The 229,356-nt window shown below is 62.7% G+C and carries 196 protein-coding genes and 3 riboswitches (2 of these 199 running past the window's edge); of the genes, 111 read left to right on the top strand and 85 right to left on the bottom strand.

The features are described from left to right. From AC1RLZ_RS07815 to AC1RLZ_RS07855, 9 genes are all read left to right on the top strand, one after another. A protein-coding gene (locus AC1RLZ_RS07815) for an amidohydrolase (RefSeq protein WP_493188177.1) crosses the window boundary here: on the top strand, positions 1 to 743 show its 3' portion. 958 nt of this gene lie to the left of the window's left edge; only the last 743 of its 1,701 coding nucleotides appear in the window; its start codon lies off the left edge, out of view; it ends in the stop codon at positions 741 to 743. A gap of 37 nt (positions 744 to 780) precedes the next feature. Further along, positions 781 to 2,148 (top strand): aromatic ring-hydroxylating dioxygenase subunit alpha, encoded by a 1,368-nt coding sequence (locus AC1RLZ_RS07820; protein WP_371424283.1) that lies wholly within the window; start codon positions 781 to 783, stop codon positions 2,146 to 2,148. Between the two features lie 31 nt (positions 2,149 to 2,179). Then, the gene (locus AC1RLZ_RS07825; protein WP_493188178.1) at positions 2,180 to 3,616 is read left to right on the top strand and encodes a glutamine synthetase family protein; all 1,437 of its coding nucleotides are present in this window, start codon (positions 2,180 to 2,182) and stop codon (positions 3,614 to 3,616) included. A 107-nt stretch (positions 3,617 to 3,723) separates the two neighbouring features. Continuing rightward, complete coding sequence (locus tag AC1RLZ_RS07830) at positions 3,724 to 4,899, top strand: ABC transporter substrate-binding protein (RefSeq protein WP_371424281.1); 1,176 nt, start codon at positions 3,724 to 3,726, stop codon at positions 4,897 to 4,899. Between the two features lie 170 nt (positions 4,900 to 5,069). Then, a complete protein-coding gene (locus AC1RLZ_RS07835) occupies positions 5,070 to 6,704 on the top strand; it encodes an amidohydrolase (RefSeq protein WP_493188179.1) in 1,635 nt (544 codons plus the stop codon). Positions 6,705 to 6,712: 8 nt separating this feature from the next. Then, positions 6,713 to 7,582 carry a branched-chain amino acid ABC transporter permease gene (locus AC1RLZ_RS07840; RefSeq protein ID WP_493188180.1) on the top strand — a complete coding sequence of 290 codons (870 nt, stop codon included), beginning with the start codon at positions 6,713 to 6,715 and terminating at the stop codon, positions 7,580 to 7,582. Next, positions 7,579 to 8,580: a branched-chain amino acid ABC transporter permease gene (locus AC1RLZ_RS07845; RefSeq protein ID WP_493188181.1), complete on the top strand. Its 1,002-nt coding sequence runs from the start codon at positions 7,579 to 7,581 to the stop codon at positions 8,578 to 8,580. The genes AC1RLZ_RS07840 and AC1RLZ_RS07845 overlap by 4 nt, the downstream gene beginning before the upstream one ends. Continuing rightward, positions 8,577 to 9,341: an ABC transporter ATP-binding protein gene (locus tag AC1RLZ_RS07850; protein ID WP_493188182.1), complete on the top strand. Its 765-nt coding sequence runs from the start codon at positions 8,577 to 8,579 to the stop codon at positions 9,339 to 9,341. The genes AC1RLZ_RS07845 and AC1RLZ_RS07850 overlap by 4 nt, the downstream gene beginning before the upstream one ends. Continuing rightward, positions 9,322 to 10,035 (top strand): ABC transporter ATP-binding protein, encoded by a 714-nt coding sequence (locus tag AC1RLZ_RS07855; protein WP_493188183.1) that lies wholly within the window; start codon positions 9,322 to 9,324, stop codon positions 10,033 to 10,035. The genes AC1RLZ_RS07850 and AC1RLZ_RS07855 overlap by 20 nt, the downstream gene beginning before the upstream one ends. Positions 10,036 to 10,063: 28 nt before the next feature. Here AC1RLZ_RS07855 and AC1RLZ_RS07860 read toward each other — a convergent pair whose 3' ends face one another. Next, complete coding sequence (locus AC1RLZ_RS07860) at positions 10,064 to 10,237, bottom strand: DUF1328 domain-containing protein (RefSeq protein WP_371424275.1); 174 nt, start codon at positions 10,235 to 10,237, stop codon at positions 10,064 to 10,066. 355 nt (positions 10,238 to 10,592) lie between these two features. Here AC1RLZ_RS07860 and AC1RLZ_RS07865 point away from each other — a divergent pair, with 355 nt between their 5' ends. The 5 genes from AC1RLZ_RS07865 (at position 10,593) to AC1RLZ_RS07885 (ending at position 17,838) form a co-directional block, all read left to right on the top strand. After that, positions 10,593 to 12,878, top strand: a complete 2,286-nt coding sequence (locus AC1RLZ_RS07865) for a GumC family protein (protein ID WP_493188184.1) — start codon at positions 10,593 to 10,595, stop codon at positions 12,876 to 12,878. Further along, the gene (locus AC1RLZ_RS07870; RefSeq protein ID WP_493188185.1) at positions 12,878 to 14,032 is read left to right on the top strand and encodes a glycosyltransferase family 4 protein; all 1,155 of its coding nucleotides are present in this window, start codon (positions 12,878 to 12,880) and stop codon (positions 14,030 to 14,032) included. Before AC1RLZ_RS07865 ends, AC1RLZ_RS07870 begins: the two co-directional genes overlap by 1 nt. A 70-nt stretch (positions 14,033 to 14,102) precedes the next feature. After that, positions 14,103 to 15,602: a lipid II flippase MurJ gene (locus AC1RLZ_RS07875; protein ID WP_493188186.1), complete on the top strand. Its 1,500-nt coding sequence runs from the start codon at positions 14,103 to 14,105 to the stop codon at positions 15,600 to 15,602. A 54-nt stretch (positions 15,603 to 15,656) separates the two neighbouring features. Further along, positions 15,657 to 16,679 (top strand): polysaccharide deacetylase family protein, encoded by a 1,023-nt coding sequence (locus AC1RLZ_RS07880; protein ID WP_493188187.1) that lies wholly within the window; start codon positions 15,657 to 15,659, stop codon positions 16,677 to 16,679. After that, positions 16,672 to 17,838 (top strand): glycosyltransferase family 4 protein, encoded by a 1,167-nt coding sequence (locus AC1RLZ_RS07885; protein WP_493188188.1) that lies wholly within the window; start codon positions 16,672 to 16,674, stop codon positions 17,836 to 17,838. The genes AC1RLZ_RS07880 and AC1RLZ_RS07885 overlap by 8 nt, the downstream gene beginning before the upstream one ends. A 15-nt stretch (positions 17,839 to 17,853) precedes the next feature. Here the strand turns inward: AC1RLZ_RS07885 and AC1RLZ_RS07890 are convergent, their stop codons facing one another. Both AC1RLZ_RS07890 and AC1RLZ_RS07895 read right to left on the bottom strand, forming a co-directional pair. Further along, complete coding sequence (locus tag AC1RLZ_RS07890) at positions 17,854 to 19,032, bottom strand: glycosyltransferase family 4 protein (RefSeq protein WP_493188189.1); 1,179 nt, start codon at positions 19,030 to 19,032, stop codon at positions 17,854 to 17,856. 452 nt (positions 19,033 to 19,484) lie between these two features. After that, entirely contained in the window at positions 19,485 to 20,408 is a 924-nt protein-coding gene (locus AC1RLZ_RS07895) for a helix-turn-helix transcriptional regulator (protein WP_493188190.1), read from the bottom strand. A 149-nt stretch (positions 20,409 to 20,557) separates the two neighbouring features. Here AC1RLZ_RS07895 and AC1RLZ_RS07900 point away from each other — a divergent pair, with 149 nt between their 5' ends. Genes AC1RLZ_RS07900 through AC1RLZ_RS07925 form a run of 6 tightly spaced genes read left to right on the top strand, consistent with a single transcriptional unit; the run spans position 20,558 to position 26,568 of the window. Then, positions 20,558 to 21,784 (top strand): amino acid ABC transporter substrate-binding protein, encoded by a 1,227-nt coding sequence (locus AC1RLZ_RS07900; RefSeq protein WP_493188191.1) that lies wholly within the window; start codon positions 20,558 to 20,560, stop codon positions 21,782 to 21,784. Between the two features lie 30 nt (positions 21,785 to 21,814). Continuing rightward, entirely contained in the window at positions 21,815 to 22,684 is an 870-nt protein-coding gene (locus AC1RLZ_RS07905; RefSeq protein ID WP_493188192.1) for a branched-chain amino acid ABC transporter permease, read from the top strand. After that, positions 22,681 to 23,628, top strand: coding sequence for a branched-chain amino acid ABC transporter permease (locus AC1RLZ_RS07910; RefSeq protein WP_493188193.1), 948 nt, complete (start codon positions 22,681 to 22,683; stop codon positions 23,626 to 23,628). Before AC1RLZ_RS07905 ends, AC1RLZ_RS07910 begins: the two co-directional genes overlap by 4 nt. Continuing rightward, on the top strand, positions 23,625 to 24,368 hold the full coding sequence (locus tag AC1RLZ_RS07915; RefSeq protein WP_493188194.1) for an ABC transporter ATP-binding protein: 744 nt from the start codon (positions 23,625 to 23,627) through the stop codon (positions 24,366 to 24,368). The genes AC1RLZ_RS07910 and AC1RLZ_RS07915 overlap by 4 nt, the downstream gene beginning before the upstream one ends. Further along, entirely contained in the window at positions 24,361 to 25,083 is a 723-nt protein-coding gene (locus tag AC1RLZ_RS07920; RefSeq protein WP_493188195.1) for an ABC transporter ATP-binding protein, read from the top strand. Before AC1RLZ_RS07915 ends, AC1RLZ_RS07920 begins: the two co-directional genes overlap by 8 nt. Positions 25,084 to 25,116: 33 nt before the next feature. Continuing rightward, a complete protein-coding gene (locus AC1RLZ_RS07925) occupies positions 25,117 to 26,568 on the top strand; it encodes an aldehyde dehydrogenase (protein ID WP_371424262.1) in 1,452 nt (483 codons plus the stop codon). A gap of 22 nt (positions 26,569 to 26,590) precedes the next feature. On the opposite strand, the gene AC1RLZ_RS07930 is transcribed toward AC1RLZ_RS07925, so the two are convergent. Further along, positions 26,591 to 27,394 carry an IclR family transcriptional regulator gene (locus AC1RLZ_RS07930; RefSeq protein WP_493188196.1) on the bottom strand — a complete coding sequence of 268 codons (804 nt, stop codon included), beginning with the start codon at positions 27,392 to 27,394 and terminating at the stop codon, positions 26,591 to 26,593. Positions 27,395 to 27,534: 140 nt separating this feature from the next. Here AC1RLZ_RS07930 and AC1RLZ_RS07935 point away from each other — a divergent pair, with 140 nt between their 5' ends. The 7 genes from AC1RLZ_RS07935 to AC1RLZ_RS07965 are packed head-to-tail and all read left to right on the top strand — an operon-like array spanning position 27,535 to position 34,915. Next, positions 27,535 to 28,413, top strand: a complete 879-nt coding sequence (locus AC1RLZ_RS07935) for an FAD binding domain-containing protein (RefSeq protein WP_493188197.1) — start codon at positions 27,535 to 27,537, stop codon at positions 28,411 to 28,413. Next, positions 28,410 to 28,907, top strand: coding sequence for a (2Fe-2S)-binding protein (locus AC1RLZ_RS07940; protein WP_493188198.1), 498 nt, complete (start codon positions 28,410 to 28,412; stop codon positions 28,905 to 28,907). The genes AC1RLZ_RS07935 and AC1RLZ_RS07940 overlap by 4 nt, the downstream gene beginning before the upstream one ends. Continuing rightward, the gene (locus AC1RLZ_RS07945; protein ID WP_493188199.1) at positions 28,904 to 31,198 is read left to right on the top strand and encodes a xanthine dehydrogenase family protein molybdopterin-binding subunit; all 2,295 of its coding nucleotides are present in this window, start codon (positions 28,904 to 28,906) and stop codon (positions 31,196 to 31,198) included. Before AC1RLZ_RS07940 ends, AC1RLZ_RS07945 begins: the two co-directional genes overlap by 4 nt. 9 nt (positions 31,199 to 31,207) lie before the next feature. Then, complete coding sequence (locus tag AC1RLZ_RS07950; protein WP_371424257.1) at positions 31,208 to 32,212, top strand: amidohydrolase family protein; 1,005 nt, start codon at positions 31,208 to 31,210, stop codon at positions 32,210 to 32,212. A gap of 51 nt (positions 32,213 to 32,263) precedes the next feature. Continuing rightward, complete coding sequence (locus AC1RLZ_RS07955) at positions 32,264 to 33,292, top strand: ABC transporter substrate-binding protein (protein ID WP_493188200.1); 1,029 nt, start codon at positions 32,264 to 32,266, stop codon at positions 33,290 to 33,292. A 34-nt stretch (positions 33,293 to 33,326) separates the two neighbouring features. Next, positions 33,327 to 34,145 (top strand): ABC transporter ATP-binding protein, encoded by an 819-nt coding sequence (locus AC1RLZ_RS07960; RefSeq protein ID WP_493188201.1) that lies wholly within the window; start codon positions 33,327 to 33,329, stop codon positions 34,143 to 34,145. Further along, positions 34,142 to 34,915: an ABC transporter permease gene (locus AC1RLZ_RS07965; RefSeq protein ID WP_493188202.1), complete on the top strand. Its 774-nt coding sequence runs from the start codon at positions 34,142 to 34,144 to the stop codon at positions 34,913 to 34,915. The genes AC1RLZ_RS07960 and AC1RLZ_RS07965 overlap by 4 nt, the downstream gene beginning before the upstream one ends. Before the next feature lie 96 nt (positions 34,916 to 35,011). On the opposite strand, the gene AC1RLZ_RS07970 is transcribed toward AC1RLZ_RS07965, so the two are convergent. From AC1RLZ_RS07970 to hemP, 7 genes are all read right to left on the bottom strand, one after another. Beyond that, on the bottom strand, positions 35,012 to 36,385 hold the full coding sequence (locus tag AC1RLZ_RS07970; RefSeq protein ID WP_493188203.1) for an FAD/NAD(P)-binding protein: 1,374 nt from the start codon (positions 36,383 to 36,385) through the stop codon (positions 35,012 to 35,014). A 36-nt stretch (positions 36,386 to 36,421) separates the two neighbouring features. After that, a complete protein-coding gene (locus tag AC1RLZ_RS07975; protein ID WP_493188204.1) occupies positions 36,422 to 37,711 on the bottom strand; it encodes an amidohydrolase family protein in 1,290 nt (429 codons plus the stop codon). A gap of 115 nt (positions 37,712 to 37,826) precedes the next feature. After that, positions 37,827 to 38,162 (bottom strand): response regulator, encoded by a 336-nt coding sequence (locus tag AC1RLZ_RS07980; protein ID WP_493188205.1) that lies wholly within the window; start codon positions 38,160 to 38,162, stop codon positions 37,827 to 37,829. Between the two features lie 180 nt (positions 38,163 to 38,342). Further along, positions 38,343 to 39,155 carry a heme ABC transporter ATP-binding protein gene (locus tag AC1RLZ_RS07985; RefSeq protein WP_493188206.1) on the bottom strand — a complete coding sequence of 271 codons (813 nt, stop codon included), beginning with the start codon at positions 39,153 to 39,155 and terminating at the stop codon, positions 38,343 to 38,345. Between the two features lie 5 nt (positions 39,156 to 39,160). Next, entirely contained in the window at positions 39,161 to 40,258 is a 1,098-nt protein-coding gene (locus tag AC1RLZ_RS07990) for a FecCD family ABC transporter permease (protein WP_493188207.1), read from the bottom strand. 1 nt (position 40,259) lies between these two features. Beyond that, the gene (locus AC1RLZ_RS07995) at positions 40,260 to 41,228 is read right to left on the bottom strand and encodes a heme/hemin ABC transporter substrate-binding protein (RefSeq protein WP_493188208.1); all 969 of its coding nucleotides are present in this window, start codon (positions 41,226 to 41,228) and stop codon (positions 40,260 to 40,262) included. Between the two features lie 8 nt (positions 41,229 to 41,236). Next, entirely contained in the window at positions 41,237 to 41,431 is a 195-nt protein-coding gene (gene hemP, locus AC1RLZ_RS08000; RefSeq protein ID WP_493188209.1) for a hemin uptake protein HemP, read from the bottom strand. Positions 41,432 to 41,744: 313 nt separating this feature from the next. Here hemP and AC1RLZ_RS08005 point away from each other — a divergent pair, with 313 nt between their 5' ends. The 3 genes from AC1RLZ_RS08005 (at position 41,745) to hutX (ending at position 45,065) form a co-directional block, all read left to right on the top strand. After that, entirely contained in the window at positions 41,745 to 44,072 is a 2,328-nt protein-coding gene (locus AC1RLZ_RS08005; RefSeq protein WP_493188210.1) for a TonB-dependent hemoglobin/transferrin/lactoferrin family receptor, read from the top strand. A gap of 96 nt (positions 44,073 to 44,168) precedes the next feature. Next, the gene (hmuQ, locus tag AC1RLZ_RS08010; RefSeq protein ID WP_493188211.1) at positions 44,169 to 44,507 is read left to right on the top strand and encodes a heme-degrading protein HmuQ; all 339 of its coding nucleotides are present in this window, start codon (positions 44,169 to 44,171) and stop codon (positions 44,505 to 44,507) included. Positions 44,508 to 44,558: 51 nt separating this feature from the next. Further along, a complete protein-coding gene (gene hutX, locus AC1RLZ_RS08015; RefSeq protein WP_493188212.1) occupies positions 44,559 to 45,065 on the top strand; it encodes a heme utilization cystosolic carrier protein HutX in 507 nt (168 codons plus the stop codon). Between the two features lie 10 nt (positions 45,066 to 45,075). Here the strand turns inward: hutX and AC1RLZ_RS08020 are convergent, their stop codons facing one another. Next, the gene (locus AC1RLZ_RS08020; RefSeq protein WP_493188213.1) at positions 45,076 to 45,978 is read right to left on the bottom strand and encodes a LysR family transcriptional regulator; all 903 of its coding nucleotides are present in this window, start codon (positions 45,976 to 45,978) and stop codon (positions 45,076 to 45,078) included. Between the two features lie 157 nt (positions 45,979 to 46,135). On the opposite strand from AC1RLZ_RS08020, the gene AC1RLZ_RS08025 reads away from it, so the two are divergent. From AC1RLZ_RS08025 to cnbZ, 6 genes are read left to right on the top strand one after another with little or no spacing between them, the layout of a single operon-like run. Continuing rightward, complete coding sequence (locus tag AC1RLZ_RS08025; RefSeq protein WP_493188214.1) at positions 46,136 to 47,353, top strand: amino acid ABC transporter substrate-binding protein; 1,218 nt, start codon at positions 46,136 to 46,138, stop codon at positions 47,351 to 47,353. A gap of 42 nt (positions 47,354 to 47,395) precedes the next feature. Continuing rightward, a complete protein-coding gene (locus AC1RLZ_RS08030; RefSeq protein WP_493188215.1) occupies positions 47,396 to 48,262 on the top strand; it encodes a branched-chain amino acid ABC transporter permease in 867 nt (288 codons plus the stop codon). Beyond that, complete coding sequence (locus tag AC1RLZ_RS08035; protein ID WP_493188216.1) at positions 48,259 to 49,209, top strand: branched-chain amino acid ABC transporter permease; 951 nt, start codon at positions 48,259 to 48,261, stop codon at positions 49,207 to 49,209. The genes AC1RLZ_RS08030 and AC1RLZ_RS08035 overlap by 4 nt, the downstream gene beginning before the upstream one ends. Continuing rightward, positions 49,202 to 49,963, top strand: a complete 762-nt coding sequence (locus AC1RLZ_RS08040) for an ABC transporter ATP-binding protein (protein ID WP_493188217.1) — start codon at positions 49,202 to 49,204, stop codon at positions 49,961 to 49,963. The genes AC1RLZ_RS08035 and AC1RLZ_RS08040 overlap by 8 nt, the downstream gene beginning before the upstream one ends. 7 nt (positions 49,964 to 49,970) lie before the next feature. Next, positions 49,971 to 50,687, top strand: a complete 717-nt coding sequence (locus AC1RLZ_RS08045) for an ABC transporter ATP-binding protein (protein ID WP_172980405.1) — start codon at positions 49,971 to 49,973, stop codon at positions 50,685 to 50,687. 27 nt (positions 50,688 to 50,714) lie between these two features. Beyond that, positions 50,715 to 51,470, top strand: coding sequence for a 2-amino-5-chloromuconate deaminase CnbZ (cnbZ, locus tag AC1RLZ_RS08050; protein WP_493188218.1), 756 nt, complete (start codon positions 50,715 to 50,717; stop codon positions 51,468 to 51,470). A 5-nt stretch (positions 51,471 to 51,475) separates the two neighbouring features. Here cnbZ and AC1RLZ_RS08055 read toward each other — a convergent pair whose 3' ends face one another. From AC1RLZ_RS08055 to AC1RLZ_RS08080, 6 genes are all read right to left on the bottom strand, one after another. Next, a complete protein-coding gene (locus tag AC1RLZ_RS08055) occupies positions 51,476 to 53,689 on the bottom strand; it encodes an SLC26A/SulP transporter family protein (RefSeq protein WP_493188219.1) in 2,214 nt (737 codons plus the stop codon). 129 nt (positions 53,690 to 53,818) lie between these two features. Further along, positions 53,819 to 55,240, bottom strand: coding sequence for a glycogen synthase GlgA (gene glgA / locus AC1RLZ_RS08060; RefSeq protein WP_493188220.1), 1,422 nt, complete (start codon positions 55,238 to 55,240; stop codon positions 53,819 to 53,821). A gap of 198 nt (positions 55,241 to 55,438) precedes the next feature. Further along, positions 55,439 to 56,830, bottom strand: coding sequence for an MFS transporter (locus AC1RLZ_RS08065; protein ID WP_493188221.1), 1,392 nt, complete (start codon positions 56,828 to 56,830; stop codon positions 55,439 to 55,441). Between the two features lie 247 nt (positions 56,831 to 57,077). Continuing rightward, positions 57,078 to 58,481 (bottom strand): MATE family efflux transporter, encoded by a 1,404-nt coding sequence (locus tag AC1RLZ_RS08070; RefSeq protein WP_493188222.1) that lies wholly within the window; start codon positions 58,479 to 58,481, stop codon positions 57,078 to 57,080. Next, positions 58,478 to 58,981 (bottom strand): helix-turn-helix transcriptional regulator, encoded by a 504-nt coding sequence (locus tag AC1RLZ_RS08075; protein ID WP_493188223.1) that lies wholly within the window; start codon positions 58,979 to 58,981, stop codon positions 58,478 to 58,480. The genes AC1RLZ_RS08070 and AC1RLZ_RS08075 overlap by 4 nt, the downstream gene beginning before the upstream one ends. A 212-nt stretch (positions 58,982 to 59,193) precedes the next feature. Then, complete coding sequence (locus tag AC1RLZ_RS08080) at positions 59,194 to 60,756, bottom strand: AMP-binding protein (RefSeq protein WP_493188224.1); 1,563 nt, start codon at positions 60,754 to 60,756, stop codon at positions 59,194 to 59,196. 199 nt (positions 60,757 to 60,955) lie between these two features. Here AC1RLZ_RS08080 and AC1RLZ_RS08085 point away from each other — a divergent pair, with 199 nt between their 5' ends. From AC1RLZ_RS08085 to AC1RLZ_RS08095, 3 genes are read left to right on the top strand one after another with little or no spacing between them, the layout of a single operon-like run. Next, positions 60,956 to 61,564 carry a LemA family protein gene (locus tag AC1RLZ_RS08085; protein ID WP_371424233.1) on the top strand — a complete coding sequence of 203 codons (609 nt, stop codon included), beginning with the start codon at positions 60,956 to 60,958 and terminating at the stop codon, positions 61,562 to 61,564. Between the two features lie 22 nt (positions 61,565 to 61,586). Further along, positions 61,587 to 62,471 (top strand): TPM domain-containing protein, encoded by an 885-nt coding sequence (locus tag AC1RLZ_RS08090; RefSeq protein ID WP_493188225.1) that lies wholly within the window; start codon positions 61,587 to 61,589, stop codon positions 62,469 to 62,471. Next, positions 62,471 to 62,968, top strand: coding sequence for a TPM domain-containing protein (locus tag AC1RLZ_RS08095; RefSeq protein WP_493188226.1), 498 nt, complete (start codon positions 62,471 to 62,473; stop codon positions 62,966 to 62,968). Before AC1RLZ_RS08090 ends, AC1RLZ_RS08095 begins: the two co-directional genes overlap by 1 nt. 3 nt (positions 62,969 to 62,971) lie before the next feature. On the opposite strand, the gene AC1RLZ_RS08100 is transcribed toward AC1RLZ_RS08095, so the two are convergent. Then, on the bottom strand, positions 62,972 to 63,583 hold the full coding sequence (locus tag AC1RLZ_RS08100) for a glutathione S-transferase family protein (RefSeq protein WP_493188227.1): 612 nt from the start codon (positions 63,581 to 63,583) through the stop codon (positions 62,972 to 62,974). Between the two features lie 173 nt (positions 63,584 to 63,756). On the opposite strand from AC1RLZ_RS08100, the gene AC1RLZ_RS08105 reads away from it, so the two are divergent. The 3 genes from AC1RLZ_RS08105 (at position 63,757) to AC1RLZ_RS08115 (ending at position 66,508) form a co-directional block, all read left to right on the top strand. Further along, positions 63,757 to 64,728, top strand: coding sequence for a hypothetical protein (locus AC1RLZ_RS08105; protein WP_493188228.1), 972 nt, complete (start codon positions 63,757 to 63,759; stop codon positions 64,726 to 64,728). A gap of 94 nt (positions 64,729 to 64,822) precedes the next feature. Further along, positions 64,823 to 66,337, top strand: a complete 1,515-nt coding sequence (locus AC1RLZ_RS08110; protein WP_493188229.1) for a hypothetical protein — start codon at positions 64,823 to 64,825, stop codon at positions 66,335 to 66,337. A gap of 12 nt (positions 66,338 to 66,349) precedes the next feature. Then, positions 66,350 to 66,508 (top strand): hypothetical protein, encoded by a 159-nt coding sequence (locus tag AC1RLZ_RS08115; protein WP_176454609.1) that lies wholly within the window; start codon positions 66,350 to 66,352, stop codon positions 66,506 to 66,508. Between the two features lie 57 nt (positions 66,509 to 66,565). Here AC1RLZ_RS08115 and AC1RLZ_RS08120 read toward each other — a convergent pair whose 3' ends face one another. Further along, the gene (locus tag AC1RLZ_RS08120; RefSeq protein ID WP_493188230.1) at positions 66,566 to 67,771 is read right to left on the bottom strand and encodes a CaiB/BaiF CoA transferase family protein; all 1,206 of its coding nucleotides are present in this window, start codon (positions 67,769 to 67,771) and stop codon (positions 66,566 to 66,568) included. 278 nt (positions 67,772 to 68,049) lie between these two features. After that, positions 68,050 to 71,055: a bifunctional proline dehydrogenase/L-glutamate gamma-semialdehyde dehydrogenase PutA gene (putA, locus tag AC1RLZ_RS08125; protein WP_493188231.1), complete on the bottom strand. Its 3,006-nt coding sequence runs from the start codon at positions 71,053 to 71,055 to the stop codon at positions 68,050 to 68,052. Positions 71,056 to 71,167: 112 nt separating this feature from the next. On the opposite strand from putA, the gene AC1RLZ_RS08130 reads away from it, so the two are divergent. Then, positions 71,168 to 71,632, top strand: coding sequence for an Lrp/AsnC ligand binding domain-containing protein (locus tag AC1RLZ_RS08130; RefSeq protein ID WP_371424221.1), 465 nt, complete (start codon positions 71,168 to 71,170; stop codon positions 71,630 to 71,632). Positions 71,633 to 71,724: 92 nt separating this feature from the next. After that, on the top strand, positions 71,725 to 72,366 hold the full coding sequence (locus AC1RLZ_RS08135; RefSeq protein ID WP_493188232.1) for a hypothetical protein: 642 nt from the start codon (positions 71,725 to 71,727) through the stop codon (positions 72,364 to 72,366). A gap of 294 nt (positions 72,367 to 72,660) precedes the next feature. Here the strand turns inward: AC1RLZ_RS08135 and AC1RLZ_RS08140 are convergent, their stop codons facing one another. The 5 genes from AC1RLZ_RS08140 to AC1RLZ_RS08160 form a co-directional block, all read right to left on the bottom strand. Next, positions 72,661 to 72,861 carry a cold-shock protein gene (locus AC1RLZ_RS08140; protein ID WP_068734210.1) on the bottom strand — a complete coding sequence of 67 codons (201 nt, stop codon included), beginning with the start codon at positions 72,859 to 72,861 and terminating at the stop codon, positions 72,661 to 72,663. A gap of 271 nt (positions 72,862 to 73,132) precedes the next feature. After that, a complete protein-coding gene (gene sorB, locus AC1RLZ_RS08145; protein WP_493188391.1) occupies positions 73,133 to 73,441 on the bottom strand; it encodes a SorB family sulfite dehydrogenase c-type cytochrome subunit in 309 nt (102 codons plus the stop codon). 20 nt (positions 73,442 to 73,461) lie between these two features. Further along, positions 73,462 to 74,673: a SorA family sulfite dehydrogenase catalytic subunit gene (sorA, locus tag AC1RLZ_RS08150; RefSeq protein ID WP_493188233.1), complete on the bottom strand. Its 1,212-nt coding sequence runs from the start codon at positions 74,671 to 74,673 to the stop codon at positions 73,462 to 73,464. Between the two features lie 197 nt (positions 74,674 to 74,870). Continuing rightward, entirely contained in the window at positions 74,871 to 75,116 is a 246-nt protein-coding gene (locus AC1RLZ_RS08155) for a hypothetical protein (RefSeq protein WP_493188234.1), read from the bottom strand. A gap of 166 nt (positions 75,117 to 75,282) precedes the next feature. Further along, positions 75,283 to 77,043 carry an adenylate/guanylate cyclase domain-containing protein gene (locus AC1RLZ_RS08160; RefSeq protein WP_493188235.1) on the bottom strand — a complete coding sequence of 587 codons (1,761 nt, stop codon included), beginning with the start codon at positions 77,041 to 77,043 and terminating at the stop codon, positions 75,283 to 75,285. Positions 77,044 to 77,162: 119 nt separating this feature from the next. Between AC1RLZ_RS08160 and AC1RLZ_RS08165 the strand changes: the two genes are divergently transcribed. Then, a complete protein-coding gene (locus tag AC1RLZ_RS08165; RefSeq protein WP_493188236.1) occupies positions 77,163 to 78,761 on the top strand; it encodes a glycosyltransferase family 39 protein in 1,599 nt (532 codons plus the stop codon). Between the two features lie 31 nt (positions 78,762 to 78,792). On the opposite strand, the gene AC1RLZ_RS08170 is transcribed toward AC1RLZ_RS08165, so the two are convergent. Continuing rightward, complete coding sequence (locus AC1RLZ_RS08170; protein ID WP_493188237.1) at positions 78,793 to 79,821, bottom strand: YcjF family protein; 1,029 nt, start codon at positions 79,819 to 79,821, stop codon at positions 78,793 to 78,795. Further along, complete coding sequence (locus AC1RLZ_RS08175) at positions 79,818 to 81,281, bottom strand: YcjX family GTP-binding protein (protein ID WP_493188238.1); 1,464 nt, start codon at positions 81,279 to 81,281, stop codon at positions 79,818 to 79,820. The genes AC1RLZ_RS08170 and AC1RLZ_RS08175 overlap by 4 nt, the downstream gene beginning before the upstream one ends. A 222-nt stretch (positions 81,282 to 81,503) precedes the next feature. On the opposite strand from AC1RLZ_RS08175, the gene trhA reads away from it, so the two are divergent. Further along, on the top strand, positions 81,504 to 82,202 hold the full coding sequence (gene trhA / locus AC1RLZ_RS08180; protein ID WP_493188239.1) for a PAQR family membrane homeostasis protein TrhA: 699 nt from the start codon (positions 81,504 to 81,506) through the stop codon (positions 82,200 to 82,202). 83 nt (positions 82,203 to 82,285) lie between these two features. Further along, positions 82,286 to 83,083, top strand: a complete 798-nt coding sequence (locus tag AC1RLZ_RS08185) for an SDR family oxidoreductase (protein ID WP_493188240.1) — start codon at positions 82,286 to 82,288, stop codon at positions 83,081 to 83,083. 51 nt (positions 83,084 to 83,134) lie between these two features. On the opposite strand, the gene AC1RLZ_RS08190 is transcribed toward AC1RLZ_RS08185, so the two are convergent. From AC1RLZ_RS08190 to AC1RLZ_RS08220, 7 genes are all read right to left on the bottom strand, one after another. Further along, a complete protein-coding gene (locus AC1RLZ_RS08190) occupies positions 83,135 to 85,477 on the bottom strand; it encodes a molybdopterin guanine dinucleotide-containing S/N-oxide reductase (RefSeq protein ID WP_493188241.1) in 2,343 nt (780 codons plus the stop codon). Positions 85,478 to 85,506: 29 nt separating this feature from the next. Next, positions 85,507 to 87,135, bottom strand: coding sequence for a benzoylformate decarboxylase (gene mdlC, locus AC1RLZ_RS08195; protein WP_493188242.1), 1,629 nt, complete (start codon positions 87,133 to 87,135; stop codon positions 85,507 to 85,509). Between the two features lie 339 nt (positions 87,136 to 87,474). Further along, the gene (locus AC1RLZ_RS08200; RefSeq protein WP_493188243.1) at positions 87,475 to 88,326 is read right to left on the bottom strand and encodes an HTD2 family dehydratase; all 852 of its coding nucleotides are present in this window, start codon (positions 88,324 to 88,326) and stop codon (positions 87,475 to 87,477) included. A 25-nt stretch (positions 88,327 to 88,351) separates the two neighbouring features. Further along, positions 88,352 to 89,446: a CaiB/BaiF CoA transferase family protein gene (locus tag AC1RLZ_RS08205; protein WP_493188244.1), complete on the bottom strand. Its 1,095-nt coding sequence runs from the start codon at positions 89,444 to 89,446 to the stop codon at positions 88,352 to 88,354. Positions 89,447 to 89,455: 9 nt separating this feature from the next. After that, on the bottom strand, positions 89,456 to 90,631 hold the full coding sequence (locus AC1RLZ_RS08210; RefSeq protein WP_493188245.1) for an acyl-CoA dehydrogenase family protein: 1,176 nt from the start codon (positions 90,629 to 90,631) through the stop codon (positions 89,456 to 89,458). Positions 90,632 to 90,698: 67 nt separating this feature from the next. Beyond that, positions 90,699 to 91,970 (bottom strand): cytochrome P450, encoded by a 1,272-nt coding sequence (locus AC1RLZ_RS08215; RefSeq protein ID WP_371423383.1) that lies wholly within the window; start codon positions 91,968 to 91,970, stop codon positions 90,699 to 90,701. 47 nt (positions 91,971 to 92,017) lie between these two features. Then, positions 92,018 to 93,214 carry a cytochrome P450 gene (locus AC1RLZ_RS08220; protein ID WP_493188392.1) on the bottom strand — a complete coding sequence of 399 codons (1,197 nt, stop codon included), beginning with the start codon at positions 93,212 to 93,214 and terminating at the stop codon, positions 92,018 to 92,020. A 260-nt stretch (positions 93,215 to 93,474) separates the two neighbouring features. On the opposite strand from AC1RLZ_RS08220, the gene AC1RLZ_RS08225 reads away from it, so the two are divergent. Continuing rightward, positions 93,475 to 94,647, top strand: a complete 1,173-nt coding sequence (locus AC1RLZ_RS08225; RefSeq protein WP_493188246.1) for an isovaleryl-CoA dehydrogenase — start codon at positions 93,475 to 93,477, stop codon at positions 94,645 to 94,647. 980 nt (positions 94,648 to 95,627) lie between these two features. After that, positions 95,628 to 96,701, top strand: a complete 1,074-nt coding sequence (locus AC1RLZ_RS08230) for an NAD(P)-dependent alcohol dehydrogenase (RefSeq protein ID WP_493188247.1) — start codon at positions 95,628 to 95,630, stop codon at positions 96,699 to 96,701. An 80-nt stretch (positions 96,702 to 96,781) separates the two neighbouring features. Here the strand turns inward: AC1RLZ_RS08230 and AC1RLZ_RS08235 are convergent, their stop codons facing one another. Next, positions 96,782 to 97,525: an SDR family oxidoreductase gene (locus tag AC1RLZ_RS08235; RefSeq protein ID WP_493188248.1), complete on the bottom strand. Its 744-nt coding sequence runs from the start codon at positions 97,523 to 97,525 to the stop codon at positions 96,782 to 96,784. Between the two features lie 112 nt (positions 97,526 to 97,637). Here AC1RLZ_RS08235 and ertE point away from each other — a divergent pair, with 112 nt between their 5' ends. The 3 genes from ertE to AC1RLZ_RS08250 all read left to right on the top strand — a co-directional run bounded on the left by ertE (position 97,638) and on the right by AC1RLZ_RS08250 (position 101,925). Next, positions 97,638 to 98,909 (top strand): N-carbamyl-l-glutamate amidohydrolase ErtE, encoded by a 1,272-nt coding sequence (gene ertE / locus AC1RLZ_RS08240; RefSeq protein ID WP_493188249.1) that lies wholly within the window; start codon positions 97,638 to 97,640, stop codon positions 98,907 to 98,909. Between the two features lie 68 nt (positions 98,910 to 98,977). Further along, positions 98,978 to 99,190: riboswitch (cobalamin riboswitch) on the top strand. Positions 99,191 to 99,385: 195 nt separating this feature from the next. Continuing rightward, positions 99,386 to 101,413, top strand: a complete 2,028-nt coding sequence (locus AC1RLZ_RS08245) for a TonB-dependent receptor (protein ID WP_493188393.1) — start codon at positions 99,386 to 99,388, stop codon at positions 101,411 to 101,413. Continuing rightward, positions 101,413 to 101,925, top strand: coding sequence for a tyrosine phosphatase family protein (locus AC1RLZ_RS08250; RefSeq protein ID WP_493188250.1), 513 nt, complete (start codon positions 101,413 to 101,415; stop codon positions 101,923 to 101,925). The genes AC1RLZ_RS08245 and AC1RLZ_RS08250 overlap by 1 nt, the downstream gene beginning before the upstream one ends. Here the strand turns inward: AC1RLZ_RS08250 and cobS are convergent. Then, positions 101,918 to 102,682 carry an adenosylcobinamide-GDP ribazoletransferase gene (cobS, locus tag AC1RLZ_RS08255; RefSeq protein ID WP_493188251.1) on the bottom strand — a complete coding sequence of 255 codons (765 nt, stop codon included), beginning with the start codon at positions 102,680 to 102,682 and terminating at the stop codon, positions 101,918 to 101,920. The two genes, AC1RLZ_RS08250 and cobS, sit on opposite strands and share 8 nt — an antisense overlap. Next, positions 102,683 to 103,738: a nicotinate-nucleotide--dimethylbenzimidazole phosphoribosyltransferase gene (gene cobT, locus AC1RLZ_RS08260; RefSeq protein ID WP_493188252.1), complete on the bottom strand. Its 1,056-nt coding sequence runs from the start codon at positions 103,736 to 103,738 to the stop codon at positions 102,683 to 102,685. A 99-nt stretch (positions 103,739 to 103,837) separates the two neighbouring features. Next, a riboswitch (cobalamin riboswitch) is annotated at positions 103,838 to 104,018 on the top strand. Positions 104,019 to 104,127: 109 nt separating this feature from the next. On the opposite strand from cobT, the gene AC1RLZ_RS08265 reads away from it, so the two are divergent. The 6 genes from AC1RLZ_RS08265 to AC1RLZ_RS08290 all read left to right on the top strand — a co-directional run bounded on the left by AC1RLZ_RS08265 (position 104,128) and on the right by AC1RLZ_RS08290 (position 112,029). Further along, on the top strand, positions 104,128 to 104,577 hold the full coding sequence (locus tag AC1RLZ_RS08265) for a DUF1636 family protein (protein ID WP_493188253.1): 450 nt from the start codon (positions 104,128 to 104,130) through the stop codon (positions 104,575 to 104,577). Further along, positions 104,574 to 105,104, top strand: a complete 531-nt coding sequence (gene cobU / locus AC1RLZ_RS08270) for a bifunctional adenosylcobinamide kinase/adenosylcobinamide-phosphate guanylyltransferase (protein WP_493188254.1) — start codon at positions 104,574 to 104,576, stop codon at positions 105,102 to 105,104. Before AC1RLZ_RS08265 ends, cobU begins: the two co-directional genes overlap by 4 nt. Then, the gene (cobW, locus tag AC1RLZ_RS08275) at positions 105,105 to 106,118 is read left to right on the top strand and encodes a cobalamin biosynthesis protein CobW (protein WP_493188255.1); all 1,014 of its coding nucleotides are present in this window, start codon (positions 105,105 to 105,107) and stop codon (positions 106,116 to 106,118) included. It begins immediately after the preceding gene. Positions 106,119 to 106,133: 15 nt separating this feature from the next. Next, positions 106,134 to 109,856 (top strand): cobaltochelatase subunit CobN, encoded by a 3,723-nt coding sequence (gene cobN / locus AC1RLZ_RS08280; protein ID WP_493188256.1) that lies wholly within the window; start codon positions 106,134 to 106,136, stop codon positions 109,854 to 109,856. Then, entirely contained in the window at positions 109,853 to 110,479 is a 627-nt protein-coding gene (gene cobO, locus AC1RLZ_RS08285; RefSeq protein ID WP_493188257.1) for a cob(I)yrinic acid a,c-diamide adenosyltransferase, read from the top strand. The genes cobN and cobO overlap by 4 nt, the downstream gene beginning before the upstream one ends. Before the next feature lie 62 nt (positions 110,480 to 110,541). After that, positions 110,542 to 112,029, top strand: coding sequence for a cobyric acid synthase (locus AC1RLZ_RS08290; RefSeq protein WP_493188258.1), 1,488 nt, complete (start codon positions 110,542 to 110,544; stop codon positions 112,027 to 112,029). Here the strand turns inward: AC1RLZ_RS08290 and cbiB are convergent. Together cbiB and AC1RLZ_RS08300 are read right to left on the bottom strand one after the other, a co-directional pair. Then, positions 112,002 to 112,970 (bottom strand): adenosylcobinamide-phosphate synthase CbiB, encoded by a 969-nt coding sequence (gene cbiB, locus AC1RLZ_RS08295; RefSeq protein ID WP_493188259.1) that lies wholly within the window; start codon positions 112,968 to 112,970, stop codon positions 112,002 to 112,004. The genes AC1RLZ_RS08290 and cbiB overlap by 28 nt on opposite strands. Continuing rightward, positions 112,970 to 113,791 (bottom strand): ABC transporter substrate-binding protein, encoded by an 822-nt coding sequence (locus AC1RLZ_RS08300; protein WP_493188260.1) that lies wholly within the window; start codon positions 113,789 to 113,791, stop codon positions 112,970 to 112,972. The genes cbiB and AC1RLZ_RS08300 overlap by 1 nt, the downstream gene beginning before the upstream one ends. 51 nt (positions 113,792 to 113,842) lie before the next feature. Here AC1RLZ_RS08300 and cobD point away from each other — a divergent pair, with 51 nt between their 5' ends. After that, entirely contained in the window at positions 113,843 to 114,829 is a 987-nt protein-coding gene (cobD, locus tag AC1RLZ_RS08305; protein ID WP_493188261.1) for a threonine-phosphate decarboxylase CobD, read from the top strand. A gap of 12 nt (positions 114,830 to 114,841) precedes the next feature. On the opposite strand, the gene AC1RLZ_RS08310 is transcribed toward cobD, so the two are convergent. The 5 genes from AC1RLZ_RS08310 to AC1RLZ_RS08330 form a co-directional block, all read right to left on the bottom strand. Then, on the bottom strand, positions 114,842 to 115,624 hold the full coding sequence (locus tag AC1RLZ_RS08310) for an ABC transporter ATP-binding protein (protein ID WP_493188262.1): 783 nt from the start codon (positions 115,622 to 115,624) through the stop codon (positions 114,842 to 114,844). After that, the gene (locus tag AC1RLZ_RS08315; protein ID WP_493188263.1) at positions 115,621 to 116,646 is read right to left on the bottom strand and encodes a FecCD family ABC transporter permease; all 1,026 of its coding nucleotides are present in this window, start codon (positions 116,644 to 116,646) and stop codon (positions 115,621 to 115,623) included. The genes AC1RLZ_RS08310 and AC1RLZ_RS08315 overlap by 4 nt, the downstream gene beginning before the upstream one ends. Next, positions 116,640 to 118,595: a TonB-dependent receptor plug domain-containing protein gene (locus tag AC1RLZ_RS08320; protein ID WP_493188264.1), complete on the bottom strand. Its 1,956-nt coding sequence runs from the start codon at positions 118,593 to 118,595 to the stop codon at positions 116,640 to 116,642. The genes AC1RLZ_RS08315 and AC1RLZ_RS08320 overlap by 7 nt, the downstream gene beginning before the upstream one ends. 32 nt (positions 118,596 to 118,627) lie before the next feature. Next, positions 118,628 to 118,831: riboswitch (cobalamin riboswitch) on the bottom strand. Between the two features lie 46 nt (positions 118,832 to 118,877). Beyond that, entirely contained in the window at positions 118,878 to 119,666 is a 789-nt protein-coding gene (locus AC1RLZ_RS08325; RefSeq protein WP_493188265.1) for an alpha/beta fold hydrolase, read from the bottom strand. Between the two features lie 3 nt (positions 119,667 to 119,669). After that, complete coding sequence (locus tag AC1RLZ_RS08330) at positions 119,670 to 120,965, bottom strand: O-acetylhomoserine aminocarboxypropyltransferase (protein WP_493188266.1); 1,296 nt, start codon at positions 120,963 to 120,965, stop codon at positions 119,670 to 119,672. A gap of 135 nt (positions 120,966 to 121,100) precedes the next feature. On the opposite strand from AC1RLZ_RS08330, the gene AC1RLZ_RS08335 reads away from it, so the two are divergent. The 6 genes from AC1RLZ_RS08335 to AC1RLZ_RS08360 all read left to right on the top strand — a co-directional run bounded on the left by AC1RLZ_RS08335 (position 121,101) and on the right by AC1RLZ_RS08360 (position 125,775). Next, on the top strand, positions 121,101 to 121,343 hold the full coding sequence (locus AC1RLZ_RS08335; protein WP_493188267.1) for a hypothetical protein: 243 nt from the start codon (positions 121,101 to 121,103) through the stop codon (positions 121,341 to 121,343). A gap of 124 nt (positions 121,344 to 121,467) precedes the next feature. Continuing rightward, positions 121,468 to 121,731 carry a hypothetical protein gene (locus AC1RLZ_RS08340; protein ID WP_493188268.1) on the top strand — a complete coding sequence of 88 codons (264 nt, stop codon included), beginning with the start codon at positions 121,468 to 121,470 and terminating at the stop codon, positions 121,729 to 121,731. Between the two features lie 946 nt (positions 121,732 to 122,677). Next, the gene (locus AC1RLZ_RS08345; protein WP_068735441.1) at positions 122,678 to 123,091 is read left to right on the top strand and encodes a DUF3830 family protein; all 414 of its coding nucleotides are present in this window, start codon (positions 122,678 to 122,680) and stop codon (positions 123,089 to 123,091) included. Then, positions 123,091 to 124,026: an allantoinase PuuE gene (gene puuE, locus AC1RLZ_RS08350; RefSeq protein WP_493188269.1), complete on the top strand. Its 936-nt coding sequence runs from the start codon at positions 123,091 to 123,093 to the stop codon at positions 124,024 to 124,026. Before AC1RLZ_RS08345 ends, puuE begins: the two co-directional genes overlap by 1 nt. A gap of 24 nt (positions 124,027 to 124,050) precedes the next feature. After that, on the top strand, positions 124,051 to 124,938 hold the full coding sequence (gene uraD / locus AC1RLZ_RS08355) for a 2-oxo-4-hydroxy-4-carboxy-5-ureidoimidazoline decarboxylase (RefSeq protein WP_493188270.1): 888 nt from the start codon (positions 124,051 to 124,053) through the stop codon (positions 124,936 to 124,938). A gap of 63 nt (positions 124,939 to 125,001) precedes the next feature. After that, on the top strand, positions 125,002 to 125,775 hold the full coding sequence (locus tag AC1RLZ_RS08360; protein ID WP_493188271.1) for a substrate-binding domain-containing protein: 774 nt from the start codon (positions 125,002 to 125,004) through the stop codon (positions 125,773 to 125,775). A gap of 141 nt (positions 125,776 to 125,916) precedes the next feature. Here AC1RLZ_RS08360 and AC1RLZ_RS08365 read toward each other — a convergent pair whose 3' ends face one another. Further along, the gene (locus AC1RLZ_RS08365) at positions 125,917 to 127,311 is read right to left on the bottom strand and encodes a nucleobase:cation symporter-2 family protein (protein WP_493188272.1); all 1,395 of its coding nucleotides are present in this window, start codon (positions 127,309 to 127,311) and stop codon (positions 125,917 to 125,919) included. 201 nt (positions 127,312 to 127,512) lie between these two features. On the opposite strand from AC1RLZ_RS08365, the gene pucL reads away from it, so the two are divergent. Further along, positions 127,513 to 128,352: a factor-independent urate hydroxylase gene (gene pucL, locus AC1RLZ_RS08370; RefSeq protein WP_493188273.1), complete on the top strand. Its 840-nt coding sequence runs from the start codon at positions 127,513 to 127,515 to the stop codon at positions 128,350 to 128,352. A gap of 208 nt (positions 128,353 to 128,560) precedes the next feature. On the opposite strand, the gene AC1RLZ_RS08375 is transcribed toward pucL, so the two are convergent. Then, complete coding sequence (locus AC1RLZ_RS08375) at positions 128,561 to 131,167, bottom strand: molybdopterin-dependent oxidoreductase (protein ID WP_493188274.1); 2,607 nt, start codon at positions 131,165 to 131,167, stop codon at positions 128,561 to 128,563. After that, entirely contained in the window at positions 131,164 to 131,985 is an 822-nt protein-coding gene (locus AC1RLZ_RS08380) for an FAD binding domain-containing protein (RefSeq protein WP_493188275.1), read from the bottom strand. Before AC1RLZ_RS08380 ends, AC1RLZ_RS08375 begins: the two co-directional genes overlap by 4 nt. 157 nt (positions 131,986 to 132,142) lie before the next feature. Here AC1RLZ_RS08380 and AC1RLZ_RS08385 point away from each other — a divergent pair, with 157 nt between their 5' ends. Beyond that, entirely contained in the window at positions 132,143 to 133,495 is a 1,353-nt protein-coding gene (locus AC1RLZ_RS08385; RefSeq protein WP_493188276.1) for an 8-oxoguanine deaminase, read from the top strand. 176 nt (positions 133,496 to 133,671) lie between these two features. On the opposite strand, the gene AC1RLZ_RS08390 is transcribed toward AC1RLZ_RS08385, so the two are convergent. From AC1RLZ_RS08390 to AC1RLZ_RS08405, 4 genes are read right to left on the bottom strand one after another with little or no spacing between them, the layout of a single operon-like run. Next, complete coding sequence (locus tag AC1RLZ_RS08390; protein ID WP_371424712.1) at positions 133,672 to 134,751, bottom strand: BMP family ABC transporter substrate-binding protein; 1,080 nt, start codon at positions 134,749 to 134,751, stop codon at positions 133,672 to 133,674. A 40-nt stretch (positions 134,752 to 134,791) separates the two neighbouring features. After that, complete coding sequence (locus tag AC1RLZ_RS08395; protein WP_493188277.1) at positions 134,792 to 135,709, bottom strand: ABC transporter permease; 918 nt, start codon at positions 135,707 to 135,709, stop codon at positions 134,792 to 134,794. Further along, entirely contained in the window at positions 135,696 to 136,787 is a 1,092-nt protein-coding gene (locus tag AC1RLZ_RS08400; protein ID WP_493188278.1) for an ABC transporter permease, read from the bottom strand. Before AC1RLZ_RS08400 ends, AC1RLZ_RS08395 begins: the two co-directional genes overlap by 14 nt. Further along, entirely contained in the window at positions 136,771 to 138,339 is a 1,569-nt protein-coding gene (locus tag AC1RLZ_RS08405; protein ID WP_493188279.1) for an ABC transporter ATP-binding protein, read from the bottom strand. Before AC1RLZ_RS08405 ends, AC1RLZ_RS08400 begins: the two co-directional genes overlap by 17 nt. Before the next feature lie 591 nt (positions 138,340 to 138,930). Between AC1RLZ_RS08405 and AC1RLZ_RS08410 the strand changes: the two genes are divergently transcribed. Beyond that, the gene (locus tag AC1RLZ_RS08410) at positions 138,931 to 139,974 is read left to right on the top strand and encodes a hypothetical protein (protein ID WP_493188280.1); all 1,044 of its coding nucleotides are present in this window, start codon (positions 138,931 to 138,933) and stop codon (positions 139,972 to 139,974) included. Between the two features lie 121 nt (positions 139,975 to 140,095). Here the strand turns inward: AC1RLZ_RS08410 and AC1RLZ_RS08415 are convergent, their stop codons facing one another. Next, positions 140,096 to 140,593 (bottom strand): nucleoside deaminase, encoded by a 498-nt coding sequence (locus AC1RLZ_RS08415; protein WP_493188281.1) that lies wholly within the window; start codon positions 140,591 to 140,593, stop codon positions 140,096 to 140,098. A 143-nt stretch (positions 140,594 to 140,736) separates the two neighbouring features. Between AC1RLZ_RS08415 and AC1RLZ_RS08420 the strand changes: the two genes are divergently transcribed. The 4 genes from AC1RLZ_RS08420 (at position 140,737) to AC1RLZ_RS08435 (ending at position 146,563) form a co-directional block, all read left to right on the top strand. Next, the gene (locus AC1RLZ_RS08420; protein ID WP_493188282.1) at positions 140,737 to 142,005 is read left to right on the top strand and encodes an allantoate amidohydrolase; all 1,269 of its coding nucleotides are present in this window, start codon (positions 140,737 to 140,739) and stop codon (positions 142,003 to 142,005) included. A 17-nt stretch (positions 142,006 to 142,022) separates the two neighbouring features. After that, positions 142,023 to 142,898, top strand: coding sequence for a dihydrodipicolinate synthase family protein (locus tag AC1RLZ_RS08425; RefSeq protein WP_493188283.1), 876 nt, complete (start codon positions 142,023 to 142,025; stop codon positions 142,896 to 142,898). Positions 142,899 to 143,040: 142 nt separating this feature from the next. Next, the gene (locus AC1RLZ_RS08430; protein WP_493188284.1) at positions 143,041 to 145,362 is read left to right on the top strand and encodes a xanthine dehydrogenase family protein molybdopterin-binding subunit; all 2,322 of its coding nucleotides are present in this window, start codon (positions 143,041 to 143,043) and stop codon (positions 145,360 to 145,362) included. Between the two features lie 133 nt (positions 145,363 to 145,495). Then, positions 145,496 to 146,563, top strand: a complete 1,068-nt coding sequence (locus AC1RLZ_RS08435) for an alcohol dehydrogenase (protein ID WP_371424721.1) — start codon at positions 145,496 to 145,498, stop codon at positions 146,561 to 146,563. Positions 146,564 to 146,630: 67 nt separating this feature from the next. On the opposite strand, the gene AC1RLZ_RS08440 is transcribed toward AC1RLZ_RS08435, so the two are convergent. The 3 genes from AC1RLZ_RS08440 to AC1RLZ_RS08450 all read right to left on the bottom strand — a co-directional run bounded on the left by AC1RLZ_RS08440 (position 146,631) and on the right by AC1RLZ_RS08450 (position 150,375). Further along, on the bottom strand, positions 146,631 to 147,953 hold the full coding sequence (locus AC1RLZ_RS08440) for a dicarboxylate/amino acid:cation symporter (RefSeq protein WP_493188285.1): 1,323 nt from the start codon (positions 147,951 to 147,953) through the stop codon (positions 146,631 to 146,633). A 163-nt stretch (positions 147,954 to 148,116) separates the two neighbouring features. Next, a complete protein-coding gene (locus tag AC1RLZ_RS08445; RefSeq protein WP_089265251.1) occupies positions 148,117 to 148,488 on the bottom strand; it encodes a helix-turn-helix domain-containing protein in 372 nt (123 codons plus the stop codon). 630 nt (positions 148,489 to 149,118) lie between these two features. Then, positions 149,119 to 150,375 (bottom strand): serine hydrolase domain-containing protein, encoded by a 1,257-nt coding sequence (locus AC1RLZ_RS08450; protein ID WP_493188286.1) that lies wholly within the window; start codon positions 150,373 to 150,375, stop codon positions 149,119 to 149,121. A gap of 152 nt (positions 150,376 to 150,527) precedes the next feature. Between AC1RLZ_RS08450 and AC1RLZ_RS08455 the strand changes: the two genes are divergently transcribed. Next, complete coding sequence (locus AC1RLZ_RS08455) at positions 150,528 to 151,439, top strand: intradiol ring-cleavage dioxygenase (protein ID WP_493188287.1); 912 nt, start codon at positions 150,528 to 150,530, stop codon at positions 151,437 to 151,439. Positions 151,440 to 151,467: 28 nt separating this feature from the next. Here the strand turns inward: AC1RLZ_RS08455 and AC1RLZ_RS08460 are convergent, their stop codons facing one another. After that, positions 151,468 to 151,983 carry a hypothetical protein gene (locus AC1RLZ_RS08460; protein WP_493188288.1) on the bottom strand — a complete coding sequence of 172 codons (516 nt, stop codon included), beginning with the start codon at positions 151,981 to 151,983 and terminating at the stop codon, positions 151,468 to 151,470. A 418-nt stretch (positions 151,984 to 152,401) separates the two neighbouring features. Here AC1RLZ_RS08460 and AC1RLZ_RS08465 point away from each other — a divergent pair, with 418 nt between their 5' ends. The 6 genes from AC1RLZ_RS08465 to AC1RLZ_RS08490 all read left to right on the top strand — a co-directional run bounded on the left by AC1RLZ_RS08465 (position 152,402) and on the right by AC1RLZ_RS08490 (position 160,025). Beyond that, positions 152,402 to 153,709, top strand: coding sequence for a CmpA/NrtA family ABC transporter substrate-binding protein (locus tag AC1RLZ_RS08465; RefSeq protein ID WP_493188289.1), 1,308 nt, complete (start codon positions 152,402 to 152,404; stop codon positions 153,707 to 153,709). A 40-nt stretch (positions 153,710 to 153,749) separates the two neighbouring features. Next, positions 153,750 to 154,643 carry a nitrate ABC transporter permease gene (ntrB, locus tag AC1RLZ_RS08470; protein WP_493188290.1) on the top strand — a complete coding sequence of 298 codons (894 nt, stop codon included), beginning with the start codon at positions 153,750 to 153,752 and terminating at the stop codon, positions 154,641 to 154,643. A 24-nt stretch (positions 154,644 to 154,667) separates the two neighbouring features. Then, a complete protein-coding gene (locus AC1RLZ_RS08475) occupies positions 154,668 to 155,462 on the top strand; it encodes an ABC transporter ATP-binding protein (RefSeq protein ID WP_371422160.1) in 795 nt (264 codons plus the stop codon). A gap of 205 nt (positions 155,463 to 155,667) precedes the next feature. Continuing rightward, the gene (locus tag AC1RLZ_RS08480) at positions 155,668 to 156,093 is read left to right on the top strand and encodes a globin family protein (RefSeq protein ID WP_493188291.1); all 426 of its coding nucleotides are present in this window, start codon (positions 155,668 to 155,670) and stop codon (positions 156,091 to 156,093) included. Positions 156,094 to 156,102: 9 nt separating this feature from the next. Further along, entirely contained in the window at positions 156,103 to 157,320 is a 1,218-nt protein-coding gene (locus AC1RLZ_RS08485; RefSeq protein WP_493188292.1) for an NAD(P)/FAD-dependent oxidoreductase, read from the top strand. Further along, on the top strand, positions 157,320 to 160,025 hold the full coding sequence (locus AC1RLZ_RS08490) for a molybdopterin-dependent oxidoreductase (protein ID WP_493188293.1): 2,706 nt from the start codon (positions 157,320 to 157,322) through the stop codon (positions 160,023 to 160,025). The genes AC1RLZ_RS08485 and AC1RLZ_RS08490 overlap by 1 nt, the downstream gene beginning before the upstream one ends. A gap of 4 nt (positions 160,026 to 160,029) precedes the next feature. On the opposite strand, the gene AC1RLZ_RS08495 is transcribed toward AC1RLZ_RS08490, so the two are convergent. From AC1RLZ_RS08495 to AC1RLZ_RS08545, 11 genes are all read right to left on the bottom strand, one after another. Continuing rightward, the gene (locus tag AC1RLZ_RS08495) at positions 160,030 to 160,842 is read right to left on the bottom strand and encodes a carbohydrate ABC transporter permease (RefSeq protein ID WP_371422155.1); all 813 of its coding nucleotides are present in this window, start codon (positions 160,840 to 160,842) and stop codon (positions 160,030 to 160,032) included. A 2-nt stretch (positions 160,843 to 160,844) separates the two neighbouring features. Beyond that, on the bottom strand, positions 160,845 to 161,801 hold the full coding sequence (locus AC1RLZ_RS08500; RefSeq protein WP_493188294.1) for a carbohydrate ABC transporter permease: 957 nt from the start codon (positions 161,799 to 161,801) through the stop codon (positions 160,845 to 160,847). Next, positions 161,798 to 163,120 carry an ABC transporter substrate-binding protein gene (locus AC1RLZ_RS08505; RefSeq protein ID WP_493188295.1) on the bottom strand — a complete coding sequence of 441 codons (1,323 nt, stop codon included), beginning with the start codon at positions 163,118 to 163,120 and terminating at the stop codon, positions 161,798 to 161,800. The genes AC1RLZ_RS08500 and AC1RLZ_RS08505 overlap by 4 nt, the downstream gene beginning before the upstream one ends. Positions 163,121 to 163,351: 231 nt before the next feature. Further along, complete coding sequence (locus AC1RLZ_RS08510) at positions 163,352 to 163,777, bottom strand: helix-turn-helix domain-containing protein (RefSeq protein ID WP_493188296.1); 426 nt, start codon at positions 163,775 to 163,777, stop codon at positions 163,352 to 163,354. Further along, positions 163,765 to 164,043, bottom strand: coding sequence for a type II toxin-antitoxin system HigB family toxin (locus tag AC1RLZ_RS08515; protein ID WP_493188297.1), 279 nt, complete (start codon positions 164,041 to 164,043; stop codon positions 163,765 to 163,767). The genes AC1RLZ_RS08510 and AC1RLZ_RS08515 overlap by 13 nt, the downstream gene beginning before the upstream one ends. 55 nt (positions 164,044 to 164,098) lie before the next feature. After that, complete coding sequence (locus tag AC1RLZ_RS08520; protein ID WP_493188298.1) at positions 164,099 to 164,884, bottom strand: IclR family transcriptional regulator; 786 nt, start codon at positions 164,882 to 164,884, stop codon at positions 164,099 to 164,101. A 27-nt stretch (positions 164,885 to 164,911) separates the two neighbouring features. After that, the gene (locus AC1RLZ_RS08525; protein WP_493188299.1) at positions 164,912 to 165,679 is read right to left on the bottom strand and encodes an SDR family NAD(P)-dependent oxidoreductase; all 768 of its coding nucleotides are present in this window, start codon (positions 165,677 to 165,679) and stop codon (positions 164,912 to 164,914) included. Then, entirely contained in the window at positions 165,679 to 167,406 is a 1,728-nt protein-coding gene (locus AC1RLZ_RS08530; protein WP_493188300.1) for an FAD-dependent oxidoreductase, read from the bottom strand. Before AC1RLZ_RS08530 ends, AC1RLZ_RS08525 begins: the two co-directional genes overlap by 1 nt. Before the next feature lie 6 nt (positions 167,407 to 167,412). Continuing rightward, positions 167,413 to 168,618, bottom strand: a complete 1,206-nt coding sequence (locus AC1RLZ_RS08535; RefSeq protein ID WP_493188301.1) for an ABC transporter substrate-binding protein — start codon at positions 168,616 to 168,618, stop codon at positions 167,413 to 167,415. Positions 168,619 to 168,812: 194 nt separating this feature from the next. Continuing rightward, the gene (locus AC1RLZ_RS08540) at positions 168,813 to 169,736 is read right to left on the bottom strand and encodes a response regulator (RefSeq protein WP_493188302.1); all 924 of its coding nucleotides are present in this window, start codon (positions 169,734 to 169,736) and stop codon (positions 168,813 to 168,815) included. After that, positions 169,726 to 173,100 carry a hybrid sensor histidine kinase/response regulator gene (locus AC1RLZ_RS08545; protein WP_493188303.1) on the bottom strand — a complete coding sequence of 1,125 codons (3,375 nt, stop codon included), beginning with the start codon at positions 173,098 to 173,100 and terminating at the stop codon, positions 169,726 to 169,728. The genes AC1RLZ_RS08540 and AC1RLZ_RS08545 overlap by 11 nt, the downstream gene beginning before the upstream one ends. Positions 173,101 to 173,259: 159 nt before the next feature. Here AC1RLZ_RS08545 and urtA point away from each other — a divergent pair, with 159 nt between their 5' ends. The 10 genes from urtA to AC1RLZ_RS08595 all read left to right on the top strand — a co-directional run bounded on the left by urtA (position 173,260) and on the right by AC1RLZ_RS08595 (position 184,800). After that, a complete protein-coding gene (gene urtA / locus AC1RLZ_RS08550) occupies positions 173,260 to 174,519 on the top strand; it encodes an urea ABC transporter substrate-binding protein (RefSeq protein WP_493188304.1) in 1,260 nt (419 codons plus the stop codon). 133 nt (positions 174,520 to 174,652) lie between these two features. Continuing rightward, complete coding sequence (gene urtB / locus AC1RLZ_RS08555) at positions 174,653 to 175,579, top strand: urea ABC transporter permease subunit UrtB (RefSeq protein ID WP_371422144.1); 927 nt, start codon at positions 174,653 to 174,655, stop codon at positions 175,577 to 175,579. A gap of 36 nt (positions 175,580 to 175,615) precedes the next feature. Next, positions 175,616 to 176,761, top strand: a complete 1,146-nt coding sequence (gene urtC / locus AC1RLZ_RS08560) for an urea ABC transporter permease subunit UrtC (RefSeq protein ID WP_493188305.1) — start codon at positions 175,616 to 175,618, stop codon at positions 176,759 to 176,761. 11 nt (positions 176,762 to 176,772) lie between these two features. Beyond that, positions 176,773 to 177,528 carry an urea ABC transporter ATP-binding protein UrtD gene (urtD, locus tag AC1RLZ_RS08565; protein WP_493188306.1) on the top strand — a complete coding sequence of 252 codons (756 nt, stop codon included), beginning with the start codon at positions 176,773 to 176,775 and terminating at the stop codon, positions 177,526 to 177,528. Between the two features lie 169 nt (positions 177,529 to 177,697). After that, entirely contained in the window at positions 177,698 to 178,387 is a 690-nt protein-coding gene (gene urtE, locus AC1RLZ_RS08570; RefSeq protein ID WP_493188307.1) for an urea ABC transporter ATP-binding subunit UrtE, read from the top strand. A gap of 49 nt (positions 178,388 to 178,436) precedes the next feature. Continuing rightward, positions 178,437 to 179,666 carry a formamidase gene (gene fmdA, locus AC1RLZ_RS08575; protein ID WP_371422140.1) on the top strand — a complete coding sequence of 410 codons (1,230 nt, stop codon included), beginning with the start codon at positions 178,437 to 178,439 and terminating at the stop codon, positions 179,664 to 179,666. Between the two features lie 79 nt (positions 179,667 to 179,745). Beyond that, positions 179,746 to 180,087, top strand: coding sequence for an FmdB family zinc ribbon protein (locus tag AC1RLZ_RS08580; RefSeq protein WP_068735531.1), 342 nt, complete (start codon positions 179,746 to 179,748; stop codon positions 180,085 to 180,087). 68 nt (positions 180,088 to 180,155) lie between these two features. Then, entirely contained in the window at positions 180,156 to 180,995 is an 840-nt protein-coding gene (locus tag AC1RLZ_RS08585; protein ID WP_493188308.1) for an aldo/keto reductase, read from the top strand. A gap of 187 nt (positions 180,996 to 181,182) precedes the next feature. Next, positions 181,183 to 182,136: a DMT family transporter gene (locus AC1RLZ_RS08590; protein WP_493188309.1), complete on the top strand. Its 954-nt coding sequence runs from the start codon at positions 181,183 to 181,185 to the stop codon at positions 182,134 to 182,136. Positions 182,137 to 182,382: 246 nt separating this feature from the next. Beyond that, complete coding sequence (locus AC1RLZ_RS08595; RefSeq protein ID WP_493188310.1) at positions 182,383 to 184,800, top strand: bifunctional diguanylate cyclase/phosphodiesterase; 2,418 nt, start codon at positions 182,383 to 182,385, stop codon at positions 184,798 to 184,800. A 10-nt stretch (positions 184,801 to 184,810) separates the two neighbouring features. On the opposite strand, the gene AC1RLZ_RS08600 is transcribed toward AC1RLZ_RS08595, so the two are convergent. Then, positions 184,811 to 185,272 carry an Lrp/AsnC family transcriptional regulator gene (locus AC1RLZ_RS08600; protein ID WP_493188311.1) on the bottom strand — a complete coding sequence of 154 codons (462 nt, stop codon included), beginning with the start codon at positions 185,270 to 185,272 and terminating at the stop codon, positions 184,811 to 184,813. Between the two features lie 152 nt (positions 185,273 to 185,424). Between AC1RLZ_RS08600 and AC1RLZ_RS08605 the strand changes: the two genes are divergently transcribed. Next, entirely contained in the window at positions 185,425 to 187,812 is a 2,388-nt protein-coding gene (locus AC1RLZ_RS08605; protein ID WP_493188312.1) for a thiamine pyrophosphate-binding protein, read from the top strand. Positions 187,813 to 187,908: 96 nt separating this feature from the next. Here the strand turns inward: AC1RLZ_RS08605 and AC1RLZ_RS08610 are convergent, their stop codons facing one another. From AC1RLZ_RS08610 to AC1RLZ_RS08625, 4 genes are all read right to left on the bottom strand, one after another. Beyond that, positions 187,909 to 190,149, bottom strand: coding sequence for a xanthine dehydrogenase family protein molybdopterin-binding subunit (locus AC1RLZ_RS08610; RefSeq protein WP_493188313.1), 2,241 nt, complete (start codon positions 190,147 to 190,149; stop codon positions 187,909 to 187,911). Continuing rightward, on the bottom strand, positions 190,146 to 190,616 hold the full coding sequence (locus AC1RLZ_RS08615; protein ID WP_493188314.1) for a (2Fe-2S)-binding protein: 471 nt from the start codon (positions 190,614 to 190,616) through the stop codon (positions 190,146 to 190,148). The genes AC1RLZ_RS08610 and AC1RLZ_RS08615 overlap by 4 nt, the downstream gene beginning before the upstream one ends. Positions 190,617 to 190,858: 242 nt before the next feature. Then, positions 190,859 to 192,208 carry an MFS transporter gene (locus AC1RLZ_RS08620; protein WP_493188315.1) on the bottom strand — a complete coding sequence of 450 codons (1,350 nt, stop codon included), beginning with the start codon at positions 192,206 to 192,208 and terminating at the stop codon, positions 190,859 to 190,861. 49 nt (positions 192,209 to 192,257) lie between these two features. Beyond that, positions 192,258 to 193,247 carry an amidohydrolase family protein gene (locus AC1RLZ_RS08625; RefSeq protein WP_493188316.1) on the bottom strand — a complete coding sequence of 330 codons (990 nt, stop codon included), beginning with the start codon at positions 193,245 to 193,247 and terminating at the stop codon, positions 192,258 to 192,260. 81 nt (positions 193,248 to 193,328) lie between these two features. On the opposite strand from AC1RLZ_RS08625, the gene AC1RLZ_RS08630 reads away from it, so the two are divergent. Continuing rightward, positions 193,329 to 193,934: a MarR family winged helix-turn-helix transcriptional regulator gene (locus AC1RLZ_RS08630; RefSeq protein WP_493188317.1), complete on the top strand. Its 606-nt coding sequence runs from the start codon at positions 193,329 to 193,331 to the stop codon at positions 193,932 to 193,934. A 181-nt stretch (positions 193,935 to 194,115) separates the two neighbouring features. On the opposite strand, the gene AC1RLZ_RS08635 is transcribed toward AC1RLZ_RS08630, so the two are convergent. Then, entirely contained in the window at positions 194,116 to 194,352 is a 237-nt protein-coding gene (locus AC1RLZ_RS08635; protein WP_068735543.1) for an Lrp/AsnC ligand binding domain-containing protein, read from the bottom strand. 210 nt (positions 194,353 to 194,562) lie between these two features. On the opposite strand from AC1RLZ_RS08635, the gene thiD reads away from it, so the two are divergent. After that, on the top strand, positions 194,563 to 195,363 hold the full coding sequence (gene thiD, locus AC1RLZ_RS08640; RefSeq protein ID WP_493188318.1) for a bifunctional hydroxymethylpyrimidine kinase/phosphomethylpyrimidine kinase: 801 nt from the start codon (positions 194,563 to 194,565) through the stop codon (positions 195,361 to 195,363). 41 nt (positions 195,364 to 195,404) lie between these two features. Here thiD and AC1RLZ_RS08645 read toward each other — a convergent pair whose 3' ends face one another. Continuing rightward, entirely contained in the window at positions 195,405 to 197,132 is a 1,728-nt protein-coding gene (locus tag AC1RLZ_RS08645; RefSeq protein ID WP_493188319.1) for a methyl-accepting chemotaxis protein, read from the bottom strand. Positions 197,133 to 197,610: 478 nt separating this feature from the next. Here AC1RLZ_RS08645 and AC1RLZ_RS08650 point away from each other — a divergent pair, with 478 nt between their 5' ends. From AC1RLZ_RS08650 to AC1RLZ_RS08665, 4 genes are read left to right on the top strand one after another with little or no spacing between them, the layout of a single operon-like run. After that, a complete protein-coding gene (locus AC1RLZ_RS08650; RefSeq protein WP_493188320.1) occupies positions 197,611 to 198,270 on the top strand; it encodes a class I SAM-dependent methyltransferase in 660 nt (219 codons plus the stop codon). A 56-nt stretch (positions 198,271 to 198,326) separates the two neighbouring features. Then, entirely contained in the window at positions 198,327 to 199,124 is a 798-nt protein-coding gene (locus tag AC1RLZ_RS08655; RefSeq protein WP_371422124.1) for a UDP-2,3-diacylglucosamine diphosphatase, read from the top strand. A 14-nt stretch (positions 199,125 to 199,138) separates the two neighbouring features. Further along, positions 199,139 to 200,188: a glycosyltransferase family 4 protein gene (locus AC1RLZ_RS08660; RefSeq protein WP_493188321.1), complete on the top strand. Its 1,050-nt coding sequence runs from the start codon at positions 199,139 to 199,141 to the stop codon at positions 200,186 to 200,188. 53 nt (positions 200,189 to 200,241) lie between these two features. Next, entirely contained in the window at positions 200,242 to 201,228 is a 987-nt protein-coding gene (locus AC1RLZ_RS08665) for a threonine ammonia-lyase (protein WP_493188322.1), read from the top strand. A 15-nt stretch (positions 201,229 to 201,243) separates the two neighbouring features. On the opposite strand, the gene AC1RLZ_RS08670 is transcribed toward AC1RLZ_RS08665, so the two are convergent. Beyond that, a complete protein-coding gene (locus AC1RLZ_RS08670; protein WP_493188323.1) occupies positions 201,244 to 202,479 on the bottom strand; it encodes a hypothetical protein in 1,236 nt (411 codons plus the stop codon). Between the two features lie 76 nt (positions 202,480 to 202,555). On the opposite strand from AC1RLZ_RS08670, the gene AC1RLZ_RS08675 reads away from it, so the two are divergent. Next, on the top strand, positions 202,556 to 203,767 hold the full coding sequence (locus tag AC1RLZ_RS08675) for an MFS transporter (protein WP_493188324.1): 1,212 nt from the start codon (positions 202,556 to 202,558) through the stop codon (positions 203,765 to 203,767). Here AC1RLZ_RS08675 and dgcA read toward each other — a convergent pair. Further along, positions 203,737 to 204,708, bottom strand: a complete 972-nt coding sequence (gene dgcA, locus AC1RLZ_RS08680; RefSeq protein WP_493188394.1) for an N-acetyl-D-Glu racemase DgcA — start codon at positions 204,706 to 204,708, stop codon at positions 203,737 to 203,739. The genes AC1RLZ_RS08675 and dgcA overlap by 31 nt on opposite strands. Before the next feature lie 254 nt (positions 204,709 to 204,962). Here dgcA and AC1RLZ_RS08685 point away from each other — a divergent pair, with 254 nt between their 5' ends. From AC1RLZ_RS08685 to AC1RLZ_RS08705, 5 genes are read left to right on the top strand one after another with little or no spacing between them, the layout of a single operon-like run. Further along, positions 204,963 to 206,093 (top strand): ABC transporter permease, encoded by a 1,131-nt coding sequence (locus AC1RLZ_RS08685; protein ID WP_493188325.1) that lies wholly within the window; start codon positions 204,963 to 204,965, stop codon positions 206,091 to 206,093. A gap of 5 nt (positions 206,094 to 206,098) precedes the next feature. After that, positions 206,099 to 206,911: an ABC transporter ATP-binding protein gene (locus AC1RLZ_RS08690; RefSeq protein WP_371422118.1), complete on the top strand. Its 813-nt coding sequence runs from the start codon at positions 206,099 to 206,101 to the stop codon at positions 206,909 to 206,911. A gap of 19 nt (positions 206,912 to 206,930) precedes the next feature. Continuing rightward, positions 206,931 to 207,854, top strand: coding sequence for an MlaD family protein (locus AC1RLZ_RS08695; protein ID WP_371422117.1), 924 nt, complete (start codon positions 206,931 to 206,933; stop codon positions 207,852 to 207,854). A 30-nt stretch (positions 207,855 to 207,884) separates the two neighbouring features. Further along, positions 207,885 to 208,760, top strand: a complete 876-nt coding sequence (locus AC1RLZ_RS08700; protein WP_493188326.1) for an aldose 1-epimerase family protein — start codon at positions 207,885 to 207,887, stop codon at positions 208,758 to 208,760. Between the two features lie 53 nt (positions 208,761 to 208,813). Continuing rightward, entirely contained in the window at positions 208,814 to 209,218 is a 405-nt protein-coding gene (locus AC1RLZ_RS08705) for a GFA family protein (RefSeq protein WP_493188327.1), read from the top strand. 108 nt (positions 209,219 to 209,326) lie between these two features. On the opposite strand, the gene AC1RLZ_RS08710 is transcribed toward AC1RLZ_RS08705, so the two are convergent. Continuing rightward, positions 209,327 to 214,741 (bottom strand): apolipoprotein A-IV repeat region-like domain-containing protein, encoded by a 5,415-nt coding sequence (locus tag AC1RLZ_RS08710; RefSeq protein WP_493188328.1) that lies wholly within the window; start codon positions 214,739 to 214,741, stop codon positions 209,327 to 209,329. 486 nt (positions 214,742 to 215,227) lie between these two features. Between AC1RLZ_RS08710 and AC1RLZ_RS08715 the strand changes: the two genes are divergently transcribed. Together AC1RLZ_RS08715 and AC1RLZ_RS08720 are read left to right on the top strand one after the other, a co-directional pair. Continuing rightward, on the top strand, positions 215,228 to 215,515 hold the full coding sequence (locus AC1RLZ_RS08715) for an Hpt domain-containing protein (protein WP_493188329.1): 288 nt from the start codon (positions 215,228 to 215,230) through the stop codon (positions 215,513 to 215,515). A gap of 164 nt (positions 215,516 to 215,679) precedes the next feature. Continuing rightward, entirely contained in the window at positions 215,680 to 216,000 is a 321-nt protein-coding gene (locus tag AC1RLZ_RS08720; RefSeq protein WP_371422112.1) for a 2Fe-2S iron-sulfur cluster-binding protein, read from the top strand. Between the two features lie 24 nt (positions 216,001 to 216,024). On the opposite strand, the gene AC1RLZ_RS08725 is transcribed toward AC1RLZ_RS08720, so the two are convergent. Continuing rightward, positions 216,025 to 216,477 carry an acyl-CoA thioesterase gene (locus tag AC1RLZ_RS08725; protein WP_371422111.1) on the bottom strand — a complete coding sequence of 151 codons (453 nt, stop codon included), beginning with the start codon at positions 216,475 to 216,477 and terminating at the stop codon, positions 216,025 to 216,027. A 199-nt stretch (positions 216,478 to 216,676) separates the two neighbouring features. Between AC1RLZ_RS08725 and AC1RLZ_RS08730 the strand changes: the two genes are divergently transcribed. From AC1RLZ_RS08730 to AC1RLZ_RS08740, 3 genes are all read left to right on the top strand, one after another. Further along, positions 216,677 to 217,705 (top strand): NAD(P)/FAD-dependent oxidoreductase, encoded by a 1,029-nt coding sequence (locus AC1RLZ_RS08730; RefSeq protein ID WP_493188330.1) that lies wholly within the window; start codon positions 216,677 to 216,679, stop codon positions 217,703 to 217,705. A gap of 251 nt (positions 217,706 to 217,956) precedes the next feature. Beyond that, the gene (locus AC1RLZ_RS08735) at positions 217,957 to 218,574 is read left to right on the top strand and encodes a DUF2147 domain-containing protein (protein ID WP_493188331.1); all 618 of its coding nucleotides are present in this window, start codon (positions 217,957 to 217,959) and stop codon (positions 218,572 to 218,574) included. A gap of 268 nt (positions 218,575 to 218,842) precedes the next feature. Beyond that, positions 218,843 to 219,412, top strand: a complete 570-nt coding sequence (locus tag AC1RLZ_RS08740) for a DUF4865 family protein (RefSeq protein ID WP_493188332.1) — start codon at positions 218,843 to 218,845, stop codon at positions 219,410 to 219,412. Here AC1RLZ_RS08740 and AC1RLZ_RS08745 read toward each other — a convergent pair. Then, positions 219,409 to 220,266: a LysR family transcriptional regulator gene (locus tag AC1RLZ_RS08745; protein WP_371422107.1), complete on the bottom strand. Its 858-nt coding sequence runs from the start codon at positions 220,264 to 220,266 to the stop codon at positions 219,409 to 219,411. The genes AC1RLZ_RS08740 and AC1RLZ_RS08745 overlap by 4 nt on opposite strands. A 158-nt stretch (positions 220,267 to 220,424) precedes the next feature. On the opposite strand from AC1RLZ_RS08745, the gene AC1RLZ_RS08750 reads away from it, so the two are divergent. Beyond that, positions 220,425 to 221,969 (top strand): MFS transporter, encoded by a 1,545-nt coding sequence (locus tag AC1RLZ_RS08750; protein WP_493188333.1) that lies wholly within the window; start codon positions 220,425 to 220,427, stop codon positions 221,967 to 221,969. Between the two features lie 60 nt (positions 221,970 to 222,029). Here the strand turns inward: AC1RLZ_RS08750 and AC1RLZ_RS08755 are convergent, their stop codons facing one another. Together AC1RLZ_RS08755 and AC1RLZ_RS08760 are read right to left on the bottom strand one after the other, a co-directional pair. Then, on the bottom strand, positions 222,030 to 223,988 hold the full coding sequence (locus AC1RLZ_RS08755) for an SGNH/GDSL hydrolase family protein (protein ID WP_493188334.1): 1,959 nt from the start codon (positions 223,986 to 223,988) through the stop codon (positions 222,030 to 222,032). Positions 223,989 to 224,067: 79 nt separating this feature from the next. Then, the gene (locus AC1RLZ_RS08760) at positions 224,068 to 225,144 is read right to left on the bottom strand and encodes a lysylphosphatidylglycerol synthase transmembrane domain-containing protein (RefSeq protein WP_493188335.1); all 1,077 of its coding nucleotides are present in this window, start codon (positions 225,142 to 225,144) and stop codon (positions 224,068 to 224,070) included. Positions 225,145 to 225,546: 402 nt separating this feature from the next. Between AC1RLZ_RS08760 and AC1RLZ_RS08765 the strand changes: the two genes are divergently transcribed. Then, positions 225,547 to 226,053: a YciE/YciF ferroxidase family protein gene (locus tag AC1RLZ_RS08765; RefSeq protein WP_371422103.1), complete on the top strand. Its 507-nt coding sequence runs from the start codon at positions 225,547 to 225,549 to the stop codon at positions 226,051 to 226,053. Between the two features lie 65 nt (positions 226,054 to 226,118). Here AC1RLZ_RS08765 and AC1RLZ_RS08770 read toward each other — a convergent pair whose 3' ends face one another. Next, positions 226,119 to 226,553: a hypothetical protein gene (locus tag AC1RLZ_RS08770; protein ID WP_371422162.1), complete on the bottom strand. Its 435-nt coding sequence runs from the start codon at positions 226,551 to 226,553 to the stop codon at positions 226,119 to 226,121. Positions 226,554 to 226,623: 70 nt separating this feature from the next. On the opposite strand from AC1RLZ_RS08770, the gene AC1RLZ_RS08775 reads away from it, so the two are divergent. Beyond that, positions 226,624 to 227,238 carry a hypothetical protein gene (locus AC1RLZ_RS08775; RefSeq protein ID WP_493188336.1) on the top strand — a complete coding sequence of 205 codons (615 nt, stop codon included), beginning with the start codon at positions 226,624 to 226,626 and terminating at the stop codon, positions 227,236 to 227,238. Here AC1RLZ_RS08775 and AC1RLZ_RS08780 read toward each other — a convergent pair. Further along, positions 227,207 to 227,665 (bottom strand): universal stress protein, encoded by a 459-nt coding sequence (locus AC1RLZ_RS08780; RefSeq protein WP_493188337.1) that lies wholly within the window; start codon positions 227,663 to 227,665, stop codon positions 227,207 to 227,209. The two genes, AC1RLZ_RS08775 and AC1RLZ_RS08780, sit on opposite strands and share 32 nt — an antisense overlap. Before the next feature lie 59 nt (positions 227,666 to 227,724). Beyond that, positions 227,725 to 228,261 carry a SixA phosphatase family protein gene (locus tag AC1RLZ_RS08785; protein WP_371422100.1) on the bottom strand — a complete coding sequence of 179 codons (537 nt, stop codon included), beginning with the start codon at positions 228,259 to 228,261 and terminating at the stop codon, positions 227,725 to 227,727. A gap of 135 nt (positions 228,262 to 228,396) precedes the next feature. Between AC1RLZ_RS08785 and AC1RLZ_RS08790 the strand changes: the two genes are divergently transcribed. Further along, on the top strand, positions 228,397 to 229,356 hold the 5' portion of the coding sequence (locus tag AC1RLZ_RS08790; RefSeq protein WP_493188338.1) for an NAD(P)/FAD-dependent oxidoreductase. 414 nt of this gene lie beyond the right edge of the window; 960 of the gene's 1,374 nt are visible here — the first part of the coding sequence; its start codon is at positions 228,397 to 228,399; its stop codon lies off the right edge, out of view.

The raw sequence follows: 229,356 nt of genomic DNA on the forward strand, positions 1-229,356 counted from the left end.
ACGACGGCGGCATGACCCTGAAGACGGCCATGATGCGCGACGCCTATCCGGACTCGCATGACGATTATCATGGGGTCGCGCAGGTCACGCCCGAGCGGCTGAAGCAGCTGGTGTCGATCGCCAACCTTCGTGGCTGGCGGGTCGGCGTACATGTCGTGGGCGACCTCGGCGTCGATCACGTGCTGGATGCGTTCGAAGCCGCCGACAAGGAAAAGTCGATCAAGGACCGCCGCTTCGTTTTGATCCATGCCAGCCTGATCCGCCCCGAACAGATGGAGCGGGCGCGCCGCCTCGGGGCGCGGATCGATTTCCAGAACGCCTTCATGTGGGACAAGGCGGCGACGGTCGCGCGTTTCCTCGGCAGGCCGACAGCGGATCGTGCGGTGCCGACTCGCACCCTGATCGAGAAAATGGGACTGGAGAATCTCGGCGCCGGCACCGATTTCCCGGTCAACCCGCTAAACCCGTTCCTCACGATGTATATTATGGTGACGCGGAAGGACCCGGCCGGCCAGGTCTATGGCGCGTCCGAAGCGATCGGGCGCGAACAGGCGCTTCGCCTCTATACCAGTGCAGCATCGCGCTACATGTTTGAGGAGGCGCGGAAGGGGACGCTGGAGGCCGGCAAGCTGGCCGATCTCGTGGTTCTCTCCGCCGACTTCATGACGGTGCCGGACGACCAGATCAAGGACATCACCGCCGATATGACGATGGTCGGCGGCAAGATTGTATTCCAGCGTTAAGCGGCGCATCGCCAGAGTTATAAAAGGACATTTTGCCATGATGAGCCAAGAGCAGAACGATCTGATCACCCGCATCGGCCCCAAGGCGCCCGCGGGCAAGCTGATGCGCCAATACTGGCAGCCGGCGGCGCTGGTCGATGAGCTCGAAGGGGATCGTCCGATCCGTCCGGTCAAATTGCTGGGCGAGAATTTCGTGCTGTTCCGCGACGAGCAGGGCCGTTACGGCCTGCTCGATCGCGACTGTCCGCATCGCGGTGCTGACCTCGCTTTCGGCCGTCTCGAAGGCGGCGGCGTGCGTTGCGCATTTCATGGCTGGCTGTTCGACGTCGAGGGCAAGTGCCTGGAGACCCCGGCCGAGCCGAAGACCTCGAAACTCTGCGCCGGCATCAAGCAGCGCGCTTATCCGGTGGTCGAGAAGGGCGGCATCCTCTGGGCTTATCTGGGCGAAGGCGAGCCGCCGGCATTTCCGGAGCTCGACTGTTTCGCCGCACCCGGCCAGTACACCTTCGCCTTCAAGGGCCTGTTCGAATGCAACTGGTTGCAGGCGCTGGAAGTCGGCATCGATCCTGCCCATGCCTCGTTCCTGCATCGCTTCTTCGAAGACGAGGACGTCAAGGCGTCCTACGGCAAGCAATTCCGCGGCGCGTCCGCTGGCACTGAGCTGCCGATGACCAAGATCCTGCGCGAATATGATCGCCCGATCATCAATGTGGAGTCGACCGAATACGGTCTGCGCCTGATCGCGCTGCGCGAGCTCGACGACGAGCGCACCCATGTCCGCGTCACCAACCAGCTGTTCCCGCATGGTTTTGTCATTCCCATGAGCACGGAAATGACCATCACCCAGTGGCATGTGCCGGTCGATGACGAGAACTGCTACTGGTACGCGATCTTCACCAGCTACACCCAGCCGGTCGACAAGAAGAAGATGACCGACCAGCGGCTCGAACTTTACGAGCTGCCGAACTATACGTCGCGCAAGAACAAGACCAACGATTACGGTTTCAATCCGCACGAGCAGAAGCACGAGACCTATACCGGCATGGGCGCCGACATCAATGTCCACGACCAGTGGGCGGTGGAGTCGATGGGCAAGATCCAGGATCGCACCCGCGAGCATCTCGGCTCCAGCGACAAGGCGATCATCGCCTATCGCAAGCTGTTGCGTGCGGAGATCGAGAAGGTCGCTGGTGGTCAAAAGCCGATGATGTCCCTCGATGCGGACACCGCGCGCAGCATCCAGGGTCCGGGCACCATGGACGGCATCGGGCCGACCAAGGGCTGGGAAACCTACTGGATGGAAGTCGACGTGGCCCGTCGCCGCGGTGCGCCGTGGATGGCGGCGGCGCCAGCGGACCAGACCGAGCCTGGATCCAATGTCATCCACCTGCCGGCGGCAGAGTGAAAATCGATCAGAACAGCCGCGGGAGAGTGCGTTGAGTTTCGTTGAACGTCACGGTTTGTGGTCCGCGGAGCAGAAGGAAGCAGCCGTCCGGCTGCGCAGCATGGTCGAAGAGCATAAGCTCGAAGTGATCCGGCTGTCGTTTCCGGATCAGCACGGCATCCTGCGCGGCAAGACGCTGATCGCCAGCGAGGCGTTGCGTTGTCTCGAAAGCGGTTGCTCCATCACCACGACGATGTTCGCCAAGGACACCTCGCACAAGACGGTGTTTCCGGTGTTCACCGCCGGGGGCGGCTTCGGCATTCCCGAAATGCAGGGCGCGGCCGACGTCTTGATGATCCCCGATCCCAGCACGTTTCGGATTCTGCCCTGGGCGCCTGAGACCGGCTGGGTGTTGTGCGACGTGCATTTTTCCGACGGCCGTCCCGTGCCGTTCGCGACGCGCAACCTCTACAAGAAGGTGCTCGGCGATCTCGGCAATCGCGGCTACGATTTCGTCGCCGGTCTCGAAGTCGAGTTTCATATCTTCAATGTCGAGAACAACCGGATGAAGCCGGAAGATGCCGGCCAACCCGGTAATCCGCCGGAGGTCAGTCTGCTCTCGCACGGCTACAACTACCTCACCGAGCAGCGTTACGATCAGATGGAGCCGGTGCTCGAAATCATCCGGCGTGATGTGATTGCGCTTGGTCTTCCATTGCGTTCGGTGGAAGTCGAATACGGCCCGAGCCAGTGCGAATTCACTTTTGCGCCGACGGTGGGGCTGACGCCAGCCGACAGCATGGTGCTGTTCCGCAGCGCCGTGAAGCAGATCGCCCACCGCCACGGCTATCACGCGACGTTCATGTGCCGGCCGAAGATCCCGAATGTCGTGTCATCGGGCTGGCATCTGCATCAATCGATCGTGTCGCGGGCCACCGGCGCAAATGCGTTCATGCCGACCGAGGGCACGCAGCCGCTGTCATCGTTCGGGCAAGGCTATCTCGCGGGGCTTCTTGCGCATGCGCGCGCCGCAACGGTCTTCACGACGCCGACGATCAACGGTTACAAGCGCTATCGCTCCTATTCGCTGGCGCCGGATCGTGCAATCTGGGGCCGCGACAATCGCGGCGCGATGCTGCGTGTGCTCGGCGGCTTGAATGATTCCGCGACGCGCATCGAAAACCGCGTCGGCGAGCCTGCGGCCAATCCCTATCTCTATATGTCGTCGCAGATTCTCTCGGGTCTCGACGGCGTCGATCGCAAGCTCGATCCAGGCCCGTCGGCCGACACGCCCTACGAGACCAACGCAGATCTGTTGCCGAAGTCGCTGCGCGAGGCGACCTTTGCGCTCAAGGAGGATCCGTTCTTCCGCGAGAAGATGGGCGCGACGATGGTCGACTATTACACCCACATCAAGAATGCCGAGATCGATCGCTTCCAGGCGGAAGTCTCCGACTGGGAGCAGCGCGAATATTTCGAGATGTTCTGAGGCGTCATTTTGGCGCGCTGACGCCGGATCGAACGGGCCATCTCGGCACGTTTATTGAATACAGGTTTGCCAATAGTTTTCTTAACTTTCCAACGGGGACAACCGCAATGAACAGACGCAGCCACTCCATTCTTGCACTGGCCATTCTCGGCCTGATGACCGGCACGGCCTCTGCCGACACCATCAAGGTCGGCGTGATCGGCACCATGTCGGGCCCTTACGCGCTGTTTGGCAAGAACTTCAAGATGGGCATCGATGCCTGGGTCGCCGAGCATGGCACCAAAGCAGGCAAGCATGACGTCGAATTCATCTATCGCGATGAAGAGAGCCCGAACCCCGCCAAGTCAAAGGCGCTGGCGCAGGAGCTGCTGGTCAAGGACAAGGTGCAATATCTCGCTGGCGTCTATTTCACGCCGAACGCGATGGCCATCGCGCCGTTGCTGGAAGAATCCAAGACGCCGCTGATCGTGATGAATGCGGCGACCTCGTCGATTGTCGAGAAGAGCCCCTATATCGTCCGTACCTCCTTCACGATGTGGCAGAACACGGTGCCTGCCGCGAAAATTGCGTTCAAGAACGGTGCCAAGAAGGTGGCCATCGCGGTCAGCGATTACGGTCCGGGTGTCGATGCCGAAGCGGCATTCAAGAAGACGTTCGAAGGCGAGGGCGGCGCGGTGGTCGAAGCGATCCGCATTCCGCTCGCCACCACCGACTTCAGCCCGATCATGCAGCGCATCAAGGATTCCGGCGCGGACACCATCTTCACCTTCCTGCCATCCGGGCCGCCGACGCTGGGCTTCGTCAAGGCCTATATCGACAACGGATTGAAGGCCGGCGGTGTCAAGCTGATGTCGACCGGTGACGTCGTCACCGAACCCGATCTGCCGAATATCGGCGATGCCGGCATCGGTATCCTCTCGACCTATCACTATTCGGTGTCGCACGACTCCAAGGAAAACGCGGCCTTCCTTGCCACCATCAAGAAGGGCGGCGGCAATCTCGACGAAGTCACCATGACATCGGTCGCTGCCTATGACGGCGCGCGCCTGATCTACAAGATGATCGAGGCCACCGACGGCAAGCGCGATCCCGCCAAGGCAGTTGATGCCGTCAAGGACATGAAGTGGGTCAGCCCACGCGGTCCGGTGTCGATCGATCCGACGACGCGTCACATTCGCCAGAACGTCTATCTGCGTAGCGTGGAGAAGGTGGACGGCAAGCTGATCAACAAGGAAAGCCAGACCTTCGCCGATCAGCCGGACTGGGCGTTGAGCACGAAGTAATACTATTGTCATTCCGGGGCGTGCGCAGCGCAACCTGCGCGCGACCCCGGAATCCCGAGATGAGATGAACACGTCGAGATTCCGGGTGTCTGCCCTGTCGTCGGCTTCGCCGACTTCAGGACGTCCCGGAATGACATCGACGGGATGCGCGATATGAGATTTTCTTTCTGATGACCAAGTCCGCGCACACCGTTCGACTGATCAACGCCCGCATCTATCGTTCTGCCTGGGATGAAGCTCCCGCGGACAGCATCGTCGTTAGCGATGGCAAGGTGGTCTGGATCGGCGCCGCGGATGTTGCGCCATCCGCCGATGAGACGATCGATCTCGCGGGTGCCACCGTCATTCCCGGCCTTACCGACGCGCATATCCATCTGTTTGCCATCGCTCATGCGCGACTGCAGGTGCCGGTGACGCCGCGCGATGCACCAACGATATCTGCCGTGCTTGATCTGCTGGTTGCACGCGCAGGCGCCATTCCGTCAGACAAATGGGTTTACGGTGCTGGCCTCGATGAGAACGGTCTGACCGAACACCGGCTGCCGGCACGTGCCGAGATCGATGCCGTCATTCCCGATCATCCGGTGCTGATCCGCCGCTTCTGCGGTCATGTCGCCGTCGTCAACAGTGCCGCGCTGCGACTGCTGGGCATCGACGATGCTATCGCCGATCCGGAAGGCGGCACGTTCGGGCGCTCCGAGGACGGCCGACTGGACGGCAGCGCCAAAGAAAGCGCGGCCGAACTGATTTTCCGTGCCGCGCCGCCGATGGATCGCAATGAGCTCACTGCGGCTCTGCGCGCGACAATTGCCGACAGCGCCAGGCTCGGTCTTGTCGCTGCCGTGGAAGCCGCGGTTGGATTCACCGTCGGTTTCGATGACGAATTCGCCATCTGGAACGAGATCCGCGCAAATGGCGATGTGCTGCCAATGCGGCTCGGCTTCATGAACCAGCTCGACCCGGCTGAAGCGGCGGCACGTGGGTTGATGCCAACGCAAGACGCCGACTGGCAGTCCATGACGCTGAAATATTTCGCCGATGGCATCGTCGGTGCGCGAACGTCGGCGGTCAGCGAGGATTTCTTCGATACGCCATCCCGCGGCATGTTCATGCGCGATGAAACCGAGCTGCAGCGCGTGATCGCCGAGGCCCATGCGGACGGCTGGCAGGTTGCCGTTCATTGTACCGGCGATCGCGGCATCGACTGCATCATCGAAGCCTATGAGAAGGCGCAGGCGGCGCATCCCCGCGCCGATGCCCGGCATCGCATCGAGCATTACTTCGTGCCGCCCGCTGGTGGACTGGCACGGATGAAGGCATTGGGCGCGCTTGTCGTCACCCAGCCGAGTTTCCTCACCCGGATGCGGCGCTCGATTGCCGGCGCTTTCGGTCCGCGCGCCGACCGTTGCTATCCCGGCCGCTCGGTGATCGACGCGGGTGTTGCCTACATCGCCAGCTCGGATGCGCCGACCGGGTCGTGGTCTCCGTGGGATGGCATCGCCGATGCGGTGAGCCGCGCCTCGGACAGCGGTGCGCCGATCGGGCAGGGTGAAGCCATCAGCGTCCGCGAAGCCATTCACAGCTATACGGTCGGTGGCGCCACCGCGATGAAGCAGGACAACTGGCGCGGCACGCTGATGCCGGGCATGGCGGCCGATCTGATCGCCCTTGATCGCGATCCCTTCGCCGCCGAGCGCCTCCCTCTGAAAGAGACGCAGGTGCTGCTTACCATGGTGCGTGGCGCGGTCGTCCATGACGCCTTGCCGCAGTCGCCGGAATGGCGTTCGGTCGCTGCTTCGGTATAGGATCAATCATGCGCACCATCTTCAGCATCATGACCGACGCCGTCGCCTATGGCATGGTGCTGTTCATCATTTCCATCGGCCTGTCCATCATGATGGGGCTGATGCGCGTCGTGAACCTCGCCCATGGCGCTTTCGCCATGATTGGCGGTTATCTGGCCTCCTATGCGATCCGCGACCTGCATGTGCATTACAGCGTCGCGATACTGATGGCAGTGATCGGCACCATCGTCGTTTCGATTCCGTTCGAGATTCTGCTGTACCGCCGGATCTACCGGAAGTCCGATCCGCTGATTCAGGTGCTGATGACCATCGGCATCACGTTTTTCATCATTGGCATCGTCAACTTCATCTTCGGCCCGTCGCTGAAATCGATTCCGCTGCCACAGACCCTCAGCGGCCCGCTCGATATCGGCTTCCGGATGCTGCCGACCCATCGCATCTTTGTCATCGCCTGCGGCGTGATTACGGCGCTGGCGTTGTGGTTGTTGATCGAGAAGACGGAATTCGGAATCAAGCTGCGTGCCTCGGTCGATCACAGCGGTATGGCGGACGCCTTGGGCATCCGCACCGAAATCATCTATGCGCTGACCTTCGCGCTGGCGATCGGGCTCGGTGCATTCGGTGGCGTGGTCGGCGCGGAGATCTTGCCGATCGAACCGTTCTATGCGCTGCGCTATATGGTGACGTTCCTGGTCGTCGTCTCTGTCGGCGGCGCAGGCTCGATCCTTGGTGCTCTGTCGGCCTCGCTGCTGCTCGGCCTCGCCGACACCACCGGGAAATATCTTGCGCCGGAGTTCGGCGACTTCTTCTTCTATCTGTCGGTGATCTTCATCGTGTTCCTGTTTCCGCATGGCCTGTTCGGCAGGTCGCACGCATGAGCGAGATCGTCGTGACTCACGTTCCGCACAAGCGCAACATTCCCTTCGGTCAGGAAGCGGCAGGTGCGCTGAGCATCATCGCGCTCGGTGCCATCGGCTACTTTCTGTATCCGGACGATCTGGCGTTCCTGACGCGGCTGATCGGCATCGCATTCCTGGTGCTGTCGCTCGATCTGGTCACCGGCTATTGCGGCGTCGCCACCCTCGGCCATGCCGCGCAATTCGGCGTTGGCGCCTATGCCGCCGGCATTGCTTGCGTGCGTGGCATTACAGATCCTGTCGCATTGCTGGCGGTCGGCGTGTTTGCGGGTACGATCATGGGGCTGATCTCCGGCGCGCTGATCACGCGGTTTCGCGGGCTGCCGCAACTGGTGCTGTCGATTGCCGTGGGGCAATTGGTGGCCGCGCTTGCCAACAAGCTGTCGTGGCTGACCGGGGGCAGCGACGGCCTGTCCGGTATCACACCGGGTAAGGTGTTCGGCATCTTCAGTTTCGACATGTACAGCCGCACGGCATTTTTGTTCTCGCTGGGCGTGCTGGTTATTGTCTTCGTGCTGCTGCAGCGCTTCGTGCGCTCGCCATTCGGTCTGATGTGCCGTGGCATCAAGGACGACGACCTACGCGCCAGGATGATTGGCGTCTCGATCTATCCGCGTCTCGTGCTGATGTATGGCGTGGCTGGCGCGGTGGCTGGCGTCGGCGGCGCACTGACAGCGATCAGCACTGGAGTAGTGGGCCTCGATAGCGTCAGTTTCGAGCGCTCGGCCGAAGTGCTGGTGATGCTGGTGCTCGGTGGCGCCGGGCATCTGTGGGGCGCGCTGGCCGGGACGATCATCTTCATGATCTTCGAGCACATCGTCGCTGCAGCCAATCCGTTCCACTGGATGACGCTGGTCGGATTGTTGCTGATCCTGATCGTGGTATTCGCACCGCGCGGCCTGATCGAACCGACGCTGTCGCTGGCCTCCCGCCTCAGGCGCAAGGGGAGCGCGGCATGAGCGATCTCCTGGAAGCCCGTGGCGTTTCGCGTTCGTTCGGCGGATTGCAGGTCACCTGCGACGTCAATTTCAAGCTCGCTGCGGGTGACCGTGTCGCGCTGATCGGGCCGAACGGTGCCGGCAAGACCACGCTGGTCAACCTGATTACCGGTGACATCGTGCCGAGCGGAGGCCAGTTCTTCATGGGCGGTGATGAGATCACCAATCTCAGCATTCCCGATCGCGTGCGTCGCGGATTGGTTCGGACATTCCAGACCACGCGCCTGTTCGCCAATCTCACGGTCGCCGACAACGTTGCGCTGGCAATCATGCAACGCAAGCGCATTGCACGGCGGTTCTTCTCTCGCTCGACCGAATTGCCGGAAGTCCGCGCCGAATGGAGTGAGATCCTGAGCCATCTCGGTCTCGATCATCTGGCCTATCGCAGGGTGGTTGAACTCGCTTACGGCCAGCAACGCCTGATCGAGCTTGCCATCGGCCTCGCGCTGCATCCGAAGGTGTTGCTGCTCGACGAGCCCGCCGCCGGTGTACCGCATGACGAAGCACCGAAGATACTGGACGCGATTAATCGTCTGCCGGCGGATATCGCCGTCCTGATGATCGAGCACGACATGGATCTGGTGTTCAAGTTTGCCAAGCGCGTGCTGGTGCTGGCCGCCGGGCGGCTGATATTCGAGGGATCGCCTGACGCCGTCACCGCCGATCACGAAGTGCGTCGCGCGTATCTGGGGAGCTATGCCGATGCCCGCCGCGCCACTTGAAATCCGGAACCTGAGCGCCGGCTACGGCCCGACGCGGATCATCGAGGACATCTCGTTTTCGGTGAAGGCCGGCGACCGTCTCGCCGTGCTCGGCCGTAACGGCATGGGCAAGACCACGCTGCTGGCAACGCTGATGGGCCTGACGACGCGCCATGGCGGCGAGATCAGGATCGGTGATCAGGACGTCACGGCCAAACGCACCTCGGCGCGCGCCGACCTCGGTATTGGCTATGTGCCGCAGACCCGCGACATTTTCGCCTCGCTGACGGTGGAGGAGAATCTGCGCACCGGGCTGAAGGGCAGGCCGGCGTCGGCGCTGGACGAGGCCTATGCGATGTTTCCGCGTCTGCGCGAACGTCGCGGCAATTATGGCAAGCAATTATCGGGTGGCGAGCAGCAGATGCTGTCGATGGCCCGGACCCTGCTGGGCAAGCCCTCGATCCTGTTGCTGGATGAGCCGCTGGAAGGTCTCGCGCCCGTGATCTGCGACGAGCTGATGGCATTGCTGGCGCAGCTGGCCGCGACCAGCGAAGTCACCATCATTCTGGTCGAGCAGCAGATCGAGCGCGCGCTCGATTTCGCGAGCAGCGTCATGGTGATGGAGCGGGGCCGGACCAGCTGGAGCGGCGAGCCGGATGTGCTGACCGCCGACCGCGCGCTGGTCGATCGGTTGGTCGGCGTCGGCATTCACTAGATCCCGGATTGGCGCGCCGCCCGGCGCGTCAGGCCCGAAAGATCGTGATCCCCAATAGCAGCAGCACGATGCAGATCGCCAGGAAGATATAGAAAAGCACGCGCGCGACATCCGCCGTGGCGGCGGAGATGCCGGTGAAGCCGAACACGCCGGCGGCGACGGAAATCAGAAAGAAGATCAGCGCCCATTTCAGGAGGCTCATTGGGGAACTCCGGTTGCAGCAATTCCGAAACGCGGCGCTGCGACATTTGGTTCCGGCGCGCAACCAATACCACCATGCTTACGTAGTTCCCTAAAATGCGGCACCGGCCGAGGGATGCGCGTAACAGCCTACTATTTGGGCAGTGCACACGTATTGGTTATCATTTTAAACCCGCCCTTAACCAAAACATCCCTAATGAATGGATAGTAGGCCTGCTCCCTGCAGTGGATTTGTGGTTCGGGGACAAGGGGTTCAGTATGCGTGTCGCGGTCGTTCATGGGTGGTTGCGCTGGGTGAGCGCCGTTGCGGCGCAAGGATGTGCGGTGCCAGCGCGCCATAGCAAAGTCTGACACGCATGTTCACCAGACGCGCCAGTGTTACGAATACCGAAACCGCCGATGGCGCGGCGAGCGAGAGCCCGTTGCTGAAGATCTGGCGCAATCGTAGCCTGTTCGGCGCTGTGTTTCTCGGCGTGATGATCCTGACGGTCATTGCGCTGGTCGTGCTGCCCGTGCGCTATCTCGCCACAGGTTCGGTGATTGTCGCCGAGCAGGAGCCCAGCAACACCAACGCCTCGGCCGCATGGGCGCAGAAGATCGGCGACCCCGCCGACGTCGAAAGCCAGCTGCTGATCGCGCGCTCGCCGCGGGTCTTGCGGCTCGCCATGCAGCAGCCGGGCATTACCGAAGCTGCCATCGAAGAGTGTCAGAGCAAGGGCAACGCCGCGACTTGCGAGAAAATGAAGACCGACACGGCGGCGCTGATCGAATACGTGTCGGGCAATTTCTCGATCGGTGCTGTCGGACGTTCCCGCGTCATCAATATCTCCTACACCTCGTCGATGCCCGAAGTCGCGCAGAAGATGGCGAATGCGCTGACCAATGCGTTTCTTGACGAGCAACGGACATCAGGGGCGAATAGCCGCGAGATCGCCGCGTCCTATCTCTGGAAGGAAGCCAAGCAGCTCGATATCGAGTTGCGCGACGCCGATGCCAAGATCCAGGCCTTTCGCCGCAACAAGGGCCTGATGCGTGGTTCGCTGGCACCGATCAGCTCGGAGCGGCTGACCAGCATCAGCCAGCAATTGTCCACGGCGGAAACCGCGCGCGCCGAAGCGCTGGCCCGCTTGCAGGAGATCAAGGCCAATCAGGCTCGCGCTGTCGATTCCCCTTCAGTGCTGTCGAACCGTTCGATCGCCGATCTCAAGCAGCAGCTCACGGTCGTCACCGCGCAGCTCGCCAGTCAGGCCAATGTACTCGGGCCCCGGCATCCATCGCTGCGTGCGCTGGAGCAGGAGCAGTCTGCGATCAAGGGGCGCATGGCCACGGAAGTGGCCAGCATCGCGGCCAGCGCGCAGAAGGCCTATGACGCCAATGATGCGCTGGTGAATTCGCTGAAGAAGCAGATGGATGCCGTAAAGGCTGAGGTCGGCTCGGCGACATCGGACGAAGCCTCGATCGAGAGCATGGTGCGGAGCACCGAGATCAAGCGCCAGCAATATGCCGATCTCTACAAGCGCGCCAGCGAACTCGAAACCGAGCGCCGCGTGCTGATCGGCAATACACGACTGGTCAGCCTTGCCGAACTGCCGGCCAAGCCGTTCTTCCCGAAGAAAATCCCGTTCCTTGCCGCCGGCGGTACGCTCGGCCTGCTGCTCGCACTCGTCGCAGCCTTCTTCGGCGATCGCGTCAATCTTGCGGGTCTATCCCGGCTGCGGATGGCGACCATTCGCCCGGCGCGCGCAGCGGCGCCCGAGCCTGCCGCTGTCGTTACGCCCGTCGCTCCGGCTCCTGTCCAGGCGACAGCCCCGGTGGCGCCGCGTCCCGGACCGCCGCCGGTGGCATTGTCATCGGAGCTCGCCGTGGTCACCGGCGCGCCCATCCTGGCACGATTGCCGACCGTCAAGCGCGATCCATCGGAATCGCCGATCGGTGCAATTCTCACGGCGCAGTCCGGCGCTTCGCTGGCGCGTGCGCTGCCACTCGCACTGCAGGATCAGCACTATCAGGATGCGCTGCGCGATCTGGCGACGGGCCTGCTGACGTCGAACGACGCCAGGACACGCCGCAAGATTCTGGTCGCGTCGCCGACGACCGCCGAGGGCAAAACGTTTCTGACCCTGACTCTGGCGCAGCATCTCGCAACGGCCGGCCGCAGCGTTCTGGTGATCGAATGCGATTTCGGCGCGCCGAAGTTCGAAACAGCCTTGGGCTTGCGCAGCAGCATGGGGCTGCAGGGAATTCTGCGCGGCGACATCGCGCCGCGCGAAGCGGTGGTCCGCACCGCGACTCCCAATCTCGACGTCATTCCTGCTGGGCCGTTCTCGGCATCCGCCGAATTGCTGATGCGCAAACCGCTCGGCGACCTGCTGCTGTGGAGCCAGATCTACGACGTCGTCCTGATCGACGCGCCATCGCCGGGCATCCAGACCGATCTGGGCGTGCTGGCCAGGCAGGTCGATGGCGTGCTGCTCTGCATGCGTTCCGGCCGCTCGTCGATCGGGCAGGCGGTGGCGACGTCCAGCGCGATCCGTGTCGCCGGCGGCAATGTCTTCGGCATTGCCGTCACCATGATGCCGGATGCCAACACACCGCGCAGTACGGACCGGCTCTCGAACGATGCCTATGCCGGGGCGACGTGATGCCTGCTCCGCGCGTTCTGTTCGTCTGCCATACAGGCTCGATCTCCGGCGCTGAACTGGTTCTGATCGATCTCGTTCAGCCATGGGCGGGCGAGGCCGCCTTCCTGTTTGAGGATGGCCCACTGCATCAGGCGCTCGCTGCCAAGGGCCTGAAGGTGCGCGTGTCGCGCTGGGGCAGGGGGCTCTCGGATGTCAGGCGCGACAGTTCGATCCTGAAAGCCTTTCCGCTGATTGGCCGGCTCGGGGCCATCATTGCCGAATTGACGGGCGAAGCGCGCCGTCACGACGTCATCTATGCGAACTCGCAGAAGGCCTTTGTGCTGTCGGCCGTCGCCGCCACGCTGGCGCGGCGTCCGCTGATCTGGCACCTCCACGATATCATCAGCAGCGAGCATTTCGGCGCCACGCAGCGCCGTGTGCAGGTGACGCTGGCGAATTATTGCACGGCAAAGGTGGTCGTTCCTTCGCAAGCCGCTGCGGATGCCTTCATTGCCGAAGGCGGCCGCAAGGAGCTGGTCGCGATCGTGCCCAACGGTCTTGATGTGCCGCCGGACGCAGACACGCCGCTGGAGATCCGGCGCGAGCTGAAATTACCCGAAGGGCCGCTTGTCGGCGTCTTCAGCCGCCTTGCGGCCTGGAAGGGGCAGCATGTCGTGTTGCAGGCCCTGGCAAAGACCCCGGGCGTCAGTTGTATCATTGCGGGGGCTGCGCTGTTCGGCGAGGAACCTTATGCCGAGAAGCTCAACCGGATGGTGGCGGATCTCGGTCTTGGCGATCGCGTGCATTTCCTCGGCCAGCGCAACGACGTGCCGAGGCTGATGCGTGCCGTCGATGCGATGATCCATCCCTCGATCGATCCCGAACCTTTCGGCCGGACGCTCGTCGAAGCCATGCTCGCGGGTGTGCCTGTAATTGCAACGGATGCCGGCGCCGCCTCCGATATTCTCGAGGTCGGCAAGGCCGGAACGCTGGTACCGCCCGGCGATGTCGATGCGCTGGCCACTGCGATCACACGAGTGATGTCGCGCCCGCCTGAGCTGGCGAGCCAGTTGCGATATGCCGAAGCGCGGGCGCGGTCGCACTACAGCGTCGATCAGATGTTGCAGACGGTCTCGAGCCTGATCGGGCGAGCGGCTGCGGGAGCTCCCGTGTGACCGCGTATCGCTGCTCGGTTCTCGGTTTGAAAGCTCGGATGGTCCCTGATCGGACCGCGGCGGCGCGCCTATGAGCGGAGCCCGGCACTCGACGCGGAAGTTCACGGCGATTCTCATCAGCGGTGCGCTGACCAGCAAGCTGCTGGGGTTCGGCCGTGAGATATTGATGGCGCAAGTGCTTGGCGCCTCGCTGGTCGCCGATGGCTTTCGTGGCGCGATCACGGCGGTGATGCTGCCGCTGGCCTTCCTGCAGAACGAAACTGTGCCGGCCGTGATGATCCCGATGCATCGGGATGCGTTGAAGGACGGCAACGGACCTCAGCGCCTTGGTGCCATGACCGTGGCGATCACCGGCATCGCCATGATCCTGATGATCGGGCTGCAGGCCCTCGGCGAGAGGGCCGTGGACGCGCTGGTCGGCGGCTTCTCGGCGGAGGGGCGAAGGCTTACCCTCGACTTCATTCGCATCATGGCGCTGGGCATGCCGGCCTCGGCGATGATCAATGTGCTGGCCTCGGGGGAAATTGCGCTCGGCCGGACTCGCCTGACGAATGTCCGCGCCAGCATCCTGAACGTGGCCGTGCTCATGGGCATTGCTCTCGTTTCTGTGTCCGGCAACTTCCATACACTGGCCTGGTCGTTCTCGGTTGCCTTCAATGCGCTCGCCGCCTGGGGCCTCTACACGATGTGGCGCGAGGGCGTGCTCAGCTTCAAGGGCCTGTCGCTGTCATCGGTGCTGGCATCGGGGCGCGATTTCTTCCGTCGGTTGCGACCGCTGCTCGCGCTACCGGTCGCCGAACAGGCCAATGTCTGGATCGAACGCCTGCTGGCATCGCGGGTCGGGACCGGTGCGGTGGCCTCGATGGATTATGCGCGGACGTTGACCGAAAGCGCGTTGCTGCTGATCAGCCAGCCGGTCGGGCTGGCGGTGTTGTCCAGCCATCCGCCAAAGGATGTCGGCGTGCAGATCGAAGGGATCGCCCGGCCCATTCTCGCATTCGCGGTGCCGGCCTCTGTCTTTCTCGCGATGTTCGCGCCGGAGATCGTGCGGCTGGTTTTTCTGCGCGGCGCCTTTAACGAGCAGGCACTGTTTCTGACCAGTCAGGCCTTGCGCGGCATTGCACTTGGCCTTTGGGCTGCGACGCTTGGCTGGATCCTGATCCGCATCCTCAATGGCGCGGGCCGGAATCTTGCGGCCGCGGCCATCATTATCAGTGCCTATCTGGTTAATATTGTAGTTAACCTTCTCACCTCATACCTGCCCACGGCGCACGAATGGGGCACGTTGTTACTTGGACTGGGTGAAGCCGCCCGTGGTATCGTTCTTCTGGCTGGCGTCATGGTCGTCCTGGGGTCTCGGCGCAAGCTGCTCTACCTGATGTTCCTCGCGTGTTTCCCGGCAGCGCTGATGGCAGTTTTCAGCTGGCAAATTCATGAGGTCCTGACGGGCCCGTGGCAGCGACTTTTCGCCGGTGGTTTTGCCTATCTGGTCTGCCTTGCCCTGTCTGTCGCCATGCTGATGCCCGGCGTTTACATTGCGGCATTTGCGCGCGTCCGGGGGCGCTTGTGATTTTAGTATGTGTTTTTGTATTAGAGAGTGCGTTGATCGTCTGAGGACTTTTCGATGAAGCACCTGTTATCCAGCGCCGCCCGACGCATAGCTTCGTCCGAAGCGCTGGTTCGCCCGATCAGCATGGCTGCCGACATGTTCATGGGCACGCGCGGTTGCCTGATGACCTTTCACCGCGGCGCTTCAGCTCGGGCCTGGGAAAAGCTGCCGAACCGCGACTTCTATCTCGATACGAATTTTCTCGATCAGTTCCTGTCGCATCTGAAGCAACGCGGCTGGGATGTCGTGACGATGGAAGAGGCGATCCAGCGCTCGAAGGCCGGAAAGCCCAACGACCGTTTCGCCAATTTCTCCGTCGACGATTGCTATCGCGATACCTATGAGGAGATCGTGCCGCTGTTTCGCCGTCACAACGTGCCGGTGACGCTGTTCGTCACGACGGGCATTCCTGACGGTACGCTTCCGCTGTGGGCCGCGGGTCTTGAAGATACTCTGCTCAACAACGACCGGGTCATTCTCGAGGACGGCGCGATCGACGTGCCGACATCAGACGCCAAGCGTGCAGCCTTCCATCGGATTGCGGATCGTTGGGACGGCCCGCAGGCGGCCGGCTGCTACGCGAAATTTTGCGAACTCAACGGTGTCGACATCGACGCGATGCACTGGAAGCATGCGATCACCTGGGAGATGCTCGAAGAGCTGCGCGACGATCCGCTGGTGGAGATCGGCGGCCACACCGTGACGCATGCCCGCATTTCGTCGCTGTCGCCCGATGACGCGCGCTTTGAACTCAAGGGCGGCCGCGACCGGTTGGTCGAGCGGCTCGGTATTCCCGCCAGACATTTTGCATTTCCCTATGGGCGTTCAGGCGATTGCGGTCCGCGTGATTTCGCCATCGCGCGTGATGCCGGCTATGCGAGCGCGGCGACGACGCGCAAGGGCCTCGTACGCAACGGGCAGGATGCCTACAACCTGCCACGTTGCACGATCAACGGTGCGGATCGCAGCCTTGCAACCATGGAGCTGCATCTGTCTGGCTTGACGGGTGTGGCCGCGAGGATGACGGGGCGTGTCTAGCACTCGTCGCCTCAAGGTTCTTTCGATCGCCCACCCCGCCGTCAGCCGCGATGCGGGGCGCCTGCGTTACTACCCGCTCGTCGGGCGCGATGACGTCGATATGCATCTCGTCGTCCCGGCGACCTGGTATCAGTTCGGCCGCACGATTATTGCAGATCCGTCCGACGATCCCGGCATGACCGTGCATGTGATGCCGATCCGCCTGCCGCGAGCGGGCCCGATGAGCTGGTATCTGCATTTCTATCCGGGGCTGCGCCGCATTATCCGCGAGGTCGATCCAGATGTGATCCATCTCTGGGAAGAACCGTGGAGCGTCGTCGCGATGCAGGCACGCATTCTCAAGGGCCGCGCCGCGATGGTCCTGGAAGTCGATCAGAACATCCTCAAGCGCCTGCCGCCGCCATTCGAATTCATCCGCAAGGAGGTGCTGCGGAATACAGATCACATCCTCTCGCGTAGTCCGGAGGCGACAGCTGTCGTCCGCGCCCGCGGCTATGCCGGCCCAACGTCGCCGATTGGCTATGGTGTCGATCTCGCGACCTTCAATCTGACCGGCGAGCGCCGGGCTCCGACTGCGCCCGGGCAGGGACTACGCATTGGCTATGTCGGGCGTCTCGTCGAGGAGAAGGGTCTCGACGATGCGCTCGATGCGATGAAGCGCGCCACGGCGCATGTGACATTGGCGATCATGGGCGAAGGCCCTCATGAGTCTGCACTCAGGCAGCGTGTCGTCGAAATGGGCCTGACCGACCGCGTCACGTTTCAGGCGTGGGGCAGACCCGCCGATGTCGCGTCGTTTCTGAGCAGCCTCGATGCGATGATCTTGCTGACACGCACCACCAGCGCCGTGCGTGAGCAGTTCGGCCGGGTCATCGTTGAGTCGCAGGCTTGCGGCGTGCCGGTGATCGGATCAATGGGCGGTGCTATTCCCGATGTTGTCGGCAAGGGCGGCTGGATTGTTCCCGAGCGCGATCCGGATGCCCTGGCGACACTGCTGGATCGGCTTGCTGCCGATCCGCAGCAGTTGCTGGATCGCGGTGTGGCCGCGCGCGACAATGTGCTGACGCGTTTCACTTACGAGGTAGTCGCGAATGCGCTGGTGTCGGCCTGCCAGCAGGCGGCCGATGCCAGGCGGGAAGTCGCCCGGCCGCTCCCTTGAAGCAGGCGTTTGCGATCAGGCGCCGACCGCCATCGCGCCCGGCGCAAATTCGTTCTTCGAGGCCTGCACCTGCTCCAGCAGTTCGATGTAGCGCGAGCCGACATAATCCCAGCCGTAGTTCAGTGCCGTGGCATGCGCTCCTTCGCGCAGCCGCGCCAATGCTGCCGGATCGGAGAAAGCCGTCGCGATCTTCTCTGCGATATCTGCACTATCCATCTTGATGCGATAGCCGTTGACGCCATCGACAAGGTAATCCTCGATTCCGCCGACCGGCGTCGCGAAAACCGGCGTCGAGCAGGCCATGGCTTCCATGCAGACCAGTGAGAAAGTCTCATAGGCAGTCGGCAGCACGAAGGCATCGGCCGCAGCGTAGAACGCAGGCATGTCGGTACGCGATCCTGCGAAGACCAGCCGATTGCTCGAGGTTGTCGCCAGCTTGCGATAGGGCGCAGGATTGTCCGAGCCCACCACCAGCATCCAGACATCGGGTCCAAGACGCTCGAGTGCGCCGATGGCATGCGCCAGACCCTTGCGGCGAAATTCATGGCCTGCGAACAGCAGCAGCCTGGCGTGTGCGGGGATGCCGAATTCCTTACGGATCCTGAGACCGGCCGCGGTATCGCGGGTAAAGCGATTGAGGTCGATGCCGTTGGGGATCACACGGATGCGCGATGCCGGCACCTTGTAGATTTGTTGCAGTTCGGTCGCGACGCGCGGCGAGACCGCGACATACATGCGATAGCGCAGACCGCCGATCATCCAGCGATCACGCAGGGCCACCCACAGGTGCATGGGATTCAGCATCCATGACCAGGAACCGGCGTTGCGCTTTTCGGCGAGGCTCTGCGCATTGACCGCGTGCACGACCAGCACGTCGCCCGTCAGGCTGTCACCGTGACTCACGATGACGGCCTTGGGATGATGATAGGCGGCGCGCGTCGCCAGAAAAGTGAAGGTAGGAACGACAAAAGCGCGGCCAAGATAGCGCAGGACGCCGCGCGTCTTGATGCGTGACAGCCAGCCGCCGACGCGCTCGATGCGCGTACCTGGCGTTGCCTTGTCGCCGACGGCGCTGGCGAGAACTGTGTTGGCGATCTTGGCGCGGCTGAAGGCGCATGCGAGTTCGCTGGCCACGCTTTCAACGCCGCCGACCGAACTCAATTCCTGGACGATCTGGACGATCTCGATAGTCATGGGCCGACACTATGAAAAAGGGTGAACGCCAATTTCGTTGGTGCGCTGATAAGTCGCAATTTCATCAATATCCTGCTTTCGCAGCCTTTTGTCACCAGCACAACGTCTAAGATTTGACCTTCGCGATAAGGCATATCGGCGGAAACACTCGGACACAGTTGAGTGAATGCAGCCTCGTTGCGCAAAGTAGTATTCCGCTCTACCTGGAGTCGGTAATTGGCGCCGTCGCATGCGTCTTATGGGTGCGATCCTACGTCGACGACGATCTCGTAGGCACCTTTCACTAGCGCTTTGGGCCGAATAGTGAACGGCGTCATGAAGTGACATCTGAAACAGAGCGCGGAAATGGATGTTGTGACCCCGATTCAATATCGAGTCATGCTTAACGCGTGCTGTTCCAAATTGATCACGCAGGTTTCAAAGAGACACAGCACTGATCGATGGTGGGACAGTTACGGCCACGCCGCATAGGACGGACCGTGCTGACCTGGATCGAGTCGCGCGCGGCGCCGATAGGCGCCAGGCGAGGCGTTCTGATATTTGCGAAAAAAGCGGTTGAAATAACCGGGGTCGCGAAAGCCGAGGCCATAGCCGATCTGCTCGACAGGCAGATCAAGTTGCCGCAAGCGCATGCAGGCTTCGTGGATCAGCCGTTGATGTATGATGGCGCGCGGACTGCAACCCTTCTCGCGCTTGCAATGCGCATGCAGCTTGTCGTCGGTGACGCCCAGCGCAGCGGCATAGCGGGCGATGGGCCAGCTGTCACGATAATGCAGTTCGACCATCTGCAGGAAATTGCCGACAAGGCGGGGGCCGTCGCCGCGTTGCGCAGCATCGTCGGCGGGCTCCTCCGAAATCAGCGATCGCCAGAGATGCAGGCACAGCAACAACACATGCGTCGAACTCATCGTCGCGCTGCCGCGGCCGGGCGTGCCCAACTCGCGCACCAGTGTGGCGCAGGATTCGGTGATGGGAGTGAAGGTCGTGGCGAGTTGCTTGCCTTCAAGCAGGACCAGCCGGTCAATGGTCCGTCGCAGATGCAGCGCCTCGGCGCTGCTCGCCACGGTCCGCGTCAGCACGTCGTCGGAGACGGAAATCAGATAGCCCTGCGCGCCGGCCTCGACCTGCAGCGTGCCTTCGTGATCGCCGGGAAGCCACAACAGGCCGGGGGACTGAATGGCAACCGTGGTGCCGCGCATTATCGCGGTGCCGCGCCGGGTTTCGATCGCCAGCAAATGCGAGCGCCGGGGAATCGACTGCCGGATGGTCCAGCTGCGCGGCGCCAGTCCGGGCACGAATCTGTCGGCATGCAAAGCGGGAAGCAGCTTCTCCATGAAGCCGGCCGGACCCGAAACGATGTGCGCGGTCTCAAGCACTGGGACAATCCGTCGCGCGAAATAGCTCGCCTATACGGATCAATACAATCTTTCCCCGGATGCGTCCAATTCCCAGGTCCAAGCGCTCGACTAGTCTCCCGCCATCGAACGCCACAAGGCGTCGGTGAAAAGAATTCGGGGAGGATATCATGGTGTCAGCAGTCAAGCGCCTCGCGGCGGGACTACTCGCAGTGGCCGGTGCGGCGGTCGTCGGATGGGACGGCGCGGCGGAGGCCCAGACGTCGGTCAAGATCGGTTATGCCATTTCACGCACCGGCCCGGCGGCCGGCGGCGCTGCGGTGACGACGATTCCAAACTACGAGCTGTGGGTCAAGGAGGTGAACGCCGCCGGCGGCCTCAAGCTCGGCGACAAGCGCGTGCCCATCGAGGTCGTGCAATATGACGACCGGTCGAGCGCCGAGGAAGCCGCCAAGGCGCTGGAGCGGCTGATCACCCAGGACAAGGTCGATTTCATCCTGCCGCCCTGGGGCACGGGCCTGAATCTCGCGGTCGGCCCGATCCTCAACAAGGCCGGCTATCCGCATATCGCCTCGACGGCAGTGACCGACCGCGCGCCCGAACTGGCGAAGCGCTGGCCCAACAGTTTCTGGCTGCTCGGCACCAGCGCGGATGCCGCCAAGACCCTGGTCGAGCTGCTGACGAAGCTGCGCAGCGAAGGCAAGATCGGCGATACCGTGGCGATGGCCAGCATCGCCGACGGCTTCGGCATCGATCTCTCTGGTGCCGCGAGGCCCGCTCTGACAGCCGCCAAATTCAAGCTGGCTTATGACAAGACCTATCCGGTGGGCACGCAGGATCTCAGCCCGATCATCAACGAGGTGAAGGCACTGAACCCCGACGTGTTCATCGCCTTCAGCTATCCGCCGGACACGATCGCCATGACCGAACAGTCGCGCATCTCCGGTTTCAATCCGAAGATCTTCTACACCGGCGTCGGCACGGCATTCCCGCTGTTCAAGCAGAAGTTCGGCGCCAATGCGGAAGGTGTGATGGGCATCGGCGGCTGGAGCGGTGACAGCCCGGCCATCAAGGACTATCTGGCGCGCCACAAGGCGTCGGCCGCGAATGGCGCCGAGCCGGACCGCTGGGCGAGTGCGGTCACCTATGCCGGCCTGCAGATGCTGCAGCAGGCGATCGAGCGGGTTGGCAAGGTCGATCGCGCTGCGGTCATCAAGGACCTGCAGAGCGGCACCTTTGACACCGTGATCGGCAAGGTGAAGCTCGAGAACAATATGCCGACCAAATACTGGTGGGTCGGGCAGTGGCAGGACGGCGAGTTCTATGGCGTCGGCCCGTCGGGTAACGAGGGCGCGCGTGCGCCGGTCGTGCCGAAGCCGGCGTGGAAGGCGCAGTGATCGCGTCTCTCCTGTATCTGGCCTGACAGAATGACAAACGCGGTTCTCACCGGCCTCGTGCTGGGCGGCATGTATGCGCTGATCGCCATGGGGCTCACCCTGCAATATGGCGTGGCGCGGATCATGAACCTGTCCTATGGCGAGTTCCTGATCGGCGCGGCCTTTGCGTCCTACTGGCTGTTCACCGGCTGGGCGCTCAATCCGCTCGCAGGACTGGCGTTTGTCATTCCGGTCAGTTTCGGCGTCAGCTATCTCTTGTATCGCGTGTTGCTCACGCCGCTGGTCCGCCGCGCGCGCACCCGCGACGCCCTTGAGGTCGATAGCATTCTCGCCACCTTCGGCATGATGTTCATCGTGCAGGGCATCATGCTGACGATGTTTGGCGGCGCTTATTTCAGCTACTCGTTCCTCGCTGTGCCGGTGACGATCGTCGGCGAAGTGCTGGCGCTGAATCGCCTGATCGCTTTCGGTCTCGCGGTCGTCGTCGGTCTCGCGCTCTATCTGACGCTGACGCGCACACGGATCGGCACCTCGATCCGCGCGGTGGCGGTCGATCCCATCGCGGCGCAGCTCGTGGCCATCGACGTCACCAGGACATCGGCACTCGCTTTTGCACTCGGCGGCGCGCTCGTGGCGTCCGCCGGCGTGCTGATCAGCATGTTCCTGACCTTCAGCGCTACCTCCGGGGTGGTCTTCACCATGAAGGCCCTGATCGTCGTCGTGATGGGCAGCGTCGGCAATCTGCTCGGTTGCCTGGTGGCAGGACTTGCGCTCGGTCTGAGCGAAGCGCTGGTGGCCACCTTCATCGATCCCGGGCTGACGCTGGCGGTGAATTTCGCGCTGTTCCTCGGTGTGCTGTTGGTGAAGCCGGCCGGCATTTTCGGGAGGGCGCAGCGATGAACCGCGCGCAAATGACAACCGGTGCGATTTGTCTTGCAGCGGTGGTTGCACTCGCCTTCGTTCCGATGGTGGTCGACGCCTATTATCTCGCGCTGGCGATCAGCCTGTTGCAGTTCACGGTGCTGGCGACGGCATGGGGCATGTTCTCGGGCCCGACACGCTACGTGTCGCTCGCAACGACAGCCTTCTTCGGTGTCGGCGCCTACACCGTCGCGGTGCTGGGTGAGCAATTGCCGTGGTCGCTGGTGCTGCTGATTGCTGCCGTCATCGGCGCTCTCATGGCCGTCATCGTCGGCCTCTCGACGCTGCGGCTGAGCGGCGTGCATTTCGTCATCTTCACCTTCGGTCTCGCCGAACTCGTGCGCCAGATCGTGGTCTGGTACGAGGTCAACAAGACGCGCGTGCTCGGCCGTTACGTCTTTGTCGATATCACCCAGAACGACATCTACTGGCAGCTGCTGGCGCTGGCTGTCATCGTGTTCGGTGCCGGCTGGCTGATCGCCCGCTCGCGCTTCGGCTTCGCGCTGCGGATCATCGGCGAGGACGAGACTGTGGCGCGGCATTGCGGCATCAACGTCACTATCGCCAAGGTGGCGCTGTTCACCATCACCGCTACCTTCATGACACTGGTCGGTGCGATCATGGCGCCGCGCTTCACCTATATCGAGCCCTCGATCGCTTTCAACGCGACGATTTCTTTCGAAGTGGTGATCATGGCGCTGCTTGGTGGGGCACATCGCCTGTGGGGTCCGGCGCTCGGCGCCATTCCGCTGACGCTGTTGTTCGACGTCCTGTCCGCACGCTTCCCCAGCACATCGACCCTGATCATGGGCGTGGTGTTCCTGCTGATCGTCTATGCGTTGCCATCAGGCGTGGTTGGATTATGGGAGAGACTGAAGAGCTGGCGGCCAACGGCGTCGAAGATGCGGGGAGCGCAGGCATGACCCCCAGTGCAACGCCGGTGCTCCGCATCGAAGGCCTGACCCGCGCTTTCGGTGGCCTCGTCGCCGTCAACGGCATAGACCTGACGGTACATGCCGGCGAGATTGTCGGCCTGCTTGGTCCCAACGGCTCCGGCAAGACCACGGCGCTCAACCTGATCTCCGGCGTGTTGTCGCCGAATGCCGGCGTGATCGCCTTCGCTGGCCACGATATCGCGGGCTGGCCGACCCATCGCATCGCGCGTCTCGGTCTCGCGCGCACCTTCCAGTTGGTCCGCGTGCTCGATGGCATGACCTGCGGCGAGAATGTGGAGGCCGGGCTGGCCTTTCATCATGCGCCGCTTGCACGCGACGCGATGGCTGCGGCTGCAGCCGGCCTGCTCGCGCGTGTCGGTCTCGCCGGATTTGGCGGACGGCCCGCGTCGGAGCTCACTTATATCGACCGCAAGCGGCTCGAACTGGCACGCGCGCTGGCGCTGCAGCCGCGCCTGCTGCTGCTCGACGAATGGCTTGCTGGTCTGAACCCGTCCGAATTGCTGATCGGGATCGAACTGATCCGCTCGCTCAAGGATGAGGGGCTGTCGATCCTGCTGGTCGAGCACGTGATGGATGCAATCCGCTCGTTATGTGATCGCTGCGTGGTCATGAGCAGCGGCCGCAAGATCGCCGAAGGGCCCGTAGATGCTGTGCTGAGCGACCCAGCGGTGATCGAGGCCTATCTGGGAGTGCCTGCGGATGCTTGAGGTCTCCAATATCAGCGTCACCTATGGCCAGCATCACGCGCTGAGCGATGCGGCGCTCCATGTCGAGCGCGGCGAGATCATTGTCATTCTCGGCGCCAATGGCGCCGGCAAGTCGTCGTTGCTCAAGGCCATTGCCGGTTTGCTGCCGTCACCAGCCAAGATCGTCAAACTTGCCGGTCGTGATCTGTCCCGTCTGCCGCCTCATGAGATCGTGGAAGCCGGGCTCGCACTGGTGCCGGAAGGCCGCGGCGTATTCGGTGAATTGACAGTGGCCGAGAACCTTCTGCTTGGCGCCAATCCGAAACGCGCACGGGCCGTCGAGGCCGAACAGCGTGCCAAGGTGATGACGCTGTTTCCTCGGCTCGGCGAGCGCCTGGCACAGACCGTGCGTACCATGAGCGGCGGTGAGCAACAGATGGTGGCAGTCGGCCGCGCGCTGATGTCGAACCCCGATATTCTCCTGCTCGATGAACCATCGCTTGGTCTCTCGCCGTTGCTGGTGCGCGAATTGTTCGCGGCCTTGCGCAAGGTGCGCGAGACGGGTGTCGGGTTATTGCTGGTCGAACAGAACGCGCGCGAGAGTCTCGCCATCGCGGATCGCGGCTATCTGATCGAGAACGGCAGGATTACCGGCAGCGGTACCGCGGCTGCCCTGCAATCCGATGACGCCGTGCGCCGCGCCTATCTCGGCGGACTCGCCAGCGGCGCAGCCTGAGCATTTCAAAAACATCGAACGGAGGACATCGCCATGAACCAGATCAATCTGCTGCTCGAGAACCAGGATGTGCAGGCCATCGACGGCGCGACATTCGATCGTCTCAACCCGATGACCGGTGACGTCGCCTCGCGTGCTGCGGCTGCGCAGATCGCCGATGCCAAGCGAGCGGCCGATGCCGCTGCCGCTGCTTTCCCTGCGTGGTCGTCCACCGGCCCGGGTGCACGCCGTGCCGTCCTGCTGAAGGCCGCCGATATCCTTGCCAGCAAGGCGCCAGACTTCATTGCCCTGATGGCGTCGGAAACCGGCGCGACCGCCGGCTGGGCTGGCTTCAATGTCCATCTCGCCTCCAACATGCTGCGCGAAGCGGCATCGATGACGACGCAGATTTCCGGCGAGGTCATTCCATCGGACAAGCCCGGCTGCATCTCGATGGCGATCCGCCAGCCCGCGGGCGTCGTGCTCAGCATCGCGCCGTGGAATGCGCCGGTCATTCTTGGCGTGCGGGCCGTGGCGTTGCCGCTGGCCTGCGGCAACACGGTGATCCTGAAAGCGTCCGAGATTTGCCCCGGTACGCATCGGCTGATCGGCGAATGTCTGCGCGAGGCGGGTCTGCCGCCCGGCGTGCTCAACGTGATCACCAACGCGCCGGAGGATGCTCCGGCGCTGATCGATGCGCTGATCTCGCATCCCGCCGTGCGGCGGATCAACTTCACCGGCTCGACCCGCGTCGGCCGCATCATCGCGCAGACCGCCGCGACCTATCTCAAGCCGGTGCTGCTCGAACTCGGCGGCAAGGCGCCGCTGGTAGTCCTCGACGACGCTGATCTCGATGCGGCGGTGGCGGCAGCGGCTTTCGGTGCCTTCATGAATCAGGGCCAGATCTGCATGTCCACCGAGCGTCTCGTGGTCGACCAGAAGGTCGCTGATGCCTTCGTGGCGAAACTGGCGGCCAAGGCCGGCGGACTCGTTGCCGGCGACCCACGCCAGGGCGATACGCCGCTCGGCTCGCTGATCGGCGCCGACGCGGCAGATCGTTTGCAGGCACTGATCAAGGATGCGGTGGGGAAGGGCGCGCGCGTCGTGGCCGGCGGCAGCGTCGAAGGCACGCTGATGTCGGCCACGGTGCTTGATCACGTCACCTCGGCCATGCGCATCTATAATGAGGAATCATTTGGCCCGATCGTGACCGTCGTGCGTGTAGATGGCGTCGAGGAAGCCGTGCGTGTGGCCAATGATACGGAGTATGGACTCTCGGCCGCCGTGTTCGGCCGCGATATCGCCCGCGCGCTGGATGTCGCCAAGCGGATTGAGTCCGGCATCTGCCATATCAATGGCGCGACGGTGCATGACGAGGCACAGATGCCGTTCGGCGGGGTGAAGGCGTCGGGCTATGGCCGCTTCGGCGGTAGAGCCGGCATTGCCGAATTCACTGAACTGCGCTGGATCACCATCGAGACCGGCCCGCAGCATTATCCGATCTGATCGTGCCGGTTACGCGCAGCCGTCAAAGACTGACGGCTGCATAGGCCCTGCTGATATCCTTGGCCGCATGCTGCAGATGTTCGCGCAGCCTGATCTGGCTGGCTTTCGGCGTGCGGAATGCCGGCGTCACGAAAGAGATGGCGGCGACCACCCCGCTGGGGTCACGCACCGGAACGGAGACGGCATAGACGTGCGGTGTGATCTCGGCGCGTGACTCCGACCACCCCTGTTCCCGGATCATGGCGAGTTCACGCATCAGCAACCTCCGATGCGGGGCAAAGCCGGGCTCGCGCAGAACCGCGTCGTCGAGGATCGCCTCGCATTCCGCTTCCGGCATGTGAGCGAGCAGTATTTTCGGGCCGGCGCCACGGTGCAGGGGCAATGCCGTTCCGACCTCGAAGGTCAGGCGAATACGCGACGACGATTCGGCGCGCTCGATACACACGGCGCGATCGGCCGAGCGGCGCAGCAGGATAATCGTTTCTCCGACTTCCTGGGAGACGCGCTTCATGAAGGGGCGTGCAATGGAGGCGAGGTCGGTGCCGGCGCGGGCGGCCTGGGCCAGGCCGATGACGCGCGGTGCCAGCACGAACGAGCCGCGGCCGTCTTCATCAATGAGATCGGCTTCGCGAAGGATACCGATATAGCGATAGGTCGACGACAGCGGCACCCCGATCTGCTCCGACAGGCTTTCCGCTGAATGCCGCGGACGATCGGTAGAGAAGGCCAGCAAGGCACGAAGTATCTTTCGCGAACTGCCGTCAGCGGCGGGAGGACGCTCCGTTACGTCAGCGCGTTTCGACGCTGTTGCTCTCTTGATGGCCAACGGAACCTCCATTCGGTAATGCTTGCCATCGGAACGGGCAGCATGTGGATATGATTTGCGCACGAACAAACATTGCCGTGCGCTGTGGTTCTTATAAGATAAGATGGTGTTCTCAGCAATTGAGAAGTAGCAAATAGCCCATGAAGCTTCCGCCGCTGGACTATATTTGCGCTGCCACGCTGTCCGAGGCGATTGCCGCGCTCGCGGCCCACGGTGGCAATGCCAAGCTGATCGCGGGTGGACAGAGCCTGATGCCGATGCTCGCATTCCGGCTGGCGGCACCGAGCATCCTGGTTGATATCGGGCGGCTACCCGATCTCAAGACTACCAGTATTTCCGCTGAGGGCATCGATTTTGGCGCCCTCGTGACCTGGCGCGATATCGAGCATGATGCGCGGCTCGCGCAGGCGCATCCGCTACTGGCGGCGGCCGTTGCCCATGTCGCGCATTACCAGGTCCGTAACCGCGGTACCGTCGGTGGCAGCATGGCCCATGCTGATCCGGCCGCCGAAATGCCCGGCATTGCGGTGACCTGCGATGCGATGCTGACGATCGTCGGGTCGAACGGGTGCCGCATCGTGCGCGCGGATGAGTTCATTACCGGCGGACTCAGCACGGTTCTGGAGGCCGACGAGATCCTGACCAGTATACACCTGCCACCATGGAAGAAGGCACGGCGTTGGGCCTTCGAGGAGTTCGCCCGCCGCCGCGGGGATTTTGCGCTGGCGGGCGTTGCGGCATTTTACGACATCGATGCGCAAGGTCTGGCGTTCGATGCGCATGTCGGGGTCATCGGCGTTGCAGATCGTCCTGTGCGACTACCAGGTGTCGAGGCTCTCCTCAATGGCCGCCGGATTGATATGGATGCGATACTTGAGGCTACGACGGCTGCGCGGGATGCGGTCGATCCTGCCGATGATATCCACGCGGAAGCCGCCTATCGCCGCGATCTTCTGGGTGTGTTGCTGGAGCGGGCCCTGGCGCGTGCGGCCGATATCATCTTGCCGGAGGCCGCATGACCTCCGCACGTCCCGTCCACTTCACCGTCAACGGCGCGGCGGCGACCGTCGCGGTCGAGCCGCGCACTACGCTCGCAGATGCGCTGCGCAACGAACTCCGCCTGACCGGAACGCATCTGGGTTGCGAGCACGGCGTCTGCGGTGCCTGCACGGTGATCGTCGACGGCGCCGCCGTGCGCGGCTGCCTGATGCTGGCGGCGCAGGCAGAAGGGTGCGAGGTGACGACCGTCGAGGGGCTCGGCAGCGCTGCGCATCTCGGCGCGTTACAACTGGCATTCCGTAAGCATCACGCTTTGCAATGCGGCTTTTGCACCGCCGGCATTCTCGCAACCGCCCATGCATTGCTCACCGATGAGCCGCAGGCGGATGAGGAGCGCATCCGCGAGGTGATTTCCGGCAATCTCTGCCGCTGCACCGGATATCTGCCGATCATCGCGGCGATCATGGACGCCCGTATTGCCTATCGCGACGTGCAACGTGAGGCGGCGCAATGAGCGATGTCGCCAAGCTCCTGGTTGGCAGCGCGGTCGAGCGTATGGAGGATGCGCGCTTCCTGTCGGGGTCCGGCAATTTTGCTGACGATCTCGCCGTCGAGGGGATGCTGCATGCCGCAATCCTGCGTAGCCCGATCGCCCATGCGCGTATCCTGGCGATTGACGCATCGGCTGCGCTGGCCATGCCGGGCATTCGTGCTGTGATCACAGCCCGCGACATCGGCGATGTCATCCCCATCATCCCGCTTCGCCTGGCGCCGCTGCCCGAATTCGAGCCATTCCGCCAGCCCGTGATCGCGCGCGACAAGGTGCGCTATGTCGGCGAGCCCATTGCTGTCGTGGTTGCTGACAGCCGCGCTTTGGCCGAGGACGCGCTGGAGACGATCGGCATCGAATTTGAAGCGCTGTCGGCAGTCACCGAACGCGGTGCAAGCGCAACGCCCTTGTTCGACTTAGCCGACGATAACGTCGCGCTGCGCTACGATGCCGGGTTTGGCGATGCAGATAAAGCGTTCGCGTCGGCGGACTATGTGCGCACCGAGCGCTTCAGCGTGCAGCGCCACACGGCGCTGCCCATGGAGACGCGGGGTCTGCTTGCAGAATGGAATTCGTCGGCCGGTCGACTCGTCGTCACGGGCGCGACAAAGGTCACGTTCTATAACCGCCGCGCGCTGGCGCAGATGCTGGGCCTTCGCCAGGATGATATCGATCTGATCGAGATCGATGTCGGTGGCGGCTTCGGCGTCCGTGGGGAGTTCTATCCCGAGGATTTCCTGATCCCCTTCGCTGCCCGCAAACTGGCGCACCCGGTCAAATGGATCGAAGATCGCCGCGAACATCTGATGGCGATCAATCACTCACGCGATGTCGCCTGCGAATTGTCGCTCGCCTGCCGCAGTGACGGAATGATACTGGGTTTGCGCGGCCGGATATTCGCCGATATGGGCGCCTATATCCGCACCAATGGCGGCGTGGTGCCGGCCAAGGCGGCGCAGTTTCTGCCTGGTCCCTATCGCATCCCCCATGTCAGCGTGTCGGTCGAAGCTTTCATGACCAGCAAGACGCCGGTCGGCACCTATCGCGGGCCGGGCCGCTTCGAGGCAAATTTCTTTCGCGAGCGGTTGATCGACATGGCGGCGATGGATCTCGGCATCGACGTCGCTGAAATCCGGCGCAGGAACCTGATTACCGAAGAGGAGCTGCCCTATCCCATCGACGGGCTCGTACCCTATGAAGGGCCGACATCCTACGACACCGGCGACTATGTCGAGGTCTTCGAACGTGCCTTGAAAGAGATCGGCTGGGCCGAGAAACGACATCTGCAGGGCAAACTGGTCGATGGCGTACGTCATGGCATCGGGCTCGGCTGTTTCGTCGAAAGCGGCGGCGCCGGCCCGAAGGAAAATGCCGCAGTCACGCTCGAAAGAGACGGCTCGCTGACGGTTGTTGTGGGCTCATCCGTGCTGGGGCAGGGTTTGGAGACGGTGCTCGGCCAGATCGCGGGGGATACGCTATCGGTCCCGTTCGATCGTATACGCGTGCTGCACGGCTCGACCACGCTGCTTGATGAAGGCTTCGGCACCTATCATTCGCGCGCGGTGGTGATGGGCGGTTCGGCCGTGCTCGATGCCGCCACCCGGCTGCGCGAGAAGATCCTGGAGCGTGCCTCCAATCACCTGGGCAGGCCGAACAGCGAGTTGAAGATCGTCGATGCGAACGTCATCGCCGATAACGGCGCGTCCGTGTCGTTCGCGGCGCTCGCAGCCGACAGCGAATTGCAGGCAGACGGCACATTCTCCAACAATGTGCGCACCTATAGCTATGGCACCCATGCGGCGCATGTCACCGTCGATCCACGTACCGGGGCGGTGAAAATTCTCGATTACATCGCGGTCGAAGATGTCGGTCGTGCCATCAATCCGGCCATCGTGCACGGACAGGCGATCGGCGCCATCGTGCAGGGACTGGGTGGCGTTTTTCTCGATCATCTGATCTATGACGATCAGGGACAGCTCTTGAACGCCTCTCTGGCCGATTATCTGGTGCCGACCGCGAGCGATTTTCCGGTGCTGCGCGCGGTGACGCTGGAGCTTCGGCCGTCGCCGAGCAACCCGCTCGGCGCCAAGGGCGCGGGCGAGGGCGGCATCGTTGCTGTCGCCGCAGCGACGGCCAATGCGGTGGCGGCGGCGCTGGCGCCGTTGCATGTGGAGATTCATCACCTGCCGCTGACGCCACCGCGTCTGTGGCGCCTCATCAAGGATGCGCGCGAGCGCCGGACCAATGCCGCATAAGGACTGATTGTGCCGATCGATATCCATGCCCATTATGTGCCGCCGCAGCTTCTGTCCGCGATCGATGGCCGCGGCGCCTATTGCGGCGTGAGGCTGCTGCCGTCAGGGAACGGAAAGCCGCCGGCCCTCGGCTTCGATTACGGTTTCAGGGTTCGGCCGTTCTTCCCGCAACTGGTCGAGCCTGTTGAACAACGCCGTGCCAGCCTCGACCGTCAGGGTCTCGACCGGCAACTGGTGGCCACATGGCCGGACATTTACGGCTACGGCCTTCAAAAAGATGCCTGCGCGCATTGGCATCGCATGCTCAACGATACGCTGGGCGACTGGTGCCATACGAACAATGACCGCTTTTCCTTCGTCGCATCGGTGCCGCTGGTCGATGCAGCCGACGCTGCGGCCGAGCTCGATCGCGCCGTGGATCTCGGCGCCGTGGCTGTGATGGTCCCGGCCAATATCGAAGGCATCAATATCGGCGAGAAGCCGCTGGATCCGTTCTGGAGCAAGGCGGAAGCGCTGGGACTGCCGGTCATCCTGCATCCCGTGCTGGTGGATGCCGCGCCGCGCGCCGCAAAATTTGCCCTGACGCAGATCGCCCAATACACATTCGACACCACGCTCGGCATCGGCTCCATCATGTTCTCCGGTGTGCTCGATCGCTTCCCTGCTTTGTCCATCGTCCTCAGCCACGGCGGCGGTACGTTCCCGTATCTGCTGGGCCGTTTTGACGTGATGCATGCGCGGATGGACCGTGCGGGTCAGGGCGACGTCGCGCAATGCGATCCGTCTGTCTACGCGTCGCGCATCGGCTATGACAGTATCGTTCATGCGCCGAAGGCGCTGCGCTTTCTCGCCGATGCAGTGGGTATCGAACGCGTGGCGCTCGGCACCGATGAGTCGTTCCCGCCGGCGGACCGCGATCCGCTCGCCGGCATCAAGGCTGCGGGTTTCTCCAAAGCCGATATCGAACTGATTACCGAAACCAATCCGAGACGTCTGTTTCCACGTTTGCCCTGAGTTGCGGCGCGTTTTGCCCATCATTTTCATGCGAGATAAAGAGGACCGATCATGCTGAAACGTCTGCTTGTTGTCGCTGCCGTTGCGATATCGATGATGGGAAGTGCGCATGCTCAGGGGATGAAGACGGTCAAGGTCGGGACCACCAACCTGTCATCCGATATCGGCCTGTTCCTCGCCGAGAAGCGCGGCTACTTCAAGGAAGAGGGCGTCAAGGTCGAACTCATCCCGTTCGATTCCGGTGCCAAGATGGTCGCGCCGCTCGGTGCGGGCGATCTGGACGCCGCCGCAGGGGCTGCGTCGGCCGGGCTCTATAATGCCGTCAATCGTGGTCTCAAGCTGAAAATGGTGGCCGACAAGGGCACGAATATCGCCGGCTATAGCTACAAGGCGCTGATGGTCCGCAAGGACCTGGTCGAGTCAGGCGCATTCAAGACGCTTGCCGATCTCAAGGGCAAGAAGGTCGCGATCATCGCCAATGGTGCGGCCGATGAATCCGTTATCAATCAGGCGCTGAAAAAGGCCGGTCTGAAGGACGAGGATATCGAAAAGATCTTCCTGCCATTCCCGCAGCATCTCACGGCATTCGCCAACAAGGCGATCGATGCGGCGATCTCGGCCGAGCCCGGCGTGACGGCCATGGTGCGTAATGGCGTCGCCGTACGCTTCGGCGGCCTCGACGATTTCTATCCGGTGCAGCAGACGGCCATGCTGCTGATCAATGGCAAGTTCGCCGAGGATCGCAAGACGGTGACGGCCTTCCTCAAGGCCTATCTGCGCGGTGTGCGAGCCTATGACGCGACGCTGAAGGACGGCAAGATCGCGGGTCCCGGCGCCGAGGGCATGATCAAGGACATCGCCGAAATGACGGGGATCAAGGACATGACGCTGCTGCAGCAGATGGTGCCGGTGTTTATCGATCCCGATGGCCAGGTCAATCTCCCGAGCGTCGAGACCGATCTCGCTTATTTCAAGTCGCGCGGCCTTGTCACCAGCGACATCGAGGCTGCCAAGGTTGTCGATATGTCCTATGTCGATGTGCTGAAGCCGGTCCTGGGGCCGTTCACGCGGCCCAGGTAAAACGGCGCAGGGAAACGTAACGATGGCGGTGCAGATGTCGACAGCAGCAATCGGGGATGGCGGGCGAGTATCCGCGCCGAAGATCAGCCTGCGCGACGTCACCAAGCGGCACGATACGCAACTGGCGCTGGACCGGATCACGCTCGATATCCCGGCCAGCACCTTCTTCGTGGTGGTTGGCCCGAGCGGCTGCGGCAAGACGACTCTGCTGCGTATGCTTGCGGGGCTGGATGCGCCATCGGACGGCCGGATCGTCATCGCCGATCCGCAGCCCGGCCATCCGCAGAACGCCATGGTGTTTCAGGGGGACTCGCTGTTTCCCTGGATGACCGTATGGGATAATGCCGCCTATGGCCTGACGATGCGCAATGTTCCGAAGGCGCGGATCGATGACGTGGTCGGGCATTATCTGAACAAGACCGGCATGTATGGCGCGCGGACGCTCTATCCGCATCAACTGTCCGGCGGCATGCGCCAGCGCGTTTCCATCACGCGCGCCTTCGCCAGTGATCCCGACATTTTGCTGATGGATGAGCCGTTCTCGGCGCTCGACGAACAGAACAAGACGCTGCTGCACGAGGAGCTGCTGCGAATCTGGGAAGAAACGCGCAAGACCGTGGTCTTCATCACCCACAGCGTCGACGAGGCCGTGACGCTGGGCGATCGCATCATGGTGATGACCGCCGGCCCCGGCCGTATCAAGACCATCGTGCCGGTCGATCTGCCGCGGCCACGCAATGTCGTCGAACTCCGGCACACACCGGCCTATGGCGAACTGGTCTATGACATCTGGGCGCAGTTGCGCGAAGAGGTCGATCGCGCGCGCAGCCGCGAGCCGGGGAGCAAGGCATGAGTTCGGCCCGCTCGCCTTCGCTGTGGAGCGACCGTACCATCAGCATTCTGTCGCCGCTGGTATTGCTCGGCCTGTGGGAAATCTGCGCGCGCACCGGCATCGTTGATGTCAGGTTTTTCCCGGCGCCTTCGAATATCGTGAAGCATCTGTTCGAGTTGGCGTCATCCGGCGCCCTGTGGCGGCATGTCGGCGCCAGCCTGTATCGCCTCGTCGTGGGCTTTGTCGTCGGCTGCGTGCCGGCGATCGTGATCGGGCTGGCCGTCGGTCTGTATCGCCCGGTTCGGGCCGCCTTCGATCCCCTGATCTCGGCGACCTATCCGATTCCGAAGAGCTCGCTATTGCCGCTGATGCTCTTGATTTTCGGTCTCGGTGAAAGTTCCAAGATCGCCATGGTGGCGATCGGCGTGTTCTATCCGGTGGTCATCAATACGGCCGCGGGCGTGCGCCAGATTGCGCCGATCTTCCTCGATGTCGGCCGCAATTTCGGCGCCAGCCGCTTCAACATGTTCCGCACCGTGGCGCTGCCCGGCGCATTGCCGCTGATCATGACCGGCATCAAGCTTGGCGCCGGCATGGGGCTGGTGCTGATCGCCATCGCCGAGATGGTCGGCGCCAAGCAGGGGCTCGGTTACATGATCTGGAATGCGTGGGAGCTGTTCGACGTCCAGACCATGTATGTCGGCCTGTTTGTCATCGCGATCATTGGCTTCGTGATGAATGCCGGCTTCGACGCACTGGAGCGGGCCATCGTGCCGTGGCGGAAGGGCTGAGCCCGTAGGATGCGTAGAGCGAAGGCGCGAAGCGCCGGAGCGAAACCCATCGACTTCTTGCGCGTGAGTGATGGGTTTCGCTGCGCTCTACCCATCCTACGACGCGGTTGACGGCGAATTCTCCAGCGTATCTCCAATCGCCAGCAACTGCCGCCGAATATTGGATGCTGCCGTCACTTCCCAGAACGCGCCGCGAGTCGCCGGGCCGATGGCATAGAAGCCGGGTTGAACATGACCGGCGCTGTCGCGCAGTTCGCAGGTCGGGGCGACATCGAGGCCGAGGCCGTTGAAGCCGGTCCGCACTTGCCCGGTTGTGAGCAGCGACTTGATGAGCGGATCGCCCAGGCGATCATAGCGCTCTTCGGGGCCGGTGCAGTTCAGGATCCAGTTGGTGGCGAGGTTGATCGTCTCGCCATGTCCGCGCTTGCGGATGCTGACGTCATGGCCTGATGTCGTCGCGACGGCGCTGGCGATGCGTCCTGCGATCACGTCGAGTTGCTTGTCCCGCTGCAGCTGCTGCAGCAGCTCGGCGACATCTGGCGCCAGCCGATGCCGATGCACCATCCAGATCGCGCGCAGATGCCGCGCGAAGCGGGCACGCTCGACCTCAGTGGCGTTCCTGTAGAGTTCACCGATGGACAGTCGAAACGTATCGACCATCGTCTGCCATGGAATCCCCGCCGCCACCTTGCGACGAGTGTCCTTGAGAAGAGCGGCCAGAAGGCCCCGTGCGGTGGGTACCGGGAATGAGTTCATCGGATCGGGATCGATTTCTGCTGGCACATCGATCAGCGGCAGCAGTCCGCGCCGCGAGACCATCGTGATGGGCGCGCGCATGCCGCGATGGATGAGATCGATCACCACATCGACCGCGGTGGCGCCGGTGCCGATGACCAGTACGCGATCGTCGGCGCCGATCGGATCGAGTGCGCCAGGCGCCCAGACATTGGTAATCGAGCGCGGCGACGCGTCGATGCCGGGAAACGGCGACGGCGGTTGATTGCCGAGACAGAGGAACACCAGATCGGCGTCGATGGTTGCGCCAGATGCGGTCGCAACGCGATAGCCATCGCCTTGGCGCGTAACGGCGACTGCCACATCCTGCCTCGGCGTCACACGCCCGGTGCCGGTCAGTTCGTTGAACTTCGTCGAGATGTAGTCACCATAGACTCGGCGGGGGACGAAAGACGACGAGTAGTCCGGCCAGTTCGCCTGACCGGTTTCCGTCAGCCATTCGACAAAGCCGTCATCGTCGGCGCCGAGCCCGCCCATCTTGTAAGCGGGAACGTTGATGCGGTGCCACTTCGCTTTGGCGGAATAGGCGAGCCCGCGCCCGAAGGCGCCATCGCGATCCAGCACGGTGATTGGCCCGATCTGCGGCAGCCTGGCCAGAATGATGCCGGCGAACGCACCGGCCACGCCGCCGCCGACGACGGCAACGCGCAGGGATTTGGGGGGAGAGAATGTCATGCTGCCGGGCGATGTGAGGGAAGGAGGCCGACGATATCAGGTCGGTGGCGCGTAGGCGGCCGGATCGACCAATGCCGGGCGGCCATCGAGTGCGAGCCGGCCGATCCGTGCCGGCGTCTCGGCGATGACCTTGCCGCGGCGCACGACCGCGAGCCGCGTCGCCTTCAGCCGGATCGCCTCGATGGGATCACGCGCCTGCAGGAGGACGAGGTCGCCGTTACAGCCCACATCGAGGCCGTAACCTTCGAGGCCCATGATCTTTGCTGGGTTGGTCGTAACGGTGTCGAAGCAGAAACGCATGGCGTCGCGGCTGGTCATCTGTCCGACATGCAGCCCCATATGTGCGACCTCCAGCATGTCTGCGGAGCCCAGCGAATACCACGGGTCCATGCAGCAATCCTGTCCGAAAGCCACATTGATCCCGTAAGGCCGCATTTCCGGCACGCGGGTCTGGCCGCGGCGCTTCGGATAGCTGTCGTGACGCCCTTGCAACACAATGTTGATCAGCGGATTGGCGATCGCGGCAACACCGGCCTCGGCGATCAGCGGCAGCAGCTTCGAGACATAGTAATTGTCCATCGAATGCATCGAGGTCAGATGTGAGCCGGCAACACGGCCCTGCAATCCCAGCCGCTCCGTCTCATAGGCCAGTGTCTCGATATGGCGCGACAGCGGATCGTCGCTTTCGTCGCAATGCATGTCGACGCGCAATCCGCGTGCGGTGGCGATCTCGCAGAGCGCCGTCACCGATGCGGCGCCGTCCGCCATGGTGCGCTCGAAATGCGGAATGCCGCCGACGATGCTGACACCCTTGTCGAGCGCGCGTTTGAGATTCTCTGCAGCCGTCGGCGAGCGGAAATAGCCGTCCTGTGGAAAGGCCACCAGTTCGAGATCGAGATAGGGGGCGACCTGCTTCTTGACGTCGAGCAGCGCATCCACCGCGAGCAGCCGGTCGTCGCAGATATCCACATGGGTGCGCACGGCCAAGAGCCCCTGTGCCACTGCGAGGTCGCAATAGCGCAGCGCGCGTTCGACCAGGGCCTCATAAGTGAGGTGCGGCTTCAACTCGCCCCACAGGGCGATGCCTTCGAGCAGGGTGCCGGAGACATTCAGGCGGGGCAGGCCGAGCGACAGCGTCGCATCCATGTGGAAGTGGACATCGACGAATGGTGGCGAGACCAGATGCCCGGCGGCATCGATCACCCGTCCGGCGTCTCCCGACAGATTGGACTGCACCGCGACGATACGGCCTGATTCAACGGCAATATCCTGGCCAGTCCGGCCATCGGGAAGCGTGGCGTTGCGAATGAGGAGGTCGAACGGCATGTGACCCTTGCTGAGGCGGGGCGTGATCGCCGAATTATCAACTTTGCGCTGCAGCAATGCAAGGCTGTCCCACGCGGTTCGCGAGGGGCAAGCCGCGTGTGCTTTGCCTTCTACACTAATGGAAGGATTGTTGTGCCGCGCGAAGCAGGTCGATCGGGCTCCACGGCTTGGCCATGAACAGCGTGCCGTCGGGCAGGCGGCGCACGCGAGGCGCACCCGAGGTCACGATCACGTGCATATCAGGGTATCGTTGCTTGGCAAGATAAGCGAGCTCGATGCCGTCCATCATGCCCGCGAGTTCCACATCGGTGAAGACCATCGCAACATTGTCGCCGGATTCCTCCAGCACCAGCACGGCCGCCTCCGCGCTTTCGCATTCGATGACGTTCATCTCGCTCTCTTCGAGCAGCAGGCTGACCAGTGTGCGTTGTGCTTCGTCGTTCTCGACCACCAATGCTGTCGATCTGTGTGCATACCCCATGGGGAATCTCCGTGGTTTGTTGCGACAGGAGGGCAATGCGTGAGTTCATCAGGGGTTCAGATAAAAGTGAGTTCCCGTGAGCAACAATGTTACTCACGCATATGCAGGCCTGCGCAGAATGATGTTCTTGGCAGAAATGCAGCTAACCCGCTACGGAAGTGATGGCGCTATCTGTTGCATCATCTGCGGCAGCAGATAGGGCGCGCCATCGTCGGTCCGGGCGACGACGACATCGATATCGAACACGCGGCGGATCACATCGCTGGTGATCGTCTCCGATGGTGTTCCTTCTGCAGCAACGGCGCCGTTGCGCATGACGACGATGCGATCCGCAAAACGAACTGCGAGGTTGAGATCGTGCAGCACCGCGATGACGGCCGTGCCGTTGCGCGCGCGCTGCCGGGAGATTTCCACCAGCTCGATCTGGTGCCGCAGATCCAGAGACGATGTCGGCTCGTCGAGCAGCAAGATGCCGGGGCCATGGGCAGCCTCGCCGCAGGCGAGTTGCACGAGGATGCGGGCGAAATGCGCGCGCTGCTGTTCGCCGCCGGAGAGCGTCGGCAATTCGCGATGACGGAAGTCGCCGAGGCCCACTTCATCGATGGCGGCATCGACCAGCGATTGCGCGGCAGCCAGCGGCAGGATTCCGCGCCCCATGCGCACGACTTCTTGCACGGTGAACGGAAAACTCACGCTGACATGCTGAGACAGCATTGCGCGCCGCATCGCGAGTTCTTCGGGCGACCAGGCGTGGAGATTGCGGCCTTTCAGCGTGATGCTGCCGCGCGATGCGCGCAGATCGGCGGACAGCAGGCGCAGCAGCGTCGACTTGCCGGCGCCGTTGGGGCCGACAATGGCGACCATCTCGCCGCTGGTGATGGTGAGATCGACGTGATCGAGCAGCGTGGCCTGGCCGATGGTGAGCGACAGGCCGGATGCTGTAAGGATGGGAGCGTCGGCCATTGGCGTCACAGCCCCACCAGCCCGCGCTGGCGCAGCAGGATGAGCAGGAAGATCGGCGCGCCGACGGCGGCGGTGAGGATGCCGATGGGCATCTCGGCCGGCGCCACGATGGTGCGCGCCAGCGTATCGGCGCCGACCAGCAGGCTGGCGCCGAGGCCGACGGAGGCCGGCAGCAGGAGCCGATGGCCCGGACCGATCACCAGCCGCAGCAGATGCGGCACCACAATGCCGACGAAGCCGATCACGCCGCAGACCGACACCGCCGCGCCGGTCATGGCCGACACCAGCACGATGCAGATACGCTTGAGACGCTCGACATCGACGCCGGAATGAAAGGCTTCGGATTCGCCGAGGATCAGCACGTCGAGGCCGCGGCTGGTGAACAGCATGCCGATCAGGCCGAGAGCCAGCATCGGCGTAATCGTTGCCGCCTTGCTCCAGGTGGCGCCGCTGAGCGAGCCGAGCAGCCAGAAGGTGATATCGCGCAGCTGGTGGTCGTCGGCGATGAAGACCAGCAGACCGATGCCCGCATTGGCGATGGCGGCGATGGCAATGCCGGCGAGCAGGAACAGCGCGATGGACGTGCGCCCGCTGCGGCTGGAGATCCGGTAGAGGATGATGGTCGTCAGCAGCGAGCCGACGAAGGCCGCGAGCGGCAGCAGGAATGGCTGCAGAAAACTGACATTGTGCGCAAAGCGGCTGTCGCTGATGACGATGGCGCCGGCTGCGGCAAATGCGCCGCCGCTGGAGACACCGACCAAAGCAGGGTCAGCCAGCGGATTGCGAAACAGGCCCTGCATGATCGCGCCCGCCGCACCCAGCATGCCGCCGATCATCGCGGCGATGGCGATGCGGGGAATCCGGATCGACCACAGGATCAGTTGGTCGCGTGCGGCAAATGGATTGCCGGGATCGGCAGCCGTCAGGCCAAGCGCCGCGGGCAGGCGGGCGAGGGGAATGCCGGCGGCACCCACGGTGGCGGCAAGCATCACCGTCAACAGCAGTGCTGCGAGCAGGCCGCACAGGACAACGATCGTCTTGGGGCGGCGCACCCGGCCCCTCGTTCTGACAAACGCAGTCAGCTTGGCGTCCGCAGCAGTCATCTTATTGACGACAGTCGACGGCGAGCGAGGCGGGCTTGAACGAGGCCGCGTCGGCGGTCAGCGCCGGATCGAGTTTCACGGCAAGGTCGCGCGCGGCGGCGGCCGTGCGTGGGCCGAAGCCGAGCAGATAGAGGCCGTCCATGGTGACCAGGTTTCTGGTCTTTGCGGCCGGCGTCAGGGCGAAGGCCGGGTTGGCAAACACGGTGTCGGCCTGCAGCGTGTCCTTGCCGCGCTCCATCGACAGCACCACATCCGGTTTGGCTGCGGCGATCGCTTCATCGGTCATGATCTTGTAGCCATCGAAACTGTCCGCGACATTCACGCCGCCGGCCAGCTTGATGATTTCGTTGGCTGCCGTCTTCTGGCCTGCGACCATGGCGCGGCCGTCGAGAAATGACATCACGAACATCACGCGAACAGGTGTTTTGATTTTCGCGCGCAACTCGCGCAGCGCGGTGAGGTCGCCGGCCACGGCATTGGCGAGACATTCGCCGCGCGGCTCGACACCCGCGACCCTGGCGATCAGCCGGATCTTCTCGATCATGCCGGCCTCGGTGAACGTGTCCGGTGCGACGATGAGCGGAATCCTGGCGGCGTCGATGACGTCGATGGTTTCCTTCGGGCCGGAGCCCGCAATAGCCAGTACCAGTTGCGGATTGAGTCCGAGTACGCCTTCGGCTGAGAGCTGGCGCATGTAACCGACATTGGGTTTGTCGGCCATCGCCTTCGGCGGATACAGGCTGGTCGTATCAACGGCGACGATGCGGTCGTCGGCGCCGAGCGCATAGAGGATTTCGGTGACCGCGCCTCCGATCGAGACGATGCGGGTCGGGTGGCCGATGGTGACGTCGCGGCCGCGGGCGTCGCGCACCATGACGTCTTCGGCTGCCGCCGCGGCGGAGAATGCGAGAATGCTCGCGAGCGCTACACATTGCAGCGCATGCGCGATGCGGCGATTACGCATGGTCATCGCAGCGGTCATTTGGTGAGGATCAGCTTGTTCTGGAATGTCAGGCGCAGGCGATAGGTCTCGTCGCCATGCGTAATGAGTAACTCACGCTGATCCGCGAACAGCTCCTTGCTGTCCATCCGGTCGCCATTGACGACTACATGACGTCCGGCCGAGGGCTTGGTGTGAGCGGCGGCGCTGCCGTCGTGAGAACCAGTATCCATAGCGCCGATATATCCCGTCCGTGAAAGTCTCTCTCGTCGTTATAGGTTTGGTCGCACCTCATCGCCAAGCACTGCAGTCTATAATCGGTATAAACAGGAGCGGGATTGCTTGACCCCCCTGTCAATGAACCGTAATCGAAAATGGCAACTTGGTGGCAGGGGTCTCCGAGTCGCATTCGAAAGCCAGCAAGCTCCCTGCCTCGCGCAGCGCCAGCCAGCCACGATCCGTTGAAAAATTGTGCTTGGGGATTAGGCTATGGCTCTTGGGGGCAGGACTACGCGCGCCTTGTTGTTGGGCGCGTCGATCGTATCAATGGGAGCGCTCGTCTCCGGGACCGCCCTGGCACAGGCCGCCGCCGTGTCGGCAGGCGACGTGCAGCCGCAAAAGCCTAAACCAGCGAAGAAGAAGCGTGTCGCGGCACAGTCGGCAGTCATGCCGGCGCCGGTGGCTGACGCCAATGCACAGGCCGGCCGCAGCGGCCAGTCCCTCGATGAGATCACCGTTACCGCAACGAAGACCGAGCAGCGCGCCATCGACGCGTTAGCGCCGGTCAGCGTCATGACGCAGGAACAGATCCAGCTGCAGCAGCCAAACCGCCTGAGCCAGCTCTTCTACAACGTTCCCGGTGTCTGGATGCAGGACCGTGGCGATGATCCATCGACGGCGATCAATATCCGCGGCCTGCAGGACTTCGGCCGTGTCGCTGTTGTGGTCGATGGTGCACGCCAGAACTATCAGCGCTCGGGTCACAATGCGAACGGTTCATTCTTCCTCGAACCCGAGCTGATCGGTGGCATTGATATCACCCGGGGACCGACCGCAAACATCTACGGGTCGGGCGCCATCGGCGGCGTGGCGTCGTTCCGCACCAAGGACATCAATGATGTTCTGCGTCCGGGCGAGCGTTGGGGCGTGGACATGAGCGGTTCCTACGGCTCCAACAACAATCGCGGCCTCGGCTCCGTGTTCGGTGGCGTGCGCGTCGACCCGTCGGTCGACGTGTTCGGCGGCGCGGTCTACCGGACGCAGGGCAACTACAAGGATGGTGACGGCACCGAGATCGGCAACACTGGCAACGACATCGCTGCGGGCCTGATGAAGCTGACGGTCCGTCCTGCCGATGGCCACGAGATCAAATTCGGCGGCATCTTCCAGGATTATCAGTACAGCATCGGTCAGATGAACCGTGGGGGCACCACCACGGCGGCGCCGGCTGCGGCCATCGCCGGTTCGTCGGTCTATGGCTCCACGGCCAAGACCTATACCGGTACGGTGACCTGGAAGTACTCCAGGCCGGATGACATGTTGTTCGACTGGAGCGCCACGCTGTATGGCAATCGCACCGACAACGATCAGGTCAAGACCTACAACAACCGTATCACCGCGGGTTCAGGCACCTGTACGCTCGCCAACCCCGGCAACAATATTTCCGGCTGCGTCGGTGATCGCCGCGGTTACCTGCTGGATACGGTCGGCGTGGACGTCAACAACACGTCGCGTTTCGATGTCGGCGGGTGGCGCAATGCCGTCACCTACGGCTTCGATGTCTTCAACGACAAGGTCGCGACCTTCGATTCCCGCGGCAACTCCAACATCACCACACCGAGCGGCGACCGGACGGTGGGCGGCGGCTTCATTCAGCTGAAGAACAACTACTCGACCTGGCTCGAAGTCATCAGTGCGCTGCGTTACGATCACTACGAGCTGAATTCGTCGGGCACAGGCGTCGCCGGAACGACGTCGTCGAGTGGCGATCGCCTTTCGCCGAAGATCACTGTCGGCGTTACGCCGGTTGCTGGTTTCACGCCTTATGTGAGCTACGCCGAGGGCTATCGCGCGCCGTCGATCACGGAGACGCTGATCGCGGGCGGCCATGCCACCGGCGGCGGTCCGACGCTGTTCAACTGTCCCGATGGCACCTCAGGCCTGTTCTGCTTCCGGCCGAACCCGAACCTGCGTGCTGAAGTCGGCAAGAACAAGGAAGTCGGCGTCAATCTGAAGTACAACGGCATCTTCACAGCCGGCGATAGCTTCCGCGCCAAGTTCAACTTCTTCCGCAACGATGTTGACGACTATATCGATCTGGTCGCTTCTACCCCTGTCGCTTCGCCACTGACGTTTATGGGTTTCCCGATTCCGGGCATGTTCAGCCAGTTCTACCAGTACCAAAACATCGCGTCGGCAAAGATCGAGGGCTTCGAAGCGGAGACATCCTATGATGCCGGCGATTGGTTCCTGGGTGTCGGCGCTACGCTTCAGCGCGGCAAGAACACCCAGACCAATGTTGGTCTGGCGACGATCCAGCCGCGCAAGGTCACGACCACCGGTGGCGTCCGCTTGCTGGACCGCAAACTGGTCATCTCGGCTCAGTGGTCGTCAGTTGGTGCCATTACCGACATCCCGGTCGGCTATGTGCCATCGACCGCCTATGATCTGGTCAATCTCTACGTGGCCTATCAGCCCACGCCGGATATCACCCTCAACTTCGGCGTCGACAACATCCTCAACCAGTACTATCGCCCCTACGCCATTCCTGGCGCGGGTGCGGATGGCACTACCCAGAACGACGTTCTGTGGACCAGCCCCGGCCCCGGCATCGTCTACAAGGGTGGTCTGAAGGTCCATTTCGGCGGCGCATAACCGTCCGCGACCTGACACCTCCAGAGGAATCGCGCTCATGTCCGGGCGCGATTTCGTTTATGATAGGCTACGAGCACACAAGAGAAGGAATACTCCATGTTCATCGCCATGAACCGCTTTCAGGTGAAACTCGGCTCCGAGGCCGCTTTCGAAAACATCTGGGCGAACCGGGAATCGTATCTCTCGGAATTGCCGGGCTTCATCGAGTTCAGCCTGTTGAAAGGCCCGGTGGCCGAGGATCACACGCTGTATTCGTCGCATACGGTCTGGGCCAGCAAGGCGGACTTCGAGGGCTGGACCAAGTCGGAGCAGTTCCGCAAGGCCCATGCCCGCGCGGACAACAAGTCGGAAGGCGCCAGCCTCTATCTTGGTCACCCCAAGTTCGAGGGTTTCGAAGTGATCCAGTCCGAGCGCCGCAAGAGCGCTGCGGCCTGATCGCAGACGACTGCGTTTATTGACGACAATGATCGATCACGGAGCCATTCCATGCTGAATACGGATCTCGCCGCGCTGAAAATTTATATGGCGGAGAATCCCGGCGCCGTGATCGAGACCGTTGCGCGTGAGCGCAACGTCACGCCCCGCGCGGTGCTCGAAGCATTGCCCGAGGGGATGGTGACCATCGGCGGCGCCGCCGACGCCTTCGTGACCGCGATGACGGATATCGCCGAGTGGGGCGAAGTCACGCTGATCGTTCACACCGAGGACGGCATCTTCGAGACGACGGCGCCGCTGTCGCCGGGCGCCATCGGCCATGGCTACTATAATCTGACACAGCCGAAGGGGCTGCATGGACATCTGCGTCATGAACGCTGCGGCGGCGTTGCCTTCGTCGAGCGGCCCTTCATGGGCAAGTCGTCAGCTTTCGTTGCTTTTCTCAATGTGGACGGCGGCGTGATGTTCAAGGTCTTTGTCGGCCGCGACGAGACCCGCGCGCTGAAGCAGGATCAGCTCGAACGTTTCCGCGCGTTGGCCAAGAAGCTCGACGCTTAGGCGCGGCATCTCACTCGGCGTGCTCCTGCATGCGCGCCACCAGCATCTGGGCCACCAGCCGGGTTGATGGCGAGGCCATTCGTGCTGCGAGTTGCACCAGGGTCACCTGTGTCGCTTCCAGCCTGCTGTCACGCAGCGGCACGGCCACCAGCGTTCCGGCATTGATCGATGCCATGGCGGAGACCATGGGCAGGAATGTCGCCAGATCTGTGCGTGCGGTGATGGTTTGCGTGAAGGCGAGCGAATTGGTCTCGCTGCACATTTCCAATTGAATGCTCGCCTGTGCGCAGGATTTGTCGAGCTCCTGACGGATACCGAAGGAGGTGTCGGGCAGGATCACCCGTAGCCCGGCGAGATCCTTCATCCGCAGCGAGGTCTGGCCGGCCAGCGGATGCCGCGGCGAAACGATCAGGCAGACCGGCTGCCGCATGCGACCGAGCTCGATCAGGTCGCGCCGCGTGGCGCGGCCGAAGATCAGGCCGAGATCGACGTCGTTCTGTCCGACCATCTCGACCACGTCGCGCGCGCCGACCGCGGTGACCGACAGGGCGATGCCCGGATATTGCTGCGAGAGGTCAATGTAGAAACCGGGCAGGAAGCTCGACAGCATGCCTTCGACGGTGGCGATCTTCACCTGCCCGCGGCGCAGCGATGCGAATTCCTCGACCTGGCTGCGCAGTCCGTCGAGCTGGCTGCGGTTCTCGACTGCATAGCGATACAGCACGTGGCCGGCATCGGTCAGGTTCATGCCGCGCGCGCCGCGCTCGAACAGTTTGACCGCAAGCTCTTCCTCCAGCCCCTGCACCTGCCGGCTGATGGCGGAGGGAGCGATGCGCAGCGCTGCAGCGGCCTGTTTGATCGATCCGGACTCGGTAACGACGCGAAAATAGCGAATGGCGGTGGATTCGATCATCGTTGGTCCCTCGCGGCTGGCTGCCCAGCGCGATGGCAGGACCTGACTAGCGTTCTGATTTTCAGACCTCTCACATCGAAATTCAATGCTTTTATTCGAAATGCTAATTTGCAAAGGTTTCGGCAGGTCACGGTCCCGTCATCGATGGAGAATTTGGATGTTTCATCCCCGGCTTGCTGTCTCGGCTTTTTCCGCCTCCCTTCTGCTGGCTGCGGCCGGCGTGGGAGCGACGTCCTCAGTAGCGTCTGCGCAGGACGTCATCCGTTTCGGCGCGCCGCTGCCGATCACCGGGCCGCTGGCGCCGGAAGCCGTGAAGCAGCAGCAGGGCTATGATCTCTGGGCGGAGCAGGCCAACAAGGCCGGCGGCATCAATGTCGGCGGCAAGAAATACAAGGTCGAGATCGTCTATTCGGACTATCAGTCCAACACGCCGCGCTCGGTGCAGACCACCGAACAGATGATCACCCAGGACAAGGTGAACTTCATGTTCGGCCCGTTCGGGTCGGGCGCCGCCAAGGCCGCCAGCACGATCGCCGAGAAATACAAGGTGCCGATGCTGGCCGCGACGGCGTCGTCATCGCAGGTCTATGACCAGAACTACAAATATCTGTTCGGCACCTTCACGCCGAACGACACGCTGACCACGCCGCTGACGCAGCTGGTCAAGGCCAAGGCTGCCGACGTCAAGAAGGTCGCGATCCTCGCGCGAAACGATCTGTTCCCGCTGGCCATTGCGCAGGAAATGGAAAAGTCCGCCAAGGCCAACGGTCTTGAGGTCGTCTATTTCGAGAAATACGCCATCAACACCCTCGATCACTCCGCGACCCTGTCGCAGATCAAGTCGCTCAATCCGCAGTGGATCTTTCTGACCGGCTACACCAATGATTTGCTGCTGCTGCGCAAGCAGATGGTCGATCAGCAAATGAAGGCGGGTGTCGTGACCATGATCGCCGGTCCGGCCTATCAGGAATTCATCGATTCCGCCGGCCAGAGCGCCGAGAACATCTCCAGCGCGTCGTGGTGGCATCCGGCCGAACAGTACAACGGCAAGGACATCTTCGGCACGACAGCCAATTTCGTGAAGCTGTTCAAGGACAAGTACAAGCTAGAGCCTGATTATGCCCACGCTTCGGCTGCGGTATGCGGCGCTCTGTTCCAGATGGCGATCGAAAAGGCCGGCTCACTGGACCGCGACAAGGTGCGTGACGAACTCGCCAAGATGGACGTCGTGACCTTCTGGGGCCCGGTGAAATTTGGCGCCAACGGCCAGATCAACTCGCTCGAACCGCCGGTCTTTCAGATCCAGGCCGGCAAGCCGGTGGTGCTGTTCCCCGATGCGATCAAGCAGGGCGACTTCAAGCTCGGCGTGAACTGAGCGCCGAGTTTGAAATACTAAAGCGACCGGCGGGGAATCGACATGCTGGCCATCCAGGTCCTGATCAATGCGCTCGTGCTTGGGTGTCTCTATGCCTGTATCGCGATCGGCTTCTCGCTGGTCTGGGGCGTTCTCAACGTCATCAACCTGATCCACGGCTCGTTCATCGTGCTCGGTGCCTATCTGGCATGGGGCGCCTATAATTCGCTCGGGCTGTCGCCCTGGTATGCGTTGCTGATCGCCGCGCCGGCCTTTTTCGTGTTCGGCTATCTGCTGCAGCGGCTGCTGCTCAATCGCGTCATCACCGCACCGGTGCTGGTGACGCTGACGCTGACCTTCGGGCTCGATCTGATCCTGAACAATGCGATGATCTATTACTTCAAGGCCGACTACCGGAAGCTGATCCTGAACCCGCCGACGGGCTCGATCTCGATCTTCGACGTCGTCGTCCCCGTCGATCGCCTGATTGCGACAGCTTCGGCATTGGCTCTTACGTTCTTGCTCTACCTGCTGCTGCGCCGCTCGAAAGTCGGCCGCGCCATCGTTGCCGTCCGGCTCGATCGCGATGCCGCGGTGCTGATGGGTGTCGACGTCAAATCGATCTACGCCACCGCCTTCGGTCTTGGTGCGGCGCTCGCCGGTTGCGCCGGTGTGCTGATGGCGCTGATCTTCCCGATCTCGCCGCTGACCTCGTCGGCCTATCTGGGCAAGGCCTTCGTGGTCTGCGTGCTCGGCGGTCTCGGCAGCGTCTCCGGCGCGCTGGCCGGCGGCATCTTGCTGGCTTTGGTCGAAGGCGTCGGCTCGGTCTATCTCGGCCCGGCCCATGCGGTGACGCTGTCTTTCGTCCTGCTCATTATCTTCCTTGTCGTCAGGCCGCAGGGCTTGCTCGGCCGAAAGGGTTTTGAATGACCCGGACCAATCTCGCGCTTCTCGCTCTCATTGCCTGCGTTGCGGCGCTGCCGCTGTTCGGCGATGCCTATGCGCTGCGTCTCGGCACCATGGCCTGCATGTATGCGATCTTCGCGCTGTCGTGGAACATCGTCGGCGGCTTCGCCGGCTATCCGTCCTTCGCGACGGCAGCGTTCTTCGGTCTCGGCGCCTACACCACCGGCATTCTCATGAACAAGGGCGTGCCGCTGTCCCTGTCGCTGCTGGGCGCGCTGGTGCTGTGCCTGTTGCTTGCGGCTGCGCTCGGCGCGGTGCTGCTGCGGCTGCGCGGCCATTATTTCGCGATTGCCAGCCTGTCGCTGGTCGAGGTGTTCCGCGAACTCGTCAACAACGCGACGGATCTCACGGGCGGCGGCATGGGCCTGAATATCCCGCTGGTGTCCGGTTCGAGCGTTCTGTCGGACGCGACCTTCTTTTTCTACGCCATGTGGGGGCTGCTGCTGATCACCGCGCTCGTTGTCATCGCGGTTTCGATGTCGAAGCTCGGTTTTGGTCTCAACTGCATCCGGCAGAACGAGACAGCCTCGAACATGGTCGGTCTCAATTCCACGCTCTACAAGGCCATCGCCTTCGGCTTGTCCGCCTGTTTCGTCGGCGCCGCCGGCGGGCTCTATGCCGCCTGGGTGCATTACATCGACCCGTCCGACGTATTCGACATCCTCTATTCGGTGAAGCCGATCGTGATGGCGCTGATGGGCGGGCTCGGCTCGCCGCTCGGCGTGGTCTGCGGCGCCTTCGTCTATCTCGGCCTCGAAGAGGTGGTCTGGCGCAACTACATCCAGATCCATTCGGGCGTGCTGGGCGTTCTCATCATCCTTCTGCTGCTGTTCCTGCCGCATGGGCTGGTGTCGCTGCATGCCGGCAAAATCTGGCGCGGATTGACCGGACGAAAGGCAAAGCATGTCTAGGCCCGGTCACGAAATCCTGCATCTCAGCAACGTCTCGCGCCACTTCAGCGGGTTGAAGGCGCTCAGCGATGTGTCGCTGTCGGTCAACAAGGGTGAGGTCGTCGGTCTGATCGGTCCGAACGGCGCCGGCAAGACCACGCTGGTCAACACCATCTGCGGCGTCACGCCAGCGAGCTCAGGCGTCGTGACGTTCGACGGCAAGGACATCACGCGGATCAAGACCTATCAGTCGGCGCGGCTTGGCCTGTCGCGGACTTTCCAGATCGTGCAGCCTTTTGCCGAGTTTTCGGCGCTCGACAATGTCGCTGCCGCGGCACTGTTCTCGCAGCCGGGCGAGAGCCTGAAATCGGCCCGCGAGACCGCCCGCGCCCATCTCAATTTTGTCGGCCTCGATGCACAGGCGAACCAGTCTGCGGCGACGCTGACACTGGCCATGCGCAAGCGTCTGGAGCTGGCCAAGGCTTTGGCCATGAAGCCGAAGCTGCTGTTCCTCGATGAGGTCAATGCCGGCCTCAACAGCGCCGAGGTCGAGCGTGCCACCAAGCTGATCCATCAGCTCGCCGCCGATGGCATCACCATCGTGATGATCGAACATCTGATGAAGGTCGTGCTGAACGTCTGCACCCGTATCGCGGTGCTGCATAACGGCCGGCTGATCGCGGACGGTGCGCCGCGCGACATCATCAAGGATCCCGCCGTGGTCGATGCCTATCTGGGCCAGCAATATGCACAACGGAACGCCGCCCGTGGCTGATCATCCGATGCTCGAACTCAATCAGGTCTGCGCCGGCTATGGCGAAATCCAGGTGCTGTGGGGCATCGACATGGCGGTGCGCTCCGGCGAGATCACCGCGCTGATCGGCTCCAACGGCGCAGGCAAGACCACGCTGATGCGTGCGCTGTCCGGACTGATCCCGCTGACCTCCGGAAAATATGTCTCCGAGGGCGTCGATCTGTCGAAGGCCACGGCGGCACAGATGCTGGCCCATGGCATCGTCCATGTGCCGGAAGGGCGCCGTTTGTTCGGCGCCATGAGTATCGAGGACAATCTCCTGATGGGCGCCTATTCGCGCAGCGTCAGCCGGACCGAGCTCAATCGCGATCTCGACCGCGTCTATACGACCTTCCCCAAGCTCCGCGAACGCCGCAATCAGGCGGCGGCAACGCTGTCGGGCGGCGAGCAGCAGATGTGCGCCATTGGCCGCGGGCTGATGAGCGCGCCGCGCCTGCTGATGATCGACGAACTCTCGCTCGGCCTGTCGCCGCTGCTGGTGGAGCAACTGGTCGCCGCGTTGCGACAGCTCAACAGCGAAGGCATGTCGATCCTCCTCGTCGAGCAGGACGTCACCACGGCGCTCGATCTCTGCCATCACGCCTACATCATGGATATGGGCCGCATCGTGCGCACCGGGCAGGGCGCCGAGCTGCTGGCCGATCCCATCATTCGCGACGCCTATCTCGGCGTCCTTGAAGACTGACTTTGATTTCATCGAAAGAGGCCAAACATGATCGAGACCGTCGAAGCCCCCAATAGCGGCTACCGTTACATGCCCGGCGTCAGCCAGTATTCCTGCGGCGTCGGCGCACTGCCTGGCTTCGCGCTGGAGCGCGTGCGCTTCTCCAGGGTTGTCCCGCTGAAGGAGGGCTTTGCCAGGATCGCCGAGATCATCAAGGCAGCCGGCCGGCCGCTGACCGCCTTCGCAGCCTGCGAGTTGCGCTCGCCGGCGCCGTTCACGGAGCAGGGTTTCATCGACTTCAACGAGATCTATATCAGGACCCTCGAAGACTGGGGCATCATGAAGGACCGCGTGAATCCCGTCGGGCGCAGCAATGTGTGTCCGAAGATCGATCCGCCGTCAGAGCCGGGCTTCCACGCCTTCTCGTTCACGACCGTTGCCCCGAATGCGCCGGCGTCCTTTGTCATTGCCGGCAGCGGTGAGGCCGCTGAGGGCAAGGGCGATTACCGTGACAACACCGTGCGCCTTGGCGACATCAGCCCGTCGGGGATGCTCGAAAAGGCCAAGTTCGTGCTCGATGAAATGGAGCGCCGCATGAGCGCGTTCTCCGGCGACTGGAGCCAGACAACAGCCGTGCAGCTCTACACGGTGCGGGACGTCTATCCGCTGCTGGAAAGTGAACTCGGTCGTCGCGGCGTGTTCCGCAACGGCCTGACCTGGCACTTCAACCGCCCGCCGGTCGTCGATCTCGAATATGAGATGGATTGCCGCCGCGTGCATGTCGAGCGCGTGGTCGAGGTTTAACCGCCTCAGTGATGACTGACGCGCAGATCCTGCGAGGTCTGCCGCAGTCGTCGGGTGAGTTCGCGCGCCAGGTTGCCCAGCAGCCTGGTAGCGAGCACCGGGTTCTCCTGCAGGATTAGATCGAAGCCGTTGCGCGGAAATTCGTAACAGGCCACCGCGTCATCGGCGACGATGGTGGCCGAGCGCGGCACCGATTCCACCAGCGCCATTTCTCCGACCGTGGTGCCGCGGCCAAGTCCGGCGATGCGGCGTCGCTCGTGATGTCCGTCGGTGCGCAGCAACACGCTGACGCTCCCTTTCAGGATCAGCCACATCCGGTCGCCGGCGTCGCCTTCGCGGCAGATCGTATCGCCACATGCGAATTCGCGTCTGGTCATTACTGCAGTCAGTTCGGCCATCTCGTTGGCGGAAACGCCATCGAGAAAGTCGATCTGCTCGAGCGTGAGCTCCTCCGCTTGCCCCTGCCGAGCAGCAGAGCGGTCGAGCATGGTCTGCTCCATCCATTCAAGTGCGGAATCGAGATCCTGCGTCATTGGCGGCGATGCCGCGTCGTGCCCGATCCCGTTGCCGATGATGGCGGCATGGACCGGCCGGACATTGCAGTAGATCAGTCGCCGTTTCTTCTCAGTCGCCTTCTGGCGCAGGGTTCGCAATGCGTTGATGCCGGACACATCGAGGTCGGAGATGGCCCCCATGTCGAGCAGGATCATGTCCGTACTGTTGAACAGGTCCTTGACGCGGAGCGAGAGGTCGTCGGCATTGCCGAAAAACAGTGCGCCTTCGAGCTGCAGGATGGCGCGCTGCTGCCCGGTCTGCTGCAGGATCGCGAGATCGTCGGCCGAGCGAATGCGTTTGGAGAACAGCGTGTCGCCGAGATGGGCGCGGCGTACCAGCGGCCGGCTCATATTGATGACGAAGATGATGCAGGACAGGATGATCCCGACGATGACTCCGGAAACGACAGAGCTGAACACGGTCACGGCCATCACCGCGAGCACGACGATCAGGTTATAGACCGCGTGACGGCGAACCTGCGGCTCGCTGCTTGATCGAATGTCGGTCAGCAATTGCAGATTCCAGCGATCGAACAGCACGATGCCGATCACCAGCAGCAGGCCGGCGAACACCGCGCGCGGCACCTGTGCGAGCACCGACGACAGCGCGAATGTGACGGCCAACAGGCTGAGCGCCACGAAAATGCTGGTCCAGCGCGTGCGGCCGCCCATGCGATAGCCGAGCAGGATCACCGATGGAATCGCCGATCCGCCGATGCCGCCGCCCAGCGCTGCCGCCGCATTGGCGATGCCTTGTGCGGCGAGGTCGCGTACCGGGTGGATATGCGTATCGTCGAGCTGCTGCGCCACGCGGAAAGCCAGCATGGTCTCCACCGTGCCGATGATCGCCAGCACCAGCGACACCAGCACGACATGCGGAAGCACGGCGGTCAGTTCAGGCGTGATCGAGCCGTCGAACACTGCGCCGAGCGGCATTGCGGGCGGGAAGCTGACATGGATCTCACCGATCGTTGGCCCGAGATCGAGACCGGTCGGGATGCTGATCAGATAGTAGAGCGCGGTGCCGGCGATGAAGCCTGCAAGCGATCCCGGTATTTTTCGCAGCCAATCTGGCAGCCGCAGCCAGCCTGCTATTGCCGGATAATTCAGAACAAAGAGCGCCAAGGCCACGACGTAAACCAGCATCGCGGGCTTGTTCGGCCACGGCGTATGCGTGGCAAAGAACGGTTTGAACTGGGAAATCACGATCAGCATGCCGACGCCGTTGAGCAGGCCGGTCAGAACCGGATGCGGCGCGAATTTGATGGCGCGAGTCAGGCCGAGCAGTCCGAACAGGACCTGCCACAGCCCGGCCAGAAACAGACACAGCATGATCGCGGTCACGATCATCGCGGGCTGGCTCGCAAGCGTGGCGTCATTGACCAGCGTCGTGGTCAGGCCGGCCTGCACCAGGGCCATGCTGACGCGGCTCGTCGTCACGATATAGGACGAGGTGGCGACCACGGCCGCGACCAGGCCGACGATGGCGCCGCCATACAGGCCAGCTGCAGCGCCGGCCGCGACATAGTCGGGGCCGAGCGGCGCAAACACGAGCAGTCCGCAAGCAAGGCAGAGCGGCAGACAGACGAGGCTGGAGATCAGACCGGCGCTGATTTCCGATCGCCAGTTGACGAGCGGCTCGGCGGGAGGCGATGCTTTGAGCACGGGCTGGCCTTCATCACGGAGGGACCGGCCACGTCTTCATGGATGACGGTTGTTGCCAGCTTTCGCCATTATTGTGAAACGGAACTGATCCGCAAGCCAAGATCGGGGGCGCCCCGCCGATTTCCCGCGCTACACCCCGGCGACGATGGCCTTGCGATAGAGCGCGCTGTAGCTGGCGGCAGAAATATTCCAGCTGAACGACTTCGACATCGCGCTGCGGCGCATCGAGTTCAGGCGATCCTTGGATCCGTAGGTGGCGAAGGCGCGGAGGATGCCGCCGAGAAACGACTCCGTGGATGGCTGCGTGAACAGGAAGCCGGTCTCGCCGTCGACGATGGTCTCGGCGAGGCCGCCGGTCTGGTGGCCGATCGGCAGCGAGCCGAAGCGCTGCGCATACATCTGACTCAGGCCGCACGGTTCGAAGCGCGACGGCATCAGCGTGAAGTCGCTACCGGCGAAAATCCGACGTGCCTCGCGGTCGTTGAAGCCGATGGCGACACCGATGGCGTCGGGTCTGCGGCGATGCGCGTCCATCAGCGCATTCTCGATGGCGGTCTCGCCGCGCCCGGTGACCACGATCTGTCCGCCGGCGGAGACGATGGCGTCGGCGGCTGACAGCACGAGGTCGACGCCCTTCTGATGCACGAGGCGGGCGACCAAACCAAAAATGGGCCCGCGGGAGAGCGCGAGCCCAAATTGTTGACGTACCCCATCGGCATTGGCGCGTTTGGCTTCCCAGTCGCCCGCGCCGAACGGTCTCATGAGCTCCGCGCAGACGCGCGGGTCCCAACTCTCATCGATGCCGTTGAGAATGCCGGTGAGACGCGACTCGTTGGAGCGCTTGGTCAGCAGGCCTTCCAGCCCGCAGCCGAGTTCCGGCGTGGTGATCTCGCGGGCGTAAGTCTCGCTGACGGTCGTGAGGTGCGACGAATAGACCAGCCCGCCCTTGAGGAAGGAGAGCTTGTCGTAGAATTCCAGCCCGTCGATATGGAAGGACTCCGCCGGTGCACCGATCCGGCGCAGCGAAGACTTCGGGAACAGGCCCTGATAGGCCAGATTGTGGATCGTCAGGATGGTCGGGATCTTGACGCCGCTCCAGGCCAGATAGGCCGGCACCAGTGCGGCCTGCCAGTCATTGGCGTGGACGAGGTCGGCCGACCAGTTCTTGTCGAGATTGCCGGAGGCGAGCAGGGCCGCGGCGGATGCGAAGCGCGCGAAGCGGATGTCGTTGTCCGGCCAGTCGCGGCCGCTGGCGTCGCCGTAAGGATTGCCGGGACGATCGTAGAGCTGCGGGCAGAGCAGGATATAGATCGGCAGCCCGTCCTTGGTCGCGGCCAGGCCGACCGAGCAGGCGGGCATTTCCGCCAGTGCCGGGCATTCGCCGACGATCTCGATGTCAGGAAACTGCGTGACGACGTCGCGGTAGCCGGGAAGGATGACGCGGACGTCGGTCCAGATGCGCAAAGCTCGAGGGAGAGCGGCGGAAACGGCTGCAAGGCCGCCCACCCGGATGAAGTCGTCAATCTCTGGAGTGACGAACAGTACCCTCAAGAAATGCCCTCGTGCCCGCCGTGACTACAAGGAGACGAAACTGGTCCAGCGTCTTTGGGTACTTATGGAACCGAAGGGCAATGGAACTCAGTTTTGTTACTTGCGCCGCAAAATATCCATCTGTGCACTGCAGTATATCACATCACTTAATACGGCATTGCAAAAGAGAAATGTGAGTTCGCAAAATTATCTCTGAAATCAGTGACCGGGTAACGACGGAACGATCAGTCGCAGGAAGCTCATGATGCAGCCGAGCGCGGCGAAACCGGCGCCGAGCGCCAGCGCCCAGGTCGCGCCGGAATGACCGAACAGGCCGAAGCAGAAGGCGGCGAGCGCCGCGCCCATGCTCTGGCCGGTCAGCCGGGCGGTCGCCACGATACCGCTGGCGCCGCCGCTGCGGCCGGCGGGGGCGCTGGACATGATCGCCTTCATGTTGGGCGCCTGGAAGAAACCGAAGCCGGCGCCGCAGATCACCATCCGCCAGACGATATTGGCGACGCCCGGATCAGGCGGCAGCCTGGCCAGCAGCACCATGCCGATGCCAAGCATGGCGAGGCCGATGCCGCCGAGCAGGCCGGCCGGATAGTTGTCCGACAGCCGGCCGGCGATTGGCGCCATGATGCCGACGACTAGCGGCCATGGGGTCAGGAAGAAGCCGGTCTCAACTGCCGAACGATGCAGAACCTCTTCGAAATAGAACGGCAGCGACACGAAGGCGAGGCCTTGGACGGAGAACGAGCACACGGCCGTGGCCGCCGACAAGGCGAAGAGCGGGCGGCGGAACAGGTCGATCGGCAGCATAGGCGCAGGATGATCGGCCTGCCGGCGCAGCAGCAGCCAGCCGAACAGCAGACCGGCAACCAGTTCCGCGACGACGATGGATGGTGCCGTGTGATGGGCGGCGCTGTCGATGCCGAGGATCAGCAGGCCGAGACAGAGCGAGGTCAGCAGGGCACCGAGAAAATCGAAACTATGGGTGGCGCGTGCGGTCTTTGGCAGGGTCTTGAGGCTGATGACAATGGCGGCGAGGCCGAACGGCAGGTTGATCGCGAACAGCCAGGGCCAGGTCGCGACCGACAGGATGCCCGAGGCGATGGTGGGGCCGAGGGTGAAGGCCGTCGCGACGACAAGGGCGTTATGACCGAGCCCGCGGCCGAAATGGCTTGGCGGATAAACCACGCGGACCAGCGCGGCATTGACGCTCATGGCGCCGGCGGCGCCGAGGCCCTGCAGCACCCGCGCGAACAGTAAAGTGTCCAGCGACCACGCGAATGCGCAGGCGACCGACGCGATCGTGAACAGGATCAGGCCGCCGAGATAGATGCGCTGATGGCCGACGATCTCGCCCAGCGCGCCGAACGGCAGCAGCGTGGCCACCATGGCGATCTGGTAGACATTGACCACCCAGATCACATCCGCTGGCGTGGCATGCAGGTCGGCGGCGATGGAGGGCAACGCGATATTGGCAATGGCCGTATCGAGCGAGGCCATGGCGAGCGCGGTGAAGATGGCAAGCCGCGCCCAGCGCTGCTGGCTCGGCGTCAGCCCGTCCGTCGGCTGGGGAGCCTGTGCCACGATACCGTCTGCCATGCTGGGGGATTCCTGGCGGCGGCCGAATTGGCCGCCGATCCGCGCTATCTAGGATAGTTCGCGTTGCCCCTACAGGCGTGTAACTGCATGAGGCATATGCACATCTTTGTTCCCAGCGGGTAGGATGGGTCGAGCGTCTTCGCGAAACCCATCACTTTTCCCGCGGACCACAACGAGTTTCGCGCCGGCGCCACGCGCCTGCGCTCTACCCGTCCTACACACCACGCTCTGCTTTGAGACGACGCTTTCAGGTGGCCTTCTTGAACCAGGTCCCGGACGCGACCGCCGTGACGATGATGGTGCCGTAGACGACCAGCGCGAAGGTCAGGCAGGCGAACAGCCAGGTCAGCGATCCCGTCAGCCGCAGCGCCAGCCAGCCGCCGCCGATCGAGATCAGCAGCCGCAGCACGCCGGCGAGCAGGGGATAGAGCATCTTTCCGGCGCCCTGGGAGGCGAAATACAGCGACAGGCCGAGGCCGAAGAAGCCATAGGCCGGACCGACAATACGCAGATAGGCGCTGCCGGTCTCGATCATCTGCGGGTCCGACCCGAACAGGCCAAGCCAGGCAGCCGGCCAGATCGCGGCGGCCAGGCCCACGGTCTCGGTGATCACAAACACCATGCCGCCGCCGATCAGGGCGGCCCGCAACGCGCGCTGCTCCTGCCCCGCGCCGATATTGGTGCCGACCAGAGCCACCAGTGGTCCGCCGAAGCCGAAGGCCAGCGGCACCATCAGATATTCCAGCCGGACGCCGGTGCCGAAACCCGCCACCGCATCGCCACCGGCGAAGCCGCCGACCAGCGCGGTGGTGAGCAGCACCGTGAAACTCGTCTGCAGCGAAATCACCGCAGCGATAGCGCCGACGCGCAGGATGTCGGCGGACAGATCCCAGCGCAGGCGCGCCAGCTTGAAGTGGACGATGCAGCGGCCGGAGAGAATGTAGCCGGCGAGCACGGCGCCGACCGTGAAGGTCGACAGCACCACGGCCCAGCCGCCGCCGGCGATGCCGAGCGCGGGGATCGGACCCCAGCCGAAGATCAGCAGCGGCGACAGCGGGATCAGCAGCACGACGCCGATGCAGATCGACAGCGACGGCACCAGCATGTTGCCGGTGCCGCGGATGATGCTGGCGAAGCCGTTCATCAGCCAAACCAAAACGCTGCCGCCGAACACCACATTGGAATACTGCATGGCCGCGTCGAGCGCGCTGCCGCTGACGCCCATCGCGGTGTAAATCGCACGGCCCCAGATCAGGAAGATCGCGGAGCCGATGAGACCGAGCAGGATATTGATGAGCGTGGCATGCATCACCAGCGCTTCGGCATCGTCGGTGCGCCGCGCGCCGAGCGCGCGCGCAATCGCCGAGGAAATGCCGCCGCCCATGGCGCCAGCCGACAGCATCTGCATCATCATGAAGCCGGGAAACACCACCGCCATGCCGGTCAGCGCGTCGGAACCGAGATGCGATACCCACCAGGTCTCGATCAGGCCGGTGGAGGCCTGCGCCAGCATCACCAGCAGATTGGGCCAGGCCAGCTTCACCAGCGTGGACGCGATAGGCGCCTGCAGCAGCATCCGCGTGCGCGGATTCATCTCGGAGATCGGTGTCGGATGGGCGGCAGCGACTGCCTGTGGCGTTTCAAGTTTCACAGTGTTCCGTCCTTCTGTGGGCGCGGTTTGCTGAGCCGCCGTTGCACGCGTGCACTGGCGGCGGGGCCGGGGGCGTTGCTGTGGGTGGCTTCGGTGATCGGTTTGCCGGTGCGGCGGTCGACCAGGATGGGATCGGCGGTCTCGCCGGTCTCCTTGTCGATCAGGACGACGCTTTCGCCTTCAGGCGCAAAGTGCCGGTTGCCCCAGCTCTGCAGCGACCACAGCACGGAGCGGAAATCCCGGCCGCGCGGGGTCACGATATATTCGTAGCGCGGCGGCTTTTCGCAATATTGCCGCTTCTCCAGCAGTCCGGCCTCGATCAGGACCGCCAGCCGGCGGGTCAGCATGTTGGGCGCGATGTTGAGGTTCTTCTGGAACTGGTCGAACCGCGTCATGCCGTAGATGGCGTCGCGCATGATCAGAATGCTCCACCACTCGCCGACGCGCTCGAGGCTGCGGGCAATCGGGCATTCCAGTTTTTCGAAACTCTTGCGCTCCATGGCGGGAAGATAAGGGAGTAACTATCGTCATGCAAGTCACTAGGTGGTGACCCTCCACTGTCATTCCGGGGCGCAGGTCAGCGGCGAAGCCGCTGGCAGGCGACCCCGGAATCCCGAAGTGTTCAGCCATGTCGAGATTCCGGGTTCGCGTCCGGCAAGAGCCGGCCACGCCCCGGAATGACGAGCTTGGAGGAGTGGTCGTCTACGATCCTCTATCCCACCATCCGTTCGCGCCCGACCCAGAAGCTCGCGCGCAGCGCCTTCTTGTCGATCTTGCCGACGCCGGTCATCGGCAGCTCGGTCACGAACTTGATGTGCTTGGGCGCATGGGCCGAGCCCTTGCGGGTCTTCACCAGATTGATCAGCTCATCCGCATTCGGCTTCGCCCCGCCGCGTGCGACCACGATGGCGGTGACGGCCTCGCCCCATTTGTCGTCGGGGACGCCGACCACGGCACACATGGCGACATCGGCATGGGTGGTGAGCACATCCTCGATCTCGCGCGGGAAGATGTTGAAGCCGCCGGAGACGATCATGTCCTTCTTGCGGTCGAGGATGAACATATAGCCGCGCTCGTCGGCGCGGGCGATGTCGCCGGTATGCAGCCAGCCGTTCTTGAGCGTCTCCGCGGTCTGCTCCGGCCGCTTCCAGTATTCCTTCATCACATGCGGCGCGCGGACGCAGATCTCGCCGGCCTCGCCGGGCGGGACTTCCTGATCGTCATCGTCGAGGATGCGGACGTTGCAGACTGCGATCGGAAAACCGCAGGATAGAAATAGTTCCGGATTTTTCGGATCATGATCCGACTTGCGCAGCACCGACACCGGATAGCATTCCGTCTGCCCATAGAGCTGCGAGAACACCGGGCCGATCCGCTCGATGCCTTCCACCAGCCGGCTCGGTGACATCGGCGATGCGCCGTAAAGCACCAGATCGAGCGAGGACAGATCGGTCTTCGACAGCGTCGGGTTGTCGAGCAGTACATAGATCATGGTCGGCACGAACAGCGTGAAGTTGATGTGCTCGCGCTCGATGGTCTTGAGCACGGCCTCGGGATCGAATCCCTTCAGCATATGCACGGTCCCGCCGCGCATCAGCGTCGGCAGCACCTTGGTGCCGGCGACATGGCTGATCGGCGCCACGGTGAGATAGCTCGGCCTGTCCGGGATCTCGAAGTCGGCCAGGATGGCACTGGCAAAGCCCGAGACTTCGCGATGGCGGCGCAGCGCGCCCTTGGACTTTCCGGTGGTGCCGCCGGTGTAATTGAGCACGGCGATGTCATCGACCTGTGCAAAGTCACGCGCGGTGGCGCTGCCACCCGAGCCGACGACCTTCAGCAGATCGATTCCGTAATCCGCGCGGCCCAGCGTGAACACATGCTGCAGACCCTGCGCGCGCGATGCAAGCTCGCCACCGCGTTGCAGGAAATTGTCGGCATCGATAATCAGGATCGTGGAGCCGGCGTCTTCGATCTGGTCGATCTGGTCCTGCATCGAGCCCAGCGGATGCAGCCAGGAAATGGCGAAGCGCGACAATTGCGCGGCGACACCGGCGCACCAGGTTTCGGCGCGATTCGCGGTCAGCAACGCCACTTTCGTGCCGGGCTGTGCGCCGAGGTTCATGAACACGTTCTGCAGTCGCGCGATCAGGTCCGTGGTGCCGCGATAGGTGATGGAGCCGCCCGGCCAGCTGAAGGCGATGCGATCGGGATAGCGCGCCAGCGCCCGCAGGGTCTGCGCGCCGACCGTCGGAAACGTGTTGAGCACGTCCGTCATGAAATCCTCCCAGTATGTCCTCGGCTTCTGTGGGCCGATGGTCGTGGCAAGGCTAACAACGAATGTCCCGTGTGCAAACACAAACCGTTCGATACATGCGTGGACGCATTGCAGCATCGCGCTGTGAACTTGTAGCGACGGATGTCATCGCCGTGTGCTAGAAACCGCCTAACATCGAGCCGCGTCACAGGAGAATTTCATGCGCAAGTTTTTGACCGTGCTGGCCGCACTGGCGACCCTCAGCCTGACCAATTGCGGTTACAACGCGATCCAGACCAGTGACGAGCAGGTCAAGTCGGCCTGGTCGGAGGTCGTCAACCAGTATCAGCGCCGGGCCGATCTGGTGCCGAATCTCGTGAACTCCGTGAAGGGCTTTGCGCAGCAGGAGAAGGACGTCCTTCTCGGTGTCACAAATGCCCGCGCCAAGGTCGGCTCGGTGCAGGCGACGCCGGACGTGGTGAACGATCCCGCGGCATTGCAGAAATTCCAGGCGGCGCAAGGCGAACTCTCCAGCGCGCTGTCGCGGCTCCTGGTCGTCACCGAAAACTATCCGCAACTGAAGTCCGACGCGCTGTTCAAGGATCTGATGTCCCAGCTCGAGGGCACCGAGAACCGCATCACCGTGGCGCGCAACCGCTACATCAAGTCGGTGCAGGATTATAACGTCGGCGTGCGCACCTTCCCGAACAATCTGACCGCCATGATGTTCGGCTACAAGGAGAAGGCCAACTTCTCCGTCGCCAATGAGAGCGAGATCTCGACCGCGCCGAAGGTCGACTTCAATCCGACGCCGGCGCCTGCGAAGTAGGCCGGCCTCGCCGGTGAGTGCGATGAAGGCTGTCAAAGCCTGTCTGCTGGCATTGTTGTTGTGCTGGAGCGTTGCCGCTCTGGCCGATGTCGCCGTGCCCGCGCTCAGCGGACGCGTTGTCGATCAGACCGGAACCTTGAGCGAGTCCGACCGGGCGTCGCTCGACAGCACGCTGCGCGACTTCGAGGCCCGCAAGGGCAGCCAGATCGCGGTGCTCATCGTGCCGACCACGGCGCCGGAAGCCATCGAGCAATATTCCATCCGCGTCGCCGAAGCCTGGAAGCTCGGCCGCAAGAAGATCGATGACGGCGCGATCCTGCTGGTGGCCAAGAATGACCGCAAGCTGCGCATCGAGGTCGGTTACGGCCTCGAAGGCGCGCTGACGGATGTCACCACCAGGCGCATCATCGACGAGATCATCACGCCGCGCTTCAAGGCCGGTGATTTCGCAGGCGGCATCTCGGCAGGCGTCAACCAGATCATCAAGGTGATCGATGGCGAGCCGCTGCCGGCGCCGGATGAATGGAAGGGCAATGCGAATGTCCTCGATCAGATCATGGAATATGCGCCATTCCTGCTGTTCGGTGTGATCATCTTCGGCGGCATTCTGCGCACGATCTTCGGCCGGCTGTTCGGTTCGCTGGTGACTGGCGGACTCGTTGCCACGGTGGTCTGGCTTGTCGCCGGCAGTTTGCTGTTTGGCGGCATTCTCGGTGTGATCGCATTTTTCTTCACGCTGGTGAGCGAGGCCTTCATGTCGGGCGGCGGAGGCGGTGGGCGACGCGGCGGCGGTTATGTCGGCGGTAGCGGCGGTTCCTGGTCGTCGGGGAGTTCGTCGAGCAGCGGCGGTGGCTTCAGCGGCGGGGGCGGCAGTTTCGGCGGCGGCGGCGCCTCGGGGAGTTGGTGATGAGCCTCAAGCGGATCAGCAGACATCTGCTCAGCAATCGCGCCCGCGTCCGCAAGGCGTTCCCGCCAAAAGCCATGGCCGCCATTGAGCGGGCCATCAAGGCGAGCGAGGCCTTGCATGCCGGCCAGATCCGCTTCGTCGTCGAAGGCGCACTCGACGGTGCGCCGCTGTTCCGCAATCAGGCGGCGCGGGAGCGCGCCATCGACGTGTTCGCACAGCTCCGCATCTGGGACACCGAGCACAACAACGGCGTGCTGATCTATCTGCTGCTGGCCGATCGCGATGTCGAGATCGTGGTGGATCGCGGGATCGACAGGCATGTCGGTATCGCCGGATGGGAAGCGATCTGCCAGATGATGGAAGCGCATTTTCGTGCCGGTCGCTTCGAGCAGGGTGTCATCGCCGGCATCGAGGCCGTGACGCAGCATCTGGCGGCGCATTTCCCGCGCGATGCTTCGTCGGTGAATGAACTGCCGGATGCGCCGGTGGTGTTGTAGCGCTCACGCCTTTGCCGACTCCCGCGCACCGACGCGCTCGAACCACGCCGCAACGTTCGTATTCTCGCGATCCCAGGGCTGCTTCACCTTGTCGGCAAAATCGAGCCAGCAGAACAGCACGATATCCGCCATGGTGAAGCGCTCGCTGCAGATATAGGTCTTGCCGGCCATCTGGCCGTCGAGCCAGCGCAGCCGGTCGATGGCGATTGTCTTCAGCCCCGCCGCGCCTTCGGGGACGCAGACGATGCGTGTTTCGAAACGCTTGAGCCCCTCGGAGAAGCGATAGCCATTGGCGATGTGCTGGCAGATGTTGAGATCGACGCGCTGGCGCCACATCCGGGCCTCGGCGCGCTGTTCGGGCGTGGTGCCGATCAGCGGCGGCGTCGGATGTGTCTCCTCGAAATATTCACAGATCGCCACGGTTTCGGACACATAGGCGCCATCGTCGAGTTCGAGCGTCGGCATCTGCCCATGCGGATTGCGCGCCAGATGCGCGGACTCGCGGTTCTCCCCGGCAGCAAGATCGACGCTCTGCACAGGAGCGCTGATGCCTTTTTCCGCCATGAACATCCGCACCACGCGCGGGTTCGGTCCGATGGAATCGTAGAGCTTCATGGCATTTCCCCGATTGTTCTGTTTGCAGGTGTTGTGCGGGCCAGGCGTGTGCGCGTCAAGCAACGGTTCCGCCGCCGGACAAGAGGTGAAATTTTCGTAAGCACGGCGGGCGGTAAGGATTTGGCAAGCAATGAAAGTTACCAAATAGTTCATCTTTCCCGGAGAATTTGATCGTGAGCGAGAACAAGGCCGAAGCCACCCCAGATGTCAGCGGCGATCACGTCGACACCGGCGTGACGGCGGCGGGTTCCGACGCCTCCGACGTTCATGTTGACGCACCGAAGCTCGCCCCCGAGCAGGGCGACGACCGCCGCGCGCAGATGCCGAAGAGGGAAGCGCCGAGGCTCGGTGCGCCCGGTCGGATCACCATCATGGCGCCCTCCCGCGACAGCGGCCCGCGCGACGGCGCATCCCATGAAGGCGCAACGCGCGAAGGGTCTTCGCGCGAGCACTCCTGGGAAGATTTCGTCAATTCCGAACCGAAGCTCGAGCCGGCGCAGAAAGCCGGCCGGAGCCGGATGATGGCCATTGCCGCGATGATCGCGCTGGGCATCACCGTCGGCGCAGTCGGTGGTTCGGTGGCCATGTCCGGCCTCGGCAAGCTGTTTGCCGCCGACGACACCAAATCCACCAATCAGGCGCTTGAAGACCATATCGCCCGCCTCGACGGCGAACTCTTGGCGCTGAAGGCCGAGGTCGATCGCAACGCCAAGCTGTCCGCTGCAGCGCGTGCGAAGTCTGCCGATCGTCTCGACAAGCTTGAGAAGGGCCAGGCCGAACCGGCCGCGAAACTCGCCAAGCTCAGCGAGACCGTCGAGAAGCTGCGCATCACGCCGCCGCCTGCTGCTGCGCCCGCGCCGGCCCCTGCACCGGTTGCCTCCGCGCCGGCCAAGGAAGTCACGGGTTCGATCAACGCGCCGGTGCCGACCCCGGCACCGAAGCCCGAAGTTGCGCGTCTGCCGACAGTCGAGGGCTGGCGCATTCTCGATATTGCCGGTGGTGGTGCCACTATCGAAGGCCGTCCGGGCATCTTCGAAGTCTATGCCGGCGATCCGGTTCCCGGTCTCGGCCGCATCGACGCGATCCGCAAGCAGGACGGCCGCTGGACGGTCGTTACCTCCAAGGGCCTGATTGTCGCCCGCTGATCCACTCTTCTCACGATGAATGTGTTCGGGCCGCTGCAGGTGCAGCGGCCTTTCTTTTGGGCTAGCCTCCCGGCGTGACGTCTGGGATTGCACCGTGCGACTTCGTTTGAGCCTCATGGCCGTGCTGCTCTGCCTCGTGGCATCCGTCGCGCGGGCTGATGAGGGCAATGGACTCGCCGTCACCGATGCCGGGGTGTTGCGGGCGCTGGAAACGCACAGCACCCGCGGCCTCGGCCTCGCGCAACTGCTCGATCCCGCGCGCGCAACGCCGATCCGCAATGATGCACTATTCGCGCTGCCGGCGATGACACCGATCCGCGCCGCGCTGGATGACGCCTTCGCGCGCTATCTCGCCGATCATCAAAAGCATCAGCCGCGTGTGAGCATCGGCGTCGGCTCCGGCCATGACGCGCAACTGTTCGACAAGGCGATGCTGACATCGCCGGACGCGCGTTTCGTGCTGGCCGGGATCGTCAATCGCATGGATCGCGCTTATGTCGCGCCGGACACCTGCGGCGAGATCAGGCTGATCTACCGGCTCACGCGTCTGGATGCCGGCATCACGCCGCCGCGCCTGCCGATGACGCTTAACCTCGTGCTCCACGCGAAGGAGTCGAAAGATAAATCGGTCACCTGCGCCGATCTTGCCGGGCGCTGGCTCAGCGCTGCCTCCCTGAGCGAGACAGGCGCGGCACTCGCAGATCGCCTGCTTGCGTCGGACGGCCCGCTGGCAACGGTCGTAGCCGCGAATATCGATCGCATCGAGACAAATCTGCAGATCGCACATGCGCCGAAATCCGAGACGCAGGAATTCCGCACCGACTATTTGCAGAAGGTGTTTCGTTTCGACGAGACTGCGAAGCAGTTTCGCGAGACACCCATGGAAAACCAGATCGACCGTGACCGGCTGCTGGCTGACGCTACGCTCGGTCGCGACTTTCGCGACTGGTTGCTTGCGCCCGATCATCTGCGCGCCTTCGATCGCGGCACGGTGCTGATCCCCGAGAAGTTCCTCGCCACTTCGTCGCTGGCATCGACGCCGGTCGGCTTTGCGCCGTCCGTCCTGCAGCCGGAATTCGGATTGATATCGATGGATGGCAAAGGGAAGGGCGTTTTCAATGAACACGACGTCGTCACCGCGCTGGAGCGCGCAGTGGCGCAAGGCGGCGCGCTCGAAAATATCCGCTCGCCGGCAGGCTTTGCGCGGCGGCTGAACGACATCACCTGCGGTGGTTGTCACCAGATCCGCGGTATCGGCGGTTTTCATTTTCCCGGCGCGGACACGCTGGCAGATCAATCGCAGGGAACGGTTCCGGCATCGCCGCATTTCATCGGTGAACAGGTGCGTCGTCGCGATATCGTCATGGCGATGCGCGATGGAAAGGCGCCGGATTTTTCACGCGGGTTTTCGGATCGTCCGCAGATGCGCGGCAGTCACGAACTGGCAGGATCGCCCGTACTCGATGGCTGGGGCGCGACATGTTATCGACCGAAGCCGAAAGGCACTGCGGACAAGAGCTTCGCGTCCTGGACCTGTGCCGAAGGTCTTGCCTGTCAGCAGGTTGGCTCGGATAGCTCGCCGGCCATCGGCATGTGTTTCGTGAAATGAAATGAGGGCGCGATGAACGAGACCGACAAGGAGATCAAGGAACGCGATATCGCCATCGCCGAGAACGAGAGCAAGCAGCAGACGACAAGCAGCATCCGCGTCAGCGTCTGGGCCATCGGTGTGGCCGTCCTGCTCGGGCTCGGCTTCTTCGGCTGGCTGCTGGCGAGATAGGCGAGGCGGCGTTCTTAACCTCTCCCCGCAGAAGGGCGGGGAGAGGTTGGATCGTCACTACTGTACGGCGCCCGCCGCCCGCAGCCCTTCGATCTGATGATCGTCATAGCCCATGGCACGCAGGATCTCGTCGCTGTGCTGGCCGATGGATGGTGGCAGATGCGGCTTGCGCTTGGTCTCGCCGCCAATCCAGATCGGACTGTTGATGGTGAGGATGTCGGTTCCCTCGAACGGGATCAGCACATCGTTGTCCTTCATCTGCTGATCGTTCGGAATGTCGTCGAGGATGCCGACGAAGCCGAAGACGAGGCCGTTGCCGTCAAGCCGCTCGCGCCAGTCGGCGAGGTCGCGGGTCGCGAACACCTCGTCGAGGATCCTGATCAGTTCGACCGAGCGCGCATGGCGATTGGGTTTGGTGGCGAAGCGCGGATCGTCGCGCAGGTCCTCGCGGCCGAGGCATTTGGTGAAAGCCGGCCATTGCCGCTCTTCGGCAAGCAGCGACAGCATGATCCAGCGGCCGTCGCGGCACCTGTAGTGATTGGTGACGGCATTGAGCGCTTCCTCGCGCGAGCGGCGCTTCTCGAATTTGGCGCCGACAAGTTTGGCCTGTGCCAGCACGCTCGACGACCACACGCCATTGGCCATCAGGTTGGATTTCACCTGGCAGCCCTTGCCGGTCTTCTCGCGCTTGTAGAGCGCGGTGACGATGGCGCCATACAGCGCCATGGCGCAGGGATGGTCGCCCATGCCGGCAATCGATCGCGCGGGCGTGGTGTCCTCATCGGCGCGAACGAGATCCATCATGCCGGAACGTGCCCACCAGGCGGTGGAGTCGAAACCTGGCTTGTCGGCTTCCGCGCCCTTGTCGCCGTAACCGGTGAAGCAGGCATAGATCAGCCGGTCGTTCAGCGGTGCGATGTCCTCATAGGCGATCTTCAGCCGCTTGCGCACCGGCGGTGGGAAATTGGTGATGAACACATCCGCTTCGGCGATCAGCTTGTAGAGCACCTGCTGCCCCTCGGGCTTGGCAAGATCGAGCGCGAGGCTCTTCTTGTTGCGGCCCTCCATCATCCAGGCATAGTTGTGTTCGCTCTTGGGATAGCCGGGCAGGTTGGGCAGATTGCGATAGGGGTCGCCGGCACCGGGCGGCTCGATCTTTATGACGTCTGCGCCGAAGTCGGACAGCACAGTGGCCGCAGCCGGTGCAGCGATGAAGCTCGCGCAGTCCAGCACCTTCAGCCCTTTGAACAGACCGTCTTCCATGCGTCGCTCCCGTCGCTTTTGTTCTACGTGTTGTATTGCCGCCTGCCGGAATTTAATTCCGTCTGGAATCCGGCAGCGCATTTGACCCATCTTCGAGGGGCGATGCAACGGGCTCAGCTAACCCTCCCCTGGAGGGGGAGGGTTAGCTGCGTGCATAGCGCGCAGCGGGGTGGGGTGAAGCAGCAAGCTCCGTCGTTGTGGCTTCACCCCACCCCGTCTCGCAACACGCGTTGCGTGCTGCTCACCGACCCTCCCCCTCCAGGGGAGGGTAAGAAGGATCAGTTTTGATCTGTCATCAATGCTGCATTGCCCCCTGCGGCTGCCGTGTTGATCGTGACGGTCTGTTCGGTGGCGAAGCGGGCGAGATAATGCGGGCCGCCGGCCTTTGGCCCTGTGCCCGACAGGCCGAAGCCGCCGAAGGGTTGCACGCCCACGACCGCGCCGATCATATTGCGATTCACATAGACGTTGCCGACCGGCAGACGCGCGATCACGCGCTCGACCATATCGTCGATCCGCGAATGCACGCCGAGCGTGAGGCCGTAGCCGGTGCCGGAAATATCCTGCAACACCTTGTCGAAGTCGGCAGCGTGATAGCGCACCACATGCAGGATCGGCCCGAACACTTCCTCGGTGAGTTGCCGGGCGCTGGCGAGCTCGAAAATATGCGGCGCAACGAAGTTGCCTGCAGGCGCGGTGCCCGCGAGATGCACGCGTGCCTCGCGTGTCATGCGCGCGATATGCGCATCGAGCTTCTGCTTCGCTTCGGCATCGATCACCGGACCGATATGCGTTGCCGGGTCGGCGGGATCGCCGAGCTTCAATTCGCGCGCGCTGCCCACGATCATCTCGATCATGCGGTCGGCGACGTCGTCCTGCACGAACAGCAGCCGCAGCGCCGAACAGCGCTGCCCGGCCGAGCGGAACGCCGACATCACCACGTCGTCGGCGACCTGTTCCGGCAATGCGGTGGCATCCACGATCATCGCATTGATGCCGCCCGTCTCTGCGATGAGAGGCACGATCGGGCCGTTCTTGGCGGCGAGGGTGCGGTTGATCGATCGGGCCACCTCTGTCGATCCCGTGAACACCACGCCGGCAATGGCGGGATGTTCCACCAGCGCGGCACCGATACGGCCGTCGCCCCGAATGAGATGCAATGCAGAGGCTGGTATGCCGGCTTCATGAAGCAGGTCCACCGCTTTCGCTGCAACATCAGGTGTCTGTTCGGCCGGCTTTGCGACCACCGCATTGCCTGCCATCAGCGCAGCGCTGACCTGGCCGAGAAAGATCGCCAGCGGAAAATTCCACGGCGAGATGGCGATGAAGACGCCGCGACCGCGCAGATGCAGCACATTGGCCTCGCCGGTGGGGCCGGGCATCGCTTCGCCAGCGCCGAATTGCTTGCGGCCCTGCGCAGCATAATAGCGGCAGAAGTCGATGGCCTCGCGGACTTCCGACAATGCGTCGTCCAGGGTCTTGCCGCCTTCGAGCTGCAACAACGCGATGAAGGACGCGCGGCGTTGCTCCAGCAGATCGGCGGCGCGTTCCAGGATGGCGCCGCGTGTATCGGCTGGTGTGCGGCTCCAGGACCGGAAGCCAGCCAGCGCGTCGGTTATCGCTCTGTTGGCTTCATCTGGCGTGGCGTCGCTGGTGGTTACGTTGCTCGGCCTGTCGGCCGTCACATCTTTCAGCAATTGCCCCAGCGCCGCGCGTTCGCCGAATTCGATGCCCTGCGAATTGATGCGCTCGGGCCGATACAGATCGGCGGGCAAGGGAATCTTCGGATGCCGCGCGCCGTCGGGAGTGCTGATGATCGCGGCAGGCCGCTTGAGCAGCGTCGCGACCGGCACCGTGTCATCTGCGGCAATGGCTACGAAGGACGAGTTGGCGCCGTTCTCCAGCAGACGCCGCACCAGATAGGCCAGCAGATCGCGATGACTGCCAACCGGCGCATAGGTGCGCCAGCGAATGGCGGGATGGTCCTTGCCGAGTTGTTCGTAGAGCGCGTCGCCCATGCCGTGCAGGCGCTGGAATTCATAGCCGCCGTTCGCGCCGGCCAGTTCGAGAATGGTTGCGACCGTCAGTGCGTTGTGCGTAGCGAATTGCGGAAAGATGCGCGGCCGCAATGCCAGCAGTTTCTGCGCGCAGGCGATGTAGTTCAAATCGGTCATCGCCTTGCGCGTGAACACCGGATAGCCGGGGAGGCCGCGTTCCTGCGCGCGCTTGATCTCGGTGTCCCAATAGGCGCCCTTGACGAGGCGGACCATCACCTTGCGATCGTGACGGCGCGCCAGCGCGTCGATGTGATCGATCACATCGGCGCAGCGCTTCTGATAGGCCTGGATCGCAAGGCCAAATCCGTCCCAGCCTGCCAGCGACGGATCGGCAAAGGCCGCATCGATCACGTCGAGCGACAATTCGAGGCGGTCGGCTTCCTCCGCATCGACCGTGAAATTGAGGTCATGGGCCTTGGCCTGCTGTGCCAGCGCGATCAGGCGCGGCACCAGTCCGTGCATCACGCGCTGATGGCTCACCGCCTCATAACGCGGATGCAGCGCCGAGAGCTTGACGGAGATGCCCGGCCGATCGGGCAGCGGGGGGGTGCCCGCGATGCGGCCGATGGCTGAGATGGCCGAGGCATAGGAGTCGAAATAGCGCTGGGCATCGTCCTTGGTGCGGGCGCCTTCGCCGAGCATGTCGAACGAATAGCGCGCCGGGCGCTCGGACGGTGCACGGGCGCGGGCCAGCGCGGCATCGATGGTTTCCCCGAGCACGAAGTGGCTGCCCATCAGCCGCATGGCCTGCCGCGTCGCCGTGCGCACTGCAGGCAGGCCGATCCGCTTGGCCAGCCGGCCCAGTGTCCCCGTCGGCGTCTCGCCCGGCTGGATCGCGCGTTGCGAGATGCCGAGCGCCCAGGCCGACGCATTGACCAGGAAGGCGCTCGACTTCGTCTCGTGATGGATGAAATCGCCCCGGCCGAGCTTGTCCTCGATGAAGGCGTCGGCAGTGCGCGCGTCCGGCACCCGCAGCAGCGCCTCCGCCAGCACCATCAGCGCGAGACCTTCTTTGGTGGACAGCGCATATTCCCGCAGCATGTCTTCGACGCCGCCGAAGCGGTCGTCCCTGGCGCGAATGGCGTCGATCAGGCGCGTGGCCGTTGTGTTGATCCGGGCGTCCTGCTCGGGCGACAGGGTGGCACCGGCCAGCAGCCGGGCCGCTATGGCCCGGTCATCCGGCGCGTAGGGCGCAGTGAAGGGCGAGAGGGTGGAATCGGGCAACATGGGCATTTCCTCGGATATGATCCAAGCCTAATCCCGATATTTCCGGTGTTCGATAGGTCATTTCACAATTTTACCTTACATAATCCGGAACTGATCGTGCTAAACACTCGATATGAGTGATATCGACAAGATCGACCGGAAAATCCTCGCCGTCCTGCAGGCCGATGGCCGAATCGCCAATGTGGAGCTGGCCGAGCGGATCGGCCTGTCCCCAACCTCGATCGGCGAGCGGTTGAAGCGGCTGCAGCGCGACGGCTATATCGAGGGCTATGGGGCGCGGCTCAATCCGCAGATGCTGGGTCTCGGTCTGCTGGTGTTCGTTGAGGTGCTGCTCGACAAGACCACGCCCGATGTGTTCGAGCGGTTCGCCCGCGCCGTGCGGCTCGCGCCGGAAGTGCTGGAGTGTCACATGGTGGCCGGCGGTTTCGATTACCTGGTGAAGGCGCGCGTTGCCGACATGAGCGCCTATCGGCGGTTCCTCGGCGAGAGTTTGCTGGCGCTGCCGGGCGTGCGCGAGACCCGCACTTACGCCGTCATGGAAGAAGTGAAGCGCGATGCGCCGCTGCCCGTGGGATAGCGAGCCGGGATAACGCCGCCGTTGCCCTGCCGTTACCTTGGCAGGGTGAAGACGCTGCGTTAGGTTTCCGCGCGTTTCTCTCGGAGCAGATCATGCGGGCAGGCCACTTCAATCTTCGTGTTGCGATCGCGGCGGGCGTCATCGCTGCGACGGGCTTGCTGCCGACATCCCATGCGCGTGCGATCGAGATGTCCCGCGAGGTCGGCGATCTCTACACGTCGGTGTCGATCTATCCGCCATCGGCCGGTTCCATGACGATCTGCTACGGCTTCGTGTGCCGGCGACGTCACGTCTTCGATTTCACCTCCGCCGACAGGGCTGCGCTCACCAAGCTTCTCGCCGCCGGCAAGGCGTCGGCCGTGGCGGAGCGCGCCGCGGTGCAGAAGGCGGTGGTGTGGTGGGACCGCCGCGTCGGCCCGGTGCTCGGCACCGACAAGCGGATCGCCAATGCGGATTTCCGCTATTTCGACGACAAGCACAATTTCGATTGCTGGGACACGACGCGCAACGTCACCAGCCTGCTGCTGATCATCCAGGACTGGGGTTTGCTGAAGCATCACACGGTGGGCAATCCGCGCTATCGCGGCAATGCGCTGGTGCTGCAGACGCCGCACAATACTGCTGTACTGGTGGACCGCGCGACGGGCACCGAATGGGTCGTCGACATGTGGACGCGCGGCTATGCGCAGCTGCCCGACGTCAAGCCGGCCGATCAGTGGGTCAAGGAAAACTGAAGCAGGGAATGGAGCGCCGTCGCGTCGCTGAGGCGTGCGTCACGTCAACTGGCGGCTATAAGGAGCGGGCCTTCGAAAGGTCTCAGCTCGGCTTTTGGAGTTAGGCTAGAGCGCACACCGCGGATCGAATTAGCGCAATCCTGCGTGAAACTGATTGCGTTGCAGGAGAGATGCCCCTTCGGAGGAAACCGCTCGTGCCGAATGCGCTCTACATTGTTGAGGCGTGATCTCGAAGACTTGCCTGACGAGAGTCTGGTGAAGTGACCGGATCACACTGGTATCAAACCAGATGTATCAGACCTTGAGGTTCTCAGCCGAGGTCTTGCCGCGGTTGGCAACTTCCTCGAATTCAACGGTCTGTCCTTCGTTCAGTGTCGAAAGGCCAGCCTTCTCAACTGCCGAAATATGAACGAACACGTCCTTGCCGCCATTTGCCGGCTGGATGAATCCGTAACCCTTCGTCGGGTTGAACCACTTCACAGTACCTTTAGTCATCACGTCGTCTCCACGGGATCAAAATCGATAACGAACTGCCGGTCCCCGCAAACCAGCATATCCGACATGCGCACGTTACGCGCGGATTGCCAAGCTTGATAGCTCAAACGGCGTGCAGAAATCGTTCAAACGGGCGCATATTGCATCCAGAGCAGCCCATTTCAGCAGTTTTGGGACATTTTGACGCCTGTTAGGCTGGTCGCGTGCAGGACCACGCGCGTTCGACCCACGCGTGATCCTCACGGCCATGCAGGGGGCAGACCCCGTGCGTTTAGTAGGTGGCCGTTAGATAGTCGACGATCGCAGCAGCATCCGCATCGTCAATCGGTGCGCCGTAAACCTTGATCATCTTGGTCACTTCCGCCTGCCAGAAATCCTTCTTGAACCTGGGTCCGCGGGGCTGGGTCTGAATGTAGTCCGCGGAGTGACAGGCCGTGCAATTGTTCTGCGCGGCCTCGACGCCCGGTCCCGGTTTGAACGCGGCGGTCTCCTCGGGAAGCGTGTAGGTCACAGGCCTGGCCTGCAACTGTGCCAGTCCGGCCGTCCCGACGGCGGTTGCGGCGATCAGGGCGCAAATCATGTTTCTCATATGCGATCCCCTTAGGCCGCTGTGACGCGAACGGTTTCGACGACGTTGCGGAGATATCCCGCGGGATTCCACAGCGCCTCCATCGGTTGCGATACGCCGGCCTTGTTGGTCGCGCGCACCTTGATCTCGTGTGGGCCGGCGGCAAGCTTGACCGGCAGTGTCCATTCCCGGAACGAATAGTTGCCAAGGTCCTTGCCGAGCGTCGCCGGCATCCATGCCTTGCCGCCATCGGTCGAGATCGCGACATCCTTGATGCCCTTGCCGCCGTCGAACGCGATGCCCTTCAGCGTTGTCGTGCCGGCCTTCAGTCTGGCGCCGTCACTGATACTCGTGATGAAGGAGCGCACCGTGAAGCGATTGATCGGAATGGTGGCCTTCGGCGCGGTGCCCGGCTCGACGCAATTGCAGTCATTGTCCGGTATCCGGTAGGCCGACTTCATCCAGAAATTATCGAACACAGTGTCGATCACCGTGATCTCGTTGAGGTGCTTGACCCAATAGGTGCCGTAATAGCCGGGCACCACGAGCCGCAGCGGGAAGCCATTGAGCATCGGCAGATCGGCGCCATTCATCGCATAGGCCAGCATCACCTCGCCGTCGCGGGCATGGTCGAGGTCGAGCGCCTTGGCGAAATCCGGCGTCTTGTCACTGACGGGACCATCGAGCCCGCCAAAGGTCACCTGTTTGGCGCCCGCCTTGATGCCCGCTTTGTCGAGCACGGCCTTGAGCGGGACGCCGCGCCAGCGCGCATTGCCCATCGCGCCATTGCCGAGCTGACCGCCGGCAACGCGCGGGTTGAAAAATCCGCGGCTGTTGCCCGAGCACTGGTTGACGGCGACGATCTCCAGCGCAGGCATCGCCTTGAGCTCTTTCAGCGACAGCTTGGTCGGCCGCTCGACGCTGCCCTTGATCTCCAGCGTGAATGTATCGGGATCGATGCTGAGCGGAATGTCGGCGAGGTGATATCGGACGAAGAACGCATCATTCGGCGTGATCACGCCTTCATTGAAGACCGCGAACGGCGTCTCGAGCTGCGGCGGGCGGCTGGTGATGCCGATCAGGCGGCGCTTCTGCGGATATTTGACCAGCGGTCGCTCGCCGTTGTCGAACGGCAAGGTTACGGTGTCGAGCGCATAGGATTTGATCGGGTCAAGCGTTGTCGCAGCGCCCAGTGCAGTCAATCCTGCACCGGCACGTTTCATCAATTCTCGTCGATCGAGCATGGGCTTCCTCCGAAGCTGTCATATGGCGCCGTCATCACGGACACCTTGACCCCATAGTCGCGCCAAGCTTCGACAAGTCAATTTTTGCTTTTGAGAAATGGCGTCTGGAATCTGCAGCCGGAACTCATGCCGGTGATTGCAACGCAGCAAAAGCCCCGACCGGTATAGCGGTCGGGACCCTGCCTGATTGGAATAGTTCAGTAGCAGACGTTCACCGTGCGCCAGCGCAGGCCCCAGGGCGTCATCACGCGGCGGCTCACATAGCATCCGGTGCCGCCACCGACATAGCCGACGCCGAAAGCGGGGCCGTAGAAGCCGCCGCCATGGAAGTGGTGGTGACCGCCATGCCAGCCCCAGCCATGGGCGGATGCGGTGGACGGCGTCAGTGCCATCGCGCCGAGAGAAGCTGCAGCAACGAATGCGAGTGCGAGTTTGCGAAACATGATCATTCTCCTTCAGTGATGCGCGAAGCGCTGGTTGCGGGATCTGTCCGTTCGATCCATCGCAAATTCGTCGCATCGATTTCGGAGCGGGTTCGAGGAATGTCAGAAGGAATTTTCTGAACGCCTGTTCAGGCGGATGCCACCGCCGCGCCGTGCAATAACTGCGTCAGGACGCAGCAACCATATCGCTGGCGACGAGTGTTGAAAGCACCTTCGCGTCTGTGATCATGCGCACATTCATCGGTGCGGCGCGGCCGCGGATCGCAACATCCTGATGTGGCAGTGCATCGGCTGCGAGCCCCGCGGTGGTGCAGACTTCTTCGGAGATGATCACTTCGCAAGCGAGGCTCTTGGTCATGTCCTGCAGGCGCGCAGCAACGTTGACGGCATCGCCGAGCGCCGTGAACACCATGTGATCGCGGTAGCCGATATCGCCGACGATGACTTCACCGCCGTGAATGCCGATGCCGAAACGCAGCGGCTGCGGCAAGTCATGGGCGAGGGTGCGATTGAGTTCGTCGATATTTTCGGCGATGAGGTGTGCGGCCTGCAGAGCCTGACGGCACGCCGTCTGCGGATCGCAGGCAAGACCGAACAGCGCCAGCTCGCCGTCGCCGATGAACTGGTTGGGCTGGCCGCCACTGGCGATCACCGCTTGCGAGACGGCATTGAGGAAGCGATTGACGATAAACACCGTGTCGAAGGGCAATCGCTTTTCGGCGAGCATGGTCGAACCGCGCATGTCCACGAACATGCAAACGAGATAGCGCTCCTGGCCGATCCGCGTCGGATGCGATGCATGGGCATTTGCGCTGGTCACCTGCGGCGCGAACAATTGCACGAAGGCCACATCGGTCGTCGGTCGCAATTGGCAGGCAAGGCGAACAGCGGGATCGGCACCCGCACCGATCCGGCTCAGAATGAAGGCTTCGCGTGCTGACGGTGCCGGCAGTCTGGCGATGTCGCTGGTGACGCGAATGCGGCAGGTCGAGCAGCGCGCGCGTCCGCCGCAGACACTGGCATGCGGAACGCGATGGCGCAGGCTGGCTTCGAGGATGCTAAGTCCCGTGGGGACGCGGATTTTGCGGCCATCGCCATAAGCGAGATTGACCATCCCGGCGCGCTGCTCCACCACCTGCCGGATGCCGCGCGCCGCCAGCGCGATGGCGAGCAGCGCGGCATAACCGATCAGGAGCTGATCCGTGAGATCGCCCAGCGTCTGTTGTTGCGGCTCGGTGCCGAGCCGTGTCTCGTTGAGATTTGCCGCCCGCCATTGCGGCGACGCCAGCTTCGCTTCGACCTCGCGTTTGCCCTGAAAGATGCCCAGCAGCGCCAGCGTCGGAATCAGAACGGCTGCTGCAAGCAAGTAGGGCGCCAGGCGCTTGAAATAGGTTTTCAGCCGCAGCCAGAAGTACAATCCGATGCAGCCGTGAAGCCAGGAGACGAGCACCACGAGATACATCGACCACATTCGGAGCGGAGATGTAATCGAGCTGTAGAACACCTGCGGATAGCTACGGTCGATATCGAACAGGTTCTGGCCGAGCCTGACCGCGACAACATGGGCGACGATGAGTGCCGGGATACTGAGCCCGAGCACGAGTTGCAGCGGCTCGATGGCCCGCCAGCGAAATTGCCGGCGTTCGTACAGCGCCCAGATTCCCAGCGCCATATGGATCGTCACGGCCGAATAAAAGATCTCGGCGACCGGAAAGGATTGCCAGAAGCCGGCATGGATGATGACGCCGGCCTGCAGCGCGTCGAGCGAGATGTTGCCGAGTGCGTGGTTGAGGAAATGGCTGAGCAGGTAGGTGAACAGCACCAGCCCGCAGGCGAGGCGGATCTGGTGCAGGCCGATGCTCCGCCACCATGCGGTGGCCGGCGCGGCCTCAAGTTGCTTGCCGGCTGTCTTGAATGTCGCGTCCATGGCGAAATCCTACGGCGGGACGCGCTCCGATGCCATCCGGAGCAGCCTCTGGACAGACCTTATCCAGCAGTAAAGTCAACAAGTTGACACCGTGGCGAAGTCCGCCGAAAAGCTCCGCGATGACGCCCTTTCCCGACCCTTACCTCGATCGGAATGTCTCCCGCCGCGCCTTTTGGGCGATCGGCGCATTGCTGGTGGCGCTGACCGCGATGCGGCTGATCTATGCCGGGCTGTTCGATCTGCGCACCGACGAGGCGTATTACTGGACATGGTCGAAGGAAAACGTGCTGTCGTTCCTCGATCACCCGCCGATGATTTCCTGGTTCATCCGCTTCGGCACGTGGCTATTCGGCGACACGAATTTCGGCGCGCGTTGCGCCGGTATCGTGGCGATGGCGGTGACGCAACTGCTCCTCGCCGACATCGTCCGCCGCGTCACGCAGGATCTGCGCGCCGTGCTGCTGGCGGTGCTGATGTCGGAAGCCGCGCTGTATTACGGATTGCTGATGGCCAAGGTGGCGCCGGACGTGGCGCTGATCCCGTTCGCCATGGCGATGCTGTGGGCGCTGGTGCGGCTGGCCGAAAGCCATGACGGGCGCTGGTGGCTTGCCGCCGGCGCGTTCGGCGGTCTCGCGCTGTTGTCGAAGTTGACCGTGGTGATGTTCGTGCCGGGCATTCTCGCTTTCATGCTGGTGCCGGAATGGCGCGGGCGCTGGCTGCGCAGTCCGTATCCATGGCTCGCCGTGCTGATCGCACTTGCGATCTCATCGCCGGTGCTGATCTGGAATGCCGGACACGACTGGGCGTCGTTCAGGTTCCAGTTCATCCGTGCGACCACCAATAACGAGGTATCGCTGCGCACGCTTGGCGATTTTCTCGGCCTGCAATTCGGCCAGGTCGGCTTCATCCTGATGCCGGTCATCCTCTCCGCTGTCGTTGCGATGGCGTGGCGCGGCTATCGCCGCCGCGAACCGGTCGCGATCCTGCTTGCCACCTGCGTGCTGGTGCCGTTTCTGTATTTCGCGTGGAAGTCGCTGACATTGCGGGTTGGTGACACCTGGCCGATGTTCCTGTGGCCCGCCGGCATCGCCGCGGCGGCGATCAATCTCACGAAACTGCCGGGCGACGGCTGGTCGAAGCGCATGGTGCGCGCCTCCTATGGCTGGACCATTGCGGCCATCGCCACCGGCATTCCGCTGGTGGTGCTGGTGTTCCTGTATTGCGTGGCCGCGCCGTGGAATCTGATCGGCAAGAACGATCCGCTCGGCGGCGAGGGCGGCTATCAGGTGCTGGCCGACCGCGCGCTGGCCGAGATGAAGACCACCGGCGCCACCTGGATCGCGACGACCGACTACCGCACCTATGCGATGCTGCGCTGGCATCTGAAGGACAAGGTGCCGGTGGTGCAGGTCAATGAGCGCGCGCGGTTTCTGGGCTTCCGCGATCCCGGCATGGACAAGATCAGAGATCGCACCGGACTCTACATCGCGCAGACCGCGGACAACCAGCGCCCGCTGCTGGCGACGACCAGTGCGGTGCTCTCGCCTCTCGCCGAAGTCGACACCGTCTGGCGCGGCACGGCGATGAAGCACTATGCGATCGACAAGCTCACCGGCTGGACGCCGGACCTGACGCCTGCGCCCGACACGCCATTCTACAAGTGGCCGGCGCTGGCGGAGATGTCTGTGCCGTCACGCATTCAGCTGGCAGCGCGCTGAGATAATCTCTCCCCGCTTGCGGGGCGAGCGACTACTCTTCCCCGTCCCGCTTGCGCAGCAGATCCTTGGCGAGGTCGCCGAGCTGCGGGCGCGGCAGTGCCGTGAACGGCAATGGTCGCGTCACGTCGATCGCAGCAAGCCCGAGCCTTGCGGTGAGCAAGCCATTCAGCACGCCTTCGCCGAGGCGCTGCGAGAGTTTCGCGGCGATGCCATGGCCGAGCACCTGCTGGATCATGCTGTCGCTGGCGGCCATGCCGCCGGTGATGGCAAGATGGCGGATGGCATGGCGCATCAAGGTGATCATGCCCAGCGTCCCCGGCCGGCCGCCATAGAGTTTTGCCAGCTGGCGCACCAGCCGGATCGCCGCGGCAGCGACGAACAACACATCGACCAGCGCACGCGGGCTGATGGCGGTGACCACCGAGACGCGTTGCGCGGCAACCGAGACGAGGCGACGCGCCTCGATGTCGAGCGGGCTCATCAATTCGCGTTCGGCCACGCGAATGAGATCCGCGCCGTCGATGATATCGCCGGCATGGCCCTGCAGGGCCGTGCGCGCGCGGGCGAGCCGCGGATTGCTGTGCGCGAGCTTCAGCAGATCGGCGAGTACCGCGCGGCTCTCGGCATGGTCGTCGCTGGCGATCACGGCCAGCGCGCGGGCATGCAGCTTCTCGATGGTGGCGAGGCGCATCAGGCTCAGTGCTTCGCGTGTGATGATGGCGATCAGCGCGACACTGACCAGCGCGGCGAAGCCGAGGCCGACAAAGCCGAGGCCGTCATTGATCGCGAACAGGTCGCGGACCAGTTGCGTGACGCCCAGACCCGTGCCGAGCAGCACGAGGCCGCCGAGTCCGGTCCAGAACAGCGTGCCCCAGCGGAAACCGGTGCGCACGGGTCGTGGCGGTTCGTCGATGACGACGGGCATCGCCATCGGATCGGCTTCCGGCGTGATACGGATGGTGCCGCGGGTGAGGCGGCCGGCGTCCTCGTCGGCGTCCATCACCGTGACATGGGGATCGTCGAGCCGGAACGTGGCCGGGCGGCGCGTACGGTCGGTCATTGCAGCCTGTCTCCGATCAGGAACTGGAGCGCGCGGTCGAGGCGGATGTGAGGCAGCGCCGGCTCCTCGCCGCTGTCGCGCGTGAGCAGCGGCGGGCGGAAGCGCAGGAATCGATAGTCGGCCTTGTCGGCGGCATCTGTCGAGAGACCCCTGAAGGAACGCCCCTCGAACAAGCCATCCAGATCGGTCGGCAGATCGCCGGGGAAAGTCGCCACTTCGGTCTCGCCATCGAATGTCTCGCCATTGGCGACCTCGCCGGCGACCGGCGTGCCGATGATCGACGGCAGCTTGTCACGGCCGCGCTGCACCAGCGCTTCCTTGGTGGCGCGGACCGCGGCGATGGCGACGACATCGACGGCGGCGCCGGCCAGCTCGGAGCGCGCAACGGCCTTGGTCACGGTTCGCCGCAGGATGTCTTCGAGCCGGTCATGGCTGAGGTGATGCAGATGATCGGCCTTGGTCGCCGCAAACAGAATGCGATCGACGCGCGGACGAAACAGCGTACTCAGGATCGTGCCGCGGCCGATGCGGAAACTGTCGAGAATGCCGGCGAGGGCTGCTTCGAGATCGTGCAGTGCTTCCGGACCGGCATTGAAGGCGGAGAGCGCATCGACCAGCACGATCTGGCGATCGAGCCGTGCGAAGTGATCGCGATAGAACGGCCTGACGACGACATCCTTGTAGGCCTCGTAGCGCCGCTTCATCATCGCCCAAAGCGAGCCATCCGGCGCGCTGCCGTCGCTGTTAACGTCGAGCGGCGCAAAGGTGAGCGCCGGCGAGCCCGCGAGATTGCCCGGCATCAGAAAGCGGCCCGGCGGCAGCAGGCTCATGGCGAAGCGTTCGTCGCGGCAGGCGCGCAGATAGTCGGTGAAGAGTCTGGCTGCGATGAGCGTCGCCTGCTCGTTTTCCGGTGCGTTGGTATCGAGCGTCGCGAGATGCGCATGAAAGGCGGCAGCCAGTGCCGCGCGCGGTCCTTGCCGCGACAGCGCGAGACTTTCCGCCGACCATGCCTCATAGCTCTTGCCCAGCAGCGGGAGATCCAGCAGCCATTCGCCGGGATAGTCGACGATATCGAGCGTCAGCGTGCGGTCGGCGCCGCTCGCACGCTGATAGTCGATGACCAGACGCAATTCGCTGATGTCGGTGGTCGAGTCCGGCCACCGGCGTTCATCGATCAGCGTGCGCAGATGATCCTCATAGGCAAATCGCGGCACGGCATCGTCGGGCTGCGGCGCGAGGCGCGACTTGGCGATGCGCCCTGTAGCCAGGGACTCGAACACCGGAAAGCGTCCGCCGCGCGTCAGGCCATGAACGAGCGCGGTAATGAATACCGTCTTGCCGGCGCGCGACAGGCCCGTGACTCCAAGCCGCACCGTGGGATTGAACAGACCATCGCCATAATCGAGCAATGCGCGCGCGGACAGCCGTGCTTCTTCGACGAGTTCGGACAGGCTGGGCATTGTGGGTGAAAACTCATCATGGTGAATGGTGCGCGGGGGTGGTCTGCCTCCAAAAATGGCGATTATCGGGCTGAAATCAAGCTCGTCACGAAAGCGTCGTCACACCGTCGTTCGGCTTTCGTTGACGATCTCCAGCCTATGATTTATCGCTGCTGCGGGGGTAGTCACAGGCGAGCTTGCGGGGCAAGCTCACCGCATCGCACCGGCCGGGTTGACGCCACCATGACTGTTTTCCGCTTGAAAGAGCTGACCACCAACTCCGCTCACATGGTGGCCGGAGCGATCCGCTGGAATTACGACCGCGCCGAACTGATCGCCGACGGTATCGTCCACGGCCTCGGCGTGTTCTCCGGCCTGATTGCCGCGACTGTTCTCATCGTCCTCGCCGCCGTGTTCGCCACCGCCTATGAAGTCGTCACCGTCTCGGTCTATTCGGCGGGCTTGCTGGCCATGCTGGTGCTGTCGGCCATCTACAATATGTGGCCGGTGTCGCCGCGAAAGTGGTTCCTGCGCCGCTTCGATCATTCCGCGATCTATCTGCTGATCGCCGCCACCTACACGCCTTTTTTTGCGCAGATCGACAATACGCGGCTCGCGATCTCGCTGCTCGCCGGCGTCTGGAGCGTCGCCATCACCGGCATCGTCATCAAGCTGCGTTATCCCGGCCGCTTCGATCGTCTCGCGGTCGTGCTCTATCTCGCCATGGGCTGGAGTGGCCTGATGGCTTACGACGCCGTGTTCACACCGCTGCCGCCGCTCACCATGTGGTTCGTCGCTGCCGGCGGCACGCTCTACACACTCGGTGTGGTGTTCCACGCCTGGCAGCGGCTGCGTTTCCAGAATGCGATCTGGCACGGATTTGTCCTGCTCGGCGCCGCATGCCACTATACGGCTGTGCTCGACATGGTGCTGAGCACCTAGAGCATGATCCCGAAAACTGGATACCGGTTTTCGGATCAGATCATGCTCTAACAAGAAACAAGAACATCAAGGGGGAGTGCGGCATGCGGGTAGACGGCAAGGTCGTCGTCGTGACCGGTGGCGCCAATGGCATTGGCCAGGCGCTGTGCGAGACATTTCATAAAGCGGGTGCAGCGAAAGTCGTCGTCGTCGATCTCGACGGCGCGCGCGCGCGAGCCGTCGCCGACGCCGTCGGTGGCGCGTGGTTCAAATGCGACGTCAGCAAGGAACCGGACATTGAGCATGTGATCGCGGAGACCGAGCGGCAGTTCGGCCCGATCGCTTTGTTCTGTTCCAATGCCGGCATCGGCGGCGGCTTCGATCCCATGAGCCCGAATGCCGGTGGCACATCGGATGAACCATGGGCGCGGAGCTGGGCGATCCATGTGATGGCGCATGTCTATGCGGCGCGGCATCTGATCCCGCTCTACAAGGCGCGTGGCGGCGGCTATTTCCTCAACACGATTTCCGCGGCGGGCTTGCTGTCGCAGGTCGGCAGCCCGGCCTATTCGACCACCAAACATGCCGCGGTCGGCTTCGCCGAAAATCTCGCGATCTCGCACCGGGCCGACAACATCAAGGTCTCGATCCTGTGCCCGCAGGGCGTCGACACCAACATGTTGAAGAACATCCCGAAGGGTCCGCAATCCAACGACGGCAATCTGTCGCCGGAGCAGGTCGCGCAGGATGCGCTGGCGGGGATCGAGGCGGAGACCTTCCTGATCCTGCCGCACAAGCAGGTGATCGATTACATGCGCAAGAAGACCGAGAATTACGATCGCTGGATCGGAGGCATGGCCAAGATCCAGGCGAAGATGCGCGAGACGTTCGGGACGAAGTGAGGGGCGCAGGGCTTCCTTAACCTCGCCCCGCATTTGCGGGGAGAGGTAAGATCACTCCGCCGCTTCGAGCTTCGGCGGGCGTGGCCAGATCACCGGCACCGGCGGATCATAGGCCTGGATCGGCGGCAGGTTGCCGGTGAACTTCTCGACATTCACCACCGTGAGCTGGCCGGTGCAGCCCTGCGCAAGGCGCGACGTACCCGTGTCCCTTGTCAGCACATTCGGATTGCCGTGCACACAGAGCGGCTTCTCCTCGTTCGGATCCTCGGGATCGTAATAGGCGCCGGTCGGCAGCTGTACCACGCCGGCCATGACGTCCTCGGTGACGGTGACGGAGGCGAGGCAGGCGCCGCGCTGGTTGAACAGCTTGATGATGTCGCCATCCTCGATGCCGCGCGCATCCGCATCGACCGGATGCATGCGCGCAACCTCGCGGCCGCGGCGCTTTTCGGCGCTGCTATGCCCACCGAAATCGAGCTGGCTGTGCAGCCGTGACGCCGGCTGGTTGGCGACGAGCTGCAGCGGATTGGTTGCATCGACCACATCCTCGGGCGTGAGCCAGACCGGATGGCCGGGGCAGTCGTCATAACCGAAGCTGGCGATGGTGTCGGACGTGATTTCGATCTTGCCGCTGGTGGTCGGCAGCGGCTTGCCCTCGGGATCGTCGCGGAACGCACGAAGCGTGCCGCCATCCAGCGGCAGCTGCGGCAGCATCACTTCGCCCGCTGCCCAGAAGGCGTCGAAATCGGGCGCGTCGAGACCCTTGGCTTTGAGCCCGTCATAAGTCGGCTGATAGAGATGCTTCAGCCATTCACGCGGCGTGCGGCCTTCGGTGAATTCATCAGCCTTGCCGAGACGTTCGGACAGGTCGGTGAAAATCGCATAGTCGTCGCGGGCATCGCCGAACGGCTCGGCCATCTGATGCATCGCGACCATCAGCGGATCGGTCTGCGACGAGCCGATGTCCTCGCGCTCCAGCGACATGGTGCAGGGAAGCACGAAGTCGGCATGGCGCGCCGATGCCGTCCAGGCGAGGTCGTGCACGACAAGCGTATCGACGCGCGCAAAGGCCTTGCGCAGTCGGTTGAGATCCTGATGGTGGTGGAACGGATTGCCGCCGGCCCAATAGACCAGCTTGATATCCGGATAGGTCATATGCGCGCCGTTATATTCGAACGGTGCGCCGGGATTGAGCAGCATGTCGCTGACGCGCGCCACCGGGATGAATTCGCTGACGCCGTTCTTGCCCTGCGGCAGGCCGGCGATCGGCACGGCATTCTGGCGGCGTCCGTAATTCGCGATGGCGCCGAGCGCATAGCCGAAGCCGCCGCCGGGCAGGCCGGACTGGCCGAACATCGCCGACAGCACCGAAGCCATCCAGACCGGCTGCTCGCCATGCTTGGCCCGCTGCAGCGAATGCGCCACGACAAACAGCGCGCGCTTGCCGGGCAGGCGACGCGCCAACTTGAGGATGGCGTCGGCGGTGAGGCCGGTGATCGCAGCGGCCCAGGCGGCATCTTTCGGCTGGCCGTCGCTGCGGCCCATCAGATAGTCCTCGAACGTGTCCCAGCCATGGGTGTGGCTGGCAAGGAACGCGCGATCATGCGTGCCGTCCATGACCGCGGTGTGTGCGATGCCGAGCATCAGCGCCACGTCGGTTCCGGGACGCGCGGCGACCCAGTCCTGGTTGACCTCATCCGGCAGGTCGCTCTTCAGCGGCGAGATCAGCACGAGTTCGCCGCCGCGCTTGGAGAGCGCGATCATGTCGCGATGTTCGGTATGCTTGCTGATGCCTCCGCCGGCGACGCGCGAGTTCTTGGTGTTCATGCCGCCGAAGGCGAGGATGATATCGGTGTGTTCGACGATCTCGTCCCAGCCGATATTGCGGCGGGTCATGTCTTCGTAGTTGCCGAGGATGTGCGGGATGAGCACCGTCGACGCGCCGGCCGAGTAGCTGTTGACCGAACGCACATAGCCGCCGAGCGCGACGTTCAGGAAGCGATGGATCTGACTCTGTGCGTGATGGAAGCGGCCCGCGCTCGACCAGCCATAGGAGCCGCCATAGATCGCCTTGGCGCTGTAAATGTCCTTGACGCGCTTCAGCTCGCCGGCGAGCAGGTCGAGCACCTCGTCCCATTCCATCTCGACGAATACGTCGCGGCCGCGCCGATCGTCCGGGCCCGGGCCATTTTCGAGCCAGCCACGACGCACCATCGGCTTGGCGATGCGCGCCTTGTGGCGGAGTGCCTCGGGAAAATTCTGGATGATCGGGTTCGGATCGGGATCGATCGGATGCGGCGTGATGACGAGCTTGCCGTCGACCCACTGTCCGGAAAAGGCACCCCAGTGGGAGCTGTGCGATTTCTTGGCGTTGTCGTTCGGCTGCTTGGTCATGCCGGCCCTTCCGCTATGATCCCATGATATCAATGCTTCTGTCCATAAAGCACCGGAACGGCCGAGTCGACGATGACTTCGACAAGGCTGACGCCCGGATGTTGCAGACTGGCCGCGAAAGCACCCGCAAGTTCCGATGATTTGCTGACGCGCACGGCATGCGCGCCCATGCCTTCCGCCAATTTGACGAAATCCAGACCGGGAAGATCCAGTCCGGGAACATTGCGCACCTGCATCACCTGGCTGAACGAACGCATCGCGCCGTAACCGGAATTGTTGATAACCACTATAGTTAAAGGCAATTTGCGCTGTGCAGCGGTCCACAGTGCCTGGATCGAATACATCGCCGAGCCGTCGCCGATCAGGCACACGGTGCGGCGGTCCGGATAGCCCAGCGCCATGCCGACAGATGCCGGCAGCGAGTGGCCGAGACCGCCCGAGGTCATGGTGTAGAAGCTGTTGGCGCCGCGCATCGGAAGATACTTTTGCATCGCCGGGCGATGCGATGGCGCTTCTTCCACCAGCATCGCATCCGATGGCATGGCCCGCGACAGCGTGTGCAGCAGAAAATCTATCGGGATCGGGTCACTGGCCACCGGCGGCGGCGGGAGGATGCGGCCCTTGGCGATGTTTCGTGTCGTGTCTGGTAGCAGTTCGAGCAGCAGCTTGAGCGCCGGCTTCATGGTCGCGATGATACTGGTGCCGATCGGCGCCACGGCTGCGGAGTCCGCATCGTCGGTGATCTGGAAGATCGTGGTATCGCCGTCGAAGATCGCCGCATGGCCTTCCACATGGAAGGTGAAGACCGGCGCGCCGATGACGACGACGAGGTCGTAGTCTTTCAGCGCGTCCGACAGTTGCGCCGGCGAGGCATGCAGGAAGCCCGCGAATTGCGGATGACGTTCCGGGAAACTGCAGCGCGCCGAGAACGGACTGACCCAGACGGCGGCCTTGGTCTTCTCTGCGACTGATACCATCAGATCGACAGCCTCTGCGCGGTCGATCCCGGGACCGACGATCAACGCAGGGGTCTTGCTGTTGCCGAGTGCAGCGATCAGTTCCTGCATCGCCTTCGGATCTGGCCCGAGCTCGCGGCTGACATGGCGTGCCTCGAGAGGTTGGGCCTGATGCGTCCAGTCGTCGATCGGCACCGAGACGAAGGTCGGCCCGCAGGGCGGCTGCATCGCCACATAATAGGCGCGGGCGATCGCGGCCGGCACATCCTCGGCACGCGCGGGCTCGACGCTGTATTTCACATAGGGTCGCGGAAATTCCGACGCGCGCTCGGCATAGAGAAATGCCTGCAGCGGCAGGATGCTGCGCGCCTGCTGGCCCGCGGTGATCACCATCGGCGTCTGGTTGCGATGCGCGGTGTAGATATTGCCCAGCGCATGGCCGACGCCGGCGGCGGAATGCAGATTGACAAAAGCGGCATTGCGCGTCGCCTGCGCATAGCCGTCGGCCATGCCGATCACCGAGGCTTCCTGCAGGCCGAGGACGTAGTCGATATCGTCGGGCCAGTCGGAGAGGAACGGCAATTCGGTGGAACCGGGATTGCCGAACACTTTCTTGATGCCGAAGCCGCGCAAGAGATTCAGCGTGGCGTCCTTGACGGTTACGGGAGTACGGGCGGCGGTTGTCTTGCTGTCGCGGGCCAAGGCGGTTTCCTCACGTTATCGGGCAGTTGTCTGCCGTGTGCTGTTGACTCATCAACAGCAGGAGGGGGCGGGGAGTCAATCGGGGGGTGGCGTGAAACCGCGCTGACGGAGCGGAGGCGCGCCGTCGCTCCCTCTCCCCGCTTTTGCGCGGGGAGAGGGGTGGGGTGAGGGGCGGGGCACATGGCCTGCGAAATTTGCGGGATGCTCGGGTCGAAGAATTGAGCGATCCGAAAGCGGAGTGAGTTGGGCTCTTACAGCGCGCTGCCCCTCACCCGCCGCGAAGACGCGGCGACCTCTCCCCGCAATGCGGGGAGAGGTAAGATCAGCACGTCGCTGCGATTACCAGCTCGCGGTCGCCTTCATGGTCGGCGCGCCCTGGTGGTTCGCGGTCCAGACCTCGAGCCCGTCAGCCGTCTCATTCGCATTCACCGAAAAATCCGCGCCGTCGAACAGCGGCGACACGCCGCGATAGCTGAATTTCGCGGGCGCCTTGCCGCCCTTCAGCTTCGCCGCGAATTCCACCAGCAGCGCCGCCTGCAGCGGCCCATGAAACACGAGGCCCGGATAGAACTCGACCTTGGTGACATAGTCGCGGTCGTAATGGATGCGGTGGCCGTTGAAGGTCAGTGCGCTGTAGCGGAACAGCAGCACGGGATCGGCGTAATGCGTTTCCTGATGCTTCGCCGCAGGGACTTCCTTCGGTGCGGGCGCGGGCGGCGCCATGCTGGTCGGCATGTCGCGATAGACGATGTCCTGCCGCTCGCGAATGGCGAGGCCGCGCTTCGTGGTGATGAGATGCTCGACATTGACGAAGCACAGCGCGCCGGTGGAGCCGGTCTTGAGATTGACGTCGAGGATTTTCGAGGAGCGCGTCACCTCATCGCCGACAAGCAACGGCTCGATGAACTGCACTTCGCCGCCCGCCCACATGCGGCGCGGCAGCGGCACCGGCGGCAGGAAACCGCCGCGCGCGGGATGGCCATCCGGCCCGAGCTTGTCCATGGCCGCCACCGGCTGGGCGAGGCACCAATGCGTCGTGAACGGCGCGGCGTCGCCAGGCTTCGGCGTGCCGATGTCGAGAAACAATGTCGCGCGCAGGCCTTTCACGAGCTGCGCGGTGATAACGTCGGACTGCTCGTCCGTGCGACCGATCCACTGCTTGAGATGATCGATGTCGAGCTTGTCGGTCATGATGACCTCCGTCTGATCCTGAAGACTACTTCTGCACTTCGCCGATGCCGGGCACGGCGCCATAGCTGCGCGGCGCACCGACCCAGATGGCGGCTGGCGCCGGATAGGAGACTTCGCCATTCGGCGTGTTCACGGTGATGCGGCGCAGATGCGGATGGTTCGTGAGATCCGCCATGGTGTTCACTTCGGCAAAGGCGATGTCGGCATCGGTCAGGCGCTTCAGGAGTTCGTCGCGGCTGAGCGATCCGAAGATGTCGCTGACGGTCTTGTCGGTGAAGGCGCGGTTGCGCACGCGCTCGACGCCGTTGACGAGGCGCGGATCGGCGGCGAGGTCGGCATTGCCGAGCACCTTGGCGCAGAGGATCTTCCACTCACGCTCGCTCTGGATCGAGATCAGGATGTCCTTGCCGTCCCTGGAGCGAAACACGCCGTAAGGCGCGATGGAGGGATGGGCGAGGCCCATGCGCTTCGGATCGTTGCCGGCCTCGGCATTGAGCAGCGGCACGGTGAGCCAGTCGGCCATCACGTCGAACATGGAGATGCGGATATCGGCGCCTTCGCCGGTCACCGAACGGCCGATCAGCGCTTCGAGGATCGCCGCATGCGCGGCAGCGCCGGTGGCGACGTCGACGATGGAGACGCCAACGCGCGACGGGCCTTCAGGGCCGCCGGTGATCGAGGCGAGGCCGCTCTCGGCCTGGATCAGGAGGTCATAGGCCTTGCGATGGGCGTAGGGGCCGGTGTCGCCATAGCCTGTGATGGTGCAGCAGATCAGCCGCGGATAGTCCTTGCGCAGCCGCTCGCGGGTGAAGCCGAGCTTGTCCATCGAGCCCGGCTTGAGGTTCTGCAGCAGCACGTCGGCAGTGGCGATCAGCTCTTCCATCGCCTTGCGGCCGTCCGGCGTGGCGAGATCGACAACCACGGAATCCTTGCCGCGGTTGAGCCAGACGAAATAGCTGCTCTGGCCCTTGGCGGCAGCGTCATAGCCGCGCGCAAAGTCGCCTTCGGGGCGCTCGATCTTGATCACATGCGCGCCGGCATCCGCGAGTCGCGAACTGCAGAATGGTGCAGCCACCGCCTGTTCAACGGCGATGACGGTCAATCCCTTGAGCGGCAGCATGTGTCTATCTCAATACGAGCGCGGCATGCCGAGCACATGCTCGGCCACGAAGGACAGGATCAGGTTGGTCGAGATCGGCGCCACCTGATACAGACGCGTCTCGCGGAACTTGCGCTCGACGTCGTATTCCTCGGCAAAGCCGAAGCCGCCATGGGTCTGGATACAGGCATTGGCCGCCTCGAACGACGCGTCGGCCGCGAGCATCTTGGCCATGTTGGCCTCGGCGCCGCATTCCATGCCGGCTTCGTATTTGCGCAGTGCTTCCTTCACCATCAGCTCGGCCGCGCGCATGTTTGCGTAAGCCTTGGCGATGGGGAACTGGATGCCCTGGTTCTGGCCGATCGGACGGCCGAACACCTGGCGCTCCTTGGCGTAAGCGCTCGCCTTGGCGATGAACCACTTGGCATCGCCGACGCATTCGCTGGCGATCAGGATGCGCTCGGCATTCATGCCGGAGAGGATGTAGCGGAAGCCCTTGCCCTCTTCGCCGATCAGGTTTTCCTTCGGCACCTTCATGTCGGTGAAGAACACTTCGGTCGTGGCGTGGTTCATCATGGTGCGGATCGGGCGGATCTCGAGGCCGTTCTTCTTGGCCTCCTTCATGTCCACCAGAAACACCGACAGACCGTCGGTGCGCTTCGCGGCCTGTTCCTTCGGCGTGGTGCGTGCGAGCAGCACCATCAGGTCGGAATATTCGGCGCGGCTGGTCCAGATCTTCTGGCCATTGACGACGTAGTCGCCGTTATCGTCCTTCTTCGCTACCGTCTTCAGCGACGAGGTATCCGTGCCCGAGGTCGGCTCGGTGACGCCGAAGGCCTGCAGGCGAACCTCGCCCGAGGCGATCTTCGGCAGCCACTTGGCCTTCTGGGTGTCGTTGCCATGACGCAGCACCGTGCCCATCGTATACATCTGGGCATGGCAGCCGCCGCCGTTGCAACCGGCACGCTGGATCTCTTCGAGGATCGCCGCCGCTGCGGAGAGCTTGAGGCCGGAGCCGCCATATTCCTCGGGGATCAGAACCGACAGATAGCCGGCTTCCGTCAGTGCATCGACGAAAGCCTTCGGATAGGCCATCTCGCGGTCGAGCTTGCGCCAGTATTCACCGGGAAACTGTGCGCACAGTTTGGCGACGGCATCGCGGATGTCATGAAATTCGTCTTGTTCCGCGGCAGCATGTTTCGTCAAGGAATTGAGCTTCTCTTCTTGAGGGGAAAATTATGAATCCTGACCGGCATCACGAAATCCTCCGGTCTTAGGTAATTCTAACCGGGAGGGTCTCGTAGCCTTTGACGAAGCTCGAATACACGCGCTTGGGTTCCCCCACAACTTCGATGTTCTCGAACCGTTTCAGTATCTCCTCCCAAACGATCCTCAATTGCAACTCCGCCAGGCGCATGCCCACGCAGCGGTGTATGCCAAAACCGAATGACAGGTGGATCTTCGGCCGCTTGCGGTCGATGATGAACTCGTTGGGCCGCTCGATGACCTCCTCGTCGCGGTTGCCGGAGACGTACCACATCACCACGCGGTCGCCTTTTTTGATGGTCTTGCCGCCGAGTTCGGTATCCACAAGCGCCGTGCGGCGCATATGCGCCAGCGGCGTCTGCCAGCGGATCACTTCGGGGACCATGGTCTCGATCAATGACGGATTGTCGCGCAACTTCTGATACTGGTCGGGGTTCTCGTGCAGCGCCAGCACCGAGCCGGTCATGGTGTTGCGGGTGGTATCGTTGCCGCCGACGATCAAGAGGATGATATTGCCCATCAGGGTGTCGGGATCCATGAAGCGCGTGGCGTCGCTATGCGCCATCATGGAAATCAGGTCATTCCGCGGGTCGGAATTCACGCGCTCGTTCCAGAGCTTCTGGAAATAGGCCGCGCATTCGTCCATCTCGCGGCGACGCTCTTCCTCGGATGACACGATGCCGCTCTTGGGCAGGGCGGTCGACACGTCGGACCAGCGCGTCAGCTTGCGGCGCTCTTCCCACGGGAAGTCGAACAGGGTCGCCAGCATCTGCGTGGTGAGTTCGACCGAGACGCGCTCGACCCAGTCGAAGGTCTCCCCGCGCGGCAATCCGTCGAGCACCTTACAGACGCGCCCGCGGATCAGCACCGCCATCTCGTCGAGATGATCAGGCGTGAACATCGGGGTCACGGTCTTGCGCTGGGCGCTGTGTTTCGGTTCATCCATGGCGATGAAGCTCGGCCAGTCATAGCCTTCCGGCACGTCGCGGATCGCGATGCCGCCATGCTTCACGTCGGACGAGAAGATACTGTGGCTGGTATCGACCTTCATGATGTCGTTGTACTTGGTCACCGACCAATAGGGCTCGATCGGCGCATTGGTGCAGTAATGCACCGGCTCCTCCTTGCGCAGCCGTTCGAAGAACGGCCACAGCGTATCGGTGGCGAACAGTTTCGGCGCGCCGGGATGGAAGTCCTTGAGCGGTGTCGAATAGGCGATCTCGCGCGCGACGCGCTGGATCTCGGCTTTGTCAGGATTGATCCTGGCTTGGATATTCATGGCGTCTGCTCTCCAAAAATCGATCCTGACCTGTTGCGGTCGCCGGTTCAGCCGGCGATCCGCACGGGCAGTGTTTCATAGCCCTTCACGAAGCTCGAAAAGACGCGGCGCGGCTCGCCAACGACCTCGATCCGCTCGAAGCGCTTCATGATCTCTTCCCACACAATCTTCAATTGAAGTTCGGCAAGTCTGAGGCCGACGCAGCGGTGGATGCCGAAGCCGAATGACAGATGGCGGTTCGGGCGCACGCGGTCGATGATGAATTCATTCGGGTTTTCGATGACTTCGTCATCGCGATTGCCCGAGACGTACCACATCACGACCTTGTCCCCCTTCCTGATCTGCTTGCCGCCGAGCTCGGCGTCCTGCACGGCCGTGCGCCGCATATGCGCGAGCGGCGTCTGCCAGCGGATGATCTCCGGCACCATGCTCTCGATCAGCGCGGGATTGGCGCGCAGCTTGTCGTATTCGCCGGGGAATTGATTGAGTGCATAGACGCCGCCGGACATCGAGTTGCGCGTGGTGTCGTTGCCGCCGACGATCAAGAGGATGATGTTGCCGAGGAAGTTCTCGGGATCGAGATGCCGCGTCGCCTCGCTATGCGCCATCATCGATATCAGGTCGCTCTTCGGCGGCGCGTTGAGCCGTTCCTGAAACAGCCGGCCGAAATATTCGCCGCATTCGCCGAGTTCCTTCTGGCGCTGCGCTTCGGCCTCCTCTGTCGGCGGCAGCATGGTGGCGACGTCGGACCAATGGGTGAGCTTGCGGCGGTCCTCCCAAGGGAAGTCGAACAAAGTCGCCAGCATCTGTGTGGTGAGTTCGATCGAGACGCGGTCGACCCAGTCGAAAGTCTCGTTGCGGGGCAGGGAGTCCAGCACCTCCGCAGTGCGGCTGCGGATCAGCCCCGAGAGTTCGTCCATGTGGTGTGGCGCGAACATCGGCGCCACGGTCTTGCGCTGGGCGCTGTGATGCGGCGGATCGGTGGCAATGAACATCGGCCGGCGAAACTTCACGCCGGCGTCGCGGATGGTGATGCCGCCGAATGCCGCCGCCGAGGAGTAGGTGGCGTGATTGGTCTCGACCGCCATGATGTCGTTGTACTTGGTCACCGACCAATACGGTCCGAACATGCTGTCCTTGCAGTAGTGGACGGGGTCCTCGCGGCGCAGCCGTTCGAAATAGGGCCAGAACGTATCGGTGCGGAACAGTTCGGGATTGCCGGGGTCGAATTCATCCAGCGGCATCCCGTAAGCCTGGGCATGAGCCGCGGCTTGGGCCGATTTGCTGCTGTCGGAATCCTGGACGCGATCGAGCATCGGTTCTCTCCCCTGGCATGCCTTCCGTGGTTGGTCCCGGAGGGCTTATTTGGATGAATTACAACCTGTTGCGGGGCCAAGAGCAAGGACCACTTTATGCCTCTTCTCAGCCCGTTCGGCCCGTGACATGGTGATTTCAATCAACAAAACCGGTGCGTTTGCGCGCCGTTCTGACCGGAGGCGACCCTGTGATTTCAAACGCTCAACGGATGTTCAATTTCGATCTCGGCGAGACCGCGGATGCGATTCGCGAGACCGTGCGTGATTTCTCGCAGAACGAGATCGCGCCGCGCGCCGAAGCCATCGACAAGACCAACCAGTTTCCGCTCGATCTCTGGCCCAAGATCGGCGCGCTCGGGCTCCACGGTATCACGGTGGAGGAAGAATTCGGCGGCGCCGGGCTCGGCTATCTCGAACATGTCATCGCAGTGGAAGAGATTTCGCGCGCCTCTGCGTCGGTGGGCCTGTCCTATGGCGCGCATTCCAACCTCTGCGTCAATCAGCTCCGCCGCAATGGCAGCGAGGCGCAGAAGCGTAAATATCTGCCGAAGCTGATCTCGGGCGAACATGTCGGGTCCCTGGCGATGTCCGAGCCGGGTTCGGGCTCTGACGTGGTGTCGATGAAGACCCGCGCCGACAAGAAGGGCGATCGCTACATTCTCAACGGCAACAAGATGTGGATCACCAACGGTCCGGTCGCCTCGACGCTGGTGGTCTACGCCAAGACCGATCCCGCGGCCGGCCCGCGCGGCATCACCGCCTTCATCATCGAGAAGGGCATGAAGGGCTTCTCGACGGCGCAGAAGCTCGACAAGCTCGGCATGCGCGGCTCGGATACCTGCGAACTCGTGTTCGAAGATTGCGAAGTCCCTGAAGAGAACGTGCTCGGCACCGTCGGCCGCGGCGTCAATGTGCTGATGTCCGGCCTCGATTACGAGCGCGCGGTGCTGGCGGCAGGGCCGCTCGGCATCATGCAGGCCTGTCTCGATGTCGCGCAGCCCTATGTGCACGAGCGCAAGCAGTTCGGCGAGCCGATCGGCAACTTTCAGCTCGTGCAGGGCAAGATCGCCGACATGTATGTCGCGCTGAGTTCGGCGCGCGCTTACGTCTATGCGGTGGCGAAAGCCTGCGATCGCGGCGAGACCACCCGCGAGGATGCCGCCGGCGCCATCCTCTATGCGTCGGAACGCGCCACGCAATGCGCCCTCGATGCGATCCAGCTGCTCGGCGGCAATGGCTATATCAACGACTATCCCACCGGCCGCCTGCTGCGCGACGCCAAACTCTACGAGATCGGCGCCGGCACCAGCGAGATCAGGCGGATGCTGATCGGGCGGGAGTTGTTTGCGAAGAACGGGTGAGGGGAGATTCCTTGTATCTGGAGCGCTGACCTCTCCACTGTCATCCCGGGGCGCCCCCCCAAGCTCGTCATTCCGGGGCGCACGAAAGCGGCGAAGCCGGTGAAGTGCGAATCCGGAATCCCGGAGTGTTTTGCGCGATCGGAGACTCCCATGCTGAGATTCCGGGTTCGCCTGCGCGAAGGCGCGCCGGCGCCGGAATGACAGTGTGGGGCGGCAAGACAATGCCAAACATTTTTTCCTACCTCTATTGACAACATCCCCATCTTGATTATTTTCCCCTTCGTCCTGCCCCACCGAGAGGGGCGATCGCGATCGTCACGATTGCGGGGCGGGAGGCGGTGGACGCCGGAGATGCGGCGTCACGGGATGTGTGGGGACCGGCTGTCTGCGGGCAGGCCGCATCGCCTGTGGTCAGGATACCACTGGGACAGGCGGGACGGTTTGCTGGCGGATGGAACGAGCCCGCAGATCAAGTGACGGACGACCAGATTCGAAACGCGTCCGGCCCAAGAGCTGCGCTCCCCCGGCCCTGTCGCGCAGGGCCAAACAAGGGTGACCTTGATCGGTCGCTTGGGCAAGCATTCAGCAAGCCGACAAAACACCGCAGGCGGAACGTCGGGCATTGGCCCGTGCTTTCCGAAAGTCCTGATGCGCCAACTTGCGGACGACCGCATCGGCATCAGGCCCAGGGGTGCACCGGGCACCCGGCGTTCCGCACGCCCTCTCGCAAGGGGCGGGAATGCAGGAGACGACGGGCGCCCCCGCGCCGCAAATAACAGGGGCGATGACGCACGTCTGAAGGGTAGTGGCTGTTTGACAAATTGAATCAAGAGCAACGCAGACATGCGGCTATATGTCCGCCACTTCAGAGACCTTCAAAAGGCATCGCCACTTGATCCACCTCAATCCGGTCACCGCAAAATGCGCAGATGATTGGCTTATGGCGTCGCTCGACGCACCATCGCCAGCAGGAGCAGATGATGCCGAAGATGAAGGCAGCGATATTTGTCGAACCGGGTCGTATCGTCCTGGAGGACAAGCCGATCCCCGATGTCGGCCCGCTCGATGCGTTGATGCGCATCACGACCACCACGATCTGCGGCACCGATGTGCATATCCTCAAGGGTGAATATCCGGTAGCGAAAGGGCTGACCATCGGACACGAACCGGTTGGTATCATTGAGAAGCTCGGCAGCGCCGTCACCGGCTATCGCGAGGGCCAGCGCGTCATTGCCGGCGCCATCACGCCGAGCGGCCACAGTTACGCATGTCTCTGCGGCTGCTCATCGCAGGATGGCGCTGTAACGAAGCACGGCTTCAAGGCCAGCGGCGGCTGGCGGTTCGGCAATACGATCGATGGTGCGCAGGCCGAGTATGTGCTCGTACCCGATGCCATGGTCAATCTCAGTCCGGTGCCCGACGCGTTGACGGATGAGCAGGTGCTGATGTGTCCGGACATCATGTCGACGGGATTTGCCGGCGCCGAGCGCGGCGGCATCAGGATCGGCGACACGGTGGTGGTGTTCGCTCTGGGGCCGATTGGACTCTGCGCCATCGCCGGCGCGAAGCTGATGGGTGCGACCACGATCATCGGTGTCGATACGGTGCCCGCGCGCATCGAGGTCGCCAAACGGCTCGGCGCTGATATGGTCGTCGACTTCAAGAAGGGGGATCCGGTCAAGCAGATCATGGACCTGACCGACGGCCGCGGCGTCGATGTGGCCATCGAAGCCTTGGGTACGCAAGGCACCTTCGAATCGGCACTGCGCGCGCTGCGGCCGGGCGGCACCCTGAGCAGCCTTGGCGTCTATTCGACGGATCTGCAGATTCCCCTGAGCGCCTTTTCGGCGGGCCTCGGCGACAACACGATTGTCACCAGCCTGTGCCCCGGTGGCAAGGAGCGGATGCGACGGCTGATGAACGTCGTTGCCTCCGGCCGCGCCGACCTGACGTCGCTGGTCACGCATCACTACAAACTGGACGATATCGAAAAAGCCTACGATCTGTTTGCGCACCAGCGCGATGGCGTGCTGAAGGTCGCTATCACGCCGTGAAGGTGAGGGGACTTTAACGCGCCGCCCGGCCATGACGATGTGTGTTCGTTCCAGCCGGGCGCCATCGGTATCCGAGCCCATCACATATTGTGAAAGCTCCGGTTCCACGTTGGAGCGATCAGCACCTCGTTGATGCAGACATGCGGCGGCATGCCGGCGATGAAGGCGATGGTCTTGCCGAGATCGTCCGGCTGCAGCATCCGCGCCATCACCTCGGCGCTGGGCGGCACCGGACGATTCTTCATGATGTCGGTCGCGACTTCCCCCGGCGACAGGCAGCAGGCGCGCAGGCCGTTGACGCCTTCATCCATGTTGAACGAATGCGTCAGCGCCAGCACGGCATGTTTGGTGGCCGTATAGGCCGGCCCCGTCATCTTCGACACGATGCGCCCGGCCCATGAGGCGACATTGATGATGCAGCCGTCCTTCTGTGCCCGCATCGCCGGCAGCACCGCGCGCATGCAATACATCACGCCGTTGAGATTGATGTCGACGATCTGGTCCCAGCCGTCCTGGGTGACGTCTTCCCAGCTGCGCTTCGGCACATTGATGCCGGCGCCGTTCACCAGGAGATCGATCCGGCCGTATTTGGCGAGGATGGCCTGCGCCACCTTGTTGACGTCGTCGGCATTGCTGACATCCAGCGCCATTGCTTCCACCGGCTTGCCGCCGGCGCCGAGTTCATCGGCGACGCCCTTCAGCACATCGGCCCGGCGGCCGGAAATGACCACCGTCCAGCCGTCCGCCAGCAGCGCCTGCGCGCCCGCCTTGCCGATTCCGGTGCCGCCGCCGGTCACCCATGCGATCTTGGTCTTGCTGGTCACGATTTTCTCCCTGATCGTTTCTTGCTTCGCGATGTCCATCGTCTTGCTTCACGATGGCCAAAGTGTTCAACAATAATCGCGCCGGCGCCAGTGCCGCCAACTCATGAGCCTCATGCCGATCATGCCGACCGAGACAAAGCCGCCCATCGATCAGAACCGCCTCTGGGACGACCATATGGCGCTCGCCGCCATCACCGATCCCGACAAGCCATGGACGCGGCGATCGTTCTCGCAGCGCTTTCTCGACGGCCGCGCCTGGCTGCGCGAGCAGTATCTCGCGGCCGGCATGACGGTGCGCATGGATGCTGCCGCCAATGTGATCGCGCGGCTGGAAGGCAGCGTCGCGGGCCTGCCGCCGATCATGCTCGGCTCGCATTCCGATACGGTGCCGTCCGGCGGCCGCTTCGACGGTATCTCCGGCATCCTCACGGCGCTGGAAGCGGTGCGTGCGCTGCAGGCGTCCGGCTACAAGCCCCGGCACCCCATCGAGATCGTGGACTTTCTCGCCGAGGAACCCAGCGAATACGGGCTCTCCTGTGTCGGCAGCCGCGCCATGGTCGGCGAGCTCGATGCGAAGATGCTGACCTACACCAATGCGTCCGGCGAGACGCTGGCCGATGCCATCAAGCGCATCGGCGGTGATCCCGCAGCGATTGCGTCGATGCAGAAACCAAAATTCGCCGGCTATCTCGAATTGCATATCGAGCAGGGCGTCGTGCTGGAAAGCAAGAAGCTCGATCTCGGTCTCGTCACCGGCATCGCCGGCATCACCCGCGTCGAGATCGTGCTGAAGGGCGCCGCAGATCACGCCGGCTCGACGCTGATGGAATATCGTAAGGACGCGAGCCTCCCCGCCGCCGAACTCGTGCTGCTGGTCGCCCAGCAGGCCAATGCGTTTGCGGCGCGCAAGCAGGGTCACTTCGTCGCCACCACGGGGATCCTCGAGATCAGCCCGAATGCCGCCAACGTCGTTCCCGGCGGCGCGCGCCTGATCCTCGATATCCGTGCGGAGAAGGCCGCGCTGGTCGATGAATTCGTGGCACTGCTCGATCGCGAGAGTCTGGCCATCGCCAGGCGTGCGAAAGTCGATCGCGAACGCTTTGCCCTGATCTCGCAGAATCCGCCGTCACCTTGCGATGATCACCTGCGCGATATCCTCGGTCGCAGCGCCGCCAAGCTCGGCTACTCCACCACGACGCTGGCCTCCGGCGCAGGTCACGACGCCGCGTTCATGTCGCATATCGGGCCGAGCGCCATGCTGTTCATTCCGTCCAGGGACGGCAAGAGCCATTGCCCCGAAGAATGGTCCGAACCCGGGCAACTGGCGGTGGGTGCGGCGACGCTGTTCGAGGCGGTGCGACTGCTCGACGGACAGAACGCGTAGGGGCCATATACCGCTCCTCAATTCGGATTCCAGTCGGTCGCTGCATTATTGACTTCCAGAGCAGCGCCGTCCTAGATCGGGAGGACGGTTTCCCGAAAGGGGATCAAAAGGGAATGCGGTGCGGGCAGGTTCTTCTCGATGGACTGCCCTATGCCGCGGCTGCCCCCGCAACTGTAAGCGGTGAGTCTTTCGTCACATGCCACTGGGAAACTCGGTCCTGGGAAGGCGATGAAAGATATCGACCCGCGAGCCAGGAGACCTGCCGTCATACGTGGTCACACGCGAGGATGTCGGTCGGGGAGTACAGACATTGGCTTCATTGGCAGGGCGCGAGCTCCGCAATGAGACTTGGTTCGCTGTGACGTGCCACAACGTCGAACCGAGGCCGAACCATGTCATCCGCTATCGTTGCACCCGCTATAGCCTTCACAAGGCGTGATCGCGCCTATCTCTTGTCTGCCGGCATTGTTCCTCTGATGGTCGTCGGCATCACATCGGCAACTGCACAGCAGAGTGTTCAGCTTGATACGATCAGCGTCACCGCCAGCAGGCTCCCGAACGGCATTTCCGGGACGGCCACATCGGTCGTCACGGCGGAAGACATCGCGCGTTCGCCAGCTCAGACAATCCAGGAGATCATCGCGCAGACGCCCGGCGTGCAGGTTCAAAGCCTTTATGGTGGCGTGAATGGTGCCGGCACGTCGGTCGATCTGCGCGGCTTCGGTGCCTTTGCGACAGCCAACACGCTGGTGCTCATTAACGGCCGCAGGCTCAACGATATCGACCTCGCCGGCGTCGATCTGTCGTCGATTCCCAAGGATTCCATTGCGCGCATCGAGATCACCAAAGGAAACAGCGGCGCTGTGCTCTATGGCGACAATTCTGTCGGCGGTGTCATCAATATCGTCACCAAGGCTGGCTCGGCCAAGCCTTTCGCGATGCGCGTCGAGGGCGGTGGTGGTTCGTTCAATCAGCGCCTCGGCTCAATCTCGGCGGCGGCCAGTTCCGGGCCATGGTCATCGTCGTTCTATGGCAGCGGCATCACGTCCGATGGCTATCGCGATAACAACAAGCTGAACCAGATCACCGGCGTCGGTGATATCCGCTATACCGCGCCTGATTTCAGCGCTTACCTGAATTTATCCGGCGACGACCAGCATCTCGGTCTGCCCGGTGCGCGGACGGTGGATCCATCCATTGGCCTCAATCAACTGCTGACCAATCGCAGGGGGGCGAGCACGCCGCTGGATTTTGCCGACAAGCAGGGCGCAAATGTCACGGCCGGCTTCACGAAAACATTGTGGAGCGGCGCAGAACTGATCGTCGATGGCGGTCTTCGCAACAAGGATCAGCAGGCCGGCTTCTTCGGAAGCCTTCCGCTATCGAGCTTCAACGCCAGCTATGTGGACACCAATCTTCAGACCTGGTCGCTGACGCCGCGGTTAAGCATCAAGAATGCGCTGTTCGGGCTGCCGTCGGATATCCTGACCGGCATCGATTATTACGATGCGACCTATCATTCCAGCCGCAGCCAGTTGCGCGGCGTCGCTCCGACCCATGTCTATGATCTGTCACAGCAGACGCTCGCGGCCTATTGGCAGCAGACCGTCGGTCTTCTGCCAAGCACGGATCTGTCCTATGGCGGCCGCATCCAGCGCACCAGCGTGAATGCGCGGGACCGGTTCGATCCAAACGCGCCGGGCGCCTTCGATACGCAGGCGCTGCCGCTCGACAGCAACGAGACCCAACATGCGCTGCATATCGGGCTTGAGCATCGCTTGAACGACGTCTTTGCCGTGTTCGGCCGCGCCGCCAGCGCTTTCCGCACACCGAATGTGGATGAACGCGTGGCGTCGGGGCCGTCATTCGACGCCAACTTCAACCCGATCCCTGGTACATTTTCGCTGAAGACCCAGACCTCCAGGGATGTCGAGGCTGGCTTCCGTATCTCGGCAGGAGCGTTCAAGGCTCAGTCGAGCATCTACGGAATGGATCTGGATAATGAAATCCAGTTCGATCCGGTGAATTTCTACAACAGAAATCTCGATCCGACCCGTCGCTACGGCTCGGAGACCAGCGCTTCGCTGCAGGCCAGCGACACGGTTCTGTTGCGCGGTGGCTTGGCGCTGACGCGCGCTGTGTTCCGAGAAGGCACCTTCGCGGGCAATGATGTGCCATTGGTATCACGCTTCACTGCCAATGCCGGCGTCACCTGGAACGTCTGGGAGAAATATGCGGTGATCGATGCGACCGTGCGCTACTGGAGCAGTCGCCGCATGGACAACGATCAGGGCAATGCTCAGCCATTGATCCCGGCGAATGCGACGGTGGACCTCAAGTTGAGCGGCGAGTATCAGAATGTCTTCTGGTCGCTGAGTGTCAATAATCTGTTCGACGCGCAATATTACGATTACGCGGTGGCCAGCACATTCACCCCGGGAAGGTTCAATGCCTATCCGCTGCCGGGGCGGACTTACCTTGTGAAGGCAGGCGCGACGTTCTGATGATCCATGTCAGTTCTCTCAGCGGCGTTGTGAACGTAGCGGTGTCGTTGAAGTCCTTCGATTTGCTCACGCTGCTGTCGCCCGGCGCGCCAGCGCTTGACTGGAGCGGGCTCGCGCCTGAACGCCATCTGCAACTGGCATTTCACGATATCGTTGAGCAGACGCCGGAGCTGATTGCGCCCGATGCCGGAACGATGCGTGCCATTCTGGATTTTGGCCGCGGCAGTACTGTCGAGCGCCCGATGCTGGTTCACTGCTGGGCCGGAATCAGCCGTTCCAGCGCTGCGGCTTATGCCATCGCCTGTGATCGCAATCCCGGCTACGAGACTGCGATAGCAGAGGAGCTCCGCAAACGTTCGGCCTATGTGACGCCGAACAAATTGATGGTGCAGTTGGCCGACGAACAGCTCGGTCGCGACGGCCGCATGGTTGAAGCCATCGCACGCATCGGCCGCGGCGCGGATGCCTTCGAGGGCGTGCCGTATCAACTGCCGCTGGTGTGGCCTATCTGATCGCGGCGGCGACGCCGAGCAGGAAACCGATCTCGAACAATTGCTCGATAGCGCCGAGGACGTCGCCGGTGTAGCCGCCGAGCAAACGGCGCGACCAGCGCGTGAGCAGGGCTGCGAATGTTGCACCGAGCAGCAAGCCGACCGCAACGGATGCAATGGTGAAGAACGCCAGCGGGATCGCTGCAAGTGCGGCGATTGTCAGCGCAAGAGTGAGTTCGTGCGACCGCACAGGTGTTTCTGCATAGGAAACCTTCATCGCTGCGGTATCGCCGCTATAGGGCAGGCGATTGATCACGAAGCCCGGTACGGCACGTGCCGCTGCATGCGCTGCGATCAGCGCCGCAGCACCTAACCAGATTGGCAGTGCGGCCATGGCTGCGACCCGCAATGCAACGCCGATGCCAAGGGCCAGTGCGCCATAGGTGCCGATGCGGCTGTCCTTCATGATGGCAAGGCGCTTCTCGATGCTCCAGCCGCCGCCGAAACTGTCGACGGTATCGGCGAGACCGTCTTCGTGCAGGGCGCCGGTGATCGCGATGCTGGTCGTCACCGCCAGCAGTGCCGCGATCAGCGGCGACCAGAATTCGCTCGCGATCAGGAATACAAGCGCGGATGCTGCGCCGATGCCGGCGCCGACAAGCGGAAAGTATTTTATCGCCCGCGCCAGCCAGTCCGGCTCCGGCGCGTTGGCCGAGTGCGGCGTCGGCAGCACGGTCAGAAAGCGGATCGCATTGAGCAGATGCGGATCCAGCGCCATCTAGATCTTTCCAGCCAGCACGTCATCGAGGCTGGCGACGTCGGTCAGCATGCGCGCGGCGGCGCGGACCAGCGGCACCGCCAGCAGTGCGCCGGTGCCTTCACCGAGGCGCAAGCCGAGATCGAGCAGCGGTTTGGCGTCGAGTGCGTTGAGTACGATGTCATGGCCGCGCTCGGCAGAGCGATGTGCGAACACGCAATAGTCGCGTGCCGCCGGGCAAAGCCGAACGGCGAGCAGCGCGGCAGCGGTCGAGATGAAACCGTCGATGATGACCGGGCGTCGCTGCGATGCCGCACCGAGCACGGCGCCGGCCATGCCCGCAATTTCGAGCCCGCCGAATTCGGCGAGCACATCCAGCGGCACAGTTGCGTCGCTGCGTGCAGCCGCTTTCGTGATCGCCGCGCGCTTGCGCGCCATACCCGCGTCGTCCTGCCCGGCACCAACGCCGATACAATCATCCAGTGGTGCCGGCGCGAGCCGATGAACCACCAATGCCGAGGAGGCGGTGTTGCCGATGCCCATCTCGCCAAGCGCGATGATGTCTGCGCCGGCCTTGATCTCGCCAACGGCGATTCGGTAGCCGCGCATCAGCGCATCAACCGCCTGCGCTGAAGTCATCGCCGGCTCATGCGCGGCATTGGCCGTCCCCATGCGCACCTTGGCGTCGATCAGCTTCGGATGAACCGGCAGTTCGGCCGCAACGCCGATGTCGATCACGCGCACACCGATATTATTGGCCGCGGCGAAAGCATTGGCTGTCGCGCGGCCGGCCAGATAGGTCATCACCATCGCAACGGTCACCGCCGACGGATATTGCGACACGCCCTCGGCGACGAGCCCGTGATCCCCTGCGAACACCAGCAGCACGGCATTGTCGCCGCGCGGTTCGCCCGGATGCCGGATCATGCCGAGCTGAAGCGCCAAGTCCTCGATTCGTCCGAGCGATCCCGGCGGCTTGGCCTTGCCGTCGATGACGGCACGGATGCCTGCCGCGATCTGCGGATCGACGGGCGCAATGGCGGGTGGTTGCCACAAGGACTGAGAATGGGCGGACATAGGGTTCCTTTTCGCGGCCTAACTGACGCAAGACGGCCTGCAAGGTCAACAGGTCGGGGCGGTCGCTTGCCGGCGCGGTTGACCCCGGCGCACCCGGCAGATAGCGTCTTTTGCGATGGTCCTTCCGCGTGGAAGGTGAATAGGGAAGCCGGTTTGAGGCCGGCGCTGCCCCCGCAACTGTAAGCGACGAGCCCGCGCTGGTGCCACTGGGAATTCCCGGGAAGGCGGCTGCAGGCTTTGACTCGCGAGCCAGGAGACCTGCCATCACGAACTGTGCTTTGGAGGCGTCGTCGGGGCGGGGTGCACCGGACGGGAGCGAACCGACGGCCATGCTGTCGGCGCGATCCAACAAAGCTCGTAGGCCCGCGAGGGCATGAACTGAGCATGTAATGGATCACGACAACGCCGACATCTCTGGCGAACAAATTTCGGTCGAACCGCCGCGACCTGTACCGGCTGGCCCCGTTGTCGTGAGCGTGTGCATCAGCTGCAAAGCCGCCGATACCGGCACGATCGTAGGCCCTGAGATGTTCGATGCCGTGAAGGCCGCGCTCGGCGATGGCGATGCTGCCGTGATGGTGCGTCCCGTGCAATGCCTCAGCGTCTGCAAGCGGCCGGCAACGGTCGCGGTGACGAGCCCGGATGGCTACACGTTCCTGTTCGGTGATCTGCAGAGTGGCAGCGGCAGCGCGGCGCTGGTGTCCTTCGTCGAGTCCTATCAAAAATCCGACTACGGCCTCGTACCTTGGCGGGAGCGCGCCGAGGTGTTGCGCAAGGGCATGGTTGCGCGCGTGCCGCCATTGCGTTGGTCGCCCGAAGACGGGCGTGCGCCGAAATGACCGCCGCTACAACAACACTGGTGCTGGGTGGTGCGCGCTCGGGCAAGTCGTCTTTCGCCGAAGGGCTGGTCGATGGCATCGGCTTGACGAAGGTCTACCTGGCCACCGCAACGACCGGCGATGACGAAATGCACGTCCGCATCGCGCAGCATCGCAGGCAGCGCGGCGAAGGCTGGATCACCGTGGAAGAACCGCTGACGCTGGTCGATGCCCTGACGCGCGAGGCCACGGTGGGGCGCGTCGTGCTGGTGGATTGCCTGACACTATGGTTGTCGAACCTGATGTTAGCCGAGCGTGATCCGGAGATCGAAGCGAAGCGTCTGGTGCGCTTCCTCGACGTCTCGCGCTATCCGATTGTCTTCGTGTCCAACGAAGTCGGGCTCGGTCTCGTGCCGGAGACCCCGCTCGGCCGTGCCTTTCGTGATGCACAGGGCCGGCTCAACCAGATCATCGCGGCCGCCGTGCCGAATGTCGCTTTCATCGCGGCCGGGCTTCCGCTCTGGCTCAAGCGTTCCCAGGAGAATTGAATGCCCCGCGTTCCCGTCACTGTGCTCACCGGATTTCTCGGCGCCGGCAAGACCACACTGCTGCGCTCGCTGCTGACCCAGGCCGATGGCCGTCGCATCGCCGTGATCGTCAATGAATTCGGCGATGCCGGTTTCGATGGCGGTCTCGTTGAGGAATGCGCGGCGAAAGCCTGCGCGCCCGGCGATATCGTCGAGCTCACCAATGGCTGCATCTGCTGCACCGTGGCCGATGACTTCGTGCCGACCATGGACAAGCTGCTGTCGCGCGAACGGCCTCTCGATGCCATTGTCATCGAGACATCGGGGCTCGCGCTGCCGCAACCGCTGCTGAAGGCCTTTGCATGGCCGGCGGTGAAGACCCGCGCCACTGTCGATGGCGTCGTCACTGTCGTCGATGCGCTGGCGCTTTCTGAGGGCCGCGTCACGCTGGACGAAGATGCTGTCGCCGAGCAACGCGCCAGGGACGAAGGCATCGAGCACGACGATCCGATCGAGGAAGTGTTTGAGGATCAGCTTGCCTGCGCAGATCTCGTGGTGCTCTCGAAGAGCGACCTGGTCGCTCCGGAGAAACTTGCCGAGATCGAAGCCAAGCTCAAAGCCGTGTTGCGCCCGGGCGTGAATATCGTGCGCTCCAAGGGCGATCTCGCGCCATCGGTGCTGATCGGCCTCAACGCCGCCGCCGAGGACGACGTGGCCGCCCGCGCCGGTCACCATGGCGAGGAGGAAGAACACGACCATGATGATTTCGACAGCATCGTCGTCAAACCCGCCGCCGCCACCAGCATCGACGCGATGCGGGCACGCATCAGTGACGCGCTCTGTCTGGACGGCGTGCTGCGTGTGAAGGGTCATGCGCGCATCGCCGACAAGCCCGCGCCGATCGTGGTGCAGGCCGTCGGTGCCCGCGTCGAGCTCGCTTTCGCGCGGCCGGATGTGGCGCAGGCCGAGCACCTCGTTGTGATCGGCCTTAAGGGATTCGACGGCGATGCGGTGCGAAGGGCACTCGCCGGGTAACGCAGGTTCACCCGTATGCATCTGAAGCTCGATACCTCCGGCAGCATTGACGACGGCGACGTCGCCCGCGATCTCGGGCAGGACACTGCCGATATCGTCGTGCTGTCGGCGGCTGACAGCGACCTGGCGGCATTCAATGCGGCGCATGCGACGCTGCCGGGCGATTTCCCCAGCGTGCGGTTCACCAACATGCTGGCGCTCGGCCATCCTGCGTCGGTCGATCTCTATGTCGAGCGCACGCTGGCCAAGGCGAAGATCGTCGTGCTGCGCATGCTCGGCGGCATCAGCTATTGGCCGCATGGCGTCGAAAGCCTGCGCAGCGACGCGCTGAGCCGCGGCGCCAAATTCGCCTGTTTGCCGGGCGAGATGGACTGGAATGCCGAGTTGGCCGCGCGTGGCACGATCAGCAGCGATGACACCCACGCGCTGTGGCGCTATTGCAGCGAGGGTGGTGTCGATAACGCGCAGCTGGCCTTGCGCTATGCCGCGCATTTGATCGGCTATGGTGAGGAGCCACCTGCGGCACGGCCGATGCCCTCAGCCGGATTCTGGCCGGGTGAACCGACACCGGATGATCGGCCCAACGCCATCGTGATCTTCTATCGCGCGCTGGTCGCTGGTGGGGATACCGTCGCGATCGATGCGTTGCGTCTGTCTTTGAGCGCACGCGGTCTCAATGCCGTCTGCCTCTATGTAACCAGCCTGAAAGACGAGCGCTCCGCCGCTTTCCTGCGTGCCGCGCTCGGAGCCTATCCGCCGGATATCATCATCAACGCGACGGCCTTCGCCACAGCGACCGCGCATGACGATGCCGGCGTGTTGTCGGCATCAGGCTGTCCGATCCTGCAGGTCGCACAGGCCGGCATCTCGCGCGCCAGCTGGGAAGCCTCGACCCGGGGTCTCACGCCGCGCGATCTGGCGATGCATGTAGTGCTGCCTGAAGTCGATGGCCGTATCTTCGCCAATGCCATCGCCTTCAAGGAACGCGGCGCCAGCGATGGTGGCTTCGCGCCGACTACATTGCAGCCGGTGCAGAATCGCATCGATGCGACCGCTGATCTGGCGCGCGCCTGGGTCCGCCTGCGCCGAACCTCCGCGAGCGAGCGCCGTGTCGCGCTGATCCTCGCGAACTATCCCAATCGTGACGGTCGTCTCGCCAATGGCGTCGGCCTCGATACGCCGCAGAGCCTCATCGATGTGATCGCAGCCATGGGCAACGCCGGATACGTCACTGGCGATGCGCCCGGCACGACAGCCGCGATGATGCAGCTATTGCAGCAGGGGCCGACCAATGCGCTTGCCGGTCGCGCGGAGCGAGACGGTGGCATGACATGGTCGCTGGCCGATTATCACGCGGCCTTTGCAACGCTTCCAACGAACGTGCGGACCGCCATCGAAGCACGCTGGGGGAGCGCCGAGCACGATCCGCATGTCGTCGATGGCGCCTTCCGCCTCGGCCTGCATCATTTCGGCAATATCACTGTCGGCGTGCAGCCGGCGCGCGGTTACAATATCGATCCTAAGAGCACCTATCACGATCCGGATCTGGTGCCGCCGCATCACTATCTCGCATTCTATCTCTGGCTGCGCCACGACTTCGACCTCCATGCCGTGGTGCATCTCGGCAAGCACGGCAATCTCGAATGGCTGCCGGGTAAGAGCGCCGGACTGTCGGCGGATTGCCTGCCCGATGCCGTGCTCGGTCCGCTGCCACATCTCTATCCATTCATCGTCAACGATCCCGGCGAGGGCATTCAGGCCAAACGCCGTGCCTCCGCCGTGATCATCGATCACCTGACGCCGCCGATGACGCGGGCTGAGCTGCACGACGATCTGGCGCGGCTGGAGAATCTGGTCGACGAATATGCCATGGCGACCGATCTCGATCCCAAGCGCGCCGCTGTGATCGCCGAGGACATCCTGTCGCTCGCCCGCGCGCAGCAGATCGATGCCGACGTCAATGTCACCCGTGACACACCGACGGGTGAGGCATTGCGCGCGCTCGATGCGCATCTCTGCGATCTCAAGGAGATGCAGATCCGTGACGGGCTGCACATCTTCGGGCGCGTGCCTGAGGATGCGCAGCGCAATGATCTCCTGGTGTCCATCGCGCGCCTGCCGCGTTCGGAGATCAAGCCGCAGGATGCGTCGCTGCATCGTGCTTTGGCTGTCGATCTCGGTCTTGGCGCGTTCGATCCGCTCACCCGCGAGATGGCCGATGATTATCTCGGTCCGCGCCCTGATGTTCTTGCCGATGTTGACGAAGCGATGTGGCGCACCACTGGTGACACCGTCGAACGGATCGAAGGACTGGCGCTGCAACTCGTCTCCGGCAAACTGCCTTGCGATCCCGCCTGGACGCGCTCCGCCGCGGTGCTTGACTGGATCAATGCGAAATTGCGGCCGGCGATTGATGCTAGCGGCGATGCGGAGATGGCTGCGTTTCTCAGCGGTCTCGATGGCCAGTTCATTCGCCCAGGCCCCTCCGGCGCGCCGACCCGCGGGCGTCCTGATGTGCTACCGACCGGACGTAATTTCTTTGCGGTCGATGTCCGCGCGGTGCCGACGCCGTCCGCTTGGCGCATCGGACAGCTCGCAGCCGAACGACTGGTCGAAAGTTATTGGCAGGAAGCCGGCGAATGGCCGCGCGCGATCGCGCTGTCGGCCTGGGGCACTGCGAATATGCGCACCGGCGGTGATGATGTCGCGCAGGCGCTGGCGCTGATTGGCGCACGGCCGCTCTGGGAGGAAACCTCGGGCCGCGTCACCGGCTTTGCGATCACGCCGCTGTCCGAACTGAAGCGCCCGCGCGTCGATGTGACCTTTCGTGTCTCCGGCCTGTTCCGCGATGCGTTCCCGACCCAGATGGACATCATCGGCTCGGCTGTGAGTGCCGTGGCTGAACTCGACGAACCAGACGAGGCCAATCCAATTGCCGCGAATGTCCGCGCGCGGGCTCGCACGCTCGAAGCCGGCGGCATGACCTGCGAGATTGCGCGCCGGCAGGCGACGCGCCGTGTGTTCGGTTCCAAGCCCGGCGCTTACGGCGCGGGCTTGCAGGCGCTGATGGACGAGGGTTGCTGGAATAATCGCGCCGATATTTCCGAGGTCTATCTTGATTGGGGCGGCTATGCCTATGGCAGCGGAACCGACGGCGAGGATGCGCGCGGTGAATTCGCCGAACGGCTGAGGGGCATCGATCTCGTCGCGCAGGCGCAGGATAACCGCGAGCACGACATTCTGGATTCCGACGACTATTACCAGTTTATCGGGGGTCTCGCAGCGACCGTGCAGACGCTGCGCGGTTCACCCCCACGCATCGCACATATCGACACGTCGCGGCCCGAAGCGCCGATTGCCCGGCCGCTGGCACATGAGATTTCGCGTGTGGTGCGCGGCCGCGGCGCCAATCCGAAATGGATCGCCGGCGTGATGCGTCATGGCTACAAAGGCGCATTCGAGATCGCGGCGACGGTGGACTATCTGTTCGGTTTCGCGGCATCGACCGATGCCGTCGCCAATCATCATTTCGATCAGCTGTTTGCGTCCTATCTGGAAGACGACGAGGTTCGCGGCTTCATGACGTCCGCCAATCCGGCGGCGTTGCGCGAGACGGCGGCACGCTTTGCCGAAGCCATTCGTCGGGGCTTGTGGACGCCGCGTTCCAACCGCGCCGCCGATCTGATCGCCGAACTTCTGCCGCAGGCACACACAGAGATCGCAAAGGAAATCGCATGACCGAAGCTGTCCACGACGATGAAGAAAATGCCCGCCACAAGATCAAGGCCGCCAAGCATAAGGCGGCGAAGGACAAGATCATGGCGACCAAGGTCGGCGAGAAAGGCCTGTTGATCGTCCATACCGGCACCGGCAAGGGCAAGACATCTGCAGCGCTGGGCATGGTGTTCCGCCATATCGGTCATGGTTATCCCGTCGGCATCGTCCAGTTCACCAAGTCGCCGGAATGGGACACGGGCGAAGCGCGTCTGCTGAAGACCTTTCCCGATCTGGTCACGCTGCACATCATGGGCGAGGGCTTCACCTGGATTACCCAGGACCGTGAGCGTGACATCGCCGCGGCGACCGCGGGCTGGGAGCGCGCCAAGGAGATGATCCGCGATGATCGTCATCGGCTGGTGCTGCTCGACGAGCTGAACATCGTGCTGCGTTACGACTATCTCGATCTCAATGAAGTCCTGACCTTCCTGCGCGACGAGAAGCCCGCCGACAAGCACGTGGTCATCACTGGCCGCAACGCCAAGCCCGAGCTGATCGAGATGGCCGATCTGGTTACCGAGATGACACTGATCAAGCATCCGTTCCGCGCCGGCATCAAGGGCCAGAAGGGCATCGAATTCTAGAGCATGATCCCGAAAAGTGGGCAGCGGTTCTCGGAAAAGATCATGCTCATGAAAGAAAACATATGAACCTCACCACGCCAGCGCTGATGATCCAGGCCACCGGCTCCAATGCCGGAAAATCGACGATCGTCGCTGGGCTGGCGCGGGCGCTGGTGCGGCGTGGCTTGAAGGTGGCACCGTTCAAGCCGCAAAACATGTCGAACAATGCGGCCGTCGCCGTCGATGGCGGCGAGATCGGCCGCGCGCAGGCGGTGCAGGCGCGGGCTGCGAAGCTTTCTCCGTCCGTACACATGAACCCGGTGCTGCTGAAGCCCGAGACCGACACCGGCGCGCAGGTGATCGTGCAGGGCAAGCGCCGGGGCACGCTGCGCGCGAGGAACTATCTGGAGAAGAAGGCGGCGCTGTTGCCGGCGGTGCTGGAGAGTTTCTCGCTGCTCGCCGATCAGGCCGACATCGTTCTCGTCGAAGGCGCCGGCAGCCCGGCGGAAATCAATCTGCGCGCCGGGGACATCGCCAATATGGGCTTTGCCGCAGCCGCCAATATTCCCGTTGTGATCGCCGGCGATATCGATCGTGGCGGCGTCATTGCGAGCCTCGCCGGCACGCATCTGGTGCTTGAACCCGAGGAACGCGCGCGCATCCGCGGCTTCATCGTCAACAAGTTTCGCGGCGATCCCGGCCTGTTCGACAATGGCCTCACGGCGATCACGCGGCTGACGGGGTGGCCATCCATCGGTGTGTTGCCCTGGCTGCCGCAGGCGGCGTTCCTGCCCGCCGAGGATGCTGTCGATCTCGATCGCACCCATGACTCTTCATCGACGCGCATCATCGCGGTGCCGGTGCTGGCGCGGATTGCCAATTTCGACGATCTCGATCCGCTGGGCATGGAGCCCGGCGTGAAGCTGGTCTTCGTGCGGCCGGGCGAGGCCATTCCCGGTAATGCCGACGTCGTCATCCTGCCGGGCAGCAAATCGACCATCGGCGATCTCGCTTTCCTGCGTGCGCAGGGTTGGGACATCGATATCAAGGCGCATATCCGTCGCGGGGGGCATGTGCTCGGTTTGTGCGGAGGCTATCAGATGCTCGGGCGAACGATCGCCGATCCCGATGGGGTCGACGGATCGCCGGGCACGGTCGACGGGCTCGGGCTCCTTGATATCGAAACGCTCATGAGCGCCGACAAGTCCACCACGCTGATCACTGGTACGCATTGCGCGACGGGGGCGGCGATCGAAGGTTACGAGATCCATCTCGGCCGCAGCGAAGGGGACGACTGCGCGCGGCCGCTGGTGATGATCGATGGACGCCCCGATGGTGCTGCGTCGGTCGATGGACGCGTGCAGGGCACTTATGTCCATGGCCTGTTCACCGGCGATGCCTTCCGCAAGGCATGGCTGGCCAATCTCGGCATTGCCTCGTCTCTGGCCTATGATGCGCAGATCGAAGTCGCGCTCGATGCGCTGGCCGATCATTGCGAAAAACATCTCGATATCGATCGACTGATCGAGATTGCCCGCAGCCGTCAGAGCAGCAGCGCCAGCGCCGCATAGATCGCCGCCTGCAGGACGCAGGCTGCGCCGAACACGCGAAGCGCCCGGCTGATGTCGTCAGGCGCGGCGGTTCGGCCTTCCGCATTGAGATAGGGATCGTTGACCGCGCCCTCGGCATAGACGCGCGGTCCAGCGATCGCGATTCCGAGCGCTCCGGCCATGGCGCTTTCCGGCCAGCCGGCATTGGGCGAGCGATGCTTTCCGGCGTCGCGCATCATGATCTTCAATGACGAGATGATCGATCCGCCTGCGACCGGCGCAGCGAGTGCGACCAATATTCCCGAAAGCCGTGCCGGGATCAGGTTGACGAGATCGTCGAGCCGCGCTGCGGCCCAGCCGAAATCCTGATAGCGCGCGCTGCGATGACCGATCATGGAGTCGGCCGTGTTGATGGCTTTATAGGCGATCAGGCCGGGCAGTCCCAGCAAAGCCAGCCAGAATACCGGCGCGACGATGCCGTCGGAGAAATTCTCGGCGGTGGATTCGATGGCCGCGCGTGCGACGCCGGCTTCGTCAAGCCGCTCCGGATCGCGGCCCACGATCATCGCGACGGCCTGCCGCGCCGCCAGCAAGCCGCCGTCGGTGAAGGCGAGATGCACGCGGGCGACATGCTGATACAGGCTGCGCTGGGCGATCAGCAATGAGGCGATCAAGGCCTCGATCGCGAAGCCGATCCAGTTGTCGTTGAGGAGATCGGCGAGCAGGCCGCCGGCGAATATTGCGCAACTCACCAGCACGATGACCGTGACGACGCCTGCCAGTCGGCGCTGCCGCCCCGACCAGCTTTCGCGATTGAGCCGGCGTTCAAGCCAGCCGATGCCGTTGCCGATCCACACGACCGGATGCGGTAATCGCCGCCATAGCCAGTCGGGATCGCCGATCAACCCATCGAGCAGCAGCGCCGCGACCACCAGCACAAGCGCGTCGCCATGCGCGAGCATCAGGGGGCCACGCGGTTGATTTCGGTGGTCAACCGGTCGAGGGCTTCCACCATGGTCGGACCGCCGCAGGCCGTAAGCCGCTCGGGGAGCACCAGTCGCTTCGACGCCGGGTAGAATTTCTCCAGCGCGGGATGCAGCAGGAAGGCGCGGCCTTCGTCTTCGGCGAAATCAGTATTGTCGGTGACCAGCAAGAGATCGGGTCTCAGTGTGACGATCGCTTCCAGCGAGGCAAAGCCGCCAGCCTTAAAGCCGAGTTCGCCGCCGGCATTGCGCAGGCCCACGGCCGAGAGCAGCGAGGTGGTCAGATTTTCGCCGCCGGACACCCAGCCGCGGCGCGACACGGCCAGCACGCGCAGCGGCTTGCGCCGTGCGGCGGCATGGGCCTGCGCGATGGCACTATCGAGTTTCGCGATTTCGACTTCGGCCCGCTCCGGATGCCTGACCAGTGCGCCCATCTGGCGGAGCTGTTTCTTGACGTCGTCGAGCGAGCGGGCGGGATCGAATTCGGCGACCTTCAGTCCCTTGTCCTTCAGCAGTTCGCGGGTTGCGCGCTTGGTGAATCGGCCGGCGACAACGACATCCGGCTTCAGCGCCAGCACGTCCTCGGCCTCACCGGACAGCAGCCGGAACGCCTTCGCTTTGTCCTTGTCCCAGGAGCGGAACGGATCGCGCGCATAGGGGCTGAGGCCCAGGACCTGCGCGGGATCGGCAAGGGTGACGAGCAGTTGATCGGTGCACAGATTGATCGATGCGATGCGCGGCTGCTCGGCGGCGCGGGCCTGGAGCGAAGTGCCTGCGAGCAGCGCGAGTGTCGTGGCCACGAGCGGCCAAAGCCTCTCGCGCTTCGCCCGATATGATGGCATGACACAGGCATGAAACATGGTGGCGATCTCACGCAGGCGATAGCCGAATTCGGCGGCGCGCCGGAACAATGGCTCGATCTCTCGACCGGGATCAACCCATGGCCGTGGCCCATTCCCGCCAATCTGCCGAGCCATCTTTGGGAACGTCTGCCGTCGCATGCGGATGAACGGGCTTTGCTGTCCGCTGCGCGTAATGCCTATCATGTGCCTGATGGCGTCGATGCCGTTGCCGCTGCCGGTACGCAGGCCCTGATCCAGTGGCTGCCGCATCTCGCTGCGCCCGGCGCCGTTGCCATCGTCGGCCCGACCTATAATGAACATGTCGCGGCATGGCGTGCTGGCGGACATGAGGTCGGCGTGATCGGCAGCCTCAACGCGCTGCCGGATCACGCCAAGCATGTGGTCATCGTCAATCCCAACAACCCCGATGGGCGGATCGCGACGCGCGACGAACTCGCCGATGTTGCTGCAATCCTGCGACGACGCGGTGGCTGGCTTGTGATTGACGAGGCTTTCGCTGATGTCGACCCTGCGATCAGCGCTGTCGGCCTGTGTGCGACGTTGCCGGTGGTGATCCTGCGCTCCTTCGGAAAATTCTACGGTCTCGCGGGCCTGCGTCTCGGTTTCGCGCTCGCCGCGCCGCTGATCGCACAGCGTATCGCGACCGCCGTTGGTCCGTGGGCCTGTTCCGGTCCCGCACAGGTCATCGGCGCCGCTGCGTTGCGCGACGAGCGTTGGGCCACGCAAACCCGTGTCGGGCTGGTCGTACAGAGCATCAAGCTGGACAATGTGTTGACCGATGCCGGGTTCGAGATTGTCGGCGGCACACCGCTGTACAGGCTGGCGTGCCATGCCGACGCCTTGCAGCGGCACGCCGCCTTGGCGCGTCAGCAGATCTGGTGCCGTCGCTTCGACTGGAGCCAGGAGTTGCTGCGGTTCGGTCTGCCACCCGATACGGCTACTCTGAGCCGGCTTGCTGCTGCACTGGCGAAATAGCCGCCACATCGCTCAGACGCCCGCCCAGGGCAGGATGATCGTTTCGTTCCGGTGTTCGGCGCGATAGGCGCTGATACGGAACACATTGGCGATGATGTCATCGGAAAGCGCCTGTTGCGGCGAGCCCTGCGCTGCGAGGCGTCCGTTGGACATCACCAGCACCGTATCGGCAAAGCGTGCCGCGAGGCCGAGGTCGTGTGTGACCACGATCACCAGTACGCCGCTGTCGGCGACATCGCGCAGATTCTTCATGACGTCGATCTGGTAGCGCGGATCGAGCGACGCGGTCGGCTCATCCGCCAGCACGATTGGTGCCTCGACGGCGAGGACACGGGCCAATGCGACGCGGCTGCGTTCGCCGCCGGAGAGTTCGGTGACGCGGCGATCGGCAAAGGCGACGATGTCGGTGGCCCGCATCGCGCGCTCGACTGCAGCCTTGTCTGATGATGTCAGTCGCGCCGGATCGGTCGAACCATGCGGATAGCGGCCGAGGGCGACGACATCCTTCACGTCGAGGGGCCAATGCACGACATGGCCTTGCGGCAGATAGCCGAAGCGTTTTGCGCGCTCACGCAGTGGCAGGGACGCCAGCGCATCGCCCGCCACATGAATTGCGCCCGTCGAGAGTTGCAGGCCCGCCAGCGCGCGCAGCAGCGTCGTCTTGCCGGCGCCATTCGGGCCGACCAGAGCGACAAGATGTCGGGGACTCAACGAGAGCGCGACGTCGTGCAGCACGGGGCGGCCTGACAGTGTGACGCTCAGATTGCTCGCGGTCAGCAGCGCCTGATCGGTCATGCGACGCCTCCGCCCAGAGCGCGACGCTCGCGCATGATGAGATAGAGGAAAAACGGCACACCGATGATCGAGGTCAGCACGCCGACCTTGATGTCGCTGGTGGAAGGAATGAGGCGCACAGCGATATCTGCCGCGAGCAGCAGCACAGAGCCGGTCAGCGCGCTCGGGATCAACAGTCGTGCGGGATCGTGACCGATAATCGGACGCATCAGATGCGGTGCGATGAGGCCGATGAAACCGATCGTGCCAGTAACCGCGACCGCACCGCCAACGCCGAGCGCGACGCCGAGGATCACCAACAGCCGAAGGCGGCTGACATTGACGCCGAGGCTCTGTGCGGTCTCTTCGCCGAGGCTCAGTGCACGGAAGGCCGAGCGCTGGCTCATCAGGATGATGACGCCAGCTGCAATGAATGGAAGCGCCAGCGTGACATGACGGAAGCTGCGGTCTTCCAGCGAGCCGAGCAGCCAGAAAGCAATCTCAAGCGCCGCGAAGGGATTAGGCGACAGGTTCATCACCAGCGCCGTCGCGGCCCCTGCGAGACTGGAGATCGCAAGGCCCGCAAGGATCAGCAGCAACAGGCCCGCATTGCGGCCGGCGATGCCGAGCAGCATGAAGACCGAGAGGAATGCCATCGTAATGCCGGCAACAGGTAGCGCCCATGAGCGCACATCAGCCAAACCGAGCGAGATCATCAGCACGGCGCCGAAGGCCGCCGACTGCGGCGCGCCGAACAGCGACGGCGAGGCGAGGGGATTGCGCAGCAGGCCCTGCAGCGCGGCACCGGACAGGCCGAGGATCGCGCCGATGGCCAGCGCAAGGATCGCGCGGGGCAGGCGGATTTCGCGCACGATGATCTGCTGCACGTCGCTGCCGCCGCCGAACAATGCATCGAGCACCGTCAGCGGCGAAAGCTTCACCGGCCCTGTGCCAAGCGAGCCCAATGCCAGCAGTGTCACGAGACCGACCAGCGCGATGGTCGCGACCGTCCGGCGGCGTGCTGCTGGCGCTATGCTCACCATGTGGCGTTGAAGCCTGCGTAGGCCGCAGGTCCTGTGGTGCCGAAGTTCAGCACTTCCTGATAGTGCTCATTCAGGATGTTCTCGCCGCGGGCAAAGACCTTCCAGTTCGCATCGATCTTGTACTCGGTATAGAGGTCGACGCGGGTATAGGCATCGACCTGACCGACCTGATTAGCGCTGCTGAAGCGCTTCGACACCGTCGTGACGCGCGGCTCGATCATCCACTTGTCGGTGGGCGTGATCGTGAGTGCGAAGCGGGCGAGGTTCTTCGGCCGCCGCGCCAGCACTGTGTCGGTGCCGAGATCCTGGGCGTGCAGGTAGGTGTAGGCCACGTTGAATTTCATCCAGCCCGGAATGACATCGACATTGCCGCCGACTTCGAGACCACTGGTTTCAGCGCGCGCGACATTGACGTAATAGCCGAGCGGGCGGGAGGCGTCGGTGACGAAGTTGATCAGGTTGCTGTAATCAGTGGAGAAGCCCGTCACCGACAGCATGACGCGGCCGTTGAAGAGGCTCTGGTCGATGCCGGCGTCATAGCCGAAATTGGTTTCCGGTGTCAGGTTTCTGCTACCATAGCTCACGTCGTAAAGCTGGAACAGCGTCGGAGCTTTCGCGCCGGTGCCAGCGCTGGCGCGAAATCTGGTACCGGTCTCCACGATATTATATGCCGCGGTCGCACGCCACGTTTCGAAGCGGGCGACATCGACCACATCATCGACCCGGCCGCCGAGCGTGACGTTGAGCCGCTCGCCGATTGGCACCGACCATAGCGCGAAGACCGAATTGGTGTCCTGTCGCTTTGACAGGAGCGGCGTCAGCGGGCCAGCGATGGGCGAGATGTTCGTGCTGTAGGTCTGTGCAGTCTCGGTCTGCGTTTTGGCGCCGTAGACCAGGGAGCCGAATGCGCCGAGCTTCAGGGTTGCCTGATATTCGGCGCCGAGACTGTTGCCGACGTAGTCGGAGATCTTCGACGTGGTATTTTGTGGCAGCATGTTGGTCTTGTAGCTGACGTCGTCGAAGGAGCGTTCGGTATGGGTGTTCGACACCGTGACGTTATGGGTGAGAATGCCGCCGAACGAATCGATACCGACGCGGCCATACACGGTTTGCAGCAGACGCGTTGCCGCCGATGGCGTATCCGGAAACGCTCCTGTCGCGGCATCATAGGCTGAGCGCGTGAACGAATGGACGATGCCGGACTCCAGCCGAATGCCTTCGCCGGCATCGTAGCCGATGCGCGCCGAGCCACCGACGCGATCGAAACTGTCGTTTTCGAGATTCGGAAACTTCGCCTCAATGGCAGGGATACGATAACCGTAACGCGAGAAGCCGTTGCTGTGCTGGCCGCCGCCGGTGAAGGCATAGGACCACGGACCGTTGGAGCCGGTCAGCGACCCCTGGGTGACGACAGTGCCGTAGCTGCCGGCTTCCGTGCGCACATTGACCTGTGCAGGACCGGAGCCCTTCTTGGTGATGATGTTGACTACGCCGCCCATTGCGTCGGAGCCATAGAGTGCGCTCTGCGGTCCCTTCAGGACTTCAATGCGCTCGATGGCGGAGGGCGTGAACATGGCGAATTCGAAATCGCCTGATGCAGCCGTGGGATCGTTGACGCGAATGCCGTCGATCATCACCAGCGTCTGCCCAGTATTGCCGCCGCGCAGGCGCACATTCGCGGTGCCGCCGGGACCGCCGTTTTCGCTGATGTCGAGACCTGGCACGGTGCGCAGCGCATCGACCAGCGAACCGGGATTGCTGGTCGCGATGGTTTCGCCTGAGACGACGCCGATCGAACTGCCGGTGCGATTGAGTTGTTCGGGGGCTCTGTCCGCCGTCACCACGATTTCGGAGAGTTGCTCGGCACTGGACTGCGCATGCACAGCACTGTGAGAGCAAGACAGAACAATAACGGCTGCAGTGCCTGCAGCCAAATTCCGGATAGCCATTTAACCCCTTCCGTCGACCCACCGTCGAACGAGCGTGAAACTCGTTACCGGCCGGTCTCCTGGCTCGCGGTGGTCTCCCGGTCCGCCTTCCCGAGCTTGCGAGGCAAGCTCAGTGGCTTTGTGGACCCGGAATGGCCGCTTACAGTTGCGGGGGCAGCCGCGGCATAGGGGATAACTCCCCGCACCGCATTCCCGTTTCACCTCCTCGCGGAGGCACCGATAACGACAGACAGGAAGCACAGCACGCCGCGCGGTGCAACAGCCATCGCCGCGTGGCGGACTCTATTGCTCGTGCTGTAGCGCGGCGAGCACGTCGTCGGGGCGCTCGACCATCATCATGTGGCCGGTGCCGGGCAGAATCACCGTGCGGGCGTTTTTCAATGCGGCGGCCAGGGTCTTGCCGGCCTTGGCGGGAGTCATCATGTCACGCTCGCCGAGGATGAGCGTGACGGGGATATCGAGCTGGCCCGCAGCACTCAGGGCATTCTGGTATGTATTGCAGGCGTTGAGGTCTGCGAACAATACGCCGGGCTTCGTCGCCTCAAGCACGCGCTGCGCGCCGCTATGCATCCACAACCCCGGCGCGAGGCTTCCGCCGAGTTCGGCGCGAAAGCCGAGCCCCCAGATCGACACCATGTCGATGGCGGAATGCTGATTGGCTTCGGCGTCCTTCAACAGATCCGGGCCGACGGTCATCGTGCCCGCGGTGCCCATCAGATCGAGGCGTGTGATCTTGCCCGGATGCCGCGCCGCGGTCTCCAATGCAATCAGCGAGCCCATGGAATGGCCGATCAGCCGTGCCGTCTTTGCGGCGGACGCATCGATCAGTGCGGCAGTCCAGTCGGCGAGATCGCCGATGGTGGTGAGCGCTTCACCTTTCGAGCGGCCATGGCCTGGCAGATCGGGCGCGAGCACCGCGAAACCGTGATGCGCGAACCAGCGCGTATGCAGCGCCCAGGTCGAGTGATCGAAGCCGGCGCCGTGGATCATGACGACCACGGGCAGGGATGGATCGAACGTGCGGCCGCCATTGGCGACATAGGTCTCGTGACCGTTGACGGTGAGTTGCATCGCTCAGCCCTTCTGCGAGATGCGCAGCGCCTGCGCGAGATCGTCGATGATGTCATCGGCGGCTTCGATGCCGACGGAGAGGCGGATCAATTCCTCGCCGATGCCGGCGGCCTTGAGCTGCTCGGCGTCCATCTGCTGATGCGTGGTGCTTCCGGGATGAATGACCAGCGTCTTGGCGTCGCCGACATTGGCGAGATGGCTGGTCAGCTTCAGCGCCTCGATGAACTTGCGGCCGGCATTGCGGCCGCCCTTGATGCCGAAGGAAACGATAGAGCCGGCGCCGCGCGGCAGCAGGCGTTTCGCCAGCTGGTAGTCCGGATGATTCTCCAGCGACGGATGCAGCACCCAGTCGACCGCCTTGTTTGCCGTGAGGGCTGCCAGCACCGCATGTGTATTGGCCATATGGCGCTCCATGCGAATGCCGAGCGTCTCGACGCCTTGCAGCAGCTGGAACGCATTGGTCGGCGAGAGACACGCGCCAAAATCGCGCAGGCCTTCGGTGCGGGCACGCATGATGAAGGCGGCATTGCCGAACTGCTCGTCGAAGACGATGCCGTGATAGCCGGCATAGGGTTCGGTCAGAACGGGGAATTTGCCGGAGGCGTGCCAGTCGAAACGGCCGCCGTCGACGATGACGCCGCCGATGGCAATGCCGTGGCCGCCGATCCATTTGGTGGCGGAATTCATCACGATGTCGGCGCCAAGCTCGATCGGCCGCGACAGGAACGGCGTCGCGAAAGTATTGTCGATCAGCAGCGGAATTTTTGCGGCATGGGCGATGTCGGCGACGGCGGGAATATCCAGCACTTCGAGACCGGGATTGCCGATGGTCTCGCCGATCACCAGTTTTGTGTTCGGCTTGATCGCGGCCTTGAACGCAGCGAGATCGCGCGGTTTGACGAATGTCGTGGTAATGCCGAAGCGCGGCAGCGTATGTGCCAGAAGATTGATGGTGCCACCATAGAGCGAGGACGATGCCACAATGTGATCGCCGGCGCCGAGCAGCGTTGCGATCGCCAGATGCAGCGCCGCCATGCCTGATGCAGTGCACACCGCACCAACACCGTTTTCAAGCGCGGCGAGGCGCTCTTCCAGCACCGCCGTCGTCGGATTTGAGATGCGCGTATAGATGTGGCCGGCACGTTCGAGATTGAACAGTGCAGCGGCGTGGTCCGAATCCTGAAACACATAGGATGTGGTCTGGTAGATCGGCACGGCGCGTGCGCCAGTGATTGCGTCCGGATGCTGGCCGGCATGCAGACTCAGCGTTTCGAAAGCAGGCGGTTTGGGTGCTGGCATGGTGGTTTCATCCCTGGACGCGATTTGCGCCATCTATGGCACGAATCGGATGCGAGTGTGAGTCGGTGATATTTCAACGCACGGAACGAAATGCGTCGTGGCGACTTGTAAGACGTCAATCACGCGGAGATCGTCATGAAGAAATTGCTGCTTTGCACTGCGGTTGCGAGTCTCGCGTTTTCATCGGTTGCGGCCGAGGCGAAAGGCTGTATCAAAGGTGCGATCATTGGCGGAATCGCGGGCCACTATGCAGGACATGGCAAGGTCGGCGTCGTTGCGGGTTGCGTGATCGGACGCCACGAGGCCAACAAGGCCGATGCCGAGCGGGCGCAGAAGGCGCAGCATCCACAGCCGTCGAACGAGAACGGTCGCATCTAGATCGGCGTTGTTCTCAACGCTGGACGATGTCGCTAAAATTTGATGGACTAGACCGGTTCTGAGAACCTCACCCTCATCGGGCGGGGTTCTTTTCGTCTCTGTACGATACCGGACGAGAATGGGCGTGAACGTGGTGCTGCATCGGGATGTGTTTTGGCTCGGCAAACAATGGGCCGTTACCGGTTACGGGATTCAGGCCGTCAGTAAAAAACACAACATGAAGTTCGATATCGAGGTGTCGCAGATCTGGAACGAGGATCTGGATGCCTTGATGCGCGATGAGCCCTGGTTCGATGCGCAGGATTTTGCAGAGGCCGTCGATCGCGCCAGGCAGCGCGCGCAGGAAAGCCCGTTGACGTTCCGGCCGCCGTTGAGCGACGAGCGGTAGTTCATACGGCTGGGTCCAAATTTCAAACAGCCAGGCTTCCACGTTCTCGCGGCGCTTGCGCGTCCGAGTTTTGCGCATTCCTTCCCGCCCCCTTGCGAGAGGGCGTGCGGAACGCCGGGTGCCCGATGCACCCCTGGGCCTGATGCTGATGCGGTCTTCCGCAAGGTATGCATCAGGACTTTCGGAAAGCACGGGCGATTGCCCGACGTTCCGCCTGCGGTGTTTTGTCGACTTGCTGAATGCTTGCCCAAGCGACCGATCAAGGTCACCCTTGTTGGGCCCTGCGCGACAGGGCCGGGGGAGCACAAGCTCTTGGGCCGGACGCGTTTCGAATCTGGTCGTCCGTCGCGTGATCCGCGGGCTCGTTCCATCCGCAACCAGCCCGTCCCGCCTGTCCCAGTGGTATCCTGACCACAGACGATGCGGCCTGCCCGCAGACAGCCGTACCCCACATATCCCGTGACGCCGCATCTCCGGCGTCCACCGCATCCCGCCCCGCAATCGTGACGATCGCGATCGCCCCTCTCGATGGGGCAGGACGAAGCGGAAAATAATCAAGATGGGGATGTTGTCAATAGATATAGGAAAAAATGTTTGGGTGCTGTCTTGCCGCCCCACACGCGTCATGCCCCGGCACACCAATTGGTGTGCCGGGGCATCCCAGCATGTTCAGCGCAAAACACACCGGCATTCCGGGCTCATTCCGGTCCGCTGCGCGGCCCGGCCTGCCCCGGAATGACGAGTGTGGATCGGCGTTTCGGGTCAGTCCGGTCCGCTTCGCGGTCCGTCCTGCGCTCAGGCGCACCAATTGGCGTACCGGGAAATGACGAGCTATGCAGGAAGCCAGGCTACGGGCAATCCGCCAAAAACTGCGGCTTGCTTCTTTCGCCCCCTGCTGCAATCTGGATGGATCACTGTCAGTCCCCCAATTTACGAGACCCACCGGATGAGCCAGCTCAAAGTCCATGTCGGCGACTTCACCTTCGACGCGAAGTTCGAGGAGAAGGACGCCCCGAAGACCGTCGCCGCCTTCAAGAAGGCCATGCCGTTCGTCAGCCAGGCGATCCACGTGCGCTGGAGCGGCGAGGGCGTGTGGATGCCGCTCGGGGATCTCGATTTCGGCGTGCCCTATGAGAACCACACGAGCTTCCCGGCGCCGGGCCATATCATCCTCTATCCCGGCGGCATCAGTGAAACCGAAATCCTGCTCGCCTATAGCGGTGTGCATTTCGCCAGCAAGATGGGCCAGCTCGCCGGCAACCACTTCATCACGCTGACCTCGAACCTCGAAAACCTGAAAGAGATGGGCAAGACCGTGCTCTGGAAGGGTGCGCAACCCGTCCGTTTCGAGATGGTCTGATGGCCGGGAGCGACTATCCCCGCGATCTCCGCGGCTACGGCCGCACGCCGCCCGATCCGAAATGGCCGGACGGCGCCCGCGTGGCGGTGCAATTCGTGGTCAATTTCGAAGAGGGCGGCGAGAACAACATCCTGCATGGCGATCGCGCCTCCGAAGCGTTTCTCTCGGACGTGCTCGGCGCGCAGCCCTGGCCGGGCCAGCGTCACGCCAATATCGAATCCATGTTCGAATACGGTTCGCGCGCCGGCTTCTGGCGGCTGTGGCGGATGTTCACCGAGCGCAATATGCCGACCACGGTGTTCGGCGTTGCCACGGCGCTGCAGCGCAATCCCGAAATCGTCGCGGCGATGCAGGAAGCCAAATGGGATATCGCCAGCCATAGTCTGAAGTGGATCGAGCACAAGGACATGTCGGAGCCCGAGGAGCGCTTCGAGATCAGTGAGGCGATCCGCGTGCATACCGAGGCGACAGGTTCGCGCCCGACCGGCTGGTACACCGGTCGCAGTTCCATCAACACCAACCGCCTGCTGATGGAAGCCGGTGGCTTCAAATATCTGTGCGATAGCTATGCCGACGATCTGCCCTACTGGATCAAGGGACCCAGCGAACCGCAGCTCATCATTCCCTATACGCTCGACGCCAATGACATGCGTTTCGTCAATCCGCAGGGCTTTGGCGGCGGCGACGAGTTCTTCACCTACCTGAAGGATTCGTTCGATGTGTTGTATGCGGAAGGCGCGACCTCGCCGAAGATGATGACGGTGGGTCTGCATTGCCGCGTCGTCGGCCGCCCCGGCCGTGCGGCCTCGCTGATGCGATTCCTCGATTACATCGCGAGCCACAAGCGCGTCTGGGTGCCGACGCGTCTGCAGATTGCCGAGCACTGGCACGCCAATCTGAAACATCTCGCCGCCGACGCCCGTGCCATCGGGTAGATCAGGATTGGGATAACGCTGGTCATGACAGAGAAGACGCTCGACGAACTCAACAGCTGCAGCAAAGCGGACTTCGTCGCAGCGCTGGCGAATATTTTCGAATACTCGCCATGGATCGCGGAGAAGGCCGCGGACAGCCGGCCCTTCGCGGGCGTCAAGCAATTGTTCGCCGCGATGCGCAAGGTGGTGGAAGAAGCAGCGTCAGGCCAGCGGCTGGCGCTGATCAAGGCGCATCCGGATCTCGCTGATAAAACGCAACGGGGCGATCTTCTGACGGCGGAGTCCAATGCCGAGCAGAACAGCGTCGGGCTCGACCGGCTGTCGGAGGCCGAATATGCGGCTTTCGATCGCGTCAACAATGCCTATCGCACGAAGTTCGGCTTCCCTTACATCGTCTGTGTTCGTCGTCATACCAAGGATTCCATCCTCGCGGATTTCGAGAAGCGGTTGCCGAACGATCCGGCCGCTGAGGTCGCGGCATCGGTTGCCGAAATCTGCAAGATCGCGGCGCTGCGTACTGATCTTTTGGTCGACGGGCCGGATCGCCTGCAGGTGCATGGCCGGCTCTCGACCCATGTGCTGGATACCCATAGCGGCCGGCCTGCAGCCGGGATTTCGGTCGAGCTTGTCGAATTGTCGAAACTCGGCGCCAGCCGCGTGATTGCGCGCACGCTGACCAATCACGACGGCCGCACCGATGTGCCGCTGATCGGCGGACGCCCGGTGCCGATCGGGCGCTATGAACTGAGTTTCAAGGTCGGCAGTTATTTTGCCGAACGGGGCGTGCCGATGTCCGATCCGCCGTTCCTCGACGAGATCCCGTTGCGCTTCTCGGTCTATGAGCCAGAGGGCCATCTCCACGTGCCGCTGCTGGTGACGCCGTGGAGCTATGGGACATATCGGGGGAGCTGAGATTTCCTTCCCCTCGCTTGCGGGGAGAGGATAAGAAAAAAGACGTCAAGCGGGAGAGACACCATGCGCCACATCATTCGTTTGCTGCTCGTGCTCGGCTGCGCCGTCGCCTCGACGCCCAGCGCTTTCGCCTCGGAGGTCCATGTCATGATCTCCGGCGGGTTCACGGCGGCCTACAAGGAGCTGGTTCCGCAATTCGAGAAGGCAACGGGCAACACGGTCGTCACGGCCTATGGGCCGTCGATGGGCGAGACGCCGCAGGCGATTCCCATGCGGCTGTCGCGCGGCGAGCCGGCCGATGTGCTGATCATGGTGGGCTATGCGCTCGGCGATCTCATCAGCAAGGGCAAGGTGGTCGCCGACAGCCGCGTCGATCTCGCGGACTCGCCAATCGGCGTGGCCGTGAAGGAGGGGGCTCCGAAGCCCGACCTGTCGTCGGCGGATACGCTGAAGGTCGCGCTGCTCAAGACCAGAACCGTGGCCTATTCGGACAGCGCCAGCGGCGTCTATGTCAGCAAGGAGATGTTCGAGAAACTCGGCATTGCCGACGCCATGAAGGACAAGGCGCGCAAGATCCCGGCCACGCCGGTGGGCGAGATCGTCGCCAGGGGCGAGGCGGAGATCGGCTTTCAGCAGATCAGCGAATTGAAGCCGGTCAAGGGCATCGAGATCGTCGGTCCGCTGCCGGCGGAGCTGCAGAAAATCACCGTGTTCTCGGCGGGGCTTGCGAGCAACGCACCGCAGCCGGATGCCGGAAAGGCGCTGATTGCGTTTCTGTCCTCGAAACAGGCCGCGCCGGTGATCACGGCGAGCGGGCTCGAGCCGAAGGTGAAGTAGACGCTCTTACTCCGTCCCTCATGGTGAGGAGCGTGCCTCTTGGCGCGCGTCTCGAACCATGAGTTGGTGGCCATCCTTCGAGACGCCGCGCAAGATGCGCGGCTCCTCAGGATGAGGGCGGAGTGTTTGGCGCTGATCTTTTCAATGCGTCGCCGCCGCGGCAACACCAGCCGCTTCCGCCTTTGCGGTCTCGGCACTGCTGACCCCATTGAAGAACGCATTCAGGATCACCGCGACCAGCGCGCAGAGCAGGATGCCTGACTCCAGCAGCGGGTGCAGGTCATGCGGCAGCGCCTTGAAGAAGTTCGGCGCCACCAGCGGGATCAGGCCGAAGCCGACGGAAATCGCGACCACGAACAGGTTGTGCTGGTTGGTCTTGAAATCCACCGCGGTGAGGATGCGGGCGCCGGTCGCGGCGACCATGCCAAACATCACGAGGCCGGCGCCGCCGAGCACCACCTGCGGTACGGCCTCCACCAGCGCGGCCATCTTCGGCAGCAGGCCGAGCACCAGCATGATGCCGCCACCGGCGATGGTCACCCAGCGCGAGCGCACGCCGGTGACGCCGACCAGACCGACATTCTGCGAGAACGAGGTGTATGGGAAGGTGTTGAAGATGCCGCCAAGAAGCGTGCCGACGCCGTCGGCGCGCAGGCCCTTGGTCAGTGCGTCCCTGTCGACGGTCTTGCCGGTTATCTCGCCGAGCGCCAGGAACATCCCGAGCGACTCGATCATGACCACGATCATCACGATGCACATGGTGACGATGGGGACGAGATGGAATTGCGGCATGCCGAAATGGAACGGCAGTACGATATCGGCCCAGCCCGCGGTGCCGACCTTGTCGAAATGCATCACGCCGAGCAGGCTGGCGAGGACTGCGCCGGCGATGATGCCGAGCAGCACCGAAACATTGGCCAGAAAGCCGGTGCCCCATTTGATCAAGGCGAGGATGACGCAGAGCACGAACAGCGCGATGCCCAGGCCCTGCAACTGGCCGTAGCCGGGATTGGCATAGGTGTGCGGAACGCCGTCGATGACCCTGGTGAGCACGGGTAGGCCGCCACCAGCCCAGTTGATACCAACGCGCATCAGCGAGATGCCGATGACCATGATGATGGTGCCGGTGACCACAGGCGGAAACAGCGGCAGCAGCCGGCTGATGAAAGGCGCGACAATGATGCCGAAGATTCCGGCAGCGATGACCGAGCCATAGATGCCGAGCAGGCCGATCTCGGGGGCGGCGGCCATCGACAGCATCGGGCCGACCGAGGCAAAGGTGACGCCCATCATCACCGGCAGGCGGATGCCGACGCCGGGAAAGCCGATACACTGGACCAAGGTGGCAAGACCGCAGGCAAACAGATCGGCGGAGATCAGGAAGGCGACGTCCTGCGGCGGCAGCTTCAGGGCGCGGCCGATGATGAGCGGCACCGCCACCGCGCCCGCATACATCACCAGCACATGCTGCAGGCCCAGCGCGAGGAGGCGCGGGGCCGGCAGGATCTCGTCGACGGGATGGACGCTCACTGTCATTGATCTAGCCCCTTGCTTAGGTGATGAAATATCGTGGCATTATGATCGTCAGATACAAGCCTTGTGCCAGACGCCGCTGAAGCCATTTCGCCACCGGTGGCGTGGTGACCGGTGGCACGAAGGTTGCTCGAAGTGAGCATTGCTAAATATATTGCACTGCGACCGAGGTTTCCGGTCGCAGACAGAGACTGGAGGTCGTTCGTGCCGCTCATCAAGAACAGATATGGAAAAGGCCGTGTCCGCATCATGCGGATCCATCGCGACGGCGACAAGCAGGATGTCAGCCAGCTCAGCATCAAGGCGATGCTGGAGGGCGATTTCGGCCGCGCCTATACCGACGCCGACAACTCCACCTCGACTTCCACCGACACCATCAAGAACATCGTCAATGTGGTGGCGCGCGAGAACACCGCGCTGTCGACGGAGGAGTTCTGCCAGGTGCTGGCGAAGCGCTATCTCGACCTGTATCCGCAGGCCAGCTCTGTCAGCATCACCGCGCATGAGACCAAGTGGGCGCGGCTCGCCGTCGACGGCGAACTGCACCCGCACGCATTCCTGCTCGACAGCAACGGCAAGCCGACCGTCGAGATCCATGCCACGCGCGATGGCATGGTCATGAGTTCGGGCCTCGACGGTTTCACCTTCATGAAGTCGACGCAATCCGGCTGGGAGAACTACTACACCGACAAATATTCCACGATCCAGCCGACCAATGACCGCATCTGCGCGACATCGATGGTGGCGTCATGGACATGGTCCGGCAAGCCCGCCAGCTATCCCGCGACCAACAAGAAAATTCTCGACACGCTGCTGACGGAATTCGCCACCACCTATAGTCCGAGCGTGCAGAACAGCCTGTATCGCATGGGCGAGAAGGTGCTGGCGGCGGTGCCGGAAATTTCCGAGATCAGCATGGCTTGCCCGAATATCCACTACATCCTGATGAATCTCTCGGCGTTCGGGCTGGACAACAATAACGACGTGTTCCTGCCGACCGACGAGCCGCATGGGCAGATCGAATGCACAGTGGGGCGGGGCTGATCTTGTCCCTCCCTCAAGCGGCGAAGCCGCGCAGCGGGGTCTGGCGGACGAATTCGTCCGCCATGGCCGAAGGCCAGACGGGTGGGGTGCTTCCACAAATGCGACGTCACGTGTGGCACCCCCACCCCGGCCTATCGGCCGACCCTCCCCGCCTAGCGAAGCTCCGCTTCGCGCGGGGGGAGGGATTCCACTGACGGCATCGTTCTAACTACTTCCCAAACTTCTTTTGCAACTCCGGAAAAATCCGGTCCGGCTTGAACGGCACCTGCGTAAAGCGAATCCCCGTGGCGTCGAACAGCGCATTGCCCATGGCGGCGGCGACGGGATTATACGGGCTTTCGCTCATCGACTTCGCACCCAATGGCCCGATCGCATCATGGGTGTCGGCGAAATACACGTCAGTCCGCGGCAGGTCTGCGAATGACGGCAAATGATAGTCGCGGAATTTCGGATTGACGACGCGGCCGCGGTCGTCGATCACCATTTCCTCATACAGCGTAGCCCCCAGCGATTGCGCGACGCCGCCCTCGATCTGGCCGCGGAGCTGCATCGGATTGGCGACGGCGCCGGCGTCCGCAGCCTGTACGCTCCTGAGAACCTTGATGGCGCCGGTGCCCTTGTTCACCGCCACGCGAAATCCCTGGACGTTGAAGGCGACCGAACGTGGCGTGCCGCCTGACGTTCCGGTAGCGCTGCGTGCAGTGCTGTCCGCCCGCATCGCCGCCACCAGTCTTTGCGCGGCGTCATGGGTGGCTTTGCCAGCGACGAATGTGCCGGCGCTGCCATAGGCGCCGGTATCGTGGCCGCCATTCCGCGTATCGGACTGGCGCAGATGAATCTGCTCGACAGCGCAGCCGAGTGTCGTGGCCGCGATCTGCCGGTGCACCGTCGCGGTGCCGTTGCCGAATTCAGCGGTGCCGACCGTGAGGTCATAATCGCCGTCGTCGCGTCTGGCGATGACGACTTCGGCGATATGGCCCAGCGGCGGCACGGTGTCGATCATGGTGAGCGCGATGCCGTCACCGATCAGCCAGTCACCATCGAGATCGTGCATCGTCTCCGCCTGCATCGCCTGTTCGACCAGATCGAGACATTGATCGAGGCCGTAGCTGCCGATCAGCACGTCGTCATAATGCGTGCCGGCGGGCGACAGCATGGCATCGCCGGGTTTGATCACGTTGCGGCGGCGGAAATCATACGGGCTGATGCCGAGCTGTTTCGCGAGTTCGTCGATGGCTGCTTCCACCGCGAACAGGGTCTGCGGCAGGCCATAGCCGCGAAACGCACCCGCCGGCACCGTGTTGGTATAGGCGACGACGGCATCGACCTTCTTGTTGGCGCAGTTATAGACGCCGAGCGATTCACCGCAGGCGTGAAACAGCACCGGGCCCGCATGATTGCCATAGGCGCCGGTGTTGGAGAGCACGTCGAGCTGCAGGGCGGTGAGCTTGCCGTCTTCGGCGGCCGCGGCCTTGACGGTGACGCGCATCGGATGCCGCGTCGATGTGGCGATGAACTGCTCCTCGCGGGTCAGTTCCCATTTCACCGGGCGACCGGTCCTGAGTGCGGCGAGCGCCAGAATATCCTCGACGAACATTTCCTGCTTGCCGCCGAAGCCGCCGCCAACGCGTTCGCAGAACACGCGGACCTTGTCGGAGGGAAGGTCATAAAGATGAGCCAGCGCCCGCCGCGTCAGGAAGGGCGTCTGCGTGCTGGAGCGAACATTCAATACGCCATCGGCATCGAGCCAGGCCATGCCGCCATGAGTCTCGAGATGGCCGTGTTGCACGCGTTGCGTGGTGAAGGTGCCTTCATAGGTGACGGCGGACGATGCCAGCGCCGCGGCAACATCGCCGAATTCGCCGTGTGTTTCAGCGACGATGTTTCTGATAGCATTGCTGACGCGATGCACGGGCGTCTTGTCGGGATGAATGACCGGCGCGCCGGGCGCGATGGCGGCCGCGGGATCGAACACCGCGGGCAGGATGTCGTAGACGACATCGATGCGGCGGCAGGCTTCCTCCGCGATCGCTTCGCTGTCCGCGACCACGGCGGCGACTTTCTGGCCGATGAAGCGCACGGTGTCGTCGAGGATCCGTGTATCCTCGGGATCCATTGCATCGACCTCGTGGCGCGCCGTCGAGAACAATATGGTCGGCGCATCCGCATGGGTCAGCACCGCATGCACGCCCGGCATGGCCCGTGCTGCTGATGAATCGATCGACACGATGCGGGCATGGGGATGCGGCGAGCGCAGCACCTTGATATGCAGCAGCCCGTCCATGGCGACGTCGAATGTGTAGCGCGCCGCGCCTGTCACGATCTGAGGAGCGGCCGGCGCGGAAATGCTGCGACCGAATGCGGTGCCGGGCGCGGCTTGTTCGATATTGATCGTGCCGTCGAGCGCGTCCTCGATCGTGCGATAGCCAGTGCAGCGACACAGATTGCCCTTCAGTGACGCGCCGAGATCGGCGCGCTGGGCCTGATTGAGCGCCGCGCAGGTCACGATCATGCCGGAGGTGCAGAAGCCGCACTGGAAACCCTGTGCGTCGAGAAACGCCTGCTGCATCGGATGGATGCCGCCATGGGGCGCGAGACCTTCGATGGTGGTGACGGCATGGCCTTCGGCGCGAAAGGCCGGGATGATGCAGCTATGCACCGGCTCGCCATCGAGCAGTACGGTGCAGGCACCGCAGTCGCCGGCATCGCAGCCTTTCTTGACGCCGAAATGGCCGAGTTCGCGCAGGAAGGTGCGCAGGCATTGGCCGGGTTGCGGCTGCTGCAAAAAGCTGTGGCCGTTGATCTCGAAACTCATGGCCTGATGCCCTGCAATTCGCTGCGGATTTCTTCCGCGAGCCGGAGCGTCATCTGCTTGCGCCAAGCCGGTTTGCCGTGAATGTCGTCGTGATAGAGGTCGTCCGGAATCCGGTCGAGGATCGCTTCTTCGAGCGCATCGGCATCGGGAAGTGCCGGAAGCGCGATACGAACGGGCCGCTTCGTCGAGGCCGTGATCGTCAGCCGCAAGCCGTCCTCATCAAGGCTTCCTATCAGCAGCGCAGCAGATCGTCCGACCGGCGTCAGCGAGATCTGGCGGAATGCAGAGCGGCGCTTGAGCGCTGCGAGAGGAATGGCAATGCTGCGCAGGAGATCGCCCGGCATCAGCACGTTAGTTTGATCGCCGGTGACGAAGTCTGCCACGTCGATCGTGTCTGCGCTGCCATCGGCCTTCCAGATCGTACAGACACCATCGAGCGCGGCGGTGAGTGCGATCATCGGACCGGCCGGCAGCGACATGCAGAGATTGCCGCCGACCGTCGCGGTCTTCCAGATCTTGAAGGAGGCGAGGAAGGCCCGGCAACACTGATTGATGAGCGGTGACGCGACCCAGTCGGCCGGGCAGGGCAGCGCATCGAGCTGTGCCACAGTGCATGTGGCGGCGATCTGCAATTCGCTATCGGTGACGGTGAGGGCCGGCCATTTGAGGTCGGTGAGATCGATCAGCCGCGTCAGATGTGCCTGCGGTTCGGAGAAAAGCCAGGTGCCCCCGGCGAGCCATGCATCCCCGGCACTCCATGTCGGTAGCTGGTCCCGCGTCGTGGGGCGGGCGACGGACGTGATCGTATTCAGGTCCATAGGGCGGTTATACTTTCACTCGGCAATGACCCCTTGAAGTCTCATTGTGAACCCTGCAAGACCGACGCCAAGTTGAGAACGAGTGCAAGACAAGTCGAAGTATTTGCGGCTGGTCCCTGAATTGCAAGGTCGGGTCCATGACCGAAGGAGATGAGCCATGACAGAAACGCAGGCCACCTGGATCAAGGATCCGCTCGGTATTTTCGCCGATGGGGCCGAGCGCGGCGTTGTCGTCAAGGGGGGGCGGATCGTCGAACTGGTGCCGGCCGGTGGCAAGCCAATGGCGGCGGACGTGGCGGTCTTTGATGCCGGCGCCCATGTGGTGCTGCCGGGGCTGATCAATACGCATCACCATTTCTATCAGACGCTGACGCGTGCATTGCCGGCGGCGCTGGACCGCGAGCTGTTTCCCTGGCTGCAGGCGCTGTATCCGGTCTGGGCAAGGCTGACCCCGGAGAATCTCGATCTCGGCGTCAGCGTGGCGATGTCCGAATTGCTGCTGTCGGGCTGCACGACGACCACCGACCATCACTATGTGTTTCCTGCAGGTCTCGAACAATCCGTCGATATCGAAGTGGGGGTGGCAGAGCGGCTCGGCATGCGCGTGCTGCTGACGCGGGGATCGATGAACCGCTCGCAGCGCGACGGCGGCCTGCCGCCGGACTCGGTAGTGCAGGACGAGGACACGATCCTGGCCGACAGTGCCCGCGTGGTAGGGAAATTCCACCAGCGCGGCGAGGACGCCATGGTGCAGATCGCGCTGGCGCCGTGTTCGCCGTTTTCGGTGACGACCTCGCTGATGACCTCGACCGCGGCACTGGCCGACAAGCTCGACGTCCGCCTGCATACGCATCTCGGCGAGACCGAGGACGAGAACCGCTATTGCGAGGAGGTCTATGGCTGCCGTCCGCTGGATTATCTGGAGCAGACCGGCTGGCTGAACAGGCGCACATGGCTGGCCCATGGCATCCACTTCAACGCGGGCGAAATGGTGCGGCTCGGCAAGGCCGGCACCACCGTCAGTCATTGCTCGTGCAGCAATCAGCTCTTGGCCTCCGGCTGCTGCCCGGTCTGCGAGATGGAGGATGCGGGCGTCGGGATCGGGCTCGGCGTCGATGGATCGGCCTCGAATGACGGCTCGAATCTGATGCAGGAAGTGCGCGCGGCCTTTCTGCTGCAGCGGGCGCGCTATGGCGTTGGGCGTGTCAGCCACAAGGATGCGCTGCGCTGGGCGACGAAAGGCTCGGCGGCCTGCGTGGGGCGGCCTGAGCTCGGCGAGATCGCTGTGGGGAAAATGGCGGATCTGGCGCTGTTCAAGCTGGATGAGCTGCGCTTCTCCGGCCATGGCGATCCGCTGGCTGCGCTGCTGCTGTGCGGGGCGCATCGTGCGGACCGCGTGATGGTGGGCGGCGTGTGGCGCGTGATCGACGGCACGATCCCGGGGCTGGATGTCGGCGACCTGATCCGCCGGCACAGCGCGGCGGCGAAGGCGATGCAGGCGGGGCGATAACTTTCGCTGAGGTATTGCGCGAACGCTTGAACGCGCTACGGCCTGCCTCTCCCCCCTTGCGGGGGAGACTTGGAGAGGGGGGCCACAAACTCTGAACGCACCTGCTGCCCGCCCCCTCCCTAACCCTCCCCCAAGGGGGAGGGGACGACAGCATTCATTGTGCGGCTATTCGCCCGCTACTTGCCGGGGATCTTGTCGTCGATGCCCTTCACATAGAAGTTCATGCCGAGCACCTGACCGGGATCGAGGGCGTCGCCGCCCTTGCATTCCACTTCCTTGCCGTCCTGTCCCATGATCGGGCATTTGAACGGCTTCAGCGTGCCCGCGACGATGGCAGCTTCGGTGTCCATGGCCATCTTCTTCACGTCATCGGGCATGTTGGTATAGGGCGCCATCACGACCATCTTCTCTTTCAGGCCGGCCCAGGTGTCTTCCGACTTCCAGGTGCCGTCGAGGGCGGCCTTGACGCGTTCGACATAATACGGACCCCAGTTGTTGGTGACCGCGGTGAGCTGTGTCTTCGGGCCGAACTTGATCATGTCGGAGTCCTGGCCGAAGGCGAGGGCACCGCGTTCGGAAGCGACCTGCATGGCGGCCGGCGAGTCCGTGTGCTGCATGATCACGTCGGCGCCCTGATCGAGCAGCGCCTTGGCGGCATCGGCTTCCTTGCCGGGATCGAACCAGGTGTTGACCCAGATGATCTTGATCTTGATGTCGGGATTGATCTTCTGCGCCGCGAGCATGGTGGCATTGATGCCCGAGATCACTTCCGGAATCGGGAACGAGCCGATGTAGCCCAGCACGCCCTTCTTCGACATCTTGGCGGCGATCAGGCCCTGGATGTAGCGGCCTTCGAAGAAGCGGCCGGAATAGGTCGACATGTTCTTGTCGCGCTTGAAGCCGGTGGCGTGTTCGAACATCACTTTGGGATGGCGCTTGGCGACCTTCAGCGTCGGATCCATATAGCCGAACGACGTGGTGAAGATCAGCTGGTTGCCGGCGCGCGCAAGTTGCTCGATGGAGCGCTCGGAGTCCGGGCCTTCGCTGACATTTTCGAGATAGGTGGTCTCGATCTTGTCGCCGAATTCCTTGACGAGCATCTGGCGGCCGACTTCATGCTGATAGGTCCAGCCGAAGTCGCCGACCGGGCCGATATAGACGAAACCGACTTTCAGCTTGTCGGCGGCAACGGCCGCCGTCAGTCCGAGGCCGGTGGCCAGCAGCATGGCGGCCGCTGCAAGTGCTTTCCTGTTCATGCACGTCTCCTGTTTGCGAGATGGTCTTGTGAGAATGTCTTTAGCGATCGGGCACGAAAACCGTGCCCAATGCCGCCGGTGCCGTGGAGCCGCCGCTGCGGGTGCGCGAGATCAGCACCAGCACGACGACTGTTGCGAGATAGGGCAGTGCGGACATCAGCTGCGACGGCACGCCGACGCCCCAGCCTTGCGCATGCAGTTGCAAGATTGAGACCGCGCCGAACAGATAGGCGCCGATCACGAGGCGCCCCGGCAGCCATGAGGCGAACACCACCAGCGCCAGCGCGATCCAGCCGCGGCCGGCGGTCATGCCCGGCACGAAGAACGGCGTGTAAGCCAGCGGCAGATAGGCACCGGCCAGACCGGCGCAGCCGCCGCCGAACATCACGGCGAACATGCGAATCTTGAGCACGGGGTAGCCCAGCGCATGGGCGGAGACGTGATTGTCGCCGATGGCGCGCAGGATCAGTCCGGCGCGGGTGCGGTAGAGGAAATACGAGATGGCCACGATCAGCGCGATCGAGACATAGACGAAGGCATCTTCGCCGAACAGGATCTTGCCGACGAAGGGGAGCGTGGTCAGGCCGGGAATATACAGACGCGGGGCCGTGGCGATGCGCTCGCCGACGAAGCCGGCGCCGATCAGGCCGGAGACCCCGATGCCCAGGATTGTCAGCGCGAGACCGGTCGCGACCTGATTGACGGCGAGGCCGAGCGTCATCAGCGCGAAGACCAGCGACAGCGCGACACCTGCGAAGATACCGCACAGCGCGCCCATCAATGTCGAGCCGGTGGCCCAGGCGCCGGCAAAACCGCAGGCGGCGCCGACGATCATCATGCCTTCGACGCCGAGATTGAGCACGCCGGCGCGCTCTACCAGCAGCTCACCTGACGCGGCCAGCAGCAGTGGCGTCGATGCCGCGAGCACGGCGAGGATGATGGCTTCAAGCAGCTCCATCGGCGACCTTTCGCTGCGGCATGATGAGCCTGATCCGGTACAGGATGAGGCTGTCGCAGGCGAGCACATAGAACAGCAGGATGCCCTGGAACACCTTGGTGATATCGAGTGGGATCTTCATGGCGATCTGCGCTTGCTCCCCGCCGATGAATGTCAGCGCCAGGAAAAGCCCTGCAATTAGTATTCCAACCGGGTTGAGCCGTCCGAGAAATGCAACGATGATCGCCGTGAAGCCATAGCCGGGCGAGATGCCGGGCTGCAGATGGCCGATGGGGCCGGCGACTTCGATGATCCCCGCGAGACCCGCCAGTGCGCCGGAAATTGCGAAAGTCAGCAACACGAGCTGGTTCGATGAAAAGCCGCCGAAGCGTGCCGCGCGCGGCGCGGCGCCGACCACGCGGATTTCAAAGCCCTTGATGGTGCGGCCGAGCAGGATGGCAGCGGCAACGACAATCACAAGTGCGATGATCGCGCCAAGATGCAGCCGTCCGCCTTCGAACAGCAAAGGCACGGTGGCGACCGGATCGAATTCAGCCGTGGTCGGGAAGTTGAACCCCTTGGGATCGCGCCACGGGCCGCGGACGAGATAATCCAGCAGCAGGTCGGCCACATAGACCAGCATCAGGCTGACGAGGATCTCGCTGGCGCCGAACCGCACCTTGCAGAAGGCCGGGATCAACGCATAGAGCGCGCCCGCCATGGCGCCCAGCAGCATCATCGCCGGCAGCACCCAGGCGCCAGCGTCGGTACCGTTGGTCTTCACCGCAAGCCAGCTGCCGGCCACAGCGCCGACCAGGAACTGCCCCTCGGCGCCGATATTCCAGACATTGGCGAGATAACAAAGCGACAGGCCGATGGCGATCATGACCAAAGGCGCGGCCTTCACCGCGATCTCCTGCAATGAATAGGCGTCCGTGAGCGGCGTGATGAAATAGACGTTCAGCGCAGCGATCGGGTTCTTGCCGATGATCATGAACAGGATGCTCATGGTCACGATGGTCAGCCCGATGGCGATGACAGGCGACACCAGCGCGATGATGGTCGATCGCTCTGCGCGCTTCTCAAGCACCAACTGCATCGGGCACGTCCTTTGGCGTGAGTGCGCTGCCGCCCATCAACAGGCCCAGCGTTTCCCTGTCCGCATCGGCTGTCATCAATGGTTCAGAGAGACGGCCGTGGAACATCACGGCGATGCGGTCGGCGATGTCAGCGAGTTCGTCAAGGTCCTGGCTGGTAACGAGGATGGCCGCACCTGCGGCGGCAAGATCGAGCAGGGCCTGACGGATCACTGCCGCGGCGCCGGCATCGACGCCCCAGGTCGGCTGGCTGACCACGAGCACGATGGGATTGCGCAGGATCTCGCGGCCGACGATGAATTTCTGCAGATTGCCGCCGGAGAGGCTGGCGGCTTCCGGATCGCGCTTGGCCTTGCGGACGTCGAAACTCGCGGTGGCGCGGTCGACGGTCGCGAGCGTTGCCGCCGTATTGATGAAGCCGTGCTGCACCATGCCTGACGCAGCATGGCCGGTGAGCAGAGCATTCTCCGACAGCCGCATGCGCGGCGCGGTGCCGTGACCGAGCCGTTCTTCGGGCACGAAGGCGGCGCCGAGCTTGCGGCGCGCGGTGATCGAGAGATGTCCGGCGGCTTGGCCATCGATTACGATGGTGCCGGGATCTTTCGCCAGACGTTCCCCGGAGAGCGCCGCGAAAAATTCATCCTGGCCGTTGCCGGCGACGCCGGCGATGCCGAGGATTTCGCCGCCCTTCAGCTCCAGCGAGATGTTCTTCAGATGCACGCCATGCGGTTCGTCTGGCGCGAGGCTGAGATCGTTGACCACGAGCCGCGGCACGGTGGTTTGCCGGTTGGCGGCGGCTTTCACCTGTTTGATCTCGGTGCCAACCATCATGCGCGCCAGCGACGCGGCAGTTTCCTCGCGGGGCAGGCAGGTCGAGATCTTCTTGCCGCCGCGCAGGATGGTGGCGGTGTCGCAGAGGCGTTTCACCTCGTCGAGCTTGTGGCTGATATAGAGGATCGCGCGACCTTCCGACTTCAGGCGCTCCAGCACGACGAAAAGCTGATCGGCTTCCTGCGGCGTCAGTACGGCCGTGGGTTCGTCGAGGATCAGGAATTTCGGATTCTGCATCAGCACGCGCACGATCTCGATGCGCTGACGTTCGCCGACCGAGAGTTGCCAGACCTCGCGTTTGGGATCGAGCGGCAGGCCATATTGCTGCGACACCTGTTCAAGCCGTGCCGACATCGCCTTGAAGGATTCCTTGCCGTCGAGACCGAGCGCGACGTTCTCGGCGACGGTCAGATTGTCGAACAGCGAAAAATGCTGGAACACCATGCCAATGCCGCGCGCGCGCGCATCGTGCGGGCCGGCAAGCACCATCTTTTCGCCCTGCCAGAGCATCTCGCCTTCGCTCGGCTGGATCAGGCCATAAATGGTTTTGACGAGTGTGGATTTGCCGGCGCCGTTTTCGCCAAGCAGCGCGTGGATTTCCTGCGGGCGGATGGCGATGTCGATGGAGTCATTGGCAAGGAAGCTGCCATAGCGCTTGGTCAGACCGATTGTCTGCAGAAGCGCCTGACCGGCGCGCGCGTTTCCTAGTCCCGCATCCAACATTCGCTACCTACGCGTGAGAAGGAGGTGGCAGCAAGTGTGTGCCGGATTGGAATGCAGCGTAAATCTCGAATAAGCGCCAGCGCCTGCCTTATTTTTGGACTGGATCGCTTTCTTGGGCGATTCCAGATGCGGGTTTCTCGCCGATCCCGGTATTCCGCCTGATTTGAAAAGAGTTATTCGACTTTCGCATTGTATACTTGGCTTGAAGTGTTGCAGTTGCGGCACAGGTGCAACGAATTCGAAAGCTGGATTTTCTCACGTGGCAAGAAGTTGGGCAGAGATTTTTTGCGTCGCAAACATCCGCTGGCAGCGCAAATTCGGCGGCGTCCGTCGCTCAATCAATCTGCGACAGAACGTCGCAAAATACCAATCTTTACAGCCTCTAAGCATGCGTCTCGCATGCGCCCGCATGGTGTCATTTCACCGCTCTGAAAACACGACGCTTCAAGCATAAAATGCTGATTTCATTGGGCATCGCTGATGAAACGAGTAGCAGCTCGTGGGGAAAGTTGAGGCTTCTCACCCGGACTGATTGCAACAACTCTCGCGCAAGAGGCACGCAATCATTGTCAACAGGTGGGGGTAATTCCAATGACCAGTCATTTTCGAACAATCGCAGCCGCGACATTCCTGTCGCTCGGGGCGATGGTACCAATGGGCGCGGCGAGCGCAGCCGACATGGCGGCCATGCCGGTCAAGGCCAAGCCGATCCCGGATCTGCCGTTCTTCCTGCTGATCGATAACCGCTTCACCTATGCCTATCAGTGGGGGGCGGTCGATCCCGGCGTGACCAACAAGACCACCAAACAGGTCTTCGCCTTCACGCACTTCGACGTGTGGACGTACGGCACCAACTTCTTCAACATCGGCCTCGAAAAGGCGGGCAAGAGCAGCCCGGCGAATCCCTGCGCCGATCCGCGCTTTCCCGCGATCACGGGTTGCGAAGGCGCAACCGAAATCTACGGCCTGATCCGTAGCACGATCGGTTTCAACGAGGTCTTCAACACCAAGGCCTTTACGATGGGGCCGCTGCGTAACGTGTCATTCGTCATCGGTGCGGATGGCAGCACCGAGAACCGGTTTTTCGCGGCATCCAAGCGCGACGTTGTGGCTGGTCTGCAGTTTGCCTTCGACCTGCCTTACAAGGGCTTCTTCAACGTCAATCCGTTGCTGTACTATGAATTCGCCAACCACTCGACCTTCACTCAGTGCGGTTTCGGCGTTGGTGGCGTCGCCGGCGTGACCTGTAATGCCGACGGCAGCCGCGAGTTCAAACCGACCTGGGCGGTCGAAATGAACTACTACATGGATCTCGGCTTCCTGCCGGAGAGCATCAATTACTTCTCCGTCAGCGGCCGGGCCGGCTTCTACGGCAAGAAGGGCGGCGAAAACGGCCAGATCGCCGGCACCGACACGAAAATCGAACTCAACGCCGAGCCGATCCGTCTGACCTTCGACGCCAGCAAGGCGATCTGGGGCGCCAAGTATACCCACAATGTCGATGTGTGGGTGGCGTACCGGATGTGGAGGAACAAGTTCGGCCTGGACGAAAACGCCAGCTTTGCCTGTACCGTTGCTGCTCCAGGTTCATGCCGCGAGGACTCGCTGTATTCCGGCATCACCGTCAAGTTCTGATCCGGGCTGACTTCCTGGATTAGTCCTCCAGGGGCAATCTCCAAGGTCAATCTCCAAGGCTGATGGCGCCGCGATGACCTCGCGGCGCCATCGGCTTTTTGCAGGCGCCAGCGAAGTGCCACTAGCGCAGCTGCGCCCAGAAATTCTCGTGTTGAGCAGCTGCCTCGTCTTCAAGCAGCGGGCCGACGACCTCGATGCTCTTCTGCCCGGCGGCAAAGACATTGCGGCAAGGCAGATCCAGCGTGGGATTCTCCGGATGATCGCCGGTGATCGCCTTGAGCCTTGCTTCGCCGAGCCCATAAACCAGCCGGCCAATGCCGACCCAATAGATCGCGCCCGCGCACATGGCACAGGGCTCTGCGGAGGAATACAGCGTGCAGGTTTTCAGGACCTCTTCGCGATAGGCGAGCGAGGCCTCCGTGCACAGCAGCCGCTCGGCATGAGCGGTGCCGTCATGGGACGGCATGAAGGCATTGCCGGCCTCCATCAGCACTTTGCCGTTTGCGTCGACCAGAATTGCGCCGAACGGGTGATTGCCGCGCTCCATGGCGCGCCGCGCGGCATCGAACGACAATCTGAGAAACGTCTCGTCGCGGTCTGCCGGGTCTGGTTCGCTCATGGTTACTCCTGTCACCTGACCGTCCAAATCTGCAGGTCTCCGGCGGCCCCGCAGCGGGATTCGCCTTGGCGCGCCAACCACACTAGAATTTGCAGACCGGGTATTTCAATTCGCAGCCGGGCCTGCGGCATGAATAAAGAAGCATGATTGCGATGGAAGAGAAAGTCGTCGGAGCTTCCGGCCAATCGCTCGGCGGCGAGATCGTCGAACGCATCAATGTGCTGGCTGCGATCTCGGAAGCGCCTGACAATATCACACGAATATTCCTTACACCGGAACATCGTGCTGCCGCCGAACTGATCATCGGCTGGATGCAGGCGGCCGGCATGCAGGCGCGTATCGATGCCATCGGCAATGTCTGCGGGCGCTATGAAGGCGACCGGCCCGGTCTGCCGTGCCTGATGCTCGGCTCGCATTACGACACCGTGCGCGATGCCGGCCGGTGGGACGGGCCGCTCGGGATCATCACGGCGATTTCCTGCGTCGGCGATCTCCACCGCCGCGGCCTGCGCCTGCCATTCGCCATCGAGATTGCCGCCTTTGCTGACGAGGAGGGCGTGCGCTTCGCCTCAACATTGCTCGGCAGCCGCGCGGTGGCCGGAACCTTCGTCGAGAGCGTGCTCGGCGGCCGCGACAAAGCGGGCATTTCGATGCGCGAGGCGATGATCACATTCGGCCTCGATCCCGATCATATCGGCGCCGCAGCGCGCGCGCCCGGCGAATTGCTCGCCTATCTCGAACTGCATATCGAGCAGGGGCCCGTGCTGGAAGCGCAGAAGCTGCCGGTGGGTGTCGTGACGGCCATCTCGGGCGCAACGCGCCTCGCAGTCGAACTGCACGGCATGGCCGGTCATGCCGGCACGGTGCCCATGGCGATGCGGCGCGATGCGCTGGTCGGCGCTGCCGAATGTATCGTTGCGATCGAGGAATTCTGCCAGTCGGATCGCGGGGGCCTGGTCGGCACCGTCGGCTATATCAATGCGATGCCGGGCGCGACCAATGTGATTCCCGGGCTGGTGTCGTTCACCATGGATATTCGCTCGCCGAAGGATTCGTACCGCAAGCTCGCGATCACCGACATGGTGCGCGAGATCGAATCCATCGCCAAAGCGCGCAAGCTCGATCTGCAGATCAACATCACCCATGAGAACCGGACGGTGCCCTGCGCGCCCTGGCTGCAGAAGCAGATCGCCGATGCGATCACGGCCGAGGGCTATCGTGCCTTCGAACTGCCGAGCGGCGCCGGTCATGACGGCATGGCGATGGCAGATATCGCCGATGTGGCGATGTTGTTCGTGCGGTGCCGCGGCGGCATCAGTCATAATCCAGCCGAACACGTGGAAGATGCCGATGTCGAAGCCGGCGCGCGGGTGCTGCTACGCGTGATCGAGAATTTCAAGCCGAAGATTTAATTGTAAGGCGCGGTTGAATGACAGACTTCCACGGCGTGTTTCCCTATCTGGTCTCGCCCGCCGACGATGACGGGCGCATTCGCGCTGACGTGCTGGGCCGCCTGTGCGGGGATCTCATCGGTGCGGGTGTGCATGGCCTGACGCCGCTCGGCTCGACCGGCGAATTCGCCTATCTCAACCGCGAGCAGCGCAGGACCCTGGTGCAGACCACGATCGACGCTGCCGCGGGACGCGTGCCGGTGGTGGCCGGTGTGGCCTCGACCTCGACGGCAGATGCGGTGGCGCAGGCGAAGTCGTATCAGAAGCTCGGTGCCAACGGCATCCTGGCAATTCTCGAAGCGTATTTCCCGCTCAAGGATGCCCAGATCGAATCCTATTTCCGCGCCATCGCCGATGCCGTCGATATTCCCGTGGTGATCTACACCAATCCGCAATTCCAGCGTTCGGATCTGACGCTCGATGTGGTGGCGCGGCTCGCGGAGCATCCGCGCATCCAGTATATCAAGGATGCCTCGACCAATACCGGCCGGCTGTTGTCGATCATCAACCGCTGCGGCGACAAACTGAAAGTATTTGCCGCCTCGGCGCATATTCCATCGGCTGTGATGCTGATCGGTGGCGTCGGCTGGATGGCCGGTCCGGCCTGCGTCGTGCCCAGGCAGAGCGTCGAACTCTATAATCTCTGCAAGGCGCATCGCTGGGATGAAGCCATGGTTCTGCAACGGCGGATGTGGCGGCTCAACGAAGCCTTTGCGCGCTACAATCTGGCCGCCTGTATCAAGACGGGCCTGGCGATTCAGGGCTATGACGTCGGCGATCCCGTGGCACCGCAGCCGGCTTTGACCGCGGACGAGCGCAAGGTGATCGAGGCCGTTTTGCGGGATGTCGGCTGATCGATATGGTTGCCGCCAGACGCGCAAAAGGGGCAGCGCTCATGCGCATTCCGTCTCGCAGCATTGTGCGGGAGAGCTGTTGGCTGGCGCACTGTTTATGCGCTAGAACCGAACAGGTCAGCCGATATTCAAGGGACTTTTAATGAACATTCTGCCCGGCAATCTGCGCTTCGGCGCTGGTCTTTCTCCCAAGCGCCTTGAAGATCAGAGACTTCTCACCGGACAGGGCAAATTCATCGACGACAGACCGGAAGACGGTGCGCTCTGGCTGCATCTGCTGCGCTCGCCACATGCCCATGCCAAGATCACCTCGATCGATGTGACCGCCGCCAAGGCGATGCCGGGTGTGCAGGCGATCTACACGGGCGCCGACCTCGTGGCCGAGGATGTCGGCACCCTGCCGACGCTGCCGATTTTCAAGCGACCCGACGGTTCTGCGGCGACCTTTCCGCCGCGCCGTCTGCTGGCGTATGAATTCGTCCGCTTCGCCGGCGAGACGGTCGCGGCGATCGTCGCGACCTCGCGTGCCGCCGCGCAACTTGCCGCTGAGGCGATCGACGTCAGCTACGACGTCCTGCCGGCTATCGTGGATCCCGTCGAGGCCATCAAGCCGGGCGCGCCGGCGGTCTGGCCGGAGGCACCGGACAACATCGTTGCAGCGACCAGCTATGGCGATCCCGCCAGGGTCGAGGCGGCATTCGCCGCGGCAAAGCACACGGTCTCCCTCGATATCACCAGCCAGCGTCTGGTGCCGTCAGCCATGGAGCCACGCAGCGCCATCGCTGAAATCGACAAGAAGACCGGCAAGCTGACGCTTCACGTGCAGTCGCAAACGCCTGCATCGACCCGCGATATCCTGGCGGACTCGATCCTGAAGCGTCCGAAGGACAGTATCCGCGTGGTCGTTGGCGACATCGGTGGCGGGTTCGGCCAGAAGACCAGCCTGTATCCCGAAGACGGCATCGTTGCTTATGCGGCCGTGAAGCTCGGCCGCACCATCCGCTGGCGCGGCGATCGCACCGACGATTTCGTCGGTGGCACCCATGGCCGCGACCTGACCTCGACGGCGGAAATTGCGCTCGACGCCAAAGGCCGCATCCAGGCCTATCGGGTGCGCTCGATCGGCGGCACCGGCGCTTATATGTCCGGCACCGCGATCATCATTCCGCTGGTGCTCGGGCCATTCGTGCAGACCGGCGTCTATGATCTGCAGCTGGTGCATTACGACATCAAGGCTGTCATTACGAACACAGCACCGGTGGGGGCCTATCGCGGCGCCGGGCGGCCGGAGGCCGTGTTCATCATCGAACGCCTGATGGATGCTGCCGCCCGCCAGATCGGCATGGACCCGCGCGCCATTCGCAAGGTGAACTACATCAAGCCGACGCAGTTTCCCTACAAGAACGCTGTCGGCCAGACCTATGACAGCGGCGCCTTCGCGCACATGCTCGACCGTGCCACCGAACTCGCCGATTGGGACGGCTTCGCCGCGCGCAAGAAGGCGGCGAAGAAGAAAGGCCTGCTCTATGGACGCGGGCTCACCAGCTATATCGAATGGACCGGCGGCCCGGGCACCACCGAGAAGGTCAGCCTGCGCGCGACGGCCAATGGCCGGGTCATCCTGCATTCCGGCACCATGGCGATGGGGCAGGGCCTGCAGACCGCCTATTCGCAGCTCGTCTCGGAGGCGCTCGGCATCGGCATCGACAAGATCGATGTGATTCAGGGCGACACCGATGTGATCGTCGGCATGGGCAGTGTCGGTTCGCGTTCGCTGTTCGTCGGCGGCACTGCGGCGGTGGTGTCGGCCGCCGACATGATCGCCAAGGCGCGTGAGAAAGCGGCCAACATGCTCGAAGCCTCGGTCGAGGACATCGAATATTCCGCGGGCTTCCTCACCGTCGTCGGCACCGACAAACGCGTCGGCCTGTTCGAGATCGCGAAGGCCGAAGACGGCGAACAGCTGAGCGTCGAGTCGACCGGCGTGGCGGATGGGCCGACCTGGCCGAACGGCACGCATATCTGCGAGGTCGAGATCGATCCGGAAACCGGCATCACCAATGTCGTTCGCTACACCACGGTCGACGATGTCGGCGTCGCGGTGAATCCGATGCTGGTGACCGGCCAGATCCATGGCGGCGTGGCGCAGGGCATCGGTCAGGCGCTGTTCGAGAACACGTATTACGACGAGGATGGTCAGCTCATCACCGCGAGCTATCAGGACTATTGCATCCCGCGCGCTGGCGATCTGCCGATGCTGTCGGTGACGCTCGATGGTTCCGCTCCCTGCGTCACCAATCCGTTGGGATCGAAGGGCTGCGGCGAGTCCGGTGCGATCGGCGGCCCACCCTGCATCGTCAATGGCGTTCTTGATGCGCTCGAACCGCTCGGTATCAAGCAGCTCAACACGCCGTTGTCGCCGCTCAAGGTGTGGGAAGCGATCAGGGGCGCAAGCGCAACGTAGCTCGGAACGTAGGATGGGTAGAGCGTCTTCGCGAAACCCATCAATCCGAAACGCAAGTGTGATGGGTTTCGCTACGCTCTACCCAACCTACGACAACGATAATTCAGAAACTTCAACCGGGAGAGAAAACACAATGAAAAGCTTCAAGGTTCTCGAATTCAACGAACCGCTCGGCGAGGTCGACGAGCAGACCCCGCAGCCGACCGGCACGCAGGTGCTGATCCGCGTGAAGGCCGCTGGCGTCTGCCATAGCGACCTGCACATCTGGGAAGGCGGCTATGAGCTCGGCCATGGCCGCAAGAAACTGTCGTTGAAGGACCGTGGCATCACGCTGCCGCGCACCATGGGTCACGAGACCGTCGGCGAAGTCATTGCCTTCGGTCCGGATGCGCAGCAGGAAGCCGGCGGCGTCAAGATCGGTGATATCGCGCTGGCCTATCCATGGATCGGTTGCGGCAAATGCGCGGTCTGTCTCGCCGGCGACGAGAATCTGTGTCTCGCGCCGCGCTGCCTCGGCGTGCATTGCGATGGCGGCTATTCGGACCATCTGCTTGTGCCGCATCCGCGCTATCTGATCGACCTCAAGGGCATGGATCCGGTCATCGCCGCGCCCTACGCCTGCTCGGGCGTCACCACCTATAGTGCGCTGAAGAAGATCGAGAGCGATCTCGGCAATCCAATCGTGATCTTCGGTGCTGGCGGCCTCGGCCTGATGGCGTTGAGCCTGCTCAAGGCCATGGGCGGCAAGGGCGCCATCGTGGTGGATATCGACGCCAAGAAGCGCGAAGCGGCGATGACGGCCGGCGCGCTCGCGGCCGTGGACGGCAATGCGCCCGATGCACTGGCGCAGCTTGCGCAGGCGGCAGGTCAGCCGATCCTGTCGGTGATCGATCTCGTCGGCAATGCACAGACCACCCAGCTCGGCTTTGACATCCTCTCCAAGGGCGGCAAGCTGATCATGGTCGGCCTGTTCGGTGGCGGCGCCACCTGGGCGCTGCCGCTGATCGCCATGAAGGCGCTGACCATCCAGGGCAGCTATGTCGGCAATCTTCGCGAGACCAAGGAGCTGCTGGAACTGGTGCGCACCAAGAAGGTGCAGCCGATCCCGACGAGTCCGATGCCGCTCGCAAAGGCCAATGCGGCGCTGAACGACCTGAAGGATGGCAAGCTGGTCGGCCGCGCGATCCTCACGCCGGCGTAAGGTTGAAGCATTCGTTCTGACACCGAGAAGCGGCCTTCTGGCCGCTTCTTTTTTGCCTCGAAGGCAATTAGCCGGCCGTTACATCCACGAGCTCTTCGCCATCCAACACACGCTTCGCCTTAGCATGATCGAGATCGCCTTCCCATGCGCCGACCACGACGGTGGCGACGCAGTTGCCGATCAGGTTGCCGAGCGCGCGGGCCATGCCGATGAACCAGTCCACCGACAGCACCAGGACGAGGCCGATGGCAGGAATGCTCGGCACGGCATTCAGCGTCGCCGCGAGGATCACGATCGCCGAACCGGGCACGCCATGCGCGCCCTTCGATGTGACCAGCGAGACACCAAGCACCAGCAAGAGATCGCCGAAGGACAGGGGCGTATTCGTGGCCTGGGCGATGAACACCACGGCCAGTGTCAGATAGATCGAGAACGCGTCGAGGTTGAACGAGTATCCGGTCGGGATCACCAGGCCGACCACGTTGTCCCTGACGCCGAGCCGTTCGAGTTTGCGCATGACCTGCGGCAGCACGGCATCCGATGACGCGGTGGCCAGCACGATGGTGAGTTCCTCGCGCAGGTAGTTCAGGAATTTGACGATGTTCAGCCCGGCCAGCGCCATCACGCCACCGAGCACGCCGAAGACGAAGATCGCGACCGAGACATAGAACAGCACGACCAGCGAGACGAGTTGCTTCAGCGAGCCGACGCCGTAACGGCCGACCGTATAGGCGACAGCGCCGAGCACGCCGATCGGTGCAAGCCGCACGATCAGGCCCATGGCGCGAAACAGAACGGTCGATACGGCTTCGATGAAACTGGAGATGCGTTCGCCCTTCTCGCCGCCGACCAGCGCCAGGCTGGTGCCGAACAGGATGGCGAAGAACAGCACCTGCAACACGTCGTTGCGCGCCAGGGCGTCGAACGAGGTGGTCGGAATGATATTGAGCAGGAAGCTGCCGATGCCGCCGCCCTGCAGCTTGTGCGCGTTGTCGGCGACTGTTGTGAGGGCCTTGCCGTCGAGCGAGGCCGGATTGATGTTCATGCCGTGGCCCGGGCCGAACAGATAGGCCAGTACGAGCCCGACAACGAGCGCCAGCGTGGTCATGGCCTCGAAATAGATCAGCGCCTTGACGCCAACCCTGCCGACCTTCTTGAGATCGCCGGCGCCCGCAATGCCATGCACCACCACGCAGAACACGATGGGGGCCACAATCATGGAAATCAGTTTGAGGAAGGCGTCGCTGAAGACTTTCAGGCCGACTGCGAAATCCGGCACTGCGATGCCAAGCACGATACCGAGCAGCAGGGCAACGAGCACCTGCACGAACAGCGATTGATAAAGAGGCTTGCGGACTGGTTCGATGGCGGTGACCGTGGCTGTGGACATGGTTCGCTCCCCGTGAGGTTCACGAATATTCCAGCAACAACCGTGCCACCGCTAGGTGCAGACGCGTAAAATCTCGCCGCGGCTACGGCGAGCCCTTTTCGCATCGAGGGGGGCCGAAATTGAGCCGATCGGCAGCCGGGTCGCTCCAGCGGCCACGCGACGATTACTTCTCTTCGTCGGCAATCGCTTCCATCAGGACGACCATCTGGCGCTGGACCGTCTGGCTCTTGATGCGACTGTAGGCGCGAAGCAAGCGGAGGCTGAAAGCGCTATCGAGGAACAACAAGCTTTCCACTTCGCGGCTCTTGCCGTCGCCATCGTAGAAGAAGGTGACCGGTACATCGAGCGCCGTCGCAATCTGCTGAAGACGCGCAGCGCCAACGCGATTGACACCCTTCTCGTACTTCTGGACCTGCTGGAAACTGACGCCCAGTTTTTCGCCCAAATCTGCCTGTGAAATTTTCTGCTCAACACGACGAAGACGGATCCTCTTGCCCATCTCTATGTCGGGTTTACCGGCGCTACGTTGCTTCATTCGTCACCATTTAGTTTGTTTGAATAAGGGAGTTTGGTTTTATTTTCTTGTAAGGGCTTTCTAGCCCGAGAGCCCTTAAAGCTAACTTTCAAAGGCATCTCTGTTATACACATCGTCCTGACAATTGGGATGGCTGAAATCGCCGCGATACGCGAATTGATCGACATGCAATCGCGAGGGTCATCCAATCGTGCAAAAAAATCTTGCGGTACTCAGTTGCTACTTCGCATCGTTTGCAAAGCTTCCAACGACTAGCGCGGCTCAATTTCTATCGATGCAGACCTTGCGGCGGAAGCGAAAGTAGAAGTTGGTCATCATGCTATACACACGTGAGTTGCCTGACGCACGCAGGATAACTGAGAGTCGTTCGCATTCGTAGGTTACGAATCTCAGGCATGCAGCATTCCATGCGATTTCGAGCTGCAATTTCGCATTTTACGACCTCCTGTGTAGTGTCGACGTAGCATCACAATTCCGTGGTTGGTTGTTGTTAGGTATAATACGCACCTGAGGTTTCATCCCAAGTTCTCACTGAGAGAGAATTTCATTTTTGATTCGTTCTGGATGTGCTGAGCGCGACCGGGCTTGATGCACGTACCAACTGAGCAATATTGATCAGGTCATTCGTTACTAAATATTGCTGTCGGTAATCGCGGAGTAGATCATGGTACGCAGCTCGCGCCGGATCGGATAGGCGCTCGATGGCAACAGCTGCGTCATAAAGATTGCGATCAGCTGTTCGGCCGGATCTATCCAGAACGCCGTGCTCGCCGCGCCGCCCCATGCGTACTCACCGGCGCTGCCCGGGATCATGGTCTTGGCCGGATTCATCGTCACTGAAAATCCGAGTCCGAAGCCGATGCCGGCATAGCTCGCTTCGCTGAACATCGACTTCGACATTTCGGTGAGATCGCGACCACCGGGCAGATGGTTGCTGGTCATCAACGCAATCGTCTTCGGAGCGAGCAGGCGCACGTCGCCGAGCGCGCCGCCATTGAGGAGTGCGCGGCAGAAGGTGAGATAGTCAGCGGTTGTGGAGCACAGGCCGCCGCCGCCGGAGATCATCGAAGGCGGCGACAGAAACGAACTCGTCGCGGGATCGTCCTGAAGAGTGAGGCCGCCCTTGCCATCGGCGGCGTAGCAGGCAGCGAAGCGATGCGCCTTGTCGGCAGGCACAAAGAAGCTGGTATCAGTCATGCCAAGCGGATCGAAGATACGCTCCTGCAGAAATTGTTCGAAGGGTTTCCCGCTGATCTTCTCCACGAGATAGCCGACGACATCGGTCGAGACCGAATAATTCCACGCATCGCCCGGCGAGAACTCCAGGGGGATTTTGGCGAGATCCGAAATCATTGACGTCAGCGTGCCGGATTTTTCGACCTCGCCGATCTTGAGCGCACGATAGGCGGCATCGACATTGGTACGCTGCTGGAATCCGTAAGTGAGCCCCGATGTGTGACGCAGCAGGTCGATGATCTGCATTAGGCGGGCCGGTGGCTTCGTCAGGAACGGTGCCGTCACGCCAGCCTGAAATACGCCGAGATTGGCCCATTCAGGAATATATTTGTGAACGGGTTCATCGAGTGCGACACGTCCTTCCTCCGCCAGCATCATGAAGGCGACAGTCGTGATCGGCTTGGTCATCGAATAGATGCGAAAGATCGTATCGCCCTTGACGGGGACCTTGCGCTCCACATCGGCAAAACCCTGCACCGTGCTGTGCACGATCTCGCCGCGACGATAGACCAGAAGCCGTGTGCCGGGAAAGCGGCCGGCATCGACATAGCGCTGCTTGAGATGCTGCTCGATGCGGGCCAGCGCCGTGGTCGACATGCCGACTTGTTCGGGAGACGCAGACGAAGGGCTCAGGCTCTGGGACGACGGCATTGCAGCATCACTCCGATGTGTAGGCGCGGCTCATTTCTATTGATGGAAATCAGCCGCTGTCCATATGGATTCGTAGCGCCGTGAGCTTACGCGAAGCTCTGTTTCGTGTATCGTTAAAGATGTAATCGCGGCGCGTTGCTCAGGATGGAATTATGACCCAATTCAATGACACTGAACTCACTGCAGCCGTCATCCAGAGCTTCGACAAGACGCCCGATCCGCGTACGAGATTCCTGCTGCAGGAACTCGTGAAGTCACTGCACGACTATGTTCGCCGGACCGATCTCACTTTCGGCGAATGGGAAGTGGTGATCGACTTCCTGACACGCACGGGCCAGAAATGCACGCCGATCCGGCAGGAATTCATTTTGCTCTCTGACGTGCTGGGCGTCTCGATGCTGGTCGATGCCGTCAATCACAGGGAGCGTGAGGGGGCCACACAGACGACGGTGCTCGGGCCGTTCTATGTCGGCGAGCATCCTGTGATGCCTCATGGTGCCGATATTTCTCCGGGCCTCCTGGGCGATCGCATGTTCGTGCAAAGCCGCGTCACCGATCTCGATGGCAAGCCTCTGGCCGGCGTGCCGGTCGATGTCTGGCATGCTGACGACGATGGCTTCTATGACTCGCAGAAGGCTAGCTATGCCACACAGGGCCCGTCGTCGCGGGCGCGCTTCATCACGGACAACGATGGCCGGTTGTTCTTCCGCACCATTCTGCCATGCAGCTATCCGATCCCGACCGATGGTCCGGCTGGCGACCTGGTGCTGAAGACGGGACGCCATCCGATGCGTCCGGCGCATGTGCATTTCCTGGTCGCGGCTCCCGGCTACGAGCCGCTGATCACCCACGTCTTTATCGAGGGGGACGAATATCTCGACTCCGATGTTGTGTTCGGCGTGAAGGACGATCTGATCGCCACTGTCGAGAACCGCAGCGATGCCTTGATGCCCGACGGTCAGCCTGCCAACGGGCCGTGGCATCTGATGACCTATAATTTCCGGATGAAGCCGGGCGAGGGGACAGTTCCGCAGCCGATGATGCCGGAACAGGCAGAGGCGTAAGCTGTCTCCGCCGTCTTGCGATCTGCGATCAGGTCGCGCTCCAGTCGCGTTGCGAGAGTTCCTGCAGCGACTCCAGAAAGAGCTGGTCGAACAGGAACGGGGCTTCGCCGGGCGATGGTGATGGCGCGATGAGGGCGGTCACCTCCTGCAGCGCGTGGCCGAGATGGCCCAAGCGCTCGGCAAAGGCTTCGAGGCCGCTGCGGTCGGCGCTTTCAGCGACCGCGAAGAGTGCGTCCCTGGTCCGGGCGATGTGCTGATCGACATTGTCGATGAGACGGTCGAGGGCATCGATATCGACGTCCACTGTCTTGCCGCTCGTTTGGGCGGGGCAGAGTGCTTTCTCAAGGGCGTCCCTGCGGAACGCATGGAGCTGCCGGGATACGTCATCGAAATGGCCGGTCGCTGCCGCGGCATTTGCCTCGAGGTCGCTTTTGCCCTGGGACAGGATCGCCGCCGCGGACACCACGGCTGCCGCCTTCAGGGTGCTCATCACCTTCCGGAGCGATGCGCGGGCGGGTTCGGTGGTTACCGGAATGGTCTGCATGGGGCGGTCCGTTCGCAAGAAACTGGACCCGGTTGATAGCACCTATCCGCTGATCGGCGTGCCGCTCAGCCATGTACATCAGCACCTCTTTTCGGTGCTGCTCATTACGTGTGCGTCGCACAATAAATAAGCGGTCAGCAAATTTTCGGTGCGCGTGGTTCTCCGCGCTGGCCCGATCGCTTTTAGGTAAGTGGCTGCAATTTATCGGAATTTCTGTCAGGCGGCGTCTGGCACGAACCTTGAATAGTTCTTGGTGACGCCATTGTAGCCGTCACAATCAATCACCAGCCAGCACTGCCATCATGGGGCTTCCCCCTGACGCGCCGCTATGTCCGTACGCCTTCGATCCGAGGTGCGCTGTGACGAGGGGCCAATGACGGTGCCGGCTATCCCAGGCGCGAAAGGACGACAGCAGCACATGACGAAGCCAGAGACCAACAAGCCGGGCCGTAAGATCAGCCGCCGCCAGCTTCTGAAAGCCGGCGCGGGTACCGCTGCCTTGCTCGCGGCTGCCAAGCTCAACTTCCCCGCCGGCGCCTTCGCGCAGGGTGCTGGTCCCGAAGTGAAGGGCGCCAAACTCGGCTTCATCGCGCTGACCGATGCGGCGCCGCTGTTCGTCGCCAAGGAAAAGGGAATCTTCGCCAAATATGGTCTGCCTGACACCGAAGTGCTGAAGCAGGCCTCGTGGGGCACCACGCGCGATAACCTCGTGCTCGGCTCCGAAGGCAACGGCATCGATGGCGCGCATATCCTGACGCCGATGCCCTACCTGATCTCGTCCGGCAAGGTGACGCAGAACAACGTGCCGACGCCGATGTATATTCTGGCGCGCCTCAATCTGAACGGCCAGAGCATCTCGGTCGGCAAGGAATATGCCGATCTCAAGATCGGCCTCGATACCAAGCCGTTCAAGGATGCGATCGACAAGAAGAAGGCCTCGGGCAAGTCGGTGAAGGCCGCGATGACCTTCCCGGGTGGTACCCATGATCTCTGGATCCGATACTGGCTCGCGGCCGGCGGCATCGATCCCGACAAGGATATCGAAACCATCGTCGTGCCGCCGCCGCAGATGGTCGCCAACATGAAGGTTGGCACCATGGATTGCTTCTGCGTATGCGAGCCGTGGAATCTGCAGCTCATTCATCAGAACATCGGTTACACCGCGCTCACCACCGGCGAACTCTGGAACAAGCATCCCGAGAAGTCGCTCGGCATGCGCGCTGCCTGGGTCGACAAGAATCCGAAGGCCGCCAAGGCGCTGCTGATGGCCGTCATGGAAGCGCAGCAGTTCTGCGAGAAGGCCGAGAATCGCGACGAGGTCGCGGCGATCAATGCCAAGCGCCAGTGGATCAATTGCCCGGTGGAAGACGTCACCGACCGCGTCAAGGGCAAGTTCGACTACGGCACCGGCCGGGTCGTCGAGAACTCGCCGCACATCATGAAGTTCTGGGACGACTTCGCCTCCTATCCCTATCAGAGCCACGATCTCTGGTTCATGACCGAGGACATCCGCTGGGGCAAATACGAAGCGGGCTTCGACAGCAAGCCGCTGATCGCGAAGGTCAATCGTGAGGACCTGTGGAAGGAAGCCGCCAAGGAGATGGGCGCCGCGCTGCCGGCCTCGACGTCGCGCGGCCAGGAGACATTCTTCGATGGCAAGGTATTCGATCCCGAGAACCCGGCCGCCTATCTGAAATCGCTCGCCATCAAGCGCGTCGAAGTCTGAGACCAGCGCAGGCCCTGCTGAAATGACGGAGATCAGTGCGATGAATATGCAAGTTATCAAGACCGAGCCGGCAACGGCACTGGCGAAGCCGCCGGTGGCCAGCGTCGCACTGGCTCCGAAGCAGGCCCCCAACACCGACAAATATATCAAGGCAGCCAAGGATGCCGCAGCGCGCATTGTTCCGCCGCTGATCGTCTTCGCACTGCTGATGGTGTTCTGGGAGCTGGTATGCCGGCGCGCAGGTTCGACCCTGCCGCCGCCATCCAAGGTCTATCAGGACACCAAGGAGCTGATCTTCGATCCGTTCTTCGATCACGGCGGCATCGACAAGGGTCTGTTCTGGCATCTGTCGGCGAGTCTTCAGCGCGTCGCCTTCGGCTACTCGCTTGCTGCGGTCGTCGGTATCGCACTCGGCACGCTGGTCGGCCAGTCGGTCTGGGCGATGCGTGGCCTCGATCCGATCTTCCAGGTGCTGCGCACGATTCCGCCGCTGGCCTGGCTGCCGCTGGCGCTCGCCGCCTTCCGCGACGGTCAGCCCTCGGCGATCTTCGTGATCTTCATCACCTCGATCTGGCCGATCATCATCAATACAGCCGTCGGCATCCGCAACATTCCGCAGGACTATCGCAACGTCGCTGCAGTGGTGCAGCTCAACCCGGTGGAGTTTTTCTGGAAGGTCATGCTGCCATCGGCTGCGCCCTATATCTTCACGGGTCTGCGCATCGGCATTGGCCTGTCATGGCTCGCGATCATCGCGGCTGAAATGTTGATCGGCGGCGTTGGCATCGGCTTCTTCATCTGGGACGCCTGGAATTCATCGCATATCAGCGAGATCATTCTGTCGCTGTTCTATGTCGGCATCATCGGCTTCGTGCTCGATCGCGTGATCGCGGGCCTCGGCAAGCTCGTCACTCACGGCACGTCTGTCAGTTAATCAGGTCAGCTAAGGAGAGATATCATGACGCCATATCTGAAGCTCGACCATGTCGACAAGGTATTCACCCGCGGCAAGGTCTCGTCCGAGGTGCTGAAGGACATCAACCTCGATCTCGGCAAGGGCGACTACGTCTCCATCATCGGCCACTCCGGTTGCGGCAAGTCGACGATGCTCAACATCATCGCCGGCCTGACGCGTGCAACGATCGGCGGCGTGATCCTCGAGGGGCGCGAGGTCAATTCGCCGGGTCCGGATCGCGCCGTCGTGTTCCAGAATCACAGCCTGCTGCCCTGGCTGACGGTCTATCAGAACGTCCGCCTTGGCGTGGACAAGGTATTTGCCAAGACCAAGTCGCGCGCCGAGCGCGACGAATGGACGATGCACAATCTCAACCTCGTGCAGATGACCCATGCCAAGGACAAGCGTCCCTCGGAAATCTCCGGCGGCATGAAGCAGCGCGTCGGCATTGCCCGCGCGCTGGCCATGGAGCCGAAGGTGCTGCTGCTCGACGAGCCGTTCGGTGCATTGGACGCGCTGACCCGCGCGCATCTGCAGGACTCGGTGATGGCGCTGCATCAGAAACTCGGAAACACCATCGTCATGATCACCCATGACGTGGACGAGGCCGTATTGCTGTCGGACCGCATCGTCATGATGACCAATGGACCATCAGCGACCATCGGCGAAGTCCTCGATGTGCCGCTGGAGCGTCCGCGCAAGCGCCTCGAACTGGCGAGCAACGCCGTCTACCTCGATTGCCGCAAGCGCGTGCTCGAATTCCTGTATGAGCGCCACAAATTCGTCGAGGCGGCGTAACTCTGCACTCTCCGCGTCATTGCGCGCCAGCAAGATCACTCTTGCGATTTTGCTGAGTGAGACAACCAGAAGGAGACAGGCGAAGAATGGATCGTTTCGTCGCACGAGCTCCTCGCAATGACGAATTGAAATGACGGAGCCTCATGCCATTACGCAGTGTTGCACGACCTTAGTCAGCCAGAACGCCAGCCAAAGGGGGAATGTCATGACGCCAGACCAAGTCGCTCTCGTGCAGGATAGTTTCAAGAAGGTGGCCCCGATCTCCGACGTTGCGGCCGATCTGTTCTACGGCCGTCTGTTCGAGGTCGCCCCGCAGGTGCAGCCTATGTTCAAGGGTGACATGAAGGAGCAGGGCCGCAAATTGATGGCGACGCTTGGCGTCGTCGTCACCGGGCTGACGCGGCTTGAAACTGTGCTGCCTGCCGCAAGTGCACTCGCCAAGCAGCACGTGGCCTATGGCGTGAAGGCCGAGCACTATCCGATCGTCGGCGGTGCGCTGCTGTGGACGCTGGAGAAGGGCCTCGGCGACGCCTGGACACCTGAGCTCGCGAGCGCCTGGACCGCGGCCTATGGCACGCTGTCCGGCTACATGATCGCAGAAGCCTACGGCACCGCGCAGGCGGCCGAGTAAGGACATGGTGTGAGCGAGCCGCTGGTTATTATTGGCAATGGAATGGCAGCGGCGCGGCTCGTGGACGAGCTGGCAAAATGCGCGCTCGGTCGTTACGCCATCGCCGTCATCGGAGACGAGCCGCGGCTTGCCTACAATCGCGTATTACTGTCGTCGGTGCTGGCCGGTGAGGCGACATCGCAGGAAATCGAGCTGAAGCCCGCCGCCTGGTGGCGGGACCGTGGCGTCACGCTGAAATACGGCGCAACGGCGACTGCCATCGATATGGCCGCACGCGAAGTCACGACATCGACCGGCAAGCATGTGCCGTTCTCGAAGCTTGTCATCGCCACAGGTTCATCGGCGCTGCGGCTGCCGGTGCCGGGCGGCGACCTCAAGGGCGTGCACGTGTTTCGCGACAGTCGCGATGTCGATCTCCTGCTCGAACTCGCCGCACGGAGGAAGCGTGTTGTCGTGGTCGGTGGCGGCCTGCTCGGCCTCGAAGCCGCCTATGGCCTCGCCAAAGCCGGCGCGGAGGTCACGCTGATCCATCTGATGGACCGGCTGATGGAGCGCCAGCTGGATGCGCCTGCAGCGAACCTCCTGAAGACGCTGGTCGAGCGCAAGGGCGTCAGGATTTTGCTCGATGCCAACACGGCGCGTATTCATGGCATCGATTGTGTCGAGAGCGTCGAGCTCGCCGACGGCCGCACGCTCGATGCAGACGCCGTGATCTTCGCCGCCGGCATCCGCCCCAATATATCGCTGGCCAAGGAGGCCGGCATCGCGGTCAATCGCGGCATTGTCGTCAACGACCAGATGGCGACCGGCACCGGCGATGTCTTCGCGCTCGGCGAATGCGCCGAACATCGCGGCACCTGCTATGGTCTTGTCGAGCCCGCTTACGAACAGGCCAGGGTGTTGGCGCGCAATCTCGCGGGCAAGGCCGCTGCCTATACAGGCAGCGTGCTCTCTACCAATCTGAAGGTCTCCGGCGTCAGCGTTTTCTCCGCTGGGGATTTCATGGCGGGCGAAGGCAGCGAGACGCTGCTGCTCAACGATGTCCGCCGCGGCACCTACAAGAAGCTGGTGGTTGCGGATGGCGCGCTCACTGGCGCCGTGCTGGTGGGCGATACGCAGGATGCGCTGTGGTATCTCGAACTGATCCGCAGCGGTCAGGGCATTGCCGATATCCGCGCTGACATCATGTTTGGTCGCGCGCTGGCCATCCGTGCGGAGGCGGCGTGATGAACGCGATCGATCCGCATCTGCATGCCACGCGCACGACATGCCCTTACTGCGGTGTCGGTTGCGGTGTGCTGGCAACGCCGGACGGCAACGGTGGCGCAGCGATTGCGGGTGATCTCGCGCATCCCGCCAATCTCGGCCGGCTTTGTTCGAAGGGATCGGCGCTCGGCGAAACGCTGGGCCTCGACGAGCGCCTGCTGCATCCGATGATGCGCGGTGACAATGGCGAAATGGTGCAGGCCGCCTGGAGCGATGCGCTGGATCATGTCGCGGAAGGTTTTCGCAAGACCATCGCCGAACATGGCCCCGGTGCCGTGGCTTTTTATCTCTCCGGCCAGTTGCTGACGGAGGATTACTACGTCGCCAACAAGCTGATGAAGGGCTTTCTCGGCAGCGCCAATGTCGATACCAATTCGCGGCTCTGCATGGCCTCGTCCGTGGCTGGACACAAGCGTGCGTTTGGCGCCGATACGGTGCCGGGGTGCTACGAGGATCTCGATCAGGCGGATCTGCTGGTGCTGGCCGGCTCCAATGCCGCCTGGTGCCACCCGGTGCTGTATCAGCGCATGCTGGCCAACAAGCAGGGGCGGGGCGCACGCATCGTCGTGATCGATCCGCGCCGCACCGATACGGTCGGCGATGACGATCTGTTTCTTGGTTTGAAGCCCGGCACCGATACCGCGCTGTTCAGCGGGCTGTTCGTCTATCTCGCCGACAACGGCGCGCTGGATCAGACTTACATCGCCGAGCACACCGCGGGGTTTGACGAGGCGCTGGCGCGGGCTCGGACCATCGCCGGCAGCGTGGTTGCGACAGCCAGGGCAACCGGGCTTGACGAGATCGATGTCGCGACCTTCTTCCAGATGTTCAAGGCGACGCCACGGGTGGTCACGCTGTATTCGCAGGGCGTCAATCAGTCGGCGCAGGGCACCGACAAGGTCAATGCGATCCTCAACTGTCATCTGGCGACGGGACGCGTCGGCAAGCTAGGCGCGTCACCGTTCTCGCTGACCGGCCAGCCGAATGCCATGGGCGGCCGCGAGGTCGGCGGCCTCGCCAACCAGCTCGCAGCGCATATGGGTTTCACGCCACCGGATATCGACCGCGTGCGCCGGTTCTGGAAGGCGCCGCATATCGCCACCCATGAAGGCCTCAAGGCCGTGCAGATGTTCGAGGCCATCGGCCGCGGCGAGATCAAGGCGTTGTGGGTGATGGGCACCAATCCCGCCGTGTCGCTCCCGGACGCGGACGCCGTGCGCGCGGCGCTGAGCAAGCTTGATCTGTTCGTGGTGTCGGAGAATGTGCGCTCCAACGACACCGTCAATGCCGGTGCGCATGTGCTGCTCCCCGCGCTGGCCTGGGGCGAGAAGTCCGGCACGGTGACGAATTCCGAGCGCCGCGTGTCACGTCAGCGCTCGTTCCTGCGCGCGCCGGGCGAGGCGCGTCCGGACTGGTGGGCGCTGAGCGAAGTTGCCAGACGCCTGGGCTATGGCGCATCCTTCGCCTACACATCGGCCGCCGAGATTTTCCGCGAGCATGCCAGCCTCTCGGCCTTCGAGAATAATGGCCATCGCGATTTCGATATTGGCGGGTTGATGAAGGTCTCGGATGAGGCCTTCGACACCATGGCGCCGGTGCAATGGCCGGTGCGGGAGGGGACGACGAAGCCGCAGGCACGCTTCTTCGCCGATGGCCAATTCTACGCCAATGACCGGCGCGCGCGTTTCATCGCGCCGGAAATGCCGGAGTTGCGCACGCAGGTGTCGGCCGAGCGGCCGCTGCGGCTGAACACCGGCCGCGTGCGCGACCAGTGGCACACCATGACGCGCACGGGCCTCAGCCCGCGGCTCGGCCAGCATATTCCGGAGCCCTTCGTCGAGATTCATCCCGATGATGCTGCGGCATGCGGGATCGTCGATGGCGGTCATGCGCGACTGACGACTGATTACGGCGAATGCATATTGAGAGTTGCTGTCAGCGAACGCCAGCAACCCGGCATGCTGTTCGCGCCGATCCACTGGAACGACGAGACCGCCGGCTTCGCGCGCGTCGGTGCACTGGTTGCGCCGATCACCGATCCGTTTTCCGGCCAGCCCGAGAACAAGGCGACGCCGGTGTCCATCACGCCTGCGGTGTTTGCGCAGCGCGGCTTCATACTCTCGCGCAGTCCGCTGGAAATGCCGTTCGGCGTGCAATGGTCGCGGGTCGCCGTCACGGGCGGCGTCGGTTACCTGCTGTCTGACAATACCGATGTCGAGACCTGGCAGAGCTGGCTGACGCCGTTGCTCGGCGACGATGCCGCTGAATACGAGGACGCCGGCCAGGGTGTGTATCGCGCGGTGTCGTTCAAGGATGACAGGATAGAGACCTGTCTGTTCATCGGCCCGACCGAGGGGGCGCTCTCCTGGGATGCCGTGAAGGAATTGTTCGCAGCCGAGACCGTCGGCGACGACCAGCGCCGCATGCTGCTCTCTGGAAAGTCCGCCGATGGTGCTGCGAGTGCAGGGCCCATCGTCTGCGCCTGCTTCGGCGTCGGCCGCAACACGATCTGCGATACCATTGCAGCCGGTGCGGGGACGGCGGCGGACATCGGCGCGAGGCTCAAGGCCGGCACCAATTGCGGCTCGTGCGTTCCGGAGCTCAAGCGCCTGATCGCGGCGAGCGAAACGGCGCCGGATGAAAAGAGGAAGGTGGCTGCGAGTTAACTCGTCACTTCACCGCGCCCGCCGTTAGACCGGCCACGATCTGGCGTTGCGCGAACATCGTCAGCAACAGCACCGGCAGCGTCACGATCAGTGCCGCTGCGGCCAATGGCCCCCAGCTCAATTGATCGAACGAGATCATATTGTAGACCGCGACCGGCAGTGTCCGCGTTTCCCGCCCCGCCAGCACGATGCCGAATACGAAATTGTTCCAGGAGAAAATCACCGAGAGGATGAAGGCGACGGCGATGCCGGGGCGAGCAATCGGCAGCGCGACGTGGCGGAACACCTGCCAGCGGGTGGCGCCGTCGATAACGGCGGATTCTTCGAGCTCCATCGGCGTCGTCTCGAAATAGCCGATCATGATCCAGATCACGATCGGTACCGTGACCACGAGATGGATGATGATCTGCGGCCACAGCGTGCCGAGCAGGCCGAGCCATTGGAACAGCAGGAATAGCGGGATCAGATAGGACAGGCCGGGCGTGATGCGCGCGATCAGGATCACGATGGCCGATTTGCGCGCGCGCATGCGCGCGATCCCGTAACCGGCAGGCACGCCGACGATGAGAGCGAACAAGGTCGCCGAGCCGGTGACGATCAGCGTGTTGAAGAAATAGGTGGCGAACCGCTTCGACTCGATCACTGCGGCGTAGTTGCCCCAATTGATGCGCTCGGGGATGAAGACCGGCGGATAGGAGGCGTTGTCGATCTCGAATTTCAGCGACAGCGACAGCATCCAGAGGAAGAACAGCACCGCCGGCGAGACGATGATGATGAAGGCAAAGGTCAGGCCGAGTTTGTTGAGAAAGTCCCGCATGGTCAGGCACTGCCTCCGGCGTCGTTCCAGTGGGTGCGCTGGCGCAGATGCAAGAGCGCACCGGCGAGCGCGATGATGAGCGCGAAGAACACCACCACGATCGCCGAGGCATAGCCGACGTCGTAATAGACGAAGGCAACACTGTAGAGATAGAGATTGATGGTTTCCGAGGCGCTGCCCGGGCCGCCCTGGGTGATGGCGAAGATGATGTCGAAGCTCTTCACGGCGTCGATCATGCGGATCATCGCCGCGATGAACAGGAAGGGCATGATCATCGGCAGCGAGATGTAGCGGAAGGTCTGCCACGGAGTCGCGCCGTCAATCTGCGCGCTTTCATAGGGCTCCGTCGGAATGGCGCTAAGGCCGCCAAGCACGATCAGCATGACCAGCGGCGTCCATTGCCACGTCTCCACCAGCACCAGCGAAGGAATTGCGGTGGCGGGATGGAACACCCACAGCGATGGCGGCAGGCCCATCAGCGACAGCAGATAGTTCAGCACGCCGAGCTGCGGGTGGAACATCATCGTCCACACCAGGGCGATGGCGACGGGCGTCGCCATCATCGGCAGGATGAAGAGCCCGCGGAAGAAGCCGCGCAGCGGAAACTTGTTGTTGAAGATCACCGCCGCCAATGTGCCGAGGATCAGCGGCAGCGCGACCGACAGCGCCGTATAGACCAGCGTATGCCCAACGGATTCCACGAACCGCGCGTCGCTCGGCAGCCTGAGATAATTGGCGAAGCCGACGAAGGTCGGCGCCTGGCCGACCTTCCATTCGTGCAGGCTCATCCAGATCGTATAGACCCACGGGAAGATGATGACCGCCATGACGACGATCATCGCCGGAAGTACGAACGGCCAATAGGAAATCGGCCGCCACTCGTTCTTTTTCGCAGTCGTTTCGGCCGCGACCGTTGCGGTCGTTTTGGCGACTGCCTTTCCCGCTGTCAGTTCGCTCACGATTTTTCGCTACGCTCCAGGATCGGCCGGAACTGTTCATGGGCCTTCTTCAGTTCGGTAGCCGGATCGGCGCCTGCCAGCGTGGCGGTGACGGCGGCACCGACAAGGTCGCGGAATTCGGCGACAGGCACGATGACCGGGAGGCCGAGCTTGCTGATCTTGGCCGAGGCGATCACCGAATCGAGCCATTCCTGGTTCTTCACGCCCTTGCGCACCGTCTCGTCATTGAGGATCGAGTTGCGGAACGGCACGCCGCCGCCGCTCTGCAACAGCCGGGCGCCCATGGTCTTCGACACCGCCCATTGGCAATAGAGATAGGCGGCTTCCTTCTTGGTGCTGGTCTTGGCGATGCCGATGCCGTCGCCATAGGCGGCGGAGAATTGCCCCTTTGGCCCGGCGGGCACGACGGTATAGCCAATCTTGCCGACGACGCGCGACGCATTGGGATCCTCGATGGGCGGTGCCCAGCCGACGCCGTCGATCCACATGGCCGCACGGCCTTGCGTGAGCGAGGCCATCGATTCCATCCAGTTGAAACCGGCAACACCGGGAGGCGCCGTCTTGGTGAGGAGGCGCTGATACATCTTGGTGGCTTCGATGGCCTCGGGCCCGTCGGTCAGGATATTGCCCTTGGCATCGAGGAATTCGCCGCCATAGTTGAGGAAGAAATTGGTCCACAGCGTCATGTTGGCGTTGCGCAAGCCCCGGCCGGTGAAGCCATAGATGCCGTTGGCGGGATCGTTGAGCTTCTCGGCGGCGACGGCCATCTCGTCCATGGTCTTGGGCACGGAGACGCCCTTCTTCGCGAACATCTCCTTGTTGTAATAGAGGATGAAATAGTCGACCGACCACGGCAGAGAGTGCATCTCGCCCTTGTCGTTCTGCGCGAATTGCAGACCGCCGGCGGAGAAGTCTTCTACCTTCAGATCCGGTGCGGTGAGGTTCGGATCCTTCATGAAGCCCGTGAGATCGGCGAGCCAGCCGGCCTTCTCGAACTGGCGCTTCTGGACGTGGTAGCTGAGATGCACGACGTCGAAGCTGGGCTTGCCGGAGGTGAGCTCGATGACCGCCTTCTGGCGCTGCTGCTGCTCCGGGATCAGCTCGGATTCGACCTTGATGCCCGTCAGCTCGGTGAATTCGGAGGCGTATTTCTGCAGCAATTCGCCGCGCGGACCCTTGATCAGATTGGCTTCAATCGTGGTGCCCGCATATTTCTTCCAGGCGGGATCTGCGAAAGCTGGAATGCCGGTAAGGCCAAGCGCGCTTGTGGCGAGCGTTCCCTGCAAAAAGGCGCGACGTGTCGGGCCGTAAAGAGCCATATGTCATCCTCCCTCAAGCCGCCTTGACCGGCGGTGATTTTATGGTTGCTCTCCGTGGACCGGAGATGCGCCTGACGGATCGTAACACGATGGAGTGGGGCGACAAGGCCAGGTGTCGGGTTGTCAGACAACTTTGCACCCGTTGTCCTGGGCGGCTTGACCTGCCGGCCGACACCGACGCGCTTGCTCAAGGCAGGGTGGTGACGGCGAGGCCGGACGCGACATCTCTCGTTAGACGAATACCTGCGGTCCAACGCCAAAACGCTCGGATAGGAGCCTGATCTGACGCACATTCAGGTCACGTTTGCCATTGAGGATTTCTGACACAACGCCCTGGCTTCCAACCTCGGGCAAGTCGCCCTGGCTGAGGCCGTGCTGATTCATCAGAAAACGCAACATGTCGGCTGGCGATATTGTTTTGGGTGAAGAATGCGCGTCTTCATAGTCGGCAATTAGTTCGCCGAGGAGGCTAACGAGTGCCGACAGCGGATTGCTCTCATCGGCACCGCCTGCATCGAGGAGTGCATTCATCGCAGCCGTCGCTGTCTTGTAGTCGCGCTTTGATCTGATCGTTTGAAGTGGAATGCGCGCTGAAATGGCCCTCAGATGCTCGGCGAGATCATCGACCTCCGCACGGGTCAGCGTCATGGTTTCCATGCGTCGTACTCCTTGTGTGTGAACACGTGCCTGACATACAGGCGTTGTTTATCGAAATGGATGGCGGCAACGATACGGAATTTATTGCCCCCGATATCGAAAACGTAATACGGGCCGACACGATCGATGGCGTTGAAAGTCGCCTTCATCTCAGCGAAATTCTTGAACAAGCGCGATTCCACGATCTTGCGCCACGCCTGCAGCGGTATCGATGCCGCGGAACGGGTGGCGGAGAACCTCACCAATGCGCTGTTTGAGACCCGCATGCGGCTCCTCAATATCTCAAATTGAGATTGTTCGCAAGGCCGCCTGCTGCGCTGCTCAGTCCTTGACGTCGCGGCCGAGGCGGCGCGAGATCGCATTGGTGCAATCGAGCAGGGCCTTGGCGATGGGGCTGTTCCAGTTGACGTCGAATGTGCCCACCGCGCCCATGGCTGTCACGGCCAGGACCACTGCGCCGCTATGGTCGAACACCGGCGCGGAGAACGCATTGACGCCGCGCAGGGGCTCGCCGACGGCGCGGGCCAGCCCGCGTGTGCGCACGTCGGCGAGGATCTTGTCGATGGCCGGGCCTTTTACCTTACGATTCGGATCGTAGCCGATCGACAGCCGATCGAGATCCTCGGTGAGGGCGGCGTTGATGGTCGCAGGCGGCATGAATGCTGCGAAAACCCGTCCCGTTGCGGTTTCGAGCAGGGATACCGTTGAGCCCACGCGCATGGCGATGTGCACGGGATGGCTGGGCTCCTCCAGGCGCACCACGGTCGGTCCGTGGGTCCCCCAGATCGCCAGCGAGACGGCGTGGTCGATGGTGCCGGCCAGTGCCGTGATGGCTGGCGTTGCAACGCGAACCGCCGACAGCCGCCGCAGCGTGACGATGCCGAGTTCGAGGGCGAGCGCACCGAATTCATAACGGCCGGTGGACGGATCCTGTTCGATCAGGCCGATGCGGGAGAAACTGGCGAGATAGGGATGCGCCTTGGCCGGCGACATGCCGGCCTCGCGCGCCAGATCCCGCAGCATCATCGGTTCGCCATTGCGCACTAGCGCTTGCAGCAATTCACCTCCGACCTCGATCGATTGAATGCCGCGACTCTCTTTAGCCATGCTTGCCCCAAACCAGTGCCGCGGACACTACACGGCTAGGAAGCCTCCATCCACTGGCAAGGTCGCGCCCGTGACATAGGACGCCATGGGGGAGGCGAGGAAGACCACGGGGCCGATCAGCTCATCGGGCTGGCCGACGCGGCCCAGCGGCGTGCGGCCGAGGAAGCCGGCCAGCCGTGCGGGATCGTTGCGCGTTGCCTCGGTCATGGCCGTCTCGATCACGCCCGGCGCGATGGCATTGACGCGCACGCCGTCCCTGGCAAGTTCGCGCGCCAGTGCCTGTGTCAGGAGCTTCACGCCGCCCTTGGAGGGCGAATAGCCGAGCGTATCGGCGACCCCGACGAAAGAGGCGATGGAGCCAAGATTGATCACGCTGCCGCGTCGCGCGCGCAATGCCGGCAGAAACGCATGGGTGACGTTGAACACGCCGTTGAGATTGACGTCGAGCACGCGCCGCCAGTTCTCCACCGCGCGCTCTGAGTCGATGCCTTCGCGAATGATGATGCCGGCATTGTTGATCAGGATCGAGATGTCGCCGGCGCTTGCCTTGGCGGTCTGTGCGAGCTGCTGGCAGGCATCGACGTCGGTGACGTCGAGATGGTGATGCCACGACCTCCGCCCGGTGGCTGCAATCTCGCTCGCCGTGCGTGCGGCGCTGTCGTGGTCGATGTCGGCCACGATGACATCGGCGCCATGCGCGGCCAGACCCAGTGCAATGGCGCGGCCGTTGCCGGCGCCTGCTCCAGTCACGAGTGCAAGTTGATCCTTCAGCAGATCGGGGGCGAAGCTGGCCATCATGCTGCCTTTACCGGCGTGCCGGCGAGATGGCGGCCGGCGATATAGCCGAAGGTGAGCGCGGGGCCGAGCGTGATGCCCGCGCCGGGATAGTTGCCGCCCATGATGCTCGCCATGTCGTTGCCGGCTGCATAGAGACCGTTGATCACCTGACCGCCGGCATCGAGTGCCCGTGCCTGCGCATCGGTCCTGATGCCGGCGTAAGTGCCGAGATCGCCGATCACCATCTTGATGGCATAGAACGGCCCCTGTTCGATCGGCGCGACGCAGGGGTTCGGTCCGTGGTTGGCGTCGCCCTGATAGCGGTTATAGGCGCGCGAGCCCTTGCCATAGGCAGGGTCGCGGCCTTCGGCGGCGGTGTTGTTGAATTGCGCGACGGTGGTGACGAAGCCGCCCGCGTCGATGCCGGCCTTGCTCGCGAGCTGTTCGAGTGTATCTCCTTTGACGAGATAGCCGGAATTCAGATACTGGCCGATCGGCATCGGGAAGGGTGGCACGGCGCCGAGCCCGTATTGCCTGAGAGCGCGGTGATCGCAGACGAGCCAGGCCGCGATTTCCTCACCTGGTTTCGCGGCTTTCATCATCTGCTGGACGAAGGCATGATAGGAATTGCCCTCATTGGCGAAGCGGGCGCCGTCGCGCATCACGGCGATCACGCCGGGTTTGGCACGGTCGATGAAGTGCGGCATCACGCCCTTGCTGCCGTCCTTGCGATGGGTGACCGAGACCGGCACCCAGGCAGCGGCATTCGGCAGCGAGTCCTCGACCCGGCCGCCAGCGGACTCTGCCAGACGAAGGCCATCGCCGGTATTGCCGGTCGGGCCCGGCGACGTGTGCTCGCGTCCCGTCGGCGCGTGCGGAAACATCGCCTTGCGCCGTTCGATGTCATGCGGGAAGCCGCCGCATGCGAGCACCACGCCGCGGCGTGCGAAGATGCGGATACGCTTGCCGTCGCGCTCGACGATGGCGCCGCGGACCGCGCCGTTCTCGATGATCAGTTCACGCACCGGGGACGATAGCCAGAGCGGAATCTTGAGATCGAAGGCGGATTTGGCGAGACGGCCGGCAAGAGCGTTGCCGTTCGTCAACGTCATGCCGCGGCCATAGCGCAGCACGTGCATGAAGTGCTTCGAGAGCCGCTTGGCCACATAGACCGCCGAGGTCAGCGACTTCGTCGCGCGCATGAAATGGATGATGTCCTTGCCGGAGCCGAGCATGATGCCGAACACCGTCAGTTCGGGCAGCGGCGCGCCGATGTCCTTGATGTGGTCGCCGAGTTCGCGTCCGTCGAACGGCCGCGCTACCATGGAACGGCCACCCTGCTTGCCGCCGGGCGCTTCCGCGTCGTAATCGGGAAAGGTCAGCGGCATGTCGAAGCGCACCGCCGTCTTGGTGGTGAAGAAATCGATCGCCTCGGGCCCTGCGGCGAGAAACGCATCGACGCGTGCGGCGTCATAACTGTTGCCGGCTTCATGGCGCAGATAGGTGCGCGCCTCGTCGGGGCTCTCATTGATGCCCCAGGCGCGCGCCAGGGATGTGCCCGGGATCCAGAGCCAGCCGCCGGAGCGCGCGGTCGTGCCGCCGAACCGCGGCTCCTTTTCGACGATCAGAACATCGAGCCCGCTATGTTTGGCGGTGATCGCCGCCGACATGCCGGAACAACCGGAGCCGGCGACCAGCACGTCGCATTCGTAGAGCTCGATATTCGCCTTGGGATCAACAGCCATGAGACCTTACTTCTTCAGCAACGGGCATTTCGATTCAGAGACGGGCCGGAAGGCGTCGTCGCCCTTCACGGTCTTGACGATGTCGAGATAGTCCCACGGCTCCTTGGATTCCGACGGCTTCTTGACGCGGGCCAGATACATGTCGCGGATGACACGGCCGTCCTCACGCAGCTTTCCGCCATGCACGAACGTGTCCTCGATGGGCAATTCGCGCATCTTGGCCATCACCTTGGCCGGATCGTCGGTGCCTGCAGCCTTGATGGCCTTGAGATAATGCAGCACCGAGCCATAGACGCCGGTCTGGATCATGGTCGGCATCACCTTGGTGCGCTCGTAGAATTTCTTCGACCAGGCGCGCGTCTTGTCGTCCATGTTCCAGTAGGACGCCGTGGTGAGATAGGTGCCCTGAGCTGCCTCCAGTCCGATTGCGTGAACGTCGGTGTCGAACATCAGCAGGCCGACCAGTTTCTGGCCGCCCTTGACGAGACCGAATTCGCCGGACTGCTTGATGGAATTGTCGGTGTCCTGGCCGGCATTGGCGAAAGCGACGACTTCGGCCTTCGAGTTTTGCGCCTGTAGCGCAAAGGATGAGAAGTCGGCGGTGTTGGTCGGATGACGAACGCTGCCAAGCACGGTGCCGCCGCTCGCCTTGATGAAGCGCGTCGCGTCCTGTTCGAGTTGATTGCCGAAGGCATAGTCGGCGGTGATGAAGAACCACGACTTGCCGCCGCCAGCGACCACGGCAGAAGCCGTGACCTTCGACAGCGCATAGGTGTCATAGGTGAAGTGGACCGTGTTGGGGCTGCACAGCTCATCCGTGAGCGTGCTTGCGCCTGGGCCGGAGAGCAATGCGATCTTGTTACGGTCCTTTGCGAGATTGTGTACCGCGATGGCGATGGCGGAGTTCGGGATGTCGACGACAGCGTCGACCTTGCCGGCGTCGAACCAGTTGCGTGCGATCTGGATGCCGACGTCAGACTTCATCTGGTGATCGGCGCTGATGATCTCGATCGGCTTTCCAAGAACCGTCGAGCCGAATTCCTCGAGCGCCATCTTGGCGGCTTCGACCGAACCGGGACCGCTGTTGTCGCGCCCCCAGCTTGAGAGATCGGTGAGAACGCCGATGCGAACGACGTCGTCGGAGACCTGAGCGGAGGCGGTGGATGTCCAAAGCGTGAGCGCGGCTGCGCACACCAGGAACTGGCGTGTCATGTGTTTCTCTCCCCAATGCGGCCTCGTGTCGGGCCAGTCATTCTCTATTTTGGCTAAATTAGATATTGGCGAAAAAGTTTGTCAATAGCGAATTCGTTCGCGGCGACGCGTTTGCCTTCGCAGGGCTATCGCGCGTGCAGTGCACTATCAAATTGATGGAAGAGGCGCCGAACTACCCGAATGCCACGCCGCGGCTATTGCCGCCTGTGACTCGCATTCACGGCAATGGCCGCAGCGGCGGTGCGGTTCTCGACGCCGAGCTTGGCGTAGATCTGCTCGAGATGCTTGTCGACCGTGCGCGGTGAGAGGCCGAGGATCTGCGCGATATCGCGGTTGCTCTTGCCCTTGCTGAGCCAGGACAGCACCTCGCCCTCGCGTCCGGTGAGGCCGAGCTCCTTGCTGAATTCGGCGGGAGCGGTTGGCGCGTTTTCCTTGGCGAGCCGCAGCAGGAATTCGTCGGAGCCGACTTTCCCCATATATTGCAGACGCAGCAGCTCGTTGTTCGGAAAGCCCGATGACGGCGCCGGCTTGGCGCCCGGCCGTTGCATCTGCTCGAGCCATTGCAGCATCACCGGGGGCAGCAGCAGTTCATCGTCAGGCGCTGCGATCAGGTGATCGTTGAGCAGCTTCTGCGCCTGCGGCGTCGCCCACAGGATACTGCCCTTGCTGCTCACCGCGAGAAGGAAGCGACCGGAGACATCGAGTGCGGTGCGCGCACTCTGCGTCAGCCGTGCATTGGCAAGATGGACGCGGATGCGCGCCAGCATTTCCTCGATCACGATGGGCTTGGTGACGTAATCGACGCCGCCGGCCTCAAGGCCACGCACGATATGTTCGGTCTCGGAGAGACCGGTCATGAAGATCACCGGCACGTCGCCGAGGCCGGCATCGCGCTTCAGACGGCGGCAGGTCTCGAAGCCGTCGATCCCCGGCATCACAGCATCGAGCAGGATGATGTCCGGCGTGATCTGCTCGACGATGCGCATGGCGGCAGCCCCGTCCATGGCCACCATCACGGTCATGCCGGCGCCGTCCAACGCATCGGTCAGCAGCCGCAATGTTTCCGGCGAGTCATCGACCACCAGCGCGACGTCGCGTTTTTTGTTGTCAGTGGTCATAGGTGTACAGCGTCTTCAAGGTGGCCATGTATTGATCGAGGTCGAAGCGGTCGATCAGCGAGCGCATCTGCGCGACGAAATCGGCATGTTCGGGGTGATCGTTGCCGATCTCGTCGAGTTTCATCTGGATGGCGCGGATGTGGCCCATCTGGCCGAGGCTGATGAGCTCCTCCACATGATGCACGGGCGGGCGGGCACCGCTGTGGGGTGTCCATTGCGGCAGGGGTGCCACTTCGTCGCGTTCGTATTGCCATTCGATCTTCAGGAGTTGTCCGATCTGTTCCAGCAGCCGCGGCAGTTCGATGGGCTTCATCAGGTAGCCGTCATGGAACGGCTGTGCGAGCGGTGCGCCATGGGCTTCCAGCGCACTGGCCGAGACCATCAGGATACGCGCCTGATGGTGACCGGATGAGCGCAGCTTCTCCGCGACGGTCCAGCCGTCCATGCCGGCCATGGAGATATCCAGCAGGAAAAGATCGGGTCGGCAATGCTGGGCGAGGCCGAGACAGGCCTGACCATCTGGCGCACTGAGCAGGATGAAGCCCAGTGGTGTCAGCACCTGGCGCAGCAGGTCCCGCTGGGTCGGATCGTCGTCGGTGATGAGGATGGTCTTGCGCGGGCCGTGATAGCCGTAGATCGGCGCGTCCACCGGCGCGATACGCGTGGGGTTGGTCACTTCGGACAGCAGCATCTTGACGCGGAAGGTGCTGCCGATGCCGACCTCGCTGGCGACGCGGATGTCGCCGCCCATGACGCCGGCAAGCAGTTTGGAGATCGTTAGACCCAGACCCGTACCCGTATGCGGCTGCGCGGCGCCGAGCGCGCCGCGCTCGAAGGGCGCGAAGATGCGTTCGAGATCATCGGGCCGGATGCCTGGTCCGGTATCGGTAATCTCGAATTCGGCGACCGGGCTTCGATAATGGATCACGAACTGGACACTGCCGGCCTGTGTGAACTTGATCGCGTTGGAGAGCAGGTTGATCAGGATCTGGCGCAGCCGCTTCTCGTCGGCATAGACCACGGTCGGCAGAATGTTGGGGCGCCGGAACACGAAGTCGATGCCCTTGGCTGCGGCCTGCAGGCGGAACATGCCGACGAGCTGATCGAGGAAGTCGGTCAGGCGGACTTCGTCGCGCGATAGATAGAGACGGCCAGCCTCGATCTTGGAAATATCCAGAATGCCGTCGATCAGGCCGGAGAGATGATCGGCGCTGCGCTTGACGACGCGAACCTGATCCCGCGGGCGGGTCTGCAAACTGTCGTCCTGTTCCAGGAGCTGCGCATAGCCTGATATCGCGTTGAGCGGCGAGCGTAGTTCGTGGCTCAGACCGACGACGTAACGGCTCTTGGCGAGATTGGCGGATTCGGCGACCTCCTTGGCGCGCTGCAATTCGGCGTCGGTGCGCTTGTGGGCGTCGATCTCCTGCATGAGCAACGTGGTCTGCCGCCTGGTCTCGGCTTCGGCGGCGCGGCGGCTTTGCTTGGCCAGCACGAACAGCCATGCCACCACGCCAATGATGATCGCCAGCGCAAAGAACACCTTCCACAGCACTTCCGAGACCTGTGCGCTGTCGCCCGGCGCAGCCGCGGAGGTTTGCAGATAGATCAGTCCCAGCGTCAGACCGACGAGGCCGGCAGCCATCACGAAGACGCCGAGATAATGCCCGAGTTGCGAATTGAGCCGCGCCAGGATCGGTTCCGGCAGCAATTTGCCGAACGTCGCCGACATCTGCGCGTCGATCCGCGCATGCGGCTTGCAGAGATCGTGGCAGCGGGCATCGAGCGAACAACAGAGCGAGCAGATCGGCCCGGCATAGGCCGGGCAGTGGGCCATGTCCTCGGGCTCGAACGAATGCTCGCAGATACAGCACTGGATCGCTGCCATGTTCTGCCAGGCACGCTTCGGCTTGCGGGCGATGTAGTATTTTCCGCCGGTCGCGAAGGCGATGATCGGTGCGGTCACAAGCGCGGTAAGCAAGGCTACGAACGGCGACAGTGCCTTCGCCGTGGGGCCGAACAGGCCGTAGAAGGCGCTGACCGACATCACCGTGGCGGCCAGCATGGCGCCGACGCCGACCGGGTTGATGTCGTAGAGATGCGCGCGCTTGAACTCCATCTGCTGCGGGCGCAGCCCGAGCGGCTTGTTGATGACCAGATCAGCAACCAGCGCGCCGACCCAGGCAATCGCCACGTTGGAATAGAGCGCCAGCGTCTGCTCCAGCGCCTTGTAGACGCCGATCTCCATCAGCAGCAGCGCGACCAGCACGTTGAACACCAGCCAGACCACGCGGCCGGGATGGCTGTGGGTGAGGCGCGAGAAGAAGTTCGACCAGGCGATTGAGCCCGCATAGGCGTTGGTGACGTTGATCTTGAGCTGCGACAGGATCACGAAGGTGCCGGTCAGCGCCAGGGCCAGGTCGGGCTGCGACAGCACATAGCGAAAGGCTTCGAGATACATATGCGCGGGCTCGGCGGCGTGTTCGGCCGAGACGCCGTGGGTCAGCGCGAAATAAGCGAGGAACGAGCCGGCCAGCAGCTTGATGGCGCCGACGATGATCCAGCCCGGGCCGGCACAGAGCAGCGCTACCCACCAGCTCGCCTTGGAGCTGCGGCGGTCGCGCGGCAGGAAGCGCAGGAAGTCGACCTGTTCGCCGATCTGCGCGACCAGCGAAAACACAACGGACGCGGCGGTGCCGAACAGCAGGAGATCGAGGTGACCGGCGGCGCTGCCATGGTCGCCCGGAAATTTAGTCCACGCCACGAAGGAATCGCGGCTCGCATAGGCGATGGCCGCGAAGGGCAGCAGGTTGAGCACCAGCCAGATCGGCTGGGTCCAGAGCTGGAAACGGCTGATCAGCGTGATGCCGTGGGTCACCAGCGGAATGATGACCACGGCCGAAATCAGGTAGCCGATGGGACGCGGAATATCGAAACACATCTCCAGCGCCGAGGCGAGAATCACCGCCTCGATGGCGAAGAAGATGAAGGTGAACGACGCGTAGATCAGCGACGTCACAGTCGAGCCGATATAGCCGAAGCCGGCGCCGCGGGTCAGGAGGTCGATATCGATGCCGCATTTTGCGGCATGATAGGCGATCGGCAATCCGCAGCAGAAGATGATGACGCTGACCACGAGGATCGCCGCCGTGGCGTTGGTCATGCCGTAATTGATGGTGATGGTGCCGCCGATGGCTTCGAGGGCGAGAAACGAAATGGCACCCAGAGCCGTATTGGCGACCCGCGCGGCGGACCAGCGCCGGGCGCTCTTCGCGGTGAAGCGGAGTGCGTAATCTTCCAGGGTCTGATTGGCGACCCATTGATTGTACTGGCGTCTAACGCGGTCGATACGCTGCCGCCCTGCCACTACTTCGCTCCTGACCCTGTTCGACTACGCATGTTTGCGTGATGCAAAAATCTACGTCGGCATTTTGCGGTGCAGTATACGCGATCTCGCGTATCCGGGTAGCGCTCAAGTTCAGCAATGCTTGCCTCATCAATAAGCGTCCAAACCAGTGGGGTTGTCATGTCAGACGAGAAGAAACCGGGCCTGCAGTCGCCGTTACGGCGCAAGTTGCTGATGGGAATGGCCGCGTTGCCAGCGATGTCCATGCTTCCGCGCACATCTTTTGCGCAGGCGCCGGCCACCTCGGCCATCAACACCACGGGCCTCGCGGTGACCGATACGGAAGTTACCGTCGGCATCCTGCATTCGGTCACCGGTACCATGGCGATCTCGGAAACCGGCTCGGTGCAGGCGGAAAAGCTCGCCATCGAGCAGATCAACGCCATGGGCGGCGTGCTCGGCCGCAAGATCAAGTTTATCCAGGAAGACGGCGCCTCGGACTGGCCGACCTTCGCCGAAAAGGCCAAGAAACTCTTGGTCAACGACAAGGTCGCCGCCATCATGGGTTGCTGGACCTCGGCCTCCCGCAAGGCGGTGCTGCCTGTCATGGAGCAGTATAACGGCATGCTCTACTATCCGACCTTCTATGAAGGTCTCGAGCAGTCCAAGAACGTCATCTATACCGGTCAGGAAGCCACCCAGCAGATCCTCGCCGGCCTCGACTGGGTCTCCAAGACCAAGAACGGCAAGAGCTTCTATCTGATCGGTTCGGATTATATCTGGCCGCGCACCTCGATGAAGATCGCGCGCAAGCACATCGAGGGCAAGCTCGGCGGCAAGGTGTCTGGCGAAGAATACTTCCCGCTCGGCCACACCCAGTTCAACTCGGTGATCAACAAGATCAAGCTGACCAAGCCGGACGTGATCTACGCGGCCGTCGTCGGTGGCTCCAACGTCGCCTTCTACAAGCAGCTCAAGGCGGCTGGTATCGACCTGTCGAAGCAGACCCTGCTGACCATCTCGGTCACCGAGGACGAGATCGACGGCATCGGCGGTGAGAACATCGCGGGCGCCTATGCCTGCATGAAGTACTTCCAGTCGCTGGATAATCCGAACAACAAGGAATTCGTCGCCGCCTTCAAGAAGATGTGGGGCGAGAAGACGGTGATCGGCGACGTGACGCAGGCGGCCTATCTCGGTCCGTGGCTGTGGAAAATGACGGTGGAAAAGGCCGGCTCCTTCGATATCGACAAGATAGCGCCCGCGTCTGCTGGCATCGAATTCACCAAGGCGCCGGAGGGCTACGTCAAGATCCATCCGAACCACCATTTGTGGTCGAAAGCCCGCGTCGGCCAGGCCCAGCTCGATGGCCAGTTCAAGGTGGTTTACGAGACGCCCGAACTGATCGAGCCGGATCCGTTCCCGAAGGGCTACCAGTAAGCCTTCCTCCTCAAGCGCGGAGCGTGTCTCCGCGCAGCTTCTCCCTGGCGCGGACGACCTATCCGCGCACGACAACCCCGCGCCGCGTCTCATCGCGCGGCGCGGGACCCTTTCCCTGACGGAGGACGGATCGATGTTCGGCGACTATTCGATTGGCGACCTAGGCGCCATCTTTGCAATGCAGGGCTTTGCCGGCCTGATCCTGTTTTCAGTTTATGTCCTGATGGCGCTCGGTCTCGCGATCATCTTCGGCCAGATGGGCGTCATCAACATGGCCCATGGCGAATTCATGATCCTTGGCGCCTACGTCACCTGGATGACGTCGAGTTTCTTCCAGTCCCATCTGCCGTCACTGTTCTCCGGCTACTTCTTTGTCGCCATGGTCCTCGCCTTCATTGCCTCCGGTGCGCTGGGGATGCTCGTTGAATGGGGGCTCATACGGCATCTCTACAAGCGCCCGCTCGACACGTTGCTGGCGACCTGGGGCCTCAGCCTGATCCTGCAGCAGGCCTATCGTTCGGTGTTCGGTGCCCGCGAAGTCGGCGTCGAGCTTCCGCAATGGATGATGGGCTCCAAACAGGTCACCGATACGATCGAAGTGCCGATCAACGGCATCTTCGTGATGTGCCTGACACTGGCGATCACCATGGTCGTCGCCTGGATCATGTACAAATCCCGCTGGGGTCGTCAGGTCCGTGCCGTAGTGCAGAACCGCGTAATGGCCGGCGCCGTCGGCATCAATACCGAGAAGGTCGACCGCTACACCTTCGGCCTCGGCTGCGGCATTGCCGGGATCGCAGGCTCCGCTTTCACCATGATCGGCTCGACGGGGCCAACTTCTGGCCAGCTCTATATCGTCGACACGTTCCTTGTCGTGGTGTTCGGCGGCGCGGCCAGCCTGTTCGGCACCATTGCCTCGGCCTTCACCATCTCCCAGGCGCAGTCGACCATGGAGTTCTTCATGTCCGGCTCGATGGCCAAGGTGCTGACGCTGCTCACCATCGTCGCAATCCTGATGATCCGGCCGCAGGGCCTGTTCGCCCTCAAGGTTCGCAAGTAAGCGCGCGCAGTACAGACAGAGCAGGGCATACGCATCATGATCAATTCTCGCTTCTTCAACCGCTCGGAACTGATCGGTTTCCTGTCGCTGCTGTTGCTGCTCGCGGTGATCCTGCCGCTGTTCCTCGATGTGTTCCGTCTCAACCTCGTCGCCAAATATCTGACCTATGCCTTTGTCGCGGTCGGCCTTGTGATGTGCTGGGGCTATGGCGGCATTCTCAGCCTCGGGCAGGGCGTGTTCTTCGGCCTCGGCGGCTACTGCATGGCGATGTTCCTGAAGCTGGAGGCCTCCAGCGTCGAGAACACCAAGATCCAGTCGACCCCCGGCATTCCGGATTTCATGGACTGGAACCAGATCACGTCGCTGCCGATGTTCTGGAAGCCGTTCCACTCGCTGCCGCTGACCATCATCGCCATTCTCGTCGTGCCGACGCTGCTGGCCTTCATCATCGGCGCTGCGATGTTCAAGCGCCGTGTCGGCGGCGTCTATTTCGCCATCATCACCCAGGCCATCGCGGCGATCGCGACGATCCTGATCATCGGCCAGCAGGGCTATACCGGCGGCATCAACGGCATGACCGACCTGCGCACGCTGAACGGCTGGGACATCCGCACCGATCACGCCAAGGTCATTCTCTACTTCTTCGAAGTCTTCGTGCTGTTCGCCTGCATCATCGCTGCGCAGTTCATCCGGCTGACCAAGCTCGGCCGCATCCTGGTGGCGATGCGTGAGCAGGAGGACCGTGTGCGCTTCTCGGGCTACAGCGTCGCCAATTTCAAGATCTTCGCCTTCTGTGCCGCGGCGATGTTCGCGGCGATTGGCGGCGCCATGTTTACGCTGCAGATCGGCTTCATGTCGCCGTCCTTCGTCGGCATCGTGCCGTCGATCGAGATGGTGATCTACACGGCGGTGGGCGGCCGGATGTCGATCTTCGGCGCCGTCTATGGCACGCTGCTGGTGAACTACGCCAAGACGATGCTGTCGGAGTCCTTCCCGGAACTCTGGCTGTTCGGCCTCGGCGGGTTGTTCATTGCCGTGGTGCTGTTCTTCCCCAATGGCCTATCTGGCATCTGGCGCGATCACGTGGCGCGTCATGTCGACCGGCTGTTGGCACTGCGCACGTCGAAGGCGCGAAAAGCCTGGGCCATCAAATCCACCGCCGACGGCGCGCCGGCTGAATAAGGGGACACGTCATGCTTGTCGGTCATCAGCCCAAGGACTTCCTGCTCGCAGTCGAGGGGCTCACCGTCTCCTTCGACGGTTTCAAGGCGGTGAACGATCTCTCGTTCTATGTCGAGGAGAACGAGATCCGCGTCATCATCGGCCCCAACGGTGCCGGCAAGACCACGGTGCTCGACCTGATTTGCGGCAAGACCAAAGCCACGTCGGGGTCGGTGCAGTTCCGCGGCAAGGAGCTGACCAAGCTCAAGGAGAACCAGATCGTGCAGGCCGGCGTCGGCCGCAAGTTCCAGACGCCGTCCGTCTACGACGATCTCACGGTGTTCGAGAATCTGGAGATCTCCTATCCGCGCGGACGCTCGGTATTCGGCTCGCTGATGTTCAAGCGCGATGCTGCGGTGCGCGAGCGCGTCGAGGAGGTCGCCGAGATGATCTTCCTGAAGGATCGTCTCGACATGTATGCCGATGTGCTCTCGCATGGCCAGAAACAGTGGCTCGAGATCGGCATGCTGCTGATCCAGGATCCAGACCTGCTGATGCTCGACGAGCCCGTCGCCGGCATGAGCGTCAGCGAGCGCGTCAAGACGGCGGAGCTGTTGAACACCATCATCAAGAACCGCTCGGTGCTGGTGATCGAACACGACATGAAATTCGTCGAGGACATCGCCCATAAGGTGACCGTGCTGCATCAGGGACAGATCCTGTCCGAAGGCACCATGGAGAAGGTCCAGAACGATCCCAAGGTCATCGAAGTCTACCTGGGGCATTGAGGGATGATGCGGGTGGATTTCACGACGAGCACCGGCCTTAACCTCTTCGCGGCGGGTGAGGGGGGCTCTCTACTCGTTCCGAGCTTGCGAAGACTCCCCCTCACCCCGCCCTCTCCCCGCAAGCGGGGCGAGGGGGCTTACAGCGCTTGCGGCGCATATGGAGACTCTCATGCTCGCCATTAACGATCTCCACGTCGCCTACGGCCAGAGCGAAGTTCTGCACGGCCTGAATGTGTCGGTGCAGCCCAACGAAATCGTGGCCATCATGGGCCGCAACGGCATGGGCAAGACGACGCTGATGAAGTCGCTGATGGGCATCGTGCCGACCAAGTCGGGCTCGGTGACCATGGAGGGCAAGGAGCTCGGCGCGCTGAAGAGCTATGAGCGCGTGGCGCGCGGCCTCGCTTACGTGCCGCAGGGCCGCATGATCTTCTCGCATATGACGGTGAAGGAGAATATCGAGACCGGCCTTGTCGCTTCCGGCGAGAAGGACGTGCCCGGCGATCTCTACGAACTGTTTCCGGTGCTGCTGGAAATGAAAGGCCGCCGCGGCGGCAATCTGTCCGGCGGTCAGCAACAGCAGCTCGCCATTGCACGCGCGCTTGCCACCAAGCCCAAGGTGCTGCTGCTGGATGAGCCCACCGAAGGCATCCAGCCGTCGATCATCAAGGACATGGCGCGGACGCTGAAGCACATCCGCGACACCAGGGGCCTGTCGATCATCGTCTCCGAACAGGTGCTGAGCTTCGCGCTCGATGTCGCCGACCGGGTGCTGGTGATCGAGAATGGCGAAATCGTTCGCGACGAAGCGCGCGAAGGCATCGATGCCGCACAGATCGCAAAATACCTGTCCGTCTAACCAGCCTTACGTTCAACCACCAGGACCAGTAACCGAAGGGGAGCATTGAATGCCAGAAACACTCATCAAGGTCGATCTCACGCAATCGGCCTACGACAACGACATGATTCATAACCGCTGGCATTCCGACATTCCCATGGTGGCGTGGGTCAATCCGGGCGATGACTTCATCGTCGAGACCTATGACTGGACCGGCGGCTTCATCAAGAACAACGACTCGGCTGACGACGTGCGCGATATCGATCTGTCGATCGTGCATTTCCTGTCCGGCCCGATCGGCGTCAAGGGTGCGGAGCCCGGCGATCTTCTGGTGGTCGATCTGCTCGATGTCGGCCCCATGAAAGAGTCCCTGTGGGGCTTCAACGGCTTCTTCTCCAAGCAGAATGGCGGCGGCTTTCTCACCGATCACTTCCCGGAAGCGCAGAAGTCCATCTGGGACTTCAAGGGCATGTACACCTCGTCGCGTCATATCCCGGGCGTGAACTTTGCAGGGCTCATCCATCCCGGCCTGATCGGCTGTCTGCCCGATCCGAAACTGCTCGCCACTTGGAACGAGCGGGAGACCGCACTGATTGCCACCAACCCGACCCGCGTGCCCGGCCTTGCCAATCCGCCATTCGGCCCGACCGCCCATATGGGCCGGCTGAAGGGTGAGGCAAAGGAGAAGGCCGCGGCGGAAGGCGCGCGCACCGTGCCGCCGCGCGAGCATGGCGGCAATTGCGACATCAAGGATCTGTCGCGTGGCTCCAAGGTCTATTTCCCGGTCTATGTCCCCGGCGGCGGTCTCTCCATGGGCGATCTGCACTTCAGCCAAGGCGACGGCGAAATCACCTTCTGCGGCGCCATCGAGATGGCCGGGTGGCTGCACATCAAGGTCGATGTCATCAAGGACGGCGTGTCGAAATACGGCATCAAGAACCCGGTGTTCAAGCCGTCGCCGATGACGCCGAACTACAATGACTTCCTGATCTTCGAAGGCATCTCCGTCGACGAGCAGGGCAAGCAGCACTATCTCGACGTGCACATCGCCTATCGCCAGGCCTGTTTGAACGCCATCGAGTATCTCAAGAAGTTCGGCTATTCCGGCGCGCAGGCCTATTCGATCCTCGGCACCGCGCCGGTGCAGGGCCACATCTCCGGCGTGGTCGACGTGCCCAATGCCTGCGCCACGCTGTGGTTGCCGACGCAGATTTTCGATTTCGACATCAATCCATCGTCGGCCGGACCCGTCAAACACATCAAGGGCGATATCCAGATGCCGCTGTCGCCGGACAAGTAACGCGGTCAACTCGGCTGCGGGGTTGGCGTCACGGCCCCGCAGCCACTTTTTCCTGATGTGCGAGCGAGAGTGAAGTGCCATGCCGGTCTATGAATATCTGTGCGACGATTGCGGCCCGTTCACCGACATGCGGCCGATGGCCGAATGCGATGACCCGCAGGACTGCCCGCATTGCGCGACACAGGCACCGCGCGTGATCCTGACCGCACCGGCGTTCTTCTGCATGCCCTCTGACAAGCGCAAGGCCCACGCCACCAACGAGCGCAGCCGCAATGCGCCGAAGACGTCGGCGGAGTACAAGGCGTCGCATGGGGCCGGTTGCGGCTGCTGTTCCGGGAAGAAGCCGTCGCGGCTGGTGAAGCAGACCCGCTCGGGCGCCAAGAGCTTCCCGACAGCGCGGCCGTGGATGATCAGCCACTGACTCCTCTGAATTGATGCGCTAAAGTCCACTCCCGTGTGCCTCCTTGCCGCGGGAGGCGGAGGCGCACCATGCGACACAATCCATTCGGCCAAACCAAGCGCGACGTCTCAGTCATCGGGCAGGGCACCTGGTATATCGACCACAGTGACCGCACTGCGGCGATCAGGGCGCTGCAGGCCGGCCTCGATGCCGGCATGAGCCATATCGACACGGCCGAAATGTATGGCGACGCCGAGCTCGTGATCGCAGAGGCCATCGCCGGCCGTCGCGACGAGGTATTCCTGGTTTCCAAGGTTCTGCCGAGCAACGCATCGCGAAAGGGCACCATCGCCGCCTGCGAGCGCTCGCTGAAGCGGCTGGGGACCGACCGGCTCGATTGCTACCTGCTGCATTGGCGCGGTCAGGTTCCGCTTGCCGAGACTGTCGCCGCCTTTGGAGATTTGAAGGCGGCCGGCAAGATTGCGTCCTGGGGCGTCAGCAATTTCGACGCCGACGATCTCAATGAGTTGTCAAAACTTGCAGGCAAGGGTGCCATCGCCTGCAATCAGGTGCTCTATCATCTGCAGGAGCGCGCCATCGAACACCGTGTGATCCCGTGGTGCGAGAGACATGGCGTTGCCGTCGTCGCCTATTCGCCGTTCGGCCATAATGATTTTCCGTCGGCCCGCTCGCCGGGCGGCAAAATCCTGCAGCAAATCGCCGATGGGCATCAGGCCACGCCACGGCAGGTAGCGCTGGCCTTCCTGATCCGCCAACCATCGGTCTTCGCAATTCCGAAGGCCTCGTCGTCCGCTCATGCCGCGGACAACGCGGCGGCGAGTGCATTGACGCTCAGCGCAGCCGAACTGGCTGATATTGAAAAGGCATTTCCGCGCGGCCGGGAGCCTTCCAGTCTGCCGATGCTCTAGGGTAGCGGTAGGATCGATGCTGCATCGCACTCTGGCCGGCCGATCCATCAGCCGACACAGATTTTTTGCCTGCCTGCATATCCGTGTCCTGATATCGGCAGTTGTCCCGGCATCGTGATCGTCGTTTTGTGAGCTGTATTCGATTCGGCTCGCATGCTTCGACGAGCCCGCATATTGGTCCCCGCTCGTGACAAGCCATGTTTCGCCGCCGAAGACTGCTGCCCGTGTGTCGGCCCATCGCCATACCGACCGGCCGCTGCACGGCATCCTGATGATCATTTGCTCGACGGCGTTTCTGGCCTCATCGGACGCGATGGCGAAATATCTGTCGCGCACAGGCATGCCATCGGTGGAAATCGCCTGGATCCGGTTTCTGGTGTTCGTTCTGATCCTGCTGCCGATCGTGCTGGCGCCAGCGTCGGGCAATGCGATGCGCTCGACGCGCCCGCTGCTACAGGTGTTTCGCGGGCTGGGCCTGTTGTGTTCGTCGATCTTCTTCATCATGGCGCTCGGCTATCTGCCGATCGCGGAGGCGACGGCGACGGGTTTCATCTCGCCGCTGTTCGTCACGGGACTTTCGGTTCTGTTCCTTGGTGAGAAGGTTGGTCTGCGCCGCTGGACCGCCACCATCGTCGGGCTTCTGGGCGTGTTGATCATCGTGCGGCCCGGCACCGCGGCTTTTCAGCCTGGCACGATCTTTCCGATCATTTCCGCGTTGGGATGGGCCACCGCGTTGGTGCTGACCCGGAAGATCAGTGGCGCTGACCGCGCGATCACCACGATGGCGTTTTCGGCGATCACCGGCTTTCTGGTGCTCAGCGTCATCGTGCCGTTCTACTGGATCGTACCCACCTGGACACAGATCGCGCTCGGCGTTGGCATCGGATCTGCGGCCACGATCGGTCACTGGATCGTGGTGCAGGCGTTCCGCTATGCGGACGCATCGGTGCTGGCGCCATTCTCTTACGTCCAGCTGGTGTGGGTGACGCTGATCGGCTTCTTCGTGTTCGGCGAAGTGCCTGATGCGGTGACCTTTGCAGGTGCTGCGGTCATCATCGCCAGCGGTGTCTATACCGCACATCGCGAACGCGTGCGTCGCGCGCAGGTCACCGTGCCGGCAGAACCTTATCCGAGCGCGTAGCGACAAGCTGTTGAACGAAACAGATTGTCCCAGCGCTCGATTTTCCCTGAGCCATGGCGCTTGCGGTAGCTATATCCGAATGTGTTGCACATCTTTCTGGAAACATGGAGGATGATACCAAGCACATGTCCGGCTTTATCGAAGCTTAAGAATAACAGCTTTTCCACGCACGTTTTGCGCGAGTTTTAAACATTCTGAACGCCGCGCGCGTTATGCTTTCATACCTCGTCATATGTTGGTATCCTTATGCTACGGGTCTGGAATTGCATCGAGTTGCAGCATGACTGGCGGCAGGTCCTGCTGGCGGCTGCGGTATGCTTCCTCACCAGCTTCGCTGCAGTCAATCTGTTCACACGTGCGCGAACGTCATCACCCGATACGCGTCTGGCTTGGCTGATGACCGCCGGCTTCGTCACCGGCTTCGGTACATGGGCGACGCATTTCATTGCTATGCTGGCCTACACGCCGGGCTTTGCGATTAACTATGATCTGATCATCACGGCGTGTTCGCTGGTGGCAGCGACGGTGATGACCACTGCCGGCTTTGCGGTGGCGCTATTCGGGCAGACGCGGCAGGGCGCACTGACCGGCGGATCGCTGATCGGAATCGGCATCGCCTGCATGCACTATATGGGCATGGCGTCGCTGCGGATTCCCGCCACCATCGTGTGGCTGCCCGATATGGTCGTGGCCTCGATCCTGTTCAGTGTGCTGCTTGGCGCGGGGGCCGTGCTCGTCGCGCAGCGCAGCGACGGTCCGACCAAACTCCTCCTTGCCGCGCTGCTCCTGACGCTGGCCATCAGTGTTCATCACTTCGTGGCGATGGGCGCTGTCGATCTCGTCTACCGGGCTGAGGCGGCGGCCAGCGGGAGTCTGCTGTCGCCAATCGAATTGTCGCTGGCGATTGCGGCCTTTACGGCCACGATCGTCATCGCAGGCCTGATTGTCGCTATCTCGGATCAGCGTACCCGCCGCAGCATAAGCAAGCGCAATTTGCAGCTCGATGCGGCGCTCAACAATATGGGGCAGGGGCTATGCATGTATAGCGCCGATGGCCTGCTCGAATTGTGGAACGAGAGCTACGTGCGCATGTACAATATCCCGCCGGAGAAAATGCTCGTCGGCGCGACTGTGGATCAGGTGCTGGCGCTGCGCGCGGCCGCAGGCATGCTGTTCGTCGATATGGATGATCATGAGACGAAGCTGCGGGCGGCGATCGCGGGTCGCGTACCGAGCAGCCAGAACGCCGAATTGCCGGATGGACGCACGATCAACGTGCGCTTCAGCCCGATGCAGAATGGCGGCTGGGTCGTGACCCATGCCGATATCACTGACCGCAAACTCAGCGAAGCGCGGATCGTGCATCTCGCGCGGCACGATCCGATCACCGATCTGCCCAATCGTGTTGCCTTCAACGAACACCTGGCGCGCGTCTTCAGCGAGGCGTCGGCCGGACATGGCTCGTTCGCCATCGCGCGGATCGACATCGATCGCTTCAGAGAGACAAATGATGTATACGGCCAGGCCACCGGCGACGCCGTGCTGGCCGAACTGGCGAAGCGGCTGGCGCATGCCTGCAACGGTGCATTTCTGGCACGGCCGAGCGGCGATATTTTCTCGATCGTGTCTCATCTCGGTGCGGAGCCGCAAACAGCGGAAGATCTCTGTGCGCGGTTGTCGGGCATTCTTGACAATACGTTTCAGATCGGCAGCCAGCATATCAATGTTCGCTGTAGCATCGGCATCTCGGTCTATCCGCAGGATGGCCAGGATATCGAAGCTCTCATTGCGCATGCCGATCTGGCGCTCGATCGCGCCAAGGCCGAGGAGCGCGGCACCATCCGCTTCTTCGAGGCTGCGATGGATCAGCACATCCGCGAGAAGCGATTGCTGCAGCGGGATCTCGTGGTTGCGATCGAGAACAAGCAATTCCAGCTCTATTTCCAGCCGCAAGCGACCACCGAGGGCGCCATCGTTGCCTTCGAGGTTCTGCTGCGCTGGCGGCATCCCGAGCGCGGCATGATCTCGCCGGCGGTGTTCATTCCGCTGGCGGAGGAGACCGGTCTGATCGGCGCCATCGACGAGTGGGTGGTACGCGAGGCCTGTCGTGAGGCTGTTACCTGGGGCAATCCGCTGTCGATCGCCATCAACCTGTCGCCGGTCAACTTTCGGCGCGGCGATGTACCCGGGATGCTCGCCGCTGTTCTGGCGGAAACCGGTCTCTGCCCAAAGCGTGTCGAGATCGAGATCACCGAAGGCGTGCTGATTGACGACTTTGCTGGCGCCATCGCGATCCTGCGCGCCATCAAGGAGCAGGGCGTTCGCGTCGCCATGGACGATTTCGGCACGGGCTATTCGAGCCTGAGCTATCTGCAGGCCTTCCCCTTCGACAAGATCAAGATCGACCAGACCTTCGTCGCCAGGCTCGAGGACAATCCGCAGTCTGCGGCTATTGTTCACGCTATCATCGGGCTCGGCCGCTCCTTGAAGCTTCCGGTGATCGCCGAGGGCGTCGAGACCGCTGCCCAACTGTCGTTTCTTGCGGCGGAGGGCTGTGCGGAGGTCCAGGGCTTCCTGATCGGCCGCCCGCAGCCGATTGCGCATTACCAGAGTGTCGTCGGCACCGCTGGCGGTACCGCCGCCGCGGTCAAACGTGCGAGCTAGCTCCGGGCCCTCACACCGGCAGCGCAATCGAATACTTCACCTGGCTGAGCGCGAAGCTTGATTCGATCGAGGCGATGCCGTCGAGCCGGGTCAGCTTGTTCTTCAGGAAGGCCTCATAGGATGACAGATCCGCCGCGACGACGCGCAAGAGGTAGTCGCGGTTCCCGGTCATCAGATAGCATTCCAGCACCTCCTCCCATTTCGAGATCGCTTTCGCGAAACGGTTGAGGTCTTCCTCTTTCTGCCTGACAAGCTTGATGGAGATGAAGACGCTGACCGGAAGCCCGATCGCCTTCTGGTCCACCAGCGCCATGTAGCGCGTAACGACGCCGCGTTCTTCCAGCAGTTTCACCCTGCGATGGCACGGCGAGATCGATAGGCCGACCTTCTCGGCGAGCTGCTGCATGGTGATGCGGCTATCGATCTGCAGTGCGGCGAGAATCTTGCGGTCAATCGCGTCGAGGGCTGACATTGGTAAAATTCCATGAAACAGGAGCCTGTACCAGTCATCTATCCCAATATGGCCCCGGTTGTCGCGATGAATTGAGAAAATCCGTTTGGGGCGCCTGCTAGAATGACGACCTAATCACGAACCAGTACAGCTGGCCGACGCGGGAGCCCACCATGCCGATCGATCATCATCATCGTTTGCAGAACCTGACCGCACTGGCGCGCAAGGTGCTCTGGCTCTCGTCATGGACGATCCACAACGCCAATCACATCCGTCCCAACACCGACGGCCTCAAGGTGGGTGGCCATCAGGCCTCGTCGGCGTCGTTGGCAACGATCATGTCGGCGCTGTATTTCGCCGTGCTGAAGCCGGAAGACCGCGTCGCGGTGAAGCCGCATGCCAGTCCGGTGTTCCACGCCATTCAATATCTGTTCGGCAACCAGACACGCGAGAAGCTCGAGAACTTTCGCGGCTTCAAGGGCGCGCAGAGCTATCCGTCGCGCACCAAGGATATCGACGATGTCGATTTCTCCACCGGCTCGGTCGGCCTCGGCGTCGCGCAGACGCTGTTCTCGTCGCTGGTGCAGGATTACGTCTCGGCTCACGGCTGGATGAAGGATCGCCGCGAAGGCCGCATGATCGCGCTGGTCGGCGATGCCGAGATGGACGAGGGCAACATCTTCGAAGCCTTGCTTGAAGGCTGGAAGCACGGGCTGCGCAACACCTGGTGGATTGTCGACTACAATCGCCAGAGCCTCGACGCCGTGGTGCGTGAGGGCCTGTGGGAGAAGTTCGAATCCATGTTCCGCAACTTCGGCTGGGACGTGGTGATCGTGAAGTACGGCCGGCTAATGCAGACGGCTTTCGCCGAGCCCGGTGGAGCTGCATTGAAGACCTGGATCGACAGCTGTCCGAACCAGATCTATTCGGCCTTGTGTTTCCAGGGCGGCGCGGCGTTCCGCAAGCGGCTTAATGACGAGATCGGCGATCAGGGCCCGGTGTCGCGGCTGATCGAGGCGCGCAGCGACGACGAACTGCTGGCGCTGATGTCCAATCTCGGTGGCCATGACATGGCCAGCATGATCGAGGCTTTCGAGGCGATCGATCACGATCGTCCGGTCTGCTTCATCGCCTACACCATCAAGGGCGTCGGACTGCCGTTCCAGGGCCACAAGGATAACCATGCCGGCCTGATGACGCCGACGCAGATGGAGACCTGGCGCGCAGCACAGAACATCCGGCCCGGCCACGAATGGGACAGATATGAGGGCCTGACGCAGGACGCCGCGAAGCTCGATGCGTTTCTGAAGGATGTGCCTTTCGTGCAGCAGGGCACGCGGCGCCTGAGCGCTGATGTGGTCGATGTTCCCGTGCATCTGTCGTTCAAGCCGTCGCCGGCGATGTCGACGCAGCAGGGTTTTGGCCTCGTGCTGCACGAGTTGGCGCGGGGCGATACCGAGCTGGCGTCGCGTATTGTCACCGCGTCGCCCGATGTCACTGTGTCGACCAATCTTGGCGCCTGGGTCAATCGCCGCGGGTTGTTCGCGCGCGCAGAGAAGGCGGATCACTTCCGCAGCGAGAAGATCCCGTCGACCTTCAACTGGGACTTCTCGCCGAAGGGCCAGCATCTCGAACTCGGCATTGCCGAGGCGAACCTGTTCATCCTGATGTCGGCCTTGGGCCTGTCGAGCAGCATCAACGGCGTCCGCCTGCTGCCGGTCGCGACGCTGTACGATCCCTTCATCGAGCGTGGTCTCGATCAGCTTAACTATGCCTGTTATCAGGATGCCCGTTTCATGGTGGCCGCAACGCCGTCGGGCATCACGCTGGCGCCGGAAGGCGGCGCGCATCAGTCGATCGCGACGCCGCTGATCGGCATGGCGCAGGACGGTCTTGCATCGTTCGAGCCGGCCTTCGTCGATGAACTCGCGGTCATCATGGGCTGGGGCTTCCAGCACATGCAGCGTGACGCGGGCATCGATGAGGCCGGCCAGCGCGCGGGCGGATCGGTTTATCTGCGGCTCTCCACGCGCACCATCGAACAGCCGCAGCGGATGATGACGCCGGAACTGCGGGAGGGCATCACCGATGGCGCCTACTGGCTGCGCAAGCCTGGCGCCAATTGCGATCTGGTGATCGCCTATAGTGGCACGCTGGCGCCGGAGGCGATCGAGGCGACAGGACTGCTCGGCGACAGCCATCGCGATATCGGCCTGCTGGCGATCACGTCCGCCGACCGCCTCCATGCCGGCTGGACGTCAGCGCGAAAGATCCGCCGCGACAAACGCAACCCGCAGCATCTCAGCCATATCGAGCGGCTCCTGCAGCCGTTGCCGCGCGACTGCGGCATCGTCACGGTGTTGGACGGCCATCCCGCGACTTTGGGGTGGATCGGCAGCGTGTGCGGTCATCGCATGGAGGCGCTGGGGGTCGAGCAGTTCGGCCAGACCGGCACCATCGGCGATCTCTACCGCCATCACGGCATCGATGCGAATGCGATCGTCGATGCGGCGGAGGAGCTGAGCGGCATTCCGGTCCTGCACCGGAAGATGGCTGTGTAGCTCTCCCTCTCTCCCCGCTTGCGGGGAGAGGTCGCCGCGTCTTCGCGGCGGGGGGCATGGTACGTGCTCACAATCTTCATTCGTTGTATCGCCTGATCAAATGCGCAAAGCGTCGCGAATACGTTCTGAGGTTATCGGCAGGTCGCGGATCGGCCGACCGACGGCGTCGGCGACCGCATTCATAAATGCCGCGGACGCTGGACCGATCGTGCCCTCACCCGCTCCAAGGCTAGGTTCTTTTGGATGATCCAGCACAACGACATCAATCTGAGGTATCTCATCGAATGTAATGATTGGATAAGTCGACCAATCCGTGGAGGTGATCTTGTGTTGGGAGAAGCGCACGCGCTCCTTCATTGCCCAACTGATGCCCTGCACGATACCGCCTTCGCTTTGGCTTTTGACGCCGTCTGGATTGATCACTCGACCAACGTCGACCGCTGCATGGACCTTCTTGACGGTCACGTTACATGTGGTTCGATCGAGCTCAACTTCGACCGCTACGGCAGCATACGTCGATATATTTTTGTAGCGTGCATAAGCGAACCCACGGCCTGTCTTGCCGTCGCGTTTCCGATCGACAGGCCAACCGGTCGCGCCGCGCACCGCCTCGACAACGGCCTTCGCGCGAATGTCCGTCAGGTGCTTTAACCTAAATGCGATCGGGTCCTCGCCAGCTACGGCGGCTAGCTCGTCCATAAAACACTCGATAGCCAGAATATTGGAATGCCCGCCCAATGTCCGCAGAGAGCCCGTCCTGATGGGCATCGCGGTCAAGACGTGATGCGCGATGTTCACACGGGGAAGATCGTAGCATGGCACTGCGTTGCGATCGCCGTTCCCGAATGGCTGCGGGATGTGCAACGGCGGAGAGACGGTATAACCTTTATTGAGGTACCAGGCCGCAAGCAAATTTGTCCCTCCTGGCTGTCCGGGACGGGTCGCATGTGTGTTGCTCCAGACGTCGTAGCTCCAATCAACGATTCTGCCCTCGGCGGAAAGACCAGCTTTCGCAGTCATTACCATGGCTGGAGATATCGGCGACCAAGCAAATTCGTCATCCCTCATCCATTGAAGCTTTACGGGACGCCCTTCTACAGACAAGGCAAGCAACGCAGCGTCCAGAGCGGCGTCGTCTGCGCCGTTGTGGCCGTAACAGCCGGAGGCCTGGACGTGGACTACATCTACCAAATTGACGGGTAGCCCTACCACTTTCGCCAGATCGGCGCGCAATGGGAAGGCTCCTTGAGTATGCGACCACACAGTCAATCGCCCGGCGCTAAAACGTGCGACCGCACAGCTGGGGCCGATGCTTCCCTGCGAAAGATACGGTCGAGTGTAGGTCGCCTCTACCCAGTGCGCGATGGGGGCCGTCTGTGTTGTCCTCCCCGTCTCGGCGACGATCAAATCCTCCTTGGCAAACTTCAATAGCTCAGCGGCTAGTTCATTCTCGTTTGGAAGTTTCTCACCTCCCTCCCATCTCGCATTGACCCGCACGGCGTCTGATGCGCGGATCGCCTGCTCTTCACGCTCAGCTACGACTCCTAAAAAACTACCGATATGGACTACTGACAAAACACCCGGCATAGCGCGTACCGCGGACGGGTCGAAACCAACAAGCTTCGCGCCGGGTGTGGGTGGTCTGATCACCCTGCCAAACACCATACCGGGTTGGCGCATATCTTGCAGAAACACGCCCTTTGCCAGAATTTTGTCTGGGAGGTCGATGCGAGCAGTGGACCTGCCCACGATCCGGTATTCATCTGTCGATTTCGGCCTTATCGAGTTGGTGACGTCGCGCGACAGCAGATCCTTATCCTGTGCCGCAAGAGCACCGTAAGTGATGCGACGGCCATCGGCAGCGACAATAACTCCCTTGTCGATCGTTATGGCGCGGGCATCTATCGACCAATAAGAGGACGCGGCAGCCACGAACACAGCTCGAGCCTGCGCACTCGCAATGCGCAGCGCGGATCCGCTCTGTTCAATCGATTGGGAACCGTAAGTGTAGCCTTCGTCAGGCCCACGCGAGGTGTCGGCGGAAATCACCCGGATCATTTCCACTCCGACATCCAACTCCTCGGCAGCTATCTGAGCGAGGGCTGTCAAAATACCCTGGCCAAGTTCAGCCTTGCCGGTGAAGATAGTCACCACATTATCCGCCGATATGCGTATCCAACCGTCCAGCCGCTTCGTCTTGGCGAAACTTATCGGAGCGGCGCCTTCCACTATCTGAGCCATCGCCGTAGGCCGCGGCAGGCTGAAACTCGCAACAAGTATACCAGCACTGACTAAAAAGTCCCGCCGCGTCGTACCACGGTTTTGAGATCGGCTCATCGTGCTTTCTCCATCGATGCCATTTGCACAGCCGCTACAATACGATTATGTACGCCGCATCTGCAGAGATTACCGTTCAACGCGCTCCTGATCTGTTCTTCGCTCGGATGTTTCTCTCGAAGCAAGAGGGCTTTTGCCGTCATGATCATGCCATTCGTGCAATAACCACATTGCGCTGCCTCGAGTTGAATGAAAGCTCTCTGCAACGCGTCTAGCTTCCCGTTCACGGCCAGGCCATCGAGCGTAACGACCTTGGTGCCTTCCAAGGCACTCACCGGCGTGACGCAAGACCGCGTTGCATTGCCGTCCACCAGCACGACGCAGGCGCCGCACTGGCCCAGCCCACACCCAAATTTGGGGCCGTTGAGCGCGAGATCGTTGCGCAATACGTACAATGCAGGCACATCTTCATCGCAGTGCACTTGTACCTTCTTGTTGTCGACGTCGAGCGACAAATATCTCGTCATTTTCTTCACCCACTATTGCAAGTTTGTTCCGACAGTTATCGCCTTGAAGTTCGTTCCATACTGTAGGCACCAGGGCCAATGTCGGCGCTGAGCTTGCGAGCTCGCTCGGCTTGATCGGCGGTGGAAAGAACCACGGCGCGTCGAAGGCCCAAGGACCATGGTTCATCGATCACGCGTAAAGAGGTGCCGTAGCCAAATATGACGCGTATCGGAGACTGAACGGAGTTGAATGATCTCATGGTTCACACCATCACGGTGCTTCGGTCTTGAGCCGGGCCGATGCTCTTCAACAGCGATCCTACCGCGACGGCCGCAGTCGCAGCAGCGCACCCGATAGCCCAAAACACCGCGTTCGAACCGTAGACCGTTTGCTGAAGGAGGCCGGCAACGAAAGGGCCCAAGATCGCGCCTACGCGGCCGACCCCGAGCATCATCCCAACGCCGCTCGCTCTGATGCTGGTGTCGTACGTCCCTGCAGTAAAGTTGTTCAGCACGTGCTGTGCTCCGATGATGCAGAACCCTGCTACCGCGACGATTGCCAAATTGGGACTATGCTGATTGACAAAAACGAGCGTGATGACAGCGACGCCACCGACAAACCACCAGGAAGCCAAATAGAGAGGAGCGTTTGCCAACTTCCTATCGGCAAGAAGCGCGAGCGTCAGCCCTCCGAAGAAGGAAGTCGCCTGCATGAGAGCACCAAACCCGAACGAAGCCGCGAACGTTTCTCCGCGGTGCATCATTACGGTCGGTATCCAGCCCGTAAGGCCGAAGATTGCGAAGAGGCTCATGAACGCCGTAAGCCAAAGCGTCAGCGATTGACGTCGATAGCGTCCGCCTAACAGTTGTGCGATCCCGGATTGTGCCTTTGTCTCGCCTGGAGCGATAAATTGTGCACTCACATACGTTTCGGCGCGTTCGGGCCGCAATTTGCCAAGCAAGGCTTTCAGTTCATGCCAACGTCCTCGGGAAGCGAGGAACTTCGGGCTTTCTGGCAGGATTTTATGGGCGACGATCGTCAGTGGAATAGAGAGTGCGCCAACGTAGTAAAGTGCCTGCCAGCCGTAGATCGGCGTCAGAAATACCCCGGCCACACCTGCGAGCATACCGCCAAGCGACCACCCGAGTGTGACCCCCCAAAGAGAGAACGTGTTGCTGACCCGACGCGGGGCTAGTTCGTTTATGAATGTTGTTCCCAAAGGTAAAAGGACTCCGAGGCCCAATCCAGTGAGGAAACGAAGCGAACAAAAGCTCCAAAAGTTATCTGCGAAGATGGCGGTGGCGACTGTGAAGACGTTGACCACCCAAAGTCCGGCAAGGAGCGTGCCGCGCCGTCCGAGGCGGTCGGCGATGGCGCCATGCCCCACTGCGCCGAAGAGAAAGCCGATGAGGCCGGAACTGATGAGAAATCCGGCCTGGCCAGGTTGTAGCCCCCATGGCTGAGCGACATAGTGAATCACGTAAGCGGGATTGAAGGTATCGTAGCCGTCGAAGAGCGTAATCAGGGTGATAAGTAGACCAAGACTTTTATGCATGGGCCCTATTTTCGCTTCGGCTAATTCTTCATGAACGTCTATCGCAACATCTGTCATGGTCGTTTCTCCCGGATTGGTTGTTATCACCGCTTCTTTGGCGGCTATTTCATTTGGTATTGGAATCCAGCTTGAAGAGCTTGCGTGCGTTGCCGTAGCCGATCTTCTGGCGGTCGCCTTCAGAGATCGAGGCGTTGTCGAACCAATCTGCGGCGTGATCGATGTTCTCGAACGGCCAGTCCGCAGAAAATAGGATGCGGTCGGCGCCAATCTCAAGCATGGCGTCGATCAACGTCTGTGTTCGGAAATTCCCCGAAGTCGTGATGTGAAAGTTCTCTCTAAAGTAGTCCGCGATCTTGCGCTTTGCCTGATACTGATTTTGACGGCTCATCCACTTGTTGCGGTTGTCGATCCTCCACAACGAATACGGCAATCCCTCGCCCATGTGCCCCAAAATGATCTGAAGGCGAGGATGCTCATCGAAAAGACCGGAGCCCATCAGGCGTAACGCGTGCACGGCAGTCTCTTGGCCGAATGCCCATGTCGGACCAAGCAGCCAAGGGTGTCCCTCATAAATGCCAGCATCTTGCGGTCTTGGATTCCGCGGATGCAGGTAAAACGGCACGTCTAGACGCTCGAGCTCAGCCCAAAACAGACGAAATGCGAGCGCGTCGTAGTACAGGGGCTTGGCGCTATCGGCGGTGTCACTGAAGCCGTTGACCAAGACTCCGCGGAACCCGAGTTCAAGTACGCAACGCCGGGCTTCTTGCGCGGCACCGTCGGGGTTCTGCATCGCGATGGCAGCCAAGCCCTGAAATCGTGTCGGCCGTCGCGCAATTTGCTCTGCTAGGAAGTCGTTCGCCCGCCGTGCGGTGTCGCTCGCATCCGCCGGGTCGATGATTGCCTGCACAGCAGGTGCATTCAGCGACAGCAGCATCAACTCGATGCCGTGCTTATCCATCTCGCGCAATCGCTTCTCATGGATATCCAGCAGGCGAGATCTCAGTTCTGGCCAATCAGCCTCCGGCGCGAAAAGAGCGCTGTCTCCAAGAGACTCTTCCGTCGCAAAATGTTCTTCAAGCGCAATCTTGTTTTGCATCGTTCATCCGCTCGTAACCATCGCTTGACGGGATCAGACCGTTCGTACATTAACTTGTCAGCGGTAAAGTTGCAAATGCAAATGATTGATATGCAAATGTTGCGCCCGCGAACAAACGCGATTAGGCCGGGGGCTCCTCACTCCACCGGGTCCAGCGATATGTATCGTCTATCGAAATCTTTCCCTTACTTGATTGCCCGACTCGGCATTCGCACCGGTGACCTGTTTGCCCGTGTGATCAAAAGGGACGGCCTCAGTCTTCAGATGTATCGCGTTCTTGCGGCGCTTACGGAGGAAGATCGCCCACTAAGGCTCGGCGAGCTTGCTGCGCTGACTTCAGCCGATCTTTCGACCCTTTCGCGGGTGGTTGCTGATCTTCACCGTCGAGGTGTCTTGCTCCGTCAACGACCCGAGCACGATCAAAGGTCGCTTCAAGTTAGCCTGACTGACCAAGGAAGAATGCTCGCCGCGCGATACATGCCAGTGGCCGCCCACTTCGAGCAGCTGGCTACAACCAATCTCTCTTCAGCCGACACGCAGGCACTGAAGGACATACTCCGTCAATTGTACGAAAACCTGGATCTGATCGAGGCAAAAGTCTCGCAAGGCGAAATTGACGCGATCATCGAAGGAACCGAAAAGCCAGGAAGCCGGAAAAAGGGCACCGCGGCCAAGACAAAAAAATAGACACGAAGAAATCGGGAGAGAGACGTGCCAAACGAAACCGTCATCGTTGTGGGCGATGGAATTGGCGGGCAATGCGGTGCCATCAAGCCTCAAGGCCTATGCGGAGCGGCAATGGCAGCGGGCGTCCGTGCAACAATGGGTCAAACGGGCGCGCTGAAGCGGGAACGCGCCGTGGCCCGCCTCAAAACGCCTTGAACGTAATGATCGTGTGCGTGTCCTGGATGCCCGGGATCGTCTGCACCTTCTCGTTGACGAAATGGCCGATATCCGTCGCGTTATCGACGTAGAATTTCACCAGCAGGTCGTAATGGCCGGCGGTGGAATAGATTTCCGAGGCGATTTCGGCTTCGGCCAGCGCGTTGGCGACGGCGTAGGATTGGCCAAGCTTGCACTTGAACTGGACAAAGAAGGGGACCATCGGGATTCTCCGGAAACGGGCGATTGAGAGCATGATCCGGAAAGTGGGAACCGGTTTTCCGAAAGATCATGCTCAAAAAAGAGATGGGATCATCAAGCCCAAAACAGGGGGCGGCGCAAGCCGCCAGCATGTCGCCACCTTGCCGGCCTGACGATGGCGGGCTAGGACTGAGGCATCCGCTTATCCCTTGATCCTGCGCGAGTTTTCCCGATGCCCACGCCCATTGCGCTGACCATTGCCGGTTCGGATTCCTCGGGCGGCGCCGGGATCCAGGCCGACCTCAAGACCTTCGCGGCGCTGGGCGTCTATGGCGCCTCGGTGATCTCCGCGCTGACCGCCCAGAACACCAAGGGCGTCACCGGCATCCATCAGGTGCCGGCGGAGTTTGTGGCTGAACAGATCAACGCCGTGTTCGTCGATCTCGCGGTCGGCGCCGTTAAAATTGGCATGGTCGCGCAGCGCGACGTGATCGAGGCCATCGCGGCGGGCCTCGCTACGTGGCAGCCGAAACATGTGGTGCTCGACCCCGTGATGGTGGCGACCTCAGGCGATCGCCTGCTGGCGCCGGAGGCCATCGCGGCGCTGCGCAGCACACTGATTCCGCTGGCGCAGATCATCACGCCGAACCTGCCGGAGGCAGCTGCGCTGCTAGACGAGCCGATGGTGGAAGGTGATGCGGCCATCGAAGCGCAGGGCAAGCGTTTGCTCACGCTCGGCTGCAAGGCTGTGCTGATCAAGGGCGGCCACGGGACTGGCCCGGAGAGCACCGACTATTTCATCACCGCGGACCGCGTCATTGCGTTGCCGGCACCGCGCGTTGCGACGAAGAACACCCATGGCACGGGCTGCACGCTGTCGTCTGCCATCGCGGCCGGGCTTGCCAAAGGCGAGACGCTGGAGGCGTCGGTGCGTTCAGCGAAGGCCTATGTCACGGCCGCGATTGCTGCAGCCGATCGGTTTACAGTCGGGCACGGCCACGGGCCGGTGCATCACTTCCACGGCTCTTACTGATCCCCGTCTCGTCGCCCGCGCGCGGGCCTCAGGCCGCCTTCTCAAGCAGCTTTGGCGCGATCGGTCGGCGTTTCGCGCAGGGTGACAAAGAACTGCTTCACCTGTTCGGCGAGATCGCCGGCGGCCGAGGAGACGTTGCCGGAGGCGCTGAACACGTCATCGGCCGAGCGGTTGGTTTCGCTGATCGCCATGTTGACCGCCGAGATGTTCGACGCCAGCATCTGGGTGCCGGCTGCGGCCATCTGCACGTTCTGGGAGATTTCCCGCGTCGCTGCGCCCTGCTGCTCCATGGCGCTGGCGATCGCGGTGGTAACCTCGTCGATCTCGCGCATGGACAGTGCAATCTCCTTGACCGAGGCCACGGCCGTCGTTGTGGTGGCCTGAATGCTGGCGATCTGCTGGGCGATCTCGCTCGTTGCCTGGGCGGTCTGGCTGGCCAGCGATTTGACCTCAGATGCCACTACAGCAAAGCCGCGGCCGGATTCACCGGCGCGGGCTGCCTCGATAGTGGCATTGAGCGCCAGCAGGTTGGTCTGTGCGGCGATGGCCTGGATCAGGTCGACCACGGATCCGATCCGTTGCGCGGCCTCGGCGAGGCCTTCGATCTCTGCTTCGGAACGGCTGGTCGTGGCACCCGCCGTGGTGACGGTCAATGTCGCACGCTCGATCTGACGGCCGATCTCCATGATCGAACTCGTCAACTCCTCCGCTGCCGACGCTACGGTCTGGACGTTGGTTGCCGTTTCCTCCGACGCGCCTGCTGCAGAAATAGCCTGCTGTGCTGCGTCGCCGGCAATCCCCGTCAGAGACTGCGCGGTCTGTTTGAGTGTGCCGGCATTCTCGCCCACCGTTGTCAGCAATCCGTCGGCGGTGACGCGGAAGCTCTCAACGGTGCGCTCGATGTGACGATTGCGCGCCTCGCGTTCAGCCACTTCGATCGCAATGCCTTTCGCGGCATCCTGCTGCGCAACGACATTGTCGCGGAACTTGGCGACGGCGCCAGCGACCGTGCCGATCTCGTCGGCACGCCGTGCAGTGTCGAATGCGGCGGTCGTATCGCCGCCCGCCAGGCGCACGGAATCTCTTACCAGTTCGATCATCGGTTTGACGATTCCGAAGCGGCCGATCAGGAAGCCCGCCGCCAGTCCGAACAGCACGCCGATCACCGTTGCGATGATCAACAGCCGCGAGGTCGTGACATATTCCTCCGATGCGGCTTGTGTGTAGAGATCCACACGATCGAGCAGACGGTTCGAGACGGCGCGCATCGCGGTCCGCACCTTCTCCGCGGCCTCGCGGCCCTTCACGGCGGCTTCGCGCAGCCGATTGGTCTGCTCGTCGAGATGCACATCGGCGGCGGAGCTGGCGAGCTTGATGGTGGTCTCCAGGTTGGTCTTGTATGCTGCGAGCGCTTCGTTCACGGCCGGCAACATGGCGCGCGTCTGCTCGTCGCGGGTTTCCTGGATGCTGGCGATGCCGGCCTCCAGCGACTTCAACTGCGTTTCGATGTCCTGTTTGGTTTGCGCGACGTTCTGCGGCCGGGGATCCAGCGCAAGACGGAATTCGGCGCGATTGAGCCCGATGACTTCCTGGTTCGCGCGGGCGCCCGTCAAGGCGCGCTTCGATGACTTGCTCATGTTGGTTGCGCCTTCATCGAGCCTCGCCATCGCACTGATGCCGAGCCAGCTCAGACCGATGGCGATCGACGCCATCAGGCCGACGATCGCCAGGATTTTGGTGAGCACATTGAAACGGGCAAGAAACGTCACGAGCGCCTCCAGGTGTTGGCTGACCATGGCATGCCCGTTCGGTTTCGCGGACATCGATCACGCTGATGTTGGCAGCGGGGGATTAATCTTTAATGAAACCAAAGGTAGTATAGCTTGTGTGGCGTCCTATCGTGGTGGTGTGCTTATGCCCATCGCGTCCGTGTGTGTAGCTTGGAAATGCAGAAGGCGTATGCTGCACCGGCCGCTATGCCTTCCAATCACGCATGACCAGTCCGATGGCTGTCGCGATCCAGGCCGGCAAAGCGTGTGCGCCAAGCGGCGCCCATGTCGGCCGCGTTGTCCTTGGCCGTCGCTGTCCGCCTACCAGGAGCAACATCCACCGAAACGCCAGTAGCCCATCGATGCCTCGCAGGAGCGTCGTGCGACACTCTGTCGTCGATCTGTCATCGCCGCTTGATATCAGCCGAGCAGAGAATTGGTTGTCCGATTCTTTCGGACACGCTGGACGGAACCTGTGATGGCGACGCTGGATCTGGAAAAATCCATTGTTGAAACAGCCTATGCGCGCTGGGCTCCGATCTATGATGCGGTGTGCGGCCCGGTGATGCTGAAGGGACGCCGTGCGGCTGCGGAAGCAGCGCGTGCTGTGGGTGGCAAGGTGCTTGAGGTCGGCGTCGGCACCGGTCTGTCATTCGATGACTACGACGCGACCACCGAAATTACCGGTATCGATCTCAGCGCGCCCATGCTCGCCAAGGCGCGCGCCAAGATGGCGACTGGCCGCTATCCATGGGTCAAGGACGTCCAGGAGATGGACGCCCATGCGATGAGCTTTGCAGACGCGACCTTCGACTGTGTTGTCGCGCAGTTCGTGATTACGCTGGTCGAGAATCCCGAGCAGGTGCTGTCGGAATGCCACCGCGTGGTGAAGCCGGGCGGACGCATCATCCTCGTCAATCATCTGTATTCGGAGACTGGCCTTGCAGCCGCTGTCGAGCGTTGGGCGGCGGTGAAGACCCGTTCCCTCGGTCTGCGTCCGGAATTTCCGTTCGCGCGATTGCAGGCATGGTCGCAGGCGAACGCTGAATCAATCCTCATCGAACGCCGCAAGGTGGCGCCGTTCGGTATCTACACATTGGTTACTTTTGAGCGAACCGCGGCGGCACTGGCGGCGTAAATCGTCATCGCCGTGTCATGCAAATCAGTTAGCTGCTCGACATGGAAAGAGACGTGATGAGTGAAGGCAACGAAAAGCGCTTTCGCACCTTGTTTATCTCCGACGTCCACCTCGGCGCCCGTGGATCGCAGGCTGACCGGCTGCTGGACTTCCTCCGTATCCATGATGCCGATACCATTTATCTCGTTGGCGATATCGTCGATGGCTGGGCGCTGAAATCCGGCTGGCACTGGCCGCAATCCCATAACGACTTCGTCCAGAAGATGCTGCGCAAGGTGCGTAAGGGCGCCAAGGTCGTTTATATCCCCGGCAATCACGACGAGTTCCTGCGCAGCTATTACGGTACGCATTTCGGCGGTATCGAGGTCGTCGAGACCGCGACGCATGAAGGCGCGGACGGCAAGAAATATCTCGTCATCCACGGCGACATCTTCGACCTCGTGGTGCAGAACGCGCGCTGGCTCGCCCATCTCGGCGACAAGGCCTATGACTTCGCAATCCAGATGAACCGCTTGGTCAATGCGCTGCGCAAATTGTTTGGCTTCCCTTACTGGTCGCTCTCGAAATGGGCCAAGATGAAGGTGAAGAACGCGGTCAATTATATCGGTGCGTTCGAAGAGACGCTGGCGGGTGAAGCGCGGCGGCATGGCGCTGACGGCGTGATCTGCGGTCATATTCACTACGCGACGATCCGTGACGAGCACGGCATCCGCTACATGAATTGCGGCGATTGGGTCGAAAGCTGCACGGCGCTGGTCGAACATGAGGATGGCCGCTTCGAGATTATTACCTGGACCGATCCGGTCCGTCGCGGCATGCCGGTGCAGGCGCTCGCACCGGCCAAGGCGGCTTGAAGGATGGCGGCCTGATGCGCATTCTCGTCGCTACCGATGCCTGGCATCCCCAAGTCAACGGCGTCGTGCGCACGCTGACGATGATGGCGGAGGCGGCGAAGGGGTTTGGCGTCGATGTGAGTTTTCTCACGCCGGAATCGTTTCGCACGGTGGCATTGCCAAGTTACGCGGATCTGCGGGTTGCGATCCCCACCCGCCGCAAGATCGCGCAACTGATTGACGAGGCCAGGCCGGACAACATCCATATCGCGACGGAAGGCCCGATCGGATTTTCTGCGCGCGCTTATTGCCGCCGTCGCAACATTCCCTTCACCACCAGTTTTCACACGCGCTTTCCCGAATATATCTCGGCGCGTTTTCCGATCCCGGAATCCTGGGTTTGGGCCGGCCTGCGCCGCTTTCACGGCGCCAGCTCTGCCGTGATGGCGGCGACGCCGGCGCTGGCGACCGAGCTGCGCGAACGCGGCTTTCGCAATGTCGTGCTGTGGCCGCGCGGTGTCGATGCCAATCTGTTTCATCCGCGCCAGGTCGATCTCGGCAAACCGAAGCCGATTTTTCTCTCGGTCGGCCGCGTCGCCGTCGAGAAAAACCTCGAAGCCTTTCTCGATCTCGATCTGCCGGGTACGAAGGTCGTGGTCGGTGATGGCCCGGCCCGTGCGGCGCTCGAAGCGAAATATCCCGAGGCGCTGTTCATGGGCGCGTTGCAGGGCGAGGCTCTGGCCGTTGCCTATGCCTCAGCCGATGTCTTCGTGTTTCCGAGCAAGACCGACACCTATGGTCTCGTATTGCTCGAGGCGCTGGCGAGCGGCGTGCCGGTGGCAGCCTTCCCGGTGACGGGTCCGAAGGACGTGATCGGCGCGTCGCCGGTCGGTGTGTTGTCGGACGACTTGCGGCAGGCCTGTCTCAAGGCGCTCGACATTTCGCCGCAGGATTGTCTCAGCTTTGCTGCCGGGCACACCTGGGAAGCGTCGGCGCGCGCTTTCGTCAGCAATATCAGCCATGTGCGGGCCGAAATCGCCGCCCGTGTACCGTCCGCAGCGAAGCATCCGCGTTTCGCTGCCTGATCTGCGATTTGTATAGCTTGCCCGCTGGTTGTGCCGCGCGATAAAACGCGCGCATGACAAGCACCCCATTGCCGATTACATCCGCCGATATCGATGCCGCCGCGCGCGTCATCGCCCCTTATGCAGTGCGCACGCCGTTGCTCCGGTCGCCTGCGCTCGATACGCTGACCGGCGCGACAGTGTTCCTGAAGCCGGAAGTGCTGCAGCGAACCGGCTCGTTCAAGTTCCGCGGCGCCTTCAACAAGATCTCGTCGATCCCCGAGGGTGAGCGCGGCAGGGGCGTCGTCGCATTCTCGTCCGGCAATCATGCGCAGGGCGTGGCCGCCGCAGCGCAGATTCTCGGCATGAAGGCGACCATCGTGATGCCGTCCGATGCGCCGGTGTCGAAGGTCGAGCGGACCAGGGGCTATGGCGCCGAAGTCGTGCTTTATGATCGCGTCAAGGAAGATCGCGAAGCCATTGCCCGCGAGATCGCCGGCAAGAGCGGCGCCACGGTCGTGCCACCCTATGACGATGTCTTCGTGATGGCAGGGCAGGGCACTGTCGGGCGCGAGATCGCGGAAGACATGGCCGCCTTGGGTATCGTACCGGACATCGTGTCGTCGCAGGCGTCCGGCGGCGGTCTGATCGGCGGCATTGCGACGGCGGTGAAGGCCCGATTCCCCGAGACCTCGATCATCGTCGCTGAACCCGCAGGCTTTGACGATCACGGCCTCTCATTGCAGGCCGGCAAGCGCGTCGCCCACAGCAATGCAGGGCGCACGATCTGCGATGCGCTGATGGCCCTGACGCCCGGCGAAATCACCTTCGCCGTCAATCGGCATCTGCTGTCGGGCGCCGTCACCGCTACTGACGAGGAAGTCGGCAAGGCGATGGCTTTTGCGTTCCGCGACTTGAAGCTGGTGGTCGAGCCCGGCGGCGCTGTGGCGCTGGCCGCTCTGATGCACGGGCGTTTCGACGCCCGCGGCAAGACCGTGGTGATCGTTCTGTCGGGCGGCAATGTCGATGCGGATCTCTACGCCAGGATCATCAACGCCTGATCGGAACAGAAGCGCCTACGAGAAGAACGCGATCTTCTCGGCCTGCGTCATCTTGCGAATTGGCGCCAGCGGGTCCGATGCCGGCGCGTTCGGATCCGCGATCACGCCACCGGCAATCAGCGCTGCGCCCAGCGAGGGCGCGGCCGCTTCCACCTGAGGGATCAGGTCCGGCTGCGGTGGCTCAGGCGCCAGCGCGACCTCTGCAATCTGCGCCAGTGTCATCAGATCGGGATTGATAGCCTGAGGCTCGGCTGGCTGAACAGCGGCAGCTTCCAGCTGCATCACCTCAGCCTCTGCAAGTTGAGGCTCGATGAAATCAGGCTCGCTCAGATCGAGCGCACCCATCTCCGCCGCAACCATGTCGAGCACGGCGAGGTCGTGTTCGTCCTCAACGTCGCTCGTCATCTCGGGCGCCTGCGCGATGTCGTCTGCGGCCGTGTCCGCAGAGGCCTCAGCGATCGTCGCGGCGAGCTCTGTGGTGGCTTCTGCGACAGGCGCAGCCGCTTCGGCAACGGCTTCCGCTGCGACCGTTTCCGCAACGACCGGCTGCACAGTCATGCGCGGCGGTGCGTTGGAGATCGTGACCGTCTCGGCCAGTACTTCGCTTGCCTGCGACTTGAACAGCGGCGTCACGGAAGCTTCGCGTGCTTCGGTGACGACGGGCTCGGCCTTTTCAGCAACCGGTGCCTGCTCGGCCTGCGCAACTGTCGTTGCGCTGCCGTCTACCATTTGCTCGATCCGCTGCATCAGCAGATCGTAGCTCGCCAACACATCCTCACGGCCGTTGCCGTCGAGCGCCTGCTGGCCGGCCTCGATGGCCTTCACCTGGGTGTCCAGCAGGTCGCAGATGCGGATATCCGCGCCGCATTCACGCAGCGTCCAGGCGATCTCGCGAATGATGCGGGTGCCATTGCGGGCGCCCGTCAGTGTCTCATCGGTGTCGACACGGGGCATCGCCTCGATGGCGGTTGCCTTGGCCTGGCGGACGGCAGAGCGGATCGCGCCGAGCGCGGCGATCAGGCTGAGCGCCGGTGCCTGTTTCTGGGCGGCGAGATTGGCTTCCAGTCGCGTAACGGCTTCGAGGACAAGGCTGGTATCGGCCGTGCGGTTACGCTTGGCATATTCAGCGAGAAACCAGCGGCCGCGCGCGGTCTCCATGAAGGCTTCGCGGATCGCGTCATAGTCTGCCTCGCCCGGCACATTGGGGCGGGCGGAGATCGGCGACAGGGCAAATGCTTCTTCGGCCATCATGATAACTCGTGGCGCGCGGGGGGATGCGCGGTATGTAACCATCACCACGATCCCGTAGCGAATCGCAGTTCACCTCATGATAACCGAATCTGCCACCCATAGCGCCCCGCAAATCCGCCGCAAATTCGCGCTGCGGCTGGCGATGTTCTACGGCACCGTGTTCGGCTCCAGCGGCTTCTATTTGCCGTTCTTCCCGGTCTGGCTGAAGGCGATCGGGATCGACCCGACATGGATCGGCGCCATCCTGGCGGTGCCGTCGATGACGCGCTTCACGACGCTGCCGTTCATCACCGCTTTTGCCGAGCGGCGTCACGCCCTGCGCCAGACGATGATCGCCTGCGCCTTCCTCACCATGATCGGTTTCGCGCTGGTTGGGACGTTGCATGCGCCGCTTCCAGTGCTCGTTGTGTTCGCGCTGACCGCGGTGGTGTGGACGCCGCTGACGGCGCTGACCGACGGCTATGCGCTGAAGGGTGTCGTGCGCTTCGGCTTCGATTACGGGCCGCTGCGGCTATGGGGCTCGGCGGCTTTCGTTGTCGGGGCGCTCGCCTGTGGCATGGTCGTCAATTGGCTCGACGGCCAGCATCTGATCTGGGTGATCGTCGCCGCGATGGTGTTGTCCGCTATCGTCAGTCTCGGTCTGCAGCCGCTGGGTGCGCCGGTCGGCGATGGCACGACGCTGTCCAAGGCGAGCACGCTGCTGCGCGATCCCGGTTTTCTGGCGATCGCAATCTCCGCCGCGCTGATCCAGGGCAGCCATGCCGGCTACTACACTTTCGCCTCGATCACCTGGCAGGCGGCAGGTCTTGACGGCCTGACCATCGCGGGCCTTTGGACGCTCGGCGTCCTCGCCGAGATCGTCCTGTTCGCAGTGTCGCCGCGTCTGACACTGGCACCCGCGACAATGGTCATCCTTGGCGGGCTCGGCGCATTGCTGCGCTGGACCCTGACCGCGCAGACACTGCCGCTACCCGTTCTCGTGGTCGTCCAGTTGCTGCACGGCGCGACGTATGGCTTGACTCAGCTCGGCACCATGGGCCTGTTGCTGCATCACGTCCCACCACATGTGATGGCGCGCGCGCAGGGCTATGTCACCGCCTGCACCGGTCTCGTGATGAGCAGTATGGCGGTTCTGTCAGGTGCGATCTATGCGCGCTATGGCGAGGGCGTTTACTACGTGATGGCCGTGCTCGGCCTGTGCGGCGCCTGCGTGATCTGGTTTGGCCGCAGGCGCGCGGGCCAGCGGCTCGGCGAGATTCAGCCCCAGAGCGCGGTGTCGGGCGGATAGACCGTGCTCTTGTCGTAGCGCAAACCATCATCGCGATCGCCGGCCAGCAACAGCGGACCATCGAGATCGACGAAGCGCGCATAGTGCGCAATCAGCATCGCCGGCGCCATCGCCAGCGACGTCGCCACCATGCAGCCCACCATGATGTCGAGGTTCATGGCACGTGCCGCGTCGGCCATCGCCAGTGCTTCCGTCAGGCCGCCGGTCTTGTCGAGCTTGATATTGATCGCATCGTAGCGCCCGCGTAACGCCTCGAGCGAAGCGAGGCCATGCACGCTCTCGTCGGCGCAGACCATGATCGGCCGATGCACATGCATCAGCGCATCATCCTTGCCTGCCGGCAGCGGCTGCTCGATCAGCGTGACGCCGGCGTGATGGCAGGCATCGAGATTGGCCTGCAGGTTGTCGGGCGTCCATGCCTCATTGGCATCGACGATCAACTCGGATTCCGGTGCAGCCTGGCGCACGGCCGTGATGCGGCTGATGTCGTCGTCACTGCCGAGCTTGATCTTCAGGAGCGGCCGGTAGGCCGCCTTTGCGGTGGCGGAGGCCATCGCCTCGGGTGTGCCGAGCGAGATCGTATAGGCGGTGGTGCAGGCGCGCGGTGCCGGCCGCTGCAGCATGTCCCAGACGCGCTGGCCCTGGCTCTTGGCTTCGAGGTCGAGGAGGGCGCAATCCACGGCGTTACGCGCGGCACCGGCAGGCATGGCCGATTGCAGGGCGTTTCGGTCGAGGCCCGCGGCAAATCGGTCCTGCATCGCCAGGATGGCCGCCAGCGTGGCCTCCGGGGTCTCGCCATAGCGCGCATAGGGGACGCATTCGCCACGGCCGGTCAAACCGCCGCGGTGGATCTCGGCGACCACGACGACGGCCTCTGTTTTGGCGCCGCGGCTGATGGTGAAGGCGCCAGCGATCGGCCATTGCTCGATCCGGGCGGTCATTAGGGCGGGGGCAGCGTCGGATGCGGACAATGCGGCGTCTTTCGGGCTGTGCCGGCAACGGCGGGGTAATGACGTGTCTATAAGTTTACTTGATCGCCGTGAACTTGTTTGCGACGCAATGCCAGTGTCTGACAGGGCGGATTAAGGCTATATTAACCATAGCAACGTGTTGGCTTCACTTGGCTTCTCAGAAACGTATTTGGGCGTGTTAATACTTTGTTCATGCACAGACTGAACGCCCGCGGGAGCCTGTTTTGAGCGGCCCGACCCTGGAACAGATCGCGAAAGGCGACGGCTTGGCGCTGTGCGCGGCTGGGTCGTGGACGGCGCGTTTTGCCCCCGCACTCGAAAAACTCGTCGGCGAGGCCGAAAAGCTGACCGGCAGCCGTCCCAACATCTTCATCGACGTGTCGCAGGTCTCCAAGCTGGACACATTTGGCGCCTGGCTGATCGAGAGGTTGCGCCGGGCGCTGACCAATGGCGGCCACGAGGCGCAGATCGCAGGCCTTTCGGCGAATTACGCGACCCTGGTCGACGAGGTCCGCCGCGTGAAGCCTGCCGTCCCGTTACCGCCAAGCGGTAGCGCCCTGACCGCCGTGCTCGATGGGATCGGGCGCAACATCTACGGCATCGGCCAAACCCTCGTCGCCCTCGTCGACATGATCGGCGCCGTGATCGCCGCTTGGTTCCGCGTCTGGCGACATCCGTCGAAGTTCCGGCTCACCTCCGTGGTGCATCACCTGCAGCAGGTGTGTTGGAACGCGGTCCCGATCGTGGTGCTGATCACGTTCCTGATCGGCTGTATCGTCGCCCAGCAAGGCCTGTTCCATTTCCGCCGCTTCGGCGCCGACGTCTTCGTGGTCGACATGCTCGGCGTGCTGGTGCTGCGCGAGCTCGGCGTGCTTTTGGTGGCGATCATGGTCGCCGGTCGTTCCGGCAGTGCCTATACCGCCGAACTCGGTTCCATGAAGATGCGCGAGGAAATCGATGCGCTGCGCACCATGGGCTTCGATGCCATCGAAGTCCTGATCCTGCCGCGTATGGTGGCGCTGGTGCTGGCTCTGCCTATTCTCGCATTTCTCGGCGCGATGGCTGCGCTCTATGGCGGCGGTCTGGTCGCCTGGCTCTATGGCGGCGTCGACCCGTCGTCGTTTCTGTCGCGACTGCGTGAGGCGATTTCGATCAACCACTTCATCGTCGGAATGGTGAAGGCGCCCGTGATGGCCATGGTGATCGGCATCGTGGCCTGCGTCGAAGGCCTTGCCGTGCAGGGCAGCGCTGAGTCGTTGGGGCAGCACACCACGTCGTCCGTGGTGAAGGGAATCTTCTTCGTGATCGTGATGGACGGCGTATTCGCGATCTTCTTCGCATCGATCGGGATCTGACGGCCATGACCTCGACGACTGCGACCCCCATTACCGAGACGCCGACGGCGGCTGCCTCTACGTCTGCCAATGCGATCATCAGCGTGCGCGATCTCACCGTGGCATTCGGCAGCCGCCGCGTGCTCGACGGCCTCCATCTCGATGTCACCCGCGGCGAAATCCTCGGTTTCGTCGGTGCATCCGGCGCCGGCAAGTCGGTGCTGATGCGCACGATCATTGGCCTCGTTCCGAAGGTCTCCGGCACGATCGAAGTGTTCGGCACCGATCTCGATAGCGGCGACAAGGCGCGCCGCGATGTCGAGCGACGCTGGGGTATCCTGTTTCAGCACGGTGCGCTGTTCTCGTCGCTCAGCGTGCGACAGAACATCCAGTTTCCGGTGCGCGAATATCTCAAGGTCTCGGAGCGTCTGCTCGATGAGATCACCATGGCCAAGCTCACCATGGTCGGTCTCAAGCCGGAGGTCGCCGATCGCTACCCGTCGGAACTTTCGGGCGGCATGATCAAGCGCGTGGCGCTGGCGCGGGCGCTCGCGCTCGATCCGGAGATCGTGTTCCTGGATGAGCCGACCTCGGGTCTCGATCCGATCGGCGCCGGCGATTTCGACGAACTGGTGCGCACGCTGCAGCGAACTTTGGGGCTGACCGTTTTCATGGTAACTCATGATCTCGACAGCCTGCATACAGCCTGCGACCGGATCGCCGTTCTTGGCAATGGCAAGATCATCGCGCAGGGAACGATGGCCGACATGCTGGCCTCGCAACATCCCTGGCTACGGGAATATTTCCACGGCAAGCGCGCACGCGCTGTTATCGGCTAGTTGTACTGGAGTTGGTTTGATGGAAACGCGGGCGAACTTCGTCCTGATCGGAACTTTCACGCTGGCGGTGATTGCCGCAGCGTTCGGCTTCGTGTTGTGGTTCCAGAATCTGCATTCGACCACGCAGCGCACGCCGCTGCGCATCATCTTCGAAGGCGCGGCGTCGGGCCTGCGCAACGGCGGCAATGTCAATTTCAATGGTATCCGGGTCGGTGAAGTCGTCTCCGTGAAGCTCGACAACCCGAAGCGGGTCGTTGCGCTGGCGATGGTCGAGAACATCGCACCCATTCGCAAGGACACGCTGGTCGGCCTGGAATTCCAGGGGCTCACGGGTGTAGCGGCGATCGCGCTGAAGGGCGGCGATGAAGCTGCGCCTGCGGTCCCGCTGGATACCGACGGAGTGCCGGTGCTGACGGCAGATCCGGAGCTGCTGCGGGATATTTCTGAATCGATCCGGGCAACCCTGAACAACGTCAATCGTCTGGTCGCCGACAATCAGGATACTCTCAAGGGCGCCATGAAGAATGTCGAAACCTTCACGGCGACGCTCGCGAAAAATTCCGAAGTGATCGACGGCATCATGCTCAAGATCGACAGCGTGATGGGAAAGGCCGACGGTGTCATGGGCAAGGCTGACAGCGTCGTCGGGCGAACCGACAACATCCTGCTCGGCCTGGATGCGCTTGCGGGTGGCAAGGACGGCGGTGAGCTGACCGCGGCCGTGAAGTCGTTCCATGAGCTGACGGAGAATCTCGACAAGCGTTCCGGTGCATTGATGCTCGATGGTCGCCGTACCCTCGCGGATATCAGCCGCGCCGTGAACAATCTCGATCGCAATCCGACGCGCCTGTTGTTCGGTGCGAGCAGCAGCAGTACACCTGCAGCAGCACCAGTCCCGGCGACTCCAGTTCCTGCTGCTCCGCGTCGTCGTCAGGCCCAATAGCGATCGCGTTCAATAGATTGGAGAATGCTGATGGAGACCGATGATCGTTTCACCATCAGCAACGGCCGTGTCACGGCGACTATCAAGGCGGATGGCGCGGAATTATGCTCGCTGGAAGATGCCAACGGGCATGAAGTGCTCTGGCAGGCCGGCGAGGAATGGCCGCGCCATGCGCCGCTGCTGTTTCCGATTGTCGGCAAGCTGAAGGACGATGTGCTGCGCCATCGCGGCCAGACCTATGCGATGACCCAGCACGGCTTTGCGCGCGACCAGCGCTTCAGCTGGACCGGGCAGGGACCGTCGTCCTGCGCGCTTTCGCTGATGGACAATGACGCCAGCCGCGCGAAATATCCCTTCGCCTTCAGGCTGGACGTGACCTATGCGATCGAAGGTGATGCACTGGTGATCGGCTATGCCGTGACCAATACAGGCGACGAGACGCTGCCAGCCTCGATCGGCGCGCATCCCGCCTTTCACTGGCCGCTGACGGACGGCGCCGACAAGCGGGCACATACGATCATCTTCTCCGATGCCGAGCCGGCGCCGATCAGACGGCTCGAGGGTGGACTGTTGCTGAGGGAGCCAGAACTATCACCGGTGCAGGGTGGCGCACTGGCGCTGTCGGAATCGCTGTTCGTGAAGGATGCGATGATCTTCGATCATCTCGCCAGCAGGTCGCTGAGTTATGGCGCGCCTGGCGGGCCAACTATCACCTTCGCCTGGGAAGGCTTTCGCGAACTCGGCATCTGGTCGAAACCATCCGGGGCTGCATTCCTCTGCATCGAGCCGTGGTACGGCTATGCCAGCCCGGTGGATTTCGACGGCGAGTTCACCGACAAGCCGGGCGTGATGCATATCGCGGTGGGCGATACGCGCAGCTTCACCCAACGCATCGGGTTCGCATAAGGTAACTGTCACGGCCCGTGATCCAGCAGACCGCTGCATCGAGGAGGTCTGTTATGTCGAGAACCGCGTCCTGTTCGTGCGGTCAGCTGTCCATCGTGCTCGAAGGCGAGCCGAGGGGCGTCGGTATATGCCACTGTCTCGCTTGCCAGCGCCGGACCGGTAGCGTCTTCGCCGCACTCGCAGGCTTTGGGCCGCATTACAAGGTGAGCGGCATCGCAACCGAATATGTCCGCACCGGGGATCAGGGCGCGCGCTTCCGATTCCGGTTCTGTCCCGTCTGCGGCACCAATCTCTTCCACACCGAAGAAGGATATGAAGCGCGCTCGGTAGCTGTGGCGGTCGGATGCTTTGCCGATCCGGATTTTCCGCCCCCGGAGGTCTCCGTCTATCACTGCCGCCGGCATGCCTGGGTGTCCTTGCCGTTCGGCGTCAGTATTCACGACAAGGATCCCGCGTGATGGCGGCACCGGCCTGGCCCCGCGTATAGCGCTCCGGCACAACAGCAGGCCCAATAAAAAAGCGGAGGCATTGCTGCCTCCGCTTTTCGCGTTCGTATTTAATCTTGCTTAGCCCAGCCGGCCCGCTGCATGCGCGAGCAAGGTGTAGACCAGACCCGTTTCCGAGGTGAGATGGCTGCGCAGCGCTGCCGGGCCGCGTTCATCGCGGGCGACTTCGTCGAGCAGGCGTTCGAACTCGGTGATGTAGCGATCCACCGTGCCCTTGAAGTTGCGGTCGGCGCGATACTTGCGGGCGACCTCGTCGAAGGCTTTCTGGCCGGCAGGCGTGTAGAGCCGCTTGCTGAAGGCCTTGCTCTCACCGCGCTGATAGCGATCCCACATTTCGGCAGCCAGTGTGCGATCCATCAGGCGGCCGATGTCGAGTGACAGCGACTCCAGTGGATTGGCCGAGGCAGCAGGCTGCTGCGACGCAGGGGCGCGGCGCGGCGGCGTGCGATCTTCCTCGACGTGATCGGCACGGCCGAGCAGATCCGACAACCAGCCGTCGCGGCCCTGGTCGGAACTTGCCGGAGCGACCGACGGTGCTTCGGTGCGGCGCGGGCCGGGGCCACCGATATCTGGCATCGGCAGGCTAGACGCGCTGCGGGCCGGTGGTTCCTCGCGGCGCGGGGCGGGACGCGGAGCCTCGTGACGCGCTTCGCTACGGCTGCCGGCGATCGCCATTGCCGGCTCCTCGTCACGCTGCACGCTGGTGGTGCGGCTGGTCGAGACCACGTCGAGGCCGCGACCATGACGGGCGACGATGCGGTTCAGCTCGGCGAGCGCCTCAATCTGGTCGACGATCACCTTGCGCATCTGCGCAGTGCTCTCGGCGGCTTCCTGTGGCATGTCGAGAACGCCACGGCGCAGTTCGGTACGGGTGCTCTCGAGTTCGCTGTGCATTTCGGCAGCCATCTGCTTCATGCTGGCGACCATCGACGAGAACTTGTCGGCCGACTGCTTGAACATGGCATCGGCTTCCTGCGTGCCCTGCTGGTAGATCTCGCTCATGGCTTGCGTTGTCGCGCGACGTTCCTCTTCCGCCGCGGTGCGGACGGCTTCGAACTGCCGGCTGATCGCAGCCGAGCCCTGACCTGCGGTCTCCGCAACGACGCGGGCGATGTCGCGGGCACGCTCTTCGGCGGCTGCCAGCGATTCATCGAGCAGGCTGGTGAAGCGGGTGAGGCGCTGGTCAAGATCGGTGGTGCGCAGGTCGATGGTGGTGACCAGCGATTCGAGCGCGGCCTTGCGCTCGCCGACAGACGACATCGTGGAGCGGTTGCTCTGTTCGACCAGAGCCGCGGCATCCACGAGGGCGTGGCCGTGGGTTTCGAACTGGCCCGAGAGCGAGCCGAGATCTTCCAGGGCCTTCGAGGTCTTGGAAGTGAACACGGTGAGCTGTTCTTCCAGAGTCTGGGTCGCCAGGCCGTTGCGCGAGGTCACGTCGTTCATGGTGGACACGAAGTCCGCCACGCGGGTGACCAGGGCGCGCTCCAGCGAGTTGAGGTTGTCGTGGGCGCCGGTGAGGACTTCCTGCAGCAGGATGTTGCCTTCACGCAGCCGCTCGAACAGCGCCACGGTATCGGTGCGCAGGATCTTGCTGGTTTCCTGCATCTCGGTGACCGCAGTGATCGAGACCTGACGCGACTGCTCGATGGCAGTGCGGGAGCTCTGCTCGAGATCCTTCAGCGACTTGTTGACCGCACCAGTGGCGAGTTCGCCAGCCGTGGTGATAGCGCGAGCCACGTCGGTGCTGTTGGTGACCATGGTCTGCGAGAAGGTCTGGCCACGGGTCTCGATCGCCTTGAGCGCGTCGGCGGTGACGCGATCGATATCGACGGTGAGCTGATTGGCCTTGGTACCCAGCGCATCGACCAGCGAACCGCGCTTGGCATCGACCATCTGCGACAGACGGTCGGTCTGCTGCTGCACATAGGTGACGATTTCGTCGGTCTTGCCGGTCATCGTGGTGCCGAAGCTGCCCGAAGCGGCGAATACCGACCGCTCGATCTCCGACGAGGTCGTCTTGATCTTGGTGGTGATCTCGTTCGAAGCGGCGAGCAGCGAGTTCTGCGCATTGAGCGCACTGGCCTGGATGTTGTCGGTGGTGTTGGCGGTGACGTTCGAGAGCGAACGCTCGATGTCGGCGGAGATCACCTTGATCTGGTTTGCGGCATCCGCCGAGGAGGTCGCCAGCGACGTCTGCACTTCGCGGGCGCTTGAGAGGATCGCAGCCGCCGTATCGGCGCCGACCGCAGTGAGTGTGCGCTGCACGTCGATCGAGAGCGACTTCACATGGTTCGATGCCTCGGAAGATGCCGTGGCCAGCGTGCTCTGGGCTTCGCGGGCGCCGGCGACGATCGACTCGGCGGTGGCGGTGCCGGCCGTCGTGAGGCTGCGTTCCATGTCCGCTACGAGGTTGCGGACGTGGTTCGATGCTTCGGTCGAGGCATCGACCAGCGAGGCCTGGACATTGCGCGTACTGGCCAGGATCGACTCCGCGCTGGCGGTGCCGGCGGCGATCAGCGTGCGCTCCACATCGGCCGCAAGGGTGCGGACCTGCTGCGAGGCGTCGGTCGATGCGGCGACGAGCGTGCTCTGCGCGGCGCGGGCGCCGGACAGCACCGAGTCGGCCGTTGCGGTGCCTGCGGAGGTCAGGGTGCGTTCGATATCGGCCGAGAGCGACTGAATCTGGCTGGCGACTTCCGAAGAGGTGGCAACCAGTGTCGACTGGGCGTCGCGGGCACCCGAAAGCATTGAAGCTGCGGTGGCCGAGCCGGCCGCAGTGAGCGCGCGTTCGACATCGGCCGACAGTGACTTCACCTGCAGCGAGGCTTCCGAAGACGCGTTGACCAGCGTGGCCTGCGCATCGCGGGCGCTGTTGACGATGGCCGTGGCGGCAGTGGTGCCGACGGCGGTCAGCGAGCTCTCGATATCCGACGCAGTCAGCTTCAGCTGTGCGCCGACATCGGTCGAGACCGACACGAGGGATTCCTGCGCGGCGCGGGCGCCGGCCTGAATGGTCTCGCTGGTATTGACCATGAGATGCGTGAGCGAACGCTCGGCGTCCTCGACATTGGTCTTGATGCCGATCGAGAGTTCTTCGGCGCGGGCCATGAGCGAGTCGCTGGCCGTGCGGCCGGACGTTTCGATACGGCCGGCAACAGCCTCAATGCGCGAGCCGAGCAGTTCCTCGAATTGTTCGACACGGGTTTCGATCTCGCCGGCAACAATGCCGATACGACCTTCCATGCCTTCGTGGATCGTCTGGAAGCGTGCAGTGATGGTATCCGCGAACTGAGTGCTGCGGCTGTCGATGGCGTCGGTGACGTTGTTGATGCGGCTGTCGATGGCGGTGATCGCCTGCGTCGTGCCTTCGGTGAGCGAGCTCGTGAAGTACGAAAGGCGGTCGTCGATCGAGTGGATCGCCTGTACGGCGCCTTCCGTGAGCGCGGTGGTCAGGTGGGTCAAGCGGTCGTCGACCGAGCTGACTGCGAGCTTCGCGCCTTCGGTCAGGGCGGTGGTCAGATGCGTCAGGCGTGAGTCGACCGACTGGACGGCCTGATGGGCACCTGCCGAAAGCGTCGATGCGAGGTTTTCAAGACGCGTATCGATGGTCGCGGTGACCGACTGGGCGCGCGCGTCGAACGTTTCTTCAAGGCTCTTGAGGCGTCCATCGACGGTCTCGTCGAACGACTTGATCCTGGTGTCGAGCGATGCATCGAGATTGACGACGCGGCCTTCGAATTTGGTCTCGAATGCTGCGAGGCGAGTGTCGAGCGACGACGTGATGCCGCCGACATTGGATGCGACGCGGGTGTCGAAGTTGTCGACATAGGTCTTCAGCGTCTCGCTGATGTCCTGCGTGCGCTGACCGAGACGGTCGACGACTTCGCCGCCGAAGGTCTTCACCGTGCGGTCGAATTCCGAGATGTGCTTGGTGATGAGCGCCCCGAGCGTGCCGCTGTCGCGCGAGAAACGCTCGGCCAGCTCAGAGCCCTGTTCCTTCACCAGTTCGTCGAAGGCGTTCATCTGCAGGCTGATGGTGTCGTGCGCGGTCTCGGTCTGGCTCGCGACCTTGGCCACCAGCGCGTTGACGGTGGCGTCGAGGGACTCGCTGGCCTTGTCGCCCGACGTGAGAATCTGGTTGGCAAGGCGGTTGCCGGCATCGTCGATCTTGCTGACGAGGTCGCCGCTGCGCAGCTCAAGTTCGAGCAGCAGGCTATCGCTGGAATTCTTCAGCGAGTCATGGACCTGCTCGGTGCGATCCGACACGCGATCGACAATCGTGGCCGACCGCTGTTCGAATTCGTTGGTGATGCGGTCGATACGCTCGTTGAGCATTTCGTGGACGCGGTCGGCGAGATCGACGAATTCGTCGTGCACGTGACCGGTCTTGAAATTGAGGCTGGTGGTCAGCCGCTCGCTGGCGTCGAGCACCGCGCGGGTGGTCTCTGCACTGGCCTCTTCGAGACGGTCGAGGAGGTCGCCGCCGCGCTCGCCGAGCGCGAGAATCATGTTGTCGCCGGCATTGCCGAGCGCACGGGTGATGTGTTCGCCGCGCTCTTCGAGGGCACCGGTGATGCTCTTGGCGACTTCATCGACGCGTGAGGCGATGGCGTCTGAAATCAGCGCGATGTCGTGACGGAGATCGATCTGCACGCCTGAAATGGCGGAGCGAACCTGCTCGGCCTGGCCCACGAGGTTGTCGCGCTGATGCGCGATGTCCTGCAGCAGGGCGCGGATGCGGACTTCGTTGTCAGAGTAAGCGCGCTCCAGCGCGGAAACTTCGTTGGCGACGAGGGTTTCGAGTTCGCCGGCACGCGCAATCGCGCGCTCGACGCCGTCGCCCATGGCGGCGACTTCGCGGCGGATCGCCTGGCCGACCGTGACCATCGAGTCGCTGGCGGCGCCTTCGGGCTCCGAGAAGCGGATCGCGACCTGTGCCATCGACTGGGCGATCAGGCGCATTTCCTGCCCGCGCCAGGCGAGGCTGGCGAGGAAGTAAAACAGCAAAATCGGAGCGAACAGCAGCGCTGCAAGGCCAGCCAGTGCCAGCGTGCCGCCCGAGCCCTGACCGATCAGGGCCTGCAGCGACGGCAGGAACGCAACGGTCAACAGGCCTGCGCCGACGATCCACAGACCGGCAAACAGGGTGGCAAGCGTATAGACGTTGCGGGCAGGGCGGTTCTTCTGCAGCGCCTGCAGGATCTGGCCGATGGTTTCGCGGTCGTCGTTCGCGGGACGGCGTGCAAAGCGCTGTTCGTCCTGCGACTCGAAGCTCGGGCGATCATTGGCGATACGCGCGTCAAAGGCGTTGTCGTCGAGATCGACGGGGGACGATGAACTGATGGGAGCGTTATCGGCACGGATCGCGGGTTGATCGCGATCGACCTGCGCGGGGTCGCTGATATTGAGTGCTTCCTGGATGGCAGAGAGCGCGACTTCGGTCGGATCCTTGGCCTTTTTGGTGTTGTTTGCCATGCTCGTACCACGCCCCCTGATTACGCAACTACTCGGAAGTCCCCGTGATTCGGTCCCGCTTGCAGCATGGCATGCTGGCCATGTGCACCCCGCGGGACGAATTTCGGACTGCCGGTCGCTCGGCTTGTCCGCTACTTCCGCAAACATCCTATTGGCTTGGTCGTGCGAATGAAATGGTTCTGGTTAAGACATTCTTAATGATAGTTAACGGCTTCCCCCGGTAACGTCTTGTGGCGCCTCAAATAAACGGAACCGGCCCTCAATCGTGGCGAGTTTGCGTCAAAACTGCGTCAACCCGGCGGATTGTACCCAGAACGTTCCGTTAACCAATTCCATGTTTGGCTGCGAAAAATCGCAGCTGGATTTGCCGGCTGGCGGGAATCTGGGCCATCATCAATGCCGCTTCACCTCGAACGGGTTCAATGGATGCCGTCACCGCCGCTGGTTCCCGATGACGGGCCGATCGATTTTACCCACCTTCAGCGTATGACCATGGGCGATGTCAGCCTGGAGCGCGAAGTTCTGGCCATGTTCGCGGCCCAGTCGAGCGAGCTGATCGAGACGATTGTCAAAATGCCGGCAAATGCGGCTGAGCTTACGCACAAGCTGAAGGGCTCTGCGCAGGCGGTCGGCGCATTCCGCATCACGGAAGCCGCCGAGTGGCTGGAAAGCACGCTGCGCGACAACAGCGATACCGCTGAGGCCCTGATGACGCTCACCGACGCCGTTCTCGAGGCGCGGGCGGAGATCGACGTCCTTCTGAAGCGGTCCTGATCCCCAAGGGATCAGCTTTGATCCCAAAGGGATCGTTTTGATCCCCCCAGGGGTCATGCTTGATCCATCTTTTCCAGATGACGGTTTTGCTGCGGAGCGCTGGCGCGATCCGGATCGACCCGTTATAGGACAGCCGGTATCTTCCTTTCCGCAGCGCGAGCATCATGGCCAAGATAAACTTTGTCGATCACTCCGGTGAGACCCGCAGCATTGACGCCGAGATCGGCTCCACGGTGATGGAGGCCGCCATTCGCAATGCCATCCCGGGTATCGAGGCCGAATGCGGCGGCGCCTGCGCCTGTGCCACCTGCCACGTCTATGTTGACGAAGCCTGGCAGGAGCGCGTCGGCGCACCCACGCCGATGGAAGAGGACATGCTGGACTTCGGTTACGACATCAAGCCGAACTCCCGGCTGTCGTGCCAGATCAAGATCACCGAGGCGCTCGATGGCCTGGTTGTGATCACGCCAGAACGCCAGGCCTGAGCTTATCCGGACTTGTTATTTTATTTACTGCGCGTTCAAGCCGCGCAGCATCCATGGCTGAAACCGTTCGATGACGTCGGGCGGGATCGGCGTTGGCTGACGGCTGGTGAGACCAACCATCACGGTCGTTGCGATCGCCGAGGCCATGCACTTGCCTTCCGAAAACACGACCTGTGAATAGGTCACCGAGGTCCGGCCGATCTTGGTGACGCCGAGCCCGAGTTCGATCTTGCCGGGCCAGTGCAATTCGGCGCGAAAGTGAATATCGAGCCGTGCCAGCACCCAGCTCTGTCCCGGCGAGATCAGCCCGCAGGCGGGATCCCGCATCAGCAGCACGCGGCTGGTCTCGAAATAGCTGGAATAGACCGCGTTGTTGACGTGGTTGTTCGGATCGAGATCCGCAAAGCGCACATTGTCCGACAGGCGATAGGGATAGTCCTCGAGGACGGGCGCCGGGGCGCGGGCAGGTGCGTTCACGAAATTGATCTCCAGCAAGGCTCGGCAGGTTTGCGTCTGTTACAGCGCAGTTGAATAGCGCAGGCAAGGGCTGGCGCGTGCTGTTTTCAGGCCGTGCCGCTGTGGCTTTCCTCGTGTAGCGCCGCTAGGCTGCACGCAACAGCCGGATGGCGCCGGGCTCTGCGATTGCGTGGACCAGGTTCAACCGAGACAAAACACCATGGGCGAAACGATCAAGACGGACGTGCTGATCATCGGCGCTGGCCCCTGCGGGCTGTTCGCCGTGTTTGAACTTGGTCTGCTCGACATGAAAGTCCACCTCGTCGATATTCTCGACAAGATCGGTGGCCAATGCGCCGAGCTCTATCCGGAAAAACCGATCTACGATATTCCCGCGATCCCGCTGGTCACCGGTCAGGGGCTGACCGAGGCATTGCTGGAGCAGATCAAGCCGTTCAATCCGACCTTTCATCTGAATGAGATGGTCGAGACCATCGAGAAGATCGGCGACCCCTTGTTTCGTGTCACGACGGATGCCGGCCAGGTGTTCGAAACCAAGGTGGTGGTGATCTCCGCCGGCGGCGGTTCGTTCCAGCCGAAGCGTCCGCCGGTGCCGGGCATCGAGGCCTATGAAGGCACGTCTGTGTTCTACGCGGTGCGGAAGATGGAGCAATTCCGCGACAAGGATCTGCTGATCGTCGGCGGCGGCGACAGCGCGCTGGACTGGACGCTCAACCTGCATCCGGTCGCGCGGCGCGTCACGCTGTTGCATCGGCGCGATGATTTTCGTGCCGCGCCCCACAGTGTCGAGCAGATGCGCAAGCTCGTGGCAGCCGGTCACATGGATTTGCAGATTGGCCAAGTGACAGCGCTTGAAGGCGAGGCAGGCCATCTCACCGGGGCCGTCATCAAGGGCAACGATAACGAGAGCGTCCGGATCGACTGCAATACGATCCTGCCGTTCTTCGGCCTGACCATGAAGCTCGGTCCGGTCGCCAACTGGGGCGTGACGCTGGAGAACAACCTGATCCCGGTGGAGACGGCGGCGTTCGAGACCAACGTACCCGGCATCTTCGCCATCGGTGATATCAATACATATCCCGGCAAGCTGAAGCTCATTCTGTCTGGGTTCCACGAGGGTGCGTTGATGGCGCAGAAGGCCTATCGCTACGTCTATCCGGACAAGCGACTCGTGTTTCAGTACACGACGTCCTCTTCAAGCCTGCAGAAGAAGCTCGGCGTTAACTAACTTCGCCTAATTTGGGATCGTCTTGTACGACGGGGATGCGAAGGCTGTTCGGATCGCCGGTAGTCGCGTCGGGGTCAGCGGGGTCAGCTTGTGGCAAAGCTGTGGCCGCGACATAATCTGACATCTGACGCGCGATCGGCAATCTTGCAAATGCCATCAACCACGGTCACTCTCTCGTCGCGCAAGATTGACAATCTATGCAGTCGCATCAAGTGCGGATGCTTGGACGACAAACTGCACTGGGGAAGACGATGGCAAAATTCCGATCCCGACGTCTGGCACTCACAGTCGCCTCAGGTCTGGCCGCATGTGCCATGTTCGCCGGCCCTCTACACGCAGCGGAACCGACCGCCGCCGGACTCTGGCAGAAGGTCGAGAACGGTAAGCCGGTGGTCTGGGTGCTGGTGGTCGATCATGGCGGCATGTTCGAAGGTGCAATCGCCAAGACATTCCCGAGCGCGGATGACAAGCCGGGCGATGACGTCTGCAGCAAATGCGTCGATGACCGGAAGGGCCAGCCCGTGCTGGGCATCTCCTTCATCCGCAACATGCAGCAGCAGGGAATGAAGTACGAGAACGGCAACATTCTCGATCCCCGTGACGGCAAGGTCTATAAGGCCAAGATGAGCGTCAGCGCCGATGGCCGTGCACTCACCGTGCGTGGCTATTGGGGCATCGCGCTGCTCGGCAAGGACGAGACCTGGTACCGTCTGCCCGACACCGAAATGGCCTCGCTTGATCCGACTGTCCTTGCGAAGTATGTGCCGACCCTCGCGGCCGCCGCCGTGAAGCCGCCGACCGTTGGTAACGCGAAGGCTCCCGTTGCGCCGATGAAGAAGGCGAGCGCCGGTCCTCCATCTCTGCGCTGATCGCGGCTAACTCGCTTGTGGCTCTGCCACAAAGCGAGGACTGTTCCGCACCACACATTCTGGAAGCCGACGCCATGGCGCGTCGGCCGCTCCGTTGCCAGTTCAATCGTGGCGCGCCAGCTTCAAATGCTACTTGGCCGCTCCTCCCGGACGTCATTCATTTGAATACCGGATCATAGAAATATGATTCCATGTCTGTTCTTCGCGGCCTGTCGATCGATATCGTGCATCGATCGAATGACAATGGCTGCTGAAGGAATCCATCACGATGATCGTTGCGCATTACGAGCATCGCTTGCCCGCCGACTATGATCACGGCTTGATCCGCTCACGCGCGGGGGAGCGCGGACCGCTCTGGGATGCGGTGCCGGACCTATATTTCAAGGGGTTTCTTTTGCGGGAAAGCGGGCGCTTCGGGGCAACCACCTCGAGCTATTCGTCGCTTTACCTGTGGCGGCACGACGAGGCATTTCGCAATTTTCTCGTAAAGGGGGCATACAAGATCGTCGTGGATATGTTCGGTCGGGCGCAGATCGAAACCCGCGTTGCGCTCGATGCCCGGAAGGGCACTGGACGGGAGGCCCGCTTCGCCTATCGGCAGGATGTCGCCATCCTGCACGATGTCGATCCTGGAACGGCAATGGCAGGCGAGATCGAGCGTAACGCGGATCTCTCGGTGCGCGCCGGAATTGTTGCAGCGGTGATCGGCCTGGATGCCGAAAAGTGGACATTCACCCGCGTCCTGCTCTCGGAGAATGAATGCACCGATGCTGGTGCTTGCTATCAGATCCTGCATCTGGCGCAGCCGCTGCTGGATCGCCTTCCGTACGCTGCCTAGCTCGCATGCGCGCGGTGTTCACGGAACGCAGCCGCGAGGGTTCGCAGCGCTTGGCGAGACTGCATATCCGACAGTGTCGAGAGAAGCACGATTTCCGATGACGCCAGCGGCGGCAGGCCAAATTTCTGGCTGACTTCGATGGTGCCGGGCGGTGCGAGCCGGCAGGAGAAGACCGCGGTGGCGAGGCCAGCCGAGACTGCGTCCGACACGACCGAAGAGCCGCCCCCGAGAAACACCTCCGTCCATGCGATGCCAGCCGCGTCCAGCGCATGAATGGCAACGTCGTGCACGCCACATACTGGCGTCAGCGCCGCCAGTCGCAATGCCTCACCCGGCCGGTGCACGAAACCTGGTGCTGCGAACCAGCCGAAATGCTCCGGCGCAAGCACTTCGCCATCGCGACGATCATCCTCACGCCGGACGATGGCCGCATCGATTTCCCCGCGATCGAAAGCGTCCAGTAGGTTGCGTGAATTATCGAGGCGAACCTCGATCGTGAGCGTGGGGTCATGCGCGTTCAGGCGAGCCAGCAGCGTCGGAACCTCCGGCCCGGCCACATGGGCCGCAATGCCGAGTGCGAAACGGCGACGGGTCGCAGACAAAGCTGCGACGGCGCGATCATGCGCGGCCAGGAAGTCGCGGGCTGAATCGACGAATAATGCGCCTTGCGCCGAGAGGCGCACCATTCGCGGGGTTCGCTCGATCAATTTATGGCCGAGGCGGTCTTCCAGCCGCTTCAGCTTCACGCTGATGGCGCCCTGCGTCGTGCCGAGCGCTTCCGCCGCACGCGTGAAGCTTTGAAGATTGGCGATGGTCACGAATGCCTGCACGGCATCCACGTCCAGGGCGTTCATTGGGACTATCCAGATTTGTTGTCTCTGAAATATACAATCATCCAATTCTGAAATGGTCAACCTCTGCCTATGTTGCGTTCATCGCAACGCAAACCGGGTGGACCTCGTCCTCTGTCGTCGGGCTTCACTGTGGCGCGTTATTATCCCGAAAGGCTCCCATGCTCTCCGAATCGACACGACAAAGCACATTGGCTTTGGCGGCTGCCTGTCTCACCTCCCTGATGTTCGGTCTGGAGATTTCCAGCATTCCCGCGGTCCTGCCGACACTGGAGCGTGTGCTTCATGCCGATTTCAAGCAGCTCCAATGGGTCATGAATGCCTATACGATCGCGGTGACGACGGTGCTGATGGCAACCGGCACGCTCGCGGATCGCTATGGGCGCAAGCGCGTGTATCTGAGTTCGATCGTCGCGTTTGCCGCTGCATCGCTGCTTTGCGGCCTGACCGAAAATATATTGGTGCTGATCGTTGCCAGATTTCTCCAGGGCATGAGCGGCGGGGCGATGCTGATCTGCCAGGTCGCGGTGCTGTCCCATCAATTTCCGGAAGGGCGGCAACGCGCCATTGCGTTCGGATGGTGGGGAATCATCTTCGGCATCGGCCTGGGCTTCGGCCCGATCATTGGCGGCGCAATCGTGGCTTTGTCGAGCTGGGAATGGGCCTTCCTCATCCATGTCCCGCTTGCGGTGATCGCCCTGATCCTCGCCGGGAGCGGCGTTCGCGAGTCGCGCGATCCGGAGGCCAGCAGCCTCGATCTCGCAGGGATCATCACGCTCTCGCTCGCGGTCTTCTGCCTCGCTTTCTTCATTACGCAAGGCCCGGATATCGGATTCGACAGCCGGACGGCGTTTGCGGTCGTCGGCGTCTTCGTTGCAAGCCTGATCGGCTTCGTCTTCGCCGAGCGTCTCAGCCCGAGGCCGATGTTCGACTTCACCGTCTTCCGGATCCGTAATTTTTCCGGCGCGCTGATCGGCTCGATGGCCATGAACTTCAGCTTCTGGCCGTTCATGATCTATCTGCCGATCTATTTCCAGGCAGGGCTGGGTTATGGCAGCGTCGGCGCCGGACTGTCGCTTCTGGCCTATACGTTGCCGACGCTGGTCGTGCCGCCGGTCGCCGAACGCCTCATGCTCCGTTTCCATCCGGGTCTGGTCATCCCGCTCGGCCTGTTCACGATCGGAGCGGGGTTCTTCGCCATGAAGATCGGCAGTTCGGTCGAGCATGCGAGCTGGCTGACGATGCTGCCGGGATGCGTCCTCGCCGGAATCGGATTGGGTCTGACCAATACGCCTGTGACCAACACGACGACCGGATCGGTGCCGCAGGAACGCGCAGGCATGGCGTCAGGCATCGATATGAGTGCGCGCATGATTGCGCTCGCCATCAATATCGCGCTCATGGGCCTCATTCTTGTCGAGGGGGTGAGTGCGTCTTTGAAGGCTGCGCTGCCGAGCGGTACCAGTGTCGAGCTATTACGCTCGCTGGCGGAGAGCGTCGCCGCCGGTACGGCGCTTGCGTCCGAATACAATCTCGGGGGAGTCGTCATTCAAGACGCCCTGACCCGAGGGTTTGGCTGGGTCCTGCTTTACGGCGGAATGAGCGTGTGGATTCTCGCGGGCTTCAGCTTTGTTGTCTTCGGCAACGGGCTGCCGAGACGTGCGCCACATGGTCAAAGCTGTGTCGAGAGCGACGGTCGGGCGTAGTCCGGGCCGACGAGGTTCTCGCTTTTGCCGGGACCTCGTCGGATAGCTGAGCTGATAACCCTACCGTGCTGCCGGCTGCAGCACCATCGGTGCCAGCGGCTCCTGCGTGACATCGGCTTCAGCGCCCAATCGCAGGACGCTCGCCGCTGCCGGCACCACGGCATCGGCCATGGCGGCGTGACCTTCGCCGGTGGGATGGATCGCGCCGCCATAGACCGCCGAGAGAATGCCCCAGGTCGCATCATGGATATCGGCCGGCTGGATCGCCGCCGAATAGCCCTGCGGATAGGTCATCGCGGCGAAGTAGCTGTCATTGGCATCGCGGATCCAGCGGCCACGCGGCAGATAGGGGCGGAATTCGCTGGCGCCGCGACCGCATACCATCGGCTGCGCGGCGGCTTCGACCAGACTGCTCTCGAAGCTATCGCCCTTTGGCGAGAAGCAGGCACGATCGAATTCGGGATCGGACGACGACCGCGCGCAGAACCCATGATTGGCGAAGGTCGCCTGATGCTGATCGACGAAGGTCATGCGGTCGGTTTCGGGATCGCGGCACAGCACGCCGCCCTGGCAGAGCGCGATGGATTTCAGCTGCGGCAGGAATTCGGACTCGACGAAATTCGCGACATTGGCCAGCCGCCGCGGATCGGCTGAGAATGACGGATGCACGTCGAAACCGGCCGGACCGCCGGGACAGGGGGCGCCATTGGCGAAGGCCGGGTTGGCGTAGGCGGCAAACACCACGCGCGACATGTCCCCGCCGAGCAGCGGTTTCAGCGCTTCACGCACCTTGCCGAAGCTGGCGGGCAGTTCGCGGGCTAGCGCGCTGCGGGAGTCCTCGACCGAGCCAAGGATGCCGCCGCGCTTGAACAGGGCACGTTCGGTGGCGTTCTCGACGATGACGTCGGCAACGAGGCCGGAGAAGTTGATGTCGTTGGCGCCGATGGACAGCAGCACGAGATCGAGCCGGCGGGTCGGCTGGCGCCGCTTGGCGGCGCCGATGGCCTCGCGCAGTTCGGCGATCTGCGCGTTGACGCTGCCGGCGCAGGTGCTGGCATTCTTGGTGGTGAGGCACTCGCGGGCGCGTTGTCCGCCCAGCAGACCTTCGGCGATGGTCGCGCCCGAACAGGCCAGCGGCAGGTAGGTGACGGCGATGTGCGGATACTGCACAGCGAGCGCCAGCGCGGCGCGGGTCTGGTAGCTATAGAGCGAGCGGTGGCACGCGGCATTGAACCACTGTGCGCCGGCGCGCTGCCAAGCCTGCAGCGACTCGTAGGAATCACAGGAGCGTCCGCCTTTGAAGCCGGCGCGGCTTGGCCGGTAGAACTGCCCGCTGGGGCCGCCGAGATAAGAGCGGAAGCAGAAACCGTCATCGGACAGCGCGACCGGACGGTCCGGATTGCCTTCGCCCGACGCAATGGAATCGCCGAGGCCAGCGATCAGAATGTCGCGCACGGCGATGTCGGCGGAGACGCGGACAGGCGCCTCGGCGCCGCTGGTGACGTCGACGGTCGTCACGGTGCGGCGACCATAAATGGCGCGGAAATTGATCGGCTCGGCGCAGTCGAGGGTGGATTGCCGTGGGCCTTCGCCGTCATCGAAGGTCCAGGCACAGACCGCACCGACGGGCACTTCGCCGGTGAGGCGGACGGTGATCGGATGTTCGGTTGGCGTCAGGTAGCTTTCCTTGACGGTGTCGCGGGTGCAGGGCTCGCTGACCTTTCCGGCCAGATCGATGCACAGACGGTTGACGGTGTTGCGCGCCCAGCCGCGGCCGTCGCTTTGAACGCCCAGCGCCTGTTCGGCGGCCAGCACGCTGCGATTGCGCATGGCGTCGACTTGGAGCTGGAAGTCACGCTCCTCGCGGAATAGCCGGAAGCGGTTGCGGACCTCCCAGGAAATCTGGATCGAGCTGCTGGTCATGCCTTGGGCTTTGGCATGTCCGACCTGAAGTGCGCCCAGCAAGCCGAGCAGCACGGCGCAGTTGATCAACGAACGTCTGAAATAAATGGAGGCCATGGCGGTGTTGAACGTCACGTATGGGGCGGAAGTAAGAAATCGAACTGCAAATAGGGCGCGGATGGCGCCCGCAGGTGGTTCAGCCCTGCGACTGCCGCTTCAAAGGCTGCTGATGCACCACAGCCGGGGCAGCTTCGGTCGCGCGGCGTTCGCTGCGGTCATCCAGGCGGCGCCTGTGCCATGGCTGGATGACGCCGAGCCAGATCTCGCGGGTGCCCATGATGCAGATCGAGATGGCGAACGGGATCATGAAATACAGGATCCGGAACATCACCACGGTGGCGACCAGTTCCTCCTGGCGGAACTGCGGCAGCGCCACCAGCAAGGCGGCGTCGAACACGCCGAGGCTGCCCGGCGCATGGCTGGCGAAGCCCAGCAAGGTGGCGAGAATGAACACCACGGCCAGCGAGATGAAATCGATGTAAGGCTGATCGGGCATCAGCAAATACATCGCCAGCGCGCAGAAGCCGAGATCGACGACGCCGATGGCGATCTGCAACAACGTCAATTGCGCTGACGGGAGCACGACCTTCCAGCCGTTCTGGCCGAGCTCACGACGTTGTTTGCCGATCAACAGCCAGATCAGATAGCCGATGATGCCGGCCAGACAGCCGAAGCCGATCAGCCGGTTGATGGCGTTGGGCAGGAGATCGATGGCCGAGGCGGCCTGTGGATGCCAGATCATGCCGATGCCCAGCACGAACAGATTGCCGAGCCAGAAGGTCAGTCCGGAGATAAAGCAGATCTTGGCGACGTCGATGGCGTTAAGGCCGTAGTCCGAATAGATGCGGAAGCGGATGGCGCCCCCTGTGAAAACGGTCGCGCCGATATTGTGGCCGATGGTGTAGCTGGTGAAACCTGCCAGTGCCGCGATCCGGTACGGCACATGCTTCCTGCCGATCGTTCTGAGCGCGAAGTAATCGTAGAAGGTGAGGGTGCAGAAGGCGCCGATCACGCACAGCGTGGCCATGGCGATTTGCATCGTCGACTTCGCGGCCATCGCCGCCAGGATCTTCGCGGTATCGAGACCCTTCAGCGTATGCACGAGGTGGGAGATGGCGAGGGCGATGACAATCAGGCTTGCAACAACACCCAGCCGTTTCCAGCCGACGTGTTGCTTGAAGCCGCGCCCGAGCGCGGTCAGCAATCGTTGCATTCGTCCTCCCGGCGGAGCGCGAACAGGTGGAAAGCCGAACGGGGTAACAGGTGGCAAGCGGCGACCAATTCACTCATACGCGAAGTTCACTCATCAAGCCCAAACCCTTACGGCAAAAACGTTCCATTGTGCAGTCCTTGACAACGTCAGCGTTAATGCTGCGCCGCAAGGTCGCCACATACCCGCGCCGGCTGCAAAGTTCTGACCCTGCAAGACAATTACACAGACAATTCGGATCCATTCGTCCCGCATTTCATATAGGCGGGCAAGTCGAATGTTCCATGCGGCAAATCAAGACGTTCTCGGAACACGTCCCAATATCGATGGTTACCGGCCTATCGCAACCGAACGGGACAATGCGCCGCAGCAGCCCTCCCGTTCCAGAACACCGGGATTGAAACGATGGGACTGTTTACCAAGGACATCAAGACCATGGACGATCTGTTCGTGCATCAGTTGCAGGACGTCTATTACGCGGAAAAGCAGCTTCTGAAGGCCCTGCCGAAGATGGCTGACAAGGCAACCGAACCGCTGTTGAAACAGGGCTTCATGACGCATTTGGAGGAAACCGAAGTACATGTGCAGCGGCTTGAGCAGGTCTTCGCGATGCACGGCGCCGAGGTGAAGGCGGTTACCTGCCCGGCAATCGACGGTATCATCAAGGAAGCCGACGAAACCGCCGGGGAAGTAGAGGACAAGAAGGTACTCGACGCCGCCCTGATCAATGCCGCGCAGGCCGCCGAGCACTACGAGATCGCGCGTTACGGCAGCCTGATCGCTTGGGCGCGCCAGCTTGGCCGCAATGACTGCGCAGCCGTGCTGCAGAAAACGCTCGACGAGGAAAAGACCGCCGACAAGAAGCTGACCTCACTGGCCGAAGGCAAGGTCAATATGCGCGCCGCAAGCTGATCGCAGCAATCACGGGGTCACAATCGCGCAGGTGAAAGCCTGCGCGATTTTTTGTGGATATTGCTTTACGCTTTCCGCAACGCGAAACGGGCACCGCAGAATGCCATGATGCCGCCGAGGCCGAGCGCGGCAAGACTTGCCAGAACGCCTGATGCGGTCGGTGTCGCGTCGGGCGCCGAGGCGGCCTGACCAGCACCGGCCAGAAACAGTACGCCGATCGCGATCAGGAACTGCCGCATGCGCTGCGGGATGCGGCCGGAGGCGGCGCTGTGCAGCAGGTTCGCGGTGACGTAACCGCCGACAAACGCCATGGCCGCGATCAGCCACCAAGCCACCGCCGATCCGATCGGCATGAAATTGTCGGGATCGTTGCGCCAGAGGCCGCCCAGATCGAGGCCGAAGCGCTGGCCGAGCATGTGCACGGCCAGCGCCAGCAGTAATCCGGAAATCATCGCACCGGCCAGAATCAGGCGGCGCGGAAAAGTGGTCGTCTCGGCCATGGCAAGCTTGTAAGGGACATGCAGGCGATCGCGCAAGCAAGCGAGGTCGGCCAGCGCAGGGACGTTCTGTTTGCTCAAGACCCTCTTCAGGCGCAAGAACGCGTCGTCTGCCGCGGTAGCGGCAGCGCCGGGGCACACCTATGCCTACAAGGCCTCCCTGATCGGCGCTGCGCATCGCTATGAATTGACCGATGACGGTCTGTCATGGCGCACCGGTCGTCGCTCCGGCGTCTGGGCTTATGCGGATATCGCCGCGATCCGGTTGTCCTATCGGCCGATGGGAATGCAGCACCGCCGCTTTCGTGCCGACATCGATCATGCCGACGGTCGCCACATCACGATCTTCTCGACGTCGAAACAGACCGTCGCACTGATGGAGCCGCAGTCGGGCTACAGTGCTTTCATTCTGGAACTACATCGACATCTTGCAGCCGCAGGGAGCACGGCGAAGCTGAGTGCCGGTTTGCGACCAGGCATCTATGCCCTAATCGTCGCTGCGCTGGCTTTTGTCGGTCTTGCGATGACGGCGCTCCTGCTGCGCGCGCTATTCATAGGTGAATTCGCCGGCGTGGTCTTCATCGCCGGCTTCGCCATATTTTTCGGCTGGCAGATCAGCGGCTTTATTCGCTGCAACAAGCCACGTAACTATACACTCAATACTGTGCCGGCCGAGCTGTTGCCGTAGTGCACGGCCGCACTACCAGTACTGAGCATTTGGCATAGCGCACCACATGGCCGGCATTGGAGCCGAGAAAATAGGTGCGCATCGCCGGGCGGTGCGAGGTCATCACGATGAGGTCGGCTTTGATCGCCGAGGCCTCTTCGAGAATCTCGTGATAGATGCCGCCCTGTCGCACCACGCTGGAGACGTGAGCGCCGTCGATGCCGCAATCGCGGGCAACTGCGGCGAGGGCCGCTTGCGATGATTCCAGTTGCTGGGTGTCGAAATCCGCCGGGACATATTCTGCCAGCATCACCGGCGTCATCGGTATCACGTTGAGCAGGCGGACGGTCGCATCGAAGATCTGCGACAATGTTGCGGCCTGAGCGATCGCGGGTTTGGCCACGTCGATTTCGGCCAGATCAATCGGAACCAGAATGGATTTGTACATGCGCACCTCCATCGTCGTCCGAAGGAGGATAGCACAAACCGTGTTCCGATGGGCGGGGCTTATTGGCCCGCGGCGCTTTTCAGCAGTTTCGGGCTGACGAATTGCACGAGTCGCCCACCGCGGAAGGCAACGTCGTTCCAGTCCTCGATGGTAAAGTCGATCACCACGATGGCGCCGGTCGGCAGGTTGTCGGCGATCGCTTTCCGGCCTGCTGCATCGCCGCCGCCGATCAGGCTGAGCGCCATTTCATGCAGGCCGGGATTGTGGCCGACCAGCATCAGCTGCTTTGGGTCTTCCACGGCTGCGCCGCGGATCACCGCTAGCAATTCGGAGAGGCCGGCGCCGTAGAGTTCATCAAGGCTTGCGACCGTCGGTTTCGCCGCAGGCATTGCTGCGGCCACGAGGCTCCAGGTCTGCTGGGCGCGTACCGCCATGGAGACGCAGACCAGGTCGGGCAGGGGCGGATTTCTGCTGAGCCAGGCCCCCATGAGAGCCGCGTCCAGCCGGCCGCGGTCATCGAGTCGGCGATCGAAATCCTTGCCGCTCGGCGCGTTCGTTTCAGTCTTGGCGTGACGCAGCAGCAGTAAACGGCGCATGGCGCGATCTCGATTCGGCAGGAGGTGGTAGAGAGGCAGGCGGCGCGGTCGCGCCAGACGTCAGGTCTGCGGATTAATGGACATGAACCGTGAGGACAAGGTGACAAGCGCCCCACCTGTCCTTAAGAAAACGTCATGACCGCCCCTTCCGCAAGCGTGACATTTGGACCTGAGGTCGCCGACGCCGACCGCGCGCGACTGACCTTCAGCCTCGATGTGGATGTCTGCGTGGTCGGGGCCGGGCTCGCCGGGCTCAGCATTGCGCTTGAGGCGGCGCGTCTGGGTGCAAGCGTCGCGGTGCTCGAAGGGCGTCACGTCGGTTGGAACGCGTCCGGCAACCAGCTGGGAACCGTGATGCCGGGCTTTGGCCTGCCGCTCGCCGATCTGGTTGCGCGTGTTGGTTTGGAAGACGCGCGCGAGTTGTGGACGCTGTCGAAGCAAGGTGCGGAATATGTGCGGATCCTGGCCGCCGAGGGCGTGATCCCAGGTCTTGGTGTTTCGGAAGGCGCACTTGAAGTCTCCAATGTCGATGTCGGAGATCGCTTGATTGCGCAGCTGCAGATGCTTGGCGAGGATTTCGACACCGAGGTGGAAGGCTGGCAGATCGAACGGGTCCGCGATGTGCTGAAAACCAGACGCTACTTCCACGGCGTGTATTATCCGAGGGCGTTTCAACTCGACGGCCGCAAATATCTGCTGGGCCTGGCAGCGCTGGCGAAACAGGCTGGTGTGCGCATCTTCGAGGATACGCCGGTGGTCAGCATCGATGCCGACGGCATCCGCAAGCGTATCGTGACGCCGTCGGCGCAGATGCGGGCATCGCATATCGTGCTGGCGGGTAACATCCATCTTGGTGCGCCGGCACAACGGTTGTCGGACACGCTGCTGCCGGTGTGGCGCTATGCAGGCATCACGGAGCCGCTCGGCGAGCGTCTTGCTGAGGTGGTCACGTTTCAAGGTTCGGTGAGTGACAGTGACGGTGTCGATCACTTTCGTATCGTTGACGGCGATCGGCTGATGTGGTCGAGCCCGGAAACGACCTGGGCCGGGCAGCCGAAGCGCTATGCCGGTGCGATCGCGCGACGCATCCGCACC

The sequence above is a fragment of the Tardiphaga sp. GW822-FHT04G09 genome, assembly GCF_058800725.1.

Excerpts from the sequence above, each read along its gene's own strand:
- AC1RLZ_RS08705 (WP_493188327.1), top strand. The coding sequence starts at position 208,814 with ATGTCGAGAACCGCGTCCTGTTCGTGCGGTCAGCTGTCCATCGTGCTC.
- urtC (WP_493188305.1), top strand. The coding sequence starts at position 175,616 with ATGATCAATTCTCGCTTCTTCAACCGCTCGGAACTGATCGGTTTCCTG.
- AC1RLZ_RS08600 (WP_493188311.1), bottom strand. The coding sequence starts at position 185,272 with ATGTCAGCCCTCGACGCGATTGACCGCAAGATTCTCGCCGCACTGCAG.
- AC1RLZ_RS08615 (WP_493188314.1), bottom strand. The coding sequence starts at position 190,616 with ATGACGAGATATTTGTCGCTCGACGTCGACAACAAGAAGGTACAAGTG.
- AC1RLZ_RS08410 (WP_493188280.1), top strand. The coding sequence starts at position 138,931 with ATGACCAGTCATTTTCGAACAATCGCAGCCGCGACATTCCTGTCGCTC.
- cobO (WP_493188257.1), top strand. The coding sequence starts at position 109,853 with ATGACCGAAGCTGTCCACGACGATGAAGAAAATGCCCGCCACAAGATC.
- AC1RLZ_RS08455 (WP_493188287.1), top strand. The coding sequence starts at position 150,528 with ATGACCCAATTCAATGACACTGAACTCACTGCAGCCGTCATCCAGAGC.
- AC1RLZ_RS07890 (WP_493188189.1), bottom strand. The coding sequence starts at position 19,032 with ATGACTATCGAGATCGTCCAGATCGTCCAGGAATTGAGTTCGGTCGGC.
- AC1RLZ_RS08465 (WP_493188289.1), top strand. The coding sequence starts at position 152,402 with ATGACGAAGCCAGAGACCAACAAGCCGGGCCGTAAGATCAGCCGCCGC.
- AC1RLZ_RS08690 (WP_371422118.1), top strand. The coding sequence starts at position 206,099 with ATGACCTCGACGACTGCGACCCCCATTACCGAGACGCCGACGGCGGCT.
- AC1RLZ_RS08215 (WP_371423383.1), bottom strand. The coding sequence starts at position 91,970 with ATGAATATCCAAGCCAGGATCAATCCTGACAAAGCCGAGATCCAGCGC.
- AC1RLZ_RS07915 (WP_493188194.1), top strand. The coding sequence starts at position 23,625 with ATGACCCCCAGTGCAACGCCGGTGCTCCGCATCGAAGGCCTGACCCGC.
- AC1RLZ_RS08695 (WP_371422117.1), top strand. The coding sequence starts at position 206,931 with ATGGAAACGCGGGCGAACTTCGTCCTGATCGGAACTTTCACGCTGGCG.
- AC1RLZ_RS07880 (WP_493188187.1), top strand. The coding sequence starts at position 15,657 with ATGAAGCACCTGTTATCCAGCGCCGCCCGACGCATAGCTTCGTCCGAA.
- AC1RLZ_RS07905 (WP_493188192.1), top strand. The coding sequence starts at position 21,815 with ATGACAAACGCGGTTCTCACCGGCCTCGTGCTGGGCGGCATGTATGCG.
- AC1RLZ_RS08630 (WP_493188317.1), top strand. The coding sequence starts at position 193,329 with ATGATTGATATGCAAATGTTGCGCCCGCGAACAAACGCGATTAGGCCG.
- AC1RLZ_RS08165 (WP_493188236.1), top strand. The coding sequence starts at position 77,163 with ATGACGCCCTTTCCCGACCCTTACCTCGATCGGAATGTCTCCCGCCGC.
- AC1RLZ_RS08760 (WP_493188335.1), bottom strand. The coding sequence starts at position 225,144 with ATGCAACGATTGCTGACCGCGCTCGGGCGCGGCTTCAAGCAACACGTC.
- AC1RLZ_RS07900 (WP_493188191.1), top strand. The coding sequence starts at position 20,558 with ATGGTGTCAGCAGTCAAGCGCCTCGCGGCGGGACTACTCGCAGTGGCC.
- AC1RLZ_RS08405 (WP_493188279.1), bottom strand. The coding sequence starts at position 138,339 with ATGTTGGATGCGGGACTAGGAAACGCGCGCGCCGGTCAGGCGCTTCTG.
- AC1RLZ_RS08185 (WP_493188240.1), top strand. The coding sequence starts at position 82,286 with ATGCGGGTAGACGGCAAGGTCGTCGTCGTGACCGGTGGCGCCAATGGC.
- AC1RLZ_RS08075 (WP_493188223.1), bottom strand. The coding sequence starts at position 58,981 with ATGGAGCGCAAGAGTTTCGAAAAACTGGAATGCCCGATTGCCCGCAGC.
- urtD (WP_493188306.1), top strand. The coding sequence starts at position 176,773 with ATGCTTGTCGGTCATCAGCCCAAGGACTTCCTGCTCGCAGTCGAGGGG.
- AC1RLZ_RS08605 (WP_493188312.1), top strand. The coding sequence starts at position 185,425 with ATGCCGATCGATCATCATCATCGTTTGCAGAACCTGACCGCACTGGCG.
- AC1RLZ_RS07945 (WP_493188199.1), top strand. The coding sequence starts at position 28,904 with ATGAGCGATGTCGCCAAGCTCCTGGTTGGCAGCGCGGTCGAGCGTATG.
- AC1RLZ_RS08395 (WP_493188277.1), bottom strand. The coding sequence starts at position 135,709 with ATGGAGCTGCTTGAAGCCATCATCCTCGCCGTGCTCGCGGCATCGACG.
- AC1RLZ_RS08080 (WP_493188224.1), bottom strand. The coding sequence starts at position 60,756 with ATGACGGACGTGCTCAACACGTTTCCGACGGTCGGCGCGCAGACCCTG.
- AC1RLZ_RS08665 (WP_493188322.1), top strand. The coding sequence starts at position 200,242 with ATGACAAGCACCCCATTGCCGATTACATCCGCCGATATCGATGCCGCC.
- cnbZ (WP_493188218.1), top strand. The coding sequence starts at position 50,715 with ATGATCGAGACCGTCGAAGCCCCCAATAGCGGCTACCGTTACATGCCC.
- AC1RLZ_RS08740 (WP_493188332.1), top strand. The coding sequence starts at position 218,843 with ATGATCGTTGCGCATTACGAGCATCGCTTGCCCGCCGACTATGATCAC.
- trhA (WP_493188239.1), top strand. The coding sequence starts at position 81,504 with ATGACTGTTTTCCGCTTGAAAGAGCTGACCACCAACTCCGCTCACATG.
- AC1RLZ_RS08130 (WP_371424221.1), top strand. The coding sequence starts at position 71,168 with ATGAGTGATATCGACAAGATCGACCGGAAAATCCTCGCCGTCCTGCAG.
- cobT (WP_493188252.1), bottom strand. The coding sequence starts at position 103,738 with ATGTCCGCCCATTCTCAGTCCTTGTGGCAACCACCCGCCATTGCGCCC.
- AC1RLZ_RS08625 (WP_493188316.1), bottom strand. The coding sequence starts at position 193,247 with ATGCAAAACAAGATTGCGCTTGAAGAACATTTTGCGACGGAAGAGTCT.
- AC1RLZ_RS08135 (WP_493188232.1), top strand. The coding sequence starts at position 71,725 with ATGCGGGCAGGCCACTTCAATCTTCGTGTTGCGATCGCGGCGGGCGTC.
- urtE (WP_493188307.1), top strand. The coding sequence starts at position 177,698 with ATGCTCGCCATTAACGATCTCCACGTCGCCTACGGCCAGAGCGAAGTT.
- AC1RLZ_RS08095 (WP_493188226.1), top strand. The coding sequence starts at position 62,471 with ATGAGCCTCAAGCGGATCAGCAGACATCTGCTCAGCAATCGCGCCCGC.
- AC1RLZ_RS08450 (WP_493188286.1), bottom strand. The coding sequence starts at position 150,375 with ATGCCGTCGTCCCAGAGCCTGAGCCCTTCGTCTGCGTCTCCCGAACAA.
- cobS (WP_493188251.1), bottom strand. The coding sequence starts at position 102,682 with ATGGCGCTGGATCCGCATCTGCTCAATGCGATCCGCTTTCTGACCGTG.
- AC1RLZ_RS08490 (WP_493188293.1), top strand. The coding sequence starts at position 157,320 with ATGAACGCGATCGATCCGCATCTGCATGCCACGCGCACGACATGCCCT.
- AC1RLZ_RS08030 (WP_493188215.1), top strand. The coding sequence starts at position 47,396 with ATGCTGGCCATCCAGGTCCTGATCAATGCGCTCGTGCTTGGGTGTCTC.
- AC1RLZ_RS08720 (WP_371422112.1), top strand. The coding sequence starts at position 215,680 with ATGGCCAAGATAAACTTTGTCGATCACTCCGGTGAGACCCGCAGCATT.
- AC1RLZ_RS08520 (WP_493188298.1), bottom strand. The coding sequence starts at position 164,884 with ATGGCTAAAGAGAGTCGCGGCATTCAATCGATCGAGGTCGGAGGTGAA.
- AC1RLZ_RS08345 (WP_068735441.1), top strand. The coding sequence starts at position 122,678 with ATGAGCCAGCTCAAAGTCCATGTCGGCGACTTCACCTTCGACGCGAAG.
- sorA (WP_493188233.1), bottom strand. The coding sequence starts at position 74,673 with ATGCTCGATCGACGAGAATTGATGAAACGTGCCGGTGCAGGATTGACT.
- cobU (WP_493188254.1), top strand. The coding sequence starts at position 104,574 with ATGACCGCCGCTACAACAACACTGGTGCTGGGTGGTGCGCGCTCGGGC.
- AC1RLZ_RS08335 (WP_493188267.1), top strand. The coding sequence starts at position 121,101 with ATGAAGAAATTGCTGCTTTGCACTGCGGTTGCGAGTCTCGCGTTTTCA.
- AC1RLZ_RS08220 (WP_493188392.1), bottom strand. The coding sequence starts at position 93,214 with ATGCCGCTGGATGAATTCGACCCCGGCAATCCCGAACTGTTCCGCACC.
- AC1RLZ_RS07860 (WP_371424275.1), bottom strand. The coding sequence starts at position 10,237 with ATGAGCCTCCTGAAATGGGCGCTGATCTTCTTTCTGATTTCCGTCGCC.
- AC1RLZ_RS08190 (WP_493188241.1), bottom strand. The coding sequence starts at position 85,477 with ATGACCAAGCAGCCGAACGACAACGCCAAGAAATCGCACAGCTCCCAC.
- AC1RLZ_RS08480 (WP_493188291.1), top strand. The coding sequence starts at position 155,668 with ATGACGCCAGACCAAGTCGCTCTCGTGCAGGATAGTTTCAAGAAGGTG.
- cobD (WP_493188261.1), top strand. The coding sequence starts at position 113,843 with ATGAAACATGGTGGCGATCTCACGCAGGCGATAGCCGAATTCGGCGGC.
- hmuQ (WP_493188211.1), top strand. The coding sequence starts at position 44,169 with ATGTTCATCGCCATGAACCGCTTTCAGGTGAAACTCGGCTCCGAGGCC.
- AC1RLZ_RS07865 (WP_493188184.1), top strand. The coding sequence starts at position 10,593 with ATGTTCACCAGACGCGCCAGTGTTACGAATACCGAAACCGCCGATGGC.
- AC1RLZ_RS07845 (WP_493188181.1), top strand. The coding sequence starts at position 7,579 with ATGAGCGAGATCGTCGTGACTCACGTTCCGCACAAGCGCAACATTCCC.
- AC1RLZ_RS08005 (WP_493188210.1), top strand. The coding sequence starts at position 41,745 with ATGGGAGCGCTCGTCTCCGGGACCGCCCTGGCACAGGCCGCCGCCGTG.
- AC1RLZ_RS07840 (WP_493188180.1), top strand. The coding sequence starts at position 6,713 with ATGCGCACCATCTTCAGCATCATGACCGACGCCGTCGCCTATGGCATG.
- hemP (WP_493188209.1), bottom strand. The coding sequence starts at position 41,431 with ATGGATACTGGTTCTCACGACGGCAGCGCCGCCGCTCACACCAAGCCC.
- AC1RLZ_RS08780 (WP_493188337.1), bottom strand. The coding sequence starts at position 227,665 with ATGTACAAATCCATTCTGGTTCCGATTGATCTGGCCGAAATCGACGTG.
- AC1RLZ_RS08735 (WP_493188331.1), top strand. The coding sequence starts at position 217,957 with ATGGCAAAATTCCGATCCCGACGTCTGGCACTCACAGTCGCCTCAGGT.
- AC1RLZ_RS08595 (WP_493188310.1), top strand. The coding sequence starts at position 182,383 with ATGCTACGGGTCTGGAATTGCATCGAGTTGCAGCATGACTGGCGGCAG.
- AC1RLZ_RS08360 (WP_493188271.1), top strand. The coding sequence starts at position 125,002 with ATGCGCCACATCATTCGTTTGCTGCTCGTGCTCGGCTGCGCCGTCGCC.
- AC1RLZ_RS08200 (WP_493188243.1), bottom strand. The coding sequence starts at position 88,326 with ATGACCGACAAGCTCGACATCGATCATCTCAAGCAGTGGATCGGTCGC.
- AC1RLZ_RS08115 (WP_176454609.1), top strand. The coding sequence starts at position 66,350 with ATGAACGAGACCGACAAGGAGATCAAGGAACGCGATATCGCCATCGCC.
- AC1RLZ_RS08580 (WP_068735531.1), top strand. The coding sequence starts at position 179,746 with ATGCCGGTCTATGAATATCTGTGCGACGATTGCGGCCCGTTCACCGAC.
- AC1RLZ_RS08585 (WP_493188308.1), top strand. The coding sequence starts at position 180,156 with ATGCGACACAATCCATTCGGCCAAACCAAGCGCGACGTCTCAGTCATC.
- AC1RLZ_RS08785 (WP_371422100.1), bottom strand. The coding sequence starts at position 228,261 with ATGCGCCGTTTACTGCTGCTGCGTCACGCCAAGACTGAAACGAACGCG.
- AC1RLZ_RS08425 (WP_493188283.1), top strand. The coding sequence starts at position 142,023 with ATGACAGACTTCCACGGCGTGTTTCCCTATCTGGTCTCGCCCGCCGAC.
- AC1RLZ_RS08265 (WP_493188253.1), top strand. The coding sequence starts at position 104,128 with ATGGATCACGACAACGCCGACATCTCTGGCGAACAAATTTCGGTCGAA.
- AC1RLZ_RS08040 (WP_493188217.1), top strand. The coding sequence starts at position 49,202 with ATGTCTAGGCCCGGTCACGAAATCCTGCATCTCAGCAACGTCTCGCGC.
- dgcA (WP_493188394.1), bottom strand. The coding sequence starts at position 204,708 with ATGACCGCCCGGATCGAGCAATGGCCGATCGCTGGCGCCTTCACCATC.
- AC1RLZ_RS08435 (WP_371424721.1), top strand. The coding sequence starts at position 145,496 with ATGAAAAGCTTCAAGGTTCTCGAATTCAACGAACCGCTCGGCGAGGTC.
- urtB (WP_371422144.1), top strand. The coding sequence starts at position 174,653 with ATGTTCGGCGACTATTCGATTGGCGACCTAGGCGCCATCTTTGCAATG.
- AC1RLZ_RS08400 (WP_493188278.1), bottom strand. The coding sequence starts at position 136,787 with ATGCAGTTGGTGCTTGAGAAGCGCGCAGAGCGATCGACCATCATCGCG.
- AC1RLZ_RS08090 (WP_493188225.1), top strand. The coding sequence starts at position 61,587 with ATGAAGGCTGTCAAAGCCTGTCTGCTGGCATTGTTGTTGTGCTGGAGC.
- uraD (WP_493188270.1), top strand. The coding sequence starts at position 124,051 with ATGACAGAGAAGACGCTCGACGAACTCAACAGCTGCAGCAAAGCGGAC.
- ntrB (WP_493188290.1), top strand. The coding sequence starts at position 153,750 with ATGAATATGCAAGTTATCAAGACCGAGCCGGCAACGGCACTGGCGAAG.
- AC1RLZ_RS08660 (WP_493188321.1), top strand. The coding sequence starts at position 199,139 with ATGCGCATTCTCGTCGCTACCGATGCCTGGCATCCCCAAGTCAACGGC.
- AC1RLZ_RS07850 (WP_493188182.1), top strand. The coding sequence starts at position 8,577 with ATGAGCGATCTCCTGGAAGCCCGTGGCGTTTCGCGTTCGTTCGGCGGA.
- AC1RLZ_RS08755 (WP_493188334.1), bottom strand. The coding sequence starts at position 223,988 with ATGGCCTCCATTTATTTCAGACGTTCGTTGATCAACTGCGCCGTGCTG.
- AC1RLZ_RS08320 (WP_493188264.1), bottom strand. The coding sequence starts at position 118,595 with ATGGCTATCCGGAATTTGGCTGCAGGCACTGCAGCCGTTATTGTTCTG.
- urtA (WP_493188304.1), top strand. The coding sequence starts at position 173,260 with ATGTCAGACGAGAAGAAACCGGGCCTGCAGTCGCCGTTACGGCGCAAG.
- AC1RLZ_RS08375 (WP_493188274.1), bottom strand. The coding sequence starts at position 131,167 with ATGAGTTTCGAGATCAACGGCCACAGCTTTTTGCAGCAGCCGCAACCC.
- AC1RLZ_RS07920 (WP_493188195.1), top strand. The coding sequence starts at position 24,361 with ATGCTTGAGGTCTCCAATATCAGCGTCACCTATGGCCAGCATCACGCG.
- AC1RLZ_RS08155 (WP_493188234.1), bottom strand. The coding sequence starts at position 75,116 with ATGTTTCGCAAACTCGCACTCGCATTCGTTGCTGCAGCTTCTCTCGGC.
- AC1RLZ_RS08330 (WP_493188266.1), bottom strand. The coding sequence starts at position 120,965 with ATGCCAGCACCCAAACCGCCTGCTTTCGAAACGCTGAGTCTGCATGCC.
- AC1RLZ_RS08390 (WP_371424712.1), bottom strand. The coding sequence starts at position 134,751 with ATGAACAGGAAAGCACTTGCAGCGGCCGCCATGCTGCTGGCCACCGGC.
- AC1RLZ_RS07985 (WP_493188206.1), bottom strand. The coding sequence starts at position 39,155 with ATGGCCGACGCTCCCATCCTTACAGCATCCGGCCTGTCGCTCACCATC.
- AC1RLZ_RS08430 (WP_493188284.1), top strand. The coding sequence starts at position 143,041 with ATGAACATTCTGCCCGGCAATCTGCGCTTCGGCGCTGGTCTTTCTCCC.
- AC1RLZ_RS08620 (WP_493188315.1), bottom strand. The coding sequence starts at position 192,208 with ATGACAGATGTTGCGATAGACGTTCATGAAGAATTAGCCGAAGCGAAA.
- AC1RLZ_RS08315 (WP_493188263.1), bottom strand. The coding sequence starts at position 116,646 with ATGGTGAGCATAGCGCCAGCAGCACGCCGCCGGACGGTCGCGACCATC.
- AC1RLZ_RS08290 (WP_493188258.1), top strand. The coding sequence starts at position 110,542 with ATGAACCTCACCACGCCAGCGCTGATGATCCAGGCCACCGGCTCCAAT.
- AC1RLZ_RS08635 (WP_068735543.1), bottom strand. The coding sequence starts at position 194,352 with ATGGTCCCCTTCTTTGTCCAGTTCAAGTGCAAGCTTGGCCAATCCTAC.
- AC1RLZ_RS08025 (WP_493188214.1), top strand. The coding sequence starts at position 46,136 with ATGTTTCATCCCCGGCTTGCTGTCTCGGCTTTTTCCGCCTCCCTTCTG.
- AC1RLZ_RS07960 (WP_493188201.1), top strand. The coding sequence starts at position 33,327 with ATGTCGACAGCAGCAATCGGGGATGGCGGGCGAGTATCCGCGCCGAAG.
- thiD (WP_493188318.1), top strand. The coding sequence starts at position 194,563 with ATGCCCACGCCCATTGCGCTGACCATTGCCGGTTCGGATTCCTCGGGC.
- AC1RLZ_RS07990 (WP_493188207.1), bottom strand. The coding sequence starts at position 40,258 with ATGACTGCTGCGGACGCCAAGCTGACTGCGTTTGTCAGAACGAGGGGC.
- AC1RLZ_RS08460 (WP_493188288.1), bottom strand. The coding sequence starts at position 151,983 with ATGCAGACCATTCCGGTAACCACCGAACCCGCCCGCGCATCGCTCCGG.
- AC1RLZ_RS08440 (WP_493188285.1), bottom strand. The coding sequence starts at position 147,953 with ATGTCCACAGCCACGGTCACCGCCATCGAACCAGTCCGCAAGCCTCTT.
- AC1RLZ_RS08420 (WP_493188282.1), top strand. The coding sequence starts at position 140,737 with ATGATTGCGATGGAAGAGAAAGTCGTCGGAGCTTCCGGCCAATCGCTC.
- AC1RLZ_RS07975 (WP_493188204.1), bottom strand. The coding sequence starts at position 37,711 with ATGCCGTTCGACCTCCTCATTCGCAACGCCACGCTTCCCGATGGCCGG.
- AC1RLZ_RS08035 (WP_493188216.1), top strand. The coding sequence starts at position 48,259 with ATGACCCGGACCAATCTCGCGCTTCTCGCTCTCATTGCCTGCGTTGCG.
- AC1RLZ_RS08045 (WP_172980405.1), top strand. The coding sequence starts at position 49,971 with ATGCTCGAACTCAATCAGGTCTGCGCCGGCTATGGCGAAATCCAGGTG.
- AC1RLZ_RS08020 (WP_493188213.1), bottom strand. The coding sequence starts at position 45,978 with ATGATCGAATCCACCGCCATTCGCTATTTTCGCGTCGTTACCGAGTCC.
- AC1RLZ_RS08170 (WP_493188237.1), bottom strand. The coding sequence starts at position 79,821 with ATGACCGACCGTACGCGCCGCCCGGCCACGTTCCGGCTCGACGATCCC.
- AC1RLZ_RS08475 (WP_371422160.1), top strand. The coding sequence starts at position 154,668 with ATGACGCCATATCTGAAGCTCGACCATGTCGACAAGGTATTCACCCGC.
- AC1RLZ_RS08365 (WP_493188272.1), bottom strand. The coding sequence starts at position 127,311 with ATGACAGTGAGCGTCCATCCCGTCGACGAGATCCTGCCGGCCCCGCGC.
- AC1RLZ_RS08510 (WP_493188296.1), bottom strand. The coding sequence starts at position 163,777 with ATGGAAACCATGACGCTGACCCGTGCGGAGGTCGATGATCTCGCCGAG.
- AC1RLZ_RS08100 (WP_493188227.1), bottom strand. The coding sequence starts at position 63,583 with ATGAAGCTCTACGATTCCATCGGACCGAACCCGCGCGTGGTGCGGATG.
- AC1RLZ_RS07910 (WP_493188193.1), top strand. The coding sequence starts at position 22,681 with ATGAACCGCGCGCAAATGACAACCGGTGCGATTTGTCTTGCAGCGGTG.
- AC1RLZ_RS07935 (WP_493188197.1), top strand. The coding sequence starts at position 27,535 with ATGAAGCTTCCGCCGCTGGACTATATTTGCGCTGCCACGCTGTCCGAG.
- sorB (WP_493188391.1), bottom strand. The coding sequence starts at position 73,441 with ATGATTTGCGCCCTGATCGCCGCAACCGCCGTCGGGACGGCCGGACTG.
- AC1RLZ_RS08750 (WP_493188333.1), top strand. The coding sequence starts at position 220,425 with ATGCTCTCCGAATCGACACGACAAAGCACATTGGCTTTGGCGGCTGCC.
- AC1RLZ_RS08380 (WP_493188275.1), bottom strand. The coding sequence starts at position 131,985 with ATGGACCTGAATACGATCACGTCCGTCGCCCGCCCCACGACGCGGGAC.
- AC1RLZ_RS08535 (WP_493188301.1), bottom strand. The coding sequence starts at position 168,618 with ATGACACGCCAGTTCCTGGTGTGCGCAGCCGCGCTCACGCTTTGGACA.
- AC1RLZ_RS08715 (WP_493188329.1), top strand. The coding sequence starts at position 215,228 with ATGACCATGGGCGATGTCAGCCTGGAGCGCGAAGTTCTGGCCATGTTC.
- AC1RLZ_RS08065 (WP_493188221.1), bottom strand. The coding sequence starts at position 56,830 with ATGGCAGACGGTATCGTGGCACAGGCTCCCCAGCCGACGGACGGGCTG.
- AC1RLZ_RS08770 (WP_371422162.1), bottom strand. The coding sequence starts at position 226,553 with ATGGCCGAGACGACCACTTTTCCGCGCCGCCTGATTCTGGCCGGTGCG.
- AC1RLZ_RS08505 (WP_493188295.1), bottom strand. The coding sequence starts at position 163,120 with ATGGCTCTTTACGGCCCGACACGTCGCGCCTTTTTGCAGGGAACGCTC.
- AC1RLZ_RS07820 (WP_371424283.1), top strand. The coding sequence starts at position 781 with ATGATGAGCCAAGAGCAGAACGATCTGATCACCCGCATCGGCCCCAAG.
- AC1RLZ_RS08765 (WP_371422103.1), top strand. The coding sequence starts at position 225,547 with ATGGGACTGTTTACCAAGGACATCAAGACCATGGACGATCTGTTCGTG.
- putA (WP_493188231.1), bottom strand. The coding sequence starts at position 71,055 with ATGTTGCCCGATTCCACCCTCTCGCCCTTCACTGCGCCCTACGCGCCG.
- AC1RLZ_RS08675 (WP_493188324.1), top strand. The coding sequence starts at position 202,556 with ATGATAACCGAATCTGCCACCCATAGCGCCCCGCAAATCCGCCGCAAA.
- AC1RLZ_RS08540 (WP_493188302.1), bottom strand. The coding sequence starts at position 169,736 with ATGACCACTGACAACAAAAAACGCGACGTCGCGCTGGTGGTCGATGAC.
- AC1RLZ_RS08310 (WP_493188262.1), bottom strand. The coding sequence starts at position 115,624 with ATGACCGATCAGGCGCTGCTGACCGCGAGCAATCTGAGCGTCACACTG.
- AC1RLZ_RS08530 (WP_493188300.1), bottom strand. The coding sequence starts at position 167,406 with ATGGCTGTTGATCCCAAGGCGAATATCGAGCTCTACGAATGCGACGTG.
- AC1RLZ_RS07875 (WP_493188186.1), top strand. The coding sequence starts at position 14,103 with ATGAGCGGAGCCCGGCACTCGACGCGGAAGTTCACGGCGATTCTCATC.
- AC1RLZ_RS08745 (WP_371422107.1), bottom strand. The coding sequence starts at position 220,266 with ATGAACGCCCTGGACGTGGATGCCGTGCAGGCATTCGTGACCATCGCC.
- AC1RLZ_RS08710 (WP_493188328.1), bottom strand. The coding sequence starts at position 214,741 with ATGGCAAACAACACCAAAAAGGCCAAGGATCCGACCGAAGTCGCGCTC.
- AC1RLZ_RS08085 (WP_371424233.1), top strand. The coding sequence starts at position 60,956 with ATGCGCAAGTTTTTGACCGTGCTGGCCGCACTGGCGACCCTCAGCCTG.
- AC1RLZ_RS08525 (WP_493188299.1), bottom strand. The coding sequence starts at position 165,679 with ATGGCCAGCTTCGCCCCCGATCTGCTGAAGGATCAACTTGCACTCGTG.
- AC1RLZ_RS08415 (WP_493188281.1), bottom strand. The coding sequence starts at position 140,593 with ATGAGCGAACCAGACCCGGCAGACCGCGACGAGACGTTTCTCAGATTG.
- AC1RLZ_RS08160 (WP_493188235.1), bottom strand. The coding sequence starts at position 77,043 with ATGGACGCGACATTCAAGACAGCCGGCAAGCAACTTGAGGCCGCGCCG.
- hutX (WP_493188212.1), top strand. The coding sequence starts at position 44,559 with ATGCTGAATACGGATCTCGCCGCGCTGAAAATTTATATGGCGGAGAAT.
- AC1RLZ_RS08670 (WP_493188323.1), bottom strand. The coding sequence starts at position 202,479 with ATGATGGCCGAAGAAGCATTTGCCCTGTCGCCGATCTCCGCCCGCCCC.
- AC1RLZ_RS07835 (WP_493188179.1), top strand. The coding sequence starts at position 5,070 with ATGACCAAGTCCGCGCACACCGTTCGACTGATCAACGCCCGCATCTAT.
- AC1RLZ_RS08385 (WP_493188276.1), top strand. The coding sequence starts at position 132,143 with ATGACAGAAACGCAGGCCACCTGGATCAAGGATCCGCTCGGTATTTTC.
- AC1RLZ_RS08230 (WP_493188247.1), top strand. The coding sequence starts at position 95,628 with ATGCCGAAGATGAAGGCAGCGATATTTGTCGAACCGGGTCGTATCGTC.
- AC1RLZ_RS08655 (WP_371422124.1), top strand. The coding sequence starts at position 198,327 with ATGAGTGAAGGCAACGAAAAGCGCTTTCGCACCTTGTTTATCTCCGAC.
- AC1RLZ_RS08245 (WP_493188393.1), top strand. The coding sequence starts at position 99,386 with ATGGTCGTCGGCATCACATCGGCAACTGCACAGCAGAGTGTTCAGCTT.
- AC1RLZ_RS08445 (WP_089265251.1), bottom strand. The coding sequence starts at position 148,488 with ATGAAGCAACGTAGCGCCGGTAAACCCGACATAGAGATGGGCAAGAGG.
- cobW (WP_493188255.1), top strand. The coding sequence starts at position 105,105 with ATGCCCCGCGTTCCCGTCACTGTGCTCACCGGATTTCTCGGCGCCGGC.
- AC1RLZ_RS07955 (WP_493188200.1), top strand. The coding sequence starts at position 32,264 with ATGCTGAAACGTCTGCTTGTTGTCGCTGCCGTTGCGATATCGATGATG.
- AC1RLZ_RS08495 (WP_371422155.1), bottom strand. The coding sequence starts at position 160,842 with ATGCGGGACTTTCTCAACAAACTCGGCCTGACCTTTGCCTTCATCATC.
- AC1RLZ_RS08610 (WP_493188313.1), bottom strand. The coding sequence starts at position 190,149 with ATGAGCCGATCTCAAAACCGTGGTACGACGCGGCGGGACTTTTTAGTC.
- AC1RLZ_RS07870 (WP_493188185.1), top strand. The coding sequence starts at position 12,878 with ATGCCTGCTCCGCGCGTTCTGTTCGTCTGCCATACAGGCTCGATCTCC.
- AC1RLZ_RS08325 (WP_493188265.1), bottom strand. The coding sequence starts at position 119,666 with ATGCAACTCACCGTCAACGGTCACGAGACCTATGTCGCCAATGGCGGC.
- cobN (WP_493188256.1), top strand. The coding sequence starts at position 106,134 with ATGCATCTGAAGCTCGATACCTCCGGCAGCATTGACGACGGCGACGTC.
- fmdA (WP_371422140.1), top strand. The coding sequence starts at position 178,437 with ATGCCAGAAACACTCATCAAGGTCGATCTCACGCAATCGGCCTACGAC.
- AC1RLZ_RS08730 (WP_493188330.1), top strand. The coding sequence starts at position 216,677 with ATGGGCGAAACGATCAAGACGGACGTGCTGATCATCGGCGCTGGCCCC.
- AC1RLZ_RS08700 (WP_493188326.1), top strand. The coding sequence starts at position 207,885 with ATGGAGACCGATGATCGTTTCACCATCAGCAACGGCCGTGTCACGGCG.
- AC1RLZ_RS08650 (WP_493188320.1), top strand. The coding sequence starts at position 197,611 with ATGGCGACGCTGGATCTGGAAAAATCCATTGTTGAAACAGCCTATGCG.
- AC1RLZ_RS08250 (WP_493188250.1), top strand. The coding sequence starts at position 101,413 with ATGATCCATGTCAGTTCTCTCAGCGGCGTTGTGAACGTAGCGGTGTCG.
- AC1RLZ_RS08515 (WP_493188297.1), bottom strand. The coding sequence starts at position 164,043 with ATGCGGGTCTCAAACAGCGCATTGGTGAGGTTCTCCGCCACCCGTTCC.
- AC1RLZ_RS08205 (WP_493188244.1), bottom strand. The coding sequence starts at position 89,446 with ATGCTGCCGCTCAAGGGATTGACCGTCATCGCCGTTGAACAGGCGGTG.
- AC1RLZ_RS08175 (WP_493188238.1), bottom strand. The coding sequence starts at position 81,281 with ATGCCCAGCCTGTCCGAACTCGTCGAAGAAGCACGGCTGTCCGCGCGC.
- AC1RLZ_RS07970 (WP_493188203.1), bottom strand. The coding sequence starts at position 36,385 with ATGACATTCTCTCCCCCCAAATCCCTGCGCGTTGCCGTCGTCGGCGGC.
- ertE (WP_493188249.1), top strand. The coding sequence starts at position 97,638 with ATGCCGATCATGCCGACCGAGACAAAGCCGCCCATCGATCAGAACCGC.
- AC1RLZ_RS08140 (WP_068734210.1), bottom strand. The coding sequence starts at position 72,861 with ATGACTAAAGGTACTGTGAAGTGGTTCAACCCGACGAAGGGTTACGGA.
- AC1RLZ_RS07925 (WP_371424262.1), top strand. The coding sequence starts at position 25,117 with ATGAACCAGATCAATCTGCTGCTCGAGAACCAGGATGTGCAGGCCATC.
- AC1RLZ_RS07855 (WP_493188183.1), top strand. The coding sequence starts at position 9,322 with ATGCCCGCCGCGCCACTTGAAATCCGGAACCTGAGCGCCGGCTACGGC.
- AC1RLZ_RS08120 (WP_493188230.1), bottom strand. The coding sequence starts at position 67,771 with ATGGAAGACGGTCTGTTCAAAGGGCTGAAGGTGCTGGACTGCGCGAGC.
- AC1RLZ_RS07965 (WP_493188202.1), top strand. The coding sequence starts at position 34,142 with ATGAGTTCGGCCCGCTCGCCTTCGCTGTGGAGCGACCGTACCATCAGC.
- AC1RLZ_RS07830 (WP_371424281.1), top strand. The coding sequence starts at position 3,724 with ATGAACAGACGCAGCCACTCCATTCTTGCACTGGCCATTCTCGGCCTG.
- cbiB (WP_493188259.1), bottom strand. The coding sequence starts at position 112,970 with ATGCTCGCGCATGGCGACGCGCTTGTGCTGGTGGTCGCGGCGCTGCTG.
- AC1RLZ_RS07940 (WP_493188198.1), top strand. The coding sequence starts at position 28,410 with ATGACCTCCGCACGTCCCGTCCACTTCACCGTCAACGGCGCGGCGGCG.
- AC1RLZ_RS07995 (WP_493188208.1), bottom strand. The coding sequence starts at position 41,228 with ATGACCATGCGTAATCGCCGCATCGCGCATGCGCTGCAATGTGTAGCG.
- puuE (WP_493188269.1), top strand. The coding sequence starts at position 123,091 with ATGGCCGGGAGCGACTATCCCCGCGATCTCCGCGGCTACGGCCGCACG.